Source organism: Neobacillus sp. DZ-9, assembly GCF_059587065.1.
Genome location: NZ_JCAIOL010000002.1, coordinates 517,039 through 690,924, shown reverse-complemented (window position 1 = coordinate 690,924; position 173,886 = coordinate 517,039). Strand labels below are relative to the sequence as shown.

The following is a 173,886-nucleotide window of genomic DNA, read 5'->3' as shown; positions in this document are numbered from 1 at the left end:
GGTGATTAAGGCTAAAAAACCACTTGGTAAAATTAATTTTCGGGTCATTGGATCAAGTGTGGCAAACAGTTGATTTTCCTCATACGAATCCGCTTCAGACAGACGGTTAAACAACGTTGATTTACCAGCATTGGTGTAGCCGACAATCGCTACTTGAAAAGCTTTATTTTTCTTTCGACGTTCCCGATATCGTTCCCGGTGCTGGACGATGACAGCGAGCTGCGTTTTAATATCATCGATTCGGCGGCGGATGTGCCGGCGGTCGGATTCTAATTTGGTTTCCCCTGGTCCTCTTGTTCCGATACCTGCCCCCAGCCTTGATAACGCGGTTCCCTGTCCTGCTAAACGGGGAAGTATGTATTGAAGCTGCGCAAGCTCCACCTGTAGTTTTCCTTCTTTGGATCGTGCTCTTTGAGCAAAAATGTCTAAAATAAGCTGCGTCCGGTCGATAATTCTGGCATTTATTTCAGAGCCAAGATTTCGCTTTTGACTCGGGGATAACTCGTCATTGAATATCACGATATCTGCTTCAAGCTCTTCCACTAAAGCGACGATCTCTTCCACTTTTCCCTTACCGATATAGGTTGCCGAGTGAAGACGATCTCTTTTTTGCACAACAGACACTAATACTTCACCCTGTGCGGTTTCTGTTAATGATGCTAACTCTTCCATCGAATATTGAAAACGCAAATCATCATCAGCCATTGTTTGACAGCCGACCAGAATAGCTTTTTCTTTCGTATCTTTTTGTTCCAATAAACATCCTTCCCTTCAAAAAAATCTCTACCTCTCATCATAACAAAAAAGCTTTTTAATCTCTATTTTTCCCTATACCAACCTTATTAAAAATATTTGTTGTATTTTTCTTTTTCCGTGGTAAAATTTTATTATTTGTTAGAAATAATTATAAAGACAACAAGGGGAAAATGAACTAATGACATGGGAAGTATTAAGTATGATTGGCACGATTGCCTTTGCGGTCAGCGGCGCAATTGTGGCAATGGAAGAGGAATATGATATTTTAGGAGTTTATATATTAGGAATTGTAACAGCCTTTGGCGGCGGGGCCATTCGAAACCTTTTGATCGGTGTACCCGTTTCGGCATTATGGGAGCAGGGATTATTTTTTCAAATTGCCTTATTATCGATTACGGCCGTGTTCCTATTTCCAGCAAATCTCCTTAAGCACTGGCAAAAATGGGGGAACCTCTTTGATGCTATCGGCTTATCCGCATTTGCGATTCAAGGGGCAATTTATGCCTCAAATATGAATCATCCTCTAAGTGCTGTTATTGTCGCTGCAGTGCTAACAGGAATCGGCGGCGGAATTATTCGTGATTTATTAGCCGGACGAAAACCGATTGTCCTAAGATCAGAGATTTATGCGGTATGGGCGATTCTAGCAGGCGTGATTATTGGACTTAAAATTGCTTCAAGCTCATGGGAATTATATACACTATTTATCCTGGTAACAGTATTGCGCGTTCTTTCCTACACCTTTGATTGGAAACTGCCTATACGGAGGCTGGGAGCCCATTAAAAAAATCGACGGTATCTGACCGTCGATTTTTTTAATCTTCTTCAAACACCAAATCATTGCTTCGTAATGTCATCAACTCATGCCTGTCGTAGCTATTCAGCATTAAAAGCCTCATCGCCTGAGCACGAATCGATTTTTCAATAATATTGCGGACATAACGGCCATTTGAAAAACTGTTCGGACTTAAAACTGCCTTTACCCAGATTAAATGGTCTTTTAACTTTTTTTCAGCCTCATGACTAAAGGTGTATTCTCGTTCCACAATCATCCTGCCTGCAATTTCCATCAGTTGCTCAATATTATAATCCGGAAAATCAATGACCAATGGGAACCGTGAATGGAGACCGGGATTTAGCGTTAGAAAATAGTCCATTTCTTGTGAATATCCCGCAAGGATGAGAATAAACTCATGCTGTTTATCCTCCATATGCTTGACAAGTGTATCAATGGCCTCTTTGCCAAAATCCTTTTCCCCGCCGCGGCCTAGCGAATAAGCCTCGTCAATAAATAAAATGCCGCCTTGAGCCTTTTTGATCAAATCGCGAGTTTTTTGGGCGGTATGTCCGATATATTCACCAACAAGATCGGCACGTTCCGCCTCAATTAAATGACCCTTCGACAAGACACTCATTTTTTGAAACAGTTTGCCTATTAACCGGGCAACGGTTGTTTTTCCTGTTCCGGGATTCCCTTTAAACATCATGTGCAACGCTTGTTTTCTTGCCTTTAAACCCATTTCCTCGCGTTTCTTGTTTACATAAATCCACGCATAAATTTCCTTTATCATTCGTTTCATTTCTTCCATACCAACCAAAGCTCCTAGCTCTTCTTCAATTTCTTTTAGGGCAGTATGCTCTGGGGGAATGACCTTTGGAACAACTTGAAAGTCAGGTAATTCTTTCGTTACGGTTTCTCTTTTTTGAGAATTGAGAACAACTTTTATTTGGCCGTTGCTTTTCATTCGCATTCGTTGGTCCAAAGCTTTCACCTCTCATTCTGCAGACAGTATACATATGGTAGGGTTTTTGTTAGCAATAAAAATTTTTCTTTTAATAAAGGCTATGTTAAAGGACATTGTTGATTTTTTTAATACTGTTGATTGGAGCGGAAGGAGCGAAGACTCCTGCGGGAGTACGGGGCAGGGGAGACCACGCAGGCGCCAAGGCACCGAGGAGGCTCCCCGGCACGCCCGCGAACCGCTCGCGCCTGGAGCGCAAATCAACAACTTAGTTTATCAGAGCCTTAATAAGAAGGAATACATAATCCTTCATTTTAATGTGTATTCAAAGCCTTGGCATTTCATTAAATAAAGTTGAAAAATAAAAAAGAGCCCTTCTAATATGGGCTCAAATTTATGATATAGATTATTGATTATCCAGATCAAGCTGCACATTACGCTGAGGTGCAAACGTTGAAATAGCATGTTTAAATACTAATTGCTGTTTCCCCTCTGACTCAAAAAGAACTGTAAAGTTATCAAAGCCCTTAATTTGGCCTCTTAATTGGAATCCGTTCAATAGGAATACCGTAACGTGTGTGTTATCTTTACGGCACTGGTTTAAAAATTGATCTTGAATGTTAATTGTGGTTTTCATTTGTATATCCTCCTCTTTTATCTCTACTAATATGTATTCGATTTTACTTGAAGCTTTCCTTCAACATAATGTGAAATTTCCGTTATTTTTTTCGTGAAATTGTTCACATCTGTCATATCAAACCATTTTACATCCATTTTGTTGCGAAACCAAGTTAATTGCCTTTTGGCATATCTCCTGGAATTTTGCTTTAAGGTTTCAACCGCATCGTCAAGGGAAACCTTCCCATCCAGGTATTGATAAATCTCTTTGTAGCCAATGGCCTGAATGGATTGACAATCCCGAAGGCCTTGTTGATACAGGCTTTTCACTTCATCTAATAGTCCTTGTTCTACCATTAAATCAACGCGGTCATTTATCCGCTCATAAAGCCTGTCTCTTTCCATTGTCAGGCCAACGAGTGCGGTATCATACAATAGATCCGGCTCCTGGGTTCTTTGAAATTCTTGCATCGTCTTACCAGTAAGATGGTAAATTTCCAAAGCACGAATAACTCTTCTGACATTATTGGGATGGATTTGGGCGGCGCTTTCTGGATCCACTTCACATAATTCTTTATAAAGTGCCTCATTACCAATTTCTTTTGCTCGTTGTTCTAACTGCAGCCTAAATGCTTCATCACCTGATACATCGGAAAATTGATAATCATAAATGACAGATTGTATATACAGCCCGGTCCCACCAGCAATAATAGGGAGTTTTCCCTCTTTGGCAATCTCTTCTATCTTTGCCCTTACAAGCGATTGGAATTCAGCAACGGAAAAATTTTCGTCAGGCTCCTTAATATCAATCAAATGGTGGGGAATTCCATCCATTTCCTCTTGAGTTATTTTAGCCGTTCCAATATTCATGCCTCGATAGATTTGCATCGAATCACCGCTGATAATCTCACCATTAAACTGTTTGGCCATCTCAATACTCAGCTTGGTCTTTCCTACTGCAGTTGGTCCGATGATGACTAATAATTTTTGTTTTGAATCCAATATTTTCACACTGCCTTATACCTTTTTTAAATGGAAGGAATTCATTCGTTTACTTCCACCACTTCATCGTAACACAATTATGAAAAGCAGTTGAACATCAAATAAGTATATACAAAAAATTTCTTTTCTATGCGTTCTTGATCGAATGAATTTATTTTTTTCAGTTTGATTACAATCAGATGAATTTTTCGACCAAATTTACAAATCGATAACGGTTCTTTTACAAACGGCTTTTCACCCCCATATTCATGGTAGGCTTAATCGTAGAGTATTTTGTAAAAAAAACTCGTATTTTGGCATGCGAGTTTTAAATAGACTTTAAAATCTAGGAAATTAGGTGAATAAAATGCTATCAAATTTATCAAATTATGATATTGGCATTGATTTAGGAACTGCAAATATATTAGTTTATAGTAGAAATAAAGGGATTGCTCTTAATGAGCCATCTGTAGTCGTGGTTGATACGACAACAAAAAATATTGTTGCCGTCGGAACGGAAGCCTATGAAATGGTCGGAAAGACTCCAGAGAAATTTGTCACAATTCGTCCATTAAGAGATGGTGTTATTGCCGATTTCGACATTACCACCGAAATGTTAAAGAATATATTGCGAAAGGCTTCCAAAAAGCTTGGTTTTGCTCTACGTAAGCCAAATGTTGTCGTTTGCATCCCTTCTGGTTCTACTAGCGTTGAGAGAAGGGCAATTCATGATGCAGTGAAAAATGCAGGCGCTAAAAAGATCACCTTAATTGAAGAGCCAGTTGCGGCCGCAATTGGCGCTGGCATGCCAATTGATGAACCGGTTGCCAATGTCGTTGTGGATATCGGCGGCGGAAATACTGAAGTTGCGATTATCTCCTTTGGCGGCGTAGTATCTTGTCATTCCATTAAAGTCGGCGGTGACCGCCTAGATGAGGATATTATTCAATATGTACGTAAAGAATACAATGTGTTAATTGGTGAAAGAAGTGCAGAAAAAATTAAGATGGAAATTGGTTATGCCTTGATTGATCACGATGAGCTTTTCATGGAGGTTCGTGGACGAGACCTTGTTTCTGGATTACCAAAAACTATCAAACTTTCATCCTATGAAATTCGAAATGCATTAAAGGAACCATTATTGCAGATTTTAGAAGCTATCCGCGCCACACTGGAGGACTGTCCAGCTGAACTAAGCGGTGACATCGTTGACCGCGGTGTAATTCTTACCGGCGGCGGTTCGTTGTTGAATGGTATGGAAGCATGGTTAAGTAAAGAAATCGTTGTTCCTGTTCAACTTGCGGAGAATCCTCTTGAATCGGTAGCAATCGGAACTGGAAAAGCATTACCATACATGAATAAGCTGCAAGCTGCAGTTAAATAGTTAAAAACAGGCTGTCCGACGACAGCCTGTTTTTTTATACATTTTGTTGTTTTCGCATTCGGTTGAAGTATAAGAAGATTGGAAGAGGAATAACGATGAATCCAAGGCTTTTAATGATTTGATTTTTTGCACTTTCCTTAACCCGGTTTTTTTCATCTTTTACTGTTTGTTCGTACCTTGCTCGAAGCTCCTTTTCAGTTAAAACCTTCTCGTCCTTCACTTTACTATCTTCCCTAAACTGTTTAAAATCTTCATAGCTCTGGTAATAACTTGGCGGACTGATTAAATCGGCTGCCGCCATAAAGATCGATATTCCACCTCCAATGACCATCATTAGAGTAGCAAATAAGACTAAATACGTATAAAGATGGCGTATCACTGCTTCTTCCCCCTTTTCTTTATTTTTCACGGCATAAACGATAACAAAAATAATGATAACCATAGGTAAAAATGCGCCTAATAAGCTTAAAGCGATCAAGGATTATCCCCCCTTACCAACATTATACAACGATTAGTGTAATTTTACACCTTTAATTACTTTTTATTTATTGATAGAAAACAACAAACTTTTACAAAATCAGCGTTTTTAGTTTATGTTACCCTGTTGCCATTCTCGAGTAGTTTTGGGGCACTTAGAACCTTTCTACGTTACCAATTTCGCTTTCTCAGAACCTTTTTGCGCACGTAAAACCATTCTACGTTACCCAATTCGCTTTCTCGGAACCTTTTCAGGCATGTAGACCCTCTCTACGTTACCTAATTCGTTCCCTCGGGACTTTTTCAGGCACGTAGAACCTCTCTACGTTACCCAATTCGCTTCCTCTAATGCTTTTCGGGCACGTAGAGCACTTTTACCCAACTATTGATTTTATATATTGACAGATGCATCAAATGTAACTATTATAGTTACAGGTAATCAATTTAATTACAACACACAGATTTATTTATAAAAAAAACATACATTGGAGGAAAAGATTATGAAAATGCTAGTTACAGGTGCAACAGGTAAATTGGGAACAAAGGTTGTAGAAACACTTTTAAAAACTGTACCAGCGAGTCAATTAGCGGTTAGTGTTCGCAACCCCGAGAAAGCAGCAGGATTACAGGCTCGTGGAGTCGAAGTTCGACAAGGAGATTTTGATCGTCCAGAGACTTTGGATTCAGCTTTCGCAGGAATCGATCGCTTATTACTTATTTCTGCGGATGGGGATAATGAAACTAGAATTCGTCAGCACACGGATGCAGTTGCGGCGGCAGAGCGCGCAGGTGTAAAATTCATTGCTTATACTAGTCTGGCAAATGCAAGTGAAACCACAATGTTCCTTGCTCCGCCACACGTTGCGACGGAAGAAGCGATTTTGAAATCAGGTATTCCTTACTCCTTCTTACGCAATAACTGGTACTTGGAGAATGAAATTCCAAGCATTCAAGGTGTTTTGGCAGGAGCTCCATGGGTGACATCTGCAGGTTCTGGAAAAGTTGGCTGGGCACTTCAGCAGGATTATGCAGAGGCGGCTGCAGCGGTATTGGCTGGAGATGGCCACGAAAATACCATTTATGAGCTTTCTGGGAAGCCATTGTCACAGGAAGAACTGGTATCTGCCATTAGCACTGTTTTAGGAAAAGAAATCCCTGTCCAACAGGTGGATGACATCACTTATGCCGATATTATGAAAGGCGCTGGCTTACCCGATTTCCTTATTCCATTCCTAGTTGGTATCCAAAAAGGCATCCGCGATGGAGCATTAGAAATTGACAGCAATGATTTAGAAAAACTTCTTGGCCGTCCAGCTGCGCCAATTAATGAAGCATTGACTCAAATCGGTAATGGAATCTCTTTAGCCAAATAATTGAGCGAACTTTAAAAACCGACCTTTTGAATGTAAAAAGGTCGGTTTTTTTATATGAATGACAGTTCATTACCCGATTGATTCAGAAGAAGGCTTTTGCGGTAAATGAAATGGGATTTCATTGCCCGCTTTATTCAAAAACTGGCTAGCTCAGTAAATGAAACAGCATTTCATTTACCAAATGCTTCAAAACCTGGCCTACCCGGTAAATGAAACATCGATTCATTGCCCCATTCATTATAAAAATGGCTCTTAAGGTAAATGAAACATTGGTTCCGCAACACAGTAAAGGCACGTAGCTCATCCCTACGTGCCTTTACTGTGTTAAGTGCAGTTTCGCCATTATTTACATTACTCGTTTAAACATCTTCTCCATTTCATAAACCGAGTAATGAACGATTATCGGTCTTCCATGCGGACAGGTAAACGGATCAGATGCTTTTCGCAAATCATCCAGCAACGCCTGGATTTCATCGGTGCGCAAATGGCGGTTTGCTTTAATTGATGCTTTACAGCTCATCATAATGGCCGCTTCCTCACGAAGCTTCTTAATATCCACTTTTTTCATCAATAGTAACTGTTCAATCATCTCTTCAATAATTTGTTTTTCTTCTCCCTTAGGAAACCATTGCGGGTGGGAGCGGACAATGAAACTATTCATTCCAAACTCCTCAAGAAAAACGCCAACCTTTTCAAGCTCACTTGAGTATTCATTTATCTTCAGGTATTCATCTGTTGAATACTCAAACGTTAATGGGACAAGCATTTCCTGCAGCTCGGACTGTACCTGCCCTACTTTTTCACGGAAGTATTCATACTTAAGGCGCTCCTGAGCAGCGTGCTGATCGACGATATAAAGACCATTTTCATTCTGCGCAAAAATATACGTTCCATGCATTTGTCCGATTGGATACAACCGAGGGACCCGGCTTTCGTCTTCAACAGGCTCGGGCTCAATTTGTGGCTCAACCCGAGATTCAATCTGTGTTTCAATCAGTTCAGAACTAGGATCCGAATCATCAACATCCTCATAAGAATCTGAAGGTACATTACTAAAAGGATTAATGGACTCCCAGGTTTTAGTTTCAGGAATCGGTTCTTTTTGTTCGAAAGAATATGGTCGTTCAATCCTTAATTCAGGAGCTTTATAAATGACAGGCTCCTTTTTCACAAACGATGTATTTGATAGCGGAGTACCCTCATCCAAAACCAACGAAGTTTGTTCTGATTTTGGTATTTCTTTTTTCACAGGTGTATAAGCAGTCGGAATCAATACCTTCGATTTGAAAGCCTCTTTAATAATAGAAGTTACGAGTTCATTCAATTCAGCTTCCTTACTGATGCGGACTTCCATTTTCGATGGATGAACATTCACATCCACCAGTAAGGGATCCATATCGATATTCAGAAGAACTATTGGGAACCGGCCAATAGGAAGCAAGGTATGATACCCTTCCTGAATCGCTTTTGCCAATGGATAGTTTTTAATAAACCGTCCATTGATCATAGTTGAAATATAGTTTCTCGATGCTCTTGTCACTTCTGGCATCGAGGCAAATCCCGTAATTTTATAATCAAGTGACTGACCGGATATGGGCACCAGCTGCTTGGCAATACTTATTCCGTAAATCGCGGCTAACACTTGACGCACATCGCCATTACCATTTGTCTGAAGCAGCTTCCGCTCATTATGAATCAGGCGGAAAGCTACCTCTGGATGCGAGAGGGCCAGCCGGTTCACCACATCCGTGATATTTCCAAGCTCTGTGTGAATAGTCTTCATATACTTCAGACGTGCAGGTGTATTGAAAAATAAATCGGTAATCGTAATATCCGTGCCGCGTCTGCTGGATGCTTTTTCAAAGGTCTCTACCTTGCCGCCCTCAATAACGACCAGATTTCCAGCACCCTCACCGGTCGAGGTCTTCATTTCAAGCCTGGAAACAGAAGCGATACTTGGCAGGGCTTCGCCGCGAAATCCGAGGGTACGAATCCGGAATAAATCATTTTCATTTTTGATTTTGGAAGTAGCATGGCGCTGAAACGCAAGGAGCACATCATCCTCTTCAATCCCGTTCCCATTATCGGTAATGCGAATCTTCGCGAGACCTGCTTCTTCTACCTCGATTTCGATGACTGTACTGCCAGCATCAATAGCATTTTCCACTATTTCCTTCACGACAGAGGCAGGGCGTTCGACTACTTCCCCCGCCGCAATTTTGTTTGATAAGGCGTCATCTAACTGGATAATCTTGCCCAACCGCGCTCGCCTCCTACTTTAGCTTTTTCTGGAGCTCATACAACATGTTAATCGCTTGAAGCGGTGTTACATCTAATAAATCCAATTCTTTAATTTTATCCAAAACTTTTTTCTCTTTAGGAGAAAGATCAGGCTTTTTTGGTTCCTGCGGTTCATCGAAAAAGGATAACTGCGCAGGCTTTTCTACCACTTTAGCTTCCACTTTTACCGGAACGCTTTGAACCACTTCAGTCTGTTCGAGTGCTGTTAAAATTTCATTGGCCCGTTCAATTAATTCAGCAGGCAGCTCTGCCAGCTGAGCGACATGAATACCGTAACTCTTGTCAGCAGGGCCTTCCTTTATTTTATGAAGGAAAACAACCTTGCCATTGTGCTCAATCGCACTGACATGGATGTTTTTTAACTTTAAAAGTTCTTCTTCCAATACAGTCAGTTCATGATAGTGGGTTGAAAACAGTGTTTTCGCCCCAATCCGGTTATGGATGTATTCAATGATGGCCTGTGCAAGGGCCATCCCGTCATACGTCGATGTTCCACGTCCGATCTCATCAAATAAAATTAAGCTGTTTTGCGTCGCATTGGCAATCGCATTTTTCGCTTCCAACATTTCGACCATAAAGGTACTTTGGCCTGAAATCAAATCATCAGCCGCTCCAATTCGGGTAAACACTTGGTCAAAAATCGGCAGCACCGCTTCATCAGCCGGTACATAACAGCCGATTTGCGATAAAATAGCAGTCAAGGCAATCTGGCGCATGTACGTACTCTTACCGGACATGTTTGGCCCCGTGATCAACAGAACTTCACGGTCGCTGTCCATAAAGCAATCATTTGGTACATATTCCTGGGCGTTTAACACCTTCTCAACAACCGGATGACGTCCATCTTTAATTACCACACGGCGTTCAGTTGAAAATTGCGGTTTCACATAGCGGCGCTCTTCACTCACTTGTGCAAAGCACTGGAGAACATCGAGCTCGCTGACGGTTTTCGCCAGTGCTTGCAGGCGTGGAATTTGTTCTTTCACGATTTCACGAATTTCTGTGAATAACTCATACTCGAGCTCACCGCATTTTTCTTCCGCTTGTAGAATTAATGCTTCTTTTTCCTTTAATTCAGGTGTTATAAAACGTTCAGCATTGGTTAATGTTTGTTTACGCTCATACTGACCTTCCGTTAAAAGATGGAGATTGGCACGGGTCACTTCAATATAATAGCCAAATACCCGATTGTAACCCACCTTCAACGATTTAATCCCGGTTTTTTCACGTTCCTCACGTTCAAGCTGAGCAATCCATGTTTTCCCGTTACGGCTGGCATCGCGATACTGATCTAACTGGGCATTGTAGCCGTCACGAATCATATTTCCTTCTTTTAAGGAAAGCGGAGGGTTCTCTACAATTGCCTGTTCCAATAAATCGGTCACTTCTTCACATGGATCCAGAAGGCCGGCGATTTTATTCACTTCTTCATTCTGCATGCTGTTTAAGATTTGTTTTAAAAAAGGTACCTGAATTAAGGAACGTTTTAATTGAACTAAGTCGCGGGCATTCACATTTCCAAACGCAACACGGCCTGCTAAACGTTCTAAATCGTATACTTCTTTTAATTTTTCACGAAGTTCCTGACGCTCAAAATAATGGTTCATTAGGACTTCCACTAATTTATGACGGTATTCAATCTCGTCTTGGACAATTAATGGACGGTCAATCCAGTGCTTTAACATCCGGCCGCCCATCGCGGTCATTGTTTCATCCAGCAGCCATAACAGCGAGCCTTTTTTCCCTTTTGAGCGTATCGTTTCCGTTAATTCCAGGTTCCGTTTTGAAAAATAATCAATTTTCATAAATTGATGAATTTGATAGGTTGTTACCGGCTGAAGATGATCAAGGCTTCTTTTTTGCGAACGGTATAAGTAGTTAAACAATCTTGCCACTGTTTGCTTAAGCTTGTCCTGATTTAACCCTTCCAGCAATTGAGCAAAATTTAAATCTATTGAACTATTATCTTCAAATGAAATGGCAAGGACATCGCGCTCACGCATTTTCTTTTGCAGGTCGCCATCAAAATTACTGGCAACGACCACTTCCTTCGCACCTAAAACCGCCAATTCATTCAATACATCATCAAAGTTATTGGATAACAAGGTTACTCTGCTTTCGCCTGTGGAAATATCGTTATAGGAAAATCCGTACGTTTGGTCGTCAAAGGCTGTAATAGATGCAATATAGTTATTCTCTTTATCTGATAAGCCTTTGCCTTCCATGAGCGTTCCTGGTGTGATCAATTGAACAACTTCACGCTTTACCATGCCTTTTGTTAGTTTGGCGTCTTCCATTTGCTCACAAATCGCTACTTTATATCCTTTTGAAACGAGCTGCTCGATATATCCAGGGGCAGAATGGTAGGGAACACCGCACATCGGGATCCTGTCTTCGGAACCACCTTCGCGGCTTGTTAAGGTTATCTCTAATTCTTGTGATGCTTTAATTGCATCCTCAAAAAACATTTCATAAAAATCGCCTAAGCGAAAAAATAAAAAGGCATCTTGATAATCTGCCTTAACGGTTAAGTATTGCTGTATCATCGGCGTATAACCAGCCATAATGACCTCCACTGTTTTAATATCTTTCGAGTATCTTCGACAAACTATTATATCATATTCTGCGTGGAGCAGGCACATGGCGATTATCTTCCAATTAAAAGGGATATTTTAGTTTGTATAGAATTATTAAAGAAGATATGATGCATATATTTTTATATATGAATCGAAAAAAGGGTGGTGAATTTATGGAGTGGTTTGGCCGAAGTAATAAAAATTATGATTTTGATATGTTTTCAGTTAGTCACTTTGTTATTATGACCATCTTATTTCTAGGTGCCATTTTAATTTTTCTTTATAGAAATAAACTGAAGGATGAGAAATGGCGCGGGGTTGAAATTGGAATTGCTGTTTCATTAATTGCAATAGAAGTAACCTATCATATTTGGATGGCTGTGAATGGAAGCTGGGATGTAAGTCATGCATTCCCATTGGAATTATGCAGCATCAGCATGATCCTAACGGTCATTTTATTGCTGACTCGAAAAAAATTAATCTATGAGATTTTATTATTTACGGCATTATTAGGTGCCACCCAGGCAATTTTCACTCCATTATTAAATTACGATTTCCCGCATTTTCGGTTTTTTCATTTCTTTTATACTCATTTAATGGAGATTTGGGTTCCTTTGTATTTCACTTGGGCAAAAGGATACCGTCCGACCATTTGGTCCGTTGTAAAGCTGTTTGTTTTCTTGAATATATTAATGCCGATAATAATGTTGATTAATAAACTGGTAGATGGAAACTACATGTTCCTAAGTCATAAACCGGATGGCGCAAGCCTTTTGGATGTCCTAGGGCCTTATCCTTACTATATCATTTCGATGGAGGGGTTATTAATCACCCTTAGTCTTTTCGTCTGGCTTGTTTTCCGTGAGAAATCACCCAAAAAGCTGGAGGCAGAACGGGATTTGTCCATTCCATAAACAATCCAAATTAAGAGAAACCAGGCATTGCCTGGTCCTTTTTTTGTCTAGTGAATTTCTCCTTAACCTACCCTCTCTGTTCTATTCTTTTTTAAAATTTCCGAATATTTATTGTTTTTAATTTTAATATGTGCTATTTTTATATTCATTAAAAAGAAGTTTAAACTTCATTTCATGCGTAATTAAAGGAGAGACTTCTCTTGAAAGAACAAACCATCAAGGACAGGATTGAGCTACATTTTAATGAACTATCGAAGGCACAGCAAAAAGTGGCAAACTTTGTGCTTAAAAACCCAACCTTTATTGGTGTCCATTCTGCAGACGAAGTTGGGGAGAAGGCTGGCACAAGTGAGACAACAGTTATTCGCTTCTGCTATGCAATAGGGCTCGAAGGATATACCCAGCTGCAAAAAGAAATTACCCTATTTGTATTTAACCATACATCTGAAAGTACATTGGGGAATTACGTATCCTCTAAAAAAGAGCTTTTTAATGACCAGTGTCTTGTCGAAAAAGGTATGTACAAAGATAGCTCTAAAATTATCAGAATTGCCAAACAAATTAATAAAAAACTCTTTAATGAAGCAACACATAAATTACATGAAGCGAAAAACATTTACATTGTGGGTGCCGGCGCATCAGATTTTGGTGCTCAGTGGCTGCATTTTACGATGAATATTCTTCGGCCGAATGTCAGACTTATCCAAACGCAAACAGCAGAACTGATTCGTACCCTACAGGAAATCGATGAACAAGCGGTGGTAATTGTCATTTCACTACACCGTTATTTTAAAGAACCAATACAAATAGCCAAGGCACTCCATGAACGGGGTATTACGATTCTGGCCGTTACAGATTCTAAACTTGCTCCTATCAATAATTATTGCTCCTACGCTTTTATATTAGAACAACCTGAGCTTTCAACCATTGATCTTATGCCTTCTCTCATTTCCTTTTTAAATATATTAGTTACAGGGATGATGACATTTGATCCAGTTTACTACAACAATCAACGGGTTAAGTACGATGATTTTCAATATGGCTTTATTTCGGACAGGTGGAGTTGACAATGGTGACAGAACAAACATTAGCTGAACGTTTACATTCAATTTTCGAACATTTACATAGGAATCCGGAGGTCAGTTGGGGGGAAGTTGAAACAACCGCATTTATTGCAGACTTTCTTCGAAAAGAAGGTTTTGAACCATATACATTTGAAAATATAACTGGACTATATGTAGATATTGGCGAAGGAACTCCCATGGTTGGATTCCGTACTGATATCGACGCTTTATGGCAGGAAGTGGACGGTCAGTTCCAAGCCAATCATTCATGCGGACATGATGGGCACATGACAATGGCACTTGGCACCATTCTTTTACTAAAAGAACTGGCCCCAACACTAACAGGAGCCGTGCGTATTATATTTCAACCCGCTGAGGAAAAGGCACAAGGGGCAAAGGCACTTGTGGAGGAAGGCGTTGTTGATTCGCTTCACTATCTGTTCGGGACACATGTAAGACCGCATTTTGAACTACAAGACGGGACGTATGCACCAGCACTTTATCATGGGGCTGCAAAACTTTTGACTGGAACCATAAAAGGAGTGGAAGCACACGGATCCCGACCTGAAAAAGGGATAAACGCAATTGAGGCAGCTGCCGCTTTAATTGACGGGTTAAAACGGGTTTGGATTAGCCCGGCCGAAACGGCTTCTATTAAAATGACGCAGCTTCAAGCAGGCGGCACCTCAACAAATATCATCCCAGGTAAGGCAACCTTTAGTATTGACGCAAGGGCTCAAAATAATGAAACGATGGAGGCATTAACTGCCGGGTTTGAAAAAGTTATCACCGCCGTGAGTATGATGTATGGAGCTTCGATTGATTACAAAGTGGATGCCCATATTGCCGCCGCTCAAGTGGATGAAACGGCAAAAGCGATAATGCAGCAAGCGATTATCGATGTAGCAGGCAAGGAACATTTAGCACCGGAAATTGTCACTCCAGGCGGAGAAGACTTCCACTTTTACGCTTATAAAAGACCAAAACTAAAAACAACGATGCTTGGACTTGGCTGCGGGGTCACCCCCGGGTTACATCATCCACAAATGACGTTTAATCGAAAACGGCTCCCGACAGGGGCTCAAATTATTACGAGAGCATTAATATTGGCATTAAAACAAGTAGAAAGAAGCGAGAATCAATGATTATCATTCGAGAACTGAAAACAATTGAGGAAATGGAACAAGTTCAAGAATTAGAATGTAAAGTTTGGGAAATGCCCCCCACTCCAACACACCAAACGTTAACGGCAGTAAAAAACGGCGGCATTATGGTCGGTGCCTTTGACGGAAGCCGATTAATGGGTTTTAGCTATGGTTTTGCCGGCTTCCGTGGTGGCAAAAGCTATTTATGCTCACATATGCTCGGAATTGACGAGGATTACCGTTCACAAGGCATAGGTGAAAAACTTAAGCTTAAACAACGTGATATTGCCATTTCGAAAGGCTATGATTCGATGCACTGGACATATGACCCGCTTGAAACCCGAAACGGATATTTAAATCTAACCAAGCTTAATGGGATATGTGACACTTATGTAGAAAATTGCTACGGTGAGATGAAGAACGTCTTCAATCAAGGACTGCCGTCAGACCGCTTTGAAGTGCACTGGTATTTAACCAGTCGTTATGTTGTTGAAAAGCATTTACCAAATATGGATCGGCCTGCAGCTATAAACACCATGTCATTTAATGAAGAAGGCTTGCCTGTTTACGTTACTGGCATTGAGCAGGATCTAAACCGTCCGGCATATTCAATGGCTGTACCAAAGGATTTTCAAGCCTTAAAAGTTGCCAGCCAACCACTGGCGATGGACTGGCGTTTACAGACGCGAACGCAGTTCCAACGCTTATTCAAAGCGGGATATGCCACTGTTCGATTACAGCCAAATGATACACACAATTCATACATTTTTGTAAAAAAAGATACGTTAGCACTTGGAGGAGAAACAAAATGAAGATTACAGACATTACGATTCGCCATTTAAAAATGAAATTAAAAGCACCCTTCACTACTAGCTTTGGAACATTTACAGACAAAGACTTTCTATTACTAAAAGCAAGAGACGAAGACGGAACCATTGGATGGGGCGAGTCGGTAGCCTTCCATTCCCCTTGGTACAATGAAGAAACATTACAAACAAATTGGCATATGTTAGAGGATTTTTTAATTCCGTTACTTTTAAAGAAGGAAATGAACCATCCTGATGAAGTGAGTGACCTTTTTGCCCCCATCCGAAAAAATAATATGGCAAAGTCAACCATTGAAGGCGCCGTTTGGGATATTTATGCACAGCAAACCAATCAATCTCTTGCTTCTGCACTCGGTGGAAAAAAAGAAAAAATTGAAGTTGGAATTAGTATTGGCATTCAAAAATCAATTGACGACTTAGTAGCGTTAGTCGATGAATATGTAAAGGAAGGCTACAAACGGATTAAAGTGAAAATTAAGCCGGGCTGGGATGTTGAAGTAATGCGAACATTGCGCGAGAAGTTCCCTGACGTTGCGATTATGGCAGATGCAAACTCAGCATACCGTTTGGAGGATGCCGAGCTTTTAAAAAAGCTGGACGAGTTTAACTTAACTATGATTGAACAGCCTTTAGCATCGGATGACATCATCGATCATGCGAAGCTGCAAAAAATGCTAAAAACTCCAATTTGTTTAGATGAAAGCATTCATTCTATTGAGGATGCGCGTAAAGCTGTAGAACTGGGTAGTACAAAAATTATTAATATTAAAATCGGACGAGTAGGCGGGCTGACGGAAGCAAGAAAAATCCATGATTACTGTGAGGCAAATGAGATTCCAGTATGGTGCGGCGGCATGCTTGAGTCTGGGATTGGACGAGCACATAATGTTGCATTAACCACTTTATCAAACTTTATTTTACCTGGCGATACAGCAAGCTCTAATCGTTACTGGGAAAAAGATATTATCCTGCCTGAAGTTGTGGCGGAAAACGGATATATTCAAGTACCTCAAATTGCCGGCATTGGCTATGAAGTGGATCTTGGTGCAGTAGATGCATTTACAGTAGCGAAAAAACATTACGAATGATGAGGTGACTAGGATGAAGAAAAGTTTACAAATTGGCGGAGCGTTCGTCGGATTAATTGTCGGGGCCGGTTTTGCTTCAGGGCAAGAAATTATGCAGTATTTTACTAGTTTTGGTATTTTAGGAACCATTGGAGGTATTATCGCTGCTGTGGCGTTCGCATTTTTAGGCTACACACTGGCACAGTTAGGCTCTGACCTCCAGACATCATCTCATAAAGAGGTTATTTACTATTTAGGCGGACGTTATATTGGGTTCATTTTAGATGTTATCATTACCTTCTTCTTATTCGGTGTAGCTGTTGTTATGTTTGCGGGTTCAGGCTCGACATTCAAGCAAATGCTCGGCATAGATCCAATGATAGGCAGCGTGATTATGGTGGCTGCCACCATCTTAACTCTATTATTAAACGTAAAAAATATTATTAATTTAATTGCAATCATAACCCCTTATTTAATGGTCATTATATTTGTGATTTTAATATATTCTATTTTTACCATGGATATATCTTTCACTGAAGCAAATTCATTAGCAAAAGAACAAAGTTCCTCAGCATCAAACTGGATTATGGGTGCACTACTATATGTATCTTATAATATCGCCGCGGGTGCAGCATTATTGATTGTTATGGGCGGTACCATTAAAGACCGTAAAGTAGCGGGCATGGGCGGTATTTTTGGCGGAATTATGCTTGGCATATTGATTATCTTAATTAATATCTCAATGTTTGTAAAAATGGATATCGTTGGCGGTGTGGATATGCCAACACTTGAACTCGCCGGACAGATTCACCCGGCAGTAGGCATTCTAATGGCGATTGCTTTACTTGGTATGATGTACAACACAGCAGTGGGTATGTTCTATGCCTTTACAGTCCGTTTCATTAAACCAGAAAGTATATCCTTCAAGCCGGCCGTAGTAGTGATCGGGTTACTGGGATTCGGCGCCAGCCTAATAGGGTTCACTACACTTGTAGGAAAAGTATACTCCACAATGGGCTACCTAGGTTTTGCCCTAATCTTGGCTATTTTGATCGCCTGGGCAAGAAAAGGAAAAAGTCATAAACCTGCTATAACGGCATAATAATTGAAGCTTGGTTCTATTCTTACAGGGAACCAAGCTTTTTGGAATTTCGATAATCAATAAATTAACATGAACGAAATAACAAATCCCTTCATATATATAAGTAGATTTTCAGATTTTCCCATACATTAACTATTTAATATTGACCTTTTGCAATTAACTATTTATAATAAATAACGTTCCTATAAAAAGTGTCCCAATAGCTCAGCAGGATAGAGCAACAGTTTCCTAAACTGTAGGTCGGAGGTTCGAATCCTCTTTGGGACGTCATTGCTAGAAAAGCGCTATGTTTCGCGGTTTGTTCTCCGTTAATCAATACGGTGACAATGCGGTGACATGGCGCTTTTTTCGTTGTCTGTAGGACCACGTTTTTTCCTTTGGATTGGTGATGTTGAAGGAAATCGATATTACTTTTTTGATACTCATGGAAATCCCTCCCTTCCTGTAATACTAGGATTATATGCGCGCTATTACCGCTATTTCACAATTTAGTTGTGCAAAATTGCACAATAAAATTGCGAAAGGATTAGGACGAGTTTTGTCGAAAGTATATAGTAGGTGATCAGACATGATAATTTGCTTAATAGGTAAGCGTATTAAACAATCGCAATATAAACGGGAATTTATACAGGAATATATGGGTGTATCTCGCAACACCTTATCGAACTGGTCTACGGGTAAGAATTATCCGTCGGTCCCTCAATTATTTAAACTAGCGGCATTATTAGACGTGAAAGTGGACGATTTGTTTATATATAAAGCGGAAGAATGACGATGTCACGGAACTGTCAGAAATAAGAGCGGGAATCATCCGACCATAAATGGGATTGGGGTAAAGGGATGCGGAGAAAGCGAAGATGCAGCGATTGATAATGCTTTCGAGACGGTTAACATTCCCAAATAGACGCGTTGGAGCGTTCGGCTAGCGTTGAGTCGGGCGCTTTTTTATATGTTCTTTTTCGTTAACGTAATATCTTATTTATTTATATAACGGAGAAAAACGGAGAGCAAATTACTCTCCGTCTGCTACTACGATTTCGTATCCGAGTGACTGCAGTTTACTTTCGAATAAATCTCGCGAAACAATAAAGAACGTTTTGCTGCCGTCATCACTTACGACTAATTCATCCGGGCTCTTATCGACCTGGGCTTCGATTAGGTTATCGTAACGGTAGCTCTCTTTGAGTAATTCCGAAATGCTCAAGCTTATCACCTCCGCATTATAATATCAGAATTTTCGGGAATGTAAAGATATTTTAGGCACCTGATACTGATTAATTTAATAATAAAACTCCGTGTTTGTCCATTGCGTTTAAGGACAACCCTTCATAATATACAGTATCCCTTTGAAAAAGAGTAAGCATTTACAGAAGCGCTATTCATGCGCTTTTTTCTATGCGCTTAATTAACGACCTTCACTCCAACAACACTTTCGAAAGCCACACGCTCAAACTCTCCGTCCTTTACTTCTATCCGCAACTTCTTCGTCAGAGGATCTACGTAATGAACATGGCCTGACATCTCCGCAGTGAATCCGTCATCCCATACGCTAAGCTCAAAAAATCTTTGATTCATATCAAGGATTTTTATTTTTGTTAAAGTATGCCAATAACAATTGCCGATAATGAATTGAAGACTTTTACAAAAATTTTAATTAAGATTTTCTATTGCAGCTTTTTCAATTGCAAGTCCCATTGTATAACGATTCATAAATTGCTCAAAACCCGCTACATCCTTTGAAACAGGGGACATCGTCCTACTAGCTTTTTCTACAAATACTTTATGGCTTAAATAGTCATCCAACGTTTCATTATCTGCTTTGTTGATTAGATAAGATGCGAGTAGAGCGATTCCCCATGCTCCTCCTTCCCCTGCCGTTTCCATCACGGAAACAGGGGCATTAAGCGCAGCGGCCATAATGCTCTGCCCAACGCCTTGGGTTATAAACAAGCCGCCATGACCAAGAATTTCATCCAGTTTCACTTCTTCTTGTTTGAGCAGAATATCCATACCAATTTTTAGAGCACCCAATGCTGTAAATAAATGGACACGGATAAAATTAGCCAGGTTGAAATTGCTTTCTGCTGAACGAACAAACAAGGGCCTGCCTTCTTCGAAGTGGGTCATGTGTTCGCCGGAAAGATAGCCATAAGCGAGTAAGCCGCCGCAATCGGGATCTCCCTGAAGAGCCAAATGATACAGAGTTTCATATAACTTATTTGAGTCTACATCCATGCCCATCACTTTAGAAAATTCACCGAACAATCCGACCCATGCATTGAGGTCTGAAGAACAATTGTTGGAATGAGCCATAGCAACAAGGTTGCCTGTAGGTGTGGTGACAAGGTCAATCTCGGAATATACCTTAGACAGTTCCTTTTCTAGTACAACCATGGCAAATACAGAAGTTCCGGCAGAAACATTACCAGTACGCTTCGCGACGCTGTTTGTTGCCACCATTCCAGTTCCTGCATCCCCTTCCGGCGGACAAAGTGGAATCCCAGCCTGCAGCTCTCCGGTAACATCCAACAGCTTCGCCCCCTCTTCTGTTAGGACGCCGGCGTTTTCACCTGCTACCAAAACATCGGGCAAAATATCTTCCAGTTTCCATGGTAGATTTTGGGGTGCAATCAATTCATTGAATTGATCGATCATTCTATAATTATAGTTCTTGGTATTCAAGTCAATTGGAAATACACCGGATGCTTCACCTACTCCCAGAACCTTCTGTCCTGTCAGTTTCCAATGAATATATCCAGCAAGTGTTGTCTGGAAGTTAATATCAGCAATATGATCTTCCTGGTTCAAAATGGCTTGATACAAATGAGCAATACTCCACCTTTGCGGAATTTGGTAGTTAAACAGTCCTGTCAGCGATTTCGAAGCCTGTTCGGTCATATTGTTCCTCCAGGTGCGAAATGGCGCCAGAAGCTTCCCGTCTTTGTCGAAAACCATATAGCCATGCATCATCCCACTAAAGCCAATTGCTCCAACGGTTTGTAATATGACGCCATATTGCTGTTTCACCTCATTAGCCATCTTTTGATAGCTGTCTTGTACACCCTTCCAAATATCCTCTTCACTATAGGTCCAGATATTGTTCACATAGCTATTTTCCCAAGTATGGCTGCCGGACGCGATTGGCACATGATTTTCACCAATGAGTACAGCTTTAATTCGGGTGGAGCCAAGCTCAATACCAAGTGTTGTATTGCCACTTTGAATGGCATTTTTTATATCAGAATTCATGGAATTTTTCCTCCAATAAAAAAATAGTAAAATCCTAGATTAGAATAAACAGCAAGGCTATTATTTCTAATAGCCTTGTGTTTTCTTCATTATTTTTCCTTAAAGATGCAATTAACGGTAGATCACTTCATTCCAGTGTAATTCATTATTGAATGTCTCTGTTTTCGTGTCATTATTAATGACGACGATCTCAATTCCTGCCAGTTCAGCAAAATCTCTCAACTGTTCTGATGTCACTTTGTAAGAGAAGCCAGTATGGTGGGCCCCACCAGCCTGAATCCAATTTTCTACCGCTTGGCTTAAGGATGGCTGCGTTTTCCATAAAACCCTTGCAACCGGAAGATTCGGCATATCCCTTTCTGGCTGTTCAGCATCTACTTCATTTACTAGGAGACGGAAACGATGGCCAAGATCCACTATGCTTGCATTTAAGGCAGACCCGCTCATTCCATCAAACACTATTCTTGCAGGGTTCTCCTTACCGCCAATTCCAAGTGGATGAACCTCGATTTTCGGACGAGTGGCAGAAATGGTTGGGCAAACCTCCAGCATATGTGCCCCAAGAACCATTTCATTCCCTGGCTCAAAATGATACGTATAATCTTCCATAAAGGATGTTCCTTCATTACCGGCAATCATTTTCATTAATCGAACAAGAGCCGCTGTTTTCCAGTCACCTTCACCAGCAAATCCATATCCCTGTTCCATCAGTCGCTGAACGGCAAGGCCTGGAAGCTGGTGCATACCATGTAAATCTTCAAAAGTAGTGGTAAATGCGGTGTAACCGCCTTCCGTTAAGAATGCTTTCATACCAAGTTCAATTCTAGCTTGGTAACGGATGGCTTCGCGGACCGGACCATCGGTAAGTCCTTCAGGTGTCATATCATATTGCTGTTCATATTCAGCCATCAGCTGGTTAATTTCTTGATCCGTGACATCATTCATCCGCCCGACAAGGTCTCCAACTCCGTACCCATTGATTGTCCAGCCGAACTTGATTTGCGCTTCTATCTTATCACCCTCTGTTACGGCTACTTGGCGCATATTATCACCAAATCTGGCAACTTTAAGGTTTTTGCTTTCCGCAAATGCAGCCGCTGTTTTCGTCCAGCTGCCAATACGTTCTCTTACCTCAGGGTTTTCCCAATAGCCCACGACAACTTTCCGCTTAACATTCAGACGTGCCGCAATGAAACCATGTTCACGGTCACCGTGTGCAGCTTGATTCAAGTTCATAAAATCCATATCGATTGATTCCCAAGGGATATCACGGTTAAATTGTGTAGCAAAATGAAGATATGGCTTTTGCAGGGCAGAAAGGCCGGCAATCCACATTTTTGATGGTGAGAACGTGTGCATCCAGGTAATGATACCCGCACAATTCTCATCGGCATTTGCTTCCAAGATCAATTTGCGGATGGAATCTGAATCCTTTACTACTGATTTAAAAACTAATTTATATGGAACTCGAGAATCTTCATCCAGACCATTCACGATGGTTTTTGAGTTTGCTTCCACTTGACGAAGTACATCTTCTCCATATAATAATTGACTTCCAGTCACAAACCAGAATTCATAGGCTTTTGTCGTTAACAATTGTAATTCCTCCTTAGTGAATAACAGATAGTAATCTATCAAATCATTGATTCGCATGCTGCAGACAGTCGTCCGTACAAGTAATCCTATATTTAAAGTGAATTTTTTCCTCTCAATCTACTTTTGTCCATAATAGGCATTCACACCATGCTTTCGAAGATAATGCTTATCTAGCAGGAATTGGTCGATTTCCTTAATCTGCGGGTTTAGCAGATAAGTGTTTAATGCCATTTTAGCTACTTCCTCTAATACCACTGCATTATGTACCGCCTGGCTGGCATTTTTGCCCCAACTGAATGGTGCATGCCCTGATAATAAAATTCCTGGCATAGCAACAGGGTCAAGGTTTTCCTTTTCAAAGGTTTCGATGATTACATTTCCTGTTTCAAGCTCATAGCCCCGTTCTATTTCCTCTCCCGTCAAGGTCCGTGTACAAGGAATTTCACCATAAAAATAATCCGCATGTGTGGTTCCAAGGGCAGGAATCGAGCGTCCAGCCTGCGCCCAGCTTGTAGCCGATGGAGAGTGTGTATGTACAATTCCCCCTATTTGAGGAAAGGCGCGATATAAGGCAAGGTGTGTTTGTGTATCGGAAGAAGGTCTTAAGCTCCCTTCTACAATGTTCCCATCCAAATCCGCTACAACTAGATCATCAATATGTAATTCATCATACGGTACACCACTTGGTTTAATCACCACGAGTCCAGTTTCACGGTCGATACCGCTTACATTTCCCCAAGTAAAAGTGACCAAACCATGTTTAGGCAACTGAAGATTCGCTTCCAAAACATCCCTTTTCAATCGATCTAACATCATATATGACCTCCTATCACAAGTTATCCTTACAACCTGATTTAAGTATTGAACTTGTACGTATAACTTAATTTCGATTTTATCACCATATCAATTTATTTCAATGTATTTTTTTAATAATTTAGAGAAAAAATTGATAATAAATATATCATAGTCAACTATTAAATTATTTGTTAGGATAGGATTATTAGTATTCTTGTACGTATAAGTTACAAGCTTGGCTTAATAGTTGAAAGTGGTGATACAGTGTCTTCACAAACCAAATACAATATGGTAAAGGAAAAAATAACTGAATGGATAACTAGCGGGAAGGTGCAGCCTGGCGAAAAGATCTATTCTGAAAATGAACTTGTGAAAATGTTCGGGGTAAGCAGACATACTGTCAGACAAGCTGTCGGGGATTTGGTCCATGAAGGTTTGCTTTATCGAGAGCAAGGTGCGGGAACCTTTTGCTCCTCTAAAAAAGAGCAAACAATGGAGCAGACGCCAGCCTTAATCCATTCATCCAGTTCTAACGGGAAAAATATTGGAGTAATCACGACCTACATCTCTGATTATATTTTTCCATCCATAATAAAAGGAATTGAATCCCAGTTAACGGAAAAGGGCTATACTTTAACCCTTGCTTGTACGGATAATAATGTGGAGAAGGAAAAACAATGCCTGCAGACCATGTTAAGCAGAAATATTGACGGCCTTATCGTAGAACCTACAAAAAGCAGCCAATACAATCCTAATATCCAATACTATCTGGAATTGGAGCAGAACAACATCCCATATTTGATGATTAACCAATACTATTCACAGCTAATGCCTCCACACATGATTATGAATGATGATAAAGGCGGTTATTTGGCGACTGAACATTTAATAAAACTGGGTCACGAAAAAATCATTGGTATTTTTAAAACCGATGACCTTCAAGGGGTAAACCGGATGCAGGGCTTTATCCGCGCTTTTAGAGAACATAGCCTGCCATTTTTCCCTGAGATGGTCATTACCTTTTCAACAGAAGATCAAAATAACAGGTTATTGGAACGGTTAGAGAATTTCTTTAGAACAGATTCTACGCCCACCGCAATTGTTTGTTATAACGACCAGCTAGTATTAAATGTTTTAAATTTATTAAGACGGCTTGGACTTAGTGTTCCAGAGGATGTTTCCATTGTTGGCTTTGATGATTCATCGTTGGCAGTGGCAACAGAAGTAAAACTAACATCAATAGCTCATCCAAAAATGGAAATGGGGATCGAAGCAGCTAAATGGATTGTTAATGCTGTTGAAAATAGAGGGGACCGTCCTCCTTCGATTATTTATGAGCCGGAATTAGTGATTAGAAATTCTACTGCTCCATTTATAAAGGTGCAAAGTTAATATTGATCAATCGTAATAAAAATGGACCAATGGACTTTTATCAAGTCTTTTGGTCCATTTTATTGATCACAGCCAAAACCGATGAAAGCTTCTCAATTATTGTAAGTGGTTTATGGTTCGTTTCAGGCAATCTATTTCGGTGATTGTACCAGATGGACTGCCATCCTGCTTTACTTGAAGCTGCAATATCATTTGACCACGTATCCCCAATGTAAAGATGCTCACTTGGTGCAAATCCAGTCCTTTGTGCCACGTGAACGAATAGTTCTGGGCTGGGTTTTGCTATTCCTACCTCATCTGAGATAAATATCAATTCCCTATTAAAATACTTCGTAAGCCCGAGGGACTGTATTTTTTTAAACTGGTGTTCGACAGGACCATTCGTAATAATTCCAAGGGTTAAACCATAATTTATGATCGTTTTCAACACATCAGTGACTTCTGGAAATAAATGAAGTTTTTTTGAGTCATGTTCATATTGATTTTGAAATTCAACTGCCTGTTTTATCGTAATTCTAATATCATAGCTTTCTAAAGCAAGAATGATTCGGTTTATTCTAAGATCCTTCAAAGTTATCTCTTTTGCACTATAGCTTTTCCAGAGAGTATCACTGAAATGCCTGAACTTTTTGTATAAAGACACAACATCAATTTCCCGATAATTAATGGGCAGCGTTGCGTTCAGCGCCTTAGAAAAAGGCAAAAGGTGATCATGTAAGGTATCGTCTAGATCAAAAAAGATTGCTTTTATAACCAACTTACTTCCCTCCACATGTTTTTGCTGTTCTAAAAGCTATTTTAACAGTATAAGAATTCTTTTCCTAAACTGTAGGTCCGATTTTTTACTTCTATCCTGCCATTTGCCTTGTCCTCTATCTTCTGCCCCGAATATATTATAGAACCAATCAGGTTAAGGTAAGGTGAATCGCATAATATGGAATTTTCCCCAGATAAAATCCTCATTTGCTTCCGATCCCATGTTTCTAGTCTGAAACGTCTTCAAATCCATCAAGAATTTGGAGCGACGTTGATTGACAATATTACAGAGTTGAATATCGATGTTGTCTCTGTTAAACCCGATCAATTGACTGCAAGTTTGTGTCGTTATTCCGCTTGTAATGAAGTGGAATATGTAGAACGTAACGGGATAGCGAAAGCAACCAGCGAGCCTAATGGATATTCCCCCAACGACTCTCTTTTTCCTCTACAATGGGGACATTTAAAAATTCAGGCTCCACAATCCTGGAGTAAAATTCCTTCTGAAATCCTTAATCCCAATCTTTCACATAATCGGGAGTTAGAACCCAAAACCGATTCTTCCGTTGTTGTAGCGGTACTAGATTCTGGAATAAATAAGCATCACCCTGACTTGTCACAGAAAGTCGTGCTGAATAAAAACTTCTCGGATTCCTCTACAAAGGATGACTTGTACGGACATGGCACTCATGTCGCTGGTATTATTGGTGCAATTACGAATAATAGAATAGGTGTGGCTGCTGTTACCTTTAATGCGGTTAAATTGATGAACGTGAAAGTATTGAATGATAATGGACGAGGTACCATCAGTGGCACTTCGAAAGGAATTATCTTTGCTGCTAATAACGGAGCAAACGTAATAAACATGAGCCTTGCCTCTCCAGAACCAAATGAAACGTTACACCGTGCTGTGCGATATGCATCAAAAAAAGGAGTAGTGTTGATTTCATCTGCAGGAAACTATGGAACAAGTCAGAAACACTATCCGGCGGCTTTTCCTGAAGTGATTAGTGTGGCTGCAACCGATCAAAACGATCAACTCGCATCCTTTTCCAACTTTGGAGTATCATGGGTGGATGTTGCAGCACCTGGTGTTTCTATTTGGTCGACACTTCCAACTCATTCTAATCCTATGGGAAGAAAGGTTACAGGACCTCTTAGCGGAACATCTCAGGCATCTTCGTTTGTAAGTGGACTGGCTGGTTTAATCTTGGCCATTAATCCAAAATCTAAAGGAAGTGTAAGGCGAATAATAGAATCGAATACTGACCCAATCCCAGGGCAAGGCAGTTTATATAAGTTTGGACGAATCAATGCTTTTAAAGCGGTCAAAAACGTGCCTTAAATTTCCTTGAAATATAAAACTATACAACATAAAAAGGATGAAACCATTGTGGCTTCATCCCTCGCTTATTAGAGCGTTCTATCTTTTTGCACCCGCTTGCAGAAGAATTTTCTCAATTTCTGCAAAGTTTCTTTTGCTCGCATGTTGAAAAGGTGTTACACCCTCGGAATCTGGTATGTTTACATCTGCTCCGTGGTCTATTAACAGCTTGATGGTTTCCTGTTGTTTCTTTCCGCCGTCACTTAGGACAATAGCCTCCATTAATGCTGTCCAACCTAAATTGTTTATATGATTGACATCTATTTCTGTTTTTTCTAGCAGTTCATTAACCACGTCCACATATCCATGTTCGGAAGCTGGAATGAGGGCTGTACCGCCGTACCTGTTTAAAATTTTTGGATTGGCCCCCGCCTCAATAGTAAGCCTTAAAATTCCAATATAACCTTCTGCACCAGCATATAGGAACGGATTATTTTTCATATTATCCTGTATATTAACATCCGCTCCCTTTTCAATTAAGGCTTTGGTTGTTTCTAAATCATTAGCATAGGTAGCAATCATGACCGCTGTCCTTCCCATACTATCTTGGCTATTTATATTTACTCCCTTATTTAAAAAGCTATTAACCTCGTCTATTTTTCCGTTTTCTACAGCTTTAAAAAATTGTTCTTTCATATTAACCGCCTTTTCTATCGGAACTTCACTTGACTTTTCAACTATTTTGGGGCTTTGACAACCTGCCAAAATAAGGAACATGATACAAAAAGAAAGTGATTTACGTTTCATAAACAATCCATTTCATTAATCAATTGATAATTGGATTAGTTTATTTGTTCTTTCTTCGTTTGATAGTCCAACTTGTTCATAGATTTTTTTTGCTTGCATCGCGAGAGGATTTCCTTCCATCGGATTGGCAAAATAAATCTTATTCATATTTGCAAGATAAATAGCGCTTAAACACATTGGACACGGTTCACCGCTTGCATACAATTCACATTCGGATAAGTCTTCTGTCCCTAATGAACGTGTAGCTTTACTGATGGCCTGCAGTTCTGCATGTGTTGTTGGATCGTGTGTTGCGAGGACATCATTAACTCCTTCAGCAATAATTGTTCCATCTTTTACAATAACCGCCCCAAATGGTTTTCCGCCTTTTTCCGCATTATTTTTTGCAAGATTGATGGCATATTCCATCCATTTTTTATTACTCATTGAAACTCACTCCTATTAATTATTTTAATTATTTTTCTGTAATTTGGATTCATTTAAACCGATATCATATAGCCTGCGCCCCATACTGTTTCGATAAATTGAGGATTGGAGGGATCCTTTTCAATTTTGCCGCGGATTTTTCTGATATGAACTGTGATGGTGGTAATATCCCCGGAGGAATCTAGGCCCCAAATGGTTTCGAAAAGATCCTCTTTGCTAAAAACACGATTTGGATGCTGTGCTAAGTAAAGTAATAGATCAAATTCTTTTGCAGTTAACGCGACCCTCTGATTATTCACATAAACCTTTCGAGCCATTTCATCAATGACTAGCCCTCGGATTCTTATTTCCTGTTTTATTGTATCAGTGCTCCCTACTAAACGCTCATAGCGTGCCAAATGGGCCTTCACCCTAGCAACAAGCTCCCCTGGACTGAACGGCTTAATAATATAATCATCGGCTCCAAGACCCAAACCTCTTATTTTATCAATATCTTCCTTTTTAGCCGAGACAAATAAGATGGGGATATTCTTTACAGCTCTAACTTGTTTGCAGATCTCGAATCCATCTACCTCTGGCAGCATGACGTCGATAATTAATAAGTCATAATCTTTATTTAGTGCACGCTTTAATCCTTCTTTGCCAGAGGTTTGTAATTCAACATCATAACCATTAATCTCAAGGTAATCTTGTTGTAGCTCTCCAATATCAAGATCATCTTCTACGATTAAAATTTTTTTCAAAGTATTCACCACTCTATTTCGACTTCTTCAATGTAAAGAGGATACTCGTACCTACTCCTAATTGACTTTTCACCCATATATCACCGCCATGCTCCGTGATAATCTGCTTTGAAATGGCAAGACCTAGCCCGGTTCCGCCGGTAGATTGATTTCTTGATGCGTCCACACGATAAAAACGCTCAAAAATATATGGCAAAGATTTAGGCTCAATTCCAGTGCCATTATCGCGGACCTCGATTTCAACAAAATCTTCCTCATCATTTAAAAAAATGGTGATGATTTTTTCTGGTTTTTTCATATGCTTTACGGAGTTAACAATGATATTAGTCATTACCCTCCTTAATTGATCACGGTCAGCAATTACCATCGCAGCATTTTCCATCCGATTTTCTACAGTAATCTTAATACCTTTTTCCTCTAAATCAAAATTTATTTCCTCAGTAAAGTTTTTTATAAACCGCAATATATCAATGTCCACAAAGGCAAACGGAAGTTTTTTTAAATCAAGCTTAGAAAAAAGAAATAAATCATCAATTAATTGATCCATATCTGTCGCTTTTCGTTTAATGGTAGAAAGGTATTTATCCAATTTCCCCTGTGAAACTGCAACGCCATCCTGAATTCCTTCAATATAGCCTTTAATAGATGTTATAGGGGTTTTTAAATCATGAGAAATATTGGAAATTAATTCCTTTCTACTTTCTTCATACTGAAGTTGCAGGTCAATGGATTCTTTTAGTTTTATCCTCATTTTGTCAAAGGCATTGCTAAGCTCGCCTATTTCATCGTGCCTAACGTTATCAATCTTTACATTTAAATTACCTTCTCCCATTTGTTCTGTTGCATTTTTCAAAGAAAAAAGCGGCTTAATAATACTCCTGGATACAAAATAACTTAATAGACCATTTACAAGAATTAAGGAAAGAAATAATAATCCGAATATTAACGGAAATAAACTTCTAGACAGCTCAACAAAGGGGCTTACTTCCCTCATAATGATAACACTGCCCTTTTCCTGATCCTGAAAATAAAAATCGAATTTAACATATAAAAAAAATTGATGATTGATACTGATGGTATCTCTTACTTTAATATTTTCTGGTTCAAAAGAAGGCAGCTTTTTTACGTCCTTTATAGAATTTAGTATCTTTGAGGAATGGACAATTTTTTCTCCTTTACGGATGATTAATCCAGAAGCAACTGGCTCTAATTTTTGATCAAATTGTTTAAGAAAGGTTTCATTTAACAATTGATTTGGTTGTTTTTTAGCTAAATATTTAACATCCAGGAATACATTTTCCTCTGGTTTTGTTAAAGGCTTGAGCGCATATTGACGTGTATACAAATCTTTAATACTGCGGACATCACCTGTAATCGCCACTGGGATTAACATAGCACTTATGATAAATAAAACTAGTGTTACGATTAGCATTGTTGTATGTGAAATTAATAATCTCCACCGAATGGACATAAGCGTGCCTCCTGATCCGAGGTACAGGTTTAATAAATTTACCGAAAAGGGAACAAGGTTGTCACCTGTTTGTAGACAACCTTGTTTCATATTCTATTATTCCTTAAAAACCAAATTTTGGTTTAAGATCACCATGATATGGTTCATGTTCTACGAAAATAATAATGTCCTTACCATCTTTGTCTTTACCAGTTCTTTTATAGGTAAATTTCTTTTGATTAAGCTCAGTAAGTTCTAGCGCGGCACCATACTTCCTATCTCCAATTGAAACATGGGCTCTTATTTTATTACCGTGTGCAACATCGAAATAGCCATAATCACCGCGGCTTACGCCTGTTTCAGCATTGTAAAACTCATATTTATTCGTCTTGGCATCAAATTTTGCCAGACTTATAAAATTTGCATTATACATTGTTACATCATTGCCGTTTTCATCTAATACCTTTGTTCCGTGCCAAAGGGTGCTGCCTAAAATTTTATCTCCATCAACGTTTTTAATAATAACACCTGTACTAGTGTTCAACTGCTTGTCAGGATCAGTAAAAGACAGATCTTTTTCTTTATAGGGAACGTGTTCAACGAATACCTCTACATCGTTGCCATTAGCATCTTTTCCGATTCTTTTATAAGTAAAAACATCCTTATTTAGTTTTGTCATGTCGACAATTGCTTGGTAATTCATTGATTCTGAAATTAATATTCTTTTCTTCCCATCATTGGTGATAAAGAAAGTTCCTTTATCGCCGCGACTATTCCCCGTTTTAGCATCAAAAAATTCATATCTTCCTGATTTCGCGTCATATTTCGCAAGGCCAATGAAGTTTGCATTCTCTTTTGTCAAGTCATTCCCATTTTTGTCGTATACTCTTGTACCTTGCCATTCGGTACTACTAAGGATGTTAGCCATTTTCTGACCTTTAGTCAATTTATGTTCTGAATGCTTTTGTATTGTTGTTATCTCTTTCTTTTGTTCACTTGCGTTAACTGGCGTACTTGTACTAATAGCACCTATTGCTATTGTCACCCCGAGTAAAGATGATATTAATTTTGCTTTATTAATCATTTTTTCATCTCCTAATTATGACTTCGTCGACGTAAATTGATTGTACCTGATAGAACTTAACTCCCTATATAAGAATTATTAACAAAGTCTTAACTTTTTAGTTTTAAACATTAAGTCGGGAATACGAAACAAGGAAAAACCTACTAACCTGATTGAAAGTAGGTTTTTCTTTTACTATTCACTGTCTTGAGTGGTATTGAAAAATTCTCGCTGCTCTTTTTCGTCAGCATTTACCTTATTGTTGGCCTTGCCCATTTTTCCATCTGATTCGTAACTTAAATTCTGTGGTGTTTTTATATTTTTTTCCATTGTAATCCCCTTTCAAAACTAGTATGTCCACCATCATTTTATTGTCTGATTAGGTTGGAAAAATATACTCTATCACAAATCACCTTCGACTCTATTTTTTAGTAGTGACGGGTTTATTAGCCGTTCTTATCGACCGTCATCTACATTTTTTAGTACTGTCGGGCTTTATGAACTGCTCTTATCGACCCTCGTCTCTATTTTTTAGTACTGTCGGGCTTTATGAGCCGCTCTTATCGACCGTCGTCTCCATTTTTTAGTACTGTCGGGCTTTATGAACCGCTCTTATCGACCTTCATCTCCATTTTTTAGTACTGTCGGGCTTTATGAACCGCTCTTATCGACCTTCATCTCCATTTTTTAGTACTGTCGGGCTTTATGAACCGCTCTTATCGACCGTCATCTCCATTTTTTAGTACTGACGGGCTTTATGAACCGCTCTTATCGACCGTCATCTCCATTTTTTAGTACTGACGGGCTTTATGAACCGCTCTTATCGACCGTCATCTCCATTTTTTAGTACTGACGGGCTTTATGAACCGCTCTTATCGACCGTCATCTCCATTTTTTAGTACTGTCGGGCTTTATGAACTGCTCTTATCGACCGTCGTCTCTATTTTTTACTGCTGACGGGCTTTATGAACCGCTCTTATCGACCGTCGCCTCCTTTTACAAATAATACTGGTCACTCCTCGGGAGGGTAAAAAAAAAGCGTCAAACCCTGAATAACCAAGGTTTAACGCTGCCCGCCTTCAGCTGCATTAAAATGTTAACCCATGACCAAGTTTATAGACATTACCATCGCTATCCTTATAGGCATATTGGAGTCCGTCAGGCATATATTGATCCTTGTCGTAACCTGGTACATCGTTTCTTGACACACAATTACCATTTTCATCAACTGCAATGACTGCATCACTCGCAGGCAATGTCAACGGTAATACCCCAACTGGACGGCTTTTGCCTTCCATTACCTCATACTGCGCCTTATAGTAGGTATCGTATCCAGCAATCAATACATCTGCAAGAGGTTCAACATTTCCAAGTATCCACGGCAGAATGACATTCACGCTAATAATGACTTTTCCTCCTCGGATATGGATACTGTCCGCTACTTCCTTTAGATGATCCATTCCAGTCAAAGTCGTTTCTTGATACGTAGAACCATCTAAAGCAGTTAAAGTCTTATTCTCGCATATTTCAAGTTCTAAAAGTCCAGGTGTCGCGTTGAAATAAGCACCGGATTTTGGACTTAAAAACAATATCGCTGCATCAGCTTCTTCGTAGTTATCAGTCAAAGTAAACTGCCCAAGTTCTTGGCATTCCTTCCTAGCTTTTTCAGTGTAAGAAGCTGCACGTTCTGGCTCCTTGTGAAAAACTTCTATATAAACCTTTTTATTATTAAGCTTTTCCGCTGTTAATGGCAAGGTCTGATTGTGATTTTTTAGTACAGTTACTGATTTTTTATGCGCTTCATATGCTGCATCCCAGTTAGCCGGATTGTTAACCACTTCAGCGGCATGATCTGGTGAAACATAGGTACGATCATCGAATAGTCCTAAAGCAAACATTTCTGTAAGGAGTCGTACATTCGCTTCATCGATGCGTTTAACACTGATCCTGCCGTTCTCAATTGCTTTTTTAAGATTTTCAACATCATTTGTGTCTGAAACAAGATCTGTTCCGGCATTGATCGCTTTTGCAAAACGTTCTGCTTCGCTTAAGTTTTCAACGCCCCAGCTCATTTTATTTGTAACGCCGCTGTCACTATTGATATATCCTTTGAATCCAAGCTTTCCTCTAAGGATCTGATTTAAGAAATAATGATTAAATGTAAAGCCCACCTCTTCAAAAGGGATGTCTTCACCTTGGAATTCTTGTACTACACTTTTTTTGATGCTTGGAATGGAGTAATATGGCATAAATGATGAAGTCCCATGATCTGCTGCTGCCTGAAACGGAGGCAGGTGATACTTTTCTAAGCTTCCTGGCGTAGGGTATAGATTCCACTTTCCTTCTTCATAATGGGGATCAAAACCATTTTCTCTTGCTCCGCCGCCAGGAAAATGCTTGGTTGTCATCGCAATACTATGGTTTCCTAATTCCTCCCCTTGAAATCCATCTATAAGACGTCCGATCGCATCTGAAATAAATTCCGGGTCTTCTCCAAACGTACCATAAATCCGCTGCCATCTTGGGTCTGTAACGGTATCTGCCATATACATATAACCCTTCCTTATCCCAACCGCATCCCACTCATCATGGGCTATTTCAGCAAATTGGCTGATAAGCGAAGCATCACCGCCATTTTTGATTTCCCCTTTTGCTGCTGCAGCAAGCCCTAACGTTCCCGGCCAAGTGGAGAAAATCCCGGCGGCATCATTCATGCCAAAGATAAACTCTGTATTTTCGTTTCTTGAATTCGATGCGATTAAACAAGGAATACCAAGGCGTGTTCCCTCACATACCTCATTCATGGTATTGACCCACTCTGCCATTTGAGCCGGGCTCCAATTGTCACGGAGAATGAAGTGTCGCAAATGCATATTTTCAATGGTATGGGTTGTTCCCCATATTTTTGAAGCAGCAAAAATATTTTCACCTTTCTCCACAATACCTTCATCCAGCACACCATCATGACTTGTCTTACTCTTATCCTTTTGAGAAAGGCCCATCTGACGTGTATTGATAAGCATCATACCGACCTTTTCATCGATATTCATCAATGATAACAGATTCTCGGCACGTTCTTTCGGACTCAATCGCCAATCCTTATAAGGATCCAGTTTCCCATTTCCATTCAAATCTTTAAATTTTAAGCCATCCACTTCAATGATATTCTTGACTCTAACTTCAAGATTCGGTTGTTTAGATTTATGTGCCATTTTAATCCCTCCTAAGCTAGATACACATCCCTTAGGTTCATATTAGCGTTTTGAACACGGTTTCACACCCAATATTGCTGACTTTTATATAAAATTGCCCACTAGTCCAAAATATTTTTTTAATTGTTTACCGTCTTAATATAATCTGTAGCGGTCATTCCTTTTACCTCTTTAAATATTTTACAAAAATAATTATAGCTGCTAAATCCCACTTGCAAACCAATGTCAGTTATAGATAAACGCCCTTGTTCTATTAGAAAAACGGCCTCATTAATTCGCTTTTGTTGAAGATAATCAATCAAACTAATTTTCATTTCTTCTTTAAATTTCTGCGCGAGGTAGGATCGATTAAACCCAATTTCATCTGCTATCCTTTGCAAATTGATGGGTTCTTGAAAATTGAGATTGATATACATTAACGCTTTCCTTACCACTTTGCTGTGCCCTTTAACAGCGAAATTCTTAACCGCCTCACAATATTCATCTATCATATTGAAGCTTAACGAATCTAATTCGGCCATTGTAACCGCTGCCTCAATCCTAAGGGCAAACTTTTCCGAAATCGCATGTAAATACTGAGGTTCCACTCCTCCCTTTGCGGCCGCTAACCGGTTCAGCGTATTGCTTGAAAAGCTAAGATTCTTTTTCGCCCTTAAAGGATTCCCCGGAACTCTATATGAAAAATCACCTGTATAATCAATCAAAGCTTTCATCGCATTTTCTTTATCACCTAATTCGATAAAATGCAAAAATTTCTTCTCTGCCCCATACCTTAATTTAACTTCTAACCCATCCATATCATAATTCTGCGGCTGTACATCCGGCTGATAAGGCGCATTTCTTTTTTTCGTCGTAATGAATTGGGAGGCAACCCGCGGATTAACTAATAAATTGACTAACAAATCCCCGATTGCTAAGTAGGATTGTCCCAAATAGGGTAATGATTTATAAAATTTCTCAATTGGTTTTAACCAATTATTTTCAAGATGATTTTCCTTCAGGACATTCCAGATCAATTGGTCAGTTACCCGCTCATTCAAGAAAGGTCCTCCTAAAAATATCCCTTGAAACTGTCCATCCTCATAAAGGCCAACTGCCAAATACGAAAGTTGAAAAGAATCTGTATGAAAACAAAAACTATATTTATTTGCCTCTTCTACCGCTTTCTGAACATCCACATACATTCTCTTTCGGCTTTCAATAAATATGTAAGGCTCACTGTCATCTGATATGTGCAATATCGTTTGTAATTGATGATCAACCACTTGTACATCTATTTTAAAAGCATTTTTAATTAGCCAGCATTTACTCAATAGTTCATCCACGTTCATCATCCTTCAAATTCATTCATACCTATTTATAATGTGAAAAAAAGCAAGGAAAAATTTCTCCTTGCTTGCGACTACCCCATATGTCCTGATTTTTTTACTTTCGTTTGTAAGTATTTTTCATTGTACTCGGAGATATCCCCCCAAAGTGGAGTTCTTCCGGAAACGGGAAGCCCCGCTGCTTTCAATGCTTTTAGTTTTTTCGGATTGTTTGTAATGAGTGTTACCGGTTTTGTTCTTAATGCTTTAAGGACTTCGATGGCATCATCGTAATTCCTTGAATCATCCGCAAAACCAAGTTCCTCATTCGCCTCTACGGTATCGAATCCATTTTCCTGAAGAAGATAGGCGATTGCCTTGCTAAATAAGCCAATACCTCTGCCTTCATGGTTGGCTAAATAAAATAAAGCCCCTGTTCCATGCTCGTTAATCATTTTCATCGATTGTTTAAGCTGAAAACCACAATCGCAGCGCTTGCTGCCAAAGATGTCTCCCGTATGGCAGATTGAGTGCATTCTAATTAATGCCTCCTCGCCATATTCAAAATCCCCAAAAATGAGCACACTTGATTGCTGATAATCTGCTAGATTAGCTGACGATAGTTGATCAATCACATGCTGAAAATCTTCCGTTGCATTTTCGCTCTTCAGCCAGCTATACCATTTAAACTCGACTGTTTTCCCATCTAAGTTAACAGGCAGCTTGATTGGCCCAACCAGATAAATGGCTTCATTGCCTTTCTTTATCATTTTTATTTTATCCTCTAATAAAGAGAAAACATTTGAATTTAATTTTACTTGTTCCACTATGATTTCCCCCGCTTCCACATATTCATAGATTTATGCCATTCCTCGAACCCTTAGGATAATACCGAAACGACAAAATTATCTTGATACGTTCTCTCTTTCACAAACTGCTGCATTTGTAGTCTTTCGACGTCATCACGCCGCGAAAGTTCAAACGGTTTTAATTGAGCAGCACTCACATCCTGTTTGTTCAGTGCCTTGCCTATGACATCAGCTAAAACATCCGCATCCATTAAGGCACAATTAATACCAAAGGCTCCAGTCGGACTCATCGTATGGGCTGCGTCCCCCATAATGACGACTCCGTCCTTCACCCAAGTTGGACATTGACAGCTTTGTACCTTTAATAAAATAAAATCATTCCAGGATTGAATCCGTGTTTGAAGCGTTTCAGTTAACTCTGGAAAAGCCGCCATTACTCGCTCAATAAATGGGGCGAAAGATTGTTTTTTCAAAGTTGTATACGAATTCTCCTCAATATTCCAGCCAATCTGGATAAACCCGCCTGCTTGAGTAAATAAGGCAAGCTGCTGTCCATCGATAAGTGCATTTTTAATGACCGGCTCCCAACCTGCAGGGCTTGGAATCTTCGCCCAAAGCAGATCATACCCGTGTTTAATCGTTGTAAAGGAGAAGTCTGCCAGTTTTCTAACAGACGAGTACCGCCCATCTGCACCTACAACGACCTTACAGTGAATGGTCATTTCTTCGTCGCCCTTATTAGCTTTCAGACCGGCAACACTGCCAGTTTTATCAAAAATTAACTCAGACACCTTTGTCCCCATCATCAATTTGTAATTCGCAAAGGATTCAGAAGCTGAAATCAATGCACTTAACAAATTCTTTTGTGGAACATGGATCCCGACATGCTTCTCTCCATCAGCAGGTGTGACTGTCTTGATTACCTCTCCATTGTACCTATATTCGATTCGGTCCATTAAAAGCAGTCCAGCTTGCTCGACTTGATGATAAAGACCATGTTTTTTTAAAATTTGTTCTCCGTCCTGATTAAGATGTTCGCCCCTGAATTCCTTGTCTATTCCCTCATGACGTTCGAGAACAATCGTTGAAATGCCTTTTTTCGCAAGCAAATATCCTAAAAGGGCGCCGCCGGGACCTGCACCAACAATGCAAACATCCGACTCCATATTCATGATTGAAAACCCCTTTTTATGTTAATGACATATTGATAAAACCAATTGGTTAGAGTAAAATAAAATTAGTTAGTTACTTTATGTAAGTAATTATATTTTTTAAACTTACTTATGTCAAATAAATTTGTGTTGTATTGTAATTATACAATTAATACTAATTATACTAATAAAGGGTGATGAACAATGAATCAGTCTATCATGTGTCCTCGATTTGAAAAAGCGATGGGGATCTTGAGCCAACGGTGGACCGGTCTTGTCCTTTATCAACTGTTATCAGGACCGAAGCGCTTCTGCGCATTAGAATCTTCTATGGGAATAAGCGGGAGGGTTCTTTCGGAGCGACTAAAGGATTTAGAGAATCTTGATATCGTTAAACGCGAAGTATTCCCGGAAACACCAGTACGAATTGAATATTCTTTAACCGAAAAAGGGCAAGCCTTACAGCCGATTATAAAAGAAATAGAAAAATGGTCCCAAACCTGGCTGCCAGTTGAATCAAATCAATAAAAATAATGGATGAATCTAATAAAGCTTGCGCTTTCCAGATTCATCCTTCTTTCGTTCGAACGAGATTTAACTATAACTAATTCCATTATGTTATTCTCACATTAGAGAGAAATAAAAATGTTTATATTCTGGAAATTACTTTATTAAAATAAAAACCGCATCCCCAATTTTTTTAGGAAGCGGTTTTTTATTACACACCCAAACATCAAATAACTTAAATTAATTATCATTAACAATTGGCTGGTCAATTACATCAGTATCCACTGTGTTGGTTGTACTAGGCCCATTAATATTTAGGATATTAACACCATTATTTGAAGCGCCTGAACCATGTGTACTCTTCAATGCATTTTTGGGAGATACAAATACTGCTCCGCCAAATTGGATTACTCCGCCAGTAACAGTATCAATTTTCACTTGAATTGGAAAACCGGACATATAGACCATCCTTTAAGTTAAATTCCTTAAAGCAATGTATGCCAAGTTCGAACATTTTGTTCATGCATATAAAATGTCACTTCGTAAACAAATTTGAATTCAAAAGCACACGATACTTTTTGATAATTACGTTGAGAAAACTTTCTCTTTCTTTTTAGAAAGGAGAGGCCGGTTATTCTCCCAAAAGACATTTACAGGGAGCTCAAAGAATGGAGTGAGATTTTCACTTGAAATCATTTCTTCTGTATTTCCCGCTGCATAAACCTGCCCCTCTTTCAGTAATAGTGTTTTATTGAAAACAGGCAGGATTTCCTCCACGTGATGAGTAACATAGATAATGGTTGGCGCATCAGGCTGTGCAGTAATACTTTCAATAGATTCCAACAGCTGCTCACGGGCAATAAAATCCAATCCGTTGGTTGGCTCGTCAAGTATAAGCAAAGATGGATCAGCCATTAGGGCACGGGCAATGAGAACCCGCTGCTTTTCTCCTTGGGATAATGTTTGATAATTTCGGTTGGCATACGCGTTGCAGCCAAGCACCTCTATTAAAGAACCTGCTTTTTTTCTCATTTCATCTGTTGGGATTTCGTATAGTCCAATGGAAGCAAATGCTCCACTAAGGACCACTTCAAAGGCATTATCTCCGGAATGAAATTTTTCTTGAAGGGAGGACGAAACAAACCCAATCTGCTTTCGAAGCTTGTCACCCAGGTAGGTCTTTCCGAATTCCATTCCTAGTACATTGATCTTCCCTTTTGTCGGGAAAAAGTACGCGTTAAGCAGATTTAGGATGGCTGTTTTACCGGAGCCATTTAATCCAAATAGTACCCAATGGTCCCCTTTATCAATTTGCCACTTAACGTTTTGTAAAATCCACTTTCCATCCCGTTTCAACGAGACGTTATCAAGTTGTACAATCATCTTGTTTCTCCTTTCCTTACGGATTCAATTCAAGTGTGAATAAAATCTATTTTGAACTGACAAGGTTTTTACTCTTAACCACTTTATTTTTTTGCTCGCCTAAATCAATTTTCCCATTTGCACTATTAATTTGACAGCGAATGATATCCCCATCCCTTAGGTATTTACCGCCTTCTAATTGCTTTTCCACAAGCAAATCCAGCTTTTGCTGATATGGGACCGACAAATTTGATAGCAGTGCATTTACTTCTGGTGAAAGATTCAGTGCAACCCCGCCGCCAGTGCCGGTTACGATCAAATCCCCTGGAGATAGATCCATCACCTCTGAGAGTTCAGTTAGTGTTTCAGCAGGCTTATATAGTAATTGACTAGAGTTGCAGGATTGCCTTAATTCATCATTTACCCAAAGATTGAGCTGAAGATCATGAATCAACGGCAGTTCATCCTTGTCAAGCAAGTAAAGATAAGGACCTACAGGACAAAAAGTTCGAAAGCTTTTTCCTTTTAGCCATTGCCCCTGAGGTAATTGTACATCACGCGCTGAAACATCATTGACAATAACTAGACCGGCAATATATTGATGAAGATTTTCGTCGTACACTTTCACTTGCTCTGTGATATCTGCTCCGATTACCAGCCCTAGTTCAAGTTCATAGTCCAGCAGTTTTACATTCAAAGGGCGAACAATTTCATTGTATGCACCGCACAAAGAACTATCTGCTTTACTAAAAATCATATTGAAAGGCGGCCTTGTTGCTTCCATTCCTGTCTCTGAACGATGTGTAGCGTAATTTACACCCTGACAAATTATTCTCGCGGGCTTGGTCACCGGACTCAACAATGTTACTTCATTTAATGAAATATTCTCTGCCTTTTCCTGTTCTTTTATTTTTGCTGCTTCCTCTTTCCCCTTTTCCAAAAAATCAGCTAAGCTGTTATATGTACCTTGTAATACACTGATCGTTTCTCCTGAAAGAACTCCCCATCGTTCTTTTTGGTCTTTTTCAAATCTTACAATCTGTAACCCCATTTTCCTGTCTCCTCTCATTCATCAAAATTTAGTTAATATAAAGACTCCTTACATTCTGCATACAAGGAGTCTCCATTTCATTTCCTATTTAAACCTTGCAGATACTGAACCAAGATGATCAAATTCTGCCGTGAAAGTGTCACCACGTTCGATGACAGCTGCCTTTGAAAGTGCTCCTGCTAGAATGAATTCTCCTGCATGAAGAGAAATTCCGTAGCTGCCGAGCGCATTTGCCAGCCAGGCAACCGCCATTGCCGGATGTCCCATTACCGCTGCTCCGATTACTGAATCTAAAAATTTACCGTTTTTATAAACCCTCATCCCAATTCTAGAGAGGTCATGACCATTGATTGGGGTCGTTTTTTTACCGATTACCGCCCCGGCTGATGAACCATTGTCAGCTACTGTATCCTCGAATTTGATTTGCCAATCCTTTATCCTGCTATCGATGATTTCCAGTGCCGGAACAATATAATCGGTTGCATCAATTACATCCTTTAACGTAATCCCAGGACCTTGTAAATCTTTTTTCAAGACAAAGGCAATTTCAAATTCGACTTTCGGCTGAATAAATCGATCAAGCGATATGGTCTCACCATCGTCAAAAATCATGTCATTTAGGATATGTCCATAATCAGGTTGATTCACATTAAACATTTCCTGCATGGCTTTGCTTGTAAGGCCAATTTTTCTTCCAACAATCACCGAACCATTTTCTACCTTTCGGCGGATTTGCTGAAGCTGGATTTGATAGGCATCATCAACAGAAATAACTTCTGTTGATGACGTGAAAGGCTCAATCGGTTTTTTGTAGATTTCCGCCTCCAATAAGGCAGTTGCTGCTTTTTGAATATCCATTAGTGATGCCCTCCATTAAAACTTATGACTAAACTGTAACAGCTTTTTCTTCAGCTAATGTATACTTAAACCTCTTCTTTGCTTTCATAGAATAAACTTTCTTATTTTCATAATATTATAAATACACATCCAATATCAAATAATCTAAATATTTAGTAGAAACATTGGATTCAAAAGGTTAATTAAACAAAGTAAGTATTCGATTTTAGTTAAGGGTTTTCTCTCAAAAAACTTACAAAAATGTGCTTTCTTTTACTAGCTGTGTTTCTACAGCCGAAATTAACACAAAAAATGCGCCTGATTTCTCGGCGCATTTTTCGGAATTAGGTTTCAAGTAAAATTTTACCTTAAAGGCTTTTTCTAAAATAGATATTATTCTTCTGTTAATTTCCGGTATCTTCCACTGAAATAAATTAGCGGCTCAGAATCATCTATGTTAATTTCTTTTACTTTTCCAATAAACAGAGTATGATCCCCTTCTATATGGGCAGCTGAGACTTCACAGGTAATTTGCGCCAGCGACCCATGTAAAACGGGTATTCCTCCCAGCCAGTCAAACTGTACTTCACGATGTTCTTTCAGTTGTCCAGCAAAAATCATTGACAATTCTTGCTGATCAGCAGCTAATATATTCACCGAAAATGATTTGCTTTGTTTAATTTTTTCCAGCATGGATGCTTTTTCAGCTATTGAGACAACTACTAGTTTAGGATTAAGGGAGACAGACATGAACGCATTTGCTGTCATTCCATTCACTTTCCCATCCACTTGTGTTGCCACCACTGTTACGCCTGTAGCAAATTTCCCCATTGCGTTACGAAATTGACGATCATCCATCTATTCCACCACTCCCTGTTTACATACTCTTTAATGAATATGTTTACAGTGATATTGAAATGATTAATTAATCAATTTAAGTGCCCAATGAAAGGACTGGATTTATGAACCGTTCTTATCGATCATCATGGTGATAATCCTGAGCTGGCGGGCTTTATGAAACGTTTTTGTCGGGCGCACATTAAAAAGCAGACACAAAGAAATTGTGCCTGCCGAATTACTTGTCATCAACTTAAAAATTGGAAATGAGGATTCCAAAACATGCGGAAAATAATAAAATATTTAACCCAATCCCAATTAACGCACCTTGTCCCATCCGTTTTTTTCCCTTTGTGAAACATACAATTGGAATCACCAAAAGAGCGATTGCAGCTAAACACACATAGCCAAAAAATAAAGGTAACCCAATTAATAATACTAGTAATCCAATGAGGTAAATTCCGAGTGTGATCCCAATTCCAATCCAAAGGTCTTTTAAGGAGCCGTCCTTCTGATTCCCCTGATTTTGACTCAAATACCTACACTCCCTTTTTATTCAGCGTTAATGAAGGTTTTCCCCTCAAGCTCAGCTCGAATTTTCATAAGCTCTTGCTCTTTATCATCACGGTAAAATAAATTATAGGTATCAAATGGAATGATCCGGCCATCTGGATGTGCGATATGAACACAAGATTTCTTGACTGAGCGGACATCAAAATTATACGCATCTAAAAATTGCATAATGATGACGCGAAACACATTGTCATAGCCAATCGGACCAGGCATCGCTACCTTTGGTAAGCAGCATAATAAATCTTTCAGCGACAATGCCGAAGAATCAGGTGAATGATTTAAAGAGAACAATTTAAAGATCATATTTTTAATGTTATCGTCTTGTTCAAAAACGATCGTATTTCGTTCTCCTTCAAGCAGAATGTTTGGATCAATTAATCCAGTTAAAGGGGTAACTGAACCATTTAGTTTCAGAGCGTAGCCCATGGCAAGACAATCTGGGTGACACGGAACTGGTATGATATCCTTTGAACCAAAAACATTGGACTGGTCGATGATCATTTGCCGGACTTCACTTAAGGTTAAGCGATTTGTTGAAGGATCATAGTCTTCCAATCTGCCAGCAGCTTGAATTGGTTGGAAAGTGACTCCTCTGACACATTTTTGTTTCAGGCCATATTGAATGATTTTTCCTACCTCCTGGTCATTCAAACCCTTTTTCAACGTGACAACTAGCGTCGTTGAAATATTATATTCATTTAAATTCTCAATCGCTTTTTGTCTAACATCTCTTAAATCTACTCCCCTTAATTCCTCAAGGGCTTCTTTTTCAAAACTATCGAATTGAAGATAGATTTCAAAACCTGGAGAATAGGTTGCCAAACGCTTCACAAATTCTTTATCATTCGCAATCCGGAGCCCATTGGTATTCACCATAATATGCCTGATTGGTCTTGATTTTGCCATATCAAGTATTTCAAAGAACTGCGGATGTATCGTAGGTTCCCCGCCGCTAATCTGGACAATATCAGGATTGCGTTCATTTTTAATAATGTTATCGAGCATAAATTCAATTTTTTTCAGACTCCGGAAGCCTCCTTTATGGGGAGATGATTCGGCATAGCAAATGGGACATTGCAGATTGCATTTCTCGGTAATTTCTAATAAGGTCAAACAACTGTGTTGTTCATGGTCTGGGCAAAGGCCGCAATCATAAGGACAGCCATATTTAATCGGGGTATTCCAGCGGTACGGCATTTCCGATGGCTTTATGAACTCACGGCACCATTTATAATATTCGACATCCGTTGAAATCAAAACCTTTTCTCTTCCATGGTGGATACAATGCTTCACAAGGAAGACTTTTTCGTTTTCAATAATAACTTTCGCTTCCACCTTCCGTAAACAAGTCGAACAAATACTGTTTGTTAACTCATAAAATAAATAGGGACGGTTAGGCATGGATTTCTCTCCTTTTTTCTGTTTGTTTTTTATTTATCAGCCATATGTAATATGCGATTCCTAGTAAACTGGCAAGCTGAATATTATTAAGAATCCAATATGGATGCGGAGTAGGTTTAATAAAATCAATCATGAAGCGAAACGCAAGGTAACTTAACATGAATAGCTGGAACAGTAATCCTTCCCAGCCGATATTTTTCTTTTTTAATTGAAAAAGCAGCATAGCTACAATCCCCAAGAAAACAATCTCATATAATTGGGTAGGATGGCGCTTTATTCCATCCCCAAAGTCTACACCGGTTATCCATGAAGTAGCAATTCCATATGTATGGTCATCTAAACCAGTTAAAAAGCAGCCTATTCTCCCAATCATCATTCCAACAGCTAATGGGAGAACAAAATCATCACCAGTAGAACGGGTCCAACCGATCCATTTTTTCGCTGTTTCAACCCCTATTAATCCACCTAACAAGCCGCCAACAATGGTTTTCCCTTCGATCAGATAAACAAGATTATCCCAATTTTCCAGTGTCTTGTTCGGGTCTTCCAGCCAATAGAGAAATTTCGAACCAATGGCAGCACCTAAAGCGGCTCCAACAATAACCCATAAGGCTTTATCCATTGGTATTCTTTCTTTATTTCGGGTGTATAAATATACACGAAAGCCAATAAAGTACGCTAATGATTCAAATAACAAATGGGGATGGATGCCGAAAATATAGAAAGGAAAATTCACATTGTCTCCACCTTTCTAAAAAACTTCCTGTATAACCGATATCCTTTTCTAATACCATCTACAACATAAAAAGGAATCGAGGGATGGTATTTTTTAAGAAAAGGTCTATAAATCTTGTAATACGCTTTTTTCAAATCATCCCACTTACTGCAATAGCCCTGCTTGTAGAAATCTGAAACATCCACGATGTATCCGCGTCCATTTGACATGACGACATTTTTGCCGTGAACATCGAAGGGATTCAAACCAACAGATCGAGCATATTCCAGCCCATTATCAATATCCTCAATCACACTTTCAGGAATGGGTACACCCTTTACTAAAGCATCAAATAAAGTAATCCCGTCAATTTTTTTTAAAACTAAATAGCTGTCACTATATGCATAGAGATTGGAGTATGCTTTATGGTCCCCTAATTTTTTATAGACTTCAATTTCTTTTTTTAACTCATCAGGATCTCTTCCGTAAACCTTTACAACCAATAAAGGATTAATATCGTTCGCAAAAACCCCAGCATAATTACCACTTCCTACCGTTTTCCATGAGCTTGAACGATTTTCGACAATGATAGGATCGAAAGGGCTCGGAGTCGTAAGGAAAATTTGCGGTAATAATTCGGTTTCTATTAATGATATATATTTGCCTAGCTGCATTCACACAACCCCAATTCGAGAAACTTTGCTAAAAATATTTTCTCATCTTATCTTACATTCAAGCAAGAAAAAATGTTATTCCTACATTGATAATATCTTTATTTTTAATACCTCACCCTTTACACTGATAAATAAGGGGTGATAACATTTGGATTTTCCCATTTTAGGAACGAAAAGACTGAAATTAATTGAAATAACGCATAAACATATGGATAGCATTTATGAAATTTTATCATTAGAAGAAGTTACGAGGTTTTATGGGACCGACACCTTCATTTTACAGGCGGAAGCAACACGATTAATTGACATGTTCCAGAAAAACTTTCATGAAAAGCGCGGGATCCGCTGGGGAATCAAACTGAAGGAAAATCAAAGGATTATTGGTACAATCGGTTTAAATGTTCTGAATTTAAAAAATAAACGAGCTGAAATCGGTTATGAATTGCATCCAGCCTTTTGGAAAAAGGGGTATGCATCCGAGGCTATTAATGAGGTACTGCGATTTTCCTTTGGTCAATTGGACTTATATCGAATCGGAGCCGTTGTATATCCAGAAAATGAGGCATCCTTAAATCTACTTAAAAAAATTGGCTTTACGAATGAAGGGTTACTGCGGGGTTACATTAGGCAAAATGACCAAAATCATGATACATATGTTTTGTCATTATTGAAACCAGAATGGACAAAAAGCCAGGGATAAAGTTTACCTGGCTTATCCTATTCTTCAAAATACTCCTTAAACGCTTTTGGATTTTTGGCGTCATCGTTCTGATAATATGGATTATTTTCTGTTGAATCTTTTGGATCCAGATTTGTTTTAATGACGAGCATCGGTTCTGATGAGCTTTCTGCAATGATTCGGTCGTTTAATTGATCAAAATCAGGCAGCTTTTTATTTCCTGGTTGTCTAGGTTCCAATGAATCACACCTCCTAGAATTAAGGTGCATCCTTTTGCTGGAAAAAATTCATGTTTTAAAAAGAATGCTCTGTTAAACTTTGATGTTGATTTGCGCTCCAGGCGCGAGCGGTTCGCGGGCGTGCCGGGGAGCCTCCTCGGCGCTTAACCGCCTGTGGGGTCTCCCCTGTCTCGTACTCCCGCAGGAGTCTTCGCGCCTTCCGCTCCAATCAACATTGTTAACAAATCAACCACTGCCTTTAGCACAGCCAAAAAGAAAAAAACTAGGAAGTAAAAACCTCCTAGTTCATGTTATTCTTCTTCCCCGCCGACTAAGAAATCTGGATTTAGTTCTTCAAATTCTTCGTCGTCTACATCCGCTCCCCAGTCATCGTCATCACATTTATGGCTTTTAGAGACGGCAACACAAATTTTTGTCTCGCCAATCACTTCAACAAGGAATTCCCTTTCCACATGTACAATGATGCGATTGCCATTTGGGGAGATAACTGCTTCTGTACAATTTGGCTGCTGCAGCACGCGGGCAACAATCTCATTGTCATCCAAGCAGTCATGATCACGGTACTTTAACTTAATGACATCTGTGTAGGTAACACGTTCAGTTACTACTTCTGTTTTGGTGTTATCGTTAAAAGAGTACCAAACGTTGATGTCATAAGAGCCGTGTATCTCTACAGTCTTGCCGACTTTCTTCGCGTTATATTTATGGTTGATAATCCAACAGCCAAGGATGCTGGTTGGACTGTGTGCCGGGCTTATTGTATGATTGGACTGGGTAAATTTACGTCCTTTCGCTACGACGGCTTTTGCAAATATCTCTCTGTAATCTCCCATTTCGCGCGAACCCTCCTCATTCAGTTTCAATTCATCCTATGCTAATTTATAGACTAGTGTGATATATAATTTTGGAAATACTGGTTAAATGTTTAGATATGTTTCATTTTATGCGGGTTATCTAGGTATGTGCCTTTTTGCCTTGTACTTTAAAAAAAGGTAAAAAAATAGAGCCGGCTTATTTAATAAGCCTGGCTCTATTGATTAATGATCGTGATCGCAGTCGTCGTGGCCGCCGCAGTCTCCGCCGCCACTTTTCATGCTGGCACCGGTTTCCCCCATCAATAAATTCCCACCAGTGGAAATGATGATTTCGTCGGTTACAGTATTAGAAATGGTTGAAGCAATAAGCTGAAGCAATTCATTTACATCCACTTGAGATTGCTTAAAGTCTTGAACAACTGGGATTTCATCCAATTCCTGTTCAATAGATGCAATTTTGTCTTCCACCTTTTTCAATGCTTCTGGTTTCCCATAATGTTGAAGGTTTACAGCTTGCTTTTGCAAACCTTTAATATCTGAAATTAATGTTTTAACCTTCGGGTTTTCATGAATTTGTGCTTCTGCACTTTTAAAAAAGTCAACTTCATCTGTTTCTGCAATCATGCGTGCTAATTCTGTCGCACGAGCGACGATATCGTCTTTAGTATACTTCGTCACCTTATTTCACCTCTGCTACTTGTAGTTCTTCAACCATTTCTCCGTTTAATGACCATGTTTTGGCTTCTGTAATTTTTACTTTGATGATTTTCCCGATAGCTGTTTTAGGCGCTACGACGTTAACAAGCTTGTTTCTTGAAGTGTAACCGGCTAGGACATCTGGGTTATTCTTACTTTCGCCTTCGATAAGTACATCAAGAACCTGACCCTCGTGCTTTTTCATCGCTTCGAGAGAAAGTTCATTCACAAGGGCATTTAAACGCTGTAGACGCGCTTTCTTTACTTCCATTGGGACATTATCCTCCATTTTGGCAGCAGGAGTCCCTTCCCGTGGAGAGTAAATAAATGTATAGGCTAATTCATAACCAACTTCTTTATATAGAGACATTGTTTCTTCAAACTGCTCATCCGTCTCGTTTGGATACCCAACTATAATATCTGTGGTCAATGCAACATTTGGAATAGCTGCTTTAATCTTTTTCACAAGCTCCAAATATTGCTCTCTTGTGTATTTTCGTGCCATAATTTTTAATACATCTGTTGATCCAGATTGAACTGGTAAATGGATATGATCCATTAAGTTTCCGCCTTTGGCAAGAACTTCAATCAAGTGATCATCAAAATCACGTGGATGGCTCGTCGTAAAACGAATTCTTGGAATATCAATCTTACGCAATTCATCCATCAAGTCGCCTAAACCATAGTTCATGCCTTCTAAATCTTTACCATAAGCATTTACGTTTTGACCAAGTAAGGTGACTTCCTGGTAGCCTTGTGCTGCTAGATGGCGCACCTCTTGGATAATTTCTTCTGGACGACGGCTTCTTTCTTTTCCACGTGTATACGGAACAATGCAATACGTACAGAATTTATCACAACCGTACATAATGTTAACCCATGCTTTGATATTGCCGCGGCGTACTTTTGGAAGGTTTTCAATAACGTCTCCTTCCTTAGACCATACCTCAATTACCATTTCCTTTGACATATAGGCTTCATGCAAAATATTTGGTAAGCGGTGAATATTGTGAGTTCCAAAAATCATGTCAACTTGTTGATACGTTTTCAAGATCTTATTAACTACAGATTCCTCTTGAGACATACATCCGCATACACCTAGAAGTAAGTCTGGCTTTTCCATTTTCAATGCTTTTAAGTGGCCAAGTTCGCCAAATACTTTATTTTCAGCATTTTCACGGATAGCACAGGTATTTAGGAGAATAACGTTGGCATCCTCCGTATTGTCTGTTGGCTCATAGCCTAATGCTAAAAAGATCCCAGCCATAACTTCCGTATCATGCTCGTTCATTTGGCAGCCATATGTTCTAATATAGAACTTTCTACCTTCACCCATTCCTTTGAACTCTTCAGGAATAGCAAAATCATTATGATATTTAACTTCTTCTTTACCACGCTTTTTTGCATCTTTTAAAGAAGGTGCGGTAATGACTTGTTCAAAGTATTTGCTGTAGTCCTTGGCGGATTTTTTGTCCGAAGAATTAGCAGCTGCTACTTGTTGACCTTCTAATCGTTGCTTTTCATTCATGTGTGTAAAGACCCCTTTCATTTAAAAATGGTACTTTTTAATTTGCCTGTTAATTTCCGCTCCAGACGCTTCGCGCACCTTAGGGCAGCTCGGGGAGCCTCCTCGGCGCTTTAGCGCCTGCGGGGTCTCCCCTGCCCCGTACTCCCGCAGGAGGCTCGCGACTTCCGCTCCAATCAACAGGATGCAAAAAATCAACACAAAACCTTTAATAATAAAGATTCGTCTATAAGATTATTGTTTGTAATTATTTACCTGTGCTATAAAGATAGGATGCCGATTGCTCTATCTGCACATTATTATAGTATAAAGGTTTACAAGACTGAAAACAATAGCAATCCCTGTAAACACGCTACTATAAAGACAATTATGTAATCATAATAATGCCGCCAAATAATAATGATAATGGAAGAGAAGTATTTTATATGTGATGTTTTTCACTTTAATAATCAAAAAAATCCCGAGAAAAACATTTCCCCGGGATTTTCATAATTATTACATAAATTCTGCAACTAATTTATCGAAGTGTGCTTGATCAAGGTTTAGATTTGCATCTACTAACGGATCTTCTGAGTATCCAGTTAGTAATTCTTGATAAGATGGACGCTCCGTATTTTGGTAAATAAGTCCAGTAACTAAGCCGTTATGCTTCATTAATGTCTGCATTGCCATTTCACGGTTTGATGCATCATATCCTTCAACATCACTAAGCTTCGTTAAGTTTTCTTTAAACCAGTCGTAGGTGTTTACTTTATTATAGGTTACGCAAGGGCTAAATACATTGATTAATGAGAAGCCTTTGTGATTAATCCCCGCTTCAATTAATGCTGTTAGGTCTTTTAAATCAGTAGAGAAACTTTGTGCAACAAAGGTTGCCCCTACTGTTAAAGCCAATTCCATAGGTGAAATCGATTGTTCGATTGACCCCATCGGAGTAGATTTTGTTTTAAATCCAACTGCCGAACGTGGAGATGTTTGTCCTTTTGTTAAACCATAAATTTGGTTATCCATTACAACGTAGGTAATGTCAATGTTACGGCGAATGGCATGAACGGTATGAGCCATACCAATTGCATAACCGTCACCGTCACCACCGGAAGCGATAACCGTTAAATCACGATTGGCCATTTTAACACCTTGGGCAATCGGAAGTGAACGGCCATGGATTCCATGGAAACCGTAAGCATTAATATAACCAGAGATACGACCAGAACAGCCTATCCCTGAAATAACGGCTAAATTTTCCGGTACTAGACCAACATTTGCCGCCGCACGTTGCATTGCAGCCTGTACAGAGAAGTCGCCACAGCCTGGACACCAGTTCGGTTTTACATCATTTCGAAAGTCTTTAAAAGTGGCCATTTAGAACAACTCCTTACATTTTGAATGAACTTCGTGAGGCAAAAATGGATTTCCATCATATTTTAGGAATTTAGTAATTTTTTCAGCATGACCGATATTCATTTTCATGATATTTGCTAACTGTCCAGTCGCATTGTTTTCCACTACAATCACTTTTTTGGCAGAACGAACAAGTGGAAGCAATTCGTCTGAAGGGAATGGATGAATTAAACGAATTTGTGCATGGTTTACTTTCAATCCATCTTTTTCTAAGCGTCCCATCGATTCTTCGATCACACCACGTGTTGAATTAAAACCAACGATTAACAGATCTGCATCCTCGTGTGGCGCATTTTTATAAACAGGTGTATTAAAGCGAATATTTTCAACCTTCCGGAAACGTTTATCCATTTGAGCATTCCGATTTGTTGCAGATTCAGATGGTTTACCTGTTTCAGCATGCTCTACTCCAGTAACATGGTGAATACCATTTTTCATTCCTGGAATTGTACGTGGTGAAACGCCATCTTCTGTAACTTCGTAACGCTTAAAGTAACCTTTGTTTTCAATTTCAGGAAGCTCTTCATTTACGAGCTTACCGCGTCTAATTTCAACTTTAGAAACATCAAGCGGTTCAACTGTTTGTTTTCCTAAAGATAATTGAAGGTCAGATAAAACGATGACAGGGCATTGATACTCCTCTGCCAAGTTGAAAGCTTCAGCAGTATCATAGAAAGCCTCTTGTACAGTACTTGGAGCCATAACGATTTTTGGAATTTCACCATGTGTACCATAAATCATTGCCATTAAATCTGATTGTTCTTGTTTTGTTGGAAGCCCTGTTGATGGACCACCACGTTGAGTGTCCACAATAACAAGTGGAGTTTCTGTAATACCAGCTAGTCCAATTGCTTCCATTTTCAAGGATAATCCAGGACCTGAAGAAGCAGTAAGTGCACGAACACCACCGTAGCTTGCTCCAATTGTCATGGTAGCTGCAGCGATTTCATCTTCTGTCTGGATAACTGTACCGCCAACGGCAGGTAATTTTTTAATTAAATATTCCATGATATCAGATGCAGGTGTAATAGGGTATGCAGCCATGAAACGGCATCCAGCAGCAAGTGCGCCTAAAGCAATCGCATCATTTCCAATCATAAACATACGATGTTTGCCATCTGCTTTTTCAAGTACCATTGTTGGAACATTTGCATCCATTTTTTCTTTCATATAATCAAAGCCCGCTTTGATGGCATCCATGTTTTTCGCAACAACTTGGTCGCCTTTTTTGCCAAAAATCTCGCGAACTACTACTTCAAATACATGAATATCTAAGTCTAATACTGCAGACGTTGCACCAATAGCAACCATGTTCTTCATTAAAGAAGTTCCAAGCTGAGTAGCAATCTCTGTGAATGGAACCGCATACAGGGATGCTTCAGTATCTTCAGGCTTTTTTGGATCAAACTTTGCATCAGCAAGGATTACGCCTTTACTGTGAAGTTCTTTGTAATTTAAATCAATTGTCTCTTGGTCAAACGCGACTAGGATATCAAGATCGTCAGAAATGGACCGAACTTCTGTTGTGCTCACGCGAATCTTATTGTTCGTATGGCCGCCTTTGATACGAGATGAAAAGTGACGATAACCATACAAGTAATATCCCAGGCGATTCAATGCGATTGCAAAGATTTCCCCAGTACTTTCAATACCTTCCCCTTGTTGTCCGCCAACTTTCCACGAAAGTTGATTGATCATGACTTACACCCCTTTGGATATGTAAAAAATAAGTAATTAAATCATTCATAGTGTAGCACTTTTCCGAGTAAATCACTAGAATTTTCTTTATTTAACGCTTTAAAGACATAAAATCTAGAAAAATGGATACGTACTAAACGCTTTCAATTCTAGACCTATGTACTCAAAATTGCAACCCTTTCAAGCGAAATATTGTCTAAAATATGTATATTTTTTTATTATTTTAACTTTGCTATTTACTTCAACGTTAGGCACTTGCATCACAACAGTTCAATCCTTTTTTCTCACGCTGTTTTTCTAATTTTTCACTTACTTTTGTACTTTCGATATGGATATCTCTGAACCTTGTTGTTCTATATCAGAATAATATTAATTCAATATCAATAGCATTGTTTCCAATCAGAAAATTTGCAACCATATTTGTAAAAAATAGGAATAAAAAAACCTGCTGGATGTAACCCAGACAGGCAGAGGTAATAGTGTTTCATTTTCTCCACATTTTGGATGCTGATACTCTTTCTAACGCGGCTCCACAATTAACTTTATAGCTGTGCGTTCTTCCCCGTCAATCAAAATATCGGTAAACGCAGGGACACAGATCAAATCAACTCCGCTAGGTGCTACAAATCCTCGAGCAATGGCTACTGCCTTTACGGCTTGATTTAATGCACCCGCACCAATGGCCTGTATTTCCGCTGCACCTCTTTCACGCAGAACTCCGGCAAGTGCACCAGCTACAGAATTAGGATTAGATTTTGCTGAAACTTTTAATATTTCCATTCCTAGCTCCCCCTTGTAAAATCCCGATCCCGCATGAGCAGTTTCATGAACAAATCAGGTATATAGCATTCCACTGCTACTATATTCACTTTGAAATTGACATATTCCGGCTTGGACGATAAAAAGGAAAATAAAAAGAGCAAATTGGGTAATTTGCTCCTAAGAATAAAACGGATGTTCATCATTTATAAGAATTGGTTGTATCTTTTTAGCATGGCCTGTTTTTCGGTCCAAATCAATTAAAACGGCACTAAGCTGGTTTCTTCCCCCAGATGGTACTTCAAACCGAACCGGAAGGCTTGTTAGGAAGCGTTTAAGGACGGCTTCTTTTTCCACCCCTAAAATACCGTCATATGGGCCAGTCATGCCGACATCTGTTAAATAGGCCGTTCCCCCAGGCAAGATACGGTTATCGGCCGTCTGGACATGCGTGTGAGTCCCCACAACTGCAGATACCCTTCCATCTAAATACCAGCCCATTGCCTGTTTCTCACTTGTTACTTCTGCATGAAAATCCACAAATATAAAGGGAGTTCTTTCTTTTGCAAGGGAAACGAGTTCATCCGCTTTTTGGAAGGGACAATCAATTGGATTCATGAAAGTGCGTCCCTGCAGATTAATAATCGCCACTTCTAACTCATTTATTTTTAGAAAAACGATCCCTTTTCCTGGCGTATCTTTTGGAAAGTTTGCTGGTCGAACCAAATATTTGGCTGTATCAATAAACTCAAAAATTTCTCGATTATCCCAGGCATGATTCCCTAATGTTACAGCCTGAGCACCTTGTTCTAAAAACTGACGGTAAATTTTTTCAGTAATTCCTTTTCCACCTGCGGCATTTTCGCCATTGATAATCGTTAAATGAGGTCGATATTTTTCTTTTAGCTTTGGCAAGTACTCCTTTACCATATCTCTTCCAGGTGAACCGACAACATCTCCGATAAATAATAAATTCATGTTATTGCCCTTTCATAAATAAAAATAGTATTGATTAAATTGTATCACAGTTGCCCAGTATTTAATCGCTAAAGAGTCCCCAAAAAATAAAGCGGTGCATGCGCACCGCTTTATTTTGCATATTCTACAGCCCGTGTTTCACGGATAACTGTGACTTTAATATGTCCTGGATAATCGAGCTCTTCTTCGATTCGCTTGCGAATATCGCGTGCAAGGCGATGTGCAGCAAGATCGTCAATCGTATCCGGTCTAACGATAATCCTCACTTCACGGCCTGCTTGAATAGCAAAGGATTTCTCGACACCTTCATAGGATTCTGAAATCTCTTCAAGCTTTTCAAGACGGCGAATATAGTTTTCAAGCGTTTCACTACGAGCACCTGGTCTTGCAGCAGATAGGGCATCAGCAGCAGCAACTAAAACAGCAATGGTTGAAGTTGGCTCTGTATCACCATGATGTGATGCAATACTGTTGATAACCACAGGATGTTCCTTGTATTTCGTTGCAAGTTCTACCCCGATTTCAACATGGCTTCCTTCCACTTCATGGTCAATTGCTTTACCGATATCATGAAGCAATCCGGCACGTCTTGCTAATGTTTCATCTTGACCAAGTTCAGCGGCCAGCAAACCTGAAAGCTGTGCCACTTCCATAGAATGCTTAAGCACATTTTGACCGTAACTTGTACGGAACTTTAAGCGGCCAAGAATTTTGATAAGATCTGGATGGAGTCCATGTACGCCCACTTCAAATGTGGTTTGTTCACCCACTTCGCGGATATACTCATCCACTTCGCGACGAGACTTCTCAACCATTTCCTCAATTCTTGCAGGGTGGATACGGCCATCTTGTACAAGCTTTTCAAGTGCTAAGCGAGCCGTTTCACGACGAATAGGGTCAAAGCCTGATAGAATAACAGCTTCAGGAGTATCGTCAATAATTAAATCAATTCCTGTTAATGTTTCAAGTGTACGGATGTTTCGACCTTCACGGCCAATGATACGGCCTTTCATTTCATCATTTGGAAGGTTGACGACAGAGACTGTCGTTTCCGCAACATGGTCAGCAGCGCAACGTTGGATTGCTAACGAAAGGATTTCCTTCGCTTTCTTATCAGCTTCCTCTTTTGCACGATTTTCGCTTTCCTTGATCATAACCGCGGTTTCTACAGTAAGTTCCTGTTCCATGCGGTCTATTATGATCGACTTAGCTTCCTCACGAGTTAAGCTCGAAATTCGTTCAAGTTCTGTTTGTTGTGTTCGTACCAACTCGTCCACTTTGCTTTCCATCTCTTCAATATGCTGTTGTCTTTGGTTTAGAGAATCATCCTTCTTTTCTAATAGAATTTCACGCTTATTTAACGCTTCATCCTTTCGATCTAAATTCTCTTCTCTTTGCAGTAAACGGTTTTCTTGTTTTTGCAGTTCATTTCTTCGTTCACGAACCTCACGCTCCGCTTCAGTTCGAAGCTTGTGAATTTCATCCTTTGCCTCTAACAGGGCTTCCTTTTTTAATGAATCAGCATCACGTTTCGCATCTTCAAGAATCTGCTCTGCAGCATTCTTTGCCCCCGCTATTTTTGCTTCAGCAATGGATCTACGAATAAAATAGCCAACAACGGCACCGACGATAAGGCCAAGCAAAATGGAGATGATAGTAATTGGTTCCATCGTTACACCTCCTCTTGCTATGAACTTTTGTTTGATTTTTTTTTAAGTGTCGGCATGTACATTGTTTAGACTCAACATACAGCAAGCACTACGGCTTTTCGCATTGTAATATTTCCAAAAATGTAAAATATACATGTTAATTGTAAATGTGGGAATATACATTGTCAAGGTTTTGTCCAAATAGCTTTTTGAAATATTTCGAATTCACCATCACTTCTTCATTTTTATCACATGGTTTAAAGTGAATATTTATAAGTATTTGTGAGTATTTATGCATTTTTTTAAAAAAGCAAAACCCTTTTTCTCAGGCTTTGCTCTTCTTTTTATTTATCTAGTAACTCAAATTGCTCGTCATCATCAGCTTCAGTCACTGTTTTATCGCCATCTAAGCCATAGTGATCCCGGATCTTTTGTTGAATTTCAAGGCGGATACTAGGATTTTCCTTTAGGTAAAGCTTAGCATTTTCACGGCCTTGGCCTAGTCTTTCATCGTTATAAGAATACCAAGAACCGCTCTTAGAAACGATATCTAGTTCGGAACCTAAATCGATGATTTCGCCTTCTTTTGAAATTCCTTCTCCATACATAATATCGACTTCTGCTGTACGGAATGGAGGGGCAACTTTGTTCTTTACGACTTTAATTTTTGTTTTGTTTCCGACTATGTCATTGCCTTGCTTTAGTGCTTCAGCACGACGTACTTCCAGACGGATGGTGGAATAGAACTTAAGGGCGCGGCCCCCTGGAGTTGTTTCTGGGTTCCCGAACATAACACCGACTTTTTCACGAATCTGGTTGATAAAGACAGCGATTGTTTTTGATTTATTGATTGCACCTGATAGTTTACGAAGTGCTTGAGACATCAAACGAGCTTGCAATCCAACGTGTGAGTCTCCCATTTCACCTTCGATTTCTGCTTTAGGTACTAGTGCTGCTACTGAGTCAATAACAATAATATCGATTGCTCCGCTTCGTACTAGTGCTTCAGCGATTTCTAGTGCTTGTTCACCAGTGTCTGGCTGAGATAATAATAGTTCATCAATGTTGACGCCTAATTTTTGGGCATACGCTGGGTCTAGGGCATGTTCAGCGTCGATAAACGCTGCTTGCCCGCCTTTTGCTTGGACTTCAGCGATGGCATGAAGGGCTACGGTTGTTTTACCTGAGCTCTCTGGCCCGTAAATTTCGATAATACGTCCTCTTGGATATCCACCTACTCCAAGTGCTGTGTCAAGTGCTAATGAACCAGATGGAACAGTTGAAATTTTTGTTTCTGTTTGCTCACCCATTTTCATTATTGAGCCTTTGCCAAATTGCTTTTCGATTTGTTTTAGCGCCATTTCTAAGGCCGCTTTACGATCACTCACGAATCATTTCCTCCCTTATCTATATAAACACAAGCTTATTGCCTAAATCTATCAAATAAAACCTATTAATAATATAACCTCTTTTAGGATATTTGTCGAGCAAAAAATCGAACATTCATTCGACTTTTTTCTAAACTATTTATACTGGTAAGACAGACAAATATCCCCATCATAAACTGTTTTTCAGGATGATTTTGCAGAGAAAACTACTTTTCATGAAGTTAACTGAAAACTCATTGAAGAGCATGCATACGTGGTTTCATTTACCGTTTGACTGCTTTTTCCTCGGTCTTGAGCAATGAAGCGACCTTTCATTTACCGTCTGACCACTTTTTCACCGCTCTCGGGCATTGAAGCGACCTTTCATTTACCTTACGACCACTTTTTCACCGCTCTCGGGCAATGAAGCGACCTTTCATTTACCGTCTGATCACTTTTTCACCGCTCTCGGGCATTGAAGCGTTCTTTCATTTACCGTACGACCACTTTTTCTCCGCTCTCGGGCAATGAAACGCTCTTTCATTTACCGTACGACCGTTTTTTCCACTCTCTCGGGCAATGAAACGCCCTTTCATTTATCGTACGACCACTTTTTCCACTCAGACTGGCAATGAAACTCCTACATAACCCATAAAAAAAATCACAGAACCTTATTAAGCATTCTGTGATTCTTTCAACTTCTTTATTAAATAATAGCATCCATACTTTACAGTACGAACCCTGTTAGCTTCCCGGGTGCCAGCAAGCACAAGCTTTTCAACAGCTGTAGGCATTCCTTTGATCGCAATCCCAATGTAAACCGTACCTACCGGTTTACCCTCTAATTCATCAGGACCCGCCACACCGGTAAAACTAATCCCAATATCAGTGCCAAAAATCGAAGCTGCGTTTTCCGCCAACTCCGAAGCACATTGCTCACTTACGGCGCCAAACTTGTCAAGCGTCTCAGCAGAGACCCTCAAAACCTGTTGTTTTGCCTCATTTGAATAACAGACAACTCCTCCGTTAAAAACAGAGCTCGCGCCTGAAACCGAGGTAATTTCTTTTTGAAACATCCCGCCAGTTAAACTCTCAGCAGCCGTAATCGTTAACTTCTTTTCTTTTAAAATTTTCGTCAATTCATTCAAAAGAGAAGTATTGTCATAGCCATATAAAAACTCACCAACGCGCTGATTTATCTTACTTTCCACCTCATCAAGCATCGATCCTGCAACAGTTTCATCCGTATGCTTGGCTGTAAGCCTTAAGGTAACCTCACCATCTCCGGCAAGTGGAGCAATGGTAGGATTGCTTTGAGCGTCTATTAAATCCAATATCTCCGTTTCCAAAGCCGCTTCCCCAATACCGAAAAACCGCAAAACTCGCGAAACAATCCTCTCATTGGTGTCGCCTTCAGGAGAAAATGCTTTCTTTCCATAATGAAGGAACATCGGCTCCATTTCCTTTGGAGGACCTGGCAGAAGCATATAAATATGGGCATCCTGCTCGAGTACCATTCCAGGCGCCATGCCATGATCATTCGGAAGAATATCTGAACCTGCTAATACAAGAGCTTGCTTTCGGTTGTTTTCCGTCATCACACGGTTTGTCCTTTTGAAATAATCCTCAATCGAAGTTAAAGCCGCTTCATCCATTACAAGCTCTTTGCCTAGATGACGGGCAATCGTTTCCTTCGTCAAATCATCCTTAGTCGGTCCGAGACCGCCAGTAAAAATGATGATTTGCGAACGCTTTTCGGCAATTTCAATCGCGTTCTTAAGCCTGTCCGAATTATCGCCAACAACCGTGTGAAAAAAAACATCAACACCGAGCCCAGCTAATTGCTGAGACAAAAAGCGCGCGTTCGTATTTACAATTTGACCGAGCAACAGCTCCGAACCAACAGCGATAATCTCAGCATTCATCGTAAATCGCCCCCAAAGTCTATTTAGAATTTTTTAAAACATGACTATTTTTAGCAAAATAGTCCCAGCCGGACCAAATCGTAAAAATCATCGCAACCCATAACGCAACGATATCAAAACGAAATGGAATCATTGCAAAAATAATATTATGTAATAAAAGCGAAGAAATCGCGATAATCTGTGTCCAGGTTTTAATTTTTCCAAGCATATTCGCTGCCACTACTTCCCCTTCTCCTGCAAGCAAAAGGCGGAGACCGGTTACAGCGAATTCCCTGCTGATAATAATGATGACAATCCATGATGGTGCATAAATATCATTAATCTCAACGAGAACGATAAGTGCAGCTGAAACAAGTAATTTATCAGCAAGCGGATCAAGAAATTTCCCCATATTCGTGACAAGATTCAATTTACGGGCATAATACCCATCAATCCAGTCGGTTGTCGACGCAATGATAAAAATCAACGCTCCGACAAAATGAGTTACAGGCATGGCTGCTCCAAGAAAGGTCATGTCACCCCAATCAAAAGGGACAAGCATGATAATCAAGAACAATGGAATAAGCAATATTCTTGAAACCGTAATTTTATTAGGTAAATTCATTCGTGTATCCTCCTATATAAGAAAACGCAACAACTAACTATTAGGCATGCCAAAAATAGTCATCACTAGATGACTATTGGGTTTTGGGAACATATTGAATCGTAATGTTCTGTACATTTTGCGTCGGTGCGATAGCGTACTCGAGTTTTTGGTCATTCACATAGATTTCAACGCCTGCAGCGTTCCCTACCCGAATTACAGCATTGCTTTCTGCTGTCAAATCTACTGTTTGGCTTGGAAGTTTATCTTTATCAAGAGTCCATTGATTGACCATTTTCCCCGTACTATTTTTAACACCAACCCAAGATTTACCGGTTGCTACCAATTTCACGATAAACTTTTCTGCATTTTTCAAAGAATAGGTAGAATTCCTTCCACTGCTTTGAACGACCGCTAATTCTTGCTTAGGTGCTTCAACAACTGGCGTCTTCTCTTCTTCTTTTTTAGGTTCCTTCGCTTTTTCAGAATCTTTCTTCTCAAGCTCATTGGCTTTTGCTTTTTCGAGATTCTCTGATTTAACGAATTTAACTTGTTCGTTATCCTTGTTTAACGATTCATTGGAATTCTTACCCGCATGATTATAAAGAAAATAATATAATAGACCAGCAACGCCAATGACAAAAACACCAATTAATACTTTCGGAAGGATATCAAAGATTTTTGAATTCCCTTCCGAAATCGCTTTATGGGTTTTGACCCTTGAGAGTTGAGGTAATTCATCATTTAAGCTTGCCGGAATTTCACTTTTATATGTTTCAAAAATTTCATCAGGATTTAGGTTTAGGGCTTCTGCATACTGCTTAATGAAGGCACGGACATAAAAATTCCCCGGCATACTTGAATAGTTGCCTTCTTCAATGCCGATTAAATAGCGCTTTTGAATTTTTGTCATCGTTTGTAAATCATCTAAGCTAAATCCTTTTTCTATTCGGGCTTCTTTTAGTCGATTCCCTAGTTCAGTCACTTTATTAACACCTTCCAATTTTTAAAAATCAAAGTCTCCAAAATCAGATCCGGAGAATAAATTATTTTGGTCCACTACCTCATATGTAATCTCTTCATCAACATTATTCCTCAGCTCGATAATATAGTCAAAATCATCGAGGGTGTACTCTGAGTTTTGGACAAAGATATCAGGGTGTTCTATAACTTTAACAGAAGGCAATCGCATAATCTCACGAACGAGCTGCCAATGTCGTTCATTGGCACGGCGGGTGGAAACAATTCCATCCAAGATGAATAGGTTGTCAGCATTGTACTCATCCTCAATAAGTTGGTTCCGAATCGTTTGTTTTAAGAGGGTAGAAGAGACGAATAACCACCTCTTATTGGCACAAACACTAGAGGCAACAATTGATTCTGTTTTTCCGACACGAGGCATTCCACGAATACCTATCAGCTTATGCCCCTCCTGCTTAAACAATTCTGCCATAAAATCAACTAATAATCCAAGCTCATCCCTTACAAAGCGGAATGTTTTTTTATCATCTGCGTCTCTCTGAATATATCGGCCATGTCTAACAGCCAGCCGATCTCGCAGTTTTGGTTCTCTTAGTTTTATTAATTTTATTGTGTCCATTGTATTTAAAATTGACTCAAGTCGTTTAATTTGATCGTCATCTTTTGCTAAAATCAAAAGACCCCGTCTGCCTTCATCTACTCCGTTGATGGTTACAATATTAATAGAAAGCATTCCTAAGAGGGATGAAATGTCGCCTAAAAGTCCAGGCCTATTTTTTTGAATCTCATATTCTAAATACCATTCTTTCTTCATAAAACTGCTTACCCCCTAAAGAAGTTTCGACAAATTTTTCATATATCTTTTTATCTAAACCTTATCATAAATGATTTTGATGCAAGATGAAAGAAAAAACGTGGAATATATCTCTGAAATAAAAAGAGAGGAGCTGCCTCCTCTCTTTTTAATGATTATCCATTATTCTTAATAAGTTTAACCATCATATTGGCAATTGCCTGCTGCTCCTGTTGGTCAGCAACTGACCAGAGATCTGATAGAATTCTTTCTTGCTCATTTTTTGGCTCGACTTGGTTTGCTAAATAATCACCAATTTGAAAAGCAAGTTTGCCAATTGCCCCCTCACTCATTCCCTCATTTTGCGCATGTTGGAGACGATTAGCAAGAAAGTCTTCCCACTGTTTCCAGTTATCTAAAACTGACATAGTAAATTACCTCCTTTAAAATAGTACACGGTTATTTTGTGATGGGGAGGCATGAACTATACATAGAAACTTGTGAACTTTTATGTATACCAACCGCCATTAACGGCAAGGACTTGGCCAGTAATATAACTTGATTCTTCTGAAAGCAAAAAGGCTACACTTTTAGCAATTTCCTCAGGCTGCCCAAGTCTTCCCATTGGAATTTCATATTCAATCCCTTTTATCTCATCCTGTGAGAATCCTTCCATCATTGGCGTATTAATGGCTCCAGGGGCAATGGCATTAACACGAATGCCATTTAAGGCTACTTCCTTACTAAGTGCCTTTACAAAAGCAATCTGAGCACCTTTGGCTGTTGAATAGGCTACCTCACAGGAAGCACCCGTTTGACCCCAGATGGAAGTAATGACAATAATACTGCCTGACCCTTTACTCAAAAGTTTGGGGAGGAGTTCTTTGCTCAGCATTAGCGGATTGAGAACATGAACATTTAATAAGGCTTCTGCATCCCTATGTTCCAAATCGATAAGGAGGCCGTATTGACTGTTTCCGCCGCAATGGATCATCGCGTCCAGCGAAAAGATGTGCGGGCAAATTAGTTGATAACCATCCGGTGCAGAAAGGTCAGCACTAATTGGCATGTATTCACCGCCAAATGGAACAATCTTGTCTAATAGTGCTTTAATTGAGGCTTCATTCTGATTGTAATGCAAGTATAGGTTGTATCCTTTTGCTGCCAGGTTATAAGCAACCGCTTGACCGATTCCACCACTCGCCCCCGTTATCAATGCATATTTTTTCATTCTCGTCACTCTCTCTAAATATTTGACAAAGCGAAAAAGCGCCAGCTTTTGCGGCGCCTCCGCTTTTCTATTTCTTGTTTTTAGGAATTACTTGACATACTGAAAAACGTTCTTCTGAAATAACCTCTGATGCCAGTGATTGTACATCTTTCAAGGTGATTTTTTCAAGTGTTGGGACAACATCGAATAAATTCATATCGTTAAAAGCATATCGTGTAAATTGATTTGCAATGTATTCAGGTGAATTGACGGCACGTAAAAAAGCACCGATTTTCTTCTTTTTTGCCCTCGCTAATTGTTCCTCCGTGAAAGCCGCTCCATTCTTTGCCTCTATAAGCATTTTTTCTAGTTTTTCAGCAAGCTGATCTGGTTCTCCGGTATCTCCGCCAACCATCGCAAAACCAAAGCCTTGTTCCTGGGTATAGTCATAGGAAAACGTTTCGTCAATTAACCCTTCATTATAAAGCTGATCGAAATTTGCTGAGCTTTTGCCGAACAGCAAATCAAGGAGGACATTCATCGTTAATTCATTTTTTAACATTTCATTTCCCGTTTGATCTACATGAAGCGCTTTAATTCCCACAAGACATTTTGACGTTTGCACATTCATTTGCAGCACCTGTTTTTTCTCTGCTGCATCTGAAGGTTCTTCTTCAAATTTACGCTTGATTTCTGGCATATCTTTGTATTCTTTCTTTGCCTGGTTTTCTCTTACCTGGGTCATAAAGCGATCCGGGTCAACTGGGCCGACAATAAACAACAGCATGTTGCTTGGATGATAAAAGGTATTGTAACATTCATAAAGCCAATCCTTCGTGATATGAGAAATCGATTCGATCGTACCGGCAATATCAATTTTAACTGGATGATTCTTATAAAGGTTTTGAATTAAACCAAAATATAAGCGCCAATCAGGATTATCATCATACATGGTAATTTCTTGACCAATGATTCCTTTTTCCTTTTCCACCGTTTTTTCAGAAAAATAGGGATCTTGAACAAAGTCAACCAATGTTTCCAGGTTCTTTTCGACATCTGATGTGCTCGAGAACAAATAAGCCGTTCGTGTAAACGAAGTAAAGGCATTGGCAGAAGCTCCCTGCCTGCTGAATTGCTGAAAAACATCCCCGTCTTCCTTTTCGAATAACTTATGTTCTAAAAAGTGAGCAATTCCATCAGGGACTTTCACATACTCATCTTTTCCTAAGGGGGCAAAGTTGTTATCGACCGATCCGTACTTTGTCGTAAAGGTTGCATAGGTTTTATTAAAACCCTTCTTCGGCAAAATATAGACTTGTAGGCCATTGGGCAATTTTTCATGATAAAGTTCTTCTTGAAGCTGGTCAAAATTAATCTTTTCCATTATGCACCCGCCTCCGATCCTGTTAGGAAATAAATCGTATCTAACTCAATTTTTTTCGCTACCGCAGTAATCTCTTCCTTGGTAGCCTTTTCCATCTCAGAGAGCCACGTGTCAAGACTAATTTCTGTTTCCGCGATGACATTATGATATAAAATCTCCGTTAACCCTCTGGAAGTATCAATGGTTTCGAGAATTTGATTACGTATTACCGCTTTGGTTTGATCCAATTCCTGATCCGTAAAATCTCCATTTTTCATTGCATCCATTTGTTCGTTAATAATACCGACGGCTTGGTCATAATTCTTTAAGTCAATACCTGACATAACCATCATCAAGCCTTTATGACTTTCAAGCCGGCTTGATGCATAATAGGCAAGACTTGCCTTTTCACGGACATTGATAAACAACTTGGAATGTGAAAAGCCCCCGAATATGCCATTGAACACTTGCAGGGCAAAATAATCAGGATCACCATAGACAATATTGGTTCGATAACCCATATTTAGTTTCCCTTGCTTTACATCCTGCTGTTCTTTTACCTCATTGACTTTTTCAGGTTTTGAATTTTCATGTTTTGCACGTTCTTTTGGCGCTCGATTTTCAAAATGAAGCAATTCTGAAGCATATTTTTTAACTTCTTCTTCTTTAACATCACCAATAATATAAAGATCCATTTCATCTTCTAAAAAGACTTGATTATAAAACTCGAATAAATTTACTGGAGTAATTGAGTCAACATCCTGAGCTTCCCCATTTACCTGGAGGGCGTACGGTTCCCCCTTACACATTTCCTCTAATAAACGAACATTCGAGTAACGCATTTTATCATCATATACGGATTGAATCCTTTGCTTTAGCGTCCGCTTTTCTTTTTCAACGGTATCTTTATCAAAGGCGTTCCCTGAGGTGTTTGGTTTTGTTAATACTTCCGCTAATAGTTCAAATCCCTTTTTTAATAAAGGCTCTGAATCACTTAAGAATTTTTCATTGGCGATTTCCAAAGAAAAGCTCATCACATGATATTCGCCCTTCTTGGCTAAATCCACATACAGGGTGGCTCCGTATAGTTCATCTAAATAAGATCGTAAGGCTGTTGTTGAAGAATACTGTGCCGTGCTGCTTTGTAATACTTGCGGAAGAAGCGCCCTTTTTGTCACATCTTCTTTTGTTAAAGGGGCTTTCATCCTCCATACAAAAGTATTTGTTTTATATTTTTCTGTTTCAACAATATGGAGTTTATATCCCTGCATTTCAATTACTTTTTCAACTGCACCCTCCATTAGCTTTCCTCCTTAATATGTAAGAACAGTTTTCTTTATATCTTTACCTTTCAAAAGAAACCTATACTTTTACTATAATTTGCCAAGCTTGGACAATTCAAGCGTTTACTCTTTTTTTTGAAAAATAGTGTTAAACTTAGCTGTTGATTTGCGCTTCAGGCGCTTCGCGCACCTTAGGGCGGCCCGGGGAGCCTCCTCGGCGCTAAAGAGCCTGCGGGGTCTCCCCTGCCCCGTCCTCCCGCAGGAGTCTCGCGCCTTCCGCTCCAATCAACATGTTTCAAAATCAAGAATGGCCTGCCTTTTAAAAAAATAAACCCACAGTTCACATGGAACTGTGGGTTTTAATTTGTATTAACGGCTTCCTTTAATATAGTGTGTACCAACCGCTTTTGGTGCATCGGCACGACCGATGAATCCGGTTAATGCTAAGATCGTTAACACGTAAGGAGCGATTAACAAATATACATTTGGAATTTCTTTTAGGAATGGCAAACTTGATCCGATGATACTAATACTTTGTGCGAAGCCAAAGAATAATGCAGCACCTAGAGCACCAAGCGGATGCCATTTACCGAAAATCATTGCCGCGAGCGCCATGAAACCCTGCCCGCTAATCGTGGAGTGGCTGAAGTTTGAAGTGATTGATTGTGCATAAACAGCACCACCAACTCCGCCAAGAGCTCCTGAAATCATAACGCCAAGATAGCGCATCTTAGTAACGTTGATTCCCATTGTGTCTGCTGCCATTGGGTGTTCACCGACAGAGCGAAGACGAAGACCGAATGGAGTTTTAAATACGATATACCATACGATGATGGCAACTATTATCGCTAAAAAAGATGTCCAATACGTATTTTGGAAGAAGATTTTCCCGATAACAGGGATATCTTTTAAAATCGGAATATCAATCTTTCTGAAACCTTTGCTGATAATTCCAGTTTCACCTTTATCATAAATTAATTTGACTAAGAACAGGGTAAGTCCTGTTGCAAGTAAGTTAATCGCAACACCCGAAACGGTATGATCAGCACGGAATGTAATCGATGCAACGGCATGAAATAATGAGAATATTGCACCGGCTAACATGGCAACGATTAAAGCAATCCACGGAGTTGCACTGCCAAAGGTATCTACAAAGGTTAAGTTAAAAACGATCGCTGAAAAAGCTCCGACTACCATTAACCCTTCAAGTCCGATATTAACTACCCCTGAACGTTCCGAGAAAATTCCGCCTAATGCAGTGAAGACAAGTGGAGCTGCCCACAACAACGTGGATGGAACAACAATCATTAAGATATCCATTAAACTCAACTTACTTCACCTCCTTTTTACTGAATCGGTCAAGAAATATTCTTATGATGTAGCTTGAAGCTACAAAGAATACAATCAATGCAATAATAATACTTACAAGTTCGTTTGGAACTCCCGCTTCGAGAGGCATGTTCAGAGCTCCAACTTCTAAAATACCGAATAAGATTGCAGAGAAAAATACACCCAGAGATGTGTTTGCCCCTAATAGAGCAACAGCAATCCCCTCAAAGCCGACACCGGTAAAGCCGCCTTTAACTGCAGCATAGCCGAACGTACCTAATCCTTCCATTGCACCGGCAAGACCTGCGAATGCACCAGAAATTAACATGGAAAGGATAATATTTTTATTGACACTCATCCCTGCGTAATGTGCAGCATGCTGATTAAATCCAACAGCTCTTAGTTCAAAACCTCTTGTTGTTCTTTCAAGTAAAAACCACATAATAATACAACAAACAATTGCGATAACAATTCCCCAATGAAGACGTGAGTAATCCGTAATACTTTGAAGAAAATCAGAACGCAGTGATGCGGACTCATGAATTTGTTCCGTTTTGTCACCGCTTTTTGCAGCAAGAAAGTTTCTAATGATATAGTTGGTTGTATGAAGAGCCACATAGTTCATCATGATTGTTACAATTACTTCATGAACACGGAATCGTGCTTTTAAAAAGCCAGGAATAAAGGCCCAAAGTGCTCCCGCAACCATCGCTGCTAAAATAGCAAGCGGCAAATGGATGACACGCGGAAGATCAAACGATACACCGACCCACACTGAAGCCAGCCAGCCTACAATAAATTGTCCCTCAACCCCGATATTAAATAAGCCTACACGGAAAGCAAATGCTACCGCTAAACCAGCTAAAATATAAGGTGTAAATTGTCTGACTACTTCCCCAACATAATAGGTTTCACCAAATGCCCCATTCCATAAAGCGGTATAGGCGTCTACAGGATTATAACCACTGGCCAACATAATGATTGTTCCGACAATAATACCTAATAAAACTGCAATAATTGGCGTTAAAATGCCTGTTAAGCGTTTAGACATGCGTTCCTTCACCCGCTTCCTTTCTATTCGATCCAGCCATCAATAATCCTAGTTCTTGTTCAGTTGTTTCTTTTGGATTAACAACAGCTACGATTTTCCCCTCGTATATAACGGCAATCCGGTCGCTGACATTCATAATTTCATCTAATTCAAAGGAAAGAAGCAAAACTGCTTTTCCATTATCCCGCTGTTCAATTAAGCGCTTGTGAATGAATTCAATTGCTCCAACATCCAAGCCTCGAGTAGGCTGTGCTGCAATCAGTAAGTCTGGATTGCGGTCAACCTCACGTCCGATAATCGCTTTTTGCTGGTTTCCTCCAGAAAGAGCACGCGCCAAGGTATATTCACTTGGAGTCCGAACGTCAAATTCGCTAATAATTTTCTTTGCATACTTATATATTTCTCTGAAGTTAAGAACTCCATTTTTGGAATAAGGCTTTTTATAATAATTCTGCAAAACAATGTTCTCACCAATTGGATAATTTAAAACTAGTCCATGTTTATGGCGGTCCTGTGGAATATGACCAACACCAGATTCGGTAATTTTTCTCGGTGTCATATTCAATAATTCTTTTCCATTTAACTTGACGCTGCCACTTTCTGATTTGCGCAGACCGGTAATGGCCTCAATTAGTTCAGATTGACCATTTCCATCGATACCTGCTATTCCGACAATTTCTCCAGCTCTAACGTCAAGAGTTAAGCCGTTAACAATCGATACCCCGCGGGCATCCTTTACGACTAAATCATTAACTTCCAGAACATTTTGTTTTGGCGCTGCCTCTTTCTTTTCCGTTTTAAAGACAACCTCACGCCCTACCATAAGGCTTGCGAGTTCATTCGGATTCGTTTCACTTACATTGACAGTCCCAATCCCTTTACCTTTACGAATAACGGTACAGCGATCCGCTACTTCCATAATTTCCTTTAACTTGTGGGTAATGAGAATGATGGATTTTCCTTCCTTAATAAGCGTTTTCATAATTTGCATTAGCTCTTTGATTTCCTGAGGCGTTAATACAGCTGACGGCTCGTCAAAAATTAGAATTTCCGCACCACGATAAAGGGTTTTTAAAATTTCGACCCTTTGCTGCATTCCAACCGTAATATCAGAGATTTTAGCCTGCGGATCAACTGATAGTCCGTAACGTTCAGAAATTTGACGTACTTCTTGCTCTGCTTTTTTAATATCAATTCGGCCACCAGACGTGATTTCTCGGCCAAGGATAATATTTTCGGTTACCGTAAATGTATCCACGAGCATAAAGTGTTGATGCACCATCCCAATTCCAAGATCATTTGCGATATTAGGATTCGTAATATTTACTGGCTTTCCTTTTACTCGGATTTCACCTTGTTCTGGCTGATAAAGTCCAAAAAGCACGTTCATTAATGTTGATTTACCCGCTCCATTTTCACCAAGTAAAGCATGAATTTCTCCCTTTTTTAATTGAAGGGTAATGTTATCATTCGCAACAAAGCCGCCAAACTCTTTACGGATGTTAAGCATCTCAATTACATATTCCATTTTTTCTCACTCCCTGTGATAAAGGTAAAAGGAAATTTCGACCAAGAGTAGTAAGAGGTCAGACCTTTCAGTGGTTTAAAAAAACAGGGAAATTTCCCCGATAAAATCTTAAATGAAAAGTAGAATATCATTCTACGCTTCAGTTAGGATTTTCATTAAGAAGGAATAAGCAGGAATGTTTTTATCCCACTTATTCCCTTTATGTCATTTATTTTGCGCTAAAATTCTTTAATTCATCACGTGTTCCAGGAACTTTTACAGTACCTGATTTAATTTTTTCAGACCAATCTTTAATGGCTGCTTCAATTGCAGCTTTGTTGGAAGCTTTGCTGTTGATTGGAGCTAAGCCTACACCGTCCTCAGCCATTCCGTAAAGCGCGATTTCACCGCCAGGGAAATTGCCGTCCATAGCCTTCTTAGAAAGGTCTTGCACCGCTACGTCAACACGCTTAAGAGCTGAAGTAAGAACTACATCTGGACCCATGTCATTTTGGTCACGGTCTACACCAATAGCCCAAATCTCTTTGCTAGGGTCTTTTGCTTTACGGTCAGTTGCTTCTTTGAATAATCCGTTTCCAGTTGCTCCAGCTGCGTGGAAAATTACATCTGCGCCAGAAGAATACATTTTAGATGCGATGGATTGTCCAAGTTCCGCTTTATCAAATGCACCAGAATATTGAACATCCACTTTTACCTCAGGCTTAGCGGCCTTAACACCAGCTAAGAAGCCAGATTCAAAACGTTCGATAACAGGGATTTCCATACCGCCGATGAAACCGATGTGGTTAGATTTTGTTTGAAGTGCAGCTGCTACACCAGCAAGAAATGCTGCTTCTTGCTCTTTGAAGAGTACGCTCGCAACATTTGGTTGTTTAACTTCAGCATCGATGATGGCGAACTTTGCATCCTTTTGCTGCTTCGCGATTTCTTCAACTGCAGCCTGCATTAAGAAGCCGATTCCGTATACTAAATCGAAATCTTGGCGTACAAGAGTGTTTAGGTTTGTAGAGTAATCTGCGTCAGATTTGGATTGAAGGTAATCATATCCGCCCTTACCTTTTTTCATTCCGTTGTCTTGACCGAATTTTTGAAGACCTTCCCATGCAGATTGGTTAAAGGATTTGTCATCGACACCGCCGACGTCAGTAACCATTGCTACGGAGAATTTCTTTGCCTTTTCTCCACCTTTAGTTGTGTCTGTAGCCTTGTTGTTATCGCTTTTTCCACAAGCTCCTAAAAGTGTTCCAGCAGCAAGAACTAATGATAGCGCCATTCCAACTTTACGCATTTTCAAGGTATTGTACCCCCTAAGAAATTTTTGATTGTTTTTTAGTAGAAATGTTTGAAAAGCAAGACTGTTTGCGTTTTCATAGAACTGTAAAAAAAATTTAGGTTCTTTTTCTTAAGACATGAAAACTAAACTTATCAGCTTTAAAATAGTTTACCGAATATAGGACAGGTTCATCCATTTCATCGAAATGCATTTGTTTTAAGACCAACAATGCAGTTTCTGGATCACATTCTAAAATAGGGGAAATTCGTTCATGATAGCCAATTGGCTCAATCTTGGCAACTGCATATGTAATTCTCCGGTTTGCTTCACCCTCTAATATATTGAGGAGAGATTCTTCACCATGGGAAAATGTATCTGGCAAGATACGTTGAGGAACTTTATCGATACAATAAACAACCGGCTCCCCATTTGCAGTTCTGACCCTTTCAATCACGACCATTTCCTCATTAGTTGAACATGAGAACCGACGAATATCCTCTTCGGTTGGACCCTGTGTTGATGAACTTAAGAAAATCGTTCCAGGTTTCATTCCAGCCTGTTTAATCATGTCAGTGACACTATTAAGTTGTTCAATCCCTGAGGTAAACAATGGCTTTGCATTAACAAAGGTGCCAACTCCATGGCGCCTAATAATAACGTTTTCCTCTTCAAGGATGCGTAGTGCTTCCCTGAGGGTCGCCCTGCTTACACCAAGTTGTTTCGCAAGATCAAATTCAGAGGGTAATTTTTCTTTTTCTTTATATACCCCTCGTTCAATATCTTGCTTTAATCGATCGATCACTTGCAAGTACAAATGTCGGTTATCTGACTTAATAGACATTGCTGTTTCCTCCAGCCCTTTTCCTAAGACATCAGACCTCTGATATCATTCCTACTAATCGAAATTTATATTAACACTTTTTAAGTGATAAATAAATAGGAATTCAAAATTTTGTCGAAAAAAGGCATTAAGATTGCAATTGTCACAAATTCTCTTAAAATAACGGGAAGAAATCTGATATAATAAATATCTTTAATTCGATTAATAGGAAATTTTTAGGGAAATGGTAGGATTTTATTCACAGGAGAAAGTAAAAGGCATCTACTTCTATAGTATCAAATTCTCCTGGAAATACTATAAAAAAAAGAGCCCTGGGGCTCTTTTTTTAAGAACTCTGTTCCTCTTTAGGCTTTGACTGTAAAACAGCCCTTGGTTTACTTCCTTCATAAGGACCCACAATACCTCTTGCTTCCATCTCATCAATTAGACGGGCAGCTCGAGTATAGCCTATGCGAAAACGACGCTGCAGCATCGATACGGATGCTGTTTGCATTTCAATAATTAATTCAACTGCTTCATCATATAATTCATCCTCAACGGCACCCGTTACCTCTGGAATATCATCTGGAATCATTTCTTCTTGGTATTGTGCTTTTTGCTGTGAAATGACAAATTCAACGGTTTCTTCAACCTCTTGATCCGATAGGAATGCCCCTTGTACACGAACAGGCTTCGAGGCACCCACTGGCAAAAACAGCATATCCCCTCTTCCGAGAAGCTTTTCAGCCCCTCCCATATCTAAGATCGTTCTCGAATCTGTGCTGCTTGAGACAGCAAAAGCTATTCTTGATGGAATATTTGCTTTGATTACCCCTGTGATGACATCAACCGAAGGCCTTTGGGTAGCAATGATTAAATGAATGCCTGCCGCACGTGCCATCTGAGCCAAACGGGTAATCGAATCCTCTACATCGTTCGATGCTACCATCATTAAATCCGCCAGCTCATCTACGATGACAACAATATACGGTAAAAGCGGTTGTTTATCATTCTCTTCAAGGTTATGCCTTTTTACATGGTCATTATACCCTTCAATATTTCGTGTTCCAGTATAAGAGAATAGTTCATATCTTCTTTCCATTTCACTTACTACCTTTTTTAATGCCTGGGACGCTTTTTTAGCATCCGTCACAACAGGAGCAAGTAAATGAGGAATTCCATTGTAAACATTTAATTCAACCATTTTAGGGTCAATCATCATTAATTTGACTTCATGGGGCTTGGCACGCATCAATATACTGGTGATAATTCCATTGATACACACACTTTTTCCACTTCCGGTTGCTCCAGCAACAAGCATGTGGGGCATTTTGTTTAATTCAGCAAGGACCGCTTCGCCTGTAATATCTCTGCCCAAGCCAATCAGCAATTTCGCTTCTGGCTTGTCATTTTGTGTTGCCTCAAGTACCTCCCTGAGGGATACCATCGCTACTTCTGAATTTGGAACTTCAATTCCTATGGCTGATTTACCTGGAATTGGTGCTTCAATGCGGATGTCCTTTGCAGCTAGTGCTAATGCTAAGTCATCACTCAGGCTGACAATTTTACTTACTTTAACCCCTACATCTGGGTGAACTTCATATTTCGTTACCGCAGGACCTAAATGGACTTGGGTTACTCGGGCTTTTACTCCAAAGCTTTGAAAAGTTCGTTCAAGCTTGGCAGCATTTGCATGAATCAGTTCATATTCGCCGCTTTGATCGGTCTTCTTTGGATGTTTAAGGAGTCGTAAAGGCGGCAGTTCATAGGCAACATTTTCGACTTCAGTGAAGGTTATTGGCGGAGAACTGTCATCATCATCTTCTTTTGATGATGTTGTTTTACTTTTAGTCTCTTTAGGATTTCTTTGAATCGTTTCCTCTTCGACATACGCCCGGTCAGCAAAACTGGATATAATTGGTTCAGGAATAATCATTTCTTCTTGTACAGCTTGAGGCTGCGAATTTATAAGAGGCTGACTTTCGGTTTGACGATTTTCTTGTTGCTGTCGTCGTTGTGTCTTCCTCTCAGTCCGGCGCTCTTGTTGTTTTTGTTTCCACTCAGACATATCCGTTAAAAACGCTTCCCATTGATTTTTCGAAAAACCAAACAAAGCAACCATTATTTTTCCGACAAAATCACCAAAAGATTTACCAGTCAATAAAATAAATCCGATTAATATAAAGATAAAAGCGATAATTTTTGTACCGGTTTCTGCGAATAAGTAGTGAAATAATGCAAATAAAATAGCTCCTAAAATTCCGCCCCCGAGATCGGTTGTACTCGTTTCACCCTTTAAATCCATCTTAAATAATTCCCATGTGTTACTGATGACACTTGGATTATTAAATTGCCCATCATTCGTTAGCAAATGAAAAAGGGTGACATGACTTAAGAGTAAGATAGCTGAAATAATAAAATAGCTCCCTACTAATTTAATGTGGAAGAAAAAAGGGATCTGACGTTTCCACATTAAATAGATGCTTAATAAAACTAAGCCGATTAAACTTAGCATGTACCATTCACCCATCCAGAATCGGAAAAAGAGAACGGTCCCTTTTCCTACTGCTCCCAGCTTCGCAATCGAAATAATCGCTAACGCTAATAGGGCTAATGCCGATAATTCATATTGAACTGTCCGTTTCATTTGATTATCTCTTCTTTTAGGTTGTCTTCTCTTTTTTTTAGCCATCTGATCACCCTGTATAAAAATTGGCTGTGGAAACTTGCTTGTTGATTTCCGCTCCAGGCGCTTCGCTCAACAAGGTTTCAATATCAAAAATGACCTTTAACGCAGCCTAAAAATTAGAGCAGCCCCTGATTGGCTGCTCTTGTCTATATAACCTGATTATACCATAATTTCCTTAGAAAGCGGACAAACCTTCAAGGCTGGCAAAAGAAATTTTAGAACCAGGGCATATTCTCTCATCTAGATAGTGCTGTGGGTCACTGCTTAAAATGCGAACAACCTGGACATTTTGCTGATCCGCAAATTCTACTAAAAGCGGGATCCCTTGATAAGAGATCATCTGCTGCTTCTGAAACGGTTCTGTTTCATAGGGAAAAATAAGTTCCTGGGGCATCATCGTGTATAATATCATTGAATCAACCCTTCGGTCTTCTCTTTATTCATATCAATCATTTCATTTAATTTCTTCATTGCCTGGCCAAGTCCGCCCACTTCATCAATTAATCCAGTTATAACGGCATCAACTCCAATGACATTGGTTCCGATATCTCTTGTTAAGTTCCCCTTTGCAAACATTAAATCTTTAAAAGTTTCCTCGGTTATTTTGGAATGTTTTGTAACAAAATTAACCACACGTTCCTGCATTTTGTCTAAATATTCGAATGTTTGCGGAACCCCAATTACCAAACCCGTTAAACGGATAGGATGAATCGTCATTGTAGCCGTCTCGGCAATAAACGAATAATTACAGGAAACCGCAATAGGGACTCCGATGGAATGACCTCCACCTAATACAATTGAGACAGTTGGTTTTGATAGAGTTGCTAACATTTCTGAAATGGCGAGTCCTGCTTCCACATCTCCTCCAACCGTATTTAAGATAATTAAAACTCCTTCAATTTTAGGATTTTGTTCAATAGCTACAAGCTGGGGAATAATATGCTCATATTTTGTTGTTTTATTTTGCGGCGGCAGCGCCATATGCCCCTCTATCTGACCAATAATCGTCAAACAATGAATTCGTGAATCAGTAGAGAGCTGGGGAACATTTGTCTGACCAAGCTGTTGAATTTTCTCTATTAAAGGGGAAGTAGATTTTTCCTCTTTTTGAGGCTCTGTTCCTTCCCCGTTTCCTGCTTCATTTTTTTGAAAATTGTTATTCATCCTAATACTCCCTTCAAGCATGATATATTTTTAGTATTTACCACCGATACAAAATCATGCCAAAAGAAATTCCTAAATCAAAAAGACACTGGTACACCCCAGTGTCTTTTCTGTGCTAATTTAATTATACTTCCATAATAATTGGGAGTATCATTGGACGTCTTTTGGTTTTTTCGAATAAAGAACGATTTAAGTCATCCCTTATTTCCTGCTTTAGGCTTGCCCATTCAAAGGTGTCCTTTGCAATATTTCTTTCGACGATATCGCGGACTAATTTTGTAGATTCATCCATTAATTTTTCAGATTCCCGGACATAGACAAATCCCCTTGAAATAATTTCAGGACCTGCAGCAATTTTCTTCTCATGTTTTGTTAAAGTTACAACGACGATCAAAATGCCATCTTGAGATAATAGTTTTCGGTCACGCAGTACAATGTTTCCTACATCCCCAACACCGATTCCGTCGATCAGGACATTACCAGAAGGAACCTTTCCAGTTATCGCTAGTTTTTCTTCCTTCAGTTCAACTATATCCCCACGGTCCGGAATTAAAATTTGTTCATCTTTAAGTCCACAATCAAGCGCAAGTTTTCGGTGAGCCTTTAACATTCGATATTCCCCATGAACAGGAATAAAGAATTTTGGCTGCATAAGGTTAATCATAAACTTTAATTCTTCTTGACTGCCGTGACTCGAGACATGAATTGTCCGTTTGCCGGAGATGACATTTGCTCCCGCTCTGAACAGCATATCGACAGTTTTAAATAAAAACACTTCACTTCCGCGGAGCGGTGATGCAGCAATAAGGACCGTATCACCAAGTTCTATGTTCACTAGCTTATGTGTTTGCTTGGCCATTTTTTGCAGGGCTTCGATTGGTTCACCCTGGCTTCCTGTCATCAGAACAACAATCTCACGATCCGGGTAATCCTTTATTTCATGGATGGGAATGATTAAATCCTCTGCAACCTCTAAGTACCCTAAATCGAGGGCAATATGATAGATTCGTTCAAGACTTTTGCCAACCACGGCAACTTTACGCTTGTTTTCTACAGCAGCATCAAAAATATGCTGAATTCGATTAATATCGGATGCAAAGCAAGCTGCAATAATTCTTCCTGGAGCATTATAAAAGGCATTAAACATTTCCCGCTCAACAATGGCTTCAGAAGTAGTATAACCTGGTTTTTCTGCTTCCGTACTATCAGACATTAGGCATAGTACACCCTGTTCCCCGATTGAAGCCATTTTTCCAATCTCTGGCTTGTACAGCTTAGTTGCAGCTTGGTCAAATTTAAAATCACCTGTATAAACGATAATACCTTCTGATGTATGGATACAAACACCAACCGAATCAGGGATACTGTGATTAGTCCTAAAAAAACTTACATTAACTGAATCTAAATCTACAATTGTATTGGAATCAACCTCAATAAAATTTGCTTTTCCACAATAGTCTTGCTCTTTCAATTTCGCACTTGCAAGAGCCAAAGTTAGTTTTGTTCCATAAACCGGTACGTCAATTTGCCTTAGAACATAGGAAAGTGCGCCGATGTGGTCTTCATGCCCATGAGTTAAAAAGATTGCTTTTACCCGATCCTTATTTTCCTTTAAATATGTAATATCAGGGATTACCATATCAATGCCAAGCATTTCTTCCTCGGGGAACATTAAGCCGGCATCAATGATGAATATGTCCATGTCTACTTCAACAAGATACATATTCTTTCCGATTTCTCCAATACCACCAAGTGTAATAAACTTAATGGAGTTATTTTTTTTCTTTATCACGTTCCGTTTCCTCCTATGCTGAGTTGACCCGACCGAAATCAGTTATGATTATTATACTTGAAATTAGAAAACCTTTACAACATAAAAAAGCTAAAGCGCCTTGAACAGGGAAAAAAGCAGTTCATTTTTTCCTAAGGGCTGTAGCTGGATTTAAAAAAGAAAAGCCAACCGAACTCATCTTTCGGCTGGCTTAAAAAAGTTATTTTTTCTTTAAAATTGAAATTAATGTAGCTCGTTCCTGTTCTGTTAATCCCACTAGGGGCAGTCGTACAGATCCAACGTCTAACCCTTTTAGCTGCAACGCTGTTTTAACGGGAGCAGGACTAGGAGCGGCAAAGAGCCCCTGCATGATTGGCAGCAGTTCTTGATGAAGTTTGGCAGCTTTTTTATTTTCGCCTTCAAAAAATGCTCCAATCATTTCTTGCATTTCATTTCCGATAATATGTGAAGCAACAGAGACTACACCTGTACCTCCAATAGCAAGCACAGGAAGAGTTATGGCATCATCACCGCTATATAAGAGAAAATCATCATCCGTGTTGGCAATAATGTGTGTAATGGCATTTAAATCGCCGCTTGCCTCTTTCACTGCAACAATATTAGAAATCTTTGCAAGGCGTATAATTGTCTCTGAAAGAATATTAACACCCGACCTTCCAGGAATATTATAGACCATTACTGGCAGGGAAGTCGCCTCTGCAACTGTTTTGAAATGCTGATATAAGCCTTCTTGATTAGGTTTATTATAATACGGCGCAACCACCATAATACCATCAACGCCAAGCTGCTCTGCTTTTTTAGTTAATTCCACGGAAGCATACGTATTATTGCTTCCTGTACCGGCAATTACCGGAACACGTCTATTAACCACCTTAACCACATGAGCAAACAGCGCCAATTTTTCCTCTTTTGAAAGAGTAGGTGATTCACCAGTAGTACCTGCTATTACAAGTGATTCTGTACCATTTTCAATTAAATAATTAACTAATTGTGTAGTCTTGGCAAAATCTATATGCCCTTTATTATCAAAAGGAGTAACCATTGCCGTGGACACTCGCCCAAAATGAACCATTTTCTTTCTCCTTTCAAACCCCTAGTAAGAAATTATAAATCGGAAAGTTTAAATTCAAGGGACTCCTCTTCTAATTGAAAGGCATCATGTAGAGCGTTTACTGATTTAACTAAGTCATCTTGTTTGACTAAAACCCAAATTGTAGTATGGCTGTCTGCAGATTGTAAAATTCGAATTCCATGATCGGATAATGCCGTTACGATTTTGGAAGTAACCCCTGGAACACCTGCAATTCCTGCACCAACAACGGATACCTTGGCACAATGACGCTCCACTTGTGGGTCATGGCCTAATTCCTTTAAAACCTGTATAGCCAGATCCGTCATTTCATCAGTAACCGTATAAACAACACCATTTGGCGAAATATTGATAAAATCTACACTAATTTTTTCCTTGGCCATTGCTTTAAAAACTTCTGCCTGCAAGTAATATTGATCTTTCTTTGCAAACACCTTAATTTGAGTGATATTTGAGACGTGGGCAATCCCCGTAACGATCCGTTCTCTTATGTCACTACCCCGATTCTCTTTATTTAATGTTGTCACCAAGGTACCCAAGGTGTCCGTATAGGTTGATCGAATCCGAATTGGCACTTTTGCCTGCATCGCAATTTCAACTGCTCTTGGGTGGATAACCTTCGCACCCTGATAGGCCATATTACAAACCTCAGTATAGGTGACTACAGAAAGCGGACGTGCATTTTCGGCGATACGCGGGTCAGCTGTCATGATCCCTTCTACATCAGTAAATATATCAATCCATTCAGCATTTAGGGCAGCACCAAGAGCCGCTGCTGAAGTATCACTTCCGCCTCTGCCAATGGTTGTTACATCCCCATTTTTAGCAGCACCTTGGAAGCCGGCAACTACAACAACATCGTTATTTTCTAATTCTCTTAAGAGACGTTCGCATTTCATTTCATTTATTTTTGCATTGGTGTGGTCATTATTGGTTTTGAAACCTGCTTGAGCCCCTGTTAAGGCTGCAGCATTTATACCACTTTCCAATAGCATATTTGTAAATACAATACTTGAAATTACCTCTCCACAGGACAATAATAAATCATGTTCCCGTTTCGAGATTTTGCTTAAGTTCCCGCCTATTAATGATAAGAGTGTGTCAGTAGCATAGGGGTCTCCCTTTCTCCCCATCGCTGAAACCACTACTACCACCTTATAGCCATCGGCTAAAGCTTTCTCAATATGTCTTTGTGCATGTTTTCGGCTTTTTTCATCCTTTACAGATGTCCCGCCAAATTTTTGTACAATAATCTTCATGGTAACACCAAACCCTACTTTTTTTGAGATAACTTTATTTTACTAGACCTAATTTCACTAAGCTTTCGGCAATCTGGACTGAATTCCAGGCGGCACCTTTTAGAAGATTGTCAGAAACTACCCACATATGGAAACCGCGGTCTTCATCGATATCTTTTCTAATCCTGCCTACAAAAACATCATTTTTCCCAACACAATCAGCCGGCATTGGATAAATTTGATTTTCAGGATCATCCTGTAAGATTACCCCTGGTGCGTCTTTTAAAAGTGCTTTAATGTCATTCGCACTTACACCCTCTGCCTCAACTTCAAAGTAGACGGATTCAGAATGCCCAACAGCAACTGGCAGACGGACACAAGTAGCAGATACCTGCAGCTCAGGAAGGTGCATAATTTTCTTCGTTTCATTAATCATTTTCATTTCTTCGTAGGTATAGCCGTTATCTTGAAATTTATCAATTTGCGGAATCGCATTAAAGGCAATTTGATAATGATTTTTATCTGATTTTACGGGTAAAATAGCTGGATCATATGACTCTTCATTTAAAATAGCTTTTGTTTGATCCATCAATTCTTGAACCGCTGCCGCACCTGCTCCGGAAACAGCTTGATAGGTTGACACAATAACTTTTTTCAAGCCATATTTTTGACGAACAGGCTCTAATGCAACTACCATTTGAATCGTGGAGCAATTTGGATTCGCAATAATTCCATTATGTTGATGCAAATCAGCTTCATTTACTTCTGGCACAACTAGTGGAATATCTGTATCCATTCGAAACGCACTAGTGTTGTCCACGACGATGGCGCCTCGTTTTACTGCTTCAGGTGCAAGTTCTTTGGAAACACTGCCGCCCGCACTGAAAAGAGCAATATCTACTCCTTCAAAGCTTTCAGGCTTTGCTTCCTGAATCGTAATTTCTTGACCATTAACCTCAACTATTTTTCCTGCAGAACGTGCAGAGGATAGTAATGATAATTTTCTAATAGGGAAATTTTCTTTTAATAAGGTTTGGATCATTTGTTGTCCAACCGCTCCTGTTGCCCCTACCACTGCAACGTGAAATCCATTTTGATTCATGCTAGTTCCCCTTTCATATCGACTGGCGGGTTATTTCCTTCATTTAGTTCTTAAGCCAGCTTGTCGTAATATAGTATTAGTAAACTCGAGCAGTGGGTTATCCTTTTAACCCACTGCCAGAGAGATTAATTTATTTTATCATATTCCCCGAAAGAAATAACCCTTTTTGCCGAAAGAGGTCAGTTATTTAGTCACCATCTCTATATCGTTCCACAAGTACCGGCTGAATTTGTCTGCCATCGATTGCTGCTTCCACTGTTTCTGATAGCATCGTCATTCTCGCAACCATGGAGTTAGGCTTCTTAATAGGATCATCTTGACCATACGGGATAAAAAAGATATTTTTCGCAGCCATTAATCTCATTAAGTTTACTCCATTTAACCCAAGGGCATCATTTGTAGAAATTCCGAGAACCACAGGCTTTAGGTTCCTTAATGTTGCTTTAGCAGCCATTAATACTGGGCTGTCATTCATGGCATTGGCAAATTTACTCATGGATACACCAGTCAATGGAGCAATAACCATGCAATCTAATGGTATTTTTGGTCCTAACGGTTCAGCCTTGACAATCGAATCAATGACCTTGTGACCAGTTAAATCTTCAATTCGCTCAACCCAATCTTCACCTTTTCCAAATCGGGTTTCTGTATTTTTTACAGTAAAAGTCACAACTGGCAGTACCTCTGCGCCCGCGAGCACCAGCTTTTCAATTTCTGGGAATACAGCATCGTAAGTACAATGGGAGCCGGTTAGACCAAAGCCAATTCTTTTACCTTTTAAACTCATTTCACTTTCCCCTTTCGCCTGTGTAAATCTTCTTCTAGCAGTTGGGCAAGGACATTTGCCAGTATTTGACCTGCTGTTTTTGGTGCGACAATACCTGGCAGTCCTGGTGCAAGTAAGGCTTTGATGCCTCGTTTTTCGGCATACCTAAAATCAGTTCCACCCGGTTTTGAGGCAAGATCGATAATGAGCGTATGTGAAGGCATTTGTGATATTACTAAAGCTGTAACGATTAAATGTGGTGCTGTATTTATTAGAATATCGGTATCCTTCACTTGATTTACAAGATCGTTTAAATTGAATGGGGTTAAACCCATTTCTGTGATTCGTGCCAAATGTTCACTTTTTCTTGCTCCAACCTTAACCTTCGCTCCTAGTGCTGCAAAGGTTCTTGCCACACTCATACCACATCTTCCGAGTCCCAAAACGGTAACATTGGACCCGTGAATGGTAAAATCAGTATGCTGGATGGCCATCATAATGGTTCCCTCTACGGTTGGAATTGAATTATAGATAGCCACGTCATCCCGTTCAAATAATTGCACGAGTGGTCGTTTGCTTTGTTTGGTAATTCCATTCAAATAGCCGTTGCTAATTCCTGAATAAATCGTACAGTGTTCAGGTGTTTTTACGAGCATTTCTTCTGTGAGAACAACCTTTTCATTTGAAAAGATCGTTTCCACCTGTCCTTCTAAATTTGCCCCGGGCACCGGTAAGATGATAGCGTCTATATTCGAAAAATCAACTTCATCCATTTTTTCCTTAACCGCACCCGTAAAGGCATGGTCAAGCTGCTCGAAACCAATTAGCGATATTCTCGCGTCTAATTCAGTTAACTTCCGGATGATTTCCAGCTGTCTGGCATCTCCACCAATCACGGCTATCTGCATCCCTGTCAGCATGAAAACATTCACCTTCTTTTTAAAAAAATCCCTTAAGGATTCCTTTTCTTCTTTTCACTTCAACATCTTATGTAAGTTGCTTAAAATCGGTGAGTTTTCCACCCACAGTAAAATAAAAAAAGCCCAAGCAAGGTTTCATTTGCTTGGACTGTAAGAATCTATTCATTTTCTGGAACATCAATAATGATCATATCGGACCCTATTTTTTTAATATGCTGCCATGGGACTCTAATTTCTTCACCTTGTTTGCGGAAACCGAACCATTTTACAGAAGGAATGAGAAGCGCTTGGATTTGCCCAGTACTTTCATTAATTTCTAAATCTGTTTGACCAAGTACTCCGAGCCGTTCTGCCTTTTTAACATCGACAATTTCTTTACCACTTAATTCACTCAGCCTCATTTAAAAGAACTCCCCTCTTCTCCCTTTACTAATAGTTTATAGATGGAATCCTGCATTTAGAATAAAGAAAAACAGTTCGTACACCGAACTGTTTTTTAAGCAAGTTTATTTGGGAATTCTCCATCTGGACTAATTAAGGTCACAGAATATTTATCATTAAAGACTTGTCTAGCCATTTCATCGACACTGCTTTTTGAAACTAGATCAATTTGTTCGATAATTTCATCTAAAGAACGATGGCGTTTTAACAGCAGTTCATTTTTACCATTTCGGCTCATCCTGCTATTGGTGCTTTCTAAACTTAGCATCAAGCTTCCTTTTAGCTGTTCTTTACTATTGGTTAATTCTTTTTCGGTAATGCCGTTTTGCTTCAATTTATCAAGGGTTTCTTGAATTGTCTCAAATAATACATCCAGTTGTTTCGCTCCAGTTCCACCATATACCGTTACCACTCCGCTATCCTGATAGGCTGAGTGATACGAAAATACGGAGTAAGCTAAGCCTCTTTGTTCACGAACCTCTTGGAACAATCTTGAACTCATGCTGCCGCCTAATATATTGTTAAGGGTTATTAGACTGTATATGTCTTCATGTCCCACCTTTAAGCCTTCAAATCCAATACATAAATGAGCTTGTTCCGTTTCCTTTTTTCGCGAAATACGATTGGAATGGAAAACGGGAATATTCTCTGGAGTATCCTTGGCTCCTCCTTGATAAGAGCCGAAATAGTTTTCAACCTCTTGAATAAATGATTCTGATACATTACCTGCAATTGAAATAACAACATTTTCAGGCGTATATCTTTCTTTAACATATTCTTTAAGTGTTTCACCGGTAAAGGTATTTAATGTTTCTTCCGTTCCTAAAATGGGATACCCAAGCGGATGATCTTCATAAACAGCCCTGCTTAATAAATCATGAACAATATCGTCTGGTGTATCTTCATACATTTTTATTTCTTCTAAGACAACATTTTTTTCCTTCTTTAATTCCTCTTCATCGAAAGTGGAATTAAAAAACATATCTGCTAATACATCTAGTGCAAATTTGGAATGGGTATCAAGAACCTTTGCATAATAGCATGTGTACTCCTTTGAAGTGAAGGCATTTACCTGGCCCCCAATGCTATCGAAGGATTCAGCAATTTCTTTAGCTGTACGTGTAGATGTTCCTTTAAAGAACATGTGCTCAAGGAAATGAGAAATACCATTTCTCGCAGGATCTTCATTCCTAGAACCAGTTCCAATCCAAACCCCAATTGCAACAGATCGTACGGTAGGAATATTTTCTAATACAATTCTTACTCCATTTTGGCAAGTGTATTTATTTATCATCGACTTCCTCCTGTCTCTAAACAGCAGATGTTACTATCCAATTGTTAATTATACTTTTAATGACTATTTTCTCCAAACTTTTGGAACTCTTACTATATTTATTTTATGATTCTATTTTCACTCATTAACTCCGAAACCGTACCAATCTTTAAATTTTTTTGTTCTATTAGAGTGATTAAACGATCCAGCGATTTTGCAGTTGATTCAGTTGGATGCATGAGAACCATAGAACCATTATCAATTTTTGTAATGACACGATTAATTAATACTTCAGGGGAAGGCTTTTGCCAATCAATTGTATCTACAGTCCACATGACTGTTTTCATGTGTAATTCATTAGCTACTTTTATTGTTTCATCCCTGTAACTTCCACTTGGAGGTGCAAACCATTTACTTTTTGCTCCAGTAGCTGCTTCAATCACTTCATTGGTTCGGATTATTTGCTGCCTTGCCTGTGCGGCCGCCAATCTCTTCATATCTGGGTGGGAATAGGAATGATTGCCTACCTCATGACCAGCACTGACTATCATTTTTGCAAGCTCAGGATTGTTTTTGACCCAATTACCTTCTAGAAAAAAACTTGTGGAAATATGGTGTCTTTTCAGCGTCGCAAGCATTTGTGATAAATATTCATTCCCCCAGGCAACATTGATGATGAAGGAAACCATCGGTTTATCTGGATTACCTTTATAAATAGGGGAAGGCGGCAAATCATTAAGGTGAACTTTTGGGCTAATTTGTGTAAAAACCAGTTTATTTTTATCAAAAACGCCTTTTGGTTTCATATTTTTATATGAGGCGGCAATATCCACCTTCAATCCATTATATCCAGGAATGGCCTTCCAGACTCGATCTATTTTAGCATCTGAAGGTGAAATTTCATATGTAGGTGCCTGTTTCTCGATTGTTTGATAAAGAGAATCGGACTGTTTGGCTGCCGGAAGTGCAGTTTCCGTCAACTTAGCAACATATTTGTTTACAAATGGATTGTTGACTGAAATCCAGGCAATAAAAATAATAATTAATAAAATAAATGACTTTCTCATCAGCATTCTTCCCCCTTCCATAAAGAATATGTAAAAAGGGGACAAGGTAGAACGAAAAGCGGAAGAGCCTTGTTCATGCGCTGAAGCTAGACATTACATACGAAAAGTCAGGAGAGCCCCCCTGACTTTCTTATTTGATTAATGTTTTATTTTGTTTCTTCCGCTTTTTCCTTTTGTTCCTTCAAAACGGCCTTCCGTGATAGGTTAACTCGGCCCTGCTTATCAATTTCTGTTACTTTTACTAACAGTTCGTCGCCGATTTTAACAACGTCCTCGACTTTGCCTACACGCTCTTCGGCAAGTTCAGAAATATGGACTAAACCATCTTTTCCGGCAAAAATTTCGACGAATGCACCAAATTTTTCAATCCGCTTCACTTTACCTAGGTACATCTGTCCAACTTCAACTTCACGAACAATATCTTCAATGATTTTCTTGGCTTTTTGGTTCATTTCTTGGTTAGCAGAGGCGATGAAGATCGTACCATCCTGCTCAATATCGATTTTAACACCAGTTTCTTCAATAATTTTATTGATTTGCTTTCCACTTGGTCCAATAACATCCCGAATCTTATCAGGGTTGATGTTCATCGTTAAGATTTTTGGAGCAAATTGTGAAAGTTCTGCTCTAGGCACCGAAATAGTAGCCAGCATAGAATTTAAAATATGCATTCTTCCTACCTTCGCCTGCTGAAGAGCTTCTTCTAAAATTTCACGGGAAAGACCTTCAATTTTAATATCCATTTGCAGGGCAGTAACCCCTTTGGATGTTCCAGCAACTTTAAAATCCATGTCTCCCAAATGATCTTCCATTCCCTGAATATCAGATAAAACAGTATAATGTTCACCTGATTTTACAAGTCCCATCGCAATACCTGCAACCGGTGCTTTTATTGGCACCCCAGCATCCATCATGGCTAAAGTACTTGCACAAATACTTGCCTGAGATGTTGAACCATTTGATTCAAGGACTTCTGAAACTAGGCGGATTGTATATGGAAAATCCTTTTCAGTTGGGATAATAGGTTCTAATGCTCTTTCCCCAAGTGCACCATGGCCAATTTCACGGCGGCCTGGTCCACGGATTGGTCCAGTTTCCCCAACACTAAAGGATGGGAAGTTATAATGATGCATGAACCGTTTCTCTTCCTCAATTCCAAGTCCATCAAGGATTTGGACATCTCCCATTGCGCCGAGCGTACAAATGCTCAAGGCTTGGGTCTGACCTCGAGTAAACAAACCGGAACCGTGAGTACGCGGCAAGATGCCTACCTGTGAGGATAATGGGCGTATTTCATCAATTTTACGGCCGTCTGGACGGACCTTTTCAACAGTAATTAAGCGGCGAACTTCACCCTTAACAATCTTGTCCAAAATTTGTTTTACTTGTTTTAAATCATCATCATTTGCTTCTTGTTCTTCAAAGCGGGCAATGACCTGATTTTTTACTTCTTTAATAGCATCTTCACGAGCATGCTTTTCTTGAACCTGAATGGCATTTACCATATCGGCTTCACAAAGTTCTCTTACTTCTGCTTCAAGTTCTTTATCAATTTCATAAAGATTTATTTCTCTTTTTGGCTTGCCAATTTCAGCGACTATTTTTTCTTGGAATTCAATCAAGCGTTTAATTTCGTCATGTCCAAACATAATTGCCTCAAGCATGGTTTCTTCAGGTACTTCAAGTGCTCCTGCTTCCACCATGTTGATAGCATCCCTCGTGCCGGCTACCGTTAAGTGAATATCGCTTTTTTCTGCCTGCTCGACAGTTGGATTGATGATAAATTCATTATCAACACGGCCAACCACGACACCGGCAATTGGACCTTCAAATGGAATATCAGAGGTACTAAGTGCCAAAGATGAACCAAACATCGCAGCCATTTCGGTCGAACAATCTTGATCGACACTCATCACAATGCTAATCACTTGAACATCATTACGGAATCCGTCAGCAAAAAGCGGGCGTATTGGACGGTCTATTAACCGACTGGCTAAGATTGCCTTTTCACTTGGACGGCCTTCACGCTTAATAAAGCCTCCTGGTATTTTACCAACTGCATATAACCGCTCTTCGTAGTTAACTGTTAATGGAAAAAAGTCTAAATTTTTAGGTTCTTTTGAAGCTGTTGCAGTACTTAGGACTGCTGTATCCCCATAGCGTACAAGGACTGCACCATTTGCCTGTTTTGCTAATTGTCCAATTTCAACAGATAGCTTGCGGCCAGCCCAATCCATGGAGTACTCGTGTTTCGTTTGTTCCATATTTTTACCCCTCTCTATCTAAATCACTTAGAGGATGATACGAAAGAATTACTTTCACTATAATCATCTTACTAAATCTTTTAATTATTATAAAAAAAGCCTAAAAAGCTTATGTTATCAAGTCAATCACATATAATAGTATGCACAAATAAGTCCAGTCTTAAAATATGTATAAAAAATTCTTTATTTTATGATGTTGATTTGCGCTTCAATCAACATTGTTAAAAAAATAAGCAATGTAATATTATAAAATCTATTCTTTAAAAAAACCTAATAAAAAAGCGGGAAAATTCCCGCTTCTGTAGACTAACGACGTAGACCAAGCTTATTGATTAACTCACGGTAACGTTGTACGTCTTTGTTACGTAGGTAAGTCAAAAGATTACGACGTTTACCAACCATTTTCAAAAGACCGCGACGTGAGTGGTGATCTTTCTTGTGAGTACGTAAGTGGTCGTTCAAATTGTTGATTGATTCTGTAAGGACAGCGATTTGAACTTCTGCAGAGCCAGTGTCGTTCTCATGAGTTTTATACTCATTGATTAGTTCATTTTTACGTTCTTGAGTGATTGCCATCCAGTTCACCTCCTAAATTTACAAATCCCCATTTACCGAGCAAGCGTTGGTGATTCGACTTGCCAAGCAAAGGTTATTTTTAATACGTATTTAAGAATACAACCTTTTACGTCAAAAAGCAAGCTAAAACCTTCATATAATGTAGGAAAAACTTCTATTTACGGCCAAAGTTAAAAAGAATGTCGATTTTTTTCAAAATAGGCTAATGCCGTTTGCTTATCTCTTTCAATTTGGGCAACGAGCTCCTCAATTCCCGAAAATTTTTGTTCCTTTCGAAGATATGGATGCCACTCGATGACCACTTCTTCTCCGTAAATCTCTTGATTAAAGTTAAACAAATGAACCTCAACGGAAACCCTTAAAGATTCCTTATTAAAAGTAGGTTTATATCCCACATTACAAACACCGTTATACCAAAGATTCTTAACATTCATTCTAACTCCGTAGACACCAAGCGGAGGAATGATATACTCTTCATTAACGCCTATATTGGCAGTAGGAAAACCAATAGTTCTTCCCCGTTTGTCTCCATGTATGACTATTCCAGAAGTTGTATAAAACCTCCCAAGTAAAATTGGAAGATCCTCCATATTCCCTTCCTTTAACATCTTTCGGATTCTTGTTGAGCTTACCTTTTCGTCCCCTTCTGAAAACTTGGGAACGATGGTATAGGAAAATTCCTCTCTTGAATGGAAGGGCAGGGTTTCCATCGTCCCTTTTCCCATGCGTCCATAAGAGAAGTCAAAGCCAGCTACTACATGTTTTACATTAAGACCAATCACAAATTGATCAATAAATTCTTGAGGTAAAAGATTAGCAAATTCAGATGTAAAATGGACGATAAATAGATAATCAATACCTAACCCCTCAATTATTTTGATTTTTTCTGATAATGGGGTAATGTATTGTACGTGTTGTTCACTTTTCCCTAACACAACGGAAGGATGGGGATCAAAGGTCATAACCGCACTATGAAAACCGTTTAGTTCAGCCTGTTTTTTTGCCTCTAAAATGACCTGCTGATGACCACGATGTACGCCATCAAAATATCCTAAGGCCATCGCAAGTGGCGGATAATTGTGATTTTTAAAATTGAATGGAAAACTAAGCTTCTTTACTTCCAAATGAAACTCACCTTTTCTTAACCGTAACCTTTACACTATCTCATTTCTTAAGACTTTAACTGGTTTAAGCAGCTCTGGCTTATTGGGATGCTTGGAATAAATTGCAAGAGCCAGGCCCTCTGTAGTTTCAGCGATAATAGGTCCGTTACTTGTTTTTAGATGTTCTGGTATTTTTAATAGTGCACCATTTTTCACTTTCTCTGCTACTGTATCATTAATCAGTAATTTCGGCAAATGAGAAAGTGCGGTTTCTAACGGTTTCAAAATCTCTTCGATTTTTCCAGCTTCCATAAAATGTTCAATTTCATCAAAGGTAAAACAATCCTTTAATCCAAAAGAAGCGGATTGGATTCTGGTAAGCTTTGACATATGCGCTGGGTATCCTAGGGCTTCACCAATCATTACAGCCAACGTGCGAATATATGTCCCTTTGCTGCAGCTGACTTTAAAGCGGAACTGGATCGTCTCCCCAGAAAATTCAGTCCGATCATCGAGGAGTTCAATCGAATAAATATTTACCTTTCTGGTCGGCCTTTCCACTTCTATACCTTTCCGTGCATATTCATAAAGACGGACACCGCCTACCTTTACTGCAGAATACATTGGCGGTGTTTGTTCAATTTCGCCTGTCAGCGACTCAAGAACCTTGACAATTTCTTCACGGTTAATGGTCCTATCTATTTGCTTCTGTTCAACTATATCTCCAGATGCATCTTCAGTTGTTGTCGAAAAGCCTATTGTCACTTCGCCTTCATAAGCTTTTCCTGCATCCGTAATATACTCGGCAACTTTAGTTGCCTTCCCGATACAAATAGGAAGAACCCCTGTCACATCCGGATCAAGCGTTCCCGTATGTCCTACCTTTTTTGTTTTTAATATCTTTCGTAATTTAAACACACAGTCATGAGAGGTTAATCCTGCTGGCTTAAATAATGGTAAGATTCCTTCCAATTAATTCTCTCCGATCTAAAATTGATAAATTGAAAAAAGGATAGACAATATGTCTATCCAGTTATTCTTCATCATGTTTTTCCATTGGTTTATCGCTGTCGTGTAATTGATGAAGAAGTGTTTCAATTCGATTTCCATAATCGATTGATTCATCGAATTCAAAAATAATTTCAGGTGTTTTACGTAAACGAATACGATGGCCAATTTCAGTCCGGATAAAACCTTTTGCTTTTGCCAGGCCTTTTAACGTATTCTCTCTTTGCTCGTCATCACCTAAAACAGAAATAAAAACTTTTGCTTGTTGGAGATCTCCTGTTACTTGAACATCCGTAACAGTTACAAAGCCAATCCGGGGATCCTTGATTTTACGGCCAATTATGTCACTTAGTTCTTTTTTCATTTGTTCTCCAACGCGATTTGCTCTGTGGCTCATGAAATTCACCTCTTAACTTAAAGCCAATCTATATCGGTGATCGTTCTTTCTATTTCAGGAAAGGAGTCGATTAGTTTTAATGCGGACTGCAATTCCTGTTCAGTCGAAACCCTAGTAGAGGTGACGGCAACGATTGCAATCTTTGTCCGCTGCCATACATCTTGGTAGTCCACCTCTGATACAGATATATTATATTTTTGTTTTAAGCGGGTTAATATCCGCTGTAAAACGGCTCGTTTCTCTTTTAAAGAATGAGCATCATATATGATACATTCACAAACGGCTGAGCCAATTATCATTTACGCTCAATTTCTTCCATTACGAAAGCTTCAATAATATCTCCTTCTTTAACATCATTGAAGTTTTTAATGGTAACACCACATTCGTAGCCTTGTGCCACTTCTTTGGCATCGTCTTTAAATCGTTTTAGGGCATCGATTTGTCCTTCAAAGATAACCACACCGTTACGAATTAAACGAATACCGCTGTCTCTCGTAATTTTACCATCCGTTACATAAGAACCAGCAATGGTACCAACCTTTGAAACTTTGAAGGTCTGACGAACTTCTGCTTGACCAATAATTTTCTCTTGGAATTCTGGGTCAAGCATACCTTTCATTGCGGATTCCATTTCTTCGATTACTTTATAAATGATGCGATGAAGCCTTACATCAACCTTTTCTGCTTCGGCTGCACGCTTGGCATTGGCATCAGGACGAACGTTAAAGCCAATTACAATCGCATTTGAAGCAGCGGCAAGACTAATATCAGATTCATTAATGGCTCCTGCACCACTATGAATAATCTTAATGTTAACACCCTCAACATCAATTTTTTGCAGGGATGCTGCAACAGCCTCGGCAGATCCTTGAACATCAGCTTTTAAGATGATGTTTAGATCCTTCATTTCCCCTTGCTTCAATTGATCAAATAGGGTTTCTAGGCTAACAATTGATTTTTCACCACGTTGGGCTGCCAATGCTGATTGGGCACGAGCTTCACCAACTTGTCGAGCTGTTTTTTCGTCTTCAAAAACAACAAAACGGTCACCGGCTTGAGGAACGTCATTTAGACCTGTAATTTCAACAGGAGTAGAAGGTCCGGCTTCCTTCACACGTCTGCCAAGATCATTTACCATTGCACGAACACGGCCATAAGTGTTTCCGACAACGATTGGATCTCCAACTTTTAATGTTCCATTTTGAACTAGTAAAGTAGCAACTGACCCACGGCCTTTATCTAACTGTGCCTCGATAACAGTACCAACTGCTTTTCGATTAGGATTTGCTTTATATTCTTCCACTTCACCTACTAGAAGAATCATTTCAAGGAGATTGTCAATTCCTTCTCCTGTTTTTGCAGATAGAGGAACGAAAATGGTTTCGCCGCCCCATGCTTCAGCAACTAATCCGTGTTCGGTTAATTCCTGCATAACGCGGTCTGCGTTGGCTGCTTCTTTGTCCATTTTATTTACCGCTACGATAATTGGCACTTCCGCTGCTTTGGCATGGTTGATCGCTTCCACAGTCTGTGGCATAACACCATCATCGGCAGCTACAACTAAAATGGTAATATCGGTAATCTTTGCACCGCGAGCACGCATTGTTGTGAAAGCAGCGTGTCCAGGTGTATCAAGGAAGGTAATTTTCTTACCATTCTCCACAACTTGGTACGCACCAATATGCTGTGTAATCCCACCTGCTTCTCCTTCTGTAACTTTTGTGTTTCGGATGGAATCAAGCAGAGTTGTTTTCCCATGGTCAACGTGACCCATAATCGTTACAACTGAAGGTCTTTCCACAAGTGATTCAGCTGAGTCTTCTGTAAAGTAAACTTCTAGGTCAGTTGTATCAATCTTAATTTCTTCTTCAACCTCAACCCCATACTCACCTGCAATCAATTCAATTGCATCTTTATCTAATACTTGGTTGATGGTCGCCATGACGCCAAGTAAAAAGAGCTTTTTAATAATTTCTGAAGGCTCACGATATAATTTCTTAGCTAGCTCTGCAACCGTAAGTGATTCACTAAAGGTAATTTTAGCCGGAAGCTCTTTTTCCTTTTTCTTTTGCGGTTGTTGTGTTTGCTGAACATTAGTATGATTTCTCTTTTTATTATTATTATTATTATTATTACGATTTTGATTATTGTTGTTATTAAAAGGCTTATTCTTAGCTTTTCCAGAATTAAAGGCTTTATTTTCTTTTGACTGATATTCCTGATCATGCTTTTTGCCTTCTTTATTCTTTGGCGCTGTCGCTACTTTCACCTTACTTGGCACAACAGTTTTATCGTCATCATCCTCAAATGCTTTAGGTGTCGTCTTTACCTGGACTTGAGGCTTATTAGCTTGCTGCTGCTGAGCAGGTTGCCCATTTGTACGTTTGTTCTGCGACCCATTATTTTGTTTTTGCTGGGTGTTATTTCCCTGTTTTTGCTGTGATGTGTTTTCTTTTTTGTTGTAGGCTGCATCAAGTTTTTTTATGTCTGAATCCTCTAAAGTTGCCATATGATTTGAAACCTCAATATTCATTTCTTTTAGTTTTGTAATAATTTCTTTACTTGAAATATTATGTTTTTTTGCATATTCATAAACGCGTAGTTTACTCATTTTTTCACCCCCGCAAGATTTAATCGAGCAACGTTACCAGTTTCTTAGCAAATCCATCATCCAAAACAGCTACAACAACGCGGGCTTCTTTGCCAATCGCTTGACCTAGGAGAAAACGGTTCTCCACTAATTTATATGGAACCTCATATGAATTACATTTATCTGTAATTTTTTTAGTTGTATTTTGAGATGCATCTGCGGATAATAAAATGAGTTTTGCTTTCCCGCTCCGTATCTCCTTCACAGAAAGCTCCTCACCCGATATGATTTTGCGCGCTCGATTGGCCAAGCCAAGCAATGACATCCATTGATTTTGATTCATTTGGATAGTCAGTTCTCCTTCTCTATTAGCTCAAGTAATTCATCATATATCGAATCATTTATTGTAACCTCTAAATGGTTAGATAAGGTATTTTTCTTCTTGGCTAGTAAGATTGCTTCTTTGTCCTTAGAAAGGTATGCTCCCCTGCCGGATTTTTTTCCCGTTAGGTCGATGGAGACTTCCCCTTCTTTAGAGCGAACGATGCGAACGAGTTCTTTTTTCGGTTTCATTTCACCGGTTGCCACACATTTGCGCATAGGAACTTTTTTCTTATTGTTCACGATCATTCACCTCTACTTTATTCCAATTCTTCATCATAGTTGAAATCATCATCAACCTGATCGTCAAAAAGTCTTATTGTTTCTTCCCTTGGATAAATTCCAATTTCCCGAGCTTCGGTTTCAGATTTGATATCAATTTTCCAGCCAGTCAGCTTGGCTGCCAAGCGGGCATTTTGTCCGCGTTTCCCGATTGCCAGTGAAAGCTGATAGTCAGGAACAACGACCGTGGTTGCTTTCTCATTTTCATTTACCATTACATCTAAAACCTTAGATGGGCTTAGTGAATTGGCAACAAAGACTACTGGATCATCAGACCATTTTACGATATCAATTTTTTCACCTTTTAATTCATTTACAACCGCTTGTACCCTGGTTCCCTTCGGACCAACACAAGATCCTACTGGATCGACCTCATTGTTTTCGGAATGGACAGATATTTTTGAACGATCCCCGGCTTCGCGTGCAACCGATTTGATCTCAACAGTTCCGTCATAAATTTCAGGAACTTCAATTTCAAATAAGCGTTTGAGTAATCCTGGGTGGGTCCTAGATACAAAAATTTGTGGACCTTTTGTCGTTTTTTCTACCTTTGTAATAAATACTTTAATCCGATCATGCGGCTTATATCTTTCATTCGGCATTTGTTCATTTAACGGCAGCAAGGCTTCAATTTTCCCAAGACTTACATATATAAATTTGGAATCAAGCCGTTGAACAATCCCCGTCATAATATCTTCTTCACGGTCGATAAATTCTGAATAAATAATTCCGCGTTCAGCTTCCCTTACACGCTGAGTGACCACTTGCTTTGCCGTTTGAGCGGCAATTCTGCCAAAATCCTTTGGTGTAACTTCCATTTCCACGACGTCTTCAACCTGATAATTCGGATTAATCCGTCTTGCATCTTCGATTGAAATTTCCAGACGCGGGTCAAATACCTCGTCAACCACTTCTTTTCTTGCAAACACACGCATTGAGCCATTTTGTAAGTTCAAATCGATTCTTACGTTCTGTGCTTGATTGAAATTGCGGCGATAAGCCGAAATCAATGCGGCTTCAATGGCATCAATTAATATATCTCTGGAAATACCTTTTTCTCTTTCCAGTATCATAAGAGCATCTAATAATTCGCTGCTCATCTGCTTGTATCCCCCTAATCCTCTTCAATTTATTCTTATGAAAAAATAACAGCCAGTCTGGCACTTGCAACTTTTTCATAGGGAATTTCAATAGTTTTCTTTCTTGTTTTGATTTTCACTTCGATTTTGATGGCTTGACCATCAAATTCTAAAAGCTGGCCTTCGAAGCTTTTTTCTCCATCCATTGGCTCATAGGTTTTGATAAAGACATTTTTGCCAATCGCTTTTTCGAAATCCTTCGCTTTTTTTAATGGACGTTCCGCCCCTGGAGACGACACTTCAAGAAAATAGTTGTGTGGGATTGGGTCTAACTCATCGAGTTTTTCACTTAATTTTTCGCTAACTACTCCGCAATCCTCTATATCTACACCAGTCTCTTTATCGATATATACGCGAAGAAACCAGCTTTTTCCTTCTTTGACATACTCGATTTCGACTAATTCTAAACCAAGTTCTTGAAATATTGGTGCAGCCAGTTCTTCAACCACTTCCGTTACTTTGCTCATGCTTTACCTCCCTTTCCATTTATTTCACCCATATTTTATGTAGTTCACGGAAAGTTTTATCAAGTTACTCTGTAAAAACCTTTATAACAAAGACGAAAGAGTGGGAGGATTCCCACTCTTGTACACGAGAGTATTTCTTAGTATTTCCAATAAAACTATAACATAACCATGATTGATATGCAAACCAAATCAAGGGTTCCATGGGTTTTACCAATTTAAAACAGCGATAACTGGTTTTGTTCTGGAAGAGATTTCAGACAGCCTTGTTTATCTAAATACTCCAGTATTGTTTTTGATACTTTGCCGCGCTGCTGTAGGTCTTCTTTTGATAAAAACTCTCCATCTCCTCTTGCCTTCACAATATTAAAGGCCGCATTCGTTCCAAGTCCCGGAATCGAATTAAACGGTGGAATTAGTGTATTTCCTTCAATAATAAATTCTGATGCATCAGATTTGTATAAATCGTAATTTTGGAAGGAAAAGCCTCTTTCAGTCATTTCAAGTGACAGTTCCATTACGGTCAATAAGTTTTTCTCCTTGTTAGAAGCCTCTAGACCCTTTGCATTGATTTCTTCAATTTTTGCCTTAATGGCTTCTGAACCGCGTGACATCGCTTCGATATCAAAATCCTCAGCCCGGACTGTAAAATAAGCCGCATAATAAAGCAGCGGAAGATGAACTTTAAAATATGCAATCCTTACAGCCATTAATACATAGGCTGCAGCATGGGCTTTCGGGAACATGTATTTTATTTTCTTGCAAGAGTCAATGTACCACTCCGGCACTTCATTCTTCCGCATTTCTGCTTCCATTTCCTCGCTCAAGCCTTTTCCTTTACGAACTGATTCCATAATTTTAAAGGCAAAGGATGGCTCCAGCCCTTGGTAAATGAGGTAAACCATGATATCGTCACGACAGCCGATTACTTCACTTAAATTACAGATCTTATTATGGATTAACTCCTGGGCATTTCCAAGCCATACATCCGTTCCATGCGATAGACCTGAGATTTGAACCAATTCTGAAAATGTCGTTGGTTTTGTATCCTCAAGCATCTGACGAACAAAACGCGTTCCGAATTCAGGGATTCCAAGTGTTCCGGTTTTACACATGATTTGATCCTCTGTTACCCCTAATGATTCCGTACCGCTAAAGATTTTCATTACTTCAGGGTCATCAGTCGGAATCGTTTTCGGATCCATTCCGCTTAAGTCCTGAAGCATCCTAATGACCGTCGGATCGTCGTGACCAAGAATATCAAGCTTTAACACATTATCATGGATGGAATGGAAATCAAAATGGGTTGTTTTCCATTCAGAGTTTTTGTCATCGGCAGGAAATTGAATCGGTGTAAAATCATAAACATCCATATAATCTGGAATAACAATAATACCGCCGGGGTGCTGACCCGTTGTTCTCTTTACCCCTGTACAGCCTGAAGCGAGCCGTTCCACTTCCGCTCCGCGGATTTGCAGATTATTATCTTGTTGATAGGCTTTTACATATCCAAATGCCGTTTTATCCGCAACCGTGCCTATTGTACCTGCACGGTAAACATATTCTTCACCGAACAAGACTTTTGTATAGTTATGAGCACGCGGCTGATATTCTCCCGAGAAGTTCAAATCGATATCGGGAACCTTGTCTCCTTTAAACCCAAGGAAGGTTTCGAACGGGATATCGTGTCCATCCTTATGGTATTTATCACCGCAATTTGGACAATCTTTATCAGGCAAATCAAAACCAGATCCTACAGATCCATCATTAAAGAACTCCGAATGTTTACAGGATGGACAGACATAATGCGGCGGCAAAGGATTTACTTCAGTTATTTCCGTCATGGTTGCAACTAAGGAAGAACCTACCGATCCCCTTGAACCTACCAGATAGCCATCATCTAAGGATTTTTTCACGAGTTTGTGTGAAATCAAATAAATAACGGCAAACCCATGTCCTATAATACTTTTTAATTCTTTCTCAAGTCTGGCTTCCACGATTTCCGGCAGGTTATCCCCGTAAATTCTTCGTGCCATGGCGTAACTCATCTCACGCATTTCCTCATCGGCACCTTCAATTTTCGGTGTATATAAATCATCTTTAATTGGTTTTATAACTTCGATCATGTCAGCAATTTTATTGGTGTTTGTAACGACAATTTCTTTTGCTTTTTCTTTGCCTAGGAACGAGAATGCATCAAGCATTTCATTGGTTGTTCGAAAATGAACGTCCGGCAATTCATGGCGATTAAGAGGATTCGCTCCGCCCTGTGAATTAACTAATATCTTTCGATAAATTTTATCAATTTCATTTAAATAATGGACATTCCCGGTTGCAACAACTGGAATCCCTAATTTATCACCAAGCGCGACAATTTTTGAAATAATATCTTCCATGGCCTTTTCATCTCGGACCAATTCCATTTCAATCAAGGGTGCGTTAACTTCCTTTGGCATAACTTCTAGATAGTCGTAAAATCCTGCAAAGGCCTCTACTTCTTCCGGAGACTTCTGCATCATCCCTTCAAACACTTCGCCTTTATTACAGGCAGATCCAACAATAATACCTTCTCGATATTTTTGAAGAACAGACCTTGGAATACGTGGAACTCTATAAAAATATTCGAGATGAGAAATCGAGATAAGTTTAAATAAGTTCTTTAATCCCAATTCATTTTGGGCTAATAGGGTACAGTGATAAGGACGAGCGCGCTGAAAGGCATTTCCTTTCCCCATATTATCGTTAAATTCATCATGATACTCAATTTCTTTTTCAAGAGCATCCTTTAACATTTTTAATAACAAATATCCAGTTGCTTCTGCATCATAAATTGCACGGTGATGTTGTGTTAATTCAATATCAAACTTCTTTGCTAATGTATTTAAACGATGGTTTTTTAATTCTGGATAAAGGAAACGACCAAGCTCGAGTGTATCAATAACTGGATTTTTTGCTTTTTCCAAGCCGATTTGTTTATAGCCTACATTCAAAAACCCCATATCGAAAGAAGCATTATGGGCTACAAGGACTGAATCTCCCACCCAATCATGGAATTTCCGCAATACTTCTTCGATCTCAGGAGCATTTTGCACCATATCATCGGTAATTCCAGTTAAGTTGATTGTCGTTGCTGAAAGGCGGTGATGCGGATTAGCAAACGACTCAAAGCGATCGATGATATCCCCATCCTTCACTTTAACAGCCGCAAATTCGATAATGGTATCATATACAGCCGAAAGTCCGGTTGTTTCAACGTCAAAGACAACAAATGTATCTTCAGCTAATAGTCGGTGGGCATCATTATAAGCAATAGGTACGCCATCATCCACTAAGTTCGCTTCTACACCGTATAAAATTTTAATATCATTTTTCTTTCCGGCGCCAAATGCCTCTGGGAACGATTGGGCAACGGCATGATCTGTAACAGCAATAGCCTTATGGCCCCATTTTTTTGCCTGGGCAATCAGCGTACTAACAGGTGTAACAGCGTCCATTTGACTCATAGGTGTATGTAGGTGCAGCTCTACACGTTTTTCCCCTTCAGGTGCTGTATCCTTTCGCCCCTCAGGTTTAATTTCATTAATATCGTTTCCAATCATGACGAGGTCACGGACAAAGGTGTCATTTTGAATGCTTCCGCGTACCCTAACCCACATTCCTTTTTTTACAAGCTGGAACAGAGCGGCATCCTCTTTGTCACGCGAGAACATTTTTACCATAATTGAGCTGGTATAGTCAGTAACTTTAAAGGTTAACAATGAACGACCGCTTCTTAATTCACGAATTTCAGCATTAAAAATATAGCCTTCAACCGTAACTCTTCTTTCTTCATCAACTATTTCTATCATGCTGCGAAGGTCGCTATCGTCCTTGATCGTAAGACCAATCGAAAGCGGTCCTTCCGGTACTTCACCGCCCGCTTGTTCCTTTTCCGCTTCTTTCTTCTGCAATTCTACCATTGCCTGAAGTCCACGTTCCTGGTCTTCTTTTTGCTTAGCTAGAAGGAATTTCTGATATTCTTCATTTTTATCTTCACTTTTAATTTCTGTCTCAATCGATAAATTCGGGAAACCATAGGTTTGAAAAATATCAGCGATGATACCACCGTATTTTCGTTTTATTGCTTGTCCTTCTGTATCATTCCGGACAGAAATAGTTATCTTATTTCCATTCACTTCAGGAATCTGCTCATTTAATAGCTTTATTAACGGAGGAGCTATGCCATCTATTTGCTGAATGCCGTAACTCCAATAGTCTCGTATTAATTCTGCAGAAATGGTTTGATCAGTTACGCGAATTTCATGTGAGATGGAGGCAATATTTGCAAAGGTTCTTTCTAGTTGGGAAGCGAATAAAACATATACATTATATGGAAGGATTTTCTCGAATAAAAATTGAAAATGCCACTTCCTTGCTTTTTTTTCAACCAATAATCGTTCAATTTGGGCATTGTTGAAATGCACTACTACAGCATCCTCGATCAATTTCAGCTGCTGGAGCAAGAGTTGGAATCGCTCTTTTTTGCCTAAGGCATGTTCGCTCATCGTACCCTCTCCCATCTATTTAAAATACTATTATCTCTTTGTCAAAAAATAATTATATCACATCACATAAAACTATTCGGCTTTATTCGACAGAAAACTTCATCCATTTTGTAACCACTTTTACCAATGTGTTAAACTTGGATGTTGATTTGAACAAAGCCACTAAAATAAATAAGGGACCGTAATTACGGTCCCATTGATTATTTTAAGAAAAATCTTTGTATGTCATTCCAAGTAACGACGAGCATGAGTAGCATAAGGAGGGCAAATCCAATAAAATGGACCATGCCTTCTTTTTGTCTGTCGATTGGCTTTCCTCTGACCGCTTCGACGGCAAAAAACATTAACCTTCCGCCGTCAAGGGCTGGAATAGGCAATAAATTCATAATTCCTAAGTTAATACTTAAAATCCCGGCCCATTTCATCAAATAATAAATCCCCGATTTAGCAACTTCATCAGTAGACTTATAAATCCCGACAGGACCAGAAAGAGCATCAATGGAAAACTGCCCTGTAACTAATTTTCCAACCATCACAAAAATTTGCTTTGTCCAGAAATACGTTTCCTTTGCACCGGCAGTAACAGCTTTTACAGGTGATTTCTCAAAAGGACTGTAAACACCGATTAGCCCCATTTTTTTGCCTTCAACTGTTTTTTCAAGAGGAGTTACTTGAATTTCCTTCTCTTTACCGTCACGGATAATTGAAAAGTCCAATTGCTCATTAGGATTTTTTCTAATGATTTCAACGACATCGGACCAGCTTGAAATTTCAGAGCCGTTGATACTTTGAACAAGGTCTCCTTTTTGAAGCCCTGCTGCTTTAGCGGCGCCATCAGGAGTGATTTCCCCTAATTTCGGTTCATTAGTTGGTACACCCTGCAACAATGCGATAAGTGAAAAAACGATAAATGCCAGAACAAAGTTCATCATCGGTCCTGCAAAAATCGCCATAAATCTTTGCCCTAATGTTTTCGAACCAAATTGACGATCAATAGGGGCAATTTGCGATTCCACACCGTTTTCGACGATTACAGCCTGTGGATGGATGGTAAAGGTCCGCATATTTTCATCGTCATCTTCCGGAAAACCTTTAATAATCAACTCTTTTTCAATATCCGCATATTCTACCTCAACAATTCGGCAATTTGGATATTTTTCTTTATTATTCAAAATTATTTTGCTTACTTTATCTTCTTTATCAAATAAAAGCCCAATCCGGTAGCCTGGCTTAATTTCTACCATCTCTGGATCTTCGCCTGCCATCCTGACAAAACCGCCGATGGGTAGTAAACGAATGGTGTAAGTAGTTTCACCTTTTTTATGAGTAAACACTTTTGGGCCCATACCAATCGCAAATTCACGACAGAGGACACCTGCTCTTTTCGCAAAAATAAAATGACCTAATTCATGAAAGAAGACGAGTGCGCCAAAAATCACAATAAAGGCAATAACAGTACTCAATAATAAAACCACCTTTTTTATAGAAGTGAACGTACATATTCTCTCGTTTCTTTATCTACCTGATGAATCGTTGTTATGCTTGGATGTTCTATCGTTTGATGAGCGCTTAGTGCTTTCTCAATCAAATCTTCAATTTGTAAGAAACGAATATTACCTTCCAAAAATGCAGCTACAGCTACCTCGTTCGCAGCATTTAATACGGTCGGCATCGTTCCGCCTGCCTTTCCTGCTATGTAGGCAAAATGCAAGCAGCGGAATCTTTCTATATCCATTTCTTGAAAATGTAAATTTCCAATTTGCGCCAAGTTCAGCCGATTCGAGGAAGGAAGCGGCAGCCGGTCAGGGTAGGTGAGCGCAAATTGGATGGGCACTCTCATATCCGGTGTTCCTAGTTGCGCGATAACACTGCTATCATGGAATTCAACCATGGAATGTATAATACTCTCTTTATGGAGCAGCACATCAATCTTTTCATAAGGCATTTGGAACAGCCAGTGCGCTTCAATGACTTCTAATCCTTTATTCATCATCGTGGCCGAGTCAATCGTAATCTTAGCCCCCATGGACCAGTTTGGATGATTTAATGCTTCCTTAACGGTTACATTTTCTAATTCCTCTCTTGTTCGGTCGCGAAAGCTGCCACCTGAGGCAGTTAAAATTAATCTTTCAATATTTTTCTCTCTTTCGCCTTGTAAGGCTTGGAAAATAGCTGAATGTTCACTGTCCACTGGAAGAAGCGGAACATTATTCCGTTTAGCGGCCTCAATCACTAAATGCCCAGCCGTAACAAGTGTTTCTTTATTGGCAATCGCAATGATTTTACCACATTCAATCGCCTGTAAAGTGGGATTTAAACCAACGCTTCCTAAAACGGCATTGACGAGAATTTCGGACTTTTCAAAAATAGCCACTTCGATAAGTCCCTCTTCGCCAAAAGTAAATTTCACTCTCGGAAATTCTGTTTTTAATGTATTACAATCATTTATGTCTTGTACAGAAACTAGCTCAGGCTGGAATTCAACAATTATTTTTCGTGCCAAGTCTATATTTTTACCAACAGAAAAGGCAACTAAATTAAACTCTGTTGGATGTTCCCGAATTATTTCTAATGTTTGGGTGCCGATAGAGCCTGAAGCCCCCAATAAACTAATTGTTTTCAAAAATCATTCACTCCCGTGCTTTTTACCAAATGTGGAATAAGTGTAATAGCGGCCAAACAAAAATCAGGCTGTCAAATCGGTCAAGAATCCCACCATGTCCTGGCAAGATATTTCCAGAATCTTTTACATTAAAATGACGTTTGAATGCCGATTGGACAAGGTCGCCAATTTGTCCAAAAACAGAAAGGACCACCGTTATTCCTATCAATGTAAGCAGGCCGACATTTATATTTGAAAGGAATACAAACAGGACAGCGACAATAACAGCACAAACGACACCGCCTATTGAACCTTCAACAGTCTTATTTGGGCTTATTTCTGGCCAAAGCTTGTTCTTCCCTAGTGCTTTTCCGATAAAATAGGCACCAGAATCTGTTGCCCAGATAATAAATAATGAATAAAAAATGAATACAAGTCCGCCCTCATCGCGGGTTTCAAAAAAGAAATAGAAGCCGATGCCCACATATATGGAAGAAAGTATTGAAAAAGCAGCATCTTCAAATGTAAATCGATTTTTCGTAATCACAGTATACGTTAGTAACAACATGATAAACACAATACAAAGCTCAGTTTTCGAAAAATAGAAGCTATCGATTATGTGATTATATTTCTCAGGGAAAAGAATGACCCAGAGAAACAAAAGAGATAGTAATCCATGAACGGTAAAAATGTTAAGCTTTCTCATTTTTAACAGCTCATATAATCCAATTGTAGCTAAAAAATAAGATAATATTACAACCGGAAGCCCACCAAAGAAGACGATTGGCAGAAAAAGGGCCGCAGCTATAACTCCTGTAATAATTCTTTGCTTCATCTAATAGTTCAACACCTTTATTATCTTCTGTGGTTTACAATATTCCGCCAAAGCGGCGCTGGCGTTTTTGGAATACTTCGATGGCTTCTAATAAATGTTCTTCACTAAAATCAGGCCATAACACTTCCGTAAACCAAAACTCAGAGTATGCCAACTGCCAAAGCATAAAATTGCTCAAGCGGATTTCACCACTAGTTCGAATTAAAAGATCAGGGTCGGCGAAATCTGATGTCATTAAATAGGATGAAAATACCTGTTCGTCCAACTCTGTCTCCTTTAATATACCACTTTTGCAATCATTTAAGACCTGTTTTACTGCATCGATAATTTCAGCTCTGCTTCCATAATTCAAGGCAAAGTTTAAAACTAGTCCATTATTATGTTTGGTTTCTTCCATAGCCTTTTCTATCGCATGAAGTGTATGTAAAGGAAGCTGGTCTTTATATCCCATCATTTTTACTTGAACATTATTTTCAACTAATTCAGGAAGAAAGGTGCCCAAAAATTCTTCTGGTAATTTCATAATATATTCCACTTCGTTTTTTGGTCGTTTCCAATTTTCTGTTGAAAATGCGTATAATGTCAACGTTTTAATCCCTAGTTCAGTTGCCAGCATCGTTGTTTTTCGGACAACCTTCATGCCTTCATGATGACCGGCAATCCGCGGAAGGGCCCTTTTTTTAGCCCATCGCCCATTACCATCCATAATAATCGCTACATGTTCAGGAACAGGTAATTTTTTTATTGCTTCTATTTTATCTCGGAGTGTGGAAGAGTTATTTTGGTTCTTCCAAAGCCTTATTTTATTAAACATAGCATTGCTCCTCCAATTAATTAATCAGTTCCTCCGATATAAAGTGAAACTTCATATGTATGTATGCTTTAAGGTAGTCTGCTATTATCATACCAAAAAAGCAGGAATATATCTCTATTAAATACCTTATGTAAAGTTAAAGGAAATCAGAATAATGTTACCCCTAATAAATAGTGAAAAAAACCCCCTTTACAGAGGGTTCAATATATGTTTAATCTTACACTTCCATAATTTCTTTTTCTTTGTCTTTTGTGATTTGATCAATTTTATTGATATGTTCATCGGTTAACTTTTGAATATCATCAGAATATCCACGGAGAGCATCTTCCGTAATTTCTCCGTTTTTCTCAAGCTTTTTCAAATCGTCATTTGCATCACGGCGAATGTTTCGAATGGCAATTTTAGCTTCCTCAGATGCCTTTTTTACCACTTTCACAAGCTCTTTACGACGCTCTTCAGTTAATTGCGGGATGGCTATACGAATAATCGATCCATCATTGCTCGGATTTAAGCCTAAATCAGATTTAAGAATGGCTTTTTCTATCTCTCCAAGAATGGATTTGTCGTAAGGCTGAATCACAAGTAATCTTGCTTCTGGTGTTGTAATCCCTGCTAACTGATTCACAGGAGTTGGCGCACCATAATAGTCGACTGTTATTCTGTCTAATAAAGATGCACTTGCTCTTCCAGCACGGATGCTGGCAAGCTCACGAGTATAGGATTGAATACCTTTTGTCATTCTTTCTTTCGTCTGGCTGATGACTTGTTTCGGCATTAGTTTTTCCCCCTAACTATTGTTCCAATTTTTTCACCCATAACGGCTTTTTTAATATTTCCTTGCTCCATAATCGAGAATACGATAAGCGGAATATCATTATCCATACATAAAGAAGAAGCGGTTGAGTCCATAACTGCTAATCCTTCCTTTAGAACATCAAGGAATGATAAATCATCATATTTGACAGCATTTGCATCAATACGCGGGTCTGCCGAATATACTCCATCAACATTATTCTTTGCCATTAAAATAACTTCAGCATCAATTTCAGCTGCACGGAGAGCTGCAGTAGTATCTGTTGAGAAATACGGATTTCCGGTGCCTGCTGCAAAAATGACAACCCGATTTTTCTCTAAATGTCTGATCGCCCGGCGTCTAATATATGGCTCAGCAACCTGGCGCATCTCGATTGAAGTTTGCACACGTGATTCAATACCAAGGTGTTCTAAACTGTCTTGAAGTGCTAATGAATTCATGACAGTAGCCAGCATTCCCATATAATCAGCAGTTGCCCGGTCCATCCCCATTTCACTGCCAATTTTACCACGCCAAATATTGCCGCCGCCAACTACGACTGCTACTTCAACACCTAATTCTGCTATTTCTTTCACTTGTACTGCGATCGATTTGATAACAGAAGGTTTAATCCCGAAGCTTGATTCACCTGCAAGTGCCTCTCCGCTTAATTTTAAAACAACGCGTTTGTACTTAGGACCGCTCATATAAACCTCCGTAATTATGTAAATTAGCTTTCTAATCTTTAAAAATAGGGAACACAACGTGTCCCCTATTTAAAAACTATTTCAGTAACTTTGACTATTGTTTATTAACTTGATTCATAACTTCTTCAGCAAAGTTATCTTCACGCTTTTCGATGCCTTCTCCTACTTCGTAACGATTGAACTCACGAACAGTAGCACCTTTTGATTCTACAAATTGACGAACCTTTTGATCAGGGTTCTTAACGAAAGTTTGGTCAAGTACACAAACATCTTCAAAGTACTTTCCAAGACGGCCTTCAACCATTTTAGCAACAATATTTTCAGGCTTGCCTTCGTTAAGTGCTTGTTGTGTAAGAACTTCACGCTCACGCTCAATTTCGTCCTGTGAAACTTGGTCACGAGAAACATATTTTGGATTTAATGCAGCAATATGCATAGATACGTCTTTTGCTGCACTTGCATCAGTTGTACCCTCAAGAACTGTTAATACAGCAATACGGCCGCCCATGTGAAGGTATGCACCAAATGCATCGTTATCAGTTTTTGAAACTACAGCGAAACGGCGAAGTGAAAGTTTTTCACCAATTTTTGCAATAGCTGTATTGATGTGCTCTTCAACAGTTGTTCCGTTTTCCATGGTTTGAGCAGTAGCTTCTTCAACAGATGCAGGCTTGTTTTTTAGAAGGTGTGCAGCAAGCTCCTGAACAAGAGTTTGGAACCCTTCGTTTTTCGCAACGAAATCTGTTTCAGAGTTAACTTCAAGGATAACAGCGTTGTTACCTTCTACAGAAATAGCAGCTAATCCTTCAGCAGCAATACGGTCTGCCTTCTTAGCAGCTTTTGAAATCCCTTTTTCACGTAACCAATCAATTGCTTGATCCATATCTCCATTAGTTTCTGTTAGCGCATTTTTACAATCCATCATTCCTGCGCCCGTTTTTTCACGAAGTTCTTTTACCATTTGAGCAGTAACTGCCATAATTTATTTCCTCCTTTAATTACTATGTACTATACTCATATCTTAGCCATTCAAACTAAAGATAAACATTCTTTAAAAAAAGGTGATAAAGGGTCTCCCTCTTATCACCTTTTAATTTGATCACTTCATTTAATTAAGCTTCAACCGCTACTTCTTCGCCTTGTTTAGCTTCAAGAATCGCATCAGCCATTTTACCAGTTAAAAGTTTAACCGCACGAATCGCGTCGTCATTCGCAGGGATAACTACGTCAATTTCGTCTGGATCACAGTTAGTATCAACAATACCTACGATAGGAATGTTTAACTTTTTAGCTTCTGCAACTGCGATACGCTCTTTACGAGGATCGATGATGAATAGTGCATCAGGAAGTTGCTTCATGTCTTTGATTCCGCCTAGGAATTTCTCAAGACGTTCTTGTTCTTTCTTAAGTTGAACAACTTCTTTCTTAGGTAATACTTCGAAAGTACCGTCTTCTGACATTCTTTCGATATCTTTTAAGCGACCAATACGCTTTTGGATTGTTTCGAAGTTTGTTAATGTACCACCTAACCAACGTTGGTTTACATAGTACATACCAGAACGGCCAGCTTCTTCTTTAACAGAATCTTGAGCTTGCTTCTTAGTACCAACGAAAAGAATTGTTCCGCCGTTACCAGCAAGATCCTTCACCCAGTTATAAGCTTCTTCAACTTTTTTAACTGTTTTTTGAAGATCGATGATGTAGATACCGTTACGCTCAGTGAAGATATATTTCTTCATCTTAGGGTTCCAACGGCGAGTTTGGTGTCCGAAATGTACACCAGCTTCAAGCAATTGCTTCATTGAAATTACTGACATTTGTTTTTCCTCCTAGTGGTTTGTTTTCCTCCGCTTGTCTCACTTTTAAACAGAAACTGTAATTTACAGCACCATCTGCTTAAATCAACAAGCGTGTGTATTAACACCATGAAATAATATAGCATATATGCCTATAACAATCAAGGGAAAGTTTATTAAAATAAAAAATCCCCGGCAGTGGCCGGGAATTTTTTATCTAATTAATTAGATTTTAATTTATCAAGCTCAATAAGAAACTTATCATTTAATACTTTGATGTAAGTTCCTTTCATTCCAAGAGAACGTGATTCAATTACTCCGGCACTTTCAAGCTTTCTTAATGCGTTAACAATCACGGATCGAGTAATACCAACACGGTCAGCTATCTTGGATGCAACTAATAAGCCCTCATGGCCATTAAGTTCTTCAAAAATATGTTCAATTGCTTCAAGCTCACTGTATGATAATGAACTGATCGCCATTTGAACAACAGCCTTACTTCTTGCCTCTTCTTCAATCTCTTGTGATTTTTCATGTAAAATTTCTGTACCAACAACAGTTGCACCATATTCTGCAAGAATCAGATCATCATCATGAAACTTCTCATGTAATCTTGCCAAAATTAACGTTCCTAGGCGCTCTCCTCCACCAATAATTGGTACAATCGTAGTTAATCCTTCACGGAATAAATCTCTATTTTCAACTGGGAAAGCAGTATATTGGCTTTCAATATCAAGGTTTGAAGATGTTTCTTGAAGATTGAATAAGCTGTTTGTATATTCTTCAGGGAACTGACGATCTTCAAACATCTTTTTCATTCTTTCATTTTCAATCTGCTGATAAATCGAATAACCTAGAAGCTTTCCGCGGCGACTAACGATGTAAACATTTGATTCAATAATTTCACTTAAAATTTCAGACATTTCTTTAAAGTTTACAGGTTTCCCTGCTGCTTTTTGCAATAAAACATTAATCCTTCTTGTTTTTGTAAGTAAATCCATCTGTTTCTTCCTCCTAATTAACTACAACCATTATTAAATTTTATTTGTTAAAACGATTATTGCAACATATTAGGCAATTCGTTCTAAAGAATAAATTGACTTAAATCTTTATTTTTAGAAATAGCTCCAAGTTTGTCTTCTACATATTGCGGCGTGATGGTTATTTTCTCCATCGAGATTTCTGGAGCTTCAAACGAAAGGTCTTCTAAAAGCTTCTCTAGAATTGTATGAAGTCTTCTTGCCCCAATATTATCTGTATTTTGATTCACTTCGTAAGCTACTTCGGCTATTTTACGTATAGCATCGTCAGAAAATTCAATTTGTATACCTTCTGTTTCTAATAATGCTTGATATTGCTTAATTAATGCATTATCTGGCTCGTGCAGAATCCGGAAAAAGTCCTCAACCGTCAATTTTGTCAACTCAACCCGGATTGGAAAACGTCCTTGAAGCTCAGGGATCAAATCTGAAGGTTTTGCCATATGGAAGGCGCCCGCAGCAATAAATAAAATATGATCGGTTTTAATCGATCCATATTTTGTTACCACAGTGGATCCTTCAACGACAGGCAAAATATCCCTTTGAACTCCTTCTCGTGATACGTCAGCGGAAGAACCCCCTGAATTCTTGCTTGCAATTTTATCGATTTCATCGATGAAAATGATTCCAGTTTGTTCAGCACGATAAATAGCTTCAGAGGTTACTTCGTCCATATCAATAAGCTTTGATGCCTCTTCACTGGTTAAGACCTTTCGTGCCTCACGAACAGTTAATTTCCTTTTTTTGAGTTTCTTTGGCATAAAGCTGCTAAGGGCATCCTGCATATTCATCCCCATTTGTTCGATCCCAGAGCCTTGAAGCATATCAAACATTGATGGTGCCTGCTCTTCTACTTCAACCGTAACGATTTCATCCTCGAGCTGTCCGAGTGCCAGCTTTTCTTTCACAATTTTCCGCTTTTCCTGAATAGAATAATCTTCTTGATGATTTTCCTGCTCTGAAGATGAATTTCCTCCTCCGAATAACATTTCCAGGGGATTCTTATAGTTACTAGCCTTTTTTGCAGAAGGAACAAGTAAATCGACAAGCCTTGCGTTTGCATTTTCTTCGGCACGTTCTTTTACACTATTCATTCGATCTTCTTTTACCAAACGAACAGAGGTTTCAGCTAAATCGCGGACCATTGATTCAACATCTCGGCCGACATAACCTACTTCGGTAAATTTAGTGGCTTCCACTTTGATAAATGGTGCACCTACCAATTTAGCGATTCTTCTTGCGATTTCGGTTTTACCAACACCAGTAGGACCAATCATCAATATGTTTTTAGGAATAATCTCTTCGCGGAGCTTTTCATTCAATAAACCTCTTCTGTATCGGTTCCTTAGTGCAACTGCAACTGCTTTCTTAGCATCCTTTTGCCCAATAATATATTGATCAAGTTTTTCAACAATTTGTCTCGGAGTTAAATTAGTTGTTCGTCCCATTATTTCAAGTCTCCTTTCCGTTATAGCTCTTCCACGATAATATTGTGGTTCGTGTAAACACAAATTTCAGCAGCTATTTCTAAAGAAGCTTTGGCAATTTCTTTTGCAGATAGATGCTCTCCAGCATATTTCTTTAAGGATCGTCCTGCAGATAAAGCATAATTTCCACCCGAGCCTATGGCAAGAATCCCATCATCAGGTTCGATTACTTCTCCAGTTCCTGAAACAAGCAGTAAATTTTCTCGGTCCATGACAATTAGCATAGCTTCAAGCTTTCTTAAAATCTTATCGCTTCTCCACTCTTTAGCAAGCTCAACAGCTGCCCTTTGAAGATTGCCGTTATATTCCTCCAGTTTCCCTTCAAAAAGTTCAAAAAGGGTGAAAGCGTCTGCAACTGAACCAGCAAAACCAGCTAATACTTTTCCCTTAAATATCTTTCGCACTTTTTTTGCTGTGTGCTTCATCACTACAGCATTTCCAAATGTCACTTGACCATCACCGGACATTGAACATTCCCCATTATGATGGATAGCAAATATAGTTGTCGCATGAAATTGATTCATACTAATCATCCTCCTTCAGGAGTATTCAGAAATACATAAAATATAAAATAATTATGTAACTGTTTATACATACGCAAATAACCTATAGGAAATCACTGATATCATGATGATAATGTTCAATTTTATATTGTGCGTAATTCCTCTTTAATTGTAAATACTCTTTCAAGAACTTTAATAAAAGATTCACAATTGCTTAACCTTTTTTCCTTAGGGCTAATTTCACAAGGGCTACTAAATAGTAACATACTTCAATAGCCCTTGCAATAAATTTTACAAAACTTTCACAAAGTTCTGAATTGTTTCTAACGCCCGATTTGCATGTTGTAAATTTCTTTCCTGCTTACCTTTTATCCTTACAGGTAATTCCGGAAATAATCCAAAGTTCGCATTCATCGGCTGAAAACTTTTTGGGTTTGCCGTTGTGATATAACGAGCCATACTGCCGATAGCAGTTTCAGCTGGAAACTCGATGGTTTCCATTCCTTCTACAAGACGAGCAGCATTTATTCCAGCAATTAATCCGCTGGCAGCCGATTCCACATAACCTTCTACTCCCGTCATTTGACCAGCAAAAAATAAATCTTCGCGATTTCGGAATTGATAAGTAGCCTTTAATACCTTCGGTGAATTAATAAACGTATTCCGGTGCATAACTCCATAACGGATAATTTCTGCATTTTCAAGCCCTGGTATTAATCTAATAACTTCCTTTTGGGCTCCCCATTTTAAATGTGTCTGAAAACCGACAATATTGAAAAGGGTTCCAGCAGCATCATCCTGCCGCAGCTGAACGACAGCAAATGGTCTTTTCCCTGTCTTTGGATCTTCTAATCCGACCGGTTTTAACGGGCCAAAAAGCATTGTTTTTTTACCTCGAGAACCCATTACCTCAATAGGCATACAGCCTTCAAAAAAGATTTCCTTTTCAAATTCCTTCAATGGGACAGTTTCTGCAGCGATTAATGCTTCATAAAAACGATTAAACTCTTCCTCCGTCATCGGGCAATTTAAATACGCAGCTTCTCCTTTATCATAACGGGATTTCAAATAAACTTTTTCCATATCAATGCTGTCTTTTTCAAGGATTGGTGCTGCTGCATCATAAAAATAAAGATAATCTTCTCCCGTTAACTTTTGTAACTGAGCTGATAAGTCTGGACTAGTTAGCGGCCCGGTTGCAATAACAGTTGGGCCAGATGGAATCTCCGTTACTTCTTCATTCATAACGGTTACGTTTTCATGGTTTTTCACCATTTCCGTCACTTTAGCTGCAAATTCATGGCGGTCAACTGCCAAGGCGCCCCCCGCCGGGACGGAGCAGGCATCAGCAGCAGCAATAATAACAGAATCCAGCTTCCGCATTTCCTCCTTTAACACACCAACTGCATTTGTTAATGTATTCGCTCTTAATGAATTGCTGCAAACTAATTCGGCGAATTTATCGGTATGATGTGCAGGGGTCTGCCTAACAGGACGCATTTCGAATAAACGTACCTTTACTCCTCGCTTTGCAATCTGCCATGCAGCTTCACTGCCTGCAAGACCAGCCCCAACTACGTTAACTGTTACATCTTTCATATATAAACCTCCTGAAATCTTACTAATGGAATATGTATATCAATAACCTTCCCTCATTTAAGTCCAACTTGCATTGTACTATACGAATCAAAAAGAAAAAAGTTTTAAATACCAATAAAAATAAAAGAGCGGGCATTGCCCACTCTTTAGCTTTGCGGTTCTTCCTTGTAATCACAACTTACACATTGAACTTGGACACCCTTTTTTAATTTCTTTTCTACGAGGAGTCCTTCGCATTTAGGACAAGTTCTTGGCAGTGGTTTATCCCAGGAAATAAACTCACATTCTGGATATTTCGTGCATCCGTAAAACAGCCTTTTTTTCTTACTTTTCCGTTCGATAATTTGCCCTTCCTTACATGTTGGACAAGTTACTCCGATTTCTTTGACAATTGGTTTTGTGTTGCGGCAATCAGGGAAATTGCTGCAGGCCATAAACTTTCCGTACCGCCCCATCTTAAACACCATCGGACTGCCACAGTTTTCACAATCCTCGCCTGCTGGTTCGTCTTTTATTTCTATTTTTTCCATTTCCTGTTCCGCTATTTTTAAATGTTTCTCGAAATCAATGTAAAATGTATCAATCAGTTTTACCCACTGCATTTTTCCATCTTCAACATAGTCTAATCCTTTTTCCAATCTGGCAGTAAATTCCACGTCTATGATTTCAGGGAAAAATTCCATCATCACTTCATCAACAATTTCTCCAAGCTCAGTTGGAACAAAACGTTTATTATCAAGGGCAACATAACCGCGTTTTTGAATCGTATCTAATGTTGGAGCATAGGTGGACGGACGTCCAATTCCGAGCTCCTCTAACGTTTTAACAAGCCTTGCTTCTGTGTACCTTGGCGGCGGCTGCGTAAAATGCTGTTTAGGGTCAAGATCCTTTTGGAATATTTCGTCCCCTTCTTTTAGGTCAGGAAGCATCTTATTTGGACCATCCACTTGATCATCGGTTCCCTCGACATAAACCTTCATAAAGCCCGGAAACTTTATCTTTGAACCAGTTGACCGGAATATAACATTGCCATTTTGCAGGTCAACACTCATCGTATCCATTACTGCTTGAGCCATTTGACTTGCTAAAAATCGATCCCAAATTAACTTATATAGCCGAAATTGATCCCGCGCAAGGAACTCTTTTAAGCTATCTGGGTTCCTAAAAGTACTAGTTGGTCGAATCGCTTCATGTGCATCCTGGGCATTGGCGGAATTTTTTTCTTTCTTTTGCTCATCTTTAAGATAATTCTCACCAAATTCAGCTTTAATATAATTTGCGGCCTCAGTTTGTGCCACTTCAGAGATTCGAGTGGAGTCTGTTCTCATGTAGGTTATGAGACCAACAGTTCCTTCTTTGCCAAGCTCGATTCCTTCGTAAAGCTGCTGTGCAAGCATCATCGTTTTCTTAGCACGAAAGTTTAGTTTTCTCGCGGCTTCCTGCTGCAGTGAAGAAGTGATAAAAGGAGGTGCGGGATTGCGTTTTCGCTCCTTCTTAGTGACCGAGATGACCTTAAACTTATTTCCATCGATTTCCTTTAGGATTGTTTGAACATCCTGTTCTGATTTAAGCTCCGTTCTTTCTCCGCCAACAAGAGAATGAAAACCGCCACTAAAATGATCTTTTCCCTTATGAAATTCTGCTTCAATTGTCCAATATTCTTCAGGAACAAAAGCTTTTATTTCTTTTTCCCGATCAATAATCAGTCGGACTGAAACAGATTGAACCCGTCCAGCACTTAGCCCCTTTTTGACTTTCTTCCACAAGAGAGGGCTGATATTATATCCGACAAGACGGTCTAATATTCTTCTCGCCTGCTGGGCATCAACTAAATCCATGTTTATTGGCCGGGGCTGCTTAAACGATTCCTTAATCGCATCCTTTGTGATTTCATTGAAAACTACACGACAGTCAGAGTGAATATCGACATCTAAACTATGAGCCAAATGCCAGGCAATTGCTTCCCCTTCGCGATCAGGGTCGGCTGCCAGATAGACTTTTTTCGCTTTTTTAGCTGCGGTCTTTAATTCTTTTAAAACGGGCCCTTTTCCGCGTATGGTTATATATTTTGGTTCAAAATGGTTTTCTGCATTTACACCCATTTGACTTCGTGGTAAATCCCGAACATGGCCCATGGATGCTTTTACTTTATATTTATTTCCTAAATATCGTTCAATCGTTTTCGCTTTTGCTGGCGATTCGACGATTACAAGAAAATCTGCCATTCAAATATCCTCCTTAGAGGGAAGTATGAAAGCACCCTGAAGACGGCAAATGCCAGTTTCTAAGAGGCTTACAAGTTGAGTAGTTTTTCTAAATTCCAGTTATACTATTTTAACCGGATAAAATACTTAATAAAACTGCCCTATCCCATGATTTTCAATTCTATATAAAATGAATTTTATTTATACTTATTTCAAATATTCTTTTTTTCGAACGTCTGATGGAAAATGTATAACATATTAGAAATAATTTCAACCTTTTTTAGCTAATTTCTCCATTAAGCAATAAAAAACCTGCAATTATCTAGAATTTTATTCTAATTTTATCTAAAGTTTAATCTTAATTCTTCTAAAATATCCTCAGCTTTCGTTACAAGTTTTGCCCCATGTTGGATTAATTCATTCGTACCTATTGAGTATGGATTAAAAATACTTCCTGGCAAGGAGAAAACATCTCTTCCTTCATTCACAGCATAATTAGCTGTAATTAAGGACCCGCTTTTTCGCTTTGCTTCTATTATAAATGTTCCGTTTGAAAGTCCACTAATGATTCGATTCCGTGCAGGAAAATGCCATCTTAGCGGCTTTGTATCCGGAGGGTATTCCGAAACGACAAGCTGCGTCTTCATCATTTCTAATGCTAAATTCATATTATCTTTTGGATATATATGATACAATCCGCCTGCAATGACGGCAATTGTATTCCCCCCGTTTTTAATTGCATATTCATGCGCAAGTGCATCTATTCCCTTTGCTAGTCCACTGACAATTAGGACATCATTTTCAATTAATTCAGGGAATAAGAGTCTAATAGCATTTTTGCCATATTGTGTTGCTTGTCGTGAACCTACTACTGCAAGCTTTCGATCTTTTTTTAGCAGCGATAAATCCCCCTTTGCAAATAGGGCCCAAGGTGGCTGAAAAATTTCTTTTAAATACGGGGGATATTCTTCATCAAAAATCGTGATGACCGAAATATCGTTTATTTTATATTGACGAATTTGTTCGTGAATAGTTTCAGATTGAAGGTTTAGGGCAGATGAATGTGCAGAAGGTTCAGCAGGGCAAGAATGTGGGAATAAAGACTTTTCAAATGATTGTGAATGGGCATTCTCCAATGTTTGAAGTGTGGGATCTTTTTTTAGCAATCGATAAACAGTATTCCATGAAATATCCGGATAATGAAGTAATGCAACTAGTCTTTCTTTAAAAACATCCATTTTTGAAACTAACCTCCATAAAATTTTTTATACGCTTTGTTAAATAGTTGTTGATTTACGCTCCAATCAACAGTTATTAACAATCAATATTTTCTCCTTTAACAAAGCTTTTTTATAAAGAAATAGCCCCTCATTGTATGAGGGACTATCTGTGAATCTAAGGTGTAGGAATATTAGTGTGTTTTACACTTTTCGTATAAACCTTGTTCTTTAAGAACTTCAATTAATGTTTCACCCATTACAGACGGAGTATCTGCTACTTTAATTCCGCATGCGTTCATAACACGGATTTTTTCGTCTGCAGTTCCTTTACCGCCTGAAATGATCGCACCAGCATGCCCCATGCGTTTTCCTGGAGGTGCAGTACGTCCGCCAATGAAGCCTACAACTGGTTTCGTCATATTAGCTTTAACCCACTCTGCTGCTTCTTCTTCAGCAGTTCCGCCGATTTCGCCAATCATGATAACGGCATATGTTTCTGGATCTTCATTGAATGCTTTTAAAACATCGATGAAGTTAGTTCCGTTAACAGGGTCTCCGCCAATACCAACTGCCGTTGTTTGGCCGATTCCAGCTTGTGTTAATTGGTGAACTGCTTCGTATGTCAATGTTCCTGAACGTGATACGACACCAACATGGCCTTTTGTATGAATGTAACCAGGCATAATACCAATTTTACACTCATCTGCTGTAATAACACCTGGGCAGTTAGGACCCACTAAACGAGTCTTTTTACCTTCCATGTAACGTTTAACCTTAACCATATCTAAAACTGGGATATGTTCAGTGATACAAATCGCAAGATCTAGTCCTGCATCAACCGCTTCGATAATTGCATCAGCCGCAAAAGGTGCAGGAACATAAATAACTGAAGCATTTGCTCCTGTAGCTTCCACTGCTTCTTTAACAGTATTAAAAACCGGCACGCCTTCTACTTCCATTCCGCCCTTGCCTGGAGTTGTGCCTCCAACGATTTGTGTACCATATTCAAGCATTTGTTTTGTATGGAACAGTGCTGTTGCACCTGTAATCCCTTGAACAATAACTTTCGTATCTTTATTAATAAAAACGCTCACGTTAATTCCCCTTTCTACGGATCCTATTTCACTAATGAAACGATTTTTTGTGCACCGTCAGCCATGGATTCAGCAGCCGTGATGTTAAGTCCTGACTCAGCCAAAATATTCTTACCTAAGTCAACATTCGTTCCTTCTAAACGAACAACTAGAGGGATATTCAGTCCAACTTGCTTCGCAGCTTCTACAACACCCTCAGCAATAACATCACACTTCATGATTCCGCCGAAGATATTAACAAAAATACCTTTTACGTTTGGATCAGAAAGGATAATTTTAAATGCTTCTGTAACCTTTTCTGCTGTGGCGCCGCCCCCAACATCAAGGAAGTTTGCCGGGTCTCCGCCGTAGTGCTTTACGATATCCATTGTTGCCATGGCAAGTCCGGCACCGTTAACCATACAGCCGATATTTCCATCTAAAGCAATATAGCTTAAATCATATTTTGAAGCTTCGATCTCTTTTGGATCCTCTTCTTCTAGGTCACGATACTCTAATACGTCTTTTTGACGGAATAAAGCATTAGAGTCAAAGTTTAATTTTGCATCAAGTGCCATAACTTTTCCGTCACCTGTCACTACAAGCGGGTTAATTTCAGCAATTGAGCAATCTTTTTCAATATAAGCACTGTATAAGCCCATCATGAACTTAACAGCTTGATTAACCAATTCCTTCGGAATGTTTATATTGAAGGCAATACGACGTGCTTGGAATGGCTGAAGGCCGATAACCGGGTCAATTTCTTCTTTGAAAATTTTCTCCGGTGTCTTTTCTGCAACTTCTTCAATTTCCGTTCCGCCTTCTTCAGAAGCCATTAACGTAACTCGAGAAGTAGCGCGGTCTAATACTAAACCTACATAGTATTCTTTTTTGATGTCGCAGCCTTCTTCAATTAGGAGGCGTTTTACTTCTTTTCCTTCAGGGCCTGTCTGGTGTGTAACTAATGTTTTTCCTAAGATTTCATTAGCATATGTACGAACCTCATCAAGGTTTTTCGCAACTTTAACACCACCGGCTTTCCCCCGTCCGCCTGCATGGATTTGCGCTTTTACTACACATACTTGTGTTCCTAGTTCTTTTGCCGCTTCCACTGCCTCTTCAACAGTAAAGGCCACTTTTCCATTAGGAACCGCTACCCCGTACTTTCTGAGGATCTCTTTGCCTTGATACTCATGGATATTCATTACCCATCCTCCTATCAAACTGATCTAAAAATTGACTCCGTTTTCATTTTATATAATGACACATACCTTGTCCACCATTATGCTGAAAAAATTAAATCCTCATTAAACAATTTAGAATAGTAAATATTTACAATAATAAAAAACAGGCCAGGACCTGTTTTTTATTATTGTGTTTATTTATATTTTCATACTTAGTTGTTCGTTTATATTTCTTTCAAGCATTTCCTTGACAGGGGAAAAGCTTTTTCTATGATACGGAGTTATTCCATACTGTTGCAGCGCTTCAATATGTTCTTTCGTTCCGTATCCCATATTATTCTGAAAACCATAGGCAGGATATTGCTTAGAGAGGTCTTTCATTAGTTCATCGCGGGCTGTTTTAGCAATAATAGAAGCGGCGGCAATGGATACACTTTTTGCATCCCCTTTAATGATCGACTCAGAAGGAAAGGGAGATCCGAGCTTCATTGCATCAATCAGTAAAAAATCCGGTTCCGGTTTTAAAGAGGCAATGCTTGAAGACATTGCCTTTTTGGTCGCTTCATAAATATTGATTTCATCAATGTCCTCAGCCGGAATTATCGAAATACTATAGGCAATAGCATCTTTCCTTATAATGGCATCATATTCAAGACGTTTTTTCTCTGTTAGCTTTTTAGAATCATCTATTCCTGCTAAGAAAAAGTTATCAGGTAAGATTACTGCTGCTGCCACAACAGGACCTGCGAGTGGCCCCCTGCCGACTTCATCCACACCGGCAATGAAATGGAAGCCCTGTCCCTTCATTTTCCGCTCATATTGGGTCATTTCAAAAAACTTTTCTTCAAGTGATCGTTCTAGTTCTCTCTGTTTTTTCCACTTGGATAAACAAGATTGAACCCCTTTCCGTTCATCTTTCTCGAGTTCTAACAAAAAGGGGTCCGTTTCTGTTAAAATGGAGGATAATTTTTCTTCTATTTCAGAAATCGATAGCTTTTTCATATATGTTCACCCGAAGTCATTAATAAAGCTCCCCGTTTGGAGAGCTCAATCATTATTATCATCTTGTTCAGATGGCTGAAAGTCCTTTGGTCTTTCAAATGTAATTGGCCCGAATTTCTCAGAGCGAATTTCCCTGATGACCAGTTCTGCCACTTTATCATAATCGACCATGCCGCCGCCCATTAAACAGCCTCTGAGCTTACCTATATGGTCAAATAGGTCTACTACGCCTTCTGGAAGTTCAGTTAGTTTATACCGCTCCTGCAGCCGCTCTGGGTAAGCACGTTCTAAAAATCGTAACGAATACACAGTAAGGTCCTGCAGGTTTAAAAGTACATCTTTAATCGCGCCTGTTATCGCTAGTTTCATTCCAACTTCTTGATCCTCAAACTTGGGCCATAAGATTCCCGGCGTATCTAGCAGTTCCATTTCTTTTCCAACCTTAATCCACTGCTGTGACTTTGTCACACCTGGGGTGTTTCCTGTTTTTGCGATGTTCTTTTTCGCGAGACGATTAATTAGTGTTGATTTTCCGGCATTAGGAATACCAACTATCATCGCACGGATCGCTCTTGGCTTAACTCCTTTTGCCCGTAAGCGATCAAATTTTTCTTTCAGAATTTCTTGTGATGCCTGAGCAATGTCCCTCATACCCTCACCTGCATGAGAATTGATGGCGAGTGCTTTAATTCCCTTATCAGCGAAAAAGGCAATCCATTCCTTTGTTGCCTCTTTATCGGCCATATCCGCTTTATTTAATAAAACTAATCTTGGTTTATGCTGAATAATTTGATCAATCATCGGATTTCGAGACGAAGACGGAATTCTCGCGTCTACCAACTCAAAAATGATATCGACTAACTTTAATTTTTCCGTGACCTCTCTGCGAGCCTTAGCCATATGGCCAGGAAACCATTGGATCGTCAAAGCAAGTCACCTCCTTTAAAAGCGAAAGCGCCTTGTCAGCCCCGACAAGCATAAGCCAAGCCGGCAGGAAGGTTGCTTTTTCACCTTCATGTCGGATTGGCTTATGACCTCGAGTGGCTATGCGCTGAAGCTTGATAATAGTACTATTTCACTGTAACAATATGGGCATCTTTTAATGGCCAATATACAATGCTTGTCTTGCCAATTACTTTACTCATCGGAATCGTTCCAATATGTCTAGAATCTTTGCTGAAGCGGCGATTATCTCCCATGACGAATAATTCCCCTGGAGGAACTGTTTTACGTCCTACCGCTGTTTCTTCTAATTTAAACGTGCTTGTTAATGGACCATCATTTACTTGTTTCTTATATTCATCCAAATAAGGTTCTTTATACGCTTTTCCATTAACATATAAAACATCATCTTTATATTCAATGGTATCCCCTGGAAGACCAATAACACGTTTTATGTAATCCTTATGTTCTGGCGCATGAAAAACGATAATATCGAATCTCTTTGGTTTTCCAATATCATAGCTAAACTTACTCACGATCATCCGATCCTGATCCTTTAATGTCGGCATCATCGATAAGCCATCCACGACAATTGGAGCAAAGAGAAAGTAGCGAATTAATGCAGCTAATATAACAGCTATTAAGAGCGCTTTTGTCCATTCCCAGAGTTCATTTTTCTTTTTTACCATTTATGTCCCCACCAATCTTAGTAACAAATATCTTATAAAGCCTATTTTACATAACTTCAACCTTTTTAACACGATGGGAAAATTTTTTTAATCAAACTTTAATAATTTGATTATACTTTATCAAAATCTGTATAAAAAAAGAGCTGCTCATGAGCAAGCTCTTTTCTTTTCATGTTATCGAATCTCTTTAATTCTTGCTTTTTTACCGCGAAGGTTACGCAGGTAGTAAAGCTTAGCACGGCGGACTTTACCGCGGCGAATTACTTCAAGCTTCGCAATTTTTGGTGTGTGTACTGGGAAAGTACGCTCAACGCCTACTCCGTAAGAAACTTTACGTACTGTAAAAGTTTCGCTAATTCCACCACCACGACGCTTAATCACTACACCTTCAAATAACTGAATACGCTCACGAGTACCCTCAACAACTTTAACGTGTACACGTACAGTGTCACCAGGACGGAACGCAGGAAGATCAGAACGAAGTTGTTCTTTAGTGATTTCTTCGATTAATTTATGCATCGTTTTCAACTCCTTCCAACAGATGCTCATGCACATCTACTTACAATTGCATTGCAGCGGAACATCGTTATAAGACTGGATTCTGAATGAGTTCAGCTCAAGTCACAAGAAGTATCATACCATAATTGGATGACTATCGCAATACTACTTGTATTCTTTTTTTACTTCAGCTAACCATTTTTCCTGTTCTGGTGTTAGTTCGATTTTATCAAATAAATCAGGACGCCTCGCAAGCGTTCTTCTAAGTGCTTCTTTATTTCGCCATTCATCAATTAACTTATGATTGCCAGACAGTAATACATCAGGCACCTTAAGACCACGGAAATCAGCGGGTCTTGTATAATGGGGATGTTCCAATAGGCCTGTGCTAAAGGAATCTTTCATATGTGATTCCTGATTACCTAATACCTCCGGCAAAAGACGAACGACACTGTCAACAACGACCATGGCTCCAAGCTCACCACCGGTCAAGACATAATCTCCAATCGAGATTTCATCCGTAACCACTTGCTGCCGGATTCGTTCATCATAGCCTTCGTAATGACCGCAAATAAAAATCAAATGTTCTTCTTGAGCTAATTCCTCGGCTTTTCGCTGATCGTAGCGCTGACCTTGAGGACAGAGGAGGATTACCCTAGGGTTCTTACTATTGGCTTTTTCCTTTAGGGCAGTTACTCCATCAAAGATGGGCTGTGGCATTAAAACCATTCCAGCTCCTCCTCCGTATGGGTAATCATCAACAGAGGAATGCTTGTTATCAGCAAATTCACGAAAATTGACAACATTATATTGGACGGCCTTTTTCTCAGCTGCTTTTTGTAAAATAGACTGATTAAGTACCCCGGAAAACATTTCGGGGAAAAGGGTAAGGATGTCAATCTGCATCATGAAAGCAGCCCTTCCATCGGCTCAATTAAGATGACTTTTTCTTTTACATCCACATTTTTTACTACGTCATGAATATAGGGGATTAATAATTCCTTTCTCCCTTTCCCTTTCACAACCCAGACGTCATTGGCACCTGGTGATAAAATTTCCGTAACTTTGCCAAGTTCCTCACCGTCAGTTGTCGTAACTAGGCAGCCGATAATTTCATGGTAATAAAATTCATCTTCTTCTAAGGTATCCAGCTGTGAGTCAGGCACCTTGAGAATTCCCTCTTTAAACTTTTCAACTTCATTTATATTATGAAAACCTTCAAATGTCAGTAATTCAAAATTTTTATGGGTTCGATGGCTTTTTACCGTTAACTCGATCGGAGTTTTGGAATTTGGCATAAACAAATACAATACATTTCCTGCCTTATACCGCTTTTCAGGGAAATCCGTTTTTGAAATGACACGTACTTCCCCTTTTATGCCTTGTGTATTAACAATTTTTCCGACATTAAACCATTTTTCCATACAATTATTCACCTTCTCTTATTTCTTCAATGATACCATCTTTAATAATAATAACAGGTTGTCCAAGTTGTTGATTCCAAGAATCGCCCACTTTTATTTCAATTAGGGCTTGAACTTCCTTTTCCTTTAATTCACTGCCTAAAGGTAGCATATGTAATTGTTCAATTTGGAACTCTAGGAGCTTTTCTTTTTCTAATCGTTTATTGATTTCTTTTTCAAAATGACTTTTTAATTCCCCTGGAGAAAAAGTTTTGGTTTTCTCTAATCGCTTTAGCTCAAAATGAAGCTGGCTGCATTCTTTTTGGAGTTGAAGCTTTTGGTGATTGTATTGTTCAAATAATTTTTCTTTGCTTTTTTCCGTTAGAATTTGCTTTACCACAACTGTTTGGATAATTTGCATAAAGATGGCTCCTTTCTTTTCTTATAGCAAAAAAGGGAGGAATGTTGATTCCCCCCTTTCATCTAGATGCAAAAAGCTATTCACCAATTTCGAGAAAAATTTTCTTTTGTTGTGATGATCCTGCTGCATAAACAACAGTTCTAATGGCCTTTGCAACACGCCCCTGCTTGCCGATTACTTTGCCCATATCTGTTTTGTTAACAGAGAGCTGATAAGTAACGCGGTTGTTGTCCTCTGAGACGTCAACGCGGACGTCTTCAGGAAAATCAACTAGAGGCTTAACAATCGTTTCGATCAATTCTTTCATAGTTGCCTACGATTACTTGCTTAATTTTGCATTATGGAATTTTTCCATGATGCCTTGGTTTGAGAAAAGGTTACGAACTGTATCAGATGGTTTTGCACCGTCTTGTAACCACTTAAGAACTAATTCTTCGTTGATTTGAACGATAGCTGGTTCTGCAACTGGATTGTAAGTTCCAACTATTTCAATGTAACGTCCATCACGTGGTGAACGAGAATCTGCTACTACGATACGATAGAAAGGAGTTTTCTTTGCTCCCATACGCTTTAAACGAATTTTAACTGCCATTTTAAATAAGCACCTCCGAAATTGTTTCACACAAGATAGTATATTATCAATTAATATATCATTTGTAAAGTGTTTTTTCTTTACAGGTAGTATTACCAAAACTTAACATCTTAAAACGGTTTAAATGGAAATTTAAATCCGCCTTTTTTCTTTGATTTCATTTGCATGCCTGTCATTTGTTTCATCATCTTTTTCATATCTTCAAACTGCTTCAGCAAACGGTTTACTTCAGTGACAGTACGGCCACTACCCTTCGCAATTCGGTTTTTCCGCTTGGAATTCAGGATTTCAGGATTATTTTTTTCTGCCTTCGTCATCGATCTAATAATCGCTTCAACATGAGCGATTTGCTTTTCATCAATTTGCAGATTATTTAAACCCTTAATCTTGTTTGCGCCAGGCATCATTTTTAACAACTCATCAAGCGGACCTAAGTTACGAACTTGACCAAGCTGTTCCAAAAAATCCTCCAGCGTAAACGAAGCTGTCCGCATTTTTTGTTCTAATTCTTTTGCCTTTTGCTCGTCAACATTGGCTTGAGCCTTTTCAATAAGCGTCAAAACATCGCCCATGCCTAAAATTCTGGACGCCATTCGTTCTGGATGGAATGGCTCAAGAGCGTCCATTTTCTCGCCAAGACCAACAAATTTAATTGGAGTCTGGGTAACGGCACGTATGGAAAGTGCTGCTCCACCTCGGGTGTCACCATCAAGCTTCGTCAGAACAACGCCCGTTAAACCAAGCTGTTCATTAAAGCTTTGGGCAACATTTACGGCATCCTGACCAGTCATAGCATCGACGACAAGAAAGATTTCATCAGGCTTTGTTAGTTCTTTAATGTCCTTTAACTCATTCATTAACGCTTCATCGACATGGAGCCGGCCTGCGGTATCGATGAGGACATAATCATGATGTTCTTCCTTTGCTTTCGCAATTGCCTGCCGGGCTATTTCCACCGGGCTGACTTGATCGCCAAGGGAAAAAACAGGCATATCCAATTGTTTGCCAAGCGTTTCAAGCTGTTTAATTGCAGCAGGACGATAAATGTCAGCAGCAACGAGCAACGGTTTACGATTATACTTCTTGCGAAGCAAAAGCGAAAGCTTTCCAGTGGTTGTGGTTTTACCAGCACCCTGGAGACCGACCATCATAATGACAGTTGGCGGGCGGTTTGAGGCCGCAATCTTGCTTTGCTCGCCACCCATCAGCTCCGTTAATTCCTCGTTAACAATTTTAATAATTTGTTGTCCGGGTGTTAAGCTTTTAAGTACTTCTTGCCCGACAGCACGCTCGCTGACTTTTTTCACAAAATCTTTGACAACTTTGAAGTTAACGTCTGCTTCAAGTAGTGCAAGACGCACTTCGCGCATCATTTCTTTTACATCCGCTTCATTAACCTTTCCTTTTCCACGGATTTTTTGAATCGTATTCTGCAGTCGGTCGGCTAATCCTTCAAATGCCATTCATGCCGCCTCCTAATCTAATTTTTCAAGCTCGGCAATTATCTCACACATCGCCTGTTTTGAAGGGGTCTCCTCTTTAAGCAACACTTTTACTTGCTTTAATAGCCTCGCACGCTCTTGAAATTTGTGAAATAATAACAGCTTTTCTTCATATTCCTCGAGCATTGCTTCCGTCCGCTTAATATTATCATATACGGCCTGGCGGCTGACATCATACTCTTCTGCAATTTCACCCAATGAGTAATCATCTAAATAATAGAGAGACATATAGCTTTGCTGCTTCGGTGTTAACAACGAATAGTAAAAATCATAAAGATAGTTCATTCGTGTTGTCTTTTCAAGCATCATACTTAAATGCCCCCTTGTTAAGTGAAATGCCTTTACAAAAGTAAGTTTACACAGTCAGACATTATCTGTCAAGATAATACCTTTACATCTAATCTTCGGTCTTTTCTACTTGATCCGCAAATAATCCATACACATATTTTTCGGCATCGAATTCCTGCAGGTCATCCATTTTTTCTCCTAAACCAACAAATTTAACAGGAATCTTTAATTCGTTGCGAATCGCGAGAACGATGCCTCCCTTTGCTGTCCCATCTAATTTTGAAAGAACAATTCCACTCACGTTAGTTACTTCTTTAAAATTCTTAGCCTGAATCAGCGCATTCTGCCCTGTTGTCGCATCAAGGACAAGGATGACTTCGTGAGGTGCTCCGGGAATTTCTCTTTCAATAACACGCTTTACCTTTTCCAGCTCTTTCATCAGGTTCACTTTATTTTGCAAACGACCTGCTGTATCACACAATAAAATATCAGCTTTGCGGGATTTTGCTGCTTGAATCGCATCATACATTACGGCAGCAGGATCAGACCCCTCGGCCTGTTTAATGACCTCGACCCCGACTCTGTCCCCCCACACTTCAAGCTGTTCAATGGCACCAGCACGGAAGGTATCGCCCGCTGCCATCATAACCTTCTTTCCTTCACTCTTAAACTTATGTCCTAGTTTTCCTATTGTTGTTGTTTTTCCGACACCATTAACACCGACAAAGAGGATGACGGTTAACCCATCCTCCTGTATGTTTAATTTTGAAGATTGTCCTTCTCCCGCATTATAGATATCAACAAGCTTTTCAGAAATAACACTTTGAACCTCTTGCGGGTCTTGGATGTTTCGGCGTTTCACTTCCATCTTCAGCTCATCAATTAACTGCATAACGGTATCAAAACCAACATCGGCCTGAATTAGTATTTCTTCTAATTCTTCAAAGAAGTCTTCGTCGACTTTTCGGTACCGTGCAACAAGATCGTTTACTTTTCCGGAAAAACTGTCCCTAGTTTTCGTAAGACCTTCTTTAAACTTCTCTGTCACTGAATCAGTTGATTTTGTAATCTTCTCTTTTAATTTTTTAAAAAAGCTCATTCTTTCACTTCCCTTTGATTTTAGCTTTGTTAAACATGTTTGTTGATTTCCGCTCCAGGCGCTTCGCTTTCCACTCCAATCAACAAGGTTTCAAAAATAAACTACTGACATAAACACAGCCTTAAATTAAGATTTAACAAGCTCTTTTGTATCGTCTAAACGGACAGATACAAGTTTTGATACACCCGATTCCTGCATGGTGACTCCGTATAAGACGTCTGCTTCCTCCATTGTTCCTTTACGGTGTGTAATGACAATGAATTGAGTTTCCGAGCTATATCTTTTTAAATACTGGCTAAAACGGTGGACATTGGCTTCATCGAGTGCCGCTTCCACCTCATCAAGAATACAAAAAGGAACAGGACGTACTTTCAATATCGAAAAAAGCAGGGCAATTGCCGTTAATGCTCGTTCCCCCCCCGATAGCAGCCCTAGATTCTGAAGCTTTTTACCTGGAGGCTGAGCAACGATTTCCACTCCCGTATTTAATAAATCTTCCGGCGCGGTTAAAACAAGATCCGCTCTTCCTCCTCCGAATAGTGCCCTGAAAACTGGCTCGAAATGTTCACGGATCCCTTGGAAGGTTTGCTCAAAACGTTTTTTCATTTCGATATCCATCTCTTCAATTACTTGGAAAAGTGTGTCCTTGGCTTCTTGAAGATCTGTCTTTTGTTCATTTAAAAATTCATACCGTTCGGAAACACGCTCGTATTCTTCAATGGCTCCAATGTTGATATTACCAAGCTCTTCGATGGCCAGTTTAATCAACTTGACCTTTTTGCGAGCTTCTTCAACTGGAACAGTTAGGGGATATTGTTCTTTAGCGCCTTCAAAGGATAATAAATATTCTTCTCTTAGATGGGCTAGTCTGTTTTCAAGCTCCACGTCCAAGCGGTTAATTTTTACCTCTTCATCCTTTAGTACTGTTATTAATCCTTTATGAATTCTCTTTAATTCCTTTGCTTCAAGCTCCAAATCTTCCAGTGAAACATGAAGCTGGACCCGTTCCTGCCTTCTTGAGCTAATTAGATTTAGTGTAGCGGCTTTGTCCTCTTGTTTTCTTTTTGCAGCGGTCTCTAATTGTTCTTCACCCGAAGAGCTATTCGTCATTTCTGATGTTAACAGGTTGAGGTCTTCAGTGAAGACCGTATGCTTTTGTGTGCTTTCTGCTAAATCTTCATCAAGAATAGCAAATCGTTCCTTAGTGTTTAAAAACTGCTCGTTTTTAGCTGCAAACTCAACCTTTAACTCATTTATTTCAGTTATCAAGGTTTCCTTAGATGTAAGATCATTGGTTTTTTGCTCAGTCAGTCTTATGATTTTACCGTCAAGTTCAGCAATTGACACCTTATAATTTTCCATTGCTGATTCTAACTCTGTTTTTCTAGTTAGCAACGTGGATTGCTCTGTAGAAAACTGACCCTTTTCAAGATCGTAAAGGGCTAGTCGGTCATTGATATTCTTTTCTTCAAACTCGGCTTCTCGTAAGTCACCCTTTACAGACTGTTCCGATAGTCTTAGTTCTTCACCATTTTTACGCATTGCCTCAAGGTCTGACTCTGCCGTTTGGACTTCTTCTTTTAATGATTTAACCAGCTTCTCCAAATCTCCGGTTTTCTCTTCCATAATAACAAGCTTACCCTTTAATTCGTCAAGCTCACCTTTCCTAGTTAACAGCGAGGATGTTTTTTGTTTTACGGCTCCACCTGTCATGGAACCGCCAGGATTGACGACATCCCCATCGAGGGTAACTAATCGGACACGATATTGGAGAATTTTCGCCAATTCATTGGCACCCTTTAGATCCCTTGTGATGACAACGTTACCTAAAAGGTTTTGAAAAATCTCGGCATACTTTTGTTCAAACTGAACCAGGCTGACGGCTGTCCCCACCAAAGAAGGGTGATTTTGAATCGAAGCCATTTGAACAGAGGATAAGGGACGTCCCTTTACAACACTTTGTGGAAGAAAGGTTGCCCGTCCAAACGAATGCTGCTTTAGGTATTGAATAGCAGCACGGGCATTTTGTTCAGTATCAACTACGATATGCTGCAAGGCACCACCAAGCGCTGTTTCCATGGCAATTTCATATTCTTTTGGAACAGAGATTAATTCGGCAACGGCTCCTTCAATACCATGGAGTTTTTTTCCGCGTTCCTTGAGAACTTCCTTTACTCCTTGAAAAAAACCAGAAAAATCCTCTTCCATTTCTTCAAGCATATCTTTTTTTGACTTTGCCTGCTGCAGGAGCTGGTAGGCTTGATACAAGGTTTTCTCTTGTTTTTGATAATTGTTTTTTACCGTCTCAAGCTTACGTTGCTGCTCACGAAAGGAAACAACTTGTTCTTCAAGCTTCTTTTGAAGTTCATCTAATGAAGCTTGAATTTCCGTTTTTTTGTTTTGGGCAATTTCCCTTTCTTGTAGATACTTTTCATTTTCCGCATCAAGACGTGAATTTTTTCGATCTTGCTGCTCAAGCTGCTGGTCAATGAATTTTAATTCGTTTTTTGCACCAGCCTGGTCATTTAACAGCTCAATATATTCACTTTTTAAGTTTTCGATTTTTTCATCAATATTTTCTGAAAATAATTGCAGCTTTTCTTGTTTTTCTTTTAGCTGAGTTTGTAAGGTTTTTACCTGCTCACTAAGCAGCTTAACCGATTCGGCCATTGAGTCTCTATTTTTTTGAAGCTGGCTGATCCGGTCCGTTAATTCACGAATGTTCATTTCCAATTGCTCTTTATTTTGCGAAGCATTCTTTTTCCGCTCTTTTAGAACTTCTTTTCGCCCTTCAAGCTTTTCAAGCTCCTCACTGGCATGAAGAAGAACATTCTGCAGGTCTGAAATCGATTCATCTAAGGCAGTAATCTGGTCTCTAGCATCAACGATTTTTGCTTCTTTGATCTGCAATTCAGAAGAAAGCTTCAATTCCTCATGTTGGTGCTCTTCTAGTTGTTTGGAAAGATTCCCCCATTTTTGATGCATGTCTTCTATTTCATAAACGGTTAGAGCTACTTCAAACTTTTCAAGCTCCTCTTTTTTCTCTAAAAAATCCCTTGCCATCGACGCTTGAATTTTTAATGGCTCTACTTGGCTTTCGAGCTCATGTAAAATATCATTTACCCGGTTAATATTGTCTTGAGTTTCGGCAAGCTTAACCTCGGCTTTTTTCTTTCGGTTTTTGTATTTTAAAACACCTGCTGCTTCTTCAAAAATGGTTCGGCGGTCTTCTGCTTTACTATTTAAGATTTCTTCTACTTTCCCTTGGCTTATAATGGAAAAGGCTTCCCGACCCAGCCCGGAATCCATAAACAAATCAATAATGTCCTTCAAACGGCATGCTTGTTTATTAATAAAAAAATCACTATCTCCTGAACGCGAGACTCGTCTTGTAACACTTACTTCATTATAATCCACTGCTAATCCCTGATCTTGGTTGTCCAAGGTCAGCGTCACTTCAGCAAAATTAACTGCCTTTCTACTATCGCTTCCAGCAAATATAATATCTTCCATTTTACTTCCACGAAGTGATTTTGCTGATTGTTCCCCTAATACCCAGCGGATTGCATCTGTAATATTGCTTTTTCCGCTGCCATTAGGACCTACTACGGCCGTAACCCCAGGGACAAAATCCATACTAATGCGGTCAGCAAAAGATTTAAAGCCAATAATGTCCAACCGTTTTAAAAACATTCCTTTTTCCTCCCTAAAATGCCCGGGATTACTCCTCTAAAACATTTCGTCATTTCTAGGTGGTTTTCGTTTTCAGTAATTCTAACGCCATTTGAGCGGCATGCTGTTCCGCCTCTTTCTTGGACCTTCCCGTCCCTACCCCTAATTCTTCGCCATTTAAGGAAACCTTTGACACAAACTCTTTATTGTGAGCAGGTCCTTTTTCTTGAAGAACACGATATTCAATTACACCAGAAGCATCTCTCTGAATGAGTTCCTGTAATTGGCTTTTAAAATCCATCACATGAGAAAAAGCACCAGCATTTATTTTTGGGAAAACAACTTTTTCAAGAAAATCAATGACTTTTTCAATTCCTTGGTCTAAATAAAGTGCGCCAATGAACGCTTCAAAAACATCGGCGAGAAGTGCTGGGCGTTCTCTTCCACCCGTCATTTCTTCCCCTTTGCCAAGCAAAATTAATTTTCCAAATCCTAATTCATTCGCAAATGATACGAGTGACGGCTCACAAACAATTGCCGCTCTTAGTTTGGTTAATTCTCCTTCTGTCATCATGGAATATTTCTTAAAAAGGAATTGTGATATTGTCAGTTCAAGCACAGCATCTCCCAAAAATTCGAGCCTTTCATTATCTTCAAAGGGCTTTCTGCGATGCTCATTCACATAGGATGAATGAGTAAAAGCTTGTTTTAATAATTTTTCATTTTCAAATTGAATTTCAATTATCTTTTGAAACTCTTTAAATTGACTTTCTTTTGCGCGATTGTTCATTTCATTTTCTTTCCCATTTCTGCGCATAAGTTCTCCACCTTGCATTTAATTTACACATGACTATAATAATGAGTTTAAAAAAATTCCGATAAAAACGCAAAGAAACTTGGCAGCACTGATGGAACTGCCAAGTTCTATTCTACAGAATAAAGCTCCGTTTGAAAACGGAGCTTTGTGAATAATTCCAACGATTACTTCGTGCTATTTATGTAATTAACAGCATCACCAACAGTGCTGATTTTTTCAGCATCATCGTCAGAAATTTCCATATCGAACTCGTCCTCTAATTCCATTACTAGTTCAACTACGTCAAGGGAATCAGCGCCAAGATCATCTTTAAATGAAGCTTCAAGGGTAACTTGAGACTCATCAACACCTAAACGGTCAACGATGATTTTTGTTACACGTTCTAATACCTCTGCCATGCTTGCTCACCTCCCCTCAAGCTATTATAGAGTATTTCTTTCAAATAATAAATGAAGAAATAATAAAAATGCATATTTACTTTGAGAAATGTCCAGCTCCAGCGCCTAGGGGCTCGAGGTCATAAGCCCCTGAACAAGGCGCTTCCGCTTTTCTGTTTACATTACCATTCCGCCATCGACATGGAATGTCTGACCTGTGATATAGGATGAATCATCAGAAGCAAGGAATGCCGTGATTTTTGCGATATCTTTCGGCTCACCCAATCTTGCTAACGGAATCTGTTTTAACATTTCTGATTTTACTTCCTCCGATAATTTATCTGTCATATCGGTGGTAATGAATCCTGGGGCAATGGCATTAACTGTGATATTTCTTGTGGCAAGCTCTTTAGCTGTTGTCTTCGTCAAGCCAATGACACCCGCTTTGGCAGCTACATAGTTTGCCTGACCTGGATTTCCGCTTACGCCAACAATGGAAGCAATATTGATAATCCGGCCCACTCTTTGTTTCATCATTTGTCTAGTTACGGCTTTTGTTACTAAGAAGACGCCTTTAAGGTTGATATTAATGACATCATCCCATTCTTCTTCTTTCATTCTCATTAATAAATTATCTTTTGTAATTCCAGCGTTATTAACAAGAATATCAAGCTTGCCAAATTGATCAATTGTTGCTTTCATCATTTCAGCGACTTCTTCTGTATTGGAAACATCGCATTTAATCGCAAAAGCATCTCTGCCTAGTGCTTTAATCTCATCGACTACTTCATTTGCTTTTGCTTCACTGCCAGCAAAATTAACCGCGACATTGGCTCCCTGCCTTGCTAGTTCAAGCGCAATTTCCCTGCCAATTCCTCTTGATGCACCAGTTACAAGAGCTGCTTTACCTGTTAAATTCATAGCTTTTCCTCCTTTAATGCTTCGATAACGGACTGACAGGTTTCCTCATCAGAAATAGAATAGGTTTTAACGCTGCGATTAATCTTTTTGATTAAGCCAGACAGCACTTTACCTGGACCAATTTCGATAAAGGTATCCACACCTAACTCGATCATTTTTTCAACTGAATCCTCCCATAATACTGGAGAATAAAGCTGCTCAATTAATTTTTCCTTTATTTCATCAGAGTCGCTCATTAAGTCTGCTGAAACATTGGCCACGACTGGAATAATCGCATTTTTCATATTAAGACTATCTAAGACAGCTCGTAATTCGCTTGAAGCAGGCTTCATAAGAGAAGAATGGAAAGGACCGCTTACTTCTAGAGGAATGACTCGTTTTGCTCCGGCTTCCTTCGCTTTTTCACCTGCAAGCTCTACGCCTTTTGACGAGCCGGAAATGACGATTTGCCCTGGGCAGTTAAGATTTGCAAGGGAAACAGGAAAACCTGATTCATCCACTGCTTTTGTCACTTCAGCCAGTTTATCTCGGTCTAACCCAAGTACAGCAGCCATTGTTCCTTCACCATTTGGAACGGCCTTTTCCATATACTCTCCTCGTTTACGGACAGCATAAACACCTTCCTCAAAAGTTAAGGCGCCAGCAGCAACAAGGGCAGTATATTCTCCTAAGCTGTGACCTGCAACAAAATCTGCCTGAATTCCTGATTTTTGAAAGAAATTTAAAAGTGCAATACTAGTTGTTAGTAATGCAGGCTGAGCATTTGTTGTTTTTGTCAGCTCCTCTTGGGGGCCTTCAAAAATAAGGCTGCTTAGGCTGCTTTGTAATCTTTCATCTGCCTTTTTAAAATAATCCATCACTTCTGGATGCTCATTTGCAAGCTTTTGACCCATTCCAACGACTTGTGACCCCTGTCCCGGAAAAACAAATGCAATTTTACTCATCTTAACACTCCTTACTAGAGTTCAATTTTGGAAGTATTCGCTTCTTCTACTGTCTTTTGAATTTGTGCGATGACATCTTTTTCGACCATTTCCCTAGTTTGCCGAATGGCGCTGAATATGGACTGGGCATTAGAAGAACCATGTGCTTTAATGACTGGAGCTTTTAAACCAAATAGGGCCGCTCCCCCATACTCCGAATAGTCCAATTTATTTTTTAATGTCATCAAGTTTGGCTTTAATACAGCAGCAGCTAATTTACTAGTAAAACTGCTCATTAAGGCTGTTTTTAACATTTTAAACATCGATAGGGCTGTACCTTCAATGGTTTTTAACACCATATTCCCAGTAAAACCGTCGGTTACCACGACATCGGCAACACCATCTAGCAAATCTCTTGCCTCTACATTGCCGACAAAATTTATATTTGTATTTTTTAAAAGGTCAAATGAATTCCTTGTCAATTCATTTCCCTTTTTTTCTTCCGTTCCAATATTCAAAAGCCCTACCCTAGGGTTTGTAATGCCCCTTACCTTTTCACTATAAATCGAACCCATGATGGCATTTTGCAATAAATGTTCCGGTTTAGCATCGGCATTCGCCCCAACATCAAGCAGTAGGAATCCTTCGCCGCCGATAGTTGGAAGCGTTGGAGCTAAGGCTGGCCGATCAATTCCTTCAATTCTGCCAACAACGAACAAGCCTGCAGCCATAAGTCCACCGGTATTGCCTGCTGAGATACAGGCGTCAGCCTCACCGTCAGTCACTAGCTGGGCAGCAAGGACCATGGAGGCATTTTTTTTGCGTCGAACCGCCCTAACGGGTTCATCAGTTCCGAGAATAACTTCGGTTGTATGTAGAATGGAAATTCTGTCATGGGGTTTTAAAGTTTCTTTAATTTTATTTTCGTCCCCAACAAGGGTTATATGTATATCATAGTATGTGCTGACAGCTTTCATCGCCCCTAAAACGATTTCTTTTGGCGCGTGATCGCCGCCCATAGCATCAATTGAAAGTTTCATTTGTCTCAATCCTTTAAAGATTTTTCGAACGGTACATTTCAAAGTCTCCGGTAAATACCAGTTCATTATTCACAAAACTTGTTACTTCGACAAATGTTCTGAGAGCATCCTCATCGATTTTCGTAACTCTTGCTTTGGCAATCACCCGTTCATTCAATTTTACCGAACGCTTAAATTGAATGTTAGCTTTTGCAGTCAGGGCCAGTTCATCATTTATTACAGCTACTGCTAATGAATTTGCCTGAGCAAAAACATGATGTCCCCGAGCAATTTTATTCCGCTGAAAAACATGTTCTTCTTTCACATCAAAAATGGAAATCGCGCTTTGATCTAAATCAATATCGATAATTTCACCAATGACTTCTTCGATAGGCAGGGAGCGGACTTCATCGTCAAATCTCTTCTCAGCTACTGTCTTAATCCGTTCACGAAGTTCCGGAATGGATAATTCCAACCTGTCCAGACGAATTGTTTGCACACTTACATGAAATTTTTCAGCCAGTTCCTCGTCTGTAATAAAAGGATTATCATTAATGGTTGAGATTAACAATTGTTGGCGCTCTTTTTTGGTTCTTCGCATGATTTTCCACACCGTCCGAAATCTTATGACTAGGTACTAAGAGTAGTATAAAATTTAAAAAAGCAGATTGCAAGGATAAGTTTTCTTCCTTGCTATCTGCTTTTTTTCATTAACATTGCATTTTTCAAATGAAAATATTTATTAATCTAACTTTTCTCCTTCTAAAACTCCTGACAATTCAAGATGTTTTCGTAAGTATGCGTAATCATCAGAAGTCCAAAAGCTTTTCGACTGAATCAGCATCGCCGCATCATTCCTGGCTGTTTCAAGGGCGCGGTAATCATGAACCATATCTGCCACCTTGAATTCCGGCACTCCGCTTTGTTTTCTCCCAAAAAAATCTCCTGGTCCTCTAAGTTCTAAATCCTTCTCACTTAGAACAAAGCCATCGTTCGTCTCTGTCATAATCCGCATTCTCTCTTGGCCAACTTCAGATTTAGGACTTGCCAGCAGGATACAATAGGATTGATCGCTTCCCCGGCCGACACGGCCGCGCAATTGGTGAAGCTGTGAAAGGCCAAATCTTTCCGCATCATAAATAACCATCATAGTTGCATTCGGTACATTAACCCCCACTTCCACAACCGTTGTCGATACTAGGATTTGGACTTCATTGGCACTGAATGCTTTCATGACTGAATCCTTTTCATCCGAACTCAATCGGCCATGCATAAGACCCACTTTATAACGATTTTGAAAATAGTGGCTTAAAGTGGTATGCACATCGATCGCATTTTGCACATCAAGCTTTTCCGACTCTTCAATTAGCGGACAAATTACATAAGCCTGGTGCCCACTAACTAATTCTTTTTCTACAAATCCAAGAACACGTTCCAGCATCTCCGGTTTTGCCCAGTATGTTTCAATTGTTTTTCTGCCCGCTGGCATCTCGTCAATTATGCTTACATCCATTTCTCCAAATACCGTGATCGCCAATGTTCGGGGAATTGGTGTAGCCGTCATAAACAGGACGCAAGGATTCTCGCCTTTTTCCCGTAATATGCGGCGCTGCTCAACACCAAAACGATGCTGCTCATCGGTAATCACAAAGCCCAATCTTTGAAAGGTTACTTCGTCCTGAATTAAGGCATGTGTACCGATTAAAATATCAATTTTTCCTTCCGCTAATTCCTGAAGAATCTCTTTTCTCCGCTTTCCTTTAACCGAGCTTGTTAAAAGCTCGCACCTAACTTCAAAGGGCTCAAGCAGAGTTTTTAAAGATTCGGCATGCTGCTCCGCCAAGATTTCAGTTGGAACCATTAACGCCCCTTGGAAACCCGCTGTCACACTTGCATAAAGACCTATAGCTGCAACGACCGTTTTCCCTGAGCCAACATCTCCTTGAAGTAAACGGTTCATCCGATAAGGAGATTTAAGGTCCTTGATGATATCATTTACGACTCGTTTTTGGGCATTCGTCAGCGGAAAAGGGAGCTGATTGATAAATTCCTTCAATTTTTTTAAATCATAGTCCTGAACAATACCGGGTGAATGCTCTCGTTCAAACTTTCTTAAAGCTTGCATTTTTAATTGAAACATGAGAAATTCCTCATAAACAAAACGGCGCCTGGCTTGTTTGACTTCTTCCGGATTAGAAGGGAAATGCATGGCTTTTATCGCATCCCTTCTCGTTAAAAGCCGATATTTTTGGATAAAAGAAACTGGCAGTGTTTCCTCCACCATGCCTCCGTATTGTTGAAATGCTAAGCTAATAAATTTTCGAATCCCTTTTGTAGTTAATTTTCCTCTTAATGAATAAACAGGTTCAAAATCATTGTGTTTGGCATTTGGTCCCGCCTGCATTTCATTTGCTGTAATGGTTTGCTTGTGAGCATCCCATTTTCCTGTTACCGTTATCGTTTCATTCATGACAATTTTATTTTTTAAATAGGGCTGGTTAAAAAAAACTACCTTAATGAGATAGGAACCCACGAATAGCCGAATCGTAAGCTTTGACTTTTTCCTGCCATAATAGTTAAGAGAAGGCTCGCTATGAACCTTCCCTTCCACTGTGACTTTCTCATCATGCTGTACTTCTGTCAGTTCTTTTAGCGAATAATCTTCATAACGATATGGGAAATATTCCAATAAGTCATTAATAGAAAAGATTTTCATTTCCGAAAAAATTTCAGCCGTTTCTTCACCAATTCCCTTTAAAACTGTGATTGATTGGTTAAGATTTGGATTCATTGTTAACAAGCGGGATACCAAAGATTTTTGCTTCTAGAGCTCGACCTGTAGGTGTAGCCGCCAACCCTCCCTGAGCTGTTTCTCTTAGTGCCGATGGCATCGATTGGCCAATTTTGAACATGGCGTCAATTACTTCATCACACGGGATACGACTTGTAATTCCTGCCAGCGCCATATCTGCTGCAACCATAGCATTGGCTGCCCCCATCGCATTTCGCTTCACACAAGGAACCTCAACAAGTCCGGCCACCGGATCACATACTAATCCCAGCATGTTTTTTAACGTAATCGCCATTGCCTCTGCACATTGCTGTGGAGTCCCGCCGGCCATTTCAACAATAGCTGCTGCTGCCATCCCTGCTGCTGAGCCTACTTCCGCTTGACAGCCTCCGGCAGCACCGGATATCGATGCATTATTGGCGACCACGAAGCCGAAAGCACCGGATGTAAACAGAAATGAAATCATTTGCTCTCTTGTTGGATTCAGCTTTTTCTTGACAGCGAACAATGTGCCTGGAACCACTCCTGCTGAGCCAGCTGTAGGTGTGGCACAAATGGTTCCCATCGCGGCATTAACTTCATTCGTTGCAACCGCTTTACTAACGGCATCAAGTATTGTTTCCCCCGTTAAGAAGTTGCCTTTTTCAATATATTTCTGCAGTAGTACAGCATCTCCGCCTGTTAACCCAGAATGAGAGGTTACTCCTTTTAATCCTCTTTCTACAGCCTCTTCCATGACGGTAAGATTTCTATCCATCAGGGCAAGCACTTCTTCTCTTGACCTGCCAGTAACAGTAACTTCCTGCTCGATCATGATTTCTGAGATTTTTTTATTTTGACTGTTAGCCATTTCTACTAATTCAGCGACATTGCGAAACACGTCTTTTCCCCCTCTAGTCGACAATTTTAGTAACTTTTAATATATTTGGAAGGCCCTCAAGCTCGATAAGAATATTATTATCAATATTTTGGTCAACCTCGATAGTCATAAGCGCAAGTTTTCCTTGTTCTTTACGGGAAACTTCCATGTGGCCAATATTGATTTCGTATTTTGCCAAAATGTTGGCTACGCTCGCAATTGCGCCAAAGCGATCATTATGAACAACTAAAATGGCTGGATGATTTCCGGAAAGTTTAAGTTCAAAACCGTTTAGTTCTGTCACTTCAATTTTGCCGCCGCCAATAGAAATACCCACTAATTCAAGCTCGCCATTATGATCGCCGATAATGATTCTGGCGGTGTTTGGATGATCAGTAACCGCATCTTCTTCAATAAACCGGAGTTTAATGCCTTTTTCCTGGGCTATATCAATGGCATTGATAATCCTTACATCATCCGTTTCAAAATCCAATAAACCTCCAACGATGGCAACATCTGTACCATGGCCTTTATACGTTTTCGCAAACGAGCCATATAAAGATATATTGGCCCATTTTGGCTCTCTGCCAAATAGGCTTCTGGCTACCCTGCCGATTCTCGCTGCTCCGGCAGTATGGGAACTAGAAGGACCGATCATGACTGGCCCAATAATATCGAATACGCTTCTATATTTCATAAGAATTCTCTCCCTTAGCGTAATTTTCTCTAATAAATTATATTCAAAACATATTTTCTTGTTTCATATGCACAAAAAAAGAAGGGGTAACCCCTTCTTCTATTTTATCTGTTCATTATTCAATTGAAAAGATAAAAGAATATAATGGTTGTTGGCCATTATGGATTTCTATTTCAATATCACCAAAATTTTCTTCTACAAATTGTGTTAAGGTATTTACTTCATCTTCCGAGACGTCTTCACCATAAATAACAGTTAAGATTTCGGAGTCTTCATCTAACATATCAGAAAGCAGATCTTCAGCCGCTTTTCCTTTGTCCTTGTTTTTTACAACAATTTTCCCTTCGGCAATACCCATGAAATCATCTTTCTCAATTTCCAAGCCATCAATTTGGGTATCGCGTACAGCATAGGTAATTTGACCAGTCCTGACATGCTGAAGCGCTTCCTTCATTGCTGCTTCATTTGCCCCTGCATCAGCAGAAGGATTGAACGCTAGAAGAGCAGAAATTCCTTGCGGTACCGTTTTGGAAGGTATCACGTAAATCTCTTCTTCGGATACATCACGAGCTTGCTCAGCAGCCATAATAATATTCTTGTTATTCGGCAAAATAAATACCTTTTTGGCATTTACTTGTTTGACAGCCTTAACAATATCCTCCGTACTTGGATTCATAGTCTGTCCGCCTTCAATCACAGCATGCGCTCCAATGCTTTTAAACAAATCGGCAATTCCAGATCCCATAGATACTGTTACAATCCCATATTCTTTCTGTTCTTGCACACGATCTGCCACTAAAGGAGTATGTGTTTCGCCAACAATATTGGAATGCTGCTGGCGCATGTTTTCAATCTTCATATTGATTAAATTGCCGTACCGCTGTCCATATGTTAAAACCTCACCAGGCTGTTCGGAGTGAATATGCACTTTGACAACATCTTCGTCAGCAATAACTAATAATGAATCACCATATTTGCTTAAATCATTACGGAATTCGCCTTCATTAAATGGATATTGGGCTGTCTTAGCAGTTTCAAACCTAACCATAAATTCCGTACAATACCCAAATTCAATATCCTCTGTATTGATATGGCTTTGAACGCTTTTATGGTGCTCTGCACTAACCATTTCATCCATGGTTGGCATTGCACTTGGTGAATCCGGGAGTTTTTCCCCCTTTAATTCAGCTAGAAATCCTTCATAAACGAAAACAAGACCTTGTCCGCCGCTGTCAACTACACCGACTTCCTTTAAGACAGGAAGTAAATCTGGAGTACGTTTTAGAGAAGCTTTTGCTTCTTTTAAAACCTCTTCCATAATCAAGATAATATCATTCGATGTTTGTGCAGCCTGAACTCCCTTTTTGGCGGAATCCTTAGCAACCGTTAAGATAGTCCCTTCTACTGGCTTCATAACTGCTTTATAGGCAGTTTCTACACCTACCTCAAGTGCAGTTGCAAAATCTTTCCCGGAGATGGCAGCTTTACTTTCTACGGCTTTTGAAAAACCACGGAATAGCTGGGAGAGAATAACACCTGAATTTCCGCGCGCTCCCATTAGCAAGCCTTTGGAAAGAGCAACGCCAACCTTACCTATATGTTCTTGAACATTGTTTTTTACTTCTTTTGCCCCGGAGGTCATTGATAAATTCATGTTCGTTCCGGTATCACCGTCGGGCACTGGAAAAACGTTTAAGGCATCGACCATTTTGGCATTTGCAGACAAATGATTGGCACCCTGGATCACCATTTCGGCAAAACGTTTTCCATCTAATGCTGTTATTGACACAAAACTTCCTCCTCACTACGAGTTCGTCACACGAACTCCTTGAACGTAAATATTGACCGAGTCAACGGCAAGTCCAACTGTCTTATCGAGGGTGTATTTAACCTTTGATTGCACGTTGTGGGCAATTTCGGAAATTTTCGTTCCATAGCTGACAATAATGTACATATCAATATGTAATGCCTCATTTTCCTGGCGAACAATAACGCCGCGGGTAAAGTTTTCTTTACGTAAGATTTCAGTAATTCCATCTTTAATTTGATTTTTAGAGGCCATACCTACGATTCCATAGCATTCGATTGCCGCTCCTCCGGCAATCGTAGCGATTACTTCATTTGAAATATCAATTTGTCCGTACTTTGTTTTTAATTCAATGGACATGAATCGTTCCCCCTTTGGAAAATTGCTCCTTGACTACAGTCATTTTACTATAGACAGCCCAATATGGAAAGTCATACTTGCATGTCAAGGTTTTTTTCTTGAAAGGTTTATATACAAGTATTGCATTCACCAACGTTGTATGTTAAATTATTAAGGTATCTCAAGCAGATGAAAATCAGTATATTGCTGTATAAAGCTTTTGGTAGTTAAGGAGGGAAATCATAATGCCACGTAAATGTGTAGTAACTGGAAAGAAAACAACAACTGGTAACGCACGTTCTCACGCTATGAACGCTAATAAGCGTACATGGGGTGCTAACCTACAAAAAGTACGTATTCTTGTTGATGGGAAGCCAAAGCGTGTTTGGGTTTCTGCAAGAGCGTTAAAATCAGGTAAAGTTGAACGCGTTTAATAAGAGTTATAAAGGCCAGAGCATCCATTAAACGGATGCTCTTTCTTTTTAAGTATTTCCCAAGGGACAAAATAAAAAGCACCCAAATTTGACGGGTGCCATAACATTCCATTTTCTATTCGTTTTTCTTAAATGCACCAATCATCGCCCGGACAAGTCCGCCTAAAAATCTCGGCAGTTTAATCGTATAAAATTTCATACTGTCCCTCCTCACCAATCTCCCGCTTCTTATTCATCTCAACTTTTTTCGTACGCCCTTACATACTATTCAAACGGACGAAAACAGTACCAAATTGTAAGACCTATTAATCATGGCTTCTTATCACTATTAATATGCCTTCGGAAAATGAAAAAGTACCATAATCACTAATAAGTTCATTACTAATACATAGTGTTGAGCCGAGAGAAATATGCCGATTTTCCAAAGGGAATTTGAAGCCCTCGAGTGTGATACCGCTCACTTCAAGCGTTAGGGGAACAAAAGAAATATATTTTTCAGCTTTCCTTTTTTTTATTGTATAAGTCCCTGGTTCTTTTAGGAAAACCTGGTTATTCCGATCAATTAAACAGATATCTGCTGCTTTTTTTTCTCTAAGGGGATTTAACAAAAGCTGGACATTTGCAAATAAATGATCAAGTCGTCCGCCCGTAGCACCAAAAATACGGATTATCGCTGGATCCTGTTCCAATGCCCAATTCAGAGCGAGTTCCATATCCGTTTCATCCTTTTCAGGTTTAAAGCGTTTTAATTCTTCCACCTTGCTTTCAATAAACCTTAATTCCTCTGGTGATACAGAGTCGAAATCCCCAAAAGCTATGGCCGGGCTTATATTCCTCTTTAATAAGTGAAAAACACCACGATCGACTCCGACCCATATAGTGGTTTTCCCGTCATACTCGGTCAAATCAGGGAGAAGGTCTTCAGGACCTCCTGCAAGAATATTGATAATCATATTTAAAACCCCTTTACAGAAGCAAAAAGCCGACTGTAAAAAGCCGGCTTATCTTTCTTTTATCCTCTTATTAATGAGATGGCTTTTGCGTAATCACTTTCATTGTAGATTGCGGAGCCTGCAACTAATACATTGGCCCCTGCTTCAATACATTGTTTCGCGGTTTCCGGATTTACACCACCATCGATTTCAATCTCGATGTCTAAACCTTTTTGCCCTGCCATTTCTTTCACTTTTCTTATTTTCGGAAGGACTTCTGGAATGAATTTTTGTCCTCCAAACCCAGGATTAACAGACATTAATAATACCATATCAATATCCCCAATGATATGTTGTATCGTTTCAACTGGTGTCGCTGGATTTAAGACCACCCCTGCCTTTACACCAAACGATTTAATAGCTTGAAGGGTTCTGTGCAAATGACGGCAAGCTTCTACATGGACTGTGATATAATCTGCTCCTGCCTTGGCAAAAGCCTCAATATATTGATCAGGATTCTCAATCATTAAATGCACATCAAGCGGCAGTTTAGTAATGGGACGGATGGCCTCAACAATGAGCGGTCCAATTGTAATATTGGGAACAAAATGGCCATCCATAACATCAACATGTATGTAGTCTGCTCCTCCTTTTTCAACTGCTAAAATCTCTTCCCCCAATTTTGAAAAATCGGCTGAAAGAATGGAAGGTGCTATTTTCACCATGTTAGTACCTCGGCTTTCTATCTTTTATTTCTTGGAGGAAATCAACATAATGTTCATAGCGATATGCTGGAATTCCCCCTGATTCAACAGCTTGCTTCACACCGCATTTAGGTTCACTGATATGGAGGCAGCCGCGGAATTTACAATTTTCGCTTGCCTGCTGTAATTCCGGAAAGCAGGATGTTAAATCCTCTGCTTCAATATTAATAAATTCCAAGGAGCTAAATCCTGGTGTATCGGCAACAAGACCATTTCCAACTTCAATTAGCTCCACATGCCTTGTCGTATGCTTACCTCGACCTAAATGTGATGAGATATCATTTGTTTTTAATTCAAGATCGGGTCTAAGTACATTCAGCAAGGAGGACTTCCCTACTCCAGACTGCCCGGCAAAAACAGAAATTTTATTTTCAAGGTGCGGATTTAGTTGTTCAATTCCTGTTTCTGTTTCTGAAGATGTAAGAATGACTTCATAACCAGCAGCCTGATATTCTGCTGCGTATTTACTAATTAAATTGTTTTGTTCACTGTTAGTCAGATCCATTTTGGTAATACAAATAAGCGGCTCAATATGATTAAATTCAACCAAAACAAGAAATCGGTCTAAAAGCACAGTACTGAAACCTGGTTCTACAGCTGAAAAAACAAGGATGGCCTGATCGACATTCGCTATTGGCGGACGGACCAATTCATTTTTTCGTTCTTTTACTTCAAGAATATAGCCTTCCAATTCATTTTCAGCTTGAAAAACGACCTCATCCCCAACCAGAGGGGTTACTTTATTCTTTCTGAAAACCCCTCTGCCACGGCATTGAATTAACTCATCATTATGAAGAACATAATAAAAACCACTTAACGCCTTAACAATTTTTCCTTCAGGCATAGTCACACTCCTTGACCCTTAACTTACCAAACCAATTGCTTCTATTAAAATTTTTACGAGTGCCCTCATTTTTATGCAAATCGAAGCACCAATCGATTATTCTGTATCATCATAGCTTATCGTTTCATCCGCGATAACCTGCAAATCACGCATAACTTTATAGCCGGCCTTTTTTCCGTATGGAATCAACAATTTAATTTGCTTTTTCGTCGTTTGGGTAATGGTGAATTTTTCAGCCGGATCAGTCATACTGTGCGTCATATCCTCTATATAGATTATGACCTCTTGTTTTTGGCCTGGCTCACCAGGTAAAGGTGGGTCATATTCGATGGTAATTTCTTTAATTACCTCTTTTGGCGGTTTTTGCTCTTTTCCTTTTGAAATAACGACCCTAACCTTGTCACCTTTTTTCAATTCGGTTCCCTGTGCAGGTGATTGAGATATAACCATGCCTGCAGGTATATTTTCATCATATTGTTCTTGAGAGGCATCTAAGGTAAGTCCCACTAGGGATGCATAATCCTGAGCGCCCTTTAGATTATATTGGGTTAAGTCCTTTAAGACAATTTTCTCAGGTCCCTTACTGACTTCAAATTCTAATTCAGTATCTTCTGGAACCACTTTTGTGCCTCCAGGTGGGTTCTGGCTTAAAATAGTACCTGGTCCACTATCGTCATTTTTCTCTACTTTATTGATAGCTTTAAAATTCTCCTGCTCTAATAAACGGACTACATCATCATATTGACGGCCAGTAAAATCAGAAAGATCATATTTTTCTTTTCCAGAGCTAATGTATATTGTAATCCCGGCATTTTCCTTAACTGTGGTCCCGGCCTCAGGGTCTGTTTTAATAACTTTCCCTTTTTTAATATCCTCATCTGGTAATTCAATTTGGTCGCTGACTTCAAGTCCTTTTAATTTAAGCTTAGATATCGCGTCATCTACATTCATTCTGCTTACATCTGGAACTTTGACGTCCTTTGCTGCCAATAAATCAGGTAAAAATGTAAAAGTTAATATTCCTAGAATGGCAAGGATAAGAAAGGTAGATATTAAGATTATCGGCCACTTTTTCCGTTTTTTACTTGCTTTCTTTTCTTTATTTACTGTATTCTCTTGTTTAATCACTGGCTTTTCATTGCTGTGAACTAGCGTTTCATCAAGGTTTTTTAACGGCTTATCATTCGTGATAACTGGAATTGCTTTTGTTGCCTCGTTGTCAATCGGTATAGAGAATTTAGGTTCATCCATCCTCTCAGGGTCGAGAGCTGTTCGCAAGTCCTCCTCCATTTCATCAACGGTGTTATAGCGATGGAATGGATCTTTGGCAGTTGCCTTTAGGACAATATTTTCGACACTTTGCGGAATTTTTGAGTTCCACCTTCTTACAGAAGGTGTTTCTGATTGCAGATGCTTCAAAGCAATCGAAACGGCGGATTCCCCTGAGAACGGAAGCCGGCCTGTCAAAAGCTCAAACATAACAATCCCCAAAGAATAAATATCTGATTTTCGATTGGCCATTCCCCCGCGGGCTTGCTCTGGTGATAAATAATGAACAGAACCCAAGACGGAATTTGTCTGCGTAATGCTTGTTGCACTGAGCGCCATTGCGATACCAAAATCAGTTATTTTCACGTATCCCTCTCGGTCAATTAAAATATTATGAGGCTTTATATCACGATGGATAATATGATTTTGATGTGCATGGGAAATGGCAGATGTTAATTGCATCATTATGTCTAGCGCTTCTTCCACTCGAAGTGGTGATTGCTGCTGTATGTATTGTTTTAAGGTTTGCCCATTTACATATTCCATAACAATATAATATAGGGAATCCTCTTCACCAACATCGTAAATGCTAACTATATTCGGGTGAGCAAGACTAGTAGCTGATTGAGCCTCTCTATGAAAGCGTTTAATAAACTCCTCATCATTTACAAAATCAAGCCGAAGCATTTTTACGGCAACATCTCTATCTAAAATCATATCATGAGCTAGATATACATTTGCCATACCGCCTCCGCCAATCATTTCGAGGATTTTATAGCGGCCGCTTAATCTTTTCCCAATGATCATTTTTCATCACCCTCTTTCATTTTCATTAGCAAACTCTAGAATGATTAGGGTAATGTTGTCTTCACCGCCATTATCATTTGCCATGATAATGAGTGATTGTGCTTTTTGTTCAAGCGTAGTTTCATTCTGAAGGATTTGAACCATTTCTGTGTCACTTACTTTATTTGATAACCCATCTGAGCAAATAAGGAGATAGTCTCCTTCCTCAAACATAATGGTTTTAATATCAATCTTTACATCCTGTTCAGTCCCTAAGGCTCGTAATATCCAATTTTTCCTTGGATGATGCTCCGCATCCTCTTTCGAAATTTGTCCTGTACGGACTAATTCATTAACCCAGGTATGGTCTTCCGTTAGCTGTTGAAAGCCGGTATCATTTAAAATGTAGCACCGAGAATCGCCAACATGTGCAATCGATGTAAAATTGTCTGTAGCAATCACCGCTTCAATTGTTGTACCCATCCCTTCACATTCCTCATTGCTCCTAGCATGTTCATACAACAATCGATTAACCTCAATGATGTTTGCTTTCAACCATTCCTCAGCTTGATCAGCAGTAGTTAACCCTATAGTCTGCTCCCATTTTTCCTGTAAATATGTAACGGTCATTTTACTTGCAACATCACCGGCACGGTGACCGCCCATACCATCTGCTACAATGGCCAGGCGATGTCCGTCCCGATTGACAAAAGTTCCACCATTATCCTCGTTATTTTGGCGAACTCTTCCTTGGTCCGTTTTAAAAACAGCCTTCACTTTCTGTCACCTCGTCTCTTCCTTCCGCTCCTTTGCACGAAGTTGTCCACATGCTGCATCAATATCATGACCGTGCTCTCGGCGAATTGTCACATTAATTCCACGATTCTTTAGGGTTTTTTCAAAGGCAAAAATTTTGTCTTTTGGTGTTCGGACATAATCTCTTTCGGGTACATAATTTACCGGTATAAGATTCACGTGGCATTTAATCCCTTTTAATAGGTCTGCTAATTCATCAGCATGCTCAGTTGAATCATTTACACCGCCAAAAAGACCATATTCAAAGCTTATGCGCCTTCCTGTCTTATCGATATAATACCGCACTGCTTTCATTAAGTCATCAAGTTTATAGGCTTTGTTGATCGGCATCAGCCTTGATCTTAATTCTGTATTTGGAGCGTGCAGTGAAATCGCGAAATTGATTTGCATATTTTCATCAGCAAATTGATAAATCTTCGGAATGATTCCGCTAGTCGAGACAGTAATATGGCGGGCACCGATATTCAGCCCTTTATCATGATTAATAATTTTTAAAAATGAAAGCATATTATCGTAGTTATCGAACGGCTCCCCGATACCCATAATGACAACAGAACTTACACGCTCTTCCGTTTCATCAAGGGCTTGCTGAACTTTGACCACTTGCGCTACAATTTCCCCTGCCTCGAGATGTCTTTTCAAACCACCTAGGGTTGAAGCGCAGAAGGTACAGCCAATTCTGCAGCCAACCTGCGTTGTTACACATACCGAATTTCCATAATCATGACGCATGAGAACGGTTTCGATTGAATAGCCATCATGAAGCTCAAAGAGAAACTTAATTGTGCCATCGGATGAAGTTTGTTGAATGACCGTCTTTAAAGGTGTAAGTTGAAAATGGCTTGATAGTTTGTCACGAAGGTCTTTAGAAACATTACTCATATCCTCGAAAGAGGTAATTCTTTTTTTATAAAGCCAATCAAAAATCTGCTCAGCTCGAAATGGCTTTTCACCATTCTCCGACAGCCATTGCTTTAATTCATGAAGCTCTAATGAATAAATAGAGCGCAGTTTTTCTTCTATTGTTGCGTTTGTCTCAGTTGTGTTTACTTGTTCCAACACTTACCCCTTCTTTCTATTGTTTAGCTCCAGCGCCTTGGGCTCGGGGTCATAAGCCAATCCGTCAAGAAGGTCAAAACCAACCTTCTCGCCGGCTCGTCTTATGCCTGTCGCCCCTGTTCAAGGCGCTTACGCTTTTCTTAAAGCTGCAATATAAAATCCATCAGACCCAAAATCCTGAGGGAGAATTTGTAAATCAAAACCTGTAATCAGCGGCTGAACGGCTTCAGGCATCCTATTTTTAAAAGAAAGATCCCCTTCGAATTCCGGATTATTTTCTAAAAATGTTTTGACTGTATTTTCATTTTCTTCTTTATCAACAGTGCATGTACTATATACCAGAATGCCGCCTTTTTTCAATAAAGGAGCAACGGATGTTAACAGATTTTGTTGAATGGTACTTAACCGTTCTAAATCTTTTTCGGTTTTCGTATATTTCATATCTGGCTTTCTTCTCATCACCCCAAGGCCAGAGCAAGGTGCATCGAGTAGAATTCGATGGAAGGATTCATCATTAAACTTTTCTTGTAAATGTCTTGAATCAGAGACATTTGTTTTTATATTTGATAACCCTAAACGGCGGGCATTTTCATTGATCAATTTCACTTTGTGCTGGTGAAGATCAACTGAAATCACCTCACCAGAATTATTCAACTTTTCAGCAATATGCGTACTTTTTCCGCCAGGGGCTGCACACGCATCAAGGATAGATTCTCCTTCTGTTGCACCTAATGCATAGGTGGAGAGCATTGAGCTCTCGTCTTGTATCGTTAACATTCCATATTTAAAGGCAATGGTGGAAGCTAAGTTTCCCTTTAATGACCTGATCGCCTCAGGAATGATTGGGCTTTTTTCGATTTGAAACCCATCTTCCTCAAGGATCGAAACACATTCATCTCGAGAAATTTTTGTAAGATTAACTCGTGCTGTTTGCATTGGCGCCGTTAAGTTAATTTCACACATTTCTTTTGTTTTATCATAACCAAATTGATTCACCCATCTATTCACAAGCCAAAGTGGGTGGCTAGTTTCGAGTGAAAGACGTTTAATTGGATCTGCCACTTCACTTAATGCAGGGATTCCTTCTCTTTGAATGCTGCGGAGCACTCCGTTTACTAAACTGGCAATCCCTTTATGTCCTCGTTTTTTAGCAATTTCTACGGCCTCAAATATTGCGGCTCGATCAGGAATTTTATCAAGATAAACCATTTGATAAAGAGTCATTCTGAGTAAATGATGAATCCAATCCGCTAATTTCTTGTTATCTTTGATAAATGGCTTTAAATAGTAATCCAGGGCCATTCTTCTTTGCAATGTTCCATATGTCAATTCAGTTAGTAAACCTACATCCTTAGGAGATAATTCATTTTTTTCAATGGTGGTGTTTAGAAGCAAATTGCTATATGAATGATTTTTCTCAATGGATGTCAAAAGATCCATTGCGGTTTCGCGAACATTGTTTTTCTTTGATGTCATATTAATCTCCCAGTATGCTGCCTATTGAAATTTTTGAACCTGCTCCTCTTAAAAATTGTTCACTCATCATTTTCGTTTTTCCGGAAGGCTGAAGTTCAAGGATTTTTATAGAGGTATCATTCCCAGAACTCACTGTAATACCATCTGATTCTATTTTTACTATGGTTCCAGGCATTTGGCTCTTTAAACCAAATACCTTTTCAGCACGCCAAATTTTTAATACTTGCCCATCCATCGTGCTAAAAGCAACAGGCCAAGGGTTTAACCCGCGAATATGATTATATATATCTTCCCCGGTTTTTCCCCAGTCAATCTTTTCCTGTTCCCGTTTAATGTTAGCAGCAAAAGTCGCTTCTGCATCATTTTGCGGAATTGGTTTAAGTTTTCCATCTAATAATAACGGTAATGTTTCTGAGAGCAGCTTTGCTCCCGCCTTACTTAACTTATCATGGAGCGTACCAACATTGTCATCTTCCGCGATGGGTACTTCGACTGACGTTAAAATATCTCCTGCATCTAGTTTCTCTACCATATACATGATGGTTATTCCTGTTTTCTTTTTCCCTTGCATAATCGCATAGTGTATAGGCGCTCCGCCGCGCAATTCTGGAAGAAGGGAAGCATGAACATTTATACAGCCATGAGCAGGGGCTTCTAACAGCTTCTTTGGCAGAATTTGACCAAAAGCAGCCGTAACAATTAAATCTGGGTTAAGGGAGAGGATCTTTTGAAGCTCTTCTTCCTGACGGATTTTTTCCGGCTGAAAGACGGGAATTCCTTGTTTTAAGGCTTCCACCTTTACTGGAGGAGGTGTTAAAACTTTCTTTCTTCCTACCGGCCGATCTGGCTGGGTCACAACACCAATTACCTCATACCCATCCGCTAGTATTTGTCTAAGTACGGGAACGGAAAAATCAGGTGTCCCCATAAAAACAATTTTGGTCATTCACTTTCTACTCCTTTTAACTCATCTTCCTCAAGATATCTCGATACTTTTGTGGTAAATAAAATCCCGTCAAGATGGTCGATTTCATGTTGAATGGCTCTTGCAAGAAATTCCTCTGCTTCGAGGGTGTATTGTCTCCCTTTCCGATCGAGAGCTTCTATTTTTACATAATTTGGCCTGGTAACTTCACCAAATAATCCTGGAAAGCTTAGACATCCTTCTGGTCCTGTTTGCTCTCCTGATGTAGATAAAATCCGAGGATTAATCATTTCAATAGTTCCTAATTCATCATCAATATCAACGATTGCAATTCTAGCATTTAAACCAATTTGCGGGGCGGCAAGTCCTACCCCATCATATTCAATCATCGTGTCGTACATATCATCAAGCAATTTTGCAAGCTTTCGATCAAACTTGTCTACTTCCTGGCATTTTTGCTCGAGAATTTCGGCAGGATGAGTCACAATTTTTCGTATTGCCAAAGCTTTTCCTCCAATATTTTTCATGGTTATGGTATTTATTTTCACCACTATTACATTAAGATAAACGGATTTACGTCAATCGAAACCTGAAGCCCTTTTACTGCATCTTTTTGATGCTGATCAAGAATAATCTTTAGTGCCGCACTCAAGTTCGGTTCCCGCTTGTATTTTATCAGACATTGATAGCGATATCTATTATTTATCCTTGGTATTGGCGATGCTGCCGGCCCAAGTACAACTGCTTCTCTTGAAACTTGTGAGCGGACATAGTTCACGATATTTTCCGTCGCTGTTACGACAGTCATAAGCTGCTCATGACTGACAGTTATCAATGACAGATAATAAAAGGGCGGATAATGATGCATTTTTCGAATCATCATCTCACGTTGATAAAAAAGGTCATAGTCTTGTTTACCGGCAAGTTCAATACTGTAATGCTCAGGGGTATAGGTTTGAATAATTACTTCACCAGGCAATTGATGCCGGCCAGCCCTTCCGCTGACTTGTGTTAACAATTGGAATGTTTTTTCCGAGGATCTGAAATCCGGTAAATGGAGCATCGTATCTGCGGAAAGAACCCCTACAAGTGTTATATTCGGAAAATCTAAACCTTTGGCAATCATTTGGGTCCCTAGTAAAATATCAGCCTTCCCATCCTGAAAATCCTTTAATAACCGTTCATGCGACCCCTTTTTTCCTGTTGTATCGACATCCATGCGAATGACCTTTGCTTCAGGCAATATTTTCCCCAGTTCATCCTCAACCTTTTGTGTCCCTGTTCCAAAATAGCGGATGTACTCACTGGAGCACTCAGGACAGACCTTTGGGACATAGGTTTCGTAACCACAGTAATGACATTTCATTTGTCCGCCGGCACGATGGTAGGTAAGGGAAATTTCACAGTTCGGGCAATTTACCACATATCCGCAATCCCTGCACATAACAAAGGAGGAATGTCCGCGTTTATTTAGAAATAATACAGTCTGCTGTTTTTTCTCGACTCGGTCTTTTAACATCTCAAATAGCTTTCCAGAAAACATCGAACGATTCCCTGCCCGAAGCTCTTCCCGCATATCAATGATCTCAACAGAAGGCAGTGACTGCTTATTCATCCGATTTGGAAGCGTTAAAAGCTGGTACACCTTTTTTTGCGACCTGGCAAATGATTCGAGAGACGGAGTGGCACTTCCTAATACGACTGGACAGTTATAGGTCTTTGCCCTTTCGATTGCCACTTCCTTTGCATGATAACGCGGCATTTCCTCTTGTTTATAGCTCGTCTCATGTTCTTCATCAATAATAATGATGCCAAGATTTTCAAAAGGAGCAAAAATGGCTGACCTGGCTCCGACCACCACCTTTACTTCTCTACGCTGAATTTTTCGCCATTCATCATATTTTTCCCCGGCAGACAAGCCGCTGTGCAATACTGCAACCAAATCGCCAAATCTTCCTTTAAACCGATTTACCATTTGCGGTGTGAGAGATATTTCCGGGACAAGAACAATTGCTTCCTGACCTTTTTCTATTACCTGCTGAATCGATTGAAGGTATATTTCTGTCTTTCCGCTCCCAGTTACACCATAAAGTAAAAATACGTCATGACTATTTGTTTCGATAGCATTTAGAACCGGTTTAATGGCCTTCGCTTGATCCTCTGTTAATGGCAAAGGTTGAGTCCGTTCAAAAATTCGATTTTCATAAGGGTCACGATAAACCTCCATCTCACTCTCTGTCAGCAGCTTTTTATCAATCAAGGCCTTGACAGTTGCGGATGAGATTTTAAGGTTCGCAACAAGTTGACTTAATTCAATGGCATTATTCTGTTCTATAAAAAAGGCCAGCACTTGTTTTTGTTTTTCTGCATTACCAGGCAAACGGTCCATTTCTTCCTTTAATCTGTCGGGGGAAACAAGTGGCTGAACATATTTCACTTGTTTTTTCTTGATCCTTTCCTTTACCTCATAAATAACCTCGAGATGCCCCTTTGCTGATTCCCTTTGAAGAAGTGAAACGATTCCACTTTTTAAAGCTTCGTCCCAATTCAGCATTCCTTTATGTTCAAAATACGATTGAAGCCCTTCTGGTAGATCTGATAATATTACACCCGGAGCGAGCTTTACTTTTTTTTCATATTTGGCTTTTAATGCCGCTGGTAGCATGGCCTGATAGGCGAATATTTTAAAGCAAAGCGTACTTTCGGTTAACCAGTTTCCAAGCTGTAATAATTCTTGATTTAAAACGGGCTCAAGCTCCATGGGCTCAATGATTTCCCGAAGCTGCTTAAATTCTGATTCAGCTTTTATTTCCGTAACAAAACCTTGAATATTCCTTGGTCCAAACGGAACAATGACTCTCATCCCGGGCCGGATTGTTTCCCTCCATCGCTCTGGGACCAGATAATCAAAGGACCTATCCGTTTGTTTAGTTGGAACATCAACGATTACAGCAGCAATTTCCATTTCATTTCATATCCTTCAGAAGTGAAGTCGTTTCTTCAATAATTTTTTCGGCCACCACTGATTTTGACATCATCGGTAATGTTGCAACTGAACCATCACGTTTGAATAATGTAACAATGTTGGTATCCGTTCCAAAACCGGCGCCTTCTGTTTTGACATTATTGGCAACAATCATATCCGCATTTTTCGTCGCTAATTTCTTGCGTGCATACTCTTCCACGTTATCTGTTTCAGCAGCAAACCCAATCAGCAATTGATGCTTCTTCCTTTGACCGAGCTCAAATAATATATCCTTTGTTCTCTCTAATTCAATGCTCGTGTCTCCGTCCTTCTTTTTTACCTTATGGTCAAATGTGGTTTTAGGGCGATAGTCAGCAACTGCTGCTGTTTTAATTACGATATCTGCAGAATCATAGAGGCTTATGACAGCCTCGTACATTTCTTCGGCACTTTCTACTCTGACTAAATTTACGCCAATTGGCGCTGATATTTGGACGGGCCCTGAAACTAAAATAACTTCGGCCCCTTGTTTTCTTGCTTTTTCAGCAAGAGCGTATCCCATTTTACCGCTTGAATGGTTAGAGATAAACCGGACAGGATCAATTTTCTCTCGTGTAGGTCCTGCCGTTACGATGACTGTCTTACCCTTCAGTGGTTTTACTTCTTTGTTTGTAAAAAACGCCTGAATCAATTCAACAATTTTCTCTGGCTCCTCTAGACGCCCTTTTCCGATGTAACCACAGGCAAGATAGCCTTCACTCGGTTCAATAAATTGATAGCCGAATTCCGCTAATATCGATAGATTATTTTTCACCGCCGGATGGTCATACATATGTACATTCATGGCTGGGGCAATCCAGACTGGTGCCGTTGCAGCTAGCAGGGTAGTCGTAATCATATTATCGGCTATACCACTTGCAAGTTTTGCAATCGTATTAGCTGTTGCTGGAGCAACCAGGATAAGATCCGCCCAGTCAGCAAGGTCAATATGGGCGATTACTTGCGGATTTTTTTCGTCAAAAGTATCAGTATAAACCTCATTTCGTGATAATGCCTGAAAGGTTAATGGTGTAACAAATTTAGAAGCTGATTCGCTTATAATTACTTTTACTTGCGCCCCTGCTTGTACTAGCTTACTCGTCAACGCAGCTGCCTTATAGACTGCGATACCTCCGGTCACACATAATAGTATTTTTTTATTATTTAGCACGTTTTAACCCCCGCTTCTAATCCAACACGTTTCATCTCTTTCATTATGCTAGAATATAAGTCATTTTTCAAAATAAAAAAGGCTGACCGTTAAGGTGTTAGCCCTTCCAAAGTCACGCCTTCAATGAAGTCTTCATTTTTTACTCAGCAGTTGTTTCCGCCTTCTTCGCAATCCGATAAGTCAGCTCGCCGCTGTAAATTTCCTCTAGTGCTTTTCCAACATATTTATAGGAAACATATTTCGGTAATCTTTCATCTCTTACTTGGGACATCACGCGGGCACGCTTCGCGGCAACCGATACAAGAGAGTATTTTGAATCAATTTTTTCAAGCAATGAATCAATAGAAGGATATAACATTTTATTCAACCTCCAGTAATTTTTTATAGCGATGTTCGACTCGTTCTCTGCGGCAATGTTCGGCTATGACAATAGCTTTAACCCGTTCACAGGCAAGTTCAACTTGATCATTTTCAACAACATAATCGTATAATTCCATCATTTCAATTTCTTCTCGGGCAGACAGCATTCTATTTTGAATAATGTCTTCCGTTTCTGTTCCTCTTGTCACAATCCGGTTTTTTAACTCCGACAAGCTTGGGGGCATCAAGAAGATGAATAACCCTTCTGGAAATTTTTCGCGGACTTGCCTAGCCCCTTTAACTTCTATTTCCAAAAATACATCTTTTCCGGCATCCAAGGTTTCACGAACATAATCAACAGGAGTGCCATAATAATTTCCAACAAATTCAGCGTACTCCAATAGCTTTCCTTGATCAATTAAAGTTTCAAACTCTTCTCTTGATTTAAAAAAATAATCTACCCCATCGATTTCACCAGTGCGCGGCTTTCGGGTGGTCATCGAAATAGAATACTCAAACGCCGTATCCGGATGGGAAAAAATCTCTTTGCGAACCGTTCCTTTACCAACACCGGATGGCCCTGAAAGCACGATCAATAATCCTTTTTCCTTCATTAGCAAAAATCCTACCCTTCCTCAATTGATTCATCACGATCCGTTAAGCGATGTGCAACCGTTTCTGGCTGTACGGCAGATAAAATGACATGGTCACTATCCATTACAATCACTGCACGGGTACGTCTTCCGTATGTTGCGTCTATCAAAGATCCCCGATCCCTGGCATCTTGAATGATTCTTTTTATAGGAGCAGATTCCGGGCTTACAATGGATATAATTCGATTTGCCGAAACGATATTTCCAAATCCAATATTAATTAACTTAATCGACATGGTAATCATCCAATCATCAATAATATATTTTGGCCGTGTCATACTGTTTCTAAACAAGGCCTATTCGATATTTTGAACCTGCTCTTTTAACTTCTCGAGTAAGCTTTTCATTTCAACAACCATTTTGGCAATATTTGAATCATTTGCCTTCGATCCAATTGTATTTGCTTCTCTGTTCATTTCCTGAACAAGAAAATCCAGTTTTCTGCCGATGGGTTCCTGGTCGGTTATGGCTTGTAAAAATTGCTGGATATGACTTTTTAATCTTGTGATTTCCTCATTAATGTCAGCCTTATCAGCAAAAACAGCAACCTCCGTTAAAATCCTCGTTTCATCTAATTGTCCATTCACGAACTCCGCCATTCTTTTTGTTAAGCGCTCTTTAAACGACTGAACAACAAGCGGTGCAAATTTCTGAATTTCAAAAACAATTGATTCTAGTTGGGAAAGGATAGCAATTAAATCTTTTTTTATTTCTTCCCCTTCTGAAGTCCGCATTTGTTTAAGCAAAATTACGGCTTCCTCCGTTGCGGCAAGGACTAAATTTTCTAATTCCTCATTCCCAGCTTCACTTTCTTCAATATGTATAAGATCTGAACGATTTAGCAAATCCTGAAGTGTTACAGTACCTTCGATTCCATATTTTCCATTTGCTTCCTTGATAAATTGATAATATTCTTCAATTAGGTTCCAATCAACATGGAGTTTCCTGGTTACAGCCCCCTCGCCCTCTAAGCTTACATAAACTTCTACTCTTCCACGGCGAATTTGCTGATTGAGCCTCTTCTTGATTTTATCTTCTATTTTTAAAAGCTGTCTTGGCATGCGAATATTCATTTCACAAAAGCGATGATTTACCGTTTTTACCTCAACGTTCACTGAGAAAGAACCTGAATCTGCCTTCCCTCTTCCAAAGCCTGTCATACTTATTACCATCAGTTGCACATCCAATCTTTGAAAAAATGATCGGTTTTATAAACTATAATAAACACAAAAGGTAATAGAGGGATTCTATTACCTTTTGGATTATAACATACTTTATTTTGTTTTTCTTAACAAAAATGATCCAGCTAGTAAAAAAGTTGGTATTGAAGATAACCCGACAATCAGCAGCCAGTCTTTTGCTGCGATCGGCAGCGTATGGAAAATCGGCTGCAATGGCGGATAGTAAATTACCACAAACATGAGAGCTAGAGAAGAAATGACTGCCCACACTAAATATTTATTTCCAAACGGGTTTCTTGATAGTACTGATTTTTCACTGCGGCAATCAAAAACATGGATTAACTGTGCCATGACAAGTGTAGCAAAAGCCACCGTTTGTGCATATTTCAATTGGCTTGGATCATTATGATAAACAACGATAAAGGCAAGTAAGGTCACAAGACCAATCAGAAATCCACGTGAAACAACCTTCCATCCTAACCCGCGGGAAAAGACCCCTTCATTTGGGCTCCGCGGCCTCCGCTTCATCACATTTTCTTCCGGGCGGTCAAGGCCAAGGGCCATGGCTGGCAATCCATCAGTCACCAAATTTACCCAAAGAATTTGAATAGGTACTAACGGCAAAGGCAGTGCTAAGATCATCGCAAACAGCATGACCAATATTTCACCGACATTGGAGGCAAGCAAATAGCGGACAAACTTTCGTATATTCTCGTAGATATTTCGTCCTTCTTTAATGGCTGCTTTAATTGTAGCAAAATTATCATCCAATAAGACAAGGGCCGAAGCTTCTTTCGCTACATCAGTCCCGGTAATCCCCATGGCCACACCAATATCGGCTGCTTTGATAGCAGGCGCATCGTTTACCCCGTCACCTGTCATTGCAACAATATGCCCTCTATTTTGCAAGGCTTTTACAATTTTCAATTTATGTTCTGGTGAAACCCTGGCAAAGACCGATACATCCTCGACGACGTTCTCGAGCTCCTCAACGGACATATCAGACAATGCTTTTCCTTCAAGAACCTTACTTTTCTTCGTAAGGATTCCTAGCTGTGAAGCAATCGCTTTTGCTGTGATAACATGGTCACCGGTTATCATCACCGTTTTTATTCCAGCTTCTTTACATTCTTTTACGGCTGCTTTAACCTCAGGTCTTGGCGGATCGATCATTCCCTGAACACCGATAAAAGTTAATTTTTTCTCTGCTTCCTTTTCACTTAAGATAAGTGTATTGGCTGAAACGGGTTTAAAGGCAATGGCGATTGTCCGCAGTGCCTGAGAGGCAAGTCCATTAATGGCGTCTTGGACCTTTACTTGCGTCTCCTTGTTTAAGTATTGAGTCCGCTCATCCCAAAGAATGGATTCACTAATTCCTAAAATGACATCAGGTGCTCCTTTCGTGACGATGAAATGCCGTCCCTGTTTGTCCTTTACGTGAATACTCATCATTTTTCTGGCCGAATCAAACGGAAATTCATTAATGATAGTAAATTCATCTAATAGCTTCTTTCTTGCAAAGCCTGCTTTCATTGCACTAACGAGCAATGCTCCTTCAGTTGGATCCCCGTCAAGAATATAATCATCATCCTTCATTACTAAATCCGAATGATTGCAGAGCATCCCGAAAATCAGCATTTGCTGCAAAGCTCGCTCATCTTTTGGGTGTACGGTTCTATCATTACGATAAAAATTCCCTTGCGGCTTGTAGCCCACTCCATCTACTGTCCAGGTATTTCCCCCGCTCCATAAGTGGGTAACCGTCATTTTGTTTTGCGTCATGGTTCCCGTTTTATCGGAACAAATAACCGAAGCACAGCCAAGTGTTTCGACCGCAGGCAGCTTCCTGACAATGGCATTTTTCTTTATCATTTTTTGTACACCAAGAGATAAGGCTACCGTCACAATAGCAGGCAATCCTTCCGGTATAGCCGCAACTGCCAAGGATACTCCAGCTAAAAACATCGTGTAAAGGTCATGTCCCTGAATTACACCGACCGCCACTACAAGCACGGTCAAAGCTAGGGCGACTGTTATTAATATTTTTCCAAGCTGCTCCAATCGGCGCTGGAGTGGTGTTTCTTGTGATTCCGCATTCTGCAGTAAATTAGCAATTTGCCCCATTGCCGTTTTCATTCCTGTTGCAATGACAACCCCGATGCCGCTTCCCCTGGTAATCATCGTTCCCATAAAGGCAATATTCTCCATATCCCCAATACCCGGGTTAGGATTCGTTAAACCCTCTATATGCTTGGAAACAGGCACTGACTCACCAGTAAGTGCTGATTCTTCAATTTCTAAACTTTTTGATTCAATGATTCGTACGTCAGCGCCAATCCGGTCACCGCTTGAGAACTTTAAAATATCTCCGCTGACAATTTCTTTCGAAGGTAATTTAATCCACTGGCCCTCTCTGAGGACCGAAACCTGAGGCGCGGATAATTCCTTTAATGCATCTAGCGATTTTTCCGCCCGCCTTTCTTGGAAAAATCCAAGAAACCCATTTATGATCACGATTGCTATAATGGCAATTGCATCAATATATTCACCTAACAATCCGGAAATCAGGGTCGCTGCAAGCAGCACTAAAACCATAAAATCTTTAAATTGACTAAAAAATAAGAGTAAAGCCGATTGCTTTTCTCCTTCGTCCAATTCGTTTAGTCCATACTCTGTGATTCTCCTTTTGGCTTCTTCCTTTGATAACCCAGTTGAAAAGTCGGTTTCTAAGGCCTTTTCTACTTGTTTTATCTCCATCTCATGGAACTTCATCCGACCATCTCACTTCCCCCTTGTATAACATGTCTAAAGAAATCTTATTCAGGGTCGTCCAAAAAAATGCTATGATTAACATTCTTGCAAGGGGAAAATAAGACAGTTTTTATTGAAGTAGGATATAATTAAACATATGTTTGAAGAAAAGGATGTTTTCCATGTCATTTGATGGTCTATTTACGAAAGCAATGGTCGATGAACTTTCCCGTTCTTTAAAGGGCGGTCGAATAAATAAAGTTCACCAGCCTTATAAAAATGAAGTCATTTTAACAATTAGGGCAAACGGGGTAAATCAAAAGTTGTTATTATCAGCCCATCCCAGCTATGCCAGGGTGCAGTTAACGAATGAAGCATACGAAAATCCTAGTGAACCGCCAATGTTTTGTATGCTGCTGCGAAAGCATATTGAGGGCTATATATTGGAGGATATATATCAAGTTGAAAATGACCGGATGATTATTTTTGAAATTAAAGGAAGAAATGAAATCGGCGATATCAGCTACAAGCAGCTCATTATTGAAATTATGGGCAGACATAGCAATATCGTATTAGTAGATAAAACGCGCAATATTATTCTTGATAGTATCAAGCATATTAGTTTTGCCGTTAACAGTCATAGAGCGATTATGCCGGGCCAGCCATATATTTTCCCGCCTGAACAAAATAAATCTAATCCTTTTTTTATTTCTGAAGCAGATGTTTTAAAGAGAATTGATTTTAATAGCGGGAAACTGGATCGTCAGTTGGTCGAGCATTTTGCCGGCACTTCTCCGCTGTTTGCAAAGGAAGTCATTTTTCAAAGCGGGCTCGCGAATCGAACGACCGTTCCACGGACTTTTGTTGAATTGGTTACGAAAATCAAGCAAGGCGAGCTATCTCCTTCAATCATGTCATCGGGTGGCAAGGAAGCTTTTTATTTATTTCCGCTTGAGCATTTAAAAGGAGAGGTAAAAAGCTTTGAGAACCTCAGTGAAATGCTGGACCGTTATTATTTTGGCAAGGCTGAACGTGATCGGGTAAAGCAGCAAGGAAATGATATTGAACGGTTCATTTTGAATGAAAAAGAAAAAAATGAAAAGAAAATAGACAAGTTGGAGAATACCCTAAAGGAAGCGGAAAAGGCAGAGCAATTTCAGCGTTATGGTGAGCTGTTAACGGCTAATCTTTATGCCGCAAAAAAAGGTATGAAGGAAATAGAGGTTCTCAATTATTACGATGAATTGGGTGGAACGATCGCCATCCCCCTTGATCCGCGGAAAACTCCATCAGAAAATGCGCAAAAATATTTTTCTAAATACCAAAAAGCTAAAAATTCTGTTGCCGTTGTGATGGAGCAAATTGAGAAGGCGCAGCTTGAGGTGGAATATTTTGATAATTTATTGCAACAGGTAGTGTCTGCGTCGCCGAAGGATATTCAAGAAATTCGTGAGGAGCTTGTCGAGGGCGCCTATATCCGCGAACGTCAAAAAAGGAATGGGAAAAAGATTCAAAACGTCAAACCAGTCCTGGACCACTTTATATCCACTGATGGGACCGATATTATCGTCGGAAAAAACAATAAACAGAATGATTATTTAACCAATAAACTTGCAGCGAGAGATGAGATTTGGCTACACACGAAGGATATTCCTGGTTCACACGTGGTCATACGAAGTAAGGAGCCATCGGAGGAAACCATTCTTGAAGCCGCCAATTTAGCTGCTTACTTTAGCAAGGCGCGGAATTCCAGCTCGGTCCCTGTTGACTTTACAAAGGTTCGACACGTTAAAAAACCGAGTGGTGCCAAGCCTGGGTTTGTGATTTATGACAATCAGCAGACTGTTTATGTTACTCCGGATGAGGAACTCGTGCTTAAATTGAAGAAAAATTAGTAAAGCCCCGGGGGTTCCGGGGCTTTTTTAGGTATTCTACAAATTTTGGGATGTTATCTACAAATTCCAAGACTTATTCTACAGATATTAATAATTTATCTACAATTCATAAAAAAAATTGGAAACTATTCTATTTTATTCCCACTTCTTGCTCCATTCACCTGGATCCTTGCTCCAAGAAAGCAGACTCTCTTCATCATTTTGACTAATATACCCTTTTTCAATAGCTGACTCCACCAACGCAGCAAAATTAGTTAATGAAAAACTCGTAATTCCTTCCTGCTCAAAAGCCTCTTTGCCTTTATCCAATCCATATGTAAAGATGGATACGACGCCTAGTACTTCACAGCCAGCTTCTCTTAATGCCTGAACGGCAGTAATTACGCTTCCGCCAGTTGAAATTAAATCTTCGACCACCACTACCTTTTGGCCTTGCTCTACTTTACCTTCAATCTGATTTCCTTTGCCGTGCCCTTTGGCTTTTGAGCGGACATAGCACATAGGCAAATCCATTAACTCACTCACCCAGGCCGCATGAGGAATACCGGCCGTGGCAGTCCCGGCAATTACATCCACTGGACCAAAGTGTTCAACGATTAGCTTTTGTAAGCCGCTGGCAATTTCCCGCCGAACAGCAGGAAACGATAAAGTTAAGCGATTATCACAATAAATCGGAGAACGAAGACCAGAGGTCCACGTAAACGGATTTTGTGGTCTTAACGCAACCGCGCGTATTTCTAATAATTTTTCAGCAATTAAGTGTTTCATTGATGTTCTCCTCTCCAAGCTTTCATCCAATCAATATAGCTTTTCAACGGGTCAGCGGACCTTGTTATCGAACGGCCAACCACTATCGAACTGACACCTGTAATTCTCGCAAAGGCAGGGGTAGCAACCCGTTTTTGATCCCCTATACTATCTGCCTCCATTCGAATTCCAGGCGTTACAGTTAAAAAGTCAGATCCTAATTGTTCTCGAATCGCATGAGCCTCCCAGGCTGAACACACGACACCATCTAAACCAGCAGTTTTTGTTAACGAAGCATAATGAAGTACGGACTCATTTAAGGATACAGGAATCAGCTGTTCCTTGTTCATTTGCTCTTCAGATGTACTTGTAAGCTGCGTAACAGCGATACATTTAGGACGGTTCCGGCCAGCACCAGTTCCAGCCTCTAATCCTTCAAGAGCTGCCTCCATCATTTCTTTCCCGCCAGCCGCGTGAACATTAACAAGATCACATTCCAGTCTCGCAAGCCCCTTCATGGCACTCTTCACGGTGTTTGGAATATCGTGAAGCTTTAAATCAAGAAAAATCTGATGCCCCTGCTCTTTTAACATATGGATGATAGAAGGACCTTCCTGGTAAAATATCTCCATACCGACTTTTACAAAAAGCTGCTCACCTGAAAATGGCTGTAAAAAACGGCTTACTTCTGCTCCGTCAGCAAAATCAAGCGCGATGATTAGCGAGTTGTTCATGCTGCTTCCAGCTCCTTCCTGTGCATTCGCTGATATGCTCAATACCTAATTTTTCTAATAATATCGGCAATTCTTTAATAATCGTCGGACAAACAAAAGGATCCACAAAATTAGCTGTTCCCACGGCTACTGCACTAGCCCCTGCATAAAAGAATTCAATCACATCTTCTGCCGACTGAATACCGCCCATTCCGATGATCGGAATATTTACTGCTTGACTGACTTCATAAATCATCCGGATGGCAACCGGTTTAATCGCAGGGCCGGATAATCCGCCCGTTCGGTTGGCCAGTATCGGTTTCCCTGTTTTTAAATCAAGGCGCATGCCAACGAGGGTGTTTATCATCGTCAAGCCATCAGCGCCGCCCTCTTCAACAGCCTTTGCCATTTCAACAATATTCGTTACATTCGGCGACAATTTCACATAAACAGGAACCTCAGATACTTCTTTAACCTTCCGGGTAAGTTGTTTTGCTACCTCTGGAATCGTTCCAAAGGCGATACCGCCGGTTTTAACGTTTGGACAAGAGATGTTAAGCTCAAGTGCATGTACGTTTGGAGCTTTAGATATTTCTTTTGCAACTTGTACATAATCTTCTTCTAAAGATCCAGCAACATTCGCAATAATCGGTACATCATATTGGGAAAGCCATGGAAGTTCCTCGGACATGACTTTGTGTAAGCCAGGATTTTGCAAGCCGATGGCATTTAACATTCCAGCACGCGTCTCCGCTACACGCGGTGTAGGATTGCCAAACCTAGGCTCTACGGTTGTTGCCTTAATCATAATCGCCCCAAGCTCACTCAAATCATAAAATTGACTATACTCTCTGCCAAATCCGAAACAACCGGAAGCAGGCATGATTGGATTCTTTAAATTCAAGCCCGGTAAAGAAACTGTTAAACGGCTCATATCAGCACCTCCCCAGCACGGAAAACAGGCCCATCGCTGCAAACTTTTTTATAAGAAACTCCTGATGGATCATTTGCACTTTTACACACACAAGCAAAGCATGCACCCACACCACAGCCCATCCGTTCCTCTAATGATAAAAATACTTTTTTGTCCTTATATGTTTGTTCGATTGCTTTTAGCATCGGAGTGGGGCCGCACGTATAAATACAATCAAAACTTAAGTCCTTCATAACATCCGTAACAAAACCTTTTTTTCCATAAGATCCGTCTACTGTTGTAACATAGGTCTCCCCATTTTTCATGAATTCTTTTTCATAAAAAACAGCAGACTTTGTTTGAAAGCCAAGCACATGGATGACCTTGACACCTTTAGCCGTCAATTGATTGGAAAGTTCATAGAGCGGCGGTACACCGATTCCCCCGCCGACGAGGAGAGCCGTATCACCGGTTCTCACTTCCTCAACAGGAAACCCATTTCCTAATGGACCAAGAATATCTACTTCCATACCTTCACCCATTTTTGCAAGCAGGGAAGTTCCCTGCCCCTCTTTTCGGTAAATCATCGTAAATTCTTCGTTCGATTTATCATAAGAAGAAATGCTAATCGGCCTTCTTAGAAGGGGGTCCCAGGAATTTGAGACCCGAAGATGAACGAATTGTCCTGGTGCTTGTATGTCATGGGTGAAGCTTGCTTTTACAGTAAGCTCAAATATATCTTCTGCAATTTCGTGTTGCGCGACTATTTTGCACAATTCTTTGCGTATCATGCAAAAACCGCCTCCTTTTCCGGAGCTTTCATCGCTTCAGCAGAAAAGTTCATCGATTCAATTACTTTGAGAATTGCATCTGCCGTATCCAAGGAAGTTAAACATGGCACCCCATTTTCAACGGCTTCACGGCGAATTCGGAATCCATCACTTTCCGGCTGTTTGCCTTTTGTTAAGGTATTGATGATAAACTGAGCCTCGCCACCATGGATGACATCTAATAAGGTAGTACCCTCTGAGCCGATTTTACCGACTACTTTTACCGAAAGGCCAGCAGCTTCTAAGACAGATGCTGTTCCGCCCGTCGCCATTAATCGGTATCCGATGGCGGCAAACCTTTTCGCAAGCTTTAAGCTTTCAGCTTTATCCTTATCAGCAACCGTGAATAACACTGTTCCAAACTTGTGAATGTTCATTCCTGATGCAACTAAGCCTTTATATAACGCTTTTTCAAGGGTGATATCCTTACCCATTACTTCACCAGTCGATTTCATTTCAGGTCCAAGGCTGATATCGACACTTTTCAGTTTGGCAAAGGAGAACACCGGAACTTTAACAAACACGCCATCCTTTTCAGGAACTATGCCAGCGCTGTACCCTTGATCCAGTATAGACACTCCCAAAATAGCTTTTGTCGCAATTTTTGCCATAGGAACATTGGTTATTTTGCTTAAAAATGGAACGGTTCTGCTTGAACGCGGATTTACTTCAAGAACATATACTTGATTCTCAGATATGACGTATTGAATGTTTAATAGTCCGACAATATTTAAGCCAATCGCTAATTTCTCTGTGTATTCTACTAACTTTTGTTTAACTTCTGCTGATAAGGTTTGCGGCGGATAAACTGCAATTGAATCCCCTGAGTGAACTCCTGCGCGTTCAATATGTTCCATAATTCCTGGAATTAACACATTCTTGCCATCACAAATCGCATCTACTTCAATTTCTTTACCTGTTAGGTATCGATCGATTAAGACTGGATGCTCAGGATTGATTTTCACGGCGTTTTCCATATAACGGAGCAGTTCATTTTCTTCGTAGACAATTTCCATTGCCCGGCCGCCTAACACATAGGAAGGACGAATCAGAACTGGATAGCCGATTTCCTCTGCAATCAAACGGGCTTCCTCAACAGATAAAGCCGTTTTACCAAGCGGCTGAGGAATATTTAATTTCTGCAGGGCATATTCAAATTTATCTCTATCCTCTGCGCGGTCTAAATCCTCAAGGCTGGTTCCTAAAATTTTTACGCCATTTTCAGCTAGCTTTCCAGCTAGATTAATCGCAGTCTGACCGCCAAATTGCACGACCACTCCGATTGGCTTTTCCAGGTCAATGATAGCCATTACATCCTCGATGGTCAGCGGTTCAAAATAAAGCTTATCAGAGATACTGAAATCCGTTGAAACGGTTTCTGGATTATTGTTGATAATAATCGCTTCATATCCAGCTTCTTTAATCGCTTTGACAGAGTGAACAGTTGCATAATCAAACTCAATCCCCTGACCGATGCGGATTGGACCAGAACCTAGGACAACCACACTTTGTCTGTCGGTAACGATTGACTCATTTTCTTCCTCATATGTTCCATAGTAATATGGCGTTTCTGATTCAAATTCAGCTGCGCACGTATCAACCATTTTATAAACTGGAATAATTTGATTGTTTTTTCGATAGGTGTAAAGTTCGGTCTCCGTCATTCCCCATAGCTCTGCAATCTTTTGATCCGTAAATCCCTTTTGCTTTGCTTCTAATAAGATTTCAGCGTTTAAGGGATTTTCTAATAAAATTTCTTCTAGTTTAATTATTCCTTCTAGCTTTTTAAGGAAAAATAAATCTATTTTACTCCATTCGTGAATCGTCTCAATCGAGGTTCCCCTTTTTAAGCTTTCGGCAATGTAGAAGAGTCTCTCGTCTCCAGCTTTACGAATTCGCTTCTCGACAAGCTCATCCGCGAATTCTTCCGCTCCATTCAGCTCAAAGTGATGGACACCTGCCTCAAGTGAGCGGATTGCTTTTAATAATGACTCTTCAAAATTTCGGCCAATCGCCATAACCTCGCCCGTTGCTTTCATTTGGGTGCCGAGTGAGCGATTTCCGGATTCAAATTTATCAAATGGCCATCTCGGTATTTTTGTCACAATATAATCAAGGGCTGGTTCAAAGCTTGCGTAAGTTTTTCCGGTAACAGGGTTCTTCATTTCATCAAGTGTAAGTCCAACGGCAATCTTTGCTGCAAGCTTCGCAATCGGATAGCCTGTTGCCTTTGATGCAAGTGCAGATGAACGGCTTACGCGCGGATTCACTTCGATAATGTAATAATTAAAGCTATATGGATCAAGAGCAAGCTGGACATTACAGCCGCCTTCAATTTTTAATGCACGAATAATTTTTAAAGATACATTTCTTAACATCTGGTACTCTCGATCGCTCAATGTTTGACTTGGTGCTACAACAATGGAGTCACCGGTATGAACTCCAACAGGATCAATGTTTTCCATATTACATACAACAATCGCACTATCATTAGCATCGCGCATGACTTCATATTCAATTTCCTTGAAACCGGCAATACTTTTCTCTAGCAAACATTGGTGAACCGGACTATTCTTTAAACCGCTCGTCACGATTTCTTCTAGTTCTTCTTGATTGTGGCATATACCGCCGCCCGTTCCTCCAAGGGTAAAGGCTGGACGGACAATTACCGGGAACCCAACCTTTTCTACAAAGGTTTTTGCTTCCTCTAATTCATGAATGATTTCACTGTCAGGTACAGGCTCCCCTAATTCATTCATTAAATCGCGGAATAATTCCCGGTCCTCAGCTTGATTGATTGCTGAAAGCTTTGTTCCAAGAATTTCAACTCCACACTCTGCCAAAACGCCGGAATTCGCTAATTCCACAGCTAAGTTAAGTCCTGTTTGCCCGCCTAGAGTGGCTAATAGGGCATCAGGACGTTCTTTTCGGATGATTTTGCTGACAAACTCCAGTGTCAAAGGCTCAATGTAAACGGCATCGGCCATTTCTGTGTCCGTCATAATGGTTGCTGGATTTGAATTGATCAGAATAACACGGTAGCCTTCTTCTTTCAAAGCCATACATGCTTGTGCCCCCGCATAGTCGAACTCTGCTGCCTGGCCAATGACGATTGGTCCTGAACCGATTACTAAAATGGAGTTTATATCTGTACGTTTTGGCATGCTGCTGTTACCTCCTGTTTTTCCGATTCAATCATGTTTAGAAACTGCTCAAATAATCCGTTTGCATCCTCTGGTCCAGGGGATGCCTCTGGGTGATATTGCACTGTAAATGCTGGATAATCTAAATGCTTCAAGCCTTCAATCGTATCATCATTTAATGCAATATGAGTTACCGCAAGCCTAGTATTTTCAATTGATTTACGATCAACCGTATACCCGTGGTTTTGGGAGGTTATCGACACTTTCCCAGTTGAAAGTTCTTTTACAGGATGATTGGAACCACGGTGGCCGAACTTCATTTTGACGGTATCGGCACCGCAGGCAAGAGCAAATAGTTGATGACCAAGGCAGATTCCGAAAAGCGGAACTTTTCCAAGCACCTCTTTAATCATATGAATGCCTTCTGGAACATCTTTCGGATCTCCAGGTCCATTTGAAAGCATGATTCCATCAGGACGCAGCTGGAGAATTTCCTCAGCGGTTGTATGGTAAGGGACGACGACAACATCACAGCCGCGGATATTTAACTCCCTTAAAATACCGTGTTTCATCCCAAAATCAACAAGGACAATTCTTTTGCCTCTTCCTGGGCTCGGATAAGCATTTTTAGTGGAAACTCTCCTTACATGATCTATAGGGAGCCGCGTTTGTCTTAATTTCCTCAACACTTCATCCGCATCATTTTCAATACTGCAAATTGCTCCTTTTAATGTTCCTGTCTTTCGGATAATCCGCGCTAATTTACGTGTATCGATTCCGGCAATGCCAGGGATTTTTTTCATTTTAAAGTACTCGTCGATGGTAAATTCACTTCTCCAGTTTGAAGGGAAATCTGCAGCTTCTTTGACAATGAATCCTTTTACCGCTGGATTAATCGATTCGAAATCATCGCGGTTAATCCCGTAATTTCCGATTAAAGGATAGGTTAACATGACAATTTGTCCACAGTAGGATGGGTCGGAAAGAATTTCTTGATAACCAGTCATACCTGTGTTAAAAACCACTTCACCAATGGTGTCCATATGGCTTCCAAAACCTTCTCCGATAAAAATCGTTCCATCTTCTAAAATTAGCTGTGCTTTCATGCTGTTACACATCCTTTTTCCCAAACTATATTTCCTGCTGCGATCGTTAACTCTGGCCAGCCTTTACATTTCCAGCCGCCAAATGGAGTGTTTTTCCCTTTGGATAAAAACTCATCAGGATTTATTTTACGTTCTTCATTTAAGTTTAATAACACGATATCTGCCGGCGCCCCTACCTCAATTTTCCCAAATGGCAGTGCAAAGCTTTCTGCCGGCTTTTGCGTCATATAGCCAATAAGCTGCTCAAGTGAGATGATATTTTTTAGCACCAAGTTTGTATAGAGGAGTGGGAAGGCTGTTTCTAAGCCGACAATTCCAAAAGGTGCTAATTCCATGCCTTCACTTTTTTCTTCCTGTGTATGTGGTGCATGATCGGTTGCAATAAAATCAAGTGTTCCATCTAAAAGCCCTTCAAGTAAGGCCAACTTGTCTTCTGCATCCCTTAATGGAGGGTTCATTTTATAATTGGCATCAAGCCCTGGAATATCATCTTGAGTTAATAATAAGTGGTGCGGCGTCACTTCCGCCGTTACCTTAATACCTGCTCGTTTTGCATCTCTAATTACGCGTACTGATTCTTTCGTACTGACATGGCAGACATGGTAATGACAGCCTGCTGCCTCAGCGAGCAGTACGTCTCTTGCAATTTGTACAGACTCACAAATGGAAGGAATGCCGTTTAATCCATTTCTTTTCGAAAAGCTGCCTTCGTGTACACAGCCTTTGTTGATAAGTGAATTTTCTTCACAGTGGGCAACAATCGCCATGTTTAGATCTGCTGCTTTTTGCATGGCTTCAAGCATCATACTGGCCGTTTGGACCCCTACGCCGTCATCGGTAAAGGCAAAAGCACCAGCGTTTTTTAGTCCCTCGAAGTCCGTTAGTTCCTGTCCTAGCAATCTAGTTGTGATTGAGGCATATGGTAAAACTCTAACCTTTGCCGTTTCTTGAATTCGCCTTTGCACGTCCGCCATAATTTCTACATTGTCAGGGACAGGTCGAGTATTTGGCATGGCTGCAACCGTAGTGAAACCGCCTTTTGCTGCAGCAAGCGTTCCGGTTGCGATGGTTTCCTTTTTCTCGCCGCCTGGCTCACGAAGATGAACATGCAGGTCGATAAATCCAGGTGATACAAAGAGACCTGCTGCATCCACTTTACGATTCACGGATTCTTCAATCTTTTCCTCGATTTTCGTAATAATCCCATTTTCTATTAAAATATCAGATTGTTTATTTTCGCCATTAGATGCTGTGTAATTGGCGTTCTGAATAAGTATTTTCATTAGTATAGCCTCCCTTTATGCTTTCGATTGATCTTTTTAAAACCGCCATTCTGACATAAACACCGTTTTCCATCTGCTTAAAAATTCTTGAACGCTCACATTCGATCAGACTGTCAGCAATCTCTACGTTTCTGTTTACCGGTGCGGGATGCATAATAATGCTTTGTGGTTTCATTTTCTTTTCCCGCTCAAGTGTAAGGCCAAATTTTTGATGATATTCAGAGGAAGTATAGCTTCCCTTTTTCTGGTGACGTTCATGCTGGACACGTAGAAGCATAACAACATCAGACTCCTGAATTGCCTGATCAATCGGAATATATCTTGTTGCATGGAGGCTATGATTATCAAACCATTCTTCTGGACCCGAGAATACAACTTCTGCTCCTAACCTTGTTAAGGTGTCAGCATTTGAACGCGCCACCCTGCTATGCCGAATGTCACCGATGATGGCTATTTTTAATCCTGTAAAACGTCCATATTCTTGATAGATGGTTAGCAGATCCAAAAGGGATTGTGTTGGGTGGTGGCCGCAGCCATCTCCGCCATTGATAATCGGTATATTCACTTTTCCAACAAGTTCGTCAAAATAACGATCCTGGCCATGTCGGATGACAATGGTATTTACACCGATGGATTCAAGCGTTTTTACTGTATCGTATAAGGTTTCTCCCTTTTGAACACTTGAGGTTTGCACTTCAAATGGGATGACACTTAATCCTAACTTTCTTTCAGCCAACTCAAAGCTGCATTTCGTTCTTGTGCTATTTTCAAAAAATAAGTTGGCTGAAAATAATTGTCCGTTCGGGCGCCATTCCATGCCATCAGCAAACCGCTGTGCATCGTTTAAGATTTGATAAATCTCTTCCACTTTTAATTCGTTCGTGGTAAGTAAATGATTTAGCAACTCGTTCCCCACCTTTTCCTATTTTTTGCAAAAAACACCCTGACCAAATGATCAGGGTGTATTAAATCCACACTTTATCCCGCCAAAAGCGGTTCAAGTGATAACACCCTTATAAGCCTCTCTGGACTTCTTTTAAAAGGTTTATTTATTATGCAATTTTCTTCGTTTCATTCGTCTTTTCAACTTCAAACATATTTTCATCGGCTTCTTGTCTTCCAGGAAGGATTAGATTTAACAACACCCCAATGATGGCGGCTAAAGCCATACCTTGAATTTGGATATTAAATGGCAGTTTAACGATTGCTCCACCGATTCCAATTACCAAAATGACCGACGAGATGACTAAGTTGCGTTTATCACCAAAATCGATTTTACTGTCAACTAACATTCTTAAGCCTGATGAAGCGATGATTCCAAACAATAGGATTGAAACTCCCCCCATGACCGGTGTTGGTATAGTTTGGATTAATGCTGTTACTTTCCCAATAAATCCGAAGATGATGGCAAGTACAGCGGCGCCAGCGATGACATACACACTGTAAACCCGCGTGATGGCCAAGACACCGATATTTTCACCATAGGTTGTTTTTGGCGGGCCGCCAATTAGAGCTGAGATCATTGTTGCGGTTCCATCCCCTAGAATCGAACGGTGTAAACCAGGTTCTTTAATGTAGTCACGGCCTACAACTTTGCTTAATACCAGCTGGTGGCCAATATGCTCAGATAGAGTAACAACTGCAACTGGAATCATTAATGCGGCTAAATCCCATGTGAATTTCACTTTGTAGCTTACAAATGGAATAATGAATTCCGGCATTTCAAACCAATTTGCTTTCAATACTGGACTGAAATCAACAATCCCGACCGTTAATGCGTATAGATAACCAACTACTATTCCACCTAAGATAGGAATGATACTTAAGATTTTTTTTGCGTAGATGGAGAAGATTATCGTTGCTGCTAAGGTAACAAGCGCTACCGAGAAATGAAGCATGCTGTATTTTCCAGCTGGATTATTCATTCCCATACCTACAGCAGTTGATGATAAAGCTAAACCGATGACTATAATTACAGGACCTACAACAATCGGAGGCAATAAATTCATTACCCAACGGTGTCCTGCTTTACTTATTACGAGTGCAACTATTCCATAAAGAAGACCTGCTAAAAATGTTCCAACCATCGCTGCACCAGGGCCGCCTGTTTCATTTAGTAATTTAATTGGAATAATATAGGCAAAGGATGAACCCAGGTATGCAGGAACTTTTCCTTTTGTTATTAATAAAAACGCAAGGGTTCCAAGTCCACTAGATATTAGCGCTATCGCCGGGCTTAAACCAACCAAATATGGTACAAGGATAGTTGCTCCAAACATTGAGAACAAATGTTGAATACTTAAAGTCAGCCACTGGGATGGTTTCGGAACATCTTTTACATCTAAGATTGGTTTATTGTTCATCTGGATTTCCCCCGTTTTTCTTTATTCTGTGATATTTCTTAATAAAAAACCCTCTAAGTCCATGGCAAGACAAAGAGGGTATGGAAAAGCCGTAAAATAATCCCGGCCTTTTCCCCTTTGTCAGCCTCACAGGACTGCATTTAAAAGGGCAAGCTATTTATTTGTCATATATGCTGACTTGATCAATCTGGTCCACTTCAACAAGCTCAACTACGATTTTTTCATCACTTGATGTTGGAATGTTTTTTCCAACATAATCGGCGCGAATCGGAAGTTCCCGATGGCCCCGGTCCACTAATACAGCAAGCTGGATGGTTGCTGGCCGCCCTATGTCCATTAAGGCATCAAGTCCTGAGCGGACCGTACGTCCTGTATATAAAACATCATCAACTAGAATGACTTTTTTATCACTTATGCTAACTGGAATATCCGATCCTTTAACAAGCGGCTCTTGATTTTCCGTTTTCTTCGATAAATCGTCTCGATATAAAGTGATATCAATTTCCCCAACAGGTATTGGGCTTCCCTCGATTTCCTCGATTCTTGAAGCAAGGCGCTGGGCTATATAGATGCCTCTTGTACGGATACCAACAAGAATACACTCTTCAATACCTTTATTTTTTTCAATAATTTGATGGGCAATCCTTGTTAATGCACGGCCAATTGCCTGCTCATCAAGAACAAGAGCTTTTTGGTTCATATGACACCTGCTTTTTATAAAATAAAAACCTCTCACCGATTTGGCGAGAGGTAAACGAGTCATTTCAACTAATAAGGGTATAGAATTCCCCTTAGTAGTTATCCGTTCCTTCTCAGCCTCACGGGACTGAATTTAAAGGCTTATTAAACTATAGTCATCTTACAATAATACTAATATAATGTCAACGATTATTTCCAAGCTGGTCAAGCAGCCTTTCGAAATCTTCAGGAAGGGGTGCTTCAAACTCTAAATATTCGTTTGTTCTCGGATGAGTAAAGCCAAGCACTCCGGCATGCAGTGCCTGTCCCTCAATATCAAGCGTTTTTTTCGGTCCATACTTAGGGTCCCCTGCAAGCGGGTAGCCGATATATTTCATATGAACTCGAATTTGGTGGGTTCTCCCCGTTTCTAATTGACACTCAACAAAGGTAAAATCTTTAAAGCGCTCGATCACATGAAAATGCGTAACCGCATGTTTCCCATTATCAACCACTGCCATACTTTGTCTGTCCTTAGTATCTCTTCCCAGCGGGGCATCAATCGTTCCAAAATCATGTGGAATAACACCATGTACAATTGCTTTATATTTACGAGTAACTGTTTTCTCAACTAATTGATTAACTAGGCTTTCATGAGCCATATCGTTTTTTGCGA

The 173,886-nt window shown here is 39.7% G+C and carries 163 protein-coding genes and 1 tRNA gene (1 of these 164 only partly in view); 17 read left to right on the top strand and 147 right to left on the bottom strand.

The window, feature by feature from the left end:
- The coding region (gene hflX, locus AC59HZ_RS07940; RefSeq protein WP_496545360.1) for a GTPase HflX at nucleotides 1-705 on the bottom strand (705 nt) is incomplete at its 3' end.
- 229 nt (nucleotides 706-934) lie between these two features.
- Between hflX and AC59HZ_RS07935 the strand changes: the two genes are divergently transcribed.
- Complete coding sequence (locus AC59HZ_RS07935; RefSeq protein WP_430071884.1) at nucleotides 935-1,540, top strand: trimeric intracellular cation channel family protein; 606 nt, start codon at nucleotides 935-937, stop codon at nucleotides 1,538-1,540.
- A gap of 31 nt (nucleotides 1,541-1,571) precedes the next feature.
- Here the strand turns inward: AC59HZ_RS07935 and spoVK are convergent, their stop codons facing one another.
- The 3 genes from spoVK to miaA form a co-directional block, all read right to left on the bottom strand.
- Entirely contained in the window at nucleotides 1,572-2,519 is a 948-nt protein-coding gene (gene spoVK, locus AC59HZ_RS07930; protein ID WP_496545268.1) for a stage V sporulation protein K, read from the bottom strand.
- Between the two features lie 385 nt (nucleotides 2,520-2,904).
- A complete protein-coding gene (gene hfq, locus AC59HZ_RS07925) occupies nucleotides 2,905-3,135 on the bottom strand; it encodes an RNA chaperone Hfq (protein WP_223588316.1) in 231 nt (76 codons plus the stop codon).
- A 26-nt stretch (nucleotides 3,136-3,161) separates the two neighbouring features.
- The gene (miaA, locus tag AC59HZ_RS07920; protein ID WP_496545359.1) at nucleotides 3,162-4,118 is read right to left on the bottom strand and encodes a tRNA (adenosine(37)-N6)-dimethylallyltransferase MiaA; all 957 of its coding nucleotides are present in this window, start codon (nucleotides 4,116-4,118) and stop codon (nucleotides 3,162-3,164) included.
- Nucleotides 4,119-4,464: 346 nt separating this feature from the next.
- Between miaA and mreBH the strand changes: the two genes are divergently transcribed.
- Nucleotides 4,465-5,481 (top strand): rod-share determining protein MreBH, encoded by a 1,017-nt coding sequence (gene mreBH / locus AC59HZ_RS07915; protein WP_496545267.1) that lies wholly within the window; start codon nucleotides 4,465-4,467, stop codon nucleotides 5,479-5,481.
- Between the two features lie 34 nt (nucleotides 5,482-5,515).
- Here the strand turns inward: mreBH and AC59HZ_RS07910 are convergent, their stop codons facing one another.
- The gene (locus tag AC59HZ_RS07910; RefSeq protein WP_496545266.1) at nucleotides 5,516-5,959 is read right to left on the bottom strand and encodes a hypothetical protein; all 444 of its coding nucleotides are present in this window, start codon (nucleotides 5,957-5,959) and stop codon (nucleotides 5,516-5,518) included.
- Nucleotides 5,960-6,458: 499 nt separating this feature from the next.
- Here AC59HZ_RS07910 and AC59HZ_RS07905 point away from each other — a divergent pair, with 499 nt between their 5' ends.
- Nucleotides 6,459-7,331: an SDR family oxidoreductase gene (locus tag AC59HZ_RS07905; protein ID WP_496545265.1), complete on the top strand. Its 873-nt coding sequence runs from the start codon at nucleotides 6,459-6,461 to the stop codon at nucleotides 7,329-7,331.
- 346 nt (nucleotides 7,332-7,677) lie between these two features.
- On the opposite strand, the gene mutL is transcribed toward AC59HZ_RS07905, so the two are convergent.
- Together mutL and mutS are read right to left on the bottom strand one after the other, a co-directional pair.
- Nucleotides 7,678-9,591, bottom strand: coding sequence for a DNA mismatch repair endonuclease MutL (mutL, locus tag AC59HZ_RS07900; RefSeq protein WP_496545264.1), 1,914 nt, complete (start codon nucleotides 9,589-9,591; stop codon nucleotides 7,678-7,680).
- 13 nt (nucleotides 9,592-9,604) lie between these two features.
- Entirely contained in the window at nucleotides 9,605-12,196 is a 2,592-nt protein-coding gene (gene mutS / locus AC59HZ_RS07895; protein ID WP_496545263.1) for a DNA mismatch repair protein MutS, read from the bottom strand.
- A 158-nt stretch (nucleotides 12,197-12,354) separates the two neighbouring features.
- On the opposite strand from mutS, the gene AC59HZ_RS07890 reads away from it, so the two are divergent.
- The 8 genes from AC59HZ_RS07890 (at nucleotide 12,355) to AC59HZ_RS07855 (ending at nucleotide 19,099) form a co-directional block, all read left to right on the top strand.
- Entirely contained in the window at nucleotides 12,355-13,122 is a 768-nt protein-coding gene (locus tag AC59HZ_RS07890) for a YwaF family protein (protein ID WP_496545262.1), read from the top strand.
- 200 nt (nucleotides 13,123-13,322) lie between these two features.
- Nucleotides 13,323-14,189: a MurR/RpiR family transcriptional regulator gene (locus AC59HZ_RS07885; protein WP_496545261.1), complete on the top strand. Its 867-nt coding sequence runs from the start codon at nucleotides 13,323-13,325 to the stop codon at nucleotides 14,187-14,189.
- Nucleotides 14,190-14,191: 2 nt separating this feature from the next.
- Entirely contained in the window at nucleotides 14,192-15,331 is a 1,140-nt protein-coding gene (locus tag AC59HZ_RS07880) for a M20 peptidase aminoacylase family protein (protein WP_496545260.1), read from the top strand.
- On the top strand, nucleotides 15,328-16,143 hold the full coding sequence (locus AC59HZ_RS07875) for a GNAT family N-acetyltransferase (protein ID WP_496545259.1): 816 nt from the start codon (nucleotides 15,328-15,330) through the stop codon (nucleotides 16,141-16,143). The genes AC59HZ_RS07880 and AC59HZ_RS07875 overlap by 4 nt, the downstream gene beginning before the upstream one ends.
- The gene (gene menC, locus AC59HZ_RS07870; RefSeq protein WP_496545258.1) at nucleotides 16,140-17,246 is read left to right on the top strand and encodes an o-succinylbenzoate synthase; all 1,107 of its coding nucleotides are present in this window, start codon (nucleotides 16,140-16,142) and stop codon (nucleotides 17,244-17,246) included. The genes AC59HZ_RS07875 and menC overlap by 4 nt, the downstream gene beginning before the upstream one ends.
- A 13-nt stretch (nucleotides 17,247-17,259) precedes the next feature.
- Nucleotides 17,260-18,327 carry a YkvI family membrane protein gene (locus AC59HZ_RS07865; RefSeq protein ID WP_496545257.1) on the top strand — a complete coding sequence of 356 codons (1,068 nt, stop codon included), beginning with the start codon at nucleotides 17,260-17,262 and terminating at the stop codon, nucleotides 18,325-18,327.
- A 193-nt stretch (nucleotides 18,328-18,520) separates the two neighbouring features.
- Nucleotides 18,521-18,594: transfer RNA gene (locus tag AC59HZ_RS07860), tRNA-Arg, on the top strand.
- Between the two features lie 301 nt (nucleotides 18,595-18,895).
- Nucleotides 18,896-19,099 carry a helix-turn-helix transcriptional regulator gene (locus AC59HZ_RS07855; protein WP_496545256.1) on the top strand — a complete coding sequence of 68 codons (204 nt, stop codon included), beginning with the start codon at nucleotides 18,896-18,898 and terminating at the stop codon, nucleotides 19,097-19,099.
- A 240-nt stretch (nucleotides 19,100-19,339) separates the two neighbouring features.
- Here the strand turns inward: AC59HZ_RS07855 and AC59HZ_RS07850 are convergent, their stop codons facing one another.
- The 5 genes from AC59HZ_RS07850 to araD all read right to left on the bottom strand — a co-directional run bounded on the left by AC59HZ_RS07850 (nucleotide 19,340) and on the right by araD (nucleotide 23,985).
- Nucleotides 19,340-19,531, bottom strand: coding sequence for a hypothetical protein (locus AC59HZ_RS07850; RefSeq protein ID WP_496545255.1), 192 nt, complete (start codon nucleotides 19,529-19,531; stop codon nucleotides 19,340-19,342).
- 197 nt (nucleotides 19,532-19,728) lie between these two features.
- A complete protein-coding gene (locus AC59HZ_RS07845) occupies nucleotides 19,729-19,902 on the bottom strand; it encodes a YolD-like family protein (RefSeq protein ID WP_496545254.1) in 174 nt (57 codons plus the stop codon).
- A 75-nt stretch (nucleotides 19,903-19,977) separates the two neighbouring features.
- The gene (locus tag AC59HZ_RS07840; RefSeq protein WP_496545253.1) at nucleotides 19,978-21,576 is read right to left on the bottom strand and encodes a xylulokinase; all 1,599 of its coding nucleotides are present in this window, start codon (nucleotides 21,574-21,576) and stop codon (nucleotides 19,978-19,980) included.
- Nucleotides 21,577-21,687: 111 nt separating this feature from the next.
- The gene (gene araA, locus AC59HZ_RS07835; protein WP_496545252.1) at nucleotides 21,688-23,172 is read right to left on the bottom strand and encodes an L-arabinose isomerase; all 1,485 of its coding nucleotides are present in this window, start codon (nucleotides 23,170-23,172) and stop codon (nucleotides 21,688-21,690) included.
- Between the two features lie 117 nt (nucleotides 23,173-23,289).
- A complete protein-coding gene (gene araD, locus AC59HZ_RS07830) occupies nucleotides 23,290-23,985 on the bottom strand; it encodes an L-ribulose-5-phosphate 4-epimerase (protein WP_496545358.1) in 696 nt (231 codons plus the stop codon).
- Between the two features lie 246 nt (nucleotides 23,986-24,231).
- Between araD and AC59HZ_RS07825 the strand changes: the two genes are divergently transcribed.
- Nucleotides 24,232-25,359, top strand: coding sequence for a GntR family transcriptional regulator (locus tag AC59HZ_RS07825; RefSeq protein WP_496545251.1), 1,128 nt, complete (start codon nucleotides 24,232-24,234; stop codon nucleotides 25,357-25,359).
- A 40-nt stretch (nucleotides 25,360-25,399) separates the two neighbouring features.
- On the opposite strand, the gene AC59HZ_RS07820 is transcribed toward AC59HZ_RS07825, so the two are convergent.
- Nucleotides 25,400-26,116, bottom strand: a complete 717-nt coding sequence (locus AC59HZ_RS07820) for an HAD family hydrolase (RefSeq protein ID WP_496545250.1) — start codon at nucleotides 26,114-26,116, stop codon at nucleotides 25,400-25,402.
- A 177-nt stretch (nucleotides 26,117-26,293) separates the two neighbouring features.
- Between AC59HZ_RS07820 and AC59HZ_RS07815 the strand changes: the two genes are divergently transcribed.
- Nucleotides 26,294-27,460, top strand: coding sequence for a S8 family serine peptidase (locus AC59HZ_RS07815; protein ID WP_496545249.1), 1,167 nt, complete (start codon nucleotides 26,294-26,296; stop codon nucleotides 27,458-27,460).
- A gap of 78 nt (nucleotides 27,461-27,538) precedes the next feature.
- Here AC59HZ_RS07815 and AC59HZ_RS07810 read toward each other — a convergent pair whose 3' ends face one another.
- The 10 genes from AC59HZ_RS07810 to AC59HZ_RS07765 all read right to left on the bottom strand — a co-directional run bounded on the left by AC59HZ_RS07810 (nucleotide 27,539) and on the right by AC59HZ_RS07765 (nucleotide 38,428).
- A complete protein-coding gene (locus AC59HZ_RS07810; protein ID WP_496545248.1) occupies nucleotides 27,539-28,252 on the bottom strand; it encodes an ankyrin repeat domain-containing protein in 714 nt (237 codons plus the stop codon).
- Nucleotides 28,253-28,261: 9 nt separating this feature from the next.
- Nucleotides 28,262-28,672: a nucleoside deaminase gene (locus AC59HZ_RS07805; protein ID WP_496545247.1), complete on the bottom strand. Its 411-nt coding sequence runs from the start codon at nucleotides 28,670-28,672 to the stop codon at nucleotides 28,262-28,264.
- Between the two features lie 53 nt (nucleotides 28,673-28,725).
- Nucleotides 28,726-29,415: a response regulator transcription factor gene (locus AC59HZ_RS07800; protein ID WP_496545246.1), complete on the bottom strand. Its 690-nt coding sequence runs from the start codon at nucleotides 29,413-29,415 to the stop codon at nucleotides 28,726-28,728.
- Nucleotides 29,416-29,428: 13 nt separating this feature from the next.
- Complete coding sequence (locus AC59HZ_RS07795) at nucleotides 29,429-30,886, bottom strand: sensor histidine kinase (RefSeq protein ID WP_496545245.1); 1,458 nt, start codon at nucleotides 30,884-30,886, stop codon at nucleotides 29,429-29,431.
- A 103-nt stretch (nucleotides 30,887-30,989) separates the two neighbouring features.
- Complete coding sequence (locus tag AC59HZ_RS07790; RefSeq protein ID WP_496545244.1) at nucleotides 30,990-31,949, bottom strand: DUF4822 domain-containing protein; 960 nt, start codon at nucleotides 31,947-31,949, stop codon at nucleotides 30,990-30,992.
- Between the two features lie 174 nt (nucleotides 31,950-32,123).
- Nucleotides 32,124-32,258: a hypothetical protein gene (locus tag AC59HZ_RS07785; protein ID WP_496545243.1), complete on the bottom strand. Its 135-nt coding sequence runs from the start codon at nucleotides 32,256-32,258 to the stop codon at nucleotides 32,124-32,126.
- A gap of 758 nt (nucleotides 32,259-33,016) precedes the next feature.
- Nucleotides 33,017-35,140 carry a glycoside hydrolase family 3 protein gene (locus AC59HZ_RS07780; protein ID WP_496545242.1) on the bottom strand — a complete coding sequence of 708 codons (2,124 nt, stop codon included), beginning with the start codon at nucleotides 35,138-35,140 and terminating at the stop codon, nucleotides 33,017-33,019.
- Nucleotides 35,141-35,259: 119 nt separating this feature from the next.
- The gene (locus AC59HZ_RS07775) at nucleotides 35,260-36,465 is read right to left on the bottom strand and encodes an AraC family transcriptional regulator (protein ID WP_496545241.1); all 1,206 of its coding nucleotides are present in this window, start codon (nucleotides 36,463-36,465) and stop codon (nucleotides 35,260-35,262) included.
- A 77-nt stretch (nucleotides 36,466-36,542) separates the two neighbouring features.
- Nucleotides 36,543-37,274 (bottom strand): GTP cyclohydrolase II, encoded by a 732-nt coding sequence (locus AC59HZ_RS07770; RefSeq protein ID WP_496545240.1) that lies wholly within the window; start codon nucleotides 37,272-37,274, stop codon nucleotides 36,543-36,545.
- A 53-nt stretch (nucleotides 37,275-37,327) separates the two neighbouring features.
- Complete coding sequence (locus tag AC59HZ_RS07765) at nucleotides 37,328-38,428, bottom strand: FAD-dependent monooxygenase (RefSeq protein WP_496545239.1); 1,101 nt, start codon at nucleotides 38,426-38,428, stop codon at nucleotides 37,328-37,330.
- Nucleotides 38,429-38,611: 183 nt separating this feature from the next.
- On the opposite strand from AC59HZ_RS07765, the gene AC59HZ_RS07760 reads away from it, so the two are divergent.
- A complete protein-coding gene (locus AC59HZ_RS07760) occupies nucleotides 38,612-38,935 on the top strand; it encodes a winged helix-turn-helix transcriptional regulator (RefSeq protein WP_496545238.1) in 324 nt (107 codons plus the stop codon).
- A gap of 219 nt (nucleotides 38,936-39,154) precedes the next feature.
- On the opposite strand, the gene AC59HZ_RS07755 is transcribed toward AC59HZ_RS07760, so the two are convergent.
- The 9 genes from AC59HZ_RS07755 to AC59HZ_RS07715 form a co-directional block, all read right to left on the bottom strand.
- Nucleotides 39,155-39,373 (bottom strand): spore germination protein, encoded by a 219-nt coding sequence (locus AC59HZ_RS07755; protein ID WP_496545237.1) that lies wholly within the window; start codon nucleotides 39,371-39,373, stop codon nucleotides 39,155-39,157.
- A 126-nt stretch (nucleotides 39,374-39,499) separates the two neighbouring features.
- Nucleotides 39,500-40,297: an ABC transporter ATP-binding protein gene (locus AC59HZ_RS07750; protein WP_496545236.1), complete on the bottom strand. Its 798-nt coding sequence runs from the start codon at nucleotides 40,295-40,297 to the stop codon at nucleotides 39,500-39,502.
- Nucleotides 40,298-40,343: 46 nt separating this feature from the next.
- Nucleotides 40,344-41,327, bottom strand: a complete 984-nt coding sequence (locus tag AC59HZ_RS07745; RefSeq protein ID WP_496545235.1) for a fumarylacetoacetate hydrolase family protein — start codon at nucleotides 41,325-41,327, stop codon at nucleotides 40,344-40,346.
- Nucleotides 41,328-41,411: 84 nt separating this feature from the next.
- Nucleotides 41,412-42,185 carry a 2-keto-4-pentenoate hydratase gene (locus AC59HZ_RS07740; RefSeq protein ID WP_496545234.1) on the bottom strand — a complete coding sequence of 258 codons (774 nt, stop codon included), beginning with the start codon at nucleotides 42,183-42,185 and terminating at the stop codon, nucleotides 41,412-41,414.
- Between the two features lie 372 nt (nucleotides 42,186-42,557).
- Nucleotides 42,558-43,022: a flavin reductase family protein gene (locus AC59HZ_RS07735; protein ID WP_496545233.1), complete on the bottom strand. Its 465-nt coding sequence runs from the start codon at nucleotides 43,020-43,022 to the stop codon at nucleotides 42,558-42,560.
- 232 nt (nucleotides 43,023-43,254) lie between these two features.
- Complete coding sequence (locus tag AC59HZ_RS07730; RefSeq protein WP_496545232.1) at nucleotides 43,255-43,536, bottom strand: hypothetical protein; 282 nt, start codon at nucleotides 43,534-43,536, stop codon at nucleotides 43,255-43,257.
- Between the two features lie 17 nt (nucleotides 43,537-43,553).
- Nucleotides 43,554-44,975, bottom strand: coding sequence for a radical SAM protein (locus AC59HZ_RS07725; RefSeq protein ID WP_496545231.1), 1,422 nt, complete (start codon nucleotides 44,973-44,975; stop codon nucleotides 43,554-43,556).
- Nucleotides 44,968-45,711: a prolipoprotein diacylglyceryl transferase gene (locus tag AC59HZ_RS07720; RefSeq protein ID WP_496545230.1), complete on the bottom strand. Its 744-nt coding sequence runs from the start codon at nucleotides 45,709-45,711 to the stop codon at nucleotides 44,968-44,970. The genes AC59HZ_RS07725 and AC59HZ_RS07720 overlap by 8 nt, the downstream gene beginning before the upstream one ends.
- A complete protein-coding gene (locus tag AC59HZ_RS07715; RefSeq protein WP_496545229.1) occupies nucleotides 45,708-46,364 on the bottom strand; it encodes a serine/threonine protein kinase in 657 nt (218 codons plus the stop codon). The genes AC59HZ_RS07720 and AC59HZ_RS07715 overlap by 4 nt, the downstream gene beginning before the upstream one ends.
- Nucleotides 46,365-46,512: 148 nt before the next feature.
- On the opposite strand from AC59HZ_RS07715, the gene AC59HZ_RS07710 reads away from it, so the two are divergent.
- Nucleotides 46,513-47,064: a GNAT family N-acetyltransferase gene (locus AC59HZ_RS07710; RefSeq protein ID WP_496545228.1), complete on the top strand. Its 552-nt coding sequence runs from the start codon at nucleotides 46,513-46,515 to the stop codon at nucleotides 47,062-47,064.
- A gap of 17 nt (nucleotides 47,065-47,081) precedes the next feature.
- On the opposite strand, the gene AC59HZ_RS07705 is transcribed toward AC59HZ_RS07710, so the two are convergent.
- The 87 genes from AC59HZ_RS07705 to AC59HZ_RS07275 form a co-directional block, all read right to left on the bottom strand.
- Nucleotides 47,082-47,282 (bottom strand): hypothetical protein, encoded by a 201-nt coding sequence (locus tag AC59HZ_RS07705; protein ID WP_496545227.1) that lies wholly within the window; start codon nucleotides 47,280-47,282, stop codon nucleotides 47,082-47,084.
- Between the two features lie 290 nt (nucleotides 47,283-47,572).
- The gene (locus AC59HZ_RS07700) at nucleotides 47,573-48,115 is read right to left on the bottom strand and encodes an outer spore coat protein CotE (RefSeq protein ID WP_430068579.1); all 543 of its coding nucleotides are present in this window, start codon (nucleotides 48,113-48,115) and stop codon (nucleotides 47,573-47,575) included.
- Between the two features lie 204 nt (nucleotides 48,116-48,319).
- Complete coding sequence (locus AC59HZ_RS07695) at nucleotides 48,320-48,775, bottom strand: YlbF/YmcA family competence regulator (RefSeq protein WP_496545226.1); 456 nt, start codon at nucleotides 48,773-48,775, stop codon at nucleotides 48,320-48,322.
- Between the two features lies 1 nt (nucleotide 48,776).
- A complete protein-coding gene (miaB, locus tag AC59HZ_RS07690; protein WP_496545225.1) occupies nucleotides 48,777-50,321 on the bottom strand; it encodes a tRNA (N6-isopentenyl adenosine(37)-C2)-methylthiotransferase MiaB in 1,545 nt (514 codons plus the stop codon).
- A gap of 492 nt (nucleotides 50,322-50,813) precedes the next feature.
- Complete coding sequence (locus AC59HZ_RS07685) at nucleotides 50,814-51,680, bottom strand: 2-oxoacid:ferredoxin oxidoreductase subunit beta (protein WP_496545224.1); 867 nt, start codon at nucleotides 51,678-51,680, stop codon at nucleotides 50,814-50,816.
- Complete coding sequence (locus tag AC59HZ_RS07680) at nucleotides 51,681-53,417, bottom strand: 2-oxoacid:acceptor oxidoreductase subunit alpha (protein WP_496545223.1); 1,737 nt, start codon at nucleotides 53,415-53,417, stop codon at nucleotides 51,681-51,683. It lies immediately after the preceding gene.
- A gap of 519 nt (nucleotides 53,418-53,936) precedes the next feature.
- Nucleotides 53,937-54,197, bottom strand: coding sequence for a stage V sporulation protein SpoVS (gene spoVS, locus AC59HZ_RS07675; protein ID WP_038541258.1), 261 nt, complete (start codon nucleotides 54,195-54,197; stop codon nucleotides 53,937-53,939).
- Nucleotides 54,198-54,356: 159 nt separating this feature from the next.
- Nucleotides 54,357-55,154 (bottom strand): TIGR00282 family metallophosphoesterase, encoded by a 798-nt coding sequence (locus AC59HZ_RS07670; RefSeq protein WP_496545222.1) that lies wholly within the window; start codon nucleotides 55,152-55,154, stop codon nucleotides 54,357-54,359.
- 110 nt (nucleotides 55,155-55,264) lie between these two features.
- Nucleotides 55,265-56,824: a ribonuclease Y gene (rny, locus tag AC59HZ_RS07665; protein WP_430068591.1), complete on the bottom strand. Its 1,560-nt coding sequence runs from the start codon at nucleotides 56,822-56,824 to the stop codon at nucleotides 55,265-55,267.
- Nucleotides 56,825-57,147: 323 nt separating this feature from the next.
- The gene (gene recA, locus AC59HZ_RS07660; protein ID WP_496545221.1) at nucleotides 57,148-58,191 is read right to left on the bottom strand and encodes a recombinase RecA; all 1,044 of its coding nucleotides are present in this window, start codon (nucleotides 58,189-58,191) and stop codon (nucleotides 57,148-57,150) included.
- A 653-nt stretch (nucleotides 58,192-58,844) separates the two neighbouring features.
- The gene (locus AC59HZ_RS07655) at nucleotides 58,845-60,095 is read right to left on the bottom strand and encodes a competence/damage-inducible protein A (protein ID WP_496545220.1); all 1,251 of its coding nucleotides are present in this window, start codon (nucleotides 60,093-60,095) and stop codon (nucleotides 58,845-58,847) included.
- 19 nt (nucleotides 60,096-60,114) lie between these two features.
- Complete coding sequence (pgsA, locus tag AC59HZ_RS07650) at nucleotides 60,115-60,699, bottom strand: CDP-diacylglycerol--glycerol-3-phosphate 3-phosphatidyltransferase (RefSeq protein ID WP_496545219.1); 585 nt, start codon at nucleotides 60,697-60,699, stop codon at nucleotides 60,115-60,117.
- 73 nt (nucleotides 60,700-60,772) lie between these two features.
- On the bottom strand, nucleotides 60,773-61,663 hold the full coding sequence (locus tag AC59HZ_RS07645; protein ID WP_496545218.1) for a helix-turn-helix domain-containing protein: 891 nt from the start codon (nucleotides 61,661-61,663) through the stop codon (nucleotides 60,773-60,775).
- Nucleotides 61,664-61,684: 21 nt separating this feature from the next.
- Complete coding sequence (locus AC59HZ_RS07640) at nucleotides 61,685-62,473, bottom strand: DUF3388 domain-containing protein (protein WP_223588453.1); 789 nt, start codon at nucleotides 62,471-62,473, stop codon at nucleotides 61,685-61,687.
- 155 nt (nucleotides 62,474-62,628) lie between these two features.
- Nucleotides 62,629-62,880: a DUF3243 domain-containing protein gene (locus AC59HZ_RS07635; RefSeq protein ID WP_496545217.1), complete on the bottom strand. Its 252-nt coding sequence runs from the start codon at nucleotides 62,878-62,880 to the stop codon at nucleotides 62,629-62,631.
- 80 nt (nucleotides 62,881-62,960) lie between these two features.
- Nucleotides 62,961-63,683: an elongation factor P 5-aminopentanone reductase gene (gene ymfI / locus AC59HZ_RS07630; RefSeq protein ID WP_496545216.1), complete on the bottom strand. Its 723-nt coding sequence runs from the start codon at nucleotides 63,681-63,683 to the stop codon at nucleotides 62,961-62,963.
- Between the two features lie 67 nt (nucleotides 63,684-63,750).
- Complete coding sequence (yfmH, locus tag AC59HZ_RS07625; RefSeq protein WP_496545215.1) at nucleotides 63,751-65,046, bottom strand: EF-P 5-aminopentanol modification-associated protein YfmH; 1,296 nt, start codon at nucleotides 65,044-65,046, stop codon at nucleotides 63,751-63,753.
- Nucleotides 65,046-66,326 (bottom strand): EF-P 5-aminopentanol modification-associated protein YfmF, encoded by a 1,281-nt coding sequence (gene yfmF / locus AC59HZ_RS07620; protein ID WP_496545214.1) that lies wholly within the window; start codon nucleotides 66,324-66,326, stop codon nucleotides 65,046-65,048. Before yfmF ends, yfmH begins: the two co-directional genes overlap by 1 nt.
- A gap of 351 nt (nucleotides 66,327-66,677) precedes the next feature.
- Entirely contained in the window at nucleotides 66,678-67,637 is a 960-nt protein-coding gene (locus AC59HZ_RS07615) for an ABC transporter permease (RefSeq protein ID WP_496545213.1), read from the bottom strand.
- A 1-nt stretch (nucleotide 67,638) separates the two neighbouring features.
- Nucleotides 67,639-68,688 (bottom strand): ABC transporter permease, encoded by a 1,050-nt coding sequence (locus tag AC59HZ_RS07610; protein WP_496545212.1) that lies wholly within the window; start codon nucleotides 68,686-68,688, stop codon nucleotides 67,639-67,641.
- Entirely contained in the window at nucleotides 68,681-70,216 is a 1,536-nt protein-coding gene (locus AC59HZ_RS07605; protein WP_496545211.1) for an ABC transporter ATP-binding protein, read from the bottom strand. Before AC59HZ_RS07605 ends, AC59HZ_RS07610 begins: the two co-directional genes overlap by 8 nt.
- A gap of 208 nt (nucleotides 70,217-70,424) precedes the next feature.
- A complete protein-coding gene (locus AC59HZ_RS07600; RefSeq protein ID WP_496545210.1) occupies nucleotides 70,425-71,510 on the bottom strand; it encodes a BMP family lipoprotein in 1,086 nt (361 codons plus the stop codon).
- Nucleotides 71,511-71,604: 94 nt separating this feature from the next.
- Entirely contained in the window at nucleotides 71,605-72,330 is a 726-nt protein-coding gene (locus tag AC59HZ_RS07595) for a GntR family transcriptional regulator (protein ID WP_496545209.1), read from the bottom strand.
- 325 nt (nucleotides 72,331-72,655) lie between these two features.
- Nucleotides 72,656-75,001 (bottom strand): DNA translocase FtsK, encoded by a 2,346-nt coding sequence (locus tag AC59HZ_RS07590; RefSeq protein ID WP_496545208.1) that lies wholly within the window; start codon nucleotides 74,999-75,001, stop codon nucleotides 72,656-72,658.
- A gap of 172 nt (nucleotides 75,002-75,173) precedes the next feature.
- The gene (locus AC59HZ_RS07585) at nucleotides 75,174-75,410 is read right to left on the bottom strand and encodes a YlzJ-like family protein (protein ID WP_496545207.1); all 237 of its coding nucleotides are present in this window, start codon (nucleotides 75,408-75,410) and stop codon (nucleotides 75,174-75,176) included.
- Complete coding sequence (locus tag AC59HZ_RS07580; RefSeq protein WP_496545206.1) at nucleotides 75,407-76,162, bottom strand: ClpP family protease; 756 nt, start codon at nucleotides 76,160-76,162, stop codon at nucleotides 75,407-75,409. Before AC59HZ_RS07580 ends, AC59HZ_RS07585 begins: the two co-directional genes overlap by 4 nt.
- Nucleotides 76,163-76,286: 124 nt before the next feature.
- Nucleotides 76,287-77,954 carry a ribonuclease J gene (locus tag AC59HZ_RS07575; protein ID WP_496545205.1) on the bottom strand — a complete coding sequence of 556 codons (1,668 nt, stop codon included), beginning with the start codon at nucleotides 77,952-77,954 and terminating at the stop codon, nucleotides 76,287-76,289.
- 199 nt (nucleotides 77,955-78,153) lie between these two features.
- The gene (gene dapA / locus AC59HZ_RS07570; protein ID WP_496545204.1) at nucleotides 78,154-79,026 is read right to left on the bottom strand and encodes a 4-hydroxy-tetrahydrodipicolinate synthase; all 873 of its coding nucleotides are present in this window, start codon (nucleotides 79,024-79,026) and stop codon (nucleotides 78,154-78,156) included.
- Between the two features lie 32 nt (nucleotides 79,027-79,058).
- Nucleotides 79,059-80,303 carry an aspartate kinase gene (dapG, locus tag AC59HZ_RS07565; protein WP_496545203.1) on the bottom strand — a complete coding sequence of 415 codons (1,245 nt, stop codon included), beginning with the start codon at nucleotides 80,301-80,303 and terminating at the stop codon, nucleotides 79,059-79,061.
- Between the two features lie 34 nt (nucleotides 80,304-80,337).
- Nucleotides 80,338-81,384 (bottom strand): aspartate-semialdehyde dehydrogenase, encoded by a 1,047-nt coding sequence (gene asd / locus AC59HZ_RS07560; protein WP_496545202.1) that lies wholly within the window; start codon nucleotides 81,382-81,384, stop codon nucleotides 80,338-80,340.
- Between the two features lie 187 nt (nucleotides 81,385-81,571).
- Nucleotides 81,572-82,171, bottom strand: coding sequence for a dipicolinate synthase subunit B (gene dpaB / locus AC59HZ_RS07555; RefSeq protein WP_496545201.1), 600 nt, complete (start codon nucleotides 82,169-82,171; stop codon nucleotides 81,572-81,574).
- A complete protein-coding gene (gene dpaA, locus AC59HZ_RS07550; protein WP_496545200.1) occupies nucleotides 82,168-83,070 on the bottom strand; it encodes a dipicolinic acid synthetase subunit A in 903 nt (300 codons plus the stop codon). Before dpaA ends, dpaB begins: the two co-directional genes overlap by 4 nt.
- A 158-nt stretch (nucleotides 83,071-83,228) precedes the next feature.
- Nucleotides 83,229-83,471, bottom strand: coding sequence for a YlmC/YmxH family sporulation protein (locus AC59HZ_RS07545; RefSeq protein ID WP_430068653.1), 243 nt, complete (start codon nucleotides 83,469-83,471; stop codon nucleotides 83,229-83,231).
- A gap of 95 nt (nucleotides 83,472-83,566) precedes the next feature.
- Nucleotides 83,567-84,805, bottom strand: a complete 1,239-nt coding sequence (locus tag AC59HZ_RS07540) for a M16 family metallopeptidase (protein ID WP_496545199.1) — start codon at nucleotides 84,803-84,805, stop codon at nucleotides 83,567-83,569.
- A gap of 98 nt (nucleotides 84,806-84,903) precedes the next feature.
- Nucleotides 84,904-85,851, bottom strand: a complete 948-nt coding sequence (locus tag AC59HZ_RS07535; RefSeq protein WP_496545198.1) for a polysaccharide deacetylase family protein — start codon at nucleotides 85,849-85,851, stop codon at nucleotides 84,904-84,906.
- 146 nt (nucleotides 85,852-85,997) lie between these two features.
- Nucleotides 85,998-88,115, bottom strand: a complete 2,118-nt coding sequence (gene pnp, locus AC59HZ_RS07530; RefSeq protein WP_496545197.1) for a polyribonucleotide nucleotidyltransferase — start codon at nucleotides 88,113-88,115, stop codon at nucleotides 85,998-86,000.
- 306 nt (nucleotides 88,116-88,421) lie between these two features.
- Nucleotides 88,422-88,691, bottom strand: coding sequence for a 30S ribosomal protein S15 (gene rpsO / locus AC59HZ_RS07525; protein ID WP_115450510.1), 270 nt, complete (start codon nucleotides 88,689-88,691; stop codon nucleotides 88,422-88,424).
- A gap of 170 nt (nucleotides 88,692-88,861) precedes the next feature.
- Entirely contained in the window at nucleotides 88,862-89,815 is a 954-nt protein-coding gene (ribF, locus tag AC59HZ_RS07520; protein ID WP_496545196.1) for a bifunctional riboflavin kinase/FAD synthetase, read from the bottom strand.
- 30 nt (nucleotides 89,816-89,845) lie between these two features.
- A complete protein-coding gene (truB, locus tag AC59HZ_RS07515) occupies nucleotides 89,846-90,766 on the bottom strand; it encodes a tRNA pseudouridine(55) synthase TruB (RefSeq protein WP_496545195.1) in 921 nt (306 codons plus the stop codon).
- A 61-nt stretch (nucleotides 90,767-90,827) separates the two neighbouring features.
- Entirely contained in the window at nucleotides 90,828-91,199 is a 372-nt protein-coding gene (rbfA, locus tag AC59HZ_RS07510; protein ID WP_496545194.1) for a 30S ribosome-binding factor RbfA, read from the bottom strand.
- A gap of 17 nt (nucleotides 91,200-91,216) precedes the next feature.
- Nucleotides 91,217-91,498 carry a DUF503 domain-containing protein gene (locus tag AC59HZ_RS07505; RefSeq protein ID WP_430068668.1) on the bottom strand — a complete coding sequence of 94 codons (282 nt, stop codon included), beginning with the start codon at nucleotides 91,496-91,498 and terminating at the stop codon, nucleotides 91,217-91,219.
- The gene (infB, locus tag AC59HZ_RS07500; RefSeq protein WP_496545193.1) at nucleotides 91,495-93,810 is read right to left on the bottom strand and encodes a translation initiation factor IF-2; all 2,316 of its coding nucleotides are present in this window, start codon (nucleotides 93,808-93,810) and stop codon (nucleotides 91,495-91,497) included. The genes AC59HZ_RS07505 and infB overlap by 4 nt, the downstream gene beginning before the upstream one ends.
- Nucleotides 93,811-93,829: 19 nt before the next feature.
- A complete protein-coding gene (locus tag AC59HZ_RS07495; protein ID WP_430068674.1) occupies nucleotides 93,830-94,132 on the bottom strand; it encodes a YlxQ family RNA-binding protein in 303 nt (100 codons plus the stop codon).
- Between the two features lie 8 nt (nucleotides 94,133-94,140).
- The gene (gene rnpM / locus AC59HZ_RS07490) at nucleotides 94,141-94,413 is read right to left on the bottom strand and encodes an RNase P modulator RnpM (RefSeq protein ID WP_335715236.1); all 273 of its coding nucleotides are present in this window, start codon (nucleotides 94,411-94,413) and stop codon (nucleotides 94,141-94,143) included.
- A 17-nt stretch (nucleotides 94,414-94,430) separates the two neighbouring features.
- Complete coding sequence (gene nusA, locus AC59HZ_RS07485) at nucleotides 94,431-95,552, bottom strand: transcription termination factor NusA (RefSeq protein ID WP_496545192.1); 1,122 nt, start codon at nucleotides 95,550-95,552, stop codon at nucleotides 94,431-94,433.
- 35 nt (nucleotides 95,553-95,587) lie between these two features.
- On the bottom strand, nucleotides 95,588-96,058 hold the full coding sequence (gene rimP, locus AC59HZ_RS07480) for a ribosome maturation factor RimP (protein WP_496545191.1): 471 nt from the start codon (nucleotides 96,056-96,058) through the stop codon (nucleotides 95,588-95,590).
- A gap of 215 nt (nucleotides 96,059-96,273) precedes the next feature.
- On the bottom strand, nucleotides 96,274-100,599 hold the full coding sequence (locus AC59HZ_RS07475) for a PolC-type DNA polymerase III (RefSeq protein ID WP_496545190.1): 4,326 nt from the start codon (nucleotides 100,597-100,599) through the stop codon (nucleotides 96,274-96,276).
- 200 nt (nucleotides 100,600-100,799) lie between these two features.
- Nucleotides 100,800-102,062 carry an RIP metalloprotease RseP gene (gene rseP, locus AC59HZ_RS07470; protein WP_496545189.1) on the bottom strand — a complete coding sequence of 421 codons (1,263 nt, stop codon included), beginning with the start codon at nucleotides 102,060-102,062 and terminating at the stop codon, nucleotides 100,800-100,802.
- A 17-nt stretch (nucleotides 102,063-102,079) separates the two neighbouring features.
- Complete coding sequence (dxr, locus tag AC59HZ_RS07465) at nucleotides 102,080-103,222, bottom strand: 1-deoxy-D-xylulose-5-phosphate reductoisomerase (protein ID WP_496545188.1); 1,143 nt, start codon at nucleotides 103,220-103,222, stop codon at nucleotides 102,080-102,082.
- A gap of 22 nt (nucleotides 103,223-103,244) precedes the next feature.
- The gene (locus AC59HZ_RS07460; protein WP_496545187.1) at nucleotides 103,245-104,036 is read right to left on the bottom strand and encodes a phosphatidate cytidylyltransferase; all 792 of its coding nucleotides are present in this window, start codon (nucleotides 104,034-104,036) and stop codon (nucleotides 103,245-103,247) included.
- Nucleotides 104,037-104,070: 34 nt separating this feature from the next.
- On the bottom strand, nucleotides 104,071-104,850 hold the full coding sequence (gene uppS, locus AC59HZ_RS07455; RefSeq protein ID WP_496545186.1) for an undecaprenyl pyrophosphate synthase: 780 nt from the start codon (nucleotides 104,848-104,850) through the stop codon (nucleotides 104,071-104,073).
- 217 nt (nucleotides 104,851-105,067) lie between these two features.
- Nucleotides 105,068-105,625: a ribosome recycling factor gene (gene frr / locus AC59HZ_RS07450; RefSeq protein WP_223588514.1), complete on the bottom strand. Its 558-nt coding sequence runs from the start codon at nucleotides 105,623-105,625 to the stop codon at nucleotides 105,068-105,070.
- Complete coding sequence (gene pyrH, locus AC59HZ_RS07445; protein WP_430071496.1) at nucleotides 105,625-106,350, bottom strand: UMP kinase; 726 nt, start codon at nucleotides 106,348-106,350, stop codon at nucleotides 105,625-105,627. Before pyrH ends, frr begins: the two co-directional genes overlap by 1 nt.
- Nucleotides 106,351-106,444: 94 nt before the next feature.
- Complete coding sequence (gene tsf / locus AC59HZ_RS07440) at nucleotides 106,445-107,329, bottom strand: translation elongation factor Ts (protein WP_496545185.1); 885 nt, start codon at nucleotides 107,327-107,329, stop codon at nucleotides 106,445-106,447.
- A gap of 133 nt (nucleotides 107,330-107,462) precedes the next feature.
- Nucleotides 107,463-108,167, bottom strand: a complete 705-nt coding sequence (gene rpsB, locus AC59HZ_RS07435; protein ID WP_289982282.1) for a 30S ribosomal protein S2 — start codon at nucleotides 108,165-108,167, stop codon at nucleotides 107,463-107,465.
- Nucleotides 108,168-108,367: 200 nt separating this feature from the next.
- A complete protein-coding gene (codY, locus tag AC59HZ_RS07430) occupies nucleotides 108,368-109,147 on the bottom strand; it encodes a GTP-sensing pleiotropic transcriptional regulator CodY (protein WP_496545184.1) in 780 nt (259 codons plus the stop codon).
- Between the two features lie 83 nt (nucleotides 109,148-109,230).
- Nucleotides 109,231-110,634 (bottom strand): ATP-dependent protease ATPase subunit HslU, encoded by a 1,404-nt coding sequence (hslU, locus tag AC59HZ_RS07425; RefSeq protein WP_496545183.1) that lies wholly within the window; start codon nucleotides 110,632-110,634, stop codon nucleotides 109,231-109,233.
- Nucleotides 110,635-110,654: 20 nt separating this feature from the next.
- Complete coding sequence (gene hslV, locus AC59HZ_RS07420; RefSeq protein WP_430071485.1) at nucleotides 110,655-111,197, bottom strand: ATP-dependent protease subunit HslV; 543 nt, start codon at nucleotides 111,195-111,197, stop codon at nucleotides 110,655-110,657.
- A 270-nt stretch (nucleotides 111,198-111,467) separates the two neighbouring features.
- On the bottom strand, nucleotides 111,468-112,775 hold the full coding sequence (gene trmFO, locus AC59HZ_RS07415; RefSeq protein WP_496545182.1) for an FADH(2)-oxidizing methylenetetrahydrofolate--tRNA-(uracil(54)-C(5))-methyltransferase TrmFO: 1,308 nt from the start codon (nucleotides 112,773-112,775) through the stop codon (nucleotides 111,468-111,470).
- A gap of 146 nt (nucleotides 112,776-112,921) precedes the next feature.
- Entirely contained in the window at nucleotides 112,922-115,000 is a 2,079-nt protein-coding gene (gene topA, locus AC59HZ_RS07410) for a type I DNA topoisomerase (RefSeq protein ID WP_496545181.1), read from the bottom strand.
- A 320-nt stretch (nucleotides 115,001-115,320) separates the two neighbouring features.
- The gene (dprA, locus tag AC59HZ_RS07405; RefSeq protein ID WP_496545180.1) at nucleotides 115,321-116,217 is read right to left on the bottom strand and encodes a DNA-processing protein DprA; all 897 of its coding nucleotides are present in this window, start codon (nucleotides 116,215-116,217) and stop codon (nucleotides 115,321-115,323) included.
- A 173-nt stretch (nucleotides 116,218-116,390) separates the two neighbouring features.
- Nucleotides 116,391-117,293, bottom strand: coding sequence for a succinate--CoA ligase subunit alpha (gene sucD, locus AC59HZ_RS07400; RefSeq protein WP_223588529.1), 903 nt, complete (start codon nucleotides 117,291-117,293; stop codon nucleotides 116,391-116,393).
- Between the two features lie 23 nt (nucleotides 117,294-117,316).
- Nucleotides 117,317-118,477 carry an ADP-forming succinate--CoA ligase subunit beta gene (sucC, locus tag AC59HZ_RS07395; protein WP_430071473.1) on the bottom strand — a complete coding sequence of 387 codons (1,161 nt, stop codon included), beginning with the start codon at nucleotides 118,475-118,477 and terminating at the stop codon, nucleotides 117,317-117,319.
- Nucleotides 118,478-118,654: 177 nt separating this feature from the next.
- On the bottom strand, nucleotides 118,655-119,458 hold the full coding sequence (rnhB, locus tag AC59HZ_RS07390; protein WP_496545179.1) for a ribonuclease HII: 804 nt from the start codon (nucleotides 119,456-119,458) through the stop codon (nucleotides 118,655-118,657).
- Between the two features lie 45 nt (nucleotides 119,459-119,503).
- On the bottom strand, nucleotides 119,504-120,385 hold the full coding sequence (gene ylqF, locus AC59HZ_RS07385) for a ribosome biogenesis GTPase YlqF (protein ID WP_496545178.1): 882 nt from the start codon (nucleotides 120,383-120,385) through the stop codon (nucleotides 119,504-119,506).
- 143 nt (nucleotides 120,386-120,528) lie between these two features.
- Nucleotides 120,529-121,089 (bottom strand): signal peptidase I, encoded by a 561-nt coding sequence (gene lepB / locus AC59HZ_RS07380; protein ID WP_496545177.1) that lies wholly within the window; start codon nucleotides 121,087-121,089, stop codon nucleotides 120,529-120,531.
- Nucleotides 121,090-121,263: 174 nt separating this feature from the next.
- Nucleotides 121,264-121,608, bottom strand: coding sequence for a 50S ribosomal protein L19 (gene rplS / locus AC59HZ_RS07375; protein WP_223588716.1), 345 nt, complete (start codon nucleotides 121,606-121,608; stop codon nucleotides 121,264-121,266).
- A 144-nt stretch (nucleotides 121,609-121,752) separates the two neighbouring features.
- The gene (trmD, locus tag AC59HZ_RS07370; protein WP_496545176.1) at nucleotides 121,753-122,496 is read right to left on the bottom strand and encodes a tRNA (guanosine(37)-N1)-methyltransferase TrmD; all 744 of its coding nucleotides are present in this window, start codon (nucleotides 122,494-122,496) and stop codon (nucleotides 121,753-121,755) included.
- Nucleotides 122,493-123,011, bottom strand: coding sequence for a ribosome maturation factor RimM (gene rimM, locus AC59HZ_RS07365; RefSeq protein WP_496545175.1), 519 nt, complete (start codon nucleotides 123,009-123,011; stop codon nucleotides 122,493-122,495). The genes trmD and rimM overlap by 4 nt, the downstream gene beginning before the upstream one ends.
- 4 nt (nucleotides 123,012-123,015) lie before the next feature.
- Complete coding sequence (locus tag AC59HZ_RS07360; RefSeq protein WP_496545174.1) at nucleotides 123,016-123,411, bottom strand: YlqD family protein; 396 nt, start codon at nucleotides 123,409-123,411, stop codon at nucleotides 123,016-123,018.
- A gap of 76 nt (nucleotides 123,412-123,487) precedes the next feature.
- Nucleotides 123,488-123,718, bottom strand: a complete 231-nt coding sequence (locus AC59HZ_RS07355; RefSeq protein ID WP_223588542.1) for a KH domain-containing protein — start codon at nucleotides 123,716-123,718, stop codon at nucleotides 123,488-123,490.
- A gap of 12 nt (nucleotides 123,719-123,730) precedes the next feature.
- Nucleotides 123,731-124,003: a 30S ribosomal protein S16 gene (gene rpsP / locus AC59HZ_RS07350; RefSeq protein WP_496545173.1), complete on the bottom strand. Its 273-nt coding sequence runs from the start codon at nucleotides 124,001-124,003 to the stop codon at nucleotides 123,731-123,733.
- A gap of 110 nt (nucleotides 124,004-124,113) precedes the next feature.
- Entirely contained in the window at nucleotides 124,114-125,466 is a 1,353-nt protein-coding gene (ffh, locus tag AC59HZ_RS07345) for a signal recognition particle protein (protein WP_496545172.1), read from the bottom strand.
- A 12-nt stretch (nucleotides 125,467-125,478) separates the two neighbouring features.
- Nucleotides 125,479-125,811 carry a putative DNA-binding protein gene (locus AC59HZ_RS07340; protein ID WP_289982960.1) on the bottom strand — a complete coding sequence of 111 codons (333 nt, stop codon included), beginning with the start codon at nucleotides 125,809-125,811 and terminating at the stop codon, nucleotides 125,479-125,481.
- 91 nt (nucleotides 125,812-125,902) lie between these two features.
- Nucleotides 125,903-126,892: a signal recognition particle-docking protein FtsY gene (gene ftsY, locus AC59HZ_RS07335; RefSeq protein ID WP_496545171.1), complete on the bottom strand. Its 990-nt coding sequence runs from the start codon at nucleotides 126,890-126,892 to the stop codon at nucleotides 125,903-125,905.
- A gap of 126 nt (nucleotides 126,893-127,018) precedes the next feature.
- The gene (gene smc / locus AC59HZ_RS07330) at nucleotides 127,019-130,585 is read right to left on the bottom strand and encodes a chromosome segregation protein SMC (RefSeq protein ID WP_496545170.1); all 3,567 of its coding nucleotides are present in this window, start codon (nucleotides 130,583-130,585) and stop codon (nucleotides 127,019-127,021) included.
- Nucleotides 130,586-130,640: 55 nt separating this feature from the next.
- Nucleotides 130,641-131,381 carry a ribonuclease III gene (gene rnc, locus AC59HZ_RS07325; RefSeq protein WP_496545169.1) on the bottom strand — a complete coding sequence of 247 codons (741 nt, stop codon included), beginning with the start codon at nucleotides 131,379-131,381 and terminating at the stop codon, nucleotides 130,641-130,643.
- Nucleotides 131,382-131,545: 164 nt separating this feature from the next.
- Nucleotides 131,546-131,779, bottom strand: a complete 234-nt coding sequence (locus AC59HZ_RS07320) for an acyl carrier protein (RefSeq protein ID WP_223588553.1) — start codon at nucleotides 131,777-131,779, stop codon at nucleotides 131,546-131,548.
- Nucleotides 131,780-131,935: 156 nt separating this feature from the next.
- Nucleotides 131,936-132,679 (bottom strand): 3-oxoacyl-[acyl-carrier-protein] reductase, encoded by a 744-nt coding sequence (fabG, locus tag AC59HZ_RS07315; RefSeq protein ID WP_496545168.1) that lies wholly within the window; start codon nucleotides 132,677-132,679, stop codon nucleotides 131,936-131,938.
- Entirely contained in the window at nucleotides 132,676-133,623 is a 948-nt protein-coding gene (fabD, locus tag AC59HZ_RS07310; protein WP_496545167.1) for an ACP S-malonyltransferase, read from the bottom strand. The genes fabG and fabD overlap by 4 nt, the downstream gene beginning before the upstream one ends.
- 14 nt (nucleotides 133,624-133,637) lie before the next feature.
- On the bottom strand, nucleotides 133,638-134,642 hold the full coding sequence (gene plsX / locus AC59HZ_RS07305; protein WP_496545166.1) for a phosphate acyltransferase PlsX: 1,005 nt from the start codon (nucleotides 134,640-134,642) through the stop codon (nucleotides 133,638-133,640).
- Nucleotides 134,643-134,655: 13 nt separating this feature from the next.
- Nucleotides 134,656-135,222 carry a transcription factor FapR gene (gene fapR, locus AC59HZ_RS07300; RefSeq protein WP_496545165.1) on the bottom strand — a complete coding sequence of 189 codons (567 nt, stop codon included), beginning with the start codon at nucleotides 135,220-135,222 and terminating at the stop codon, nucleotides 134,656-134,658.
- Between the two features lie 141 nt (nucleotides 135,223-135,363).
- A complete protein-coding gene (recG, locus tag AC59HZ_RS07295) occupies nucleotides 135,364-137,412 on the bottom strand; it encodes an ATP-dependent DNA helicase RecG (protein WP_496545164.1) in 2,049 nt (682 codons plus the stop codon).
- The gene (gene sdaAA, locus AC59HZ_RS07290; protein ID WP_496545163.1) at nucleotides 137,396-138,292 is read right to left on the bottom strand and encodes an L-serine ammonia-lyase, iron-sulfur-dependent, subunit alpha; all 897 of its coding nucleotides are present in this window, start codon (nucleotides 138,290-138,292) and stop codon (nucleotides 137,396-137,398) included. The genes recG and sdaAA overlap by 17 nt, the downstream gene beginning before the upstream one ends.
- A 13-nt stretch (nucleotides 138,293-138,305) precedes the next feature.
- Nucleotides 138,306-138,968 (bottom strand): L-serine ammonia-lyase, iron-sulfur-dependent subunit beta, encoded by a 663-nt coding sequence (gene sdaAB, locus AC59HZ_RS07285; protein ID WP_496545162.1) that lies wholly within the window; start codon nucleotides 138,966-138,968, stop codon nucleotides 138,306-138,308.
- A gap of 115 nt (nucleotides 138,969-139,083) precedes the next feature.
- Nucleotides 139,084-140,757 (bottom strand): DAK2 domain-containing protein, encoded by a 1,674-nt coding sequence (locus AC59HZ_RS07280; RefSeq protein WP_496545161.1) that lies wholly within the window; start codon nucleotides 140,755-140,757, stop codon nucleotides 139,084-139,086.
- A gap of 15 nt (nucleotides 140,758-140,772) precedes the next feature.
- Nucleotides 140,773-141,135 (bottom strand): Asp23/Gls24 family envelope stress response protein, encoded by a 363-nt coding sequence (locus AC59HZ_RS07275; RefSeq protein ID WP_223588566.1) that lies wholly within the window; start codon nucleotides 141,133-141,135, stop codon nucleotides 140,773-140,775.
- A 224-nt stretch (nucleotides 141,136-141,359) separates the two neighbouring features.
- Here AC59HZ_RS07275 and rpmB point away from each other — a divergent pair, with 224 nt between their 5' ends.
- Complete coding sequence (rpmB, locus tag AC59HZ_RS07270) at nucleotides 141,360-141,548, top strand: 50S ribosomal protein L28 (protein WP_066393509.1); 189 nt, start codon at nucleotides 141,360-141,362, stop codon at nucleotides 141,546-141,548.
- A gap of 115 nt (nucleotides 141,549-141,663) precedes the next feature.
- Here the strand turns inward: rpmB and spoVM are convergent, their stop codons facing one another.
- From spoVM to AC59HZ_RS07185, 17 genes are all read right to left on the bottom strand, one after another.
- Nucleotides 141,664-141,747 carry a stage V sporulation protein SpoVM gene (gene spoVM / locus AC59HZ_RS07265; protein WP_007087787.1) on the bottom strand — a complete coding sequence of 28 codons (84 nt, stop codon included), beginning with the start codon at nucleotides 141,745-141,747 and terminating at the stop codon, nucleotides 141,664-141,666.
- A 106-nt stretch (nucleotides 141,748-141,853) separates the two neighbouring features.
- Complete coding sequence (locus tag AC59HZ_RS07260; RefSeq protein ID WP_496545160.1) at nucleotides 141,854-142,501, bottom strand: thiamine diphosphokinase; 648 nt, start codon at nucleotides 142,499-142,501, stop codon at nucleotides 141,854-141,856.
- Nucleotides 142,502-142,560: 59 nt separating this feature from the next.
- Nucleotides 142,561-143,205, bottom strand: coding sequence for a ribulose-phosphate 3-epimerase (rpe, locus tag AC59HZ_RS07255; RefSeq protein WP_496545159.1), 645 nt, complete (start codon nucleotides 143,203-143,205; stop codon nucleotides 142,561-142,563).
- A 1-nt stretch (nucleotide 143,206) separates the two neighbouring features.
- On the bottom strand, nucleotides 143,207-144,088 hold the full coding sequence (rsgA, locus tag AC59HZ_RS07250; RefSeq protein WP_496545158.1) for a ribosome small subunit-dependent GTPase A: 882 nt from the start codon (nucleotides 144,086-144,088) through the stop codon (nucleotides 143,207-143,209).
- A gap of 96 nt (nucleotides 144,089-144,184) precedes the next feature.
- Nucleotides 144,185-146,164, bottom strand: coding sequence for a Stk1 family PASTA domain-containing Ser/Thr kinase (gene pknB / locus AC59HZ_RS07245; RefSeq protein ID WP_496545157.1), 1,980 nt, complete (start codon nucleotides 146,162-146,164; stop codon nucleotides 144,185-144,187).
- Between the two features lie 6 nt (nucleotides 146,165-146,170).
- Nucleotides 146,171-146,920 (bottom strand): Stp1/IreP family PP2C-type Ser/Thr phosphatase, encoded by a 750-nt coding sequence (locus AC59HZ_RS07240; RefSeq protein WP_496545156.1) that lies wholly within the window; start codon nucleotides 146,918-146,920, stop codon nucleotides 146,171-146,173.
- Between the two features lie 6 nt (nucleotides 146,921-146,926).
- Nucleotides 146,927-148,018: a dual-specificity RNA methyltransferase RlmN gene (gene rlmN, locus AC59HZ_RS07235; RefSeq protein WP_496545155.1), complete on the bottom strand. Its 1,092-nt coding sequence runs from the start codon at nucleotides 148,016-148,018 to the stop codon at nucleotides 146,927-146,929.
- A gap of 129 nt (nucleotides 148,019-148,147) precedes the next feature.
- A complete protein-coding gene (gene rsmB, locus AC59HZ_RS07230) occupies nucleotides 148,148-149,494 on the bottom strand; it encodes a 16S rRNA (cytosine(967)-C(5))-methyltransferase RsmB (RefSeq protein ID WP_496545154.1) in 1,347 nt (448 codons plus the stop codon).
- A gap of 1 nt (nucleotide 149,495) precedes the next feature.
- Entirely contained in the window at nucleotides 149,496-150,440 is a 945-nt protein-coding gene (gene fmt, locus AC59HZ_RS07225; RefSeq protein ID WP_496545153.1) for a methionyl-tRNA formyltransferase, read from the bottom strand.
- Complete coding sequence (gene def / locus AC59HZ_RS07220; protein WP_496545152.1) at nucleotides 150,437-150,922, bottom strand: peptide deformylase; 486 nt, start codon at nucleotides 150,920-150,922, stop codon at nucleotides 150,437-150,439. Before def ends, fmt begins: the two co-directional genes overlap by 4 nt.
- Nucleotides 150,923-150,972: 50 nt before the next feature.
- A complete protein-coding gene (priA, locus tag AC59HZ_RS07215; RefSeq protein WP_496545151.1) occupies nucleotides 150,973-153,384 on the bottom strand; it encodes a primosomal protein N' in 2,412 nt (803 codons plus the stop codon).
- A 1-nt stretch (nucleotide 153,385) separates the two neighbouring features.
- On the bottom strand, nucleotides 153,386-154,594 hold the full coding sequence (gene coaBC / locus AC59HZ_RS07210; RefSeq protein WP_496545150.1) for a bifunctional phosphopantothenoylcysteine decarboxylase/phosphopantothenate--cysteine ligase CoaBC: 1,209 nt from the start codon (nucleotides 154,592-154,594) through the stop codon (nucleotides 153,386-153,388).
- Between the two features lie 139 nt (nucleotides 154,595-154,733).
- Nucleotides 154,734-154,952: a DNA-directed RNA polymerase subunit omega gene (rpoZ, locus tag AC59HZ_RS07205; RefSeq protein ID WP_496545149.1), complete on the bottom strand. Its 219-nt coding sequence runs from the start codon at nucleotides 154,950-154,952 to the stop codon at nucleotides 154,734-154,736.
- A gap of 1 nt (nucleotide 154,953) precedes the next feature.
- Nucleotides 154,954-155,568: a guanylate kinase gene (gmk, locus tag AC59HZ_RS07200; protein ID WP_496545148.1), complete on the bottom strand. Its 615-nt coding sequence runs from the start codon at nucleotides 155,566-155,568 to the stop codon at nucleotides 154,954-154,956.
- A gap of 11 nt (nucleotides 155,569-155,579) precedes the next feature.
- Entirely contained in the window at nucleotides 155,580-155,843 is a 264-nt protein-coding gene (gene remA / locus AC59HZ_RS07195) for an extracellular matrix/biofilm regulator RemA (RefSeq protein WP_223588583.1), read from the bottom strand.
- A gap of 60 nt (nucleotides 155,844-155,903) precedes the next feature.
- Nucleotides 155,904-156,779, bottom strand: coding sequence for a YicC/YloC family endoribonuclease (locus tag AC59HZ_RS07190; RefSeq protein ID WP_496545147.1), 876 nt, complete (start codon nucleotides 156,777-156,779; stop codon nucleotides 155,904-155,906).
- Between the two features lie 102 nt (nucleotides 156,780-156,881).
- A complete protein-coding gene (locus AC59HZ_RS07185) occupies nucleotides 156,882-159,560 on the bottom strand; it encodes a calcium-translocating P-type ATPase, SERCA-type (RefSeq protein WP_496545146.1) in 2,679 nt (892 codons plus the stop codon).
- Between the two features lie 161 nt (nucleotides 159,561-159,721).
- On the opposite strand from AC59HZ_RS07185, the gene AC59HZ_RS07180 reads away from it, so the two are divergent.
- Nucleotides 159,722-161,434, top strand: a complete 1,713-nt coding sequence (locus AC59HZ_RS07180) for an Rqc2 family fibronectin-binding protein (RefSeq protein WP_496545145.1) — start codon at nucleotides 159,722-159,724, stop codon at nucleotides 161,432-161,434.
- Between the two features lie 135 nt (nucleotides 161,435-161,569).
- Here the strand turns inward: AC59HZ_RS07180 and pyrE are convergent, their stop codons facing one another.
- The 11 genes from pyrE to AC59HZ_RS07125 form a co-directional block, all read right to left on the bottom strand.
- Nucleotides 161,570-162,202, bottom strand: a complete 633-nt coding sequence (pyrE, locus tag AC59HZ_RS07175; protein ID WP_496545144.1) for an orotate phosphoribosyltransferase — start codon at nucleotides 162,200-162,202, stop codon at nucleotides 161,570-161,572.
- The gene (gene pyrF / locus AC59HZ_RS07170; RefSeq protein ID WP_496545143.1) at nucleotides 162,199-162,915 is read right to left on the bottom strand and encodes an orotidine-5'-phosphate decarboxylase; all 717 of its coding nucleotides are present in this window, start codon (nucleotides 162,913-162,915) and stop codon (nucleotides 162,199-162,201) included. Before pyrF ends, pyrE begins: the two co-directional genes overlap by 4 nt.
- Entirely contained in the window at nucleotides 162,887-163,828 is a 942-nt protein-coding gene (locus AC59HZ_RS07165) for a dihydroorotate dehydrogenase (protein WP_496545142.1), read from the bottom strand. The genes pyrF and AC59HZ_RS07165 overlap by 29 nt, the downstream gene beginning before the upstream one ends.
- Nucleotides 163,825-164,598, bottom strand: coding sequence for a dihydroorotate dehydrogenase electron transfer subunit (locus AC59HZ_RS07160; protein WP_496545141.1), 774 nt, complete (start codon nucleotides 164,596-164,598; stop codon nucleotides 163,825-163,827). The genes AC59HZ_RS07165 and AC59HZ_RS07160 overlap by 4 nt, the downstream gene beginning before the upstream one ends.
- Nucleotides 164,595-167,801 (bottom strand): carbamoyl-phosphate synthase large subunit, encoded by a 3,207-nt coding sequence (carB, locus tag AC59HZ_RS07155; RefSeq protein ID WP_496545140.1) that lies wholly within the window; start codon nucleotides 167,799-167,801, stop codon nucleotides 164,595-164,597. Before carB ends, AC59HZ_RS07160 begins: the two co-directional genes overlap by 4 nt.
- On the bottom strand, nucleotides 167,780-168,886 hold the full coding sequence (locus AC59HZ_RS07150; protein WP_496545139.1) for a carbamoyl phosphate synthase small subunit: 1,107 nt from the start codon (nucleotides 168,884-168,886) through the stop codon (nucleotides 167,780-167,782). Before AC59HZ_RS07150 ends, carB begins: the two co-directional genes overlap by 22 nt.
- Nucleotides 168,883-170,169, bottom strand: coding sequence for a dihydroorotase (gene pyrC, locus AC59HZ_RS07145; protein ID WP_496545138.1), 1,287 nt, complete (start codon nucleotides 170,167-170,169; stop codon nucleotides 168,883-168,885). The genes AC59HZ_RS07150 and pyrC overlap by 4 nt, the downstream gene beginning before the upstream one ends.
- Nucleotides 170,129-171,073, bottom strand: a complete 945-nt coding sequence (locus tag AC59HZ_RS07140; protein WP_496545137.1) for an aspartate carbamoyltransferase catalytic subunit — start codon at nucleotides 171,071-171,073, stop codon at nucleotides 170,129-170,131. The genes pyrC and AC59HZ_RS07140 overlap by 41 nt, the downstream gene beginning before the upstream one ends.
- Nucleotides 171,074-171,221: 148 nt before the next feature.
- Nucleotides 171,222-172,532 (bottom strand): solute carrier family 23 protein, encoded by a 1,311-nt coding sequence (locus AC59HZ_RS07135; RefSeq protein ID WP_496545136.1) that lies wholly within the window; start codon nucleotides 172,530-172,532, stop codon nucleotides 171,222-171,224.
- Nucleotides 172,533-172,689: 157 nt separating this feature from the next.
- The gene (pyrR, locus tag AC59HZ_RS07130) at nucleotides 172,690-173,232 is read right to left on the bottom strand and encodes a bifunctional pyr operon transcriptional regulator/uracil phosphoribosyltransferase PyrR (RefSeq protein WP_430068896.1); all 543 of its coding nucleotides are present in this window, start codon (nucleotides 173,230-173,232) and stop codon (nucleotides 172,690-172,692) included.
- A gap of 181 nt (nucleotides 173,233-173,413) precedes the next feature.
- A protein-coding gene (locus AC59HZ_RS07125; RefSeq protein ID WP_496545135.1) for an RluA family pseudouridine synthase crosses the window boundary here: on the bottom strand, nucleotides 173,414-173,886 show its 3' portion. It continues 439 nt past the right edge of the window; the window shows 473 of its 912 coding nt (coding positions 440-912); the start codon falls outside the window, past its right edge; the stop codon is at nucleotides 173,414-173,416.

Excerpts from the sequence above, each read along its gene's own strand:
- AC59HZ_RS07780 (WP_496545242.1), bottom strand. The coding sequence starts at position 35,140 with ATGGCACATAAATCTAAACAACCGAATCTTGAAGTTAGAGTCAAGAAT.
- topA (WP_496545181.1), bottom strand. The coding sequence starts at position 115,000 with ATGGCAGATTTTCTTGTAATCGTCGAATCGCCAGCAAAAGCGAAAACG.
- AC59HZ_RS07855 (WP_496545256.1), top strand. The coding sequence starts at position 18,896 with ATGATAATTTGCTTAATAGGTAAGCGTATTAAACAATCGCAATATAAA.
- pyrR (WP_430068896.1), bottom strand. The coding sequence starts at position 173,232 with ATGAACCAAAAAGCTCTTGTTCTTGATGAGCAGGCAATTGGCCGTGCA.
- rsmB (WP_496545154.1), bottom strand. The coding sequence starts at position 149,494 with ATGACATCAAAGAAAAACAATGTTCGCGAAACCGCAATGGATCTTTTG.
- rpsP (WP_496545173.1), bottom strand. The coding sequence starts at position 124,003 with ATGGCAGTTAAAATTCGTTTAAAGCGTATGGGAGCAAAGAAAACTCCT.
- hslV (WP_430071485.1), bottom strand. The coding sequence starts at position 111,197 with ATGAATCAATTTCATGCGACAACTATATTTGCTATCCATCATAATGGG.
- AC59HZ_RS07610 (WP_496545212.1), bottom strand. The coding sequence starts at position 68,688 with ATGTCTAAACGCTTAACAGGCATTTTAACGCCAATTATTGCAGTTTTA.
- fabG (WP_496545168.1), bottom strand. The coding sequence starts at position 132,679 with ATGAATTTAACAGGTAAAGCAGCTCTTGTAACTGGTGCATCAAGAGGA.
- rnhB (WP_496545179.1), bottom strand. The coding sequence starts at position 119,458 with ATGAAAAAGCTATCGATTTCTGAAATAGAAGAAAAATTATCCTCCATT.
- AC59HZ_RS07585 (WP_496545207.1), bottom strand. The coding sequence starts at position 75,410 with ATGATATTATACACGATGATGCCCCAGGAACTTATTTTTCCCTATGAA.
- AC59HZ_RS07725 (WP_496545231.1), bottom strand. The coding sequence starts at position 44,975 with ATGCCTAACCGTCCCTATTTATTTTATGAGTTAACAAACAGTATTTGT.
- rpsO (WP_115450510.1), bottom strand. The coding sequence starts at position 88,691 with ATGGCAATCACTCAAGAACGTAAAAATGAACTAATCAATGAGTATAAA.
- rpe (WP_496545159.1), bottom strand. The coding sequence starts at position 143,205 with ATGGTGAAAATAGCACCTTCCATTCTTTCAGCCGATTTTTCAAAATTG.
- recG (WP_496545164.1), bottom strand. The coding sequence starts at position 137,412 with ATGAATCCAAATCTTAACCAATCAATCACAGTTTTAAAGGGAATTGGT.
- hfq (WP_223588316.1), bottom strand. The coding sequence starts at position 3,135 with ATGAAAACCACAATTAACATTCAAGATCAATTTTTAAACCAGTGCCGT.
- rbfA (WP_496545194.1), bottom strand. The coding sequence starts at position 91,199 with ATGAGCCACAGAGCAAATCGCGTTGGAGAACAAATGAAAAAAGAACTA.
- pyrH (WP_430071496.1), bottom strand. The coding sequence starts at position 106,350 with ATGAGCGGTCCTAAGTACAAACGCGTTGTTTTAAAATTAAGCGGAGAG.
- AC59HZ_RS07190 (WP_496545147.1), bottom strand. The coding sequence starts at position 156,779 with ATGGTAATAAGTATGACAGGCTTTGGAAGAGGGAAGGCAGATTCAGGT.
- mutS (WP_496545263.1), bottom strand. The coding sequence starts at position 12,196 with ATGGCTGGTTATACGCCGATGATACAGCAATACTTAACCGTTAAGGCA.
- codY (WP_496545184.1), bottom strand. The coding sequence starts at position 109,147 with ATGGATTTACTTACAAAAACAAGAAGGATTAATGTTTTATTGCAAAAA.
- AC59HZ_RS07505 (WP_430068668.1), bottom strand. The coding sequence starts at position 91,498 with ATGATAATTGGCTCAGCCGTTTGTGAATGTATCATATATGATGCTCAT.
- AC59HZ_RS07655 (WP_496545220.1), bottom strand. The coding sequence starts at position 60,095 with ATGAATGCTGAGATTATCGCTGTTGGTTCGGAGCTGTTGCTCGGTCAA.
- AC59HZ_RS07670 (WP_496545222.1), bottom strand. The coding sequence starts at position 55,154 with ATGAATTTATTATTTATCGGAGATGTTGTCGGTTCACCTGGAAGAGAT.
- pyrE (WP_496545144.1), bottom strand. The coding sequence starts at position 162,202 with ATGAAACACTTAATTGCTGAAAAATTATTAGAAATACGCGCGGTTGCG.
- carB (WP_496545140.1), bottom strand. The coding sequence starts at position 167,801 with ATGCCAAAACGTACAGATATAAACTCCATTTTAGTAATCGGTTCAGGA.
- AC59HZ_RS07815 (WP_496545249.1), top strand. The coding sequence starts at position 26,294 with ATGGAATTTTCCCCAGATAAAATCCTCATTTGCTTCCGATCCCATGTT.
- AC59HZ_RS07790 (WP_496545244.1), bottom strand. The coding sequence starts at position 31,949 with ATGATTAATAAAGCAAAATTAATATCATCTTTACTCGGGGTGACAATA.
- lepB (WP_496545177.1), bottom strand. The coding sequence starts at position 121,089 with ATGGTAAAAAAGAAAAATGAACTCTGGGAATGGACAAAAGCGCTCTTA.
- nusA (WP_496545192.1), bottom strand. The coding sequence starts at position 95,552 with ATGAGCAGCGAATTATTAGATGCTCTTATGATACTGGAAAGAGAAAAA.
- tsf (WP_496545185.1), bottom strand. The coding sequence starts at position 107,329 with ATGGCAGTTACTGCTCAAATGGTAAAAGAACTTCGTGAAAAAACGGGC.
- spoVS (WP_038541258.1), bottom strand. The coding sequence starts at position 54,197 with ATGGAAATATTAAAAGTTTCAGCAAAATCTAATCCTAATTCTGTAGCT.
- AC59HZ_RS07845 (WP_496545254.1), bottom strand. The coding sequence starts at position 19,902 with ATGAATCAAAGATTTTTTGAGCTTAGCGTATGGGATGACGGATTCACT.
- AC59HZ_RS07275 (WP_223588566.1), bottom strand. The coding sequence starts at position 141,135 with ATGTCCATTGAATTAAAAACAAAGTACGGACAAATTGATATTTCAAAT.
- sdaAB (WP_496545162.1), bottom strand. The coding sequence starts at position 138,968 with ATGAAATATAGAAGCGTATTCGATATTATTGGGCCAGTCATGATCGGT.
- AC59HZ_RS07355 (WP_223588542.1), bottom strand. The coding sequence starts at position 123,718 with ATGAAAGAATTGATCGAAACGATTGTTAAGCCTCTAGTTGATTTTCCT.
- AC59HZ_RS07260 (WP_496545160.1), bottom strand. The coding sequence starts at position 142,501 with ATGATTATCAATATTCTTGCAGGAGGTCCTGAAGACCTTCTCCCTGAT.
- AC59HZ_RS07160 (WP_496545141.1), bottom strand. The coding sequence starts at position 164,598 with ATGATACGCAAAGAATTGTGCAAAATAGTCGCGCAACACGAAATTGCA.
- ffh (WP_496545172.1), bottom strand. The coding sequence starts at position 125,466 with ATGGCATTTGAAGGATTAGCCGACCGACTGCAGAATACGATTCAAAAA.
- AC59HZ_RS07735 (WP_496545233.1), bottom strand. The coding sequence starts at position 43,022 with ATGGATGATCGTCAATTTCGTAACGCAATGGGGAAATTTGCTACAGGC.
- AC59HZ_RS07805 (WP_496545247.1), bottom strand. The coding sequence starts at position 28,672 with ATGAGTAATAAAAAATGGATGGAATATGCCATCAATCTTGCAAAAAAT.
- AC59HZ_RS07165 (WP_496545142.1), bottom strand. The coding sequence starts at position 163,828 with ATGAGCCGTTTAACAGTTTCTTTACCGGGCTTGAATTTAAAGAATCCA.
- dapG (WP_496545203.1), bottom strand. The coding sequence starts at position 80,303 with ATGAAGATTATTGTACAAAAATTTGGCGGGACATCTGTAAAGGATGAA.
- pnp (WP_496545197.1), bottom strand. The coding sequence starts at position 88,115 with ATGGAACAAACGAAACACGAGTACTCCATGGATTGGGCTGGCCGCAAG.
- rimM (WP_496545175.1), bottom strand. The coding sequence starts at position 123,011 with ATGGAAAAATGGTTTAATGTCGGAAAAATTGTTAATACACAAGGCATA.
- yfmF (WP_496545214.1), bottom strand. The coding sequence starts at position 66,326 with ATGGAGGGTGCAGTTGAAAAAGTAATTGAAATGCAGGGATATAAACTC.
- AC59HZ_RS07795 (WP_496545245.1), bottom strand. The coding sequence starts at position 30,886 with ATGTCCATTCGGTGGAGATTATTAATTTCACATACAACAATGCTAATC.
- AC59HZ_RS07840 (WP_496545253.1), bottom strand. The coding sequence starts at position 21,576 with ATGAATTCTGATATAAAAAATGCCATTCAAAGTGGCAATACAACACTT.
- AC59HZ_RS07750 (WP_496545236.1), bottom strand. The coding sequence starts at position 40,297 with ATGATTGTACAACTTGATAACGTCTCGTTGAAACGGGATGGAAAGTGG.
- fabD (WP_496545167.1), bottom strand. The coding sequence starts at position 133,623 with ATGAGTAAAATTGCATTTGTTTTTCCGGGACAGGGGTCACAAGTCGTT.
- gmk (WP_496545148.1), bottom strand. The coding sequence starts at position 155,568 with ATGAAGGAAAAAGGATTATTGATCGTGCTTTCAGGGCCATCCGGTGTT.
- dprA (WP_496545180.1), bottom strand. The coding sequence starts at position 116,217 with ATGGATGTTTTTAAAGAAAGACTAGTTGCATTACTTCATTATCCGGAT.
- smc (WP_496545170.1), bottom strand. The coding sequence starts at position 130,585 with ATGTTTTTAAAACGGTTGGACATTATTGGCTTTAAATCTTTTGCTGAC.
- AC59HZ_RS07865 (WP_496545257.1), top strand. The coding sequence starts at position 17,260 with ATGAAGAAAAGTTTACAAATTGGCGGAGCGTTCGTCGGATTAATTGTC.
- remA (WP_223588583.1), bottom strand. The coding sequence starts at position 155,843 with ATGTCGATTAAGTTAATTAATATTGGATTTGGAAATATCGTTTCGGCA.
- AC59HZ_RS07320 (WP_223588553.1), bottom strand. The coding sequence starts at position 131,779 with ATGGCAGAGGTATTAGAACGTGTAACAAAAATCATCGTTGACCGTTTA.
- plsX (WP_496545166.1), bottom strand. The coding sequence starts at position 134,642 with ATGAAACTTTCAATTGATGCTATGGGCGGCGATCACGCGCCAAAAGAA.
- rimP (WP_496545191.1), bottom strand. The coding sequence starts at position 96,058 with ATGAGCAAAGTAACGGAAGTGGTTGAAGAACTGGCTGCACCAATATTT.
- AC59HZ_RS07905 (WP_496545265.1), top strand. The coding sequence starts at position 6,459 with ATGAAAATGCTAGTTACAGGTGCAACAGGTAAATTGGGAACAAAGGTT.
- AC59HZ_RS07760 (WP_496545238.1), top strand. The coding sequence starts at position 38,612 with ATGAATCAGTCTATCATGTGTCCTCGATTTGAAAAAGCGATGGGGATC.
- rplS (WP_223588716.1), bottom strand. The coding sequence starts at position 121,608 with ATGCATAAATTAATCGAAGAAATCACTAAAGAACAACTTCGTTCTGAT.
- pyrC (WP_496545138.1), bottom strand. The coding sequence starts at position 170,169 with ATGAAAATACTTATTCAGAACGCCAATTACACAGCATCTAATGGCGAA.
- AC59HZ_RS07580 (WP_496545206.1), bottom strand. The coding sequence starts at position 76,162 with ATGAATAACAATTTTCAAAAAAATGAAGCAGGAAACGGGGAAGGAACA.
- yfmH (WP_496545215.1), bottom strand. The coding sequence starts at position 65,046 with ATGGAAAAGATTAATTTTGACCAGCTTCAAGAAGAACTTTATCATGAA.
- araD (WP_496545358.1), bottom strand. The coding sequence starts at position 23,985 with ATGTTAGATCGATTGAAAAGGGATGTTTTGGAAGCGAATCTTCAGTTG.
- rsgA (WP_496545158.1), bottom strand. The coding sequence starts at position 144,088 with ATGCCTGAAGGAAAAATTGTTAAGGCGTTAAGTGGTTTTTATTATGTT.
- AC59HZ_RS07540 (WP_496545199.1), bottom strand. The coding sequence starts at position 84,805 with ATGATAAATAAATACACTTGCCAAAATGGAGTAAGAATTGTATTAGAA.
- AC59HZ_RS07340 (WP_289982960.1), bottom strand. The coding sequence starts at position 125,811 with ATGCTTGAAAAGACAACACGAATGAACTATCTTTATGATTTTTACTAT.
- AC59HZ_RS07685 (WP_496545224.1), bottom strand. The coding sequence starts at position 51,680 with ATGGCCACTTTTAAAGACTTTCGAAATGATGTAAAACCGAACTGGTGT.
- trmFO (WP_496545182.1), bottom strand. The coding sequence starts at position 112,775 with ATGAAAGATGTAACAGTTAACGTAGTTGGGGCTGGTCTTGCAGGCAGT.
- AC59HZ_RS07745 (WP_496545235.1), bottom strand. The coding sequence starts at position 41,327 with ATGGGGTTACAGATTGTAAGATTTGAAAAAGACCAAAAAGAACGATGG.
- ftsY (WP_496545171.1), bottom strand. The coding sequence starts at position 126,892 with ATGAGCTTTTTTAAAAAATTAAAAGAGAAGATTACAAAATCAACTGAT.
- uppS (WP_496545186.1), bottom strand. The coding sequence starts at position 104,850 with ATGTTTAATAAAATAAGGCTTTGGAAGAACCAAAATAACTCTTCCACA.
- priA (WP_496545151.1), bottom strand. The coding sequence starts at position 153,384 with ATGGAAATTGCTGCTGTAATCGTTGATGTTCCAACTAAACAAACGGAT.
- rpmB (WP_066393509.1), top strand. The coding sequence starts at position 141,360 with ATGCCACGTAAATGTGTAGTAACTGGAAAGAAAACAACAACTGGTAAC.
- rpoZ (WP_496545149.1), bottom strand. The coding sequence starts at position 154,952 with ATGTTATATCCTTCTATTGATTCATTGCTTGAAAAAATTGATTCAAAA.
- AC59HZ_RS07590 (WP_496545208.1), bottom strand. The coding sequence starts at position 75,001 with ATGGCTAAAAAAAAGAGAAGACAACCTAAAAGAAGAGATAATCAAATG.
- dpaA (WP_496545200.1), bottom strand. The coding sequence starts at position 83,070 with ATGCTGACAGGGATGCAGATAGCCGTGATTGGTGGAGATGCCAGACAG.
- AC59HZ_RS07595 (WP_496545209.1), bottom strand. The coding sequence starts at position 72,330 with ATGTCTATTAAGTCAGATAACCGACATTTGTACTTGCAAGTGATCGAT.
- AC59HZ_RS07185 (WP_496545146.1), bottom strand. The coding sequence starts at position 159,560 with ATGAAGTTCCATGAGATGGAGATAAAACAAGTAGAAAAGGCCTTAGAA.
- AC59HZ_RS07700 (WP_430068579.1), bottom strand. The coding sequence starts at position 48,115 with ATGGGAGATTACAGAGAGATATTTGCAAAAGCCGTCGTAGCGAAAGGA.
- AC59HZ_RS07150 (WP_496545139.1), bottom strand. The coding sequence starts at position 168,886 with ATGAAAGCACAGCTAATTTTAGAAGATGGAACGATTTTTATCGGAGAA.
- rnc (WP_496545169.1), bottom strand. The coding sequence starts at position 131,381 with ATGCGCAGAAATGGGAAAGAAAATGAAATGAACAATCGCGCAAAAGAA.
- menC (WP_496545258.1), top strand. The coding sequence starts at position 16,140 with ATGAAGATTACAGACATTACGATTCGCCATTTAAAAATGAAATTAAAA.
- AC59HZ_RS07135 (WP_496545136.1), bottom strand. The coding sequence starts at position 172,532 with ATGAACAATAAACCAATCTTAGATGTAAAAGATGTTCCGAAACCATCC.
- AC59HZ_RS07880 (WP_496545260.1), top strand. The coding sequence starts at position 14,192 with ATGGTGACAGAACAAACATTAGCTGAACGTTTACATTCAATTTTCGAA.
- AC59HZ_RS07755 (WP_496545237.1), bottom strand. The coding sequence starts at position 39,373 with ATGTCCGGTTTTCCAATTCAAGTGAAAATTGATACTGTTACTGGCGGA.
- AC59HZ_RS07180 (WP_496545145.1), top strand. The coding sequence starts at position 159,722 with ATGTCATTTGATGGTCTATTTACGAAAGCAATGGTCGATGAACTTTCC.
- sucC (WP_430071473.1), bottom strand. The coding sequence starts at position 118,477 with ATGAATATCCATGAGTATCAAGGCAAAGAGATCCTCAGAAAGTACGGG.
- rpsB (WP_289982282.1), bottom strand. The coding sequence starts at position 108,167 with ATGTCAGTAATTTCAATGAAGCAATTGCTTGAAGCTGGTGTACATTTC.
- AC59HZ_RS07935 (WP_430071884.1), top strand. The coding sequence starts at position 935 with ATGACATGGGAAGTATTAAGTATGATTGGCACGATTGCCTTTGCGGTC.
- AC59HZ_RS07740 (WP_496545234.1), bottom strand. The coding sequence starts at position 42,185 with ATGGATATTCAAAAAGCAGCAACTGCCTTATTGGAGGCGGAAATCTAC.
- ymfI (WP_496545216.1), bottom strand. The coding sequence starts at position 63,683 with ATGAAAAAATATGCATTGATAACGGGGGCGAGTGGTGGAATCGGTCAA.
- AC59HZ_RS07360 (WP_496545174.1), bottom strand. The coding sequence starts at position 123,411 with ATGCAAATTATCCAAACAGTTGTGGTAAAGCAAATTCTAACGGAAAAA.
- trmD (WP_496545176.1), bottom strand. The coding sequence starts at position 122,496 with ATGATGCAGATTGACATCCTTACCCTTTTCCCCGAAATGTTTTCCGGG.
- AC59HZ_RS07680 (WP_496545223.1), bottom strand. The coding sequence starts at position 53,417 with ATGATCAATCAACTTTCGTGGAAAGTTGGCGGACAACAAGGGGAAGGT.
- fmt (WP_496545153.1), bottom strand. The coding sequence starts at position 150,440 with ATGACCAAAATTGTTTTTATGGGGACACCTGATTTTTCCGTTCCCGTA.
- rny (WP_430068591.1), bottom strand. The coding sequence starts at position 56,824 with ATGGAACCAATTACTATCATCTCCATTTTGCTTGGCCTTATCGTCGGT.
- AC59HZ_RS07890 (WP_496545262.1), top strand. The coding sequence starts at position 12,355 with ATGAATCGAAAAAAGGGTGGTGAATTTATGGAGTGGTTTGGCCGAAGT.
- dpaB (WP_496545201.1), bottom strand. The coding sequence starts at position 82,171 with ATGAGTTTAAAAGGTAAAAGAATTGGCTTTGGTCTAACCGGCTCCCAT.
- AC59HZ_RS07875 (WP_496545259.1), top strand. The coding sequence starts at position 15,328 with ATGATTATCATTCGAGAACTGAAAACAATTGAGGAAATGGAACAAGTT.
- AC59HZ_RS07475 (WP_496545190.1), bottom strand. The coding sequence starts at position 100,599 with ATGAGCGAACATGCCTTAGGCAAAAAAGAGCGATTCCAACTCTTGCTC.
- frr (WP_223588514.1), bottom strand. The coding sequence starts at position 105,625 with ATGCCGAAACAAGTCATCAGCCAGACGAAAGAAAGAATGACAAAAGGT.
- miaB (WP_496545225.1), bottom strand. The coding sequence starts at position 50,321 with ATGAATGAAAAGCAACGATTAGAAGGTCAACAAGTAGCAGCTGCTAAT.
- AC59HZ_RS07785 (WP_496545243.1), bottom strand. The coding sequence starts at position 32,258 with ATGGAAAAAAATATAAAAACACCACAGAATTTAAGTTACGAATCAGAT.
- mreBH (WP_496545267.1), top strand. The coding sequence starts at position 4,465 with ATGCTATCAAATTTATCAAATTATGATATTGGCATTGATTTAGGAACT.
- AC59HZ_RS07545 (WP_430068653.1), bottom strand. The coding sequence starts at position 83,471 with ATGAGGCTGAGTGAATTAAGTGGTAAAGAAATTGTCGATGTTAAAAAG.
- AC59HZ_RS07460 (WP_496545187.1), bottom strand. The coding sequence starts at position 104,036 with ATGAAGCAAAGAATTATTACAGGAGTTATAGCTGCGGCCCTTTTTCTG.
- infB (WP_496545193.1), bottom strand. The coding sequence starts at position 93,810 with ATGAGTAAACTACGCGTTTATGAATATGCAAAAAAACATAATATTTCA.
- AC59HZ_RS07640 (WP_223588453.1), bottom strand. The coding sequence starts at position 62,473 with ATGAAGAAAGAATGGTATTTAGAATATGAGATTCAAAAAAATAGGCCT.
- AC59HZ_RS07635 (WP_496545217.1), bottom strand. The coding sequence starts at position 62,880 with ATGTCAGTTTTAGATAACTGGAAACAGTGGGAAGACTTTCTTGCTAAT.
- dapA (WP_496545204.1), bottom strand. The coding sequence starts at position 79,026 with ATGGTTCATTTTGGGCGAGTGTCCACGGCAATGGTTACTCCTTTTGAT.
- AC59HZ_RS07535 (WP_496545198.1), bottom strand. The coding sequence starts at position 85,851 with ATGAGAAAGTCATTTATTTTATTAATTATTATTTTTATTGCCTGGATT.
- pyrF (WP_496545143.1), bottom strand. The coding sequence starts at position 162,915 with ATGAACAACTCGCTAATCATCGCGCTTGATTTTGCTGACGGAGCAGAA.
- AC59HZ_RS07605 (WP_496545211.1), bottom strand. The coding sequence starts at position 70,216 with ATGGAATATGTAATTGAGATGCTTAACATCCGTAAAGAGTTTGGCGGC.
- hslU (WP_496545183.1), bottom strand. The coding sequence starts at position 110,634 with ATGGGACGAACAACTAATTTAACTCCGAGACAAATTGTTGAAAAACTT.
- pknB (WP_496545157.1), bottom strand. The coding sequence starts at position 146,164 with ATGATCATTGGGAAAAGATTAAGCGGCCGCTATAAAATCCTCGAAATG.
- pgsA (WP_496545219.1), bottom strand. The coding sequence starts at position 60,699 with ATGAATTTACCTAATAAAATTACGGTTTCAAGAATATTGCTTATTCCA.
- spoVM (WP_007087787.1), bottom strand. The coding sequence starts at position 141,747 with ATGAAATTTTATACGATTAAACTGCCGAGATTTTTAGGCGGACTTGTC.
- AC59HZ_RS07715 (WP_496545229.1), bottom strand. The coding sequence starts at position 46,364 with ATGCAGCTAGGCAAATATATATCATTAATAGAAACCGAATTATTACCG.
- asd (WP_496545202.1), bottom strand. The coding sequence starts at position 81,384 with ATGAATCAAAATGGATTTCACGTTGCAGTGGTAGGGGCAACAGGAGCG.
- fapR (WP_496545165.1), bottom strand. The coding sequence starts at position 135,222 with ATGCGAAGAACCAAAAAAGAGCGCCAACAATTGTTAATCTCAACCATT.
- AC59HZ_RS07495 (WP_430068674.1), bottom strand. The coding sequence starts at position 94,132 with ATGAATCAAAATCAATGGATGTCATTGCTTGGCTTGGCCAATCGAGCG.
- AC59HZ_RS07765 (WP_496545239.1), bottom strand. The coding sequence starts at position 38,428 with ATGAATATGGAGTCGGATGTTTGCATTGTTGGTGCAGGTCCCGGCGGC.